Origin of the sequence: Bradyrhizobium septentrionale, assembly GCF_011516645.4 — a bacterium.
Classification (GTDB): Bacteria; Pseudomonadota; Alphaproteobacteria; order Rhizobiales; family Xanthobacteraceae; genus Bradyrhizobium; species Bradyrhizobium septentrionale.
Genome location: NZ_CP088285.1, coordinates 3522002 through 3752687, shown reverse-complemented (window position 1 = coordinate 3752687; position 230686 = coordinate 3522002). Strand labels below are relative to the sequence as shown.

The window sequence follows — 230686 nt, the reverse complement described above, 5'->3', positions numbered from 1 at the left end:
TTGGCCGCGCGCTGCTGGCTCTGGACCGCATAGGCGTCGACATCATCGCGCGAAAAACCGTATTTGGTCGCGATCAGATCGGCCGAGATGCCCTGCGGCATGAAATAGGCCGGCACCGCCATCGAGGGATCCATCGGCCAGGCGCCGCCGGAGGCGCCGATGCCGACGCGGCTCATCGATTCCGCGCCGCCGCCGATCACGAGCTCATGCTGGCCGCTCATGATCTGGGCCGCGGCGAAGTTCACGGCATCGAGGCCGGAGGCGCAGAACCGGCTGATCTGCACGCCCGGCACCTTCTCGCCGAGACCGGCCTTCAGCGCAGCGAAACGGGCGATGTCGGAACCGGCCTCGCCGACCGGATCGACCACGCCGAGCACGACGTCGTCGACGGAGTTTTCGGGAAGATTGTTGCGCGCTTTGAGTGCCGTCAGCGGCGCCGTGGCGAGCGCCAGCGCGGTGACCTCGTGGAGCGCGCCATCGGCCTTGCCGCGGCCGCGCGGGGTACGAACGTGATCGTAGATGTATGCCTCAGGCATGACGCCCTCCTTGATATGAGGATCATAATATATAACGGAAGGAAGCGCCGCCGCACGGGGGTGCGGCGGCAATTTTTCAGAACGCATCCGCGGCCAGTTCCATCGTGGTGGCGCTGCCGCTCTGGATCCGCGCCAGATGCACCGCGGTCTCCGGCAGCAGCCGCTCCATGAAGAAGCGACCGGTGACCAGCTTGGTGTTGAGGTAGGGCGTGGTGCCGGCGGCGATCTTGTCCTGCGCCACCTTGGCCATCTTCGCCCACATGTAGCCGAGCGCGACCAGGCCGAACAATTTCATGTAGTCGGTCGCGGCGGCGCCGGCATTGTCGGGCTTGGCCAGCGCGTTCTGCATCAGCCAGCCGGTGGCCTGCTGCAGATGACCGAGCGCGGTGGAAAGCGGAGCAACGAACGGCTTCATCGCCTCATCGCCGCCATGCTCCTTGGCGAAGGCTGCGACCTCGCCGAAGAACGCCATCGCGGCGCGGCCGCCGTCGCGCGGCAGCTTGCGGCCGACCAGGTCGAGCGCCTGGATGCCGTTGGCGCCCTCATAGATCATCGCGATCCGCGCATCGCGCACGAACTGCTCCATGCCATGCTCGGCGATATAGCCGTGGCCGCCGAACATCTGCTGCGCAGAGACGGTGTTGGCAAACCCTGTGTCGGTCAGCACGCCCTTCAGCACCGGCGTCATCAGGCCCATGTGATCGTCGGCCGCCTGACGGTCTTTCGGATCGTTGGAGCGGTGCGCGACGTCGCTCTTCAGCGCGGTCCACACCACCATGGCGCGCGCCGCCTCGTTGAAGGCGCGGATGGTGAGTAGGGTCCGGCGCACGTCGGGATGCACGATGATCGGGTCGGCCGCCTTGTCGGCCGCCTTGACGCCGGTCAGCGAGCGGCCCTGCAGGCGCTCGCGTGCATAGGCAACCGCGTTCTGATAGGCGACTTCGGACTGCGCGAGGCCCTGCACCGCGACGCCGAGGCGGGCCTCGTTCATCATCACGAACATGCCCTGCATGCCCTTGTTCTCTTCGCCGATCAGCCAGCCGGTGGCGTTGTCGTAGTTCATCACACAGGTGGAATTGCCGTGGATGCCCATCTTGTGCTCGATCGAGCCGCAGGTGACGCCGTTGCGCTGTCCGAGCGAGCCGTCGGCATTGACCAGCACCTTCGGCACCACGAACAGCGACACACCCTTGATGCCGGCCGGCGCGCCCTCGACGCGAGCAAGCACCAGATGAATGATGTTCTCGGTGAGATCGTGCTCGCCGGCGGAAATGAAGATCTTGGTGCCCGTGATCTTGAAGCTGCCGTCGGCCTGGCGCACCGCCTTGGTGCGGAGCAGGCCGAGATCGGTGCCGCACTGCGGCTCGGTCAGGTTCATGGTGCCGGTCCATTCGCCGGCGACCATCTTCGGCACATAGGTCTTCTTCTGCTCGGGGGTGCCGTGCACCAGCAGCGCCGCGGTCGCGCCCATGGTGAGACCGCCATACATCGAGAACGCCATGTTGGCGGAGATCTGGAATTCGCCGACCACCTGCGAGAGCGTCACCGGCAGGCCCTGGCCACCAAATTCAGTCGGCGCCGCCAGGCCGAGCCAGCCGCCTTCGGCGACCTGCTTGAAGGCGTCCTTGAAGCCCTTCGGCGTGGTGACGCTGCCGTCGTCATTGCGCTTGCAGCCCTCGAGATCGCCGACCCGGTTGAGCGGCTGCAGCACCTCCTCGCTGAGCTTGGCGGCCTCGCCGAGGATCGCCTCGCGCACATCGGCCGACGCGTCGGTGAAGCCGGGAAGATTGCCGTAGCGGTCGATCTGGAAAACGTCGTTCAGCAGAAAGCTGACGTCTTCAACGGGGGCTTTGTAGGTTGGCATGCTGGTCTCCCGGCTGGCCGTGGTCGCATGTGCGACTGACGCTGGCGCAGCTTTGTCGTTGGTTTGTTGGAGCGGACCTTATCCGGTTCCGGAGGTCCGCGGCAGGTCCTATCGAGACTGTGATTGCGACGTTGCGCCGCTTTGCTGCATCAACTGCTCGCCCATCAGCCGATGCAGCAGGTTGATCGCCTTGAGCGGACGCACCATCACCTTGAAATGCGTGATCCGGCCGTCAGCATCGAAGGTGATGATGTCGACGCCGTTGAGCTTGATGCCGTCGATCTCGTTCTCGAACTCGAGCACCGCGCCAGTGTCGTTGCGCCACTCGCCGAGATATCTGAAGGTCGGGCCGCCGAGCACCTTGGCGGCGCTGGTGAGATATTTGAAGGTGATGTCACGGCCGCGCTGCGGCGTGTGCACGACCGGGCTTTCGAACACCGCGTCGGGATGCAGCAGATCCCACAGAGCGGCGGTGTCGTGGGACTTCATGTAGGCGTACCACTTGTCGAGGCCCGGCTTGCTCATTCGGACGTCTCCTGCGGCGGGTTTGAAAGAAGCCTGAACACCGGCGCGCGCGACAAGGCGGCACGCCGATCACTATATGCATATTGACGCATATGCACAGTAACGCATAAAGTCAAGCGAACTTCAGAACGGTCTTTTCGGGAACTCAGATGGAGGTGGGCGTTGGCACTCGGTGACGCAATCCTCGCATGCCTCACGGAACGTCCGATGACGGGCTATGAGCTCGCCAAGACGTTCGATGCCTCGATCGGCTTTTTCTGGAAGGCCGACCATCAGCAGATCTACCGGGAGCTCTCGCGGCTGCGCGACAAGGGCCACGTCCAGGGCCGCGAGGTGGTGCAATCGGGCAAGCCCAACAAGCTGGTCTACACCCTGACGGTCGAGGGCCGCGCGGCGCTGAAGCATTGGGCGGCGCGGCCGAGCGTTCCGCCGTCGATCAAGGACGACCTGCTGGTCCGGCTCTATGCGCTCGACTGCGTCGACATCGAGCCGCTGCGCACCGATCTGATGGCGCGGCTTGAGCATCACCGCGACCGCTATGAGCGCTACGAGCGGCTGCTCAACAAGCGCTTTCCCGACGGCACCGCGCCGCCGGCCGATGTCGGCAAGATGCTGGGCTTGCGCATCGGGATGCGCCACGAGCGCGTCGTGATCGAGTGGTGCGAGGAGGCGCTCGACGCGCTGTCGGCGATCTCCGGTCGCGGCAATGTGCTGCCGCTCGACGACGGCAAGCGCGAGAGCAACGGCTAGAAACAAGTCTCCAACCTCCCCTTGAAAAGGGGAGGTCGCTTTGCTCGAAGAGCAAAGCGGGTGGGATCATCTCTCTCCACACGCAGCAGTGTGTGTGGCTGCCCCCCATCCCGACCTTCCCCCTTTCAGGGGGAAGAGAGAAGTTGGAGCGGCACCGCAGATCCCTGTCCTGATCCGGCGCAACAGGTTCCCGGATTCCCTAACTTTAAGGCCCGCCGGCCGCATTCCTTAACCCGTTATTTACCGTGACGGGAAAAAGTCAGCAGCTGAAGCAGACGACCAGCGCAGAATTCGATTGTCTCTTAACGGGAATGCGCGGGGAGGCTGCGGGCGCCGGGTGTAGCGCCGGAGTCGGGACCGGACGGAATCATGAATTCGCGCGTATCGTGGAGTGTTGACGGCATCGATCCCTCCGTCCGCGAAAGGGCCGAGGCGGCGGCGCGCCGCGCCGGCATGTCGCTGAACGACTGGCTCAATTCCACCGTCGGCGAACCGAGCCCGCCGGATTGGCGCATGGAGCAACGGCAGCAGCCGATGCCGAGCCGGGAAAGCCGCGAGGTCGCCGATATCCATCAGCGGCTCGACGCCATCACCCACCAGATCGAACAGATCGCAAAACCATTGTCGCGCGGCGAAGCCGTGCGCGCCGAAATACCGCGCGGCCAGCCCGCCGTCGCGCGGCAGCTGAACGACGCGATCTCGCGCCTCGATGCGCGGCTGTCGCAGATCTCGCGGCCGCAGCCGGCGCGCGAGCCGCAGCCCCAGCCGGTGCGTGAACCGCAGATGCAGCGCGAGCCGCAGATGCCGGACCGCCAGTTGCAGGAGCGGCAATTGCAGGAGCGGCTGCGCCAGACCGAGGCGGTCGAGCGCGCCGCAGCCCAGGTCTACCGCCCCTCGCCGCCGCTGAGCCCGGCGTCGTTCGATTCCGCGATCGCGGAAATCGCCGCACGCCAGAACGAGCTCGACGGATCAGCATCACGGCAGATGCCGCCGCGTAGCGCGCCGCCGATGCCGCCATCGGCCCCGCCGATGGCCGCCTACGCGCCGCCGCCGGCCGCGCCCGCCGGCCCCGACTTCTCCTCGCTCGAGCGCCATCTGCTCAAGATCACGAGCCAGATCGAGGCGCTGCAGCGGCCCGACCATATCGAGCAGTCGATCGCGGCCTTCCGCGGCGAGCTGGCGGAGATCCGCCAGGCCATCACCGAGGCGATGCCGCGCCGGGCGATCGAATCGATCGAGAACGAGGTCCGCTCGCTGCATCACCGGATCGACGAGATCCGCCAGGACAGCAGCAACGGCCACAGCCAGGCGATTGCCGGCATCGAACGCGCGCTGTCGGAGATCCGCGAGGCGCTGCGCACGCTGACCCCGGCCGAGCAGCTCACGGGTTATGACGAGGCGATCCGCAATCTCGGCGCCAAGCTCGACATGATCCTGCGCGCCAACGACGATCCGTCGACGGTGCATCAGCTCGAGAGCGCGATCGCGGCGCTGCGCGCCATCGTCTCCAATGTCGCCTCCAACGACGCGCTGCTGCAGCTCTCCTCCGACGTGCATGCGCTGTCGGCGAAGGTCGACCAGCTGTCGCAGATGTCGCGCAGCGACTCCCACGGCGATGCTTTTGCCGGGATCGAGCAGCGCATTGCCGCGCTGGCCTCGACGCTGGAAAGCCGCGAGCGGCCGGCCGGCTATGACAATGGCGATGCCATCGAAGGTGCGGTGCGCGCTTTGTCGGAGCGGATCGACCGCCTGCAGGTCGGCAATGACAGCTCGTCGGCATTCACCCATCTCGAGCAGCGCGTCTCGTATCTGCTCGAGCGGCTCGAATCCGCCGACCAGCGCTCCGGCAATCTCGGCCGGGTCGAGGAAGGGCTGCATGACATCATGCGGCACCTCGAGGCGCAGCACGCCCACATCGCCTCGCTCGCCGATGCCACCCGCAACTTCAATGGCGCCTCGCCGCAGCCGATGATGGATAGCGGCATCGTCGACCTGGTGAAGCGCGAGCTGTCCGACATCCGCTTCAGCCAGTCAGAGACCGATCGCCGCACCCAGGATTCGCTGGAGACCGTTCACAACACGCTGGGCCATGTCGTCGATCGCCTGGCGATGATCGAGAACGATCTGCGCACGGTCCGCACAGCGCCGCCCGCCCCCGCGCCGGCCGAACCGCGGATGGAAGCGCCGCGGATGGAGATGCCGCGCGCGGCGATGCCGCAGCCCAAGCCTGAAACATACAGGCCCGAGACCTACAAGCCTGAAACGTATCAGCCTGAAGCTTACAGGCCCGAATTGCCGAATCCGGCGCAGGCGCAGGAGCACTTCATGTCCGCGCCGCGCGAATTCCATGCCGCGCAGCCGGTCGAGCCCGCGCCGCCGCCGCTGCCGCCGCGCGCGATCAGCGAGATCCTCGAACCGCACGCGGCGTCCGCACGCGCTGCGATCGCACCGGAACTGCCGCCGGATCATCCGCTCGAGCCCGGCACGCGCCCCTCGGGCCGCATGTCGTCGCCGTCGGAGCGGATCGCCGATTCCGAGCGCGCGATCTCTGATCTTCCGGCCGGCAAGAAGGAGCCGGTCTCGACATCGAGCTTCATCGCCGCCGCGCGCCGCGCCGCGCAGGCCGCCGCCGTGCAACCCGTCAACGAGAAGGCGGCGCGCGCCGCGAGCAAGGCTGCAGCCAAGAAGGAGAAGGCCGACAAGGCCGCGAAGGCCGCTGCCGGAAAGGCCGGTGCACCTGCGACCGGCGCGCCGGAGGCCCAGCCGTCGACCATTACCTCGAAGATCCGCTCGCTGCTGGTCGGCGCGAGCGTGGTCGTGATCCTGCTCTCCACCGCCAAGATGGCGATGAACCTGCTCGACACCAGCTCCGCGCCGCAGATGCCGGCGATCGAGCACAGCGAGCCGGCCGCGCCCCCGGTGCCGCTGCAGCCGCCGGCCGAGAATTCCACGGTGCCTGCACCGGCCGCGCCGTCCGGCCTGCCCGGGCCGTCGATGACCTCGCCGACCCCGCTCGGCCGCCAGTCCAACAACACGCCGGCGCCGAACACGCTCGATAGCGCGCAGGTGACAATCCCGCAGGCCGCCGCGCCCGCCGCTGCTCCAGTGCCGTCAGCGGCTCCCACCCCAGCGACGCCGGCCGCCGCCAACGACATCACCGGCACAATTCCGACTGCGCCGCCGCTTGGCGGCAAGCTCGGCACGATCCAGATTCCCGCAGGCGAGAAGCTGCCCGACGCGATCGGCGGGCCGGCGCTGCGCACGGCCGCGATCAAGGGCGATGCGGCCGCGGCCTACGAGGTCGGCATCCGCTTCGCCGAGGGCAAGGGCGTGACCGCCAATCTCGACGAGGCCGCCAAATGGTACGGCCGCGCGGCCCAGGCCGGCGTGGTGCCCGCAATGTTCCGGCTCGGCACCTTCTACGAGAAGGGCCTCAGCGTGAAGCGCGACTTCGATATGGCGCGGCGCTACTACGTGCAGGCCGCCGAGCGCGGCAGCGCCAAGGCGATGCATAACCTCGCCGTGCTCGACGCCGATGGCGGCGGCAAGGGCGCCGACTACAAGAGCGCGGCGCAGTGGTTCCGCAAGGCGGGAGATCGCGGTGTCGCCGACAGCCAGGTCAATCTCGGCATCCTCTATGCCCGCGGCATCGGCGTCGAACAGAACCTCGCCGAGTCCTTCAAGTGGTTCAGCCTCGCGGCCGCGCAGGGCGACGCCGACGCCGGCCACAAGCGCGACGACATCGCCAAGCGGCTCGACCCGCAGTCGCTCGCCGCAGCGAAGCTCGCGATCCAGACCTTCACCCCGGAGCCGCAACCGAGCGATGCCGTGAACGTGCCGGCACCTGCCGGCGGCTGGGACAGCGCGCCCGCGCAGCCCGCAGCGGCAAAGCCCGCCAAGCAACTGTCGAAGCGGACCGCGGCGCTGGCCGCTCCAGCTCGCTAGAGCATTTCGGTTCTGATTGAATCAGAACCGAAGCTCTAGATTCTTGTTTTGACGCGTTTTCTTCACGCGAACCGGTGCCCACTTCGCTCGAAAACGCTATGAATTGAAAACGGCTGCGGCGCCTTGACGGCGCCGCTCTGCTATACCTCCGCGCTTCCGCCGTGTAGAGAGGTGCGCAGTCCCGCGCCATTAGCGCACGCGTTCCGGAGGAGCCGGTTTGTCTGTCGATGACCGTCAGGATGATGCAGCGGGAGCCCACCGTTCGTCGCCGACCGGTCCCCGCGTCGCGCCGCCGCGCGAGAGGTCGTCGCCGTTTGCCGCACGTCCCAACGCTCCGCCGCCGCAAGGCAACGCGCCGTCACCGCCCCGCGCCTTCCGGTTCTCGCTCTGGTCCATCATCATCTTTGTCCTGCTGCTGTCGAGCGTCGCCATCCAGGCCTACCGCGACTTGTCGACGCCCGGCGCCTGGGACTTCTGGCGCGAGACCTACATCGCGGCGAGCATGACGTCGGCGGTGATTCCCGATGTCGACATCGACGGATCGGGCCGCGGCCGGCGGGCGCTTGCGATCAGCGGCAAGATCGGTTCGGCCAGCGCGAGCTGGCTCCGCGACCGGCTCAGCGAGGCGCGTCTCAAACCTGGCGATGCCGTGCTGCTGTCGTCGCAGGGCGGCGCGCTGAACCAGGCCGCCATCATGGGCGAGGCTATCCGCACCCGCGGGCTCGTCACCGCCGTCGCCACATCAGACGCATCGGGCAAGCTCCGCCCCGCCGCCTGCGCCAGCGCCTGTGTGCTGGTCTTTGCCGGCGGCCAGACCCGTTATGGCATCGCGGGCTCGCGGCTCGGCGTGCATCGCTTCACGACGAGCGCACCGGTCAGCGATCCCCTCGCCGAGGCGCAACGCATCCAGGGCATGGTGCTGGGCTACATGACCAAGATGGGCATCTCCTCAGGGATCGTCGAGGCGATGTCGCAGACCTCGGATATCCGCTGGCTGAGCCCGAAGGAAGCGCTCGCGCTGAACCTGATCACCAGGCCGGTCGATCGGCCCTGAGGCAACACGGACGTCATTAATCTGAATTATCAACCACGTCCGCAGCTGAGCTGCAACGTGCGGCGAAAAATGCTCTCCGGGGCGGAATCTTTAGTCCCTCCCCCCGCCGATTTCGGTTATGCAAGAATGCGGCAATCGACCCGCGTTCGCCTGCTTCTTGCGCGCTGACCGGATTCGTTCAGCCGGAGAATGCCCGACCCGAACGACATCACGCCGTGATGCGGCCTTGCGCCCAACTGGCGGCGAACCGACAAGAAGCGACGCGCGTGCAGCTGTACCTCCCGATCGCCGACATTCCGGTCAATGTCTTCCTCATCCTGGCGATGGGCGCGGCGGTTGGATTCGTCTCCGGCATGTTCGGGATCGGCGGCGGCTTCCTGATGACGCCGCTTCTGATCTTCGTCGGCATCGCGCCCGCGGTCGCGGTGGCCTCGGTTGCAAGCCATATCGCGGCCTCCTCCTTCTCCGGCGCGATCTCCTATTGGCGCAGACGCGCGATCGACCCGCTGCTGGCCGCGGTCCTGCTGGTCGGAGGCACGATCGGCACCGCGCTTGGGGTGTGGACCTTCACCTTCCTGCGCTCGCTCGGCCAGCTCGACCTGATGATCGCACTGTCCTACGTCATCCTGCTGACGACGGTCGGCGGGCTGATGTTCTGGGAAGGCCTGCGCGCGATGCTGCGCGCTCGCCGCGGCGGTCCGGTCACGCTGCGCAAGCCCGGCAGCCATGGCTGGATCCACGGCCTGCCGCTGAAGCTGCGCTTCAAGCGCTCCAAGATCTACCTTTCCGTCATCCCGGTGGTCGTGGTCGGGCTCGTGATCGGCTTCATCGGCGCGGTGATGGGCATCGGCGGCGGCTTCATCCTGGTGCCGCTGATGATCTATCTGCTGCGGGTGCCGACCTCGACCGTGATCGGCACCTCGATGGTGCTCACCCTCGTCACCATGGTGTTCGCGACCCTGCTGCACGCGGCGACCAACCATCTGGTCGACGCCGTGCTGGCGCTGATCCTGATGATCGGCGGCGTCACCGGCGCGCAGTTCGGCGCCCGCGCCGGCCAGAAGATCCGCGGCGAGCATCTGCGCCTGCTGCTCGGCCTGCTGGTGCTCGCGGTCGGCATCCGCTTTGCAGTCGAGCTGGTGATCCGGCCGCAGGATCTCTTCACCATCCGCGAAAGCAGTGGCGGAGGCCCGCCATGAGATCGCGCGCGCTGTTCGCCATCGCCGGTGTCGTGACCGCAATGCTGGCGGCCGCGCCTGCGCATGCCGAGCGGCTGATCGTGTCGGTCTCCAACCACCGCGTCACGGTGACGCCGAATTATTCCGGCGGCGAGCTGGTGCTGTTCGGCTCGGTCGAAAAGGACGACAAGACGCCGCCCAATCGCGGCAATTACGATCTCGTCGTCACGGTCTCCGGCCCGCGCGCCGACATGGTCACGCGGCGCAAGGAGCGCAAATTCGGGATCTGGATCAACACCGATTCGCGGCAGTTCCTGCAGGTGCCGGGCTATCTCGCGCTGTTCTCCAACCGTCCGTTCGACCAGATCGCCTCGCCGGAGGTGCAGCGGCGTCAACAGCTCGGGCTCAACAACGTGCTCTTGATGCAGCGGGTCGGGCCCGACTATGCCGACGTGGTGCCCAACGATGCCTTCCGCAGCGCCTTCGTTCGCCTGCGCTCCGAGCACGGGCTCTACCGCGAGGCGACATCGGCGGTGACGTTCCTGACCCCGACCCTGTTCCGCACCGGCATCCCGCTGCCGGCGGAGGTGCCGATCGGCACCTACAATGTCGAGATCAAGCTGTTTGCCGACGGCGCGCTGGTGACCAAGACCGAGACCGCGTTCGAGATCGTCAAGGTCGGCTTCGAGCAGTTCGTCGCCACCACCGCGCGGCAGAACGGCCTGGTCTACGGCCTCGTCACCGCGTTCATGGCGCTGATGACCGGCTGGATGGCCTCGATCGTGTTCCGCAAAGACTGATCTGCCAGTCTTTCAAGCATCCTTGCGCTGCAACGCGCTTTCGAACGCATCGCTCAGGATCGAAAGACCAAGATCGATCTCGTCGTCGCTGATCGTGAGCGGCGGAGCGATGCGGAACACGCTCCCCATGCCGGGCAACTGCACGATGTTGGTGCTCAGTCCGAGCTCCATGCAGCGCTGCGAAACAAGCGTTCCGAGCGCTTCGTCGGGCTCCTTGCTGTGGCGGTCGCGCACGATCTCGATGCCCTGCATCAGCCCTCTGCCGCGTACGTCACCGATGCATTCGAACCGGTTCTGCAGGGCGAGCAGCCCTTCCCTCAACCGCGCACCCGCTATCCTGGCGCGCTCGACCAGTCTGTCGCGCAGGATGATCTCGATGACCTTCAGCCCGACCGCAGCCGGCATCGGGTCCGACACATGCGTCGTGTAGAACAGGAAGCCGCGCTCGTGACATCGCTCCTCGATTTCGGCTGACGTGATGACCGCGGCCAAAGGCAGGCCGGCGCCGAGCGTCTTCGACAAAGTGAGGATATCAGGCACGGCGCGGTCGCGCTCGAAGGCGAACATCGCGCCGGTTCGGCCGAGACCGGTCTGTGCCTCGTCGACGATCAGCAGCATGCCCCGCTCGCGGCACAACTTCTTCAATTCCGCGAGGTAACCCTCCGGCAAATCGATCAGCCCGCCGGAACTCAGGATCGGCTCGGCGATCATGCACGCCAGCGATCCGGTCGACTGGCGGTCGACGAGATCGAAGGCGTAGGCGAGCTCGGCCCGCCAATCGTCCGCATTGCCGAAGCGGGGACGATAGGGATTCGGCGTCGGGATCGCGAGCGAGCCGACGGGCGCTGGACCATAGCCCTTGCGGCCAGCCGAATAGGTCGTCGCGGCCGCACCCGACGTCATTCCGTGCCAGGACTGCGCGAACGCAACGGTCTCGAAGCCGCCGGTGAACAGCTTGGCCATCTTGATGGCCGCCTCGTTCGACTCAGCCCCCGTGCTCAGCAGCATGACGCGATCGAGCCCCGGCGGCAGCAGCTCCGCGAGCTGTTCGGCCAGCGAGACGACCGGGCGCGTGAGCATGCCGCTGAACAGATGATCGAGCCGTTCGGCATGCTCGCTGATCGTCCGCACGATCTCGGGGTGACCATGACCAAGCACGGCGCTCATCTGGCCGGACGTGAAGTCGAGGATGGCGCGGCCGTCGGCGTCATAGACGAAGGATCCGGAGGCGCGCTCGATGATCACAGGAGCGAACGTTCCGCCATAACGGATGAGGTGACGCCGCGCGCGATCCCAGAAGGATTTGTCGTCATTTCCGGCCATGCGCGTTCCCTTTGGTGAATCGCCGCGATTTCAGGTTCTCGCAGGGCATCCTATGCGGACACTGTCGCAATGGCATTGCGTTTTGGGATGCATTTGGCCGCCAATTGCAATTAATTGCGTCAGATGAGGTAAATGCGAAAGAAATGGGAACCACGATCGTGCTGGACGAGATCGACCGGAAAATCCTCGACGTGCTGCAGGTCGAAGGGCGCATCACCAATCTCGAACTGGCCGAGCAGATCGGCCTCTCGTCCGCCCCCTGCATGCGACGCGTCCGGACACTCGAAGAGGCCGGCGTCATCCGCTCCTATGTGGCACTGGTGGACCCAGCCAAGATCGGGCTCGGGTTCGACGTGATCGTCGAGGTCCGCCTCAAGCAGCAGACCAGGGAATCCTTCGAGCGCTTCGAGAAGAAGGTGACCGGCCTTCCGGAGGTGGTCGAATGCTGCATGATTGCCGGCGATTGGGATTACTCGCTCCGTGTCGTGTCTTCCGACCTCGCGCGTTATCAATCGTTCATCCTCGACCGCCTCATGCAGCGCGACACCGATATCGCGAGCTACCGCACCACCATCATCCTGCGGAAGGTCAAATCGACGACCAAGATCGATCCCTCGCTGTTCTGACCGCGGGGATCATAGGAGCAGCCCGACGCCCATCGCGATCACGCTGAGCGCCATCGCAGCGGTCGAGAGCCAGCCGAGCCAGTAGAGCCACCCGCCGATCACGAAGCGTCCCATCACCGGCTTGTGGCGGGCCATGAACATCAGCAGCACCATCACGGGCACCGCGAGCACGCCGTTGACGACCGCGCTCCAGTACAGCGCCGAGATCGGATCGATCGGGGTGAAGTTGAGCGCGATGCCGATGCCGCCCGACAGCGCCAGCACCGAATAGAATGCGATTGCCTCCTTCGGCTTGCGTGCCAGCCCGACAGACCACCGCCGTCCTTCGCCGACCGCGTAGGCCGTTGCGCCGGCAAGCACCGGGATCGCCAGCAGGCCGGTGCCGACGATGCCGAGCGCGAAGATCACCTCGGCAAAGGGTCCTGCGATCGGGCGCAATGCCTCGGCGGCTTGCGCCGAGGTCTGGATATCGGTCTTGCCGGCGGCATGCAGCGATGCGGCGGCGGTGACGATGATCGACAGCGCGATCAGGTTGGAGAACGCCATGCCGGTGATGGTATCGGCGCGGATGCGCGAGAATTCGCGCTGCGCGCCATAGTGCCGCTCGATCAGCGGATGCTTGCTGGCATCGATCCGCTGCTCCTCGGCCTCCTGCGAGGCCTGCCAGAAGAACAGGTAGGGCGAGATCGTGGTGCCGAGGATCGCGACAATGGTGGTGAAATAGTCCGCGCTCCAGGTGATGCGCGGCAGCAGCACGCCGGCCAAGGCCTCTGTCCACGACACCTTGGCAAAGGCGAGCGCCGCGACATAGGCGAACAGCGAGAGCGTCAGCCATTTCAGCACGGCAACGTAGCGCCGGTAGTTCATGAAGATCTGGGCAGCCACCGACGCCACACCGAACAGCACGACGTAGAGGATGGCCGGACCGCCGATCAGGAGCTTTGTCGCATCCGCCATGGCCGAGAGGTCCGCGGCGATGTTGACGGTATTGGCGATCGACAGCAGCGTCACCACGACGACCAGGAGCCAACTCGGATAATGCCGGCAGACATTGCCCGATATGCCGTGCCCGGTGACGCGGCCGACCCGCGCGGAAATCTCCTGGATCGCGGTCATCAGCGGGAAAGTCAGCAGCATGGTCCAGCCGATGCCGTAGCCGAGTTGCGCGCCGGCCTGGCTGTAGGTGCCGATCCCCGACGGGTCGTCGTCGGAGGCCCCAGTGATCAAACCGGGGCCAAGCGCCTTCAGGACATTGCGGACGCTGAACGGCTGGCGCGGGGCCTGCTCTGTCGGCGCGCTGCCCGACTTGCCGTCATGTTTTTGCGAGGTCTTGTGTGTCATGCGGTTCCGGCCGTCGCGACAACGAACCGGATACCGCGGGGTTCCTCCGATGAAACCTGTGGCTCTATGGCCGTAGCGTGGTGATGCTCACGTCACGCTCCTCTTGGGCGCGGCGGCGGGGCGGGTCACTAGGTAGATGCCGAGCGCGACCGGAACGATGCCGAGCAGATCGCGAAATTCGATATGCTCGCCGAGCACGAGGTAGGCGAACAGCATGCCGAGCGGCGGCATCAGGAAGTGATAGGCGCTGGCGGCGGTCGCACCACACACCTTCAGAAGGTGAAACCAGAGCAGATAGGCGAGGATCGAGCCGCCGAGCACCAGGTAGGCGAAGGCGCCGGCGAGCCGCATGCTCGGCACGATGTCACTGATGTTGGAGAGCGTGAAGGCGAACGGCATCACCGCGAGCCCGCCGGCGATGTTCTGGATGCCGTTGCCGATCCACAGGCTGCCCTTCGGCGCCAGCAGCTTGAACAACATGGTACCGGCGACGATCGAGGCGAGCGAGGCCAAGGTGAACAGGATGCCGTGCGGACTGTCGGTGCCGACCTTCAAGCGATGCCAGACGATGAAGGCGACACCGACGATGCCGAGCACGAGGCCCACGACCTTGCGCAAGGTCATGCTCTCGCCGAGGAACATCGCCGCCAGCATGGCGGTGAATACCGGATTGGCCGAGACGATCAGCGCGCCGAGCCCGGCGGAGACCGTCTTCAGGCCGGTATAGCCGAGCCCGAGATAGAGCGCGTTGTTGGCGACGCCGATCACGGCAAACACCGCCGCGTCGCGCCAGGTGAGATCCCATCTGTCGCTGCGCAGCCAGGAGACGGCAAGGATCAGGACGCCGGCGAGCGAAAACCGCGCAGCGAGCAGGATCAGCGGCGGGCAGTCGGTGACGCCGATCTTGCCGGCCACGAAGGCGTAGCTCCAGAGCAGGCAAAACAGCGCGATCAGCAGCGGCAGGGTATTGAAGCGGGCGCGGGGGGCGGCCAACGAGGTTGCGGCGGACATGGGAATTTCTCCTTCGCCCATGATCTAGGCCCGCGCCTTGATATTTGGAAATTAAATGATAAACTGACATTCAGTGGATTTCTTAATGGAGGCTGCGATGCTCGACCTGGAGCTGCTGCGCAGTTTCGTCTCGGTGGTCGATGCCGGCGGCTTCACCCGCGCCGGCGAGCGCGTTCACCGCACGCAATCGACTGTCAGTCAGCAGATCAAGCGGCTGGAGGAGGACGTCGGCCAGCCCTTGCTGATTCGCAGCGGCAAGGATGTCACCCCGACGGAAGCCGGCGAGCGGCTGTTGACCTATGCGCGGCGGCTGCTGTCGCTCGCCGAAGAGGCGCGTGACGTGGTGTCGCGCCCCGGCAGCGAAGGCGCGATCCGGATCGGCATCACCGAGGATTTTGCCGCATATCGGCTGACAAAATTGCTCGCGACCTTCTCGCGCAGCCATCCGAATTTGCGGCTCGACGTGCGCTCCGGCCAGAGCCTGTTCCTGTATCGCGATCTGGAGCGCGGCGATCTCGATCTCGCGCTGATCAAGCGCGCCGCCGATGAGAAGGGCGGCATCGCGGTGTGGCCGGAACGCGTCCACTGGGTCACTAGCAAGAGCCATCCGCGCGACATCACGGCCGGCTCGGTGCCGCTGATCGGCTTCGCCTCCGGCTGTCTGTATCGCGCCCGCGCCATCCACGCGCTGGAGAGCGCCGGCCGCAACTGGCACATGGCGTACACCTCCTCCAGCCTCGCCGGCATCCAGGCCGCGGTCGCCGCCGGCCTCGGGCTCAGCATCCTGTCGGAGATGTCGATCCAGGCCGAGCATCGCGTGCTCACCGCGAAGGACGGCTTTGCCCCGATCGAGCGGACCGAGGTCGCGCTTGTCGCAGCCCCCGAGGCCAGCCCCGCGACATTGCGGCTGGCCGACAGGCTCGCGGAGTATTGCGAAAGCGTGCAGGCGAAGGCGGCGTAGGTCGCGGCAACGCTCCGCATCCCGTCATCCTGAGGTGCGAGCCTCTTCGGCGAGCCTCGAAGGATGAACGGCCCGGGCGGTGGCCGTACATCCTTCGAGGCTCGCTCCGCTCGCACCTCACAGGATGTGATTTTTTTGCGGGGAGCCGAGCAAATTTGTCCGGATTGTTGTGCGATGTGGTTGTCTGGCGACGATGAATCGCGGGAGGCGACGATGGCTGCCGATGAGCTGTTTGGGGATTTGCCGGAGCAGGCAAAGCCGCCGGCTGAAGCGACAGCGCGCGGGGCGCCGCGGCTGCGCGAGCCGCAACGCGACCAGATCGCGTTGCGTGCGGTGGATATCGAGAGTCTGATCGGGGAAGACCATCCGGTGCGCCTGATCTGGTCTTATGTCGAAGGGCTCGATCTGAGCGATCTGGAGGACCGGATCAAGGCTCGCGGCGATCGCCCCGGTCACCCCGCGACATCGCCGCGGCTTTTGCTGGCGCTGTGGCTCTCAGCCACCAGCGAGGGCGTCGGCAGCGCGCGTGCCCTGGAGCGCCTTTGCGAGAGCCACGACGCCTACCGCTGGCTGTGCGGCGGGGTATCGGTGAACTATCACATGTTGGCGGACTTCCGGGTGGGCTGCGCCGATCTGCTCGACCGGTTGCTTTGCGAGCATTTGGCGGCGCTGGCGAAGGCCGGCCTGGTCGATCTGGAGACCCTGGCCCAGGACGGCGTACGGGTCCGCGCCAGCGCCGGGGCCGCCTCATTCCGGCGCGAGGCGACGCTGGACAAGCATCTGGCACAGGCTGAGGCGGTGGTTGAAGACCTCAAAGGAGAGGTTGAAGCACGCTCGGATGCCAGCAATCAGCGCATTCGGGCCGCTCGAGAGCGGGCTGCGCGTGAGCGCCAGGGCCGCCTGAAAGCGGCGCAGACGGCGCTCGCCGAGATCAAGCAACGGCGCAAAGAGCGTGAAGAAAAGCGTGGCAATGGCAAGAAGCCGAAAGAGCCGCGGGCCTCCACGACGGACGCCGATGCACGGGTCATGAAGATGGCCGGCGGCGGCTTCCGCCCCGCTTACAACGTGCAGGTGACGAGTGCGGCCGGCGAGCAGATCGTGACCGGGCTCAACGTTACCAGCATCGGGTCCGATCGCGGCTTGATGCGGCCGATGCTGGAGCAGCAGCGTACGCGCCCCGGCGGTCTACCCAAGCGCCATCTCGTCGACGGCGGCTTTGGCAGCGCCGAGGACATCGAATGGGCGCATGCCGAAGGTGTCGAGGTGTTTTGTCCGCCCACGCAATCCAAGCATGGCACAGACCCGTGCCTGCCGCGACGCGGCGACGGTCCGGGTGTGTTGGCTTGGCGCGCACGGATGGCAAGCGAGGCAGGCAAGGCCCGATACAAAACCCGCTCGACCTGCGAGTGCATCCATGCCCGCTGGCGCAACTGGGACCTGCGGCAATTGACCGTGCGCGGCATCGAAAAGGTCCGCGCCGTCGTGCTCTGGTTCGCCCTCACCAACAACATCTTGCAAGGTATCCGCCTCCGCGCCGCGTAAAAGCGAACTAATCAGTCAACTCAAACTCCATCATCGACCGACAACCAGCCCAGCCTCGCCCCAAACAGGCAAAAACCTCACAAGCTCTCAGGATGACGGGGATAGACGGCCTAATAACACCGTGACGCCACGAACGCATGCACGCGGTTGTCGCCAAGCACGTGGGCCATGAAGCCAGGCGATCCAAAGATCCTGGCGAACGCCGCGTCGCGGATGCTCAGGCCGCCGGTGTAGGCGCCGAACGCCGGCATCACCGCGCGCTCGCCGTCGGAGGCGAAACAACGCCGCTCGATCGAACGGCCGCGGGTCGGCACCCGGGCCTTGGGGTGCAAGTGGCCGGCGATCTCGCCGCTCGCGCCCGTCGGCTCATGGCGGAAAACGATCGGGCCGATCGCGACTTCGGTTGCGACCACCCCGCCGAGATCGGACGGCAGCGCCGGATCGTGGTTGCCCGAGATCCAGATCCAGTTGCGCCGCACCTGCAGCGCCGCGAGCGCCTCGCGATCCGGTTCCGACAGCCGCTCATGCGCATTGCGATCGTGAAAACTGTCGCCAAGCGCGATGACTTGCCGCGGATCGTGCCGCGCGATCACGGCGGCGAGCCGGCTCAGCGTCGCGACCGTGTCGTAGGGCGGCAGCAGCACGCCGCAGGAAGCGAAGCTCGAGCCCTTTTCCAAATGCAGGTCGGACACCACGAGCAGGCTTTGCTGTTCCCAGAACAGCGCGCCGGAGAAATCCGCCACGAAGCCGACATCCGCCACCGTGACCCTCGAAACGCGCATCTCGTCACCGTCTCGCAAAACCTGCGCGCCTGCCGTCACGTCCTGTTCCCCAAAATATGAGCCCGATTAAATCGGGTTATGTCGTCGCCTCCCGCACGAGTTCCTCGGCCGCCTCGGCCAGGAGCTCGTCGGATGCTTCGCCATAAACTGACTCGCGGCCGATTTCCAGCAGCGCGGGGACGGCAAGCGGAGAAACGCGATCGAGCGCCTTGTGGGTGATTCGGCCATGGATGCGCGAAAGCATGTCGCTGAGGCGGCGGAGATCGAGCAACCCTGTGGCGGCATCGCCGCGCGCGGCGCGCAGCAGCACATGGTCGGCTTGGTGCTTGCGCAGCACGTCGTAGATCAGATCGGTCGAGAACAGCACCTGGCGGCGCGACTTCTCCTCGTCGGTGAAGCGGCGCGCGATCAGGCCGGAAATGATGGCGCAATTGCGGAAGGTCCGCTTCATCAGCGCGGATTCCGCGAGCCACGCCTCGAGGTCGTCGCCGAGCATATCGGGATCGAACAGCGCATTGAGATCGAGCTTGCCCTGCCGGATCATGAAGGAGAGATCGCCGACGCCCCAGACCGCAACCGCATATTCGTTGGCGACGAAACCCAGCGGACGGGCGCGGGCGCGCTCCAGCCGGCGCGTCAGCAGCATGCCGAGCGTCTGATGCGCGAGCCGGCCCTCGAAGGGATAGCAGACCAGATAATGGCTGCCGCCGCGCGGAAAGGTTTCCACCAGCAGTTCGCGCACCGCGGGGACGCGGGAGAACTTTCGCTGCAGCGACAGCCAGTCGTGCACTTGGTCCGGCAGCGCGTTCCAGGCACGGCTGTTGTCGAGCAATTTGCGGACGCGCTCGGCGAGATAGGTGGAGAGCGGGAACTTGCCGCCCATATAGGACGGCACTTTTGCGTCTTTATCATTGGCGCGGGAGACGTAGACCTGGTCCTCGACCAGCGCCTCGTAGCGCACCACCTCGCCGCCGAACACGAACGTGTCGCCGGACACGAGGCCTTCGATGAACACTTCCTCGATCTCGCCGAGCATGCGGCCGCCACGGGCGATCGCGCCGGTCGATCCGGTGCCGCCGGCGCGTGACCGCACCAGCCGCACCTTCAGCATGGTCTCCTCGACGATGGTGCCGACGTTGAGGCGGTAGCTCTGCCGCACCTTGGGATTGGTGACGCGCCAGCGGCCCTGCTTGTCCTGCTTGATCCGCGCGAAACGCTCATAGGTCTTCAGCGCGTAGCCGCCGGTCGCGACGAAGGCGACGACGTCGTCGAAATCCGTCCGCGCCAGCGACGCATAGGGCGCCGCGGTCCTGACCTCATCATAGAGTTCGTCGGACAGGAACGGCTTGCCGCAGGCGCAGCCGAGCACATGCTGGGCCAGCACGTCGAGCGCGCCCGAGCGCAAGGGCGGCGTGTCCTGCGCATTCTCGGCGATGGCATCGATCGCGACACGGCATTCCAGCACCTCGAACCGGTTGGCCGGCACCAGCACGGCGCGCGAGGCCTCGTCGAAGCGGTGGTTGGCGCGGCCGATCCGCTGCATCAACCGCGACGAGCCCTTTGGCGCGCCGATATTGATGACGAGGTCGACATCGCCCCAGTCGACGCCGAGGTCGAGCGATGAGGTGCAGACCACGCCGCGCAGACGGCCGGCGGCCATCGCGTCCTCGACCTTGCGGCGCTGCGCGACGTCGAGCGAGCCGTGATGCAGCGCGATCGCAAGCCCGTCGTCATTCATGCGCCAGAGATCCTGGAACAGCATCTCGGCCTGGCTGCGGGTGTTGACGAACACCAGCGTGGTCTTGTTGCGCTTGATCAGCTCATAGACCTCGGGCAGCGCATGGCGCGCGCTGTGGCCGGACCATGGCAGCCGCTCCCGCGTGTCGAGCATCTCGACCACCGGCGGCGCGGCGCCGCCGGCGATGACGACGTCGGCGGACACGCTCTCGCCGTCCGGCTGCGGCACCAGGAAGCGCGCCAGCTGCTCAGGTTCGGCCACCGTTGCCGAAAGGCCGATGGCGCGCGCCTGCGGCGCGATGGTCCGGAGCCGCGCCAGCCCGAGCGACAGCAGATCGCCGCGCTTGGAGGTGACCAGTGCGTGCAGCTCGTCGAGCACGATGCGCTTCAACGAGGAGAACAGAAACGGCGCGTCGTCGGAGGCGAGCAGCAGCGCGAGTTGCTCGGGCGTGGTGAGCAGAATGTCCGGCGGATAGCGCCGCTGCCGCTGCCGCCGCGACACCGGCGTGTCGCCGGTGCGGGTCTCGATCCTGATCGGGAGCCCCATCTCGGCAACCGGCGTCTCCAGGTTGCGCGCGATGTCGACCGCGAGCGCTTTCAGCGGCGAGATGTAAAGCGTGTGCAAGCCGGCGGAGCGGCGAACGCCGCGGCCAGTGGAGCTGAGGCTGGGGCGCGATCTCGCGGACGCCGTTGCCTCTCCGCTTGCGAGATCGTCAGGCTCCCTCCCCCTGAAAGGGGGAGGGCTGGGGTGGGGGGCAGCCGCTTGCTCCGCGCCCGCGGCTGACCCCCACCCGTCCCGCGCAGGTGCGCCATTGCGTGCCCGAGCGAGCCGACCTCCCCCTTTCAGGGGGAGGTGAGAAGCGACATCACGGACTGGTCCCTCCCCGCTCAGTTCCGCCAGCGTCGGCAAGAACCCCGCCAGCGTCTTGCCTGCACCCGTGGGCGCGATCAGCAGCGCGGAACGCGCCTCGCGCGCTTTCGCCAACAGCGCGAGCTGGTGCTCGCGCGGCGACCAGCCGCGTGAGGCGAACCAGTCGCGAAACCGGCGCGGCAAGAGATCGGCCGTTTCCGACGGCGTGACGGAAAAGAGATCGAGCGTCGACACGCCCAAGAGGTAGGAGGTTCAGGCGGTTTCGTCGAGTGCGAGGAAATGGCGGCAGGTGGCAGGGGCTGCCACGCTTGCCTCGCCCCGCTTGCGGGGAGAGCCCTTGCCCCAACCCTATCCCCGCGAACAGCGGGGAGAGGGAGAAGGAAGACCCGCCCTATTCCACCACGGGCTTGTCGGAGATGTCCCAGTCTTTGCCGTTGAAGATCGAGATATAGAGCGTCTTCATCGGCGTGTAGTCGTCGGGCGTGTAGCTGTAATTGACGCCGTCAAGGAAGAAGGGCGAGTGGAAGCCGGCAAGCGCGAAGTCGCCGCTTTGCGGCGCAATGCCGCGTCACGGCAAATGCGTAGCGTGTAGACTCAAGTTTGAGTGCGGCAGATGACCATGCACCCTCTCCCCTTGTGGGAGAGGGTGGCTTCGATGCGAAGCATTGAAGCCGGGTGAGGGGTCTGTCTCCGCGGATGGAGACCCCTCATCCGGCGCGGATTGCATCCGCGCCACCTTCTCCCACAAGGGGAGAAGGTGAAGCGGTCACGGCTTGACGGCGACGGCGACGAGTCCGGGCGCCGGGATATTGTCTTCATTGCGCGCCGAGAGATCGTCGAGCAGCGCCAGCGTCAGCCCCGCGGCGGCGACGGAGGCGCGCACGTAAGGTGTACTATGGGCATAGCGCAGTCCCTCGCCGATAATGACACCCTCGCCGTCATGGGTCTCCGTCGTGAAGGCGAGCACGCCGCCTGGCACCAGCACGCGCGCGGCCTCGACGAGCACCGGCGCGAGATCGGCGACATAGACCATCGCATCGGCAGCCAGGATCAATTCGGCGCTGGCGTCAGGCTTGGCCGAAATGCCGCTGAGCATGTCGTCGACCTCGAGCTCGGCATAGAGGGCTGCGGCGCGCGCCTTGTCGATCATGCGCGGCGACAGGTCGATGCCGATGAAGCGATCGACATGCTCCGCGAACGCGCCGGCGGCCAGTCCGGTGCCGCAGCCGAGATCGATCGCGCGCTTGAAGAAGGCCGGCTTCTTTGCGCTCGCGCGCACCGACAGCACCGCCTTGAACAGCAGCGCCGGGCCGCGATAGCCGAGGTCGCCGACCAGCGCGGCCTCGAAGCGCGGCGCATATTGATCGAACAACGTCTGCACATAACCCGGCGGCATCGCGCTGACGGCCTCGACGCCGAGCTGCATCAGATGCAGGCCGGCGCCATGGCGGTCTTCGGGATCGGCGTCGCGCGCGGCGCGGAAGGCAGCGATCGCGGCATCGCGCTGGCCGAGCTCGAGGCGGATCTTGCCCAGCGTGTACCAGGCGGACGGGAATTTCGGCACCAGCTCGATCGCCTGTTCGAGCACCTCGGCGGCAGCCGGCAGATCGCCCTTCAATTGCAGGTCGCGTGCGAACTCGTAGCGGCGGTCGGCGACGAGGTCGCCGGAGGACAGAAACAGGCGGGGGGCCATTTCTTTTAAGGAACCAATCCTGGCCGGGTGCGGCCATCCATCAAAGCACGGACTTTTTCCGGAGATGGATGCGCGGGTCAAGCCCGCGCACGACGGTTAGATATCGTGGAATCAATGCCTATATGTCTGCCATGCGCCCGCAAGACATCCTGATGCCCGTCCCGGCCGGGCTTTGCTGCAAGCCCGGCGGCTTCCACATCGATCCTGTCAGGCCGGTCGAACGTGCCTTGATCACGCATGGCCATTCCGACCATGCGCGCGCCGGTCACGGCGCGGTGCTCGCGACCCGGGAAACGCTCGACATGATGCGGCTGCGCTATGGCGAGAATTTCGCTGGATCGACGCAGGCCGTCGCTTACGGCGAGGAGATCAGGCTCGGCGACGTCACGGTGGCGTTTCATCCCGCCGGGCATGTGCTGGGCTCCGCCCAGATCTCCGTCACCTGCAAGGACACCCGCATCGTCGCCTCCGGCGACTACAAGGATGCGCGCGATCCGACCTGCGCCCCGTTCGAGCTCGTGCCGTGCGACGTCTTCATATCAGAGGCGACCTTTGGCCTGCCGGTGTTTCTCCATGGCGACGCCGCCGGCGAAGTGAACAAGCTGCTGGCATCGGTCAAACTGTTTCCGGAGCGCGCGCACCTGGTCGGCGCCTATTCGCTCGGCAAGGCGCAGCGCGTGATCGCGCTCCTGCGCGAGGCCGGCTACGACGCGCCGATCTATCTGCACGGCGCGATGGAGAAGATCACGTACTATTATCAGGAACGGGGCATTGCGCTCGGCGAGCTCCGGCCGGCGCGCGGCATGAAGAAGGCCGAGCTTGCCGGCACCATCACGCTGGCGCCGCCGAGCGCGACAGCCGATGTGTGGACCCGGCGCTTTCCCGATCCGGTCACGGCCTTTGCGTCGGGCTGGATGCGCGTGCGCGCCCGGGCCCGGCAGGGCGCCATCGAGCTGCCGCTGGTGATATCAGATCATGCCGATTGGGACGGGCTGACGGCGACGATCGCAGCGACCGGCGCCGGCGAGATCTGGGTCACCCACGGCCAGGAAGACGCGCTGGTGCATTGGTGCAAGAGCAAGGGCCTTGCCGCGCGGCCGCTCGATCTGGTCGGCTATGGCGACGAGGATGAGGGCGACACGGCGGCGGTCACCGGCGAGGCCCAGCCCGCCGGCGAGGCCGAAACATGAATCGCTTTGCCCAACGGCTCGATCGCCTCGCCTACGAGCCCGGCCGCAACAACAAGATCAAGCTGCTGGTCGCCTATTTCCGTGAGACCGCGGACCCCGACCGCGGCTACGCGCTGGCAGCACTGACCGGCGCGCTGTCGTTCAAGCACGCCAAGCCGGGATTGATCCGCGATTTGATCACCGAACGCGCGGACCCGGTGCTGTTCGGCTACTCCTATGATTACGTCGGCGATCTCTCCGAGACCGTCGCACTGATGTGGCCGAAGTCTTCCCCCTCTCCCGCTTGCGGGGGAGGGTCGGGGTGGGGGTCTCTCCACGCGATCGACAAGCGGAAAAAGCCCCCACCCGGATCGGCCGACCGCGCTGACGCGCCGTCCGCCGATCCGACCTCCCCCGCAAGCGGGAGAGGTGAAGAAGGCCGCAAGTCCAGCCTCCACAACAACCCGCCTCCACCGACGCTGACGGACGTCGTCACCACGCTGCGCACGCTCGGCAAGGCTGAATTGCCGGCGCAGCTGGCGCGCTGGCTGGACGAGCTCGACGAGACCGGCCGCTGGGCGCTGCTGAAGCTCGTCACCGGCGCGATGCGGATCGGGATTTCCGCGCGGCTGGCGAAGACCGCGGCGGCGGCGCTCGGGACTAAGGATCCGCACGAGATCGAGCTGATGTGGCCCGGCCTGTCGCCGCCCTATCTCGAGCTGTTCGCCTGGCTCGAGGGCCGCGGCGACAAGCCTGTCAACCGCGATCCGACGCCGTTCCGCCCGGTGATGCTGGCGCATGCGATCGAGGATAGCGATTTTGCCAATCTCGACGCCGCCGATTTCAGTGCGGAATGGAAGTGGGACGGCATCCGCGTGCAGGCTGTCGCCGGCCGCGATGCGCGAGGCCACATCCAGGCGCGGCTCTATTCGCGCACCGGCGAGGACATCACCGGCAGCTTCCCCGACCTGGTGCCGTCGCTGCATCTTCCCGGCGCGATCGACGGCGAATTGCTGGTGCTGCGCGAGGGCCGCGTGCAGACCTTCAACGTGCTGCAGCAGCGGCTGAACCGGAAGGTGGTCTCGCCGACGCTGATCAAGGAATTTCCGATCCATCTGCGCGCCTACGACCTGCTCGGCGATGACGAAAAAGATTTGCGCGAGCTGCCCTACGTCGAACGCCGCGAGCATCTCGAACGTTTCGTCGCCAAGCTGAACGATCCGCGCATCGATCTGTCACCGATTGTCCCGTTCGCGAGCTGGGAAGAACTGGCTGCGGCGCGCGCCGATCCGAAAAGCGCCGGCGCCGGCGATGATGCCGACGCGGTCGAAGGCGTGATGCTCAAGCGCCGCGACGCACCGTATCTGCCGGGACGCCCTAAAGGCCCGTGGTGGAAGTGGAAACGCGATCCGCACATCATCGACGCGGTGCTGATGTACGCCCAGCGCGGCCACGGCAAGCGCTCGTCCTATTATTCCGACTACACGTTCGGGGTCTGGACCCGCGGCGATAACGGCGACGAACTCGTGCCGGTCGGCAAGGCCTATTTCGGCTTCACCGACGAGGAGCTGCTGCAGATCGACCGCTTCGTCCGCCGGAACACCACCGAGAAATTCGGCCCGGTGCGGCATGTCGTGCATGAGCCGGATCAGGGGCTGGTGCTCGAAGTCGCCTTCGAGGGCTTGCAGCGCTCACCGCGTCACAAATCCGGCGTCGCGATGCGCTTTCCCCGGATCAGCCGCCTGCGCTGGGACAAGCCACCGCGCGAAGCCGATCGCCTGGAGACACTTGAACGGCTGTTAATGACCATGACAGCGAATTAATTCGACCGCCGCATGGCAGCCATTGATCGCCGCTCACGGGTTTCCCATGTGCACCGCCGTGACCTATAATGCGCGGGCGATTCCGCCAGGAGAAAGCGATGCCAAACGACGTCAGGGACTTGCCGGCCGGCCAGAGTGACGGCCTGTACCGCTTTCTCGGCGGATCGCCACTCGCGGTGGCGTTCCGGCTGATCCTGCTTTCGATCCTGGTCGGCGTCGTGCTCGCCGCGATCGGCCTGGATCCCTGGAATATTCTCTACAGCATCCGCAGGCTGTTCCAGAGCATCTGGGACTTCGGCTTCGACGCGATCAACTGGGCCTGGCGCTACTTCCTGCTCGGCGCGGTGATCGTGATCCCGATCTGGCTGTTGTCGCGGCTGTTCGGCGCGCCGCGCGGCCGCTGATCCCAAGGAGTTCGCAGCCGATGCAATTGCGATTTGTCGGCTGCGGCGATGCATTCGGCTCCGGGGGCCGCTTCAACACCTGCTTCCATATCACCGGCGAGCGCGCCAATTTCCTGATCGATTGCGGCGCCTCGTCGCTTCCGGCGATGAAGCGGCTCGATATCGACCGTGATGCAATCGACCTGATCCTGATCACGCATTTCCACGGCGATCACTTTGCCGGCCTGCCGTTCTTCCTGCTCGACGCGCAGTTCTCCCGCCGCACCCGGCCGCTGGTGATTGCCGGGCCGCAAGGCATCGAAACCAAACTGCCCGAGGTGATGGAAGTGATGTTCGAGCATTCCTCCAAAATCAGGCAGCGCTTCGATCTCTCGGTCGTCACGCTCGCACCGCAGGAGCAGCGCAGCTTTGGCGAGGTGACCGTGACGCCCTACCCGGTCGTGCATGGCGAATCCGGCGGGCCGCACCTTGCCTATCGCGTCGAGGCGGAAGGTCGCGTCGTCAGCTACAGCGCCGACACCGAGTGGACCGACGCGCTGATCCCGGCCGCACAGGATGCCGACCTCTTCGTCGCCGAAGCCTATACCTACGACAAGATGGTCAAGAACCATCTCAGCCTGACAACGCTGGAAGCGCATTTGCCCGCCATCAACGCGAAGCGCGTGGTGCTGACCCACATGAGCGATGACATGCTCGGCCGCGTCGACGACCTGCCCTACACGGCGGCACACGATGGCATGGTGGTCGAGTTCTGACCATACGTCTGCCTTGTCGGCCGCTCCGCCCCCTCGCCACCGCATTGCTCTGAGAACAATTCCAGCATGGCCGCGCGACGGATGACGGGATAGAAACCTACATCCCTCGCAACTGTAGCCATGCACGCACCCATCCACCCAAAGATCACGACCCGCCAGGTGTTCGCCATCGCCGGCCCCGCGATGGTCGCCAACCTGACCACGCCGCTGATCGGCATCGTCTCGACCACCGCGATCGGCCGGCTCGACGATGCCGCGCTGCTCGGCGGCGTGGCGATGGCCTCGGTGATCTTCGACTGCCTGTTCTGGCTGTTCGCCTTCCTGCGCATGAGCACGCTGGCCTTCACCGCGCAGGCACAGGGCGCGGGCGAGATCAAGGAATATGCCGCGATCCTGGTGCGCGGCTTCATCGTCGCCGGCCTGATCGGCGCCGCGCTGATCGCGCTGCAGGCGCCGCTCGCCACGGTCACGTTCCAGCTGATGGGCGGCAGCGCGGGCGTCACTCACGCGGCCAAGAGCTATTTCATGATCCGGATATGGTCGGCGCCGCTGGCGCTGGCCAATTACGTCATCCTGGGCTGGCTGGTCGGCCAGGCACGCGCCAATCTGGCGCTCGTCCTACAGATCGTGGTCAATCTCATCAACGTGGCCGCCACCGTGCTGCTGGTGCAGGTCTATGGCGCAGGCATCGCGGGCGCCGCGATCGCCGCCGTGCTGGCCGAAGCCACAGGCTTTGCAGCCGGCATCATCGCGGCCTGGCGGATCTCGCAGGGTGGCTTCGCCGTTCCTGCGGCCACGCTGTTCGACCGCGCCAAGCTGATGCGCATGCTGGCGGTGAACCGCGACATCATGGTCCGCACCGCGGCGCTGATCGTCGTGTTCCTGTTCTTCACCGCCAAGGGTGCGCGCGAAGGCGACGTGACGCTGGCGGCGAATTCGGTGCTGAACAATTTCCTGCTGGTCAGCGCCTTCTTCCTCGACGGCCTCGCCAACGCCGCCCAGCAGCTGTGCGGCCCTGGCGTTCGTGATCCTGGCGCCGCTGCCCGGCGTGTTCGCGTTCGGCTTCGACGGCATCTATGTCGGCGCGACCTGGGCGCGCGAGATGCGCAATTTGATGCTGGCCTCGCTCGCGATCTTCCTCGCGGCCTGGTGGGCGCTCAGCGGATACGGCAACACCGGCCTGTGGATCGCGCTGATCGGCTTCTACGTCGCGCGCGGCGGCCTGCAGGGCCTGCGTTATCCGGCGCTGTTCAGGAAAACGTTCAAGGCTGCGTAGCCCGGCTAAGCCTCTCGTGTCCCGGACGCGGTGCGGCACGAAGTGACGCGCCGCAGAGCCGGGACCTATGTCAACCATGGGCCCCGGACCAGCAGCGCACCACGCCGCAACTCCGGCGCGCTGCACTGCATCCGGGGCACGAGAGAGTCGTTACCTCACCGGCCAGTCCTCGGCCGTGATGGTCGCGGCATCGGCGCCGACGATTTCCGACAGCGAGTCGCGGCCGGTGCGCAGCAGGGTCGAGGACAGGTCGCGCTTGATGTCCTCGACAAGGCCGATGCCCTTGTAGACCAGCGAGGAATAGAGCTGGATCAGGCTGGCGCCGGCACGAATTTTCGTCAGCGCGGCGCCGCCGGAGTCGATGCCGCCGACGCCGATCAGCGGAAATGCGCCTTCGACGCGGACATAGGTCTCGGCCACCATCCGCGTCGACAGGCGGAACAGCGGACGGCCCGACAGGCCGCCCTGCTCCTTGGCGCGGTTCTCCTCGCGCAAGGTCGAGGGACGCGCCAGCGTGGTGTTGGCGACGATCATGCCGTCGACGCGCCGCGAGCGGGCGATGTGCACGACATCGTCGAGTTCCGCGAGGCTCAGATCGGGCGCGATCTTGAGCAGGACCGGCGAATCCCCGGCATTCTTGCGCACGCGTTCGCGGGTATCGATGACCCGCGCCAGCAAATCGTCGAGCGCCGCCGATTGCTGCAGATTGCGCAGGCCCGGCGTATTCGGTGAGGACACATTGACGGTGAAATAGCTCGCGACCGGGGCAAACGTCTCGATCAGCTTCACGTAGTCGGCGACACGGTCGGACGAATCCTTGTTGGCCCCGACATTGACCCCGATGATGCCGCCGCCGGCGGCCCGCGCGGCGAGCCGCCGCAGCACGGCCTCCGCGCCGTCATTGTTGAAGCCCATGCGGTTGATCACGGCCTCGTCGCGCTCCAGGCGAAACAGCCGCGGCCGCGGATTGCCTGCTTGCGGCTTCGGCGTCACCGAGCCGATCTCGACAAAGCCGAAGCCAAGCCGCAGCAGCGCGTCGGGCACTTCCGCGCTCTTGTCGAAGCCCGCCGCCATGCCGATCGGATTCGGAAAATTGAGCCCGAAGGCGCGCACCGCGAGCTTGGGATCATCCACCCGCTGCCGGATCGGCGGCAGCAGCTTCAGGCCCTGGATCGCCATGCGATGGGCATCTTCCGGATCGAACCAGCGCAGCAGCGGCAGCGAGAAGGCGTCGAAGGCACGGATCACGGCTTGAGCTCCGGAACGTCGTGGCCGCCGTCGGAGCGCGCGCGCAGGTCGAGGATTTCGATGACAGCGCCGAGATCGAGTTCGCCATAGAGATGCGGGAACAACTCGTCGTTGCGCGACCGCTCCCAGCGCAGGGCATCGCCAAGCGCATCGGCATCGACCGCGACCAGGAACAGGCCGGTTTGCCCGTGGTAGTGCTTGCGCGCGGTCTCGGCGACCTGGGAGGCAGTTGAAAAATGGATGAAGCCGTCGCGCTGGTCGTCCGCGCTGCCCCGGTACACGCCCTGCCGCTCGGCCTCACGCCAGGCCGAAGCGGGGGTGATTTTGTAGATCATAGGCACGGGCCGGCGCTCCCTTTTGTCCTTGAATCTCTTGGGGTTTTATCCGGATTTGATGGGGATAGCCCCAGACGCCACCGGGCGAGCGAGGGACCGTATCGGCGGCGGCGGCGCAACTCAAGCGGCGCCGGGACACAGAAGAGGGCAGATTTGCGAAATTCGCGAGTTTCAGGCAATAATTCCTAGGACTGCACCCGGGGACATCCTCGATGGCCAAACAGCCCAAAGCCGCCCGACCGCTGACCCACGCTCAGGTCTGGGCCGCGCTCGACCGGCTCGCCGAACGCGCCGGCCTGTCGCCGTCCGGCCTTGCCAAGCAGTCCGGGCTCGATCCCACCACCTTCAACAAATCCAAGCGCGTGACCGGCGACGGGCGCGAGCGCTGGCCGTCGACCGAATCGCTCTCCAAGGCGCTGGCCGCGAGCAATGCCAGCATGGAGACCTTCGTGCAACTGCTCGGCGACGGCCCGCGCGGCGGCCAGTCGGTGCCGTTGATCGGCTTCGCCCAGGCCGGCGCCGGCGGCTTTTTCGACGACAGCGGTTTTCCCGCCGGCAAGGGCTGGGACGAAGTGGCGCTGCCGGCCACCACCGACGAGCACGCCTATGCGCTGGAGATCGAGGGCGGCTCGATGAAGCCCGCCTATCGCGAAGGTGACATCATCGTGGTGTCACCCGCGACCGCGATTCGCCGCGGCGACCGCGTCGTGGTGCGCACGACCGGCGGCGAGGTGATGGTGAAGGAATTGAGGCGCCGCACCGCCAAGGTGCTGGAGCTCGCGTCGCTCAATCCGGAGCACCCCGACCGCATGCTCGATGCCGAAGAGGTGGTGTGGATCGCGCGCATCGTGTGGGCGAGTCAGTAGCCGGGCGGGTCGATCACCGCATAACAAGTGTCGTCCCGGGCAAGCGAAGCGCGACCCGGGACCCATAACCACCGCACGTCGTGCTGAGCACGCTGGGGCCACATCTCGCCTCGACAACATGACCCTGTGGTTATGGGTCCCTGCTTTCGCAGGGACGACGGCGGAGATTGCGGGTGCGCTGCGTAGCCTACGTCGCGTAGTCCGGCTCCTTGCGGTCCAGCATCCGCTTCAGCGCATCGAAATGCCGCTGCGCCGGGGTCGGGCCGTTGTAGAGATGGTCGTCGCGAAAATCGCGCTTGGTCTTCTCAACCACATGCTGCGGCAATTGCTTGAGCGGCTGCTGGGTCCACATCGCGTAGATCTGCACCTGCGCCGCGCGCTCGATGTAATAGAGCCGGTCATAGGCGTCGGCGACGGTCGCGCCGACGGTCGAGATGCCGTGATTGGCCATGAACAAAATGGTCTTGTTACCGATCACCTTGGTGAGCCGTGCGCCCTCCTCGGGATCGAGCGCGGGGCCGGTGTAGAGATCGTCATAGGCGATCGCCTCCGACAGCCCGACCTCGGTCTGCCCGATCTCCTTGATGCGCGGATCCTCGAGGCGGGTCAGCGCGCTCGCATACGGCATATGGGTATGGAATACGGCCTTGGCCTGCGGCAGCGCCTTGTGGATCGGCGCATGGATGCAATAGCAGGAACGCTCGACCTCGCCCTCGCCGCGCTTCACCTCGGCATCGTCGATGCCGACCTCCATGAAGGATGACGCCGTGACCTCCGACCAATGCATGCCGAACGGGATCTGGTAGTAGCGGTCGGTGCGGCCGGGCACCACCAAGGTGAGATGGTTGAAGATGCCTTCCGAAAAGCCGTGGTTGAAGGCGAGCCGGTGCGCCGCCGCAAGATCGACCCGCGCCTGCCATTCCTCGGCGCTCGAACTGTCCTGCAGCGATGTCGGCGAAACCCTGAACTGCATGCGCATGCTCCCATCTGTGCCGGCCTCTCGGCGGAGGCCGTGCTCATTTTATGGGACGGAGTGTAGCGCAATCCGGCGCAACCTCGGCTGAAATTGCCGGGGATCAGCCATCCGCATTTTGCGGGCTCGCGTCGCAAACACCCCTGTCGTCCCGGCCTTGAGCCGGGACCCATAACCACGAATGGTCGTACGTTACGCCGCTGGGGCCGCCGCGCGGTTCGACGACTCGCAGCTGTGGTTATGGGTCCCTACTCCCGTGCGCAATTGCGCACTAAAGCGTGATGGCATTAAGTTCGATAGCCTGAATTTTTCAGGTAATTGGCGCATTCCTCGGGGGTGAAGGCGTCGAGTGCGTGGCCGATTGCGGCGCAGACCGCGTCGACGGTTCGCGCGGCAGCTTTGCGGAGCAGATGCTTGAGCTTGGCAAAGACCTGTTCGATCGGGTTCAGGTCGGGCGAGTATTTGGGCAGGAAGAAGAGTTTGGCGCCGACCGAACGGATGAGTTGGCGAACTGCTTTGCTCCTGTGGCTACCGAGGTTATCCAAGACGACGATATCGCCGGGTCGAAGGACAGGCAGAAGAACCTTCTCGACATAGGTGCGAAAGCTCACGCCATCGATCGGCCCCTCGATGAACCATGGCGCATCGATCCGGTCATGGCGCAAGGCCGCCAGGAAGGTCATGGTCTTCCAGCGACCGTGGGGAACCGTGGCAGGAAGTCTGTGCCCGCGCGGTGCCCATCCACGCAAAGGCGCCATATCGGTTCTGGTCCATGTCTCGTCGATGAAGACGAGCCGCTCAGCTTCGACGCGCCCTTGATATTTTGTCCACTGGGCTCGCCGCCGCGCGACCGCGGGTCGATCCCGTTCGCCAGCCGCCACGCTTTTTTTTGAAGCTTAGCTTCTCGGCGTGCACGAAGTCCCACACCGAGTGATAGTCGACCTTCAGGCCGCGTCCAGCAAGCTCGGCAACGAGCCCCCGTATAGTGAAATCGCCGTCCTTGATCCGCTGCGACAGCCAAGCCGCGTGGTCTCCCGAAACCGCCCTCGGCTTATGACCGCCCATCTGGCCAGGCTCAACGCTGCCGGTCTCCTCGACCCGCTGCATCCAACCGATTGCGGTGCTGATCGCGACCCCAAACTGCTTGGCCGCCTGATTGCGAGACATCCCGCCCTCGATCGCCGACACGACTCGCTTGCGAAGATCCAGAGAATAAGGCTTGCCCATCCATGCTGGCCTCCAACCCAGTCAGCATGGTGAATCAGAAACACACCGATTTGGGAATCCCAAATCGATTCAACCTAACCCCATCCCGCTCTAGGCAGGGACGACCATGGTGTGAAAGCTCATCGATCTACGACGACCGCGCCAGCGCGCCGTCGATCATGTTGACCGCGTTCTGTACGCCGTAGACCGCGACGAAGGAGCCGAAGCGCGGGCCCTTCTCCTGGCCGAGCAGCACCTGGTAGAGCATGTTGAACCAGTCGAGCGAGACGCCGGGACGGCCGTCCTTGCCCTTCTTGACCACGTCGAGGAACGGCTCGCGGCGGCCGATCTCATAGACCACGTTCTGGATGTCCTCCGCGGTCGCATCCGCCGGAATGTTGGCAAGCGCATCGCGCAGATCCTGCAGCGCGGCGCGTTCCCCGTCGGTCGGCTCGCGGAACTGCTTGGTCGGCGCCACGAAGTCGCGATAGTAGTTGATAGCATAGCCGACCATTGCATCGAGCTTCGGATGGGTCTGCGGCGTCACGCCCGGCCGGTAGCGGCCGATGAAGCCCCACAACGTCTCGGCATTCTCCGCGTTCGACGACGACACCAGCGTCAGCAGGAGCTGGAAGGTGACGGGCATGTCGGCTTGCGGCGGCTTGCCGGAATGGACATGCCAGACCGGATTCTGCAGCTGCTGCCGCGCCTCCTGCCGCGTGAAGCCGTCGAGGAACTGCTGGTACTCGTCGACATTGCGCGGGATGACGTCGAAATAGAGCCGCTTCGCCGCCTTGGGCTCGCGGTACATGAACAGCGACAGTGATTCCGGCGAGGCGTAGCGCAGCCATTCGTCGATGGTCAGCCCGTTGCCCTTCGACTTCGAGATCTTCTGGCCCTTCTCGTCGAGGAACAGTTCGTAGTTGAAGCCTTCCGGCGGCGTGCCGCCGAGCGCCGAGCAGATCTTGCCCGACAGCTTCACGGAGTCGATCAGGTCCTTGCCGGCCATTTCATAGTCGACGCCGAGCGCGTACCAGCGCATCGCCCAGTCCGGCTTCCATTGCAGCTTGCAGCGGCCACCGGTGACGGGAACGGTGACGCTCTCCTTGGTGTCGGGATCCTCATAGGAGATCGTGCCGGCCTTGGCGTCGTGTGCCGTCACCGGCACGTAGAGCACGAGGCCGGTGCGCGGACAGATCGGCAGGAACGGCGAGTAGCTCGCCGCCCGCTCCTCGCGCAGCGACGGCAGCATGATCGCCATCACCTTCTCGATCCGCTCCAGCATGCGGAGCAGCGCAGCGTCGAACCGGCCGGAGGTGTAATATTCGGTCGAGCTCGCGAATTCATAGTCGAAGCCGAACTGGTCGAGGAAGGCGCGTAGCCGCGCATTGTTGTGCTGGCCGAAGCTCGGATGGGTGCCGAACGGGTCCGGCACCTTGGTCAAGGGCATGCCGAGATGCTGCCCGAGCAGCTCCTTGTTCGGCACGTTGTCCGGCACCTTGCGCAGTCCGTCCATGTCGTCGGAGAAGGCGAGCAGGCGGGTCTTGATCTTGTCCTCGGTGAGCACGCGGAAGGCGTGGCGCACCATCGTGGTGCGCGCGACCTCGCCGAACGTGCCGATATGCGGCAGGCCCGACGGGCCGTAGCCGGTCTCGAACAGCACCTCGTCCTTCGGATTTTTCTTCAGCCGCGCCACAATCGCTTTCGCCTGCTCGAACGGCCAGGCGTTGGATTGTTCGGCGAGCGCCCGCAGGTCGCTCGGGCTGGCAGCAAGATCAATCACGGACATTCTTCAGGCTTTCTCCAAAAAGGCCGCGAAAACTAACGCTTTCGCGGCAAAATGCAAAGTTGCGCTCCCTCGCCCCGCTCTTTGCGGGGAGAGGGGTGGGGCCCTTTGCGTCAAAACGGGCTGATCGAGAAATAGCGCAGCCACAGATCGGTGAAGCGGCCTTTCTCCCAGATCCGGAACAGCGCCCAGTTCAGCGACTGCCGGAGCAGATCGTTGCCCTTGCGGACGGCGATGCCGACGCCCTCACCGAAAAAGCGGCTTTCGACAAACGGGCCGCCGGAGAACGCGCAGCATTCGGCGGAATCGGTACCGTTGATCCAGAACGCGAGCGAGATCGCATCGCCAAAGATGAAGTCGACCTCGCCGCGGCGCAGCGCCGCGCGCAGCGCATCGTTATCCGGATAGGAATGGATCTCGGCGTCGGTGAACATCGCCTTGAGATAGGCCTCGTGCGAGGTGCCGGCGATCACGCCGACCTTCTTGCCCTCGAGATATTCCGGGCGGATTTCCGGCATCACATTGTCGCGGCGCGACACGAAGCGTGCCGGCGCGCGGTAATAGGGATCGGTGAAATCGACCTTGGCGCGCAACTGCGGCGTCACCGCCATCGACGCGATGATGGCATCGCCCCGGTTGGTGGCCAGCGCATCGATCAGGGTCTCGAAGCGGCGCATCTGGATGGTGCAGGTGACCTTGATCTCGTCGCAGAGCGAACGCGCCAAGTCGACGTTGAAACCGGCCGGATTGCCGTCGGGCCCGGTGAAGTTGAACGGCGGATAGTCGGTCTCGGTCAGGAAGCGGATCACGGTGAGGCGCGACAGGTCCGGCCGGTCCGGGCGCCGCCGCGGGTCCCACAAGCCGGGCACCGCCTGTGGCGCGGCCTCGGCAGCGGCCTTGGGCGGCAGGGTTGGGGTCGGTGGCGCCGCAGCGGCGGGAGGCGGCGCAGGCGCCGTCTGTGCAGGAGCCGGCTTGGCGGACGGAGCGGGAGCCGGAGTTGGAGCCGTCTTGGCGGCGGGCGCTTGCGGTGCCTGAGTGGGGGGCGTCTGCGCGATCGCAGGGCCTGCCAAAGCCAGCAGGACAACCGTCATCCCCGCGGCCAGACGGGACTGGCGCGAGCGGACGGCAAGGGGCTGGGCGGACAGGTCTGGCATAACCGGCAATTTTAGGGAATTGAACGGCTTATAGACCATCCGGCGCCTGATGCGAGCGCCGATTGGGTTAATTCTGAGCCGGAAACGGGGATCAGAGATATCGTTTCAGATCGGCCGCGGCCTCTTCCGGCGTCCGTTTCAGATTGAACGGCGAAACGAAACGGCCGTCCCGATCCATCAGATAGATCAGCGCGGTGTGATCCATCGTGTAGTCGCCATCCTTCAGCGGCACCTTCTTGGCGTAGACGCGATAGCTCGACAGCACCTTGGCGATCGCGGCGGGGTCGCCGGTCAGGCCCTTGAGGTGCGGATCGAAGCTCGAAAGATAATCCTTCATCGCGGTGGCGGTGTCGCGTTCCGGATCGACCGAGACGAAATAGGCATTCACGCGATCGGCGTCCTTGCCCATCGCCTTCAGGACCTCGGAAATCTCGAACAGCGAGGTCGGGCAGACGTCCGGGCAATGGGTGAAGCCGAAGAAGATCAGCGTCGGCTTGCCCCGGAGGTTCTTGTCGGTGACGGTCTGGCCGGCCTGGTCGGTGAGCTGGAACGGGCCGCCGATCGCGGCCGGGGCGGCAACAGTGCGGAGGCCCCCGACCGCCCACAGCATCAGGAACAGGCCGACCGCGAGGCTGCCGGCGAAGGCGGCGAAGATCACCAGCGGGCGAGTGGTCCGAGGCATGGGCAGGACATCCTTGTCAGAAGCAGGCGGAGATGCCGGCCGTGATCATTTCAAAAAACACCGCAGTCCCGTAGTGGAACCAGAGCGCCGCAGCGGCAAGCAGGACCACCCCGCCGATGCCGGCAGCGCCCCACAGGATCGCAGATGCCACCCGGCCCTGCGGAGCCGTCACGAGCTCGGATCGGGTGGAGATCGGCTGAACCATACGGTTGAGATAAGCCGGGTTCCGGCAGGCAGCAAGCGCAACGGCGGTCGCAGGCCGTCAAATGATAGCGAGGCTACTCCCGGCAGCGGCCGGATCACGCCGGCGATGGCAGACGAGGATTAAATGCAGAGATCAGTCCGAGCTCAGTGCTCGGGCTTCGACGCCGAGGCCTGGGCGTTGAGGTAGCACGGCTTGTACAGCGCCTGCAGCTGCTTGCCGCGCAGGAAGATCATCCGGCGGGTCAGGCCACCGCGGTCCGTGATCCATCTGCGGACGGCCGGCGGGTACATCAAATACAGCATATGGGTGGCTTCGGGATTGGGGACCGGGCGGCCGTCGTCGCCGTAATCCCAGGCCGCATGGAAGCCGAGACTGGCGTGTGACGTCACACAAATCCGGTCATGAGGAACCTTGCCGAGCACGATGGTGCAGGCCGAGGCGCACAACCCGTCGATGATGACGGTCTCACCCGACGTGCGCAGGTCCTGATATCTGTCGACATAGATCCCGATCTTGCCGCCGCGATCGTCGGCGATTCTGACCACTGCCTGTGACGCCCCCATTCCCGCCAGCAGGAGAACCGCAGCGAGCAACCCCGTCATCAACTTCATTGGCCAGCCCCAGTCGAAACCGAATCTGTTGGTCTTGTGATGCAAGATGTCGCGAGCGTGTTGCGGCCGCGGATTTTTGTCCAGACGAGCGAAGCCGGTCAAAACAAATTCAAATTGGGTGTTGCGCGCGCGCTGCAGTTAAGCGTGGAAAAGGTCCCAAACTGGAACAGCCTGCCCCAACTGCTTGGTGCCGGGCCGCCACAGGCAAGCTCCATTTAGCGTTGACCGCATGCAATCGCGCGGTCTTCAATCGCCGCGGGACGGGGGGAATCAAACATGGCTGACGATGCGGATGTGATCGTGATTGGCGCCGGGCTGGCAGGCTTGGTCGCCGCAACCGAGATCGCCGACGCCGGCAAGCGCGTCATCGTGCTCGACCAGGAAGGGGAACAGAGCATCGGCGGCCAGGCCTTCTGGTCGTTCGGCGGATTGTTTCTGGTCGATTCGCCGGAGCAGCGCCGGCTTGGCATCAAGGATTCCGCAGACCTCGCACTGCAGGACTGGATGGGCACCGCCGGTTTCGATCGTGAGGAGGATCACTGGCCGCGCAAATGGGCGGAAGCCTATGTCGCGTTCGCCGCGGGCGAGAAACGCGACTGGCTGCGCGCGATGGGCCATCGCATCTTCCCGGTGGTCGGCTGGGCCGAACGCGGCGGCTACGACGCAATGGGCCATGGCAATTCGGTGCCGCGCTTTCACGTCACCTGGGGCACCGGTCCCGGCATCGTCGAGCCGTTCGAGCGTCGCGCACGCGAGGCCGCGAAAAGCGGACGGCTGGTGTTCAAATTCCGCCATCGGGTCGACGCGCTTGATGTCAGCAACGGCGTGGTCGACGGCGTGCGCGGCGTGATCCTGGAACCAACAGGCGTCGAGCGCGGCAAGAGTTCCTCGCGCAATGTCGTCGGCGATTTTAGACTTCGCGCCCAGGCGGTGATCGTCGCCTCCGGCGGCATCGGCGGCAATCATGATCTGGTGCGGCAGAACTGGCCGAAGCGGCTCGGCGAACCGCCCAAATTCATGATCTCCGGCGTGCCCGAACATGTCGACGGCCGCATGATCGGCATCACCGAAGCCGCCGGCGGCCGGCTGATCAACCGCGACCGGATGTGGCACTACGTCGAGGGCATCCAGAACTGGAACCCGATCTGGCCGCGGCACGGCATCCGGATTCTGCCCGGACCATCGTCGCTATGGTTCGACGCGTCAGGCAAGCGGCTGCCGGCGCCGCTGTTCCCGGGCTCCGACACGCTCGGGCAACTGCATTACATCACGGGCACGGGCTACGACTATTCGTGGTTCATCCTGACCCAGAGCATCATCAAGAAGGAGTTCGCGCTGTCCGGCTCGGAGCAGAACCCGGACCTCACGGGCAAGAGTTGGCGCATGACCATCAAGCGCGCCACCAACAAGGGCGCGCCGGCGCCGGTCGAAGCCTTCAAGCAGCACGGCGCCGATTTCATCGTGCGCGACAATCTTGCCGATCTCGTTGGTGCCATGAACAAGCTCGCTGGAAACGACCTGTTGCAGCTCGATGCCATCAAGACGCAGATCGAGGCGCGCGACCGCGAGATCACCAATCCCTACGTCAAGGATGCGCAGGTGATGAACCTGCACAATGCGCGCCGCTATATCGGCGACCGGCTGATCCGCACCGCGAAACCGCATCGGATCCTCGATCCCGAGCACGGCCCGCTGATCGCGGTGAAGCTCAACATCCTCACCCGCAAGACCCTCGGCGGCTTCGAGACCGACCTCGATTCGCGCGTGTTCGGCAATGATCACCAGATCATCCGCGGGCTCTATGCGGCCGGCGAAGCCGCCGGCTTCGGCGGTGGCGGGGTGCACGGCTATCGCTCGCTGGAGGGCACGTTCCTCGGCGGCTGCCTGTTCTCGGGCCGCAACGCCGGACGCGCGGCGGCGAAGGCGGTGGGCTAAGCCCGCCGGGGTAAACCGGCGGGCTTTGTTGTTGAGTCCGAATTTTCTTCAGGCTGTAGGTTTCTTCAGGCCGTCTCTTCAGGCTGTCTTGGCGAAAAGCGTCAGCACGCCGTTGGCGAGATTGACAGCGACAACCTGTGACGAGCTCAGGCCCTTCGCTTTAAGCGCGGATACTGCTTCCGCGGACCCCTCGATGGAACCCCGAAGGTTCCGCAGGTCGTCTTCGCTTGCCTTTGCTACGACAGCCTCGATCTTTGACCGGACGTCGGGCTGGAGGTCCTTGATGTTCACGACCTGTATGCTCCGGATGGTGGTGGACTCGTCAGACTGAGCCTGCGGCGGCGCCTTTGGTTGCGTTCCCTGCACTTGCGCCCAAGCAGGTGTTCCAAGCGAGAGCGCCGCAACGATGACGGATGCCGTAGAGATGCGCATGAGCATTCCTTTGGTTGATTGCCCCCAACATCCCGCGACAACGGACTATCCTTGCTTAAGGTTCCGGCCGGAAATCCGCTCGCTAGACTAGTGCAGTATAGTTATGGGACCGTCGCCGGGGGCGCTGCCAAAATATCGAAAACAACCCCATGCAAAGTAGCCGGCGGTGGCCGGCGTTCGACCAAGCAACTTGACACGTCGGGCAACTCAAGGATATTATTTCTAATATTCAGAAATTGCGCAAATGTCTCTCGCCCAAAGGCTGTCGCATATGGCATTTGCGGACTACTGCCACTGACGCTCCACGTCGCAGGCGGGAGAACGAACGCCCCTTAATTCGCGGCCACAGCCTAATCTCGTCTTGCTCTAGTCTGCCTCGGCGCTGAGGAAGCGGACGCCGAAGGTGCCGGCGTTGGCCTCGCCCCAATCGTAGAGCGCCTGCAGCATCGGCTTCAGCATCTCGCCGCGCTTGGTCAGGCAATAGCGCGAGGAGCCGCCGCCGCGCTTCTGCCTGACGAAGCCTGAATTGCAGAGATCGCGCAGGCGTTCGGTCGTCAACTGTCACACGGATCGACTCGGTCTGTCCGCAGGGACGTGACGTCGTGCTCTATCGGGTGAATGGCGGAGGTCATCGCATGCCCGGCCACTTCCCTGATGCGCATTTTACAAAACTGGCGGCCGCGCTGCTCGGACCACAGAACGGCGATATCGACGGCGCCGACACGATTTGGGCATTCTTTGCACGATTTCCGTGAGCGGCACTGCAAATTGCGCAGTGGCGGTGAGCCCCGCGGCGCGGTAGACAGTGCCCGCCATTCAAGTGGAGACCCAAATGAGCATTCAGCGTTTCGAAACCGGCCCGCGCATGAGCCAGGCCGTCGTGCACGGCAACACCGTCTATCTCGCCGGCGTCGTTGCCGGCAAGGCCGCGGGCGGCAGCGTCACCGACCAGACCAAGGACATCCTGTCGATCATCGACGGCCACCTCGCCAAGGCCGGCACCGACAAGTCGAAGCTTCTCAGCGCGACCATCTACATTACCGACATGAAGACGTTCCCGGAGATGAACGCGGTGTGGGATGGCTGGGTCTCGGAGGGTAACACCCCGGCCCGCGCCACCGTCGAGGCCAAGCTCGCGGCGCCGCAGTACAATGTCGAGATCATGGTCGTCGCGGCGAAGTAAACGCTGCGGTTAACGCGACGCAAATTGTCGCGACGGATATCGGATGCCCCGGATTGCAAATTGCAGTTCGGGGCATTTCATTTCGCACCTCACGCGCTGATCCGCGATCGCTCGCCCGCGGCCTCACCAAGATCGGACTGCAGCCAGCGGGCAATCCGGCGCCATGAACCGGCCAGAGCCCTGCAGCCCATGAACAGGCCGAGATGGCCACAGGGCTCGGTCTCCCTTCGCAGCCACGCGGGCGGCGTGCCCAACAGTCGCATTGTCGCAAATGCCTGGTCGGGCGGAACAACGATGTCGTCCTCCGCGGCGAGCAGGAAGGCAGGCAGCTTCACCGCGGCAAGATCGATCTTGCAGCCAAGCGCGACGAAGTCACCGGCCGCAATCCGGTTCTGACGATAGATCCAGTCGGTCACTTCCAGGTAGTAGGTGCCCGGCAGATCAAGCGTCTCGCTGTTCCAGCGCGTGAAACGATCGAGCAACGCTTGTGCATCCTCCGACTTGCCGTCGAGGCGCCGCTGCAGCACCGTTTCCACGTCAGGCAGGCTGAACGGAATGCTCCAGAGCTGCAGCATGTGCTTGCCACTGACGATCCCATCTCCCTGACGCACCATCGCCTCGAAGCCTTGCTGCGGCAGCGAGGCGACCATCCTGGAAAGCGCTGACGGCACCGAGACGTCGACCGGGCTGCCTGCAAGCACGAGCCGCCGTACCTTGCCGGGAAAGCGCGCCGCATAAAGCAACGACAGCCAGCCGCCTTGACAGAGACCTGCAAGGTCGACCGGCGGCCCGATCGTGTCGACGGCCACGTTGAGATCAGACAGATAGCTGTCGATCGAGAAGTATCGCATGTCAGGTGCCGCCGAGCGCCAATCCGTGAGATAGAGACGCGCAACACCCGCCTGCTGTAACGCCTCCATCAGGCTGTGGCCGGGGGCAATATCCGCGATCTGCGCGCGGTGCAGCGCATAGGGCGCGCAAACCAGCAGCGGCGGGCCTTTGACCGCGCTTGAAAAGTCCAGCACGCGCATCGACGGCAGTTGAAGCGCGACCGAGTGGGCCGTCGTCCAGGGCAGCGCCGCGTCGCCTGGCGCATCCGCCGGATCCGGCGCGCGATTGGGGTACCACTGCGAGTAGATGTCCAGCGCCAATCGTGTGGCTTCAAACGGCCACAGCCAGGCGTCCTGCATCCAGCTGGCGCTCGCACTTCGTTCCGATGGATCCGCCTTGTCGGGCAAGCTCATTCACCGATTGATCGTCACCAGGAAAGTCTGGCCAACGCAGGTCGAAGCCTTGACCCTGATCAGGGACCGACGTCAGGTCGAGCAGTCTACGCCAAACGAGCTGGAGCGGCAGCCACGCCGGGACGTCACGATCTCGCGATCCCGGCGCAGCTTGCGGTCTGGCTGTGACGGCCGTCGCTTCAGCGACTATGCCGCGCGTGCCGCGCCCTTCTCCGCATCGAGCCTGCGCGCGAACAGCCAGCGGAAATAGGTCAGCGGCGCATCGGCGCCGATCGCGAGCAGCTGATAGTCCGGATCAACGTCGAACACCTTCTGCTGGGCTTCGATGATGTCCTTGTCCTCATTGAAGGCCTCCTCAAGGGAATGCCGCAGCGACAGCGCGATGTTGGGGTTGTCGATGTCGAAGTCGTGCAGGTAATTCCAGAAGAAGTGCGTCGACGAGCGCGTCTCCGGCGTCATGAATTGCGCGTTGCGATATGAGCGCGTACCCGGAACCTGAGCGCCCTTCTCCACGCCCTGCCCGGCCGGCGCAAACGTGGTGTCGAGCGTGAAGATGCCCGGAACGATCATGCGGCCGATATTGCGGCGGTCGACCTTGTCGGCCCGGTTGGAAATCACCTTCTTGTGGTAGGGCGGCGCATCGGCGCCCATGTGCCAACGCTCGACGCGAAAACCGTCGTCCAGCTTCTCGATCGCGACCGGCTTGGTCTTGTAGGCGTATTCCTCGGAACCGCCGAGCGTGTTGGTGTGGACGAAGGCGAGATGCGCGAAGTCGCTGAGATTATCGACGATCAGGAGCCAATTGGCCTTGTAGTGCATGTAGCCTGGCAGGCCGCGCCATTTGGGATCTTCGAGCGGCGGATAATCCAGGATCAGTTTCGGATCGGCCTTCTCGGGATCGCCGGTCCAGATGAAGATCATGTTGTAGCGCTCGACCACGGGATAGCTGCGCACGCCGAGCTTGGCGGGGATCGCGTCCTGGCCGGGGATCTGGATGCATTTGCCGTCGGCCGCAAACTTCATGCCGTGATACATGCACCTGATGTCGTCGCCCTCGACGCGCCCCATCGAGAGCGGCGCGGCGCGATGGCAGCAACGGTCGTCGAGCGCGACCACCTTTCCGCTGGCGCCGCGGTAGAGCACGATCGGCCGCTCCAGGATGGTGCGCGCCAGCTTCTTGCCGTCGATCAGCTCGTGGTTCAGCGCCGCCACATACCAGGCATTGCGCAGGAAAATTCCGTCGTCGTCGGCCATCTCGCCCTCCCGATGCAAATTTGGTTGCGACGAGGTTAGGTGATTGCGATCCCCGGGATAATCCGATTTGGCTGGACACACTGTACCGCTGGATGGACAATCGGCCATGGAGTGGCGCGATTGGGAGCTGTTTTGCGAGGTTGTCGAGCATGGCGGCTTCACCGCGGCCGCGCGCGTGCTCGGACATCCCAAATCGAGCCTCAGTGCTGCGGTGCAGCGTCTCGAAGCCAATCTCGGGCTGCGGCTGATCGAGCGGACCACGCGACACCTGCGGCTGACCGATTCCGGCGAGACCATCTATCGCAAGGTGCGCCCGCTGTTCACCGCGCTGCACGACACCCACAGCGAGGCGCTGGCGATGAGCAGCGCGGTCGCGGGCACCCTGCGCATCAAAGCGCCCTACGAATTCGGCGCGCATCACGCAGGGCCGGTCGCCTGCGCGGTGATGGGCCGCTATCCGGAGCTCGCAATCCGGATCGATGTCGAGCACGACATCGTCAACCCGATCGCCGAAAACTACGACATCGTGTTCGCGATGCTGGAGACGCCGCTGCCGTCGGCCGGCATCGTGATCCGCCGCGTCTTCACCCTCGAGCGCGGCCTGTTCGCCGCGCCGGCGCTGCTGGAGAAGTTCGGCGAGCCGCGCACGCTGATTGAGCTGAGAAAGCTGCCGCTGTTGACCGGCCCGAGCGATCCGCCATGGGCGATCACCGCTCCCGGCGGTGCGGTCGAGCATCTTGCGGTCGACCGCGCGCGCCTCACCAGCTCGAATGCCCATGTCCGCCTGCAGGCGGCGCTCGCCGGTCATGGCGTGCTGCGGGTCACTGCGAGCTACACCCGCGCCGCGGTCGCGGGCGGCGAGCTGCGGCGGCTGTTGCCCGACCACGCCTGCGAGCCGCTGAACGTGCACGCGCTGTTGCCCGCGCGGCAATTTGTCCCGGCCAAGGTGCGCTGCTTCCTCGATGCGATGGAGGCGCATGCGCGGGGCGATCCGGAGGCCTATATCAGGCCGTGACCGCTGATTGACGGCTGTTTTGGCCCACCGCGATTTTCTCGGGAACCTGGCCGGCCCCGCGGCATCTAATGTCGATAATCAGTGAACGGTAAGGCGATCCAGCCATGCGCCAGGCCCGAGTAAAACACCCAGTAAAGCAACCCCCGCCGATCAGCTCTGGCGATGCCGAATTGGTGCAACGCGCGCTCGCCCGCGACGAGGCCGCGGTCCGCGCCATCATGCAGGCGAACAATCGCCGGCTGTTCCGGCTGGCGCGCGGCATCCTGCGCAACGACAACGAGGCCGAGGATGTGGTTCAGGACGCCTATGTGCGCGCCTTCACCCATCTGGACCAGTTCCGCGGCGACTCCAGCCTCTCGACCTGGCTGTCGCGGATCGCGATCAACGAGGCGCTCGGCCGCCTGCGCAGCAGGCACACAAGCGTGGAATGGTCCGAGCTGCCGAGAGGCGCCCTCGAGGCCCAGATCATCCAGTTCCCCTTGTCGTCAGCGGACGATCCGGAAAAATCCATGGCCCAACGCGAAATCCAGCATGTTGTCGAGCGCGCGATCGATGAACTGCCCGAGGCGTTCCGCCTCGTCTTCATCACCCGGGTGATCGAGGGCATGAATGTCGAGGAAACCGCTGAAATCCTCGCCCTGAAGCCGGAAACCGTGAAGACCCGCCTGCACCGTGCCCGGACCATGCTGCGCGACAATGTCGAGCGGAAGATCGGCCCCGTCGTAATGGAGGCCTTTCCCTTTGCGGGCAGACGCTGCGAGCGATTGACCGAGGCGGTCCTGAAACGGCTCGGCGCCACCGCATAGATTTTCGGGAACCCCTGCCCGTCCGCGCCATCCAACTCCTGTGCAAGCAAAACGTGCCGTGCGCTACGCCCGGCTCAACAGGAGTATCAAACCATGTTCGTTCGATTGAGCATCGCGGTCGCCGCGCTCAGCGTTCTCAGCGGAGCAGCGCTGGCACAGGGCGCAAAGCCGACCGATCCGCAGATCGCGCACATCGCCTATACCGCCGGCGTGATCGACATCAATGCCGCCAAGCAGGCGGAGGCGAAGGCTTCCAACAAGGAGGTCAAGGCGTTCGCCCAGGACATGGCGCGCGACCATGAGGCGGTGAACAAGCAGGCGCTCGACCTCGTCAAGAAGCTGAAGGTGACGCCGGAGGACAACGACACCAGCAAGGCGCTGTCGAAGCAGGCGGCCGACAAGCTTGCCGAACTCGGCAAGCTGACAGGCGCCGCCTACGACAAGGCCTATATCGACAACGAGGTCGCCTACCACAAGACCGTCAACACGGCGCTGGAGACGCAGCTGATCCCCTCGGCCAGCAATCCCGAGCTGAAGGGCCTGCTGCAGACCGGCCTGAAGATATTCCAGGGCCACCAGCAGCATGCCGAGCATGTCGCGGCCAGCCTGAAGTAAGGAGCGCGTGATGTCGCCTGGACGCTATCTCGCAACGCTGGCTTTGTTCGCGCTCGGCGCGACGGCTGTCCCGGCGCATGCGGCCACCATCCAGATCGTGATGGAGAATTTGGTGATCTCGCCGGCCGAGGTATCGGCCAAGGTCGGCGACACCATCGAATGGGTCAACAAGGACGTCTTGGCGCACACCGCCACCGCGAAGAACGGCGACTTCGATGTGACGATCGCGCCGAACAAGACGGTCAGGTCGGTTCTGACCAAGGCCGGCACGGTCGACTATTACTGCCGCTACCATCCCAACATGAAGGCGGTGCTGACAATCGCGCCGTAACTCGCGCGATGACCTCCAAGGTAATCGATCGATGCCTGCGAACCTTCGATAGTCCGGACAGCCGCACAGTCCGGCCCATCGAAGGAGAGCACCATGACCGACCACGCCACCATCGCCCGCAATTACATCGAGCTCTGGAACGAGCGGACGCCGAGCCGGCGTCGCGAGATGCTGAGCCAGAACTGGACCGCCGATGCGCGCTATGTCGATCCGCTGATGAGCGGTGACGGCCATGAGGGCGTCGACGCGCTGATCGCAGGCGTGCAGCAGAAGTTTCCGGACTTCACCTTCAAGCTGATCGGCGAGCCGAACGGCTTCGGCGACCATGTCCGCTTCTCCTGGGGCCTCGGTCCCGACGGCGTCGACAGCCCGATCAAGGGCACCGACTTCGCCATGCTGAAGGACGGCCGGATCAGGAGCATCACGGGCTTCCTCGACCAGGTGCCGGGCGCCTGACGCGACATACTTGCTTGACGCGTTTTCTTCACGCGAACCGTGCCCCACTTCGCTCGAAAACGCTATGGTCCGCTTCCACGCCGGTGATGTCGCTGCTAATCTTCCCGAAACACAGGGAGGACGCCATGAAGGCAGATTTCGCCTTCAAGACTTCTGTCATCAGCGACATCACGCCGGCGCTGCTGGCGATCGGCCGCGACGGCTTTCCGCACGCCCTGATCGGTTCGCTGCGCCGCGTCGCCGGTGTCGGCCACTGCATGGTGTTCTCGTTCACAGGCCCGCGGTCCGCCGCGTGCCTGCTCGACGTCGGCAACATCCCGACCGGGCGCGAGCTCGGGATCGCCTATTCCGAACATTTCCATCAGGCCGACCCGAACCGCGATGCCGTGTTCGAGGGACAGGCGCGGGCCACGCCGATCGTGCTGCCGAACTTTGCCCGCCGGATGTACAGCGACGGCTACCGCAAGATCTTCTTCGACGATTCCGACATCGTCGACAAGTTCGCCTCGGCGATCTGGACCGGCGACACCTGCTTCTATGTCAACTTCTACCAGATCACAGCGCAAGGCCGTTTCAGCCGCGAGCAGATCGCGCGGCTCGCCGCGGTCGCGCCCGCGTTGACGGCAGCGGTGGCGCGGCACTTCCAGCCCGACATGGCGCCGGATGCCGATCCGATCAAACGGCTGAAGACCCTGTTTGCGACCGCCGAACCGCTCGCCAGGCTGACCGGGCGCGAGAAGGAGGTTTGCCTGCGCATCCTGTCGGGCCTCAGCTCGGAAGCGATCGCCGCCGAACTCGGCATCGGGCTGCATTCCGCCCTCACCTACCGCAAACGCGCTTACGACAAGCTCGGCATCTCCTCGCAGAACGAGCTGTTCGCGATCGCGCTGCGCCTGATGGCGTCCGCACGCCAGCTGAACTGAGGGGGCCTTGAGCGGCGGCTTCCGTCTGTCCCCAACGGTGGGGACAGACCGGTGATGCATTCCGGCCTATGCTCGGTCCGAAACCTGAGGCCAACCTGAGATACACGTCGTGAGCACCGCTCCCCATTTCGACATCGATGTGCCAGCCTTCTGGCAGGACCCCTATCCGACGCTCGCGCGGATGCGCAAGCAGGCGCCGATCGCCTTCGTGCCGCAGCTCGGCAGCACGCTGCTGTGCAACCGCGACGACATCTTCGTCTCCGAGAAGCAGATCGACGTGTTCTCGTCGCATCAGCCCGAAGGATTGATGAACAGGCTGATGGGCCACAACATGATGCGCAAGGACGGCGATGCGCACATGAACGAGCGCAAGGCGATCTTCCCGGCCGTCTCGCCGAAGACCGTCAGATCGCACTGGACCGCGCAGTTCGAGCAGCATGCCGCGCGCATCCTCGACGAATTGAAGCCGGACGGCGTGGTCGATTTCGTGCAGGCCTTCGCGCTGCCGTTCTCGGCCCAATGCCTGAAGTCGATCACCGGCCTCACCAACATGCGCTTCCAGGACATGAACGCCTGGTCGCAGGGCATGATCGACGGGATCGCCAATTATGTCGGCGACCCCGCGATCGAGGCGCGCTGCCATGCGGCGACCTCGGGCATCGATGCCGCAATCGACGACATGGTCCCTAGGCTGCGCAAGACGCCCGATCTCAGCCTGCTCGGCGTGATGCTGCAAACCGACATGCCGATGGAAAGCGTGCGCGCCAACATCAAGCTCGCGATCTCGGGCGGCCAGAACGAGCCGCGCGACGCGATCGCCGGCACGGTGTGGGCGCTGCTGACCCATCGGGATCAGCTTACGCTGGCGACGAGCGGCGCGGTCCCGTGGCTGCAGGTGTTCGAGGAATATGCGCGCTGGATCTCGCCGATCGGCATGTCGCCGCGGCGGATCGCAAAGCCCTGGACGATCCGGGACGTCGCGTTCGAGACCAATGAGCGCGTGTTCCTGATGTTCGGCTCGGCCAACCGCGACGAGAAGCACTTTGACAGGTCCGACGCGTTCGACGTGCGCCGCGACGCCAGCAAGAGCATCGCGTTCGGCGCCGGCCCGCATTTCTGCGCCGGCGCCTGGGCCTCCCGCGCCATGGTCGCCGATGTCGCGCTGCCCGCGATCTTCAACCGGCTGAAAAAACTGCGCCTGATCGAGGATAAGCCGCCGCGGATCGGCGGCTGGGCGTTCCGCGGCCTGCTGGATCTGCCGGTGACGTGGGACGTCTAAAGCTTCGGTTCTGATAGAATCAGAACCGAAGCTCTAGCTCTTTTTTGACGCGTTTTCTTCACGCGAACCGGTGTCCACTTCGCTCGAAAACGCTCTAGGCGCGCTCACCGTCCCCAGCGCAGCACGACCGGATCGAGTGTCCGTGCGATCTCGATCAACCCGGCGCGGGTCGCCGGGTGCAGCGGCTGCAACGGGTGGCGCACCGTGTCGGACTTGATGACGCCGCCTTCGCGCATCAGGACCTTGCAGGCCTGCAGCCCGCATTGGCGGTTCTCGTAGTTGATCAGCGGCAACCAGCGCGCATAGGCCCGCACCGCTTCGTCGCGCCGGCCTGCAAAGAACGGATCCATGATCTGGCGGATGCCGTCGGGATAGCCGCCGCCGGTCATGGCGCCGGTGGCGCCGGCGTCGAGATCGGCCATCAGCGTGATCGCCTCTTCGCCGTCCCACGGGCCCTCGATCTCGGCGCCGCCCTTCTCGATCAGGCCGCGCAGCTTGTTCGCCGCCATCGGCACCTCGATCTTGAAGTACCTGATATTGGCAAGCTCCTTCGCCATCCGTGCCAGAAAATCCACCGAGAGCGGCGTGCCCGCAACCGGCGCGTCCTGGATCATGATCGGGATGTTGATGGCATCCGATAGCACCCGATAGAACTCATAGATGCCCGGCTCCGGCACGCGGAAGGTCGCGCCGTGATAGGGCGGCATCACCATGACCATGGCGGCACCGGCGGCTTCCGCCTCGCGGCTGCGCGCCGCGCACACCGCCGAGGAGAAATGCGTCGTCGTGACGATGACGGGAATCCGCCCCGCAACATGCTTGAGCACCGCATGCATCACGGTTTCGCGCTCGGCATCGGTCAGCACGAACTGCTCGGAGAAATTGGCGAGGATGCAGATGCCGTGGGAGCCGGCGTCGATCATGAAGTCGACGCAGCGCCGCTGGCCGTCGAGGTCGAGATTGCCGTTGGCATCAAAGATGGTCGGCGCCACCGGGAAGACGCCACGATAGGGACGCTTTGCGATTGATGTCATGATGACGACCTCTCAGGGCTTCATGTCAGATCTTGCGGAACGGCAGCGGCGGGCCTTCGAGCCTGCGCAGGCCCGGCTCGCGCCGCTCCAGCCACCAACCATATTGCTTCGGCCAGGACGCGAAAACCTCGCCGCTTCCGCCGCCAAGCGCAAGCTCGGCATGCAGCGGCCAGTTCGGATCGAACAGCGCCTCGCGGCCGATCGCGACCAGATCGGCATGGCCGTCCGCCAGAACATCCTCGGCCTGCTGCGGATGCAGGATCAGGCCGACTGCGATGGTGGCAACATCGGCGGCGCGGCGGATTTCGGCGGCATAGGGCACCTGAAAGCCGTAGCCGCGCGGGATCCGCGCCGCCGTCGCCGAGCCGAGCAGGCCGCCCGACGAACAATCGATCAGATCGGCGCCGCGCGCCCTGGCTTCCCGGGCGAATGCGATCTGGTCCTCGAGCGCGAGGCCGCCATCGATGCCGTCAACCGAGGAGATCCGTACCGACAGCGGCCGCTCCGCGGGCCAGGCCGCGCGCACAGTCTCGATGATCTCGAGCGGATAGCGCATCCGGCCGGCACGGTCGCCGCCATAGGCATCGCTGCGGCGGTTCGACAAGGGCGAGAGGAATTCGTGCAAGAGATAGCCGTGCGCGCAATGCACCTCGACGAATTCGAAGCCGGCCTCCACCGCGCGCAAGGTGGCGCGCCGCCATTGCTCGCGCAGCGCGGCGAGCTCCGCCACGTCAAGCGCGTGCGGCATCAGCCAGCCCTCTTCCATCGGGATCGCGCTGGGCGCCACCGTCCGCCACGGCAGGTCGCCACGGGCGCGGTCGGCCTCATCGAGTGCGGCATTGCCGTACCACGGTCGCTGCATGCTGGCCTTGCGGCCGGCATGCGCAAGCTGGATCGACGGCACGGCGCCGTTGTCCTTCAGGAAGGCCGCGATGCGCTCCAGCGGCGCGATCTGCTCGTCGTTCCAGATACCGACATCGCCATGAGTGATGCGGCCCTCGGCCGTCACCGCCGCGGCCTCGACCATCACGAGCCCGGCGCCGCCCTGGGCGAATTTGCCGAGATGCACAAGGTGCCAGTCATTGGCGATACCGTCGGTCGCCGAATACTGGCACATCGGCGAAATCAGGATGCGGTTTCGAGAGGTCACGCCGCGAAGCGTGATCGGCTGTAACAGAACGGGCTGCGACATCGGGACCTGCGGGAACGTGGTGGCGGGAAAACGGCCGCCGAAAGCTAGGCGGCGCGCCGCATCATCGCAAGCTGCACAACGGCGCAGGCGGCAGGACCTGGATGCATGCGCCGTGCACGCGATGGGCAATCATCCGAACCCGAAGCCCCGGGTGCAGAAATTTTTCCCGGTTGGTAAACACTTTCGTGTCACCGCCGTATCACGCCACCGATCGCAATTTGTGCTGGGCATGCCTACATTGCCGATATGAAAAAAATCGGATTCCTCTCGTTCGGGCACTGGACGCCCTCGCCGCAATCGCAGGCCCGCTCGGCCGCCGATGTGCTGCTGCAATCGATCGACCTCGCGGTCGCCGCCGAAGAGCTGGGCGCGGACGGTGCGTATTTTCGCGTCCATCACTTCGCCCGCCAGCTGGCCTCGCCCTTCCCGCTGCTGGCGGCGGTCGGCGCAAAAACCAGCCGGATCGAAATCGGGACCGCCGTGATCGACATGCGCTACGAAAATCCGATGTACATGATCGAGGACGCCGGCGCGGCCGATCTGATCGCGAGGGGACGCCTGCAACTCGGCATCAGCCGCGGCTCGCCCGAGCAGGTGATCGATGGCTGGCGCTATTTCGGATATCAGCCGGGCGAAGGCCAGACCGACGCCGACATGGGCCGGCGTCACGCCGAGATCTTCCTCGACATGCTGCGCGGACAGGGCTTTGCGCAGCCGAATCCACGGCCGATGTTTCCCAATCCTCCCGGCCTGCTGCGGCTCGAACCGCTCTCGGAGGGCCTGCGCGAACGCATCTGGTGGGGCGCCGGCTCGAACGCCACCGCGGTCTGGGCCGCGAAACTCGGAATGAACCTGCAGAGCTCGACGCTGAAGAGCGACGAGACCGGCGAAGCCTTCCACATCCAGCAGGCCGCCCAGATCCGGGGCTACCGCGCTGCCTGGAAGGAGGCTGGCCACACCCGGGAGCCGCGGGTCTCGGTGAGCCGCAGCATCTTCGCGCTGGTCGACGATCGCGATCGCGCCTATTTCGGCAATGGGCAGGAGGAAGACCAGATCGGCTTCATCGACGAGCGGACGCGCGCGATCTTCGGCCGCGGCTATGCCGCCGAGCCGGACAGACTGATCGAGCAGCTCAAGACGGATGAGGCGATCGCCGAGGCCGATACCCTGCTCCTGACCGTGCCCAATCAACTCGGCGTCGCCTACAACGCGCATGTGATCGGGACGATCTTGACTCAGATCGCGCCCGCCTTGGGTTGGCGCTGAGCTTGGCGGGATCAGGACCCGCGGCGGCCGTCTTCCAGGGGGTTGGTTGAGAAGGGACGATCCGCCGCGGGCTTGAACCGACCGTTCTCGCCGGAGGATGGTCGGTTCTATATGGCCAATGCGGGAACCGGCGAGATCGTTCCGGCGGAACTTCGTTCTCAAACGCGGAGAACTACGGAAACATAACTGCGCCTTGTGAGAAGAACAGGTCGAGTACAGTGCGTTAGACGCGCACGTTGCGTGAACAGATCGCCGTATTATCCCGGGAGAATCGCGGGAAGTCCGTCCGCGGATTTACTCTACGAATTTCGGTCAGGAATCCCTGTCGCGATCGCGGCGAGTGAGATCGAGACGCTCGACGCGCTCGTCAATCCGCCGGTTCAGTTCCTCGTCCTCTTTCGAAGTCTTGCCGCGGCGGCCGCGAACCACAAATGCGCATCCGATCAGAACGACCGCAAAGAGCGCGTAGTGCCACCATTCCATGCATTGATCTCAAATGGACGCTCGCGCATACGCGCGAAAAAGTTACCGTTCACCTGTAAGGGCGCACCGATCTTGGCGCGAAACTTGGCGCGTAATAAGGGTTGATCAGACAGGTCGCCGGAAGCCCCATGGCGGCCGCCTGGCACTGATCCAGCGACGCGAAGATGCAGTCCATTCGGTCGCCAATCAACGCACCGTAAACATGCATGCAGACGGGGTAGCGTGGATCATACATTTGTGCAGATGCCGGCCTTGTCGTGCAAAGCGCGCCTAGCGCAAGCAGCAGCGCTCCAAGCAACTTCACATCAGGTCTCCTGCTATCACGGCGAAATAGATTGGAGCGGGCGAAGGGAATCGAACCCTCGTATGCAGCTTGGGAAGCTGCCGTTCTACCATTGAACTACGCCCGCGATCTCAATTGCTTGAGGTCGCCCCTGTCGAGCGCGACCAGTCGGACCATAGCCCGGGCGGAGGCGGAGGATCAAGCGTGCATTCAGACCCGCCGCCGCTAGTGGCCCATCCTCACGAGCACGTCATCGATGACAAAGGGCGCGGCGGCGGATGCGTCGCAGGTGCCGCTGCGCGCGTAGATGCAGGCATCGGCAATGCCGACTTGGGCACAGCTCCGTCGTGAAAAGTCCGCCGGCAGATCGCCGGCGGCCTCGGGCCGCGCAAGGATGCGGTTGAAGGCCGGCTTGGTCGCCTGCAACAGCGGCGGCAGGATCAGTTCGGCGAGCGGATCGGCGGGCGCAAGCGCATAGAGCGGCACCGGGCCGACCAATCGTTCCCGCCCCGGCAACAGCTGGAAACGAACGTTGTAAAGCGCGAGCCCGCACATCTGCGGATCGCTGCGCAGTTCGGCGGCGAGCTGCGCTGCGCCGACGCCGCGCGTCCAATAGTCGCGCATTCCTTCGCTGGCGCCGGCGAGCGCCACCGAGAGCAACGCCCAACCGCCCATGACGATCGGCAATGCCCCGCGGCGCCATCCGCCTTTTTTGCGCAGCCATTGCACCCAATCGGCCGATCCGAGCGCCGCGACGATGATGAACAGCACCACCGACAGGAACACGAAGCGGTATTCCTTGTGTGCGATCAGGCTGTGGAAGACGAGGTTTGCGACCGCGACGGCCAGCAGCAACGGCGCATGCCGCGCGCCGCGCCAGATTGCGGCGAGCGGCAACACGATCGCCACCGACCACACGATCAGGAAGTTGATGAGATAGGCCGAGGGCGGCGTCACGCCGAATTCGGTCGCGCGATCGTGCAGCAGGTTTTCCTTGATATTGCCGATCAGCCAGGCGAACGGCACGGCACCATGCGCAAGGTCGATCGCGCCGGCAAGCAACAGCGCGGCAAGCCCGCCGGCGACCAGCGGAATCAGGTTGCGCCAGTGTGTCCAGCAGGCGCCGAGCGCAAGCACGGCGATGGCCGGCGCATACTGGAAGCGGCAGGCAAAGGCGAAGGCAAGCAACGCGCCGCCGATCGCGAGACGAAGCTGCGACGGACGATCGGTCACCAGCAGCGCCGCCGGTACGATCAGCGCCGTCGCCAACGGCTCGCCCAATGTGTGTGGCGCGAGCAGGATCAACTCAAACCAGATCGCGGCGGCGAAACCCGCAACGACCGCATGGGTTCGCGAGATCCGTGCGCCAAAGAACCAGGCGCTCACCACGATCGACAGCGACGCAGATGCAGCGACCAGACGCGGCACCAGGAAGGCGCCCGCGCCATCAGGCGCAATCGCGTCACCCAGCGCAACCGGGCCGGCCAGCAATGTCGGCAGAAACCAGCCGCGAATGCCTTCGCGCCATTCCCACGTCAAAATGCCGTCATGGCCGAGCATCCGCCACGCCGGCTCGATATACTGAAAGATCTCGTCGGGATACATCACGTTGGGCCAGACGGCGGCCGCAACGCGCACAACCAGCGCCAGCAACAGCAATGCGACCAGCGGGTGAAAACGCCCGGTCGCTCTCCCGGCCACGCCTTTGCTGCCGGGCGCGGTCTCGGCGCTCGTGCTCGTCATCGTTCCGCCGATCGTATCGTGGAGCAGCATGCTGGCGACCAGATAGCGGGCAAAGCCTTTAAGATGGGTGACCGGCAATTGGCGGGTCACACAGAGCCGGCCGCGACATGCTTAACTAAACGTCAAGATTCCAGATGCGCGGGACGACGGCGGCTGCTCTCGATCGAAGGCGCCCAGCCGACCACCAGCAAGACCCTGTTCGACGTGCTGCTGCCCGTTGCACGGCCCCGGCCGCAACCCTAAATCTGGGGTATGACCCGGACCACGCTGCTGCAGCGCGATCGCATCACGGTGAACGAGTTTCGCTGCACGGCGGAGCCCGGCGACAAGCCGTTCGTCGAGCAGTTCGCCTGCCATTCGGTGTCCTATGTGCGTAGCGGCAGCTTCGGTTGCCATTGCCGCGGCCTCTTCCATGAGCTGGTGGCGGGCTCGATCCTGGTCGGCCATCCCGGTGACGAATACACCTGCACGCACGATCATGTGGTCGGCGATGAATGCCTGTCGTTCTTCCTGGACCCGGAACTGGTCGAGACGATCGGCGACCGCGCGGCGGTCTGGCAGGTCGGCTCGGTGCCGCCGCTGCCCGAATTGATGGTGATTGGAGAGCTCGCCCGGACGGCGGCAGGTGGCAAAAGCGACGTCGGTCTCGACGAGATCGGTCACCTCCTCGCCAGCCGGCTTGTCGAGCTGGTCTCCGACCGCAAGGCAAGACCCCTCACCGCCGGCTTGCGCGATCGCCGCCGCGCCGTCGAGGCCGCGCTATGGATCGACGCCAATTCGCACCATCAGATCGATCTCGACGATGCCGCCGAGCAGGCCGGGCTCAGCACGTTCCATTTCCTGCGGCTGTTTTCCGCCGTGCTCGGCGTCACCCCGCATCAATATCTGGTGCGCTCGCGGCTGCGCCATGCGGCGCGACGGCTGGCGGACGACGACAGCCCGATCACCGACATCGCCTATGATGTCGGCTTTGGCGATCTATCCAATTTCGTGCGCAGCTTCCACCGCGCTGCCGGTGCCTCGCCGCTGAAGTTCCGCCAGGCCTCCCGCGGCGACCGCAAGATTTTCCAAGAACGCCTTGCACTGCAATAGCTAGGGTTCATCCGGTCCGCGCGTCTCATGACGCGCCCAACGACTGGAGACTCTATCATGTACGACCATATCGGATTGCGCGTCGCCGACCTCGACGCCAGCGTGCGCTTCTACACCGCAGTGCTGGCACCGCTCGGCTTCGTGCTCTGCTCGCGCGACGACAGCGGCGCGGGCTTTGGCCCCAAGGGCGAGCCCGCGCTCTGGCTGCATCTGCACAAGGGCAAGGCGCAAGGCGCAAGGCGGCGCACACATCGCGTTCCGTGCGCCGAGCCATGACGCGATCAGGAAATTCCACACCGAAGGCCTGAAGGTCGGCGGCAAGGACAGCGGCGCGGCCGGCCATCGCAAGGACTACAGCCCGACCTATTACGCGGCATTCCTGCTCGACCCCGACGGCAACAATGTCGAAGCGGTGTCCACGTAAGCCTTCATCGTCATCCTGATTTGCGAAAGGACTCAACTGCCATGGCTTCCATCTACAAGGACATCCCGATCGACGCACCGGCAGATCATGTCTGGGACGCGCTGCGCGATTTCGGCGCGCTGCATACGCGGCTGGTGCCGGGGTTCGTGACCGACACGCAACTCGACGGCGACGTCCGCACCGTCACCTTCGCCAACGGCACCGTGGCCCGCGAGACGCTGGTCGATTGCGACGACAAGCGGCAACGGCTGGTCTATGCGATCACGAGCGAACGGCTGAAGCAGCACTCCGCCTCGGCGCAGGTGTTTGCCGAAGGCGACGGGCGCTGCCGCATGGTGTGGATTGCGGACGTGCTGCCGCACGAGGTCGCGCCCTACATGGACGCGCAGATGGACCTCGGTGCTGCGGCAATGCAGGCGGCGCTGGCGCGATCGGCGAAGAGCGCAGCGTAGCGGGGCTGGCGGCCGGAAAGCTTTATCACCGTCACCCTGAGGAGGCCGCAAAGCGGCCGTCTCGAAGGGTCGACGGCCCGGCTTTGTCCACGGGCATGTTGAGACATCGGGGCCGTGCATCCTTCGAGACGCGGCCAAAAGGCCGCTCCTCAGGATGACGGTGTGAGAGTCGGAGACAATGGAGCAGAGCGCTTACGACAGCGCCGGCTGCGCCTCGACGACCGGCGCTGACTTGCCCCAGCGCGTCAGGATCACGCTGAGGCAGGAGAGCACGCCGAGCACGCCCATCGAGGCGGCGGCGAGTGCGAAGAAGTTTTGCGCACTCGCCTCATGCGTCGACAGCCACCAGCCGCCAGTGCCGATGAAGATCAGCCGCGCCGTCTGCGCCAGCACCGGACCGAGCACCTTCGCGGCACCCTGCGAGGAGAAATACATCGACATCGCGAGGCCGATGAAGGCGTACATCGGCGCGGCGGTGGAGAGATATTGGTGGCTGGTCGCCCGCACATGCGGATCGCTGGTGAAGAGATTGACCCAGAGATCGGGGAAGACGGCGATGAAGCTGCCGACCGCGCCGACCGACAGGAACGACAGCGTGCCCGCGGTCCAGGCGATGCGCCGCGCGCGCGCGACGCGCTCGGCGCCCACGGCCATGCCGATCATCGGCACCGAGGCGATACCGACCGCGAACGCGACCGAGGTCAGCATGAATTCGAGCCGCGCGCCGATGCCGTAGCCGGCGAGCACCGCGGTGCCGAATTGCGCCAGCATGTGGGTGAAGATCGAGATCGTCAGAACCGACTGCAGCGGCGAGAAGCAGGAGACGGCGCCCACCCTGAGGATGTCGATGAACATCGCCCATTGCACGCGCAGTCCCTTGAGCTTCGGCCTCACGCGGGCGCGGCCCGAGAACAGATACCAGCCCATCACGCTGATGCTGATCGAATAGGCGATCAGCGAACCCGCGGCAACGCCGCGCATGCCGAATTGCGGCACCGGCCCGAGGCCGAGCCCGAGCGTGCCGCCGAGAATGATCTGCCACACCGCCGACGACAGGATCATGGTCGACGGCAGTTTCATGTTGCCGGTGCCGCGCAGGATGCCGGCCATCGTGTTCATCAGCCAGGGCAGGATCGCGCCGCCGAAGAAAATCTGCGAATAGGCGATCGCCTGCGCCAGCACATTGCCGCGGCCGCCGAGCAGTTCGAGCAGGCGCGGACCGAAGATCAGCATGCCAAGCATGAAAGTGAGGCCAAAGGTCAGGCCGATCAGCAGCGCATGCATGGCCAGCGTCGAGGCGCGCTCGATCTCGCCGGCGCCGAGCGCGCGTGCGATCGCGGATGCGACGCCGCCGCCCATCGCGCCGCCGGACATCGTCATGGTCAGGATCACGCAGGGAAACAGCAGCGCCATCGCCGCAAGCGACTCGACGCCGAGCCGGCCGATATAGGAGGTTTCCGCGATCACGACGCAGGTGCCGGCGGAAAGCGCGATCACGTTCGGCCAGGCGAGCCACAGCAACGTCTTCAGGATCGGCCCATCGAGCAGCGCGTTGCGCGCCGGTCTCGTCACCGGCGGCGGCAGCGGCCGCTCTTGTTCGTCGACAGGTATTTCGGCGAGGCCGAGATCGGACATTTCCACTCCCGCGCGCGATCTGGGGAGCCGCGCCATGGTGTTTCCCTACCATGGCAACAGCGGATTCCACGTGCGCGGGACGCAAGGGGGGCCTGCGCGATTGCAGGCGAACCTTGCCGCTAGCCGATCGACCAGACCAATGGCGCGCCGGCGGCGCCATTCGGCTTCAGATGCACCGGAATATGCCGCCCGCAGCCGGCAGCTAGCCCCTCGAACAGACCTGTCAGGACGCTGGCGCAGGCCGGGTGATCATCGGCCACGTCGGCCATCAGCTTCCAGCCCTGCTGGCGGATCTCGAACTGGCCCTCGGACTCGCTGATCTCGGCGACATCGTCCTGCGACTCGAACAGAATACGCAGGAAGCTGACGAACTCGCTGGCGCCGCCGCGGGTGGCGCCGAGCGCCTGCGCAACCTCGTCATAATACTGCATGCCAATCAGCTTGCCGGTGAGGTGCAGCAGATAGCTCGCGTCCTCGGGGCCGAACACCTGCACGATGACCGGCGCGGCCGTCTTCACATATTCCATCGCGTAGTTGCGGTAGGCCTTTTCCAGCCGCGGTTTTGGCCAACTGTCGACCGGCAGCGCCGGCGCGGTCTTCGGATCAAACAACGGCGCCTCGAGATGTCGCGCAAACACGAGGCGCTGGTCGAGCTCGAGCGGATGATCGTATTCGCAATAGTAGCCCTCGAGCCCGTCCTGGCCGTCGACGCTCTGCTTGGTGCAGACGAAGCCGAGCCGGAGATCGCCGAGCGCGACACCATTGTTGGCGTGCCAGCCGCGCAGCATCGCGCGCGAGACCTCGCCGGGCACGCCGCAGATCGCGGTGCCCTTCCAGATCCAGCGCGGCGGCGGATAGCGGATCCAGGCCTTGCGATCGCTTTCGTACATGTATTCGACATGCACGCCGCCGATCCAGTTCGAGAGATAGTGATATTGCGCGGCCGCGACCGCAGGCGGCAGACCATCGAGGCCGAGCTTCTTCAAGCCGGGCAGGAAGCGCTCCTGCTGCTGGCGGCGAAACACGCGGAAGACGAATTCGGCGGCGGCGGCCGTGTCGCGCCGCGTAACCACGGTGAGGATCAGGCCGGTGAAGAAGGCATGATAGAGATCGGCGACGCTGCGCCATCTCCGCCACTGCGCTTCTTGCTGCGCTGAATCTGTCGCGGCGCTCATGTTCACTCCCGATCTCTTGTTTTGGTGGAGTGTGTCATCGTCAGCATGACGACGCAACCAAACCTAAGCGCGGTGTCATCGCCCGACTCGATCGGGCGATCCAGTATTCCAGAGACGGTCGTTGTCGATCGAAAGGCCGCGGCGTACTGGATTCCCCGCTTTCGCGGGGAATGACAGCGGAGGAATTCCGCTACACGCGAAAATGCTTGGAGAGCTTCAGGCCCTGCGCCTGGTAGTTCGAGCCGATGCGCTGGCCGTAGAGCGCATCGGGACGCTCGAGCATGCGTTCATAGACGAGACGGCCGACGATCTGGCCATGCTCGAGAATGAACGGCACCTCGCGCGAGCGCACTTCCAGCACGGCGCGCGCGCCCTTGCCGCCGGCACCGGCATAGCCGAAGCCGGGATCGAAGAAGCCGGCATAGTGGACGCGGAATTCGCCGACCAGCGGATCGAACGGCACCATCTCCGCGGCGTAGTCCGGCGGCACCTGCACGGCCTCTTTCGAAGCCAGGATGTAGAACTCACCAGGGTCGAGGATGAGGCTGCCGTCGGACCGCGCCTTGATCGGCTCCCAGAACTCGTCGACCGAATAGCCGCCGCGGCGATCGACATCGACGACGCCGGTGTGGCGCTTGGCGCGATAGCCGACAAAGCCGCCCGAGCTCGCGCCGGAGAGATCGACCGAGAGCGCAACGCCATGGGTGAGATCGGCATTGTCGGCGTCGACCAGCCGTTCAGCGGCGTGCAGCGCGTCGAGTTCGTCGGCCGTCAGGGTCGCCTCGCCGATCCGGAAACGCACCTGGCTGAGACGCGAGCCCTCGCGCAGCAGCACGGGAAACGTCTTCGGGCTGATCTCGGCATAGAGCGGGCCATGATAGCCGGCACCGATCATGTCGAAGCGGCGGGTGCCGTCGGCGATCACGCGGGTGAAGACGTCGAGCCGTCCAGTCGAGCTCTTCGGGTTTGCGGCCGCCACGATCTCCGGCGGCAGCGCCAGGCTCTCCAGCAGCGGGACGATGTAGACGCAATTGGTCTCCAGCACCGCGCCGTCGGAGAGATCGATCTCGTGCAGCTTCAGCTGGTCGATCCGCTCGGCGACGGTGGCACCGGGCCCCGGCAGGAAGCTGGCGCGGACGCGGTAGGCGATGTCGCCGAGCCGGAGATCGAGGCTCGCCGGCTGGATCTGGCTCTCGACAAAGTCGTAGGCGGGCAGAATGAGGCCGGCCTCCGCCATCTCCGCGATCATGCGGTCGGGCAGAATTCCGTTGGATTCTTCTTCCAGCGTGAACGACACGGCACGGTCCCTCGGGATGGCCCAAAATCAACCTCTGAGCGGCCATCAAGCCCCAATATATGGGCTTTTACGGGTTATCCGATGACCGTCTTGACGGAAAGGGCGCGAGGGAATATCAGCTGCACTTATCCCGTGGTGATTTGAGCCGGCCGGCTTGCAGCCACGTTAAATAAGTCGCTAAACAGGCCGGGGACAGTGTGATCCCGGCTTGTGGAGGTTTCTCCAGGCCGGTTTTTTTTGTGGCCATTTTCTTTGAATTGGCCACCTCGGAGGTCACATGTCTGAATCCAACGCTACCGCCCGCTTCCGTCCCGAAACCCGCCTCGTCCATGGCGGCACGCTGCGCTCGCAATTCGGGGAGACGTCGGAAGGGCTGTTTCTCACCCAGGGCTACGTCTACGACAGCGCCGAGCAATGCGAGGCGCGTTTCAAGGGCCAGGACCCCGGGTTCATCTATTCGCGCTATTCCAATCCGACCATTGCGATGTTCGAGCGCCGCATGATCGAGCTCGAGGGCGCGGAAGCCGCGCGCTCGACCGCGACCGGCATGGCCGCGGTGACCACCGCGATCCTCGCGCCGCTGAAGGCCGGCGATCATGTGGTGGCGTCGAAGGCGCTGTTCGGCTCCTGCCTCTACGTCGTGCAGGACCTGCTGCCGCGCTACGGCATCGAGACGACGCTGGTCGACGGCCTCGATCTCGACCAGTGGCAGCGCGCATTGCGGCCGAACACCAAGACCTTCTTCCTGGAGAGCCCGACCAATCCGACGCTCGACGTGCTCGATATCGCGGCGATCGCCAAAATCGCGCATAGCGGCGGCGCGCGGCTGATCGTCGACAATGTGTTCGCGACGCCGATCTGGCAGAGCCCGCTGTCGCTTGGCGCCGACGTCGTGGTCTATTCCGCGACCAAGCATATCGATGGTCAGGGCCGCTGCCTCGGCGGCATCATCCTGTCGTCGGAATCCTTCATCGCCGAGCACATCCATAATTTCATGCGCCAGACCGGTCCGTCGCTGTCGCCGTTCAACGCCTGGGTGCTGCTGAAGGGTCTCGAGACGCTCGCCGTCCGGGTCCGCGCCCAGACCGAAAACGCGGCGAAGATCGCCGAAGCGCTGGCGCAGCATCCGAAGATCACCCGGCTGGTCTATCCCGGCCGCGCCGATCATCCGCAGGCCGAGACGGTGAAGAAGCAGATGGGCGCCGGCTCGACGCTGGTCGGCTTCGAGGTGAAGGACGGCAAGGCCGGCGCCTTCCGCTGCCTCAACGCGCTGACGATCTCGCGCATCTCCAACAATCTCGGCGACGCCAAGAGCCTGGTGACGCATCCCGCGACCACGACGCATCAGCGCCTGGCGCCGGAGGCCCGCGCCGAGCTCGGCATCAGCGAAGGTTTTATTCGCTTCTCGGCCGGGCTGGAGCATCCCGACGATTTGATCGAGGATTTTGTGCGGGCGCTGGAGCAGGTCTGAGGCCGGGATAGAAGCCCCAACGAGACTGCGCCCCCTCTCCCGCTTGCGGGCAGGGCTATCGCATATGGGCCAGGGCTTTGAGGAGGTAGTCGTCGTTCCATGCGCATTTTTTGATGCGGTGGCTGATAGGGACCTTCGGCGGGTCGGTCATCTGCAGGATATTTTTTGCGATTCGCTTGAGGATGGCGATGTTGGCAGGTGCGTGGTCCTTGCGAGCTCGGTTCATATCCTCGGCGAGATGAACATCAAGCATCCAGTGCAGGCCGTTCTCGACCTGCCAATGGGCTCGCGTGATGTCGAGGGCCTGCTGCGGCGAGAACACGCGCGAGGTCATGAACAAGCGCGTCAGCGGCTCGGACCGATCACGCCGGGAAGTGATCCGGATGATGGCGGCATGGCCGGGCATCAGCGCGGTCTCGACCGGCACCACCTCAGCTTTCCGCCATTCGTCGCGGCCATGACCGCGTTCCGTCTGCTCGACAACCGGTGGCGAGGGCGCTCGTGCCAGCAGGCTCTCGGCTTCCTTGTGCCAGTGACCACGGTTGCCTTTCAGCGCCAGCACATAGTCCGCATTCTGTTCGACGACCGCCTCGGCCATCCGGCGATGGCAATGCAGCGCGTCGGCCGTGACGATCTTGTCAGTCAGATCAATCAGCGCGATCACCTTCAGGGCGGCCTCAATCTCGTTCTCGGCCGCCGTCGGCGACGCGGCCGCAAGGCAAAGCCGGGTTTGCGTGGCGAAGGCCGAGACCGTCAGCGGCGGATAGGCCTGCTGGCCTTGTTCATAGGCGCGCCGCAAGGCCTTGCCGTCGAGCGCGACCACCTCGTCTGGCGTGGCCACAGTCGTGCCGCTGGATTCGCCGAGCGCCCGGGCAAAACCCGCGGCAAACGACGCAAAAGCCTGCTCGAACGCCCGCGGATCCAGCAGCCGCAAAAGCCGCGAGAAAGTATCGTGGCTGGGGGCCACGTCGTAATCGATCAGGCGAGACAGCACAGCCCTACGGGTCTCCGCGAACAACGCAAATTCGGTTGCTGTCGCGGCCCCGCACAGGCTCGCGGCGACCATCATCACGATCAGGTCGCCCAACCGATGCGTCGCGTTTCCGGCTCGGGGGTCGGGAACCGATCCAAAACAGGTTTCCAGGCAGATGGCCGTTTCTCCTTCGAAAAACTGCCTCCCTCAAGAATCCCTATTCAGCCTCAACACAAGAAAAATCCATATGCGATTCCCCTGCGCTTGCGGGGGAGGGTTGGGGTGGGGGTCTCTCCACGAATCATATCGCGGAGAGAGCCCCCACCCGCCACGCTTCGCGTGTCGGCCTCCCCCGCAAGCGGGAGAGGCGAAGCAAGTGAACCTTACGTCGCCGCCGTCGTCACGCCGCCGTCGACCACGATGGTCTGGCCGGTCATGAAGGTCGACGCATCGGAGGCCAGATAGGCCACTGCGCCGGCGATCTCGTCGGGCTCGCCGATACGGCGGAGTGGCGTCGACGCGGTGCGGCGCTTCAGATTGTCCGGGTCCTCCCACAGCGCGCGGGCGAAATCGGTCTTCACCAGGCCCGGCGCCACGCAATTGACGCGCACGCCTTTCGGGCCCCATTCGCCGGCGAGGCTGCGGCACAGCGCAAAGTCGGCCGCCTTGGAGATGCCGTAGGCGCCGATCACGGTCGAGCCGCGCAGGCCGCCGATCGAGGAGATGATCACGACCGAGCCCTTGCCGCGCTCGGCCATCTGCGGGATCGCCAGCGCGGAAAGCCAGATATTGCTCTTGACGTTGGAGCCCATGATCTTGTCGAAGGCCTCGTCGGTGATGTCGAGCAGCGGACCGTAATAGGGATTCACCGCGGCGTTGCAGACCAGGATGTCGATCTTGCCGTAGTGCTTCAGCGTGCCCGAGATCAATCCTTCGACCTCCGCGCGGCGCGCGATGTTGCAGGGGATGACGAGCGCATCGCCGCCCGCCTTCTTGATGCCGTCGGCGACTTCCTGGCAGGCATCCGCCTTGCGCGAGGAGATCACGACCTTGGCGCCGAGCTTTGCCAGCAGCTCCGCCGAGGAGCGGCCGATGCCGCGGCTCGAACCGGTGACGACCGCGACCTGGCCGGTGAGATCGAACGGGGTGTTTTTCATTGTTGTTGTCTCCCTGACTTCTACCAGAACTCGTCATGCGCGGGCATGACCCGCGCATCCATCTTCTCAAGAGCGATGGGTTGCCGGGTCAAGCCCGGCAACGACAGCTCAACCCAGCAGTCCGCCGCCCTCGCTGACGCGACGGAGGTGGTAGTCGGTGTCGCCGAGCGTGTTCTCGATCATGGTCAGCCGCTTGAAGTAGTGGCCGATCTTGGCCTCCATGGTCATGCCGATGCCGCCATGGAGCTGGATCGACTGCTGGCCGACGAACTTCAGGGACTTGCCGACCTGCACCTTGGCGGCCGCCACCGCGGACGAACGCTCCTTGGCGTCATCGAAATCAGACGCCATGGTCGCGAACATCGACATGCTGCGGGCCTGCTCCAGCGCCACGAACATGTCGGCGGCACGGTGCTGCAGGCTCTGGAACGAGCCGATCGCAACGCCGAACTGCTTGCGGGTCTTGATGTACTCGACGGTCTCCTTCAGCGACTCGTCCATCGCACCGACGGCTTCCGCGCACAGCGCAGTACGAGCCTCGTCCGCCACGCGCTCGATCAGAGGCAGGCCGTTCTCGGGATCGCCGATCGCAGCGTCCGCACCGACCTCGACATTGGTGAAGGTGATGTCGGCCGCGTGCAGGCCATCCTGGGTCGGGTAACCTTTTTTGGTAACGCCCTTGGCGTCTGCCGGAACCAGGAACACGCCGATGCCGGCCTTGTCGCGCTGCGCACCCTTGGTGCGGGCGGTCACGATCAGCGTGTCGGCGTTCTCGCCGTTGAGCACGACGAACTTCTCGCCGTCGATCACCCAGCCGTCGCCCTTTTTCTTCGCGGTCGTCACGACGTCAAAGAGGTCGTAACGCGAGTTCTTCTCGAGCTGCGCGAAGCCGAAGGTCTTGCTGCCGTCGATGATGCCGGGAATGTACTTGGCCTTCTGCTCGGTCGAGCCGCCATGACGCAGGAAGCCGCCGGCGACCACGACGGTAGCGAGATAGGGCTCGACCACCAGCGCCTTGCCGAGCGCCTCCATCACGATCATGGTCTCGACCGCGCCGGCGCCGAAGCCGCCGTCGGTCTCCGCAAACGGCAGACCGAGCAACCCCTGCTCGGCGAGCTTGCCCCAGAGGGCCTTGCTCCAGCCGCCCTTCTCCTTCATGTACTTCTTGCGCGCATCGAAGTCGTAGGCATCGCTGAGGAGCCCGTCGACGCTTTCCTTGAGAAGCCGCTGCTCCTCGGACAGATCAAAATCCATGTTACCATCTCTCCAAAATCACGCGGGCGTCCGCCCTGATCTCCACTCGTCATCCCCGCGAATGCGGGGATCCAGTAATCGCCGGCAGTCGTTGTCTGCCATGACTGCCGCGGCGTACTGGGTCCCCCGCACCTGTGCGCAATTGCGCACAAGGCGGGGGACGACAGCTGAATGTGCGGCCTAAAGCCCCAGCACCGCCTTGCTGATGATGTTGCGCTGGATCTCGTTGGAGCCGCCGTAGATCGAAACCTTGCGGTTGTTGAAGTAGCTCGGCGCGATCTGCGCGGTCCAATCCATGCTCTCGTTGGAGCCGGCATCGCCATGCTCGTCATAGGGCGCGGCGAACGGACCGATGATCTCCATCAGGAGCTCGGTGGTGGTCTGCTGGATTTCGGAGCCCTTGATCTTGAGCACCGAGGACGCCGGATTGGGCTTACCCTTGCCGTGCTTGCCCTCGTCGGCGACGACACGGAGCTGGGTCAGCTCGAGCGCCTTGAGCTCGATCTCGCACGCGGTGAGCTTTTCGCGGAACGCCGGATCCTCGATCACCGGGCGGCCGCCGGCCTCGACCTTGGAGGCCAGCGCGCGGATGCGGCGCAGCCGCTCCTTCGATACGCCGACCCGGGCGATGCCGGTGCGCTCATTGCCGAGCAGGAATTTTGCGTAATCCCAGCCCTTGTTCTCCTCGCCGATCAGGTTCTCGTAAGGCACCTCGACGTCGTCGAAGAACACTTCGTTGACCTCAACGCCGCCGTCGATGGTCTGGATCGGGCGCACGGTGACGCCCTTCGACTTCATGCTGAACACGATGAAGGAGATGCCCATCTGCTTCTTCGCATTGTTGTCGGTGCGGCAAAGGCAGAAGATCATGTCGGCATGCTGGGCCAGCGTGGTCCAGGTCTTCTGGCCGTTGATGATCCACTTGTCGCCCTTGCGCTCGGCCTTGGTCTTCAGCGACGCGAGGTCCGAACCCGAGCCCGGCTCCGAAAAGCCCTGGCACCACCAGTCATCGACACTGGCAATGCGCGGCAGGTATTCCTTCTTTTGCTTCTCGTTGCCGAAGGTGTAGATGACAGGGCCGACCATGCTGACGCCGAAGGCGAGCGGCTGCGGCGCCGGATAGGACTGCAGCTCCTCGTTGAAGATGTAGTGCTGCACGGTGGTCCAGCCGGTGCCGCCATATTCCTTTGGCCAGTGGGTGACGCCCCAGCCCTTCTTGTTGAGGATGCGCCACCAGGTCACCATCTCGTCCTTCGACAGGTGGCGGCCTTCCTGCAGCTTGCGCCGTGTCTCCGGCGGCACGTTGTTCTTGAAGAACTCCCGCACCTCCTCGCGAAACGCTATCTCTTCCTTGGTGAAAGCGAGATCCATCGGATCCTCCTTTTGAAAGTTGAATTACCCTTCTAACTCTCTCGCTGTCGTCCCTGCGAAAGCAGGGACCCATAACCACCGGCCATCGCAACTGGCAAAGCCGGCCGCCGCTTGTGCCTCTTGCGAGGGCCGCGGCGTATGGGTCCCGGCTCGCGCTTCGCTTGGCCGGGACGACGAAATAACTACAACACCTCGAACAGGTCCGATGACGGCGTCGGTCATGAGCGGGGTCCTGATGCAGTCTGTTGTTGAGGTTGCGCTGTCTTCGGCTGCTGCTGGCGCAATTCGTGGCGCGACAGCTTTCCAACCGGGGTGCGCGGCAATTCAGCGACGAACTCGACCGCGGCCGGCAGCTCGTGCTTGCCGAGCTTGCCGGTCAGGAACGCGCGGAGATCGTCGACTGAGAACGGCTTTTCGCCGTCGCGCAGCTTGATGAAGGCTTTTGCCGCTTCGCCGCGGTAGTCGTCAACGATGCCGATCACGATCACTTCCTGCACGGCGGGATGGGTATAGATCGCCTGCTCGATCATCTGCGGATAGACGTTGAAGCCGCCGGAGATGATCATGTCCTTCTTGCGGTCGACCAGATAGAAATAACCGTCGGCGTCCATGTAGCCGATGTCGCCGGTGAGGAAGCGGTCGCCGACAAAGGCCTCCGCGGTTTCCGCGGGCCGGTTCCAGTAGCCCTTGGTGACGTTCGGGCCGCGGATACGGATTTCGCCGACCTCGCCGACCGGCATCACCCTGGTGGAATCCTCCAGCGACACCACGTCCATCTCGATGCCGGGCAGCATCAGCCCGATCGAGCCCGGCTTCTCCGGCCCTTCCTTCGGATGGCCGGTGCCGGGCGAGCAGGTCTCGGTCATGCCCCAGCCGCTCTTCAGCTTCATGCCGACGCGGCGCTCGAAGACCTTTGCGACCTCCACCGGCAGCGGCGCGCCGCCGGAGCCGGCGACCACCAGCGAGGAGAGATCGCGCCTGTCGAGATCGGGAAGCGAGGCGATCGCGATCCACATCGTCGGCACGCCGGGAAACACCGTCGCGCGCTTGACCTCGATGTCGCGCATCACCGCCTCGACGTCGAAGCGCTGGTGCAGCGAGATCAGGTGGCCGCGCCGGATCGTCGACAGCAGCACGACGGTCAGTGCATAGATATGAAACAGCGGCAGCACGCAGATCACGCGCTCGACCGCATTGCGTTCGAGCCGTCCCGGCTTGCCCCAGACGTCGTAGATCGACACCGCCGCGGTGAGATTGCCGTGGCTGAGCATGGCGCCCTTGGGCAGGCCCGTGGTGCCGCCAGTATATTGCAGCAGCGCAACGTCCTCGACGTCGACCGCGGGCCATTGCGCCGGTTTGGTCGCGCCGTCGATGAATTTCCGATGCGTCACGATGGCGGGATTGTCCGGCAACGCAGTCTGCGGCGTGCCGACCTTGCCCCAATTGTCATCCTCGCAAACGATCAGACGGTCGAGCAGACCCTTGGCGAGGAATTTCAGCGCGGTCGGCAGCAGCGCCGAGAGGTTGCTGGTGACCAGCACACGTGCGCCTGAATCGGACAGCTTGTGCGACAGCGCGATCTCGCCGTCGAGCGGCGACAGATGCACGACACGGGCGCCGGCCTTCAGCGCGCCGAAGAAATTGATCGGATGATCGGGCGAGTTGCCGAGAAACAGCGCGACCGACGTGCCCTTGCCGTAGCCGGCCCGCATGAAGGCGGCGGCGGCGGTCTCGACCAGGGCTTCCAGCTCGCTGTAGCTGATCTGCCGTTCCCGGAATTCCAGCACCGGACGCGCACCGAATTCGGCGGCCGCGTTCGAGAGCAGGTCCGGCAGCGTGCCGCGCGCGATCTCGTCGCTCCACCGCACGCCGTTGGGATAATATTGTTCGCCGGGATAGGTCATGGATGCCTTCGCAGGGACTCTATGAAGTCGTCATTCCGGGATGGCCCGAAGGGCCAGACCCGGAATCCATCAGGCCACATGCGCTGGGGCGCAATGGGTTCCGGGTTCATCGCTTTGCGATGCCCCGGAACGACACATGGTTAGGCCTTCGGCCAATCACGCCGCCTTCGACGCTGCGGCGAGCGAGGCGAAGGTCTTGCCCTCATCGGCGAGCCTCCTGAGCAGCGGCGCCGGCTCGAGCGAAGGATCGTTGGTCTCCTTGGCATAGAAGGCCAGACGATCGGCGATGTGCTTCAGGCCGACGGTGTCGGCCCAGAACATCGGACCGCCGCGATAGATCGGCCAGCCATAGCCATAGAGCCAGACCACGTCGATATCCGACGGGCGCGCCGCGATGCCTTCGGCAAGGATCTTCGCGCCTTCGTTGATCATCGGGTACATCATGCGCTCGAGAATCTCGTCGTCGCTGACGACGCGCTTCTTGCGGCCGAGGCGCAACAGCGTCTCGTCGATCAGCTTCTCGACTTCCGGATCGGGCAGCGCCGCGCGCGAGCCCTGCTCATACTTGTAGTAGCCCTTGCCGGTCTTCTGGCCGAACCGGCCGGCTTCGCATAGCGCGTCCGCGATCTCCGACTTGATGCCGCGGTCCTTGCGCGAGCGCCAGCCGATATCGAGGCCGGCGAGATCGCCCATCGCGAACGGGCCCATCGGCATGCCGAACTTGGTCACCACGGCGTCGACCTGCTGCGGCAGCGCGCCTTCGAACAGCAGCTTCTCGGACTGCTTGCCACGCTGCGCCAGCATGCGGTTGCCGACGAAGCCGTCGCAGACGCCGACCACGGCCGGCACCTTGGCGATCTTGCGGGCGATCGAGACGGCGGTGACCAGTGCGTCCGGCGCGGTCTTGTCGGCGCGCACGATCTCGCACAGCTTCATGACGTTGGCCGGCGAGAAGAAGTGCATGCCGAGCACGTCCTGCGGACGCTTGGTCGACTGCGCGATCTCGTCGATGTTGAGATAGGAGGTGTTGGAGGCGAGCACCGCGCCCGGCTTGGCGTACTGATCGAGCTTGCCGAACACTTCCTTCTTGACCGCCATGGTCTCGAACACCGCCTCGATAACCAGGTCAGCATCCCCGACGTTCTCGATACCGACGACGCCGTTGATCAGGGCCATGCGCTTGGCGGGCGCGTCCGCCGGGATGCCACCCCGCGCAGCGGTCGCCTCGTAGTTCTTCTGCATGATGCCCAGGCCGCGCTTCAGCTGCTCCTCGCCGGTCTCGACCAGGGTGACCGGGATGCCGGCATTGGCGAACGACATCGCGATGCCGCCGCCCATGGTGCCGGCGCCGAGGATGGCGACGCGCGCCACGTTGCGGCCCTTGGTGCCCTCGGGAACACCGGAGATCTTGGCGGCTTCACGCTCGGCGAAGAAGGCATAACGCTGCGCCTTGGACTGGTCGCCGTTCATCAGCTTCAGGAAGCCCTCGCGCTCCTTCTTCAGGCCCTCGTCGAACGGCAGGTCGATCGCGGCACCGACGGCGTCGGCAGCCGCGAACGGCGCCTCGAGGCCGCGCGCCTTCTTGGTCAGCGCGGCGACCGCATTGGTGAAGATCGAACGATCGGCCTTGGCCGCGGCGAGCTTGCTGTCGTCGTCGCGCAGCTTGCGCAGCGGACGCTTCTCGGCGACCACCTTGCGCGCAAAGGCCTCGCCGCCCGACGCCGGATCCTCTACGATTTCCTCGATCAGGCCGTTCTTGAGCGCCACCTCGGCGCTGATCGGATCGCCGCCGACGATCATCTTGACCGCGAGCTCGGGACCGACCGCGCGCGGCAGCCGCTGGGTGCCGCCGGCGCCCGGCAGCAGGCCGAGCTTCACCTCGGGCAGGCCGAGCTTGGCGTCCTTGGTGGCAACGCGATAGTGGCAGGCCAGCGCAACCTCGAGACCGCCGCCGAGCGCGTTGCCGTGGATCGCGGCAACGATCGGCTTCGGCGAGCTTTCCATCAAGCTCAGCACTTCGGCGAGGCCGGGCGGCTTCGGCGGCTTGCCGAATTCGGTGATGTCGGCGCCGGCGATGAAGGTGCGGCCGGCACAGGTCAGCACGATGCCCTGCACCTGCGGATCGTCGATCGCGGCCTTGATGCCATCGAAGATACCGCCGCGCACGGCCGCGCTGAGCGCGTTCACAGGCGGACTGTTAACCGTGACGACTGCAATGTTGTCATGACGTTCGAGCTTGACGACTTCACTCACCGGGACTCTCCCTGGATGCTTGTTCTTGCGTTGAGTAGCTGCACGACTTGCGTTGAGCCGCTACGATTAGACCAATTTCGCACTGCGAAATTTAATTCCACATCTTGACACGGAGGGTTATTTTGAAGCACGAGCCTTGTCAACGAGCATGACAAGGTCAGGGAATGAAGCGCGCCGGAAAAAAAGCAGCGACCGATCGCAATTTCGTCGTCGCGCTTTCCCGCGGACTGGACGTCCTGCGCGCATTTCAGCCCAATGACGGGCTGCTCGGCAATCAGGAGATTGCAGCCCGCACCAAATTACCGAAGCCGACCATTTCCCGGCTGACCTACACGCTGACCAAGCTGGGATACCTTACACCTGTACCGAAGTTCGAGAAGTACCAGCTCGCACCGTCGGCGATGGCACTCGGCTACGCCGCGCTCGCAAATCTCGGCGTTCGGCATCTGTCCGAACCCTATCGGGAAGAGGTGATGCGCGCGACCGGCGGCGCAGTCGCCGTCGGCGGCCGCGACCGTCACAGCATGATCTATTTCGGCCAGAGCCGGAACGGCCTGGCGCTCGGCGTGCAACTCGACGTCGGCTCGCGGGTGCCGATCGCAACCACGGCAATGGGACGTGCCTATATTTGGGCATTGCCACCCGAAGAGCGTGCGGCTTTATTACGCGAGCTGCGAGATCACTATGGCGGCCGCTGGGCCAAGATCCGCGACGGCATCGAGCGCTCCGGCGAGACGGTGGCGAAGCACGGATTTACCTTGTCCACCGGCGACTGGCAGGATGATGTCGCCGCGGCCGGCGTTGCATTGAAACTGAACGACGGAACCGGCCCCTATGCTTTCAATTGCGGCGCGCCGGCATTCCGCTTCACGGAAGATCGATTGCTCAACGACATTGGACCTCGCCTTGTCGCGATGGTAAGGAACATCGAGCAGGCGCTCGGTGGAATGGCGCCGCAATCCAAAAAAGAAACAAGCAAAAAGACCAGAGTAGGAGGGAAAGTTGCACGTTTGGCCGAGGGGATCAGATAGCCTCCATCACGTCCGGCGAAGCACATCGCAGGGCCGCTCGCACCGCTCGAAGACGGCGGGCGAGACGAGATGACGCAGGCACAGCTCGCGCAGGGGAATGATCCTCTGCTCGCGGTTCGCGACGTCAGCGTCGTGTTCGGCGGCATCATCGCGTTGAACGGCGTGTCGTTCGACATGCGTCATGGACAGATCCTCGGCCTGATCGGGCCGAACGGCGCCGGCAAGACGACGCTGTTCAACTGCCTGTCGCGGCTCTACCAGCCGTCATCCGGCGACATCCTGATGGAAGGCAAGAGCATCCTGTCGCGCCCGCCGCACCGGATCGCCGAGATCGGCATCGGCCGCACCTTCCAGAACGTCGCGCTGTTCCCCAACCTGTCGGTGATCGACAATGTGCGCGTCGGCGCGCATGCGCGCACCTCGAGCGACATCGTCAGCGACTCGCTGCGCCTCGCCTGGGTCCGCCGCGGCGAGCACGACATGAACAAGAAGGTGCACGACATCCTCGGCTATCTCGATCTCGAGGACGTCGCCCACACCGTGGTCTCGGGACTTCCCTTCGGGACCCAGAAGCGCGTCGAGCTGGCGCGCGCTTTGGCCGCCGATCCGAAGATCCTGCTGCTCGACGAGCCGGCCGGCGGCCTCAATCACGAGGAAGTCCATGTGCTCGGCGACCTCATCCGCAAAATCCGCGACGACCGTAAAATTACGGTGCTGCTGGTCGAGCATCACATGGGTCTCGTGATGTCGATCGCCGACCACGTCGTCGCGCTCAATTTCGGCCGCAAGCTTGCCGAAGGCACGCCGGCCCAGGTCCAGGCCGACCCTGATGTCATCAAGGCCTATCTGGGGAGCAAGGACCAATGACAGCGATGCTCAACGTCAAGGACCTGCGCGCCTATTACGGTCAGGTCCAGGCCCTGCACGGCCTCAGTTTCTCGCTCAACGAGGGTTCGTTGACCACGCTGCTCGGCGCCAACGGCGCCGGCAAGACCACCACGCTGCGGGCGATCTGCAACATGGTGCGCTCCACCGGCGCGATCGAGTTCGAGGGCAAGCCGATCGGCACCCGTTCGACCGAGAACGTGGTCCGCCTCGGCATCGCCCATGTGCCGCAGGGCCGCGGCACCTTCACCAACATGACGGTGGAGGAGAATTTGCAGCTCGGCGCCATCAGCCGCGCCGACACGAAGGCGATCGGCTCCGACATCGAACGGATGTACGAGCATTTCCCGGTGCTGAAGCAGCGCTACACCCAGCAGGCCGGCACGCTGTCGGGCGGCGAGCAGCAGATGCTCGCGGTGGCGCGCGCGCTGATGCTGCGGCCGCGGCTGATGCTGCTCGACGAGCCGTCATTCGGCCTCGCCCCGCTGATCGTGCGCGACCTGTTCCGCATCCTCGGCAAGATCAATCGCGAGGAAAAGGTGACCATCCTGGTGGTCGAGCAGAACGCGCAGCTCGCGCTCGAGCTCGCCGACCAGGCCTATGTGATCGAAACCGGACGGATCGTGATGTCGGGCAATGCCAAGGACATCGCGAACAACGAAGACGTCCGCAAATCGTATCTCGGCTACTGAGGAGCTGGCACAATGGAGCTTTTTGCCAACCAGGTCCTGGCCGGCATCGCCACCGGCGCGATCTATGCCTGCATGGCGCTCGCAGTGGTCATGATCTACCAGGCCATCGACCATCTGAATTTCGCCCAGGGCGAAATGGCGATGTTCTCGACCTTCGTATCCTGGCAGCTGATGCAATGGGGCGTGCCATATTGGGGCGCTTTCGTGCTCACCGTCGCGTTTTCGTTCGCCGCCGGCATTGCGATCGAGCGGCTCTTGTTCAAGCCGCTGGCGAAGGCGCCGATCCTGACCAACGTCGCCGGTTTTATCGCGCTGTATGCGATCATCAACAGCGTCGCCGGCCTGATCTGGGACTTCACCATCAAGCAATATCCGACGCCGTTCGGCTCTTCCCCGTTCCTCGGCAGCCAGCTGATCTCGACCCACCAGGCCGGCATGATCGGTATTACGCTCTTGATGCTGCTCCTGCTGTTCTTCTTTTTCCGCTTCACCCGGGTGGGTCTTGCGATGCGTGCCGCCGCATCGGTGCCGGAATCGGCGCGGCTGGTCGGCATCAACACCTCGTGGATGATCGCGCTGGGCTGGGGCATGGCCGCGGCGATCGGCTCGATCGCCGGCATGATGATCGCGCCGGTGGTGTTCCTCGAGCCGAACATGATGCTGGGCGTGCTGATCTACGGGTTTGCTGCCGCCGTGCTGGGCGGGCTGACCAGTCCGTTCGGCGCGGTGATGGGCGGCTTCCTGGTCGGCATCTTCGAGAACCTCGTCGGCACCTACATCCCCGGCGTCGGCAATGAGCTGAAACTTCCGATCGCGCTTGCGCTGATCATTGTCGTCCTGGTCGTCAAACCGGCAGGCCTGTTCGGTCGCGCCATCGTGAAGCGAGTTTGATCATGAGCGCCGCTGAAGAAGTCGAAGTCGTCACCGAAGGCCAGGCCGTCGAGGCCGTGCCAAAGCGCGCCATGACGCTGGGCTACGGCACGTCGCTCGTCGTGCTCGCCGCGCTGATCCTGATCCCGATGTTCGTGAAGAACTTCATCATCTTCCAGATGACGATGCTTCTGATCTACGGCCTTGCGGTGATGGCGCTCAACATCCTGACCGGCGGCTCCGGCCAGTTCTCGCTCGGTCAGAGCGCGTTCTACGCCGTCGGCGCCTATACCTCGGCGATCCTGATGGAGCATGTCGGCATGAACTATGCCCTCACGCTGCCGATCGCCGGCATCGTCTGCTTCGGCTTCGGCTTCCTGTTCGGCCAGCCGGCGCTGCGGCTTTCCGGCGTCTATCTGGCGCTCGCCACCTTTGCGCTCGCAACCGCGATGCCGCAGCTCTTGAAGCTGGGCTATTTCGAGCACTGGACCGGCGGCGTGCAGGGCCTGGTCGTGACCAAGCCGGATGCGCCGTTCGGCCTGCCGATGGGGCAGGACATGTGGCTGTATTACTTCACGCTGGTGGTCACGATCGCAATCTATATCGCTTCGGTGAACCTGCTGCGCTCGCGCTCGGGCCGCGCCTTCATGGCGATCCGCGACAACGAGATCGCGGCTTCCGCGATGGGCGTCGACGTCGCGCTTTACAAGACGCTGGCGTTCGGCGTCTCGGCCGGCATCACCGGCGTCGCCGGCGGTCTCGGCGCCATCGCGGTGCAGTTCGTGGCGCCCGACGGCTACACCATCCAGCTCGCGATCTCGCTGTTCCTCGGCATGGTGGTCGGCGGCGTCGGCTGGCTGCCCGGCTCGATCGTCGGAAGCGCCTTCATCATCTTCGTGCCCAACATCGCTGAGGGGATTTCCAAGGGCCTCTCCGGCGCTGTGTTCGGCGTGCTGCTGTTCCTCGTCATCTTCCTCGTGCCGCACGGCGCCAGGCAGGTTGCGATCGTTGCCCACCAGCTGGCCGCAAAGCTCAAGAAAAACTAACAGCCTATCGAAGCAAACCAGGAGACATTATGCTTTCTACGTTAAGGATCGCCGCGATTTCCGCGGCGATCGTCGCTGTTGCTGCGACGTCCACTGCCGCATTCGCCCAAAAGAAATACGACACCGGCGCGAGCGATACCGAGATCAAGGTCGGCAACATCATGCCGTATTCGGGACCGGCCTCCGCCTATGGCGTGATCGGCAAGACTGAAGAAGCCTACTTCAAGATGATCAACGATCAGGGTGGCATCAACGGCCGCAAGGTCAGCTTCGTCAGCTATGACGACGCCTATTCGCCGCCGAAGGCGGTCGAGCAGGTGCGCAAGCTGGTCGAGAGCGACGAGGTGCTCGTCGTGTTCAACCCGCTCGGCACGCCGTCGAACACCGCGATCCAGAAGTACCTCAACTCCAAGAAGATCCCGCAGCTGTTCGTCGCCACCGGCGCCACCAAGTGGAACGATCCGAAGAACTTCCCGTGGACCATCGGCTGGCAGCCGAGCTACCAGAGCGAAGCGCAAATCTATGCCAAATGGCTGTTGAGGAGAAGCCCGACGCCAAGGTCGCGATCCTCTATCAGAACGACGATTTCGGCAAAGACTACCTCAAGGGCACCAAGGACGGTTTCGGCGCCAAGGCGGCCTCCAGCATCATCATGGAGGAGAGCTATGAGGTCTCCGAGCCGTCGATCGACGGCCATATCGTCAAGATCAAGGCCGCCAATCCCGACGTGCTCTTGATCTACACCACGCCGAAATTCGGCGCCCAGACCATCAAGAAGACCGCCGAGCTCGGCTGGAAGCCGCTGCAGATCATCACCAACGTGGCGATCTCGGTCGGCAGCGTGATGCAGCCGGCCGGCTTCGAGAACGCCCAGGGCGTGCTCTCGGCCGCCTATGCCAAGGACGGCTCCGACCCGCAATGGGCCAACGATCCCGGCATGAAGAAGTGGAACGCATTCCTCGACAAGTACATGCCGGGCGTCGACAAGACCGACAACGGCGTCGTCTACGGCTATGGCGCCGCGCAGACGCTCGCCAAGGCGCTCGAAATGTGCGGCGACGATCTGACCCGCGCCAACGTCATGAAGCAGGCAGCGAGCCTGAAGGACTTTACGCCGGACACCCTGTTGCCCGGCGTCAAGATCAACACCTCGGCCACCGATTTCGCCCCGATCGCCCAGCTGCAGATGCAGCGCTTCAAGGGCCAGAAATGGGAACTGTTCGGCGAGATCATTTCCGGCGACGTTCCCTCCGAGTGAGGTTGCACTGCGGGAATAAAACAACGGCCTCCGCGATCCCGTCGCGGGGGCTTTTTGTTGACGCCCGACGCCGATGGTATTGAATACACGGCACAAGAATACGAGGTGGGGAAACCATGATTGCCGTACGCCCGTCCCTGACGGCGCTATTGTGCGCATTCGCTCTGATCCTGACGAGCTGCAATGCCGCGCTGGCGCAGAAGGCCTACGACACCGGCGCCAGCGACACCGAAATCAGGATCGGCAACACCGCGCCGTACTCGGGACCCGCCTCGGCCTATGGCGTGATCGGCAGGACCGAGGCGGCCTATTTCAAGATGATCAACGCGTCCGGCGGCATCCGCGGCCGCAAGATCACGTTCATCTCCTATGACGACGGCTACTCGCCAGCCAAGACCGTCGAGCAGGCGCGCAAGCTGGTCGAGGACGACCAGGTGCTGCTGGTGTTCGGCTCGGTCGGCACCTCAAGCAACGCCGCGATCCGAAAGTACATGAACGAGAAGCAGGTGCCGCAGCTGTTCATCGCTTCCGGCGCCTCCAAGTGGAACGACCCCAAGAACTATCCATGGACCATGGGCTGGCAACCGTCCTACCAGGACGAGGCGCGGGTCTACGCAAAATACATCATGAAGCACAAGCCCGACGCCAAGGTCGGCGTGCTCTACCAGAATGACGATTTCGGCAAGGACTACCTCAAGGGACTGAAGGACGCTTTCGGCGACAAGGCCACGATGATCGTCGCCGAAGAGGCCTACGAGACGTCGGAGCCCACAATCGACAATCGCATCATCAAGCTGAAGGCCGCCGGCGCCGACACCTTCGTCAGCATCACGACGCCGAAATTCGCAGCGCAGGCCATCAAGAAGGCTGCCGAAATCGCCTGGACGCCGCTGCAGATCGTCGCCAACGTCTCGGCTTCGGTCGGCGGCGTGATGCAGCCGGCGGGCTTCGAGAATTCGCAAGGCATCCTGTCGGCGTCCTACCTCAAGGACGGCGCCGACCCACAATGGGACAAGGATCCCGGCATGGAGAAATTCCTTGCCTTCCTCAAGAAGCATTATCCCGACGCCAACAAGCTCGACGGCGCCACCTCCTTCGGATACGCCGCCGCGCAGACCATGGTGAAGGTGCTGGAGATGTGCGGTGACGATCTGACTCGCGCCAATGTCATGAAGCAGGCTGCGAGCCTGAAGGATTATGTCCCCGACACGCTGCTGCCGGGCATCAGCATCAACACCTCGGCCACCGACTTCGCACCGATCAAGCAGCTGCGCCTGATGCGGTTCAAGGGCGAGAGGTGGGAGCTGTTCGGTGACATCATTTCGAGCAATCTGAGCAACTAGGACGACGCACGACATCAACGCAAACGTTTCGCGTGTATCGCGAGGCGCTTCCGCAACGCAGGTTTTCCTCGCAACGCGTTCGACTAAATGACGCCCTCCGCGACACCGCCGCGGGGGGCTTCCTGTTGCTGGCACCAGGCGAAAGGTATTCAATGTCGCGAGGGGCCGCGAAGTGCTCCCATTGCAAAAATCGTGACACATTCATGGTGATCCAAGGGAGATCAAAATGCCTGCTATCCATTTGCGATTGGGGGCCTTTTCGGCTGCCCTCGCACTGCTCGCGGCGGCCACGAGCCCCGCCGTCGCGCAGAAGAAATACGACACCGGCGCCAGCGACACCGAGATCAAGATCGGCAACATCATGCCCTACAGCGGAGCAGCCTCCGCCTATGGCGTGATCGGCAAGACCGAGGAGGCCTATTTCCGCAAGGTCAATGCCGAGGGCGGCATCAACGGCCGCAAGATCACCTTCATCAGCTACGACGACGCCTACACGCCGCCGAAGACCGTCGAGCAGGCGCGCAAGCTCGTCGAGAGCGATGAGGTGCTGATCATCTTCAATTCGCTCGGCACGCCGCCGAACTCGGCGATCCAGAAATACATGAACCAGAAGAAGGTGCCGCAACTGTTTGTCGCCACCGGGGCCACCAAGTGGAACGACCCGAAGGAATTCCCCTGGACCATGGGCTGGCAGCCCAACTACCAGAGCGAGTCCATCATCTATGCGAAGTACATCCTGAAGAACAAGCCGGACGCCAGGATCGCGGTGCTCTACCAGAACGACGATTACGGCAAGGACTATCTGAAGGGATTCAAGGACGGGCTCGGCGCCAAGGCCGCCTCAATGATCGTCGCCGAGGACAGCTACGAGGTGACCGAGCCGACGATCGATTCCCACATCGTCAAACTCAAGGCCACCGGCGCCGACGTATTCTTCAACATCACGACGCCGAAATTCGCGGCACAGGCCATCAAGAAGAACAACGAGCTCGGCTGGAAGCCGCTGCATTTCCTCAACAACGTCTCCTCGTCGATCGGCAGCGTGATCAAGCCGGCGGGCTTCGAGAACGCCCAGGACATCGTCTCGTCGCAATATCTGAAGGATCCGACCGATCCGCAGTGGAAGACCGACAAGGGCATGATCGCCTGGAACGCGTTCCTGGATAAGTATTACCCCGAAGCAAACCGCGCCGACGCGTCCGTGATGTATGCCTACACCGTCGCACAGGGCCTCGAGCATGTGCTGCGGGCATGCGGCGACAATCTGACGCGCGAGAACGTCATGAAGCAGGCCGCCGGCATCCGCGACCTCGAGCTCGGCGGCCTGTTGCCGGGCGTCAAGGTCAATACCTCGGCGACCGATTTCGCGCCGCTTTCGCAACTGCAACTGATGCGGTTCAAGGGCGAAACCTGGGAGCGCTTTGGTGAAATTTTGAGCGGTGACGTCGGCGGCTAACCCGAAATTGTCGACTAAAGACGAGAGCCCCTGCGGCGTTGTCGCAGGGGCTTTTCATTGAGACCGACCGCCTAAAATGCTAATCACGACAGCCAAATAAGAGAGCCCTCGAAACAAGGGGGCCGCGACACATCCGTCTGACGACAACAGGGAGAGAGACATCAATGTCCGCTACCACTAGACTTGCGGTCCTCGGAGCCGCGCTCGCGCTCGTCGCCACGTCCGGCAGCGCCGCGCTTGCCCAGAAGAAATACGACACCGGCGCCAGCGACACCGAAATCAAGATCGGCAACATCATGCCCTACAGCGGACCCGCATCCGCCTACGGCATCATCGGCCGCACGGAGGCCGCCTATTTCAAGAAGATCAACGACGCCGGCGGCATCAACGGCCGCAAGATCAACTTCATCTCCTACGACGACGCCTATTCGCCGCCGAAAGCCGTGGAGCAGGCCCGCAAGCTGGTCGAGAGCGACGAGGTACTGCTGATCTTCAACTCGCTCGGCACGCCGTCCAACTCGGCGATCCAGAAGTACATGAATTCCAAGAAGGTGCCGCAGCTGTTCGTCGCCACCGGCGCCACCAAGTGGAACGATCCGAAGGACTTTCCCTGGACCATGGGCTGGCAGCCCAACTACCAGAGCGAGACCCAGATCTACGCAAAATACATTCTGAAGAACATGCCGAACGCCAAGATCGCGGTGCTGTTCCAGAATGACGATTACGGCAAGGACTATCTGAAGGGTCTCAAGGACGGCCTCGGCCAGAAGGCCGCCAGCATGATCGTCGCCGAAGAGAGCTTCGAGACTTCCCAGCCGACGATCGACAGCAACATCGTCAAGCTGAAGGCCAGCAACGCCGACGTCTTCATCGACATCGCGACGCCGAAATTCGCGGCGCAGGCGATCAAGAAGATTGCCGAGATCGGCTGGAAGCCAACCCACTTCCTCAACAACGTGTCGGCCTCGGTCGGCAGCGTGATCAAGCCGGCCGGCTTCGAGAACGCGCAGGACATCATCTCCGCCGCCTACCTGAAGGACGCCTCCGACAAGCAGTGGGACAATGATCCCGGCATGAAGGAATTCTACGCCTTCATGGCCAAGGACTTCCCCGAGGGCGACAAGCTCGACGGCGGCACCGTAGTCGGCTTCGGCGTGGCCCAGACCCTGGTCCAGGTGCTCAAGCAGTGCGGCGACAACCTCACCCGCGAGAACATCATGAAGCAGGCGGCGAACCTGCAGGACTTCCGCACCGAGGTGCTGCTGCCCGGCATCAAGATCAACACCGCCGCGAATGATTTCGCCCCGATCAGCCAGCTGCAGCTGATGAAGTTCAAGGGCGAGAAATGGGAACTGTTCGGTGACGTCATCAGCGCCGACGTCGGCGGCTGATTTCCCGCAAATTGCCGGCTGAGAATGGCCCCCTGCGATACCGTCGCAGGGGGCTTTTCATTGGCCAGGGCACCCGCCCGCCGACCGGCCCGGGCGATGCCGCTTACACTTTGCCCGGCAATGCGCTAGGAAATCCCGCAAGAAACCGCCCCTCGCGCGGCGGCAACAACAAGGAGCTTTCGGGAAATGCCGATGCCGATCCGACACCGTGTCGCAACCGCCCTGCTCGGCCTCGCCGTCGCCACCGCGGCCGGCAATGCCGCATGGGCGCAGAAGAAATACGACACCGGTGCGAGCGATACCGAGATCAAGATCGGCAACATCGTGCCCTATAGCGGCCCGGCGTCGGCCTATGGCGTGGTCGGCAAGGCGATGGCCGCCGTGTTCAAGAAGGTCAACGACGACGGCGGCATCAACGGGCGCAAGATCAACTTCGTTTCCTATGACGACGCCTATTCGCCACCGAAGGCCGTGGAGCAGGCCCGCAAGCTGGTCGAGAGCGACGAGGTGCTGTTCCTGTTCGGCACGCTCGGCACCGCCTCCAACACCGCGATCCAGAAGTATCTCAACGCCAAGAAAGTGCCGCAGCTGTTCGTCGCCACCGGCGCCACCAAGTGGAACGACCCGAAGAGCTTCCCCTGGACCATGGGCTGGCTACCCAGCTACCAGAGCGAGTCGCGGATCTACGCGAAATATCTGCTCAAGGAGAAGCCGGCCGCCAAGGTCGCGGTGCTCTACCAGAACGACGACATGGGCAAGGACTACCTCAAGGGCCTGGAGGACGGCTTCGCCAGCGATCCCGCGCGGATCGCCGCCAAGGAGAGCTACGAGGTCGCCGAACCGACCATCGATTCCCATGTGGTGCGGCTGAAATCCTCCAACCCCGATGTCATCATCTTCTTCACCACGCCGAAATTCGGTGCCCAGGCGATCAAGAAGCTCGGCGAGATGAACTGGAAGCCGGTCACGATCGTGTCTAACGTCTCGGCCTCCACCGCGACGGTGATGCGTCCGGCCGGGCTCGACAACGCGCAGGGCGTAATCTCGGCGGCCTACGCCAAGGACGCCAGCGATCCGCAGTGGAAGGACGACGCCGGCATGAAGGCGTTCGACGATCTGCTCGCCAAATACATGCCCGACACCAACCGCGTCGATGCCTCGGCGATGACCGGCTACAACATGGCAACCACCATGGTCGAGGTGCTGCGCCGCTGCGGCGACGACCTCACCCGCGCCAATGTGATGAAGCAGGCCGCAAGCCTGAAGCAGTTTGCGCAGGGCGGCCTGTTGCCCGGCGTCACGCTGAGTACAAGTCCCGACGACTTCCAGCCGATCGAGCAACTGCAGCTGATGCAGTTCAAGGGCGAGCGCTGGCAATTGTTCGGCGACGTCATCAGCGGCGAAGTCGCCGGAAACTAAAGCCCGGATGGATATTGCCTCGATCGAGGCGGTCGCGATCTTCCCTTACCTCTCCCGCTTGCGGGGGAGGTCGGATCGCATCAAAGATGCGATCCGGGTGGGGGCTTTCTCCGCAATACGACTCGTGGCAGCACCCCCACCCTAACCCTCCCCCGCAAGCGGGAGAGGGAACACAGCGTGTAATGCGGCCCAATCTACCCACGTCCCGGCTCTCGCGAAGGTATAGCCATGACCGACCGTCGTCTGTTCCTGCGTTCGATCTTTGATGCCGCGGTGGCGGCTGCGCATCCCGATGTCGTGCTGGCATCGCGGCTGCGGCCGGCGCCGAAGGGACGCGTGATCTGCCTCGCCGCCGGCAAGGGCGCCGGCGCCATGGCCGCGGCGGCGGAACGGCACTATCTCGACACGCTCGGCCTTGCGCCGACCCGGCTGGTCGGCATCGCCACCACCCGCCATGGCCATGGTGTGCCGACCCGCCGGATCAAGGTGGTCGAGGCCGGCCACCCGGTGCCGGATGAGGCCGGCCTGCGGGCGGCCGACGATACGCTGCGGCTCGCCGCCGAGGCGACGGCGGACGATCTGCTGCTGGTGCTGCTGACCGGCGGCGGTTCGGCGAACTGGATCGCGCCCGTCGAGGGCGTGAGCTTCGCCCAGAAGCAGCAGGTCAACCGCGCGCTGCTGCGCTCCGGCGCGCCGATCGGCGAGATGAACATCGTCCGCAAGCATCTGTCGCGGATCAAGGGCGGACGGCTGGCGCGCGCCGGCCAGCACGCCGCCGAGATCGTCACGCTGGCGATCTCAGACGTGCCGCATGACGATCCCTCCGCGATCGCCTCGGGACCGACGGTACCGGATCCGACCACGCTCGCGGATGCCCGCGCGCTGGTCGCCAGATACAATCTCTCGGTCGATGACGCGGTCCGCCGTGCGCTTGACGATCCCAGGAACGAGAGCTGCAAGCCCGGCGATCCCGCCTTTGCGCGGGCAACGTTCGAGCTGCTGGCGAAGCCGAAGGCCTCGATCGATGCCGCGGTGAAGGTCGCGCAGGACGCCGGCTATGAGACCATCGCGCTCGGCGCCGATCTCGAAGGCGAGGCCCGCGACGTCGCGGCCGAGCATGCGCGGCTCGCGCTCAAGGCGCGCAGCGAAGGCAAGCGGGTCGCAATCATCTCCGGCGGCGAGCTCACGGTGACCGTGCGCGGCAATGGCCGCGGCGGGCCGAACCAGGAATACGCGCTGGCGCTGGCCGATCTGCTCAAGGATGTGCCCGACATCTCGGCGCTCGCCGCCGACACCGACGGCGCTGATGGCGGTGCCGGCAGCGCCACCGACCCCGCCGGGGCCGTGATCGATCAGGCGACATTCGCGAAGATGAAATCGATCGGCCTCGATCCGAGGGCCTATCTCGCGAACAATGACGCCACGGGCTTCTTCGCGCAGACCGGGGACTTGCTGCTGACCGGGCCGACGCTGACCAATGTCAACGATGTCAGGGTCATCTTGGTGGATTGAGTTACCGTCATTCCGGGGCGATGGCGGAAGCAATCCAGCGCGCCGCCCCAATCCTGCGCGCGACCTCAACGCGCGCTGAAGGTGAGGCCGGCACGCGCCTTCAGACGCTCGCGCAAGGCCGGCCCCATCAGCGCGCCTGGCGTCCAGATGCCGCCCTCGCCCTGCACGTCGCGCACGAGGCAGAGTGCGCTCTCGGCGATCATCTTGCTGGTCGAGCCGTAGCCCGGATCGCGGTCGCCGGTGACGACGGCCTCGACCCGCCCGCCATCCGGCACCTCGCCCAGAAAGAAGATGTCGTAGAAGCCCCTCTCGCGCGCTTCCCGGGTCGGGCCTGCTCCACTTTTGAGACCGCCGGTCCCGAACAAGGACACCACCGTGGCGAACGCCTCCGTCGTCACGCTCGCGATGTCCCCAAGTCCCGGCGCCACCATCATCTCGTCATAAACGAAGTCCCTGCCGTAGGGATGGCCCAACAGGAAGTTCGTGCGGTGCACGTTCTTGGTGTTGATCGGCGCCATCGGGAACGGCACGAGCCACGCGTGCAAGCTCGTGTCATATTCGGGGACGAGGCCCGACGGCTGAGACGGCCCGGTGAAGCCCGGCGTCAACGCGAACGGATCGGTCAGCAGCCGGATCAGGGCCGGGTCGCGCGCCGCGGCGGCCAGCGTCGCCTGAGCGCTCGCCGCGGTCCCACCGGACATGCCGCCCTTCACCTTGCGCAGACGAGCCTTGACCCGCCGCGCCGGGCGTCCGAATTTCTCGCGCGCTTTCTCCTGCAACGTGAGCACACCGAGGTCGAACGGGATGGAATCGAAGCCACAGGAGAAGACGATGCGCGCGCCGGTCCGTTTCGCCTCTTCGTGATGGACGTCGATCATGCGCCGCATCCAGCCCGGTTCGCCGCAAAGATCAACATAGGCCGTGCCGGTGGCCACGCAGGCCGCCACTAGCTCGGGACCGTGAAGCTGATAGGGCCCGACCGTGGTGACGACCACGGCCGCGCGCTCGCACATCGAACGCAGGCTGGCCGGCTCGGCGGCATCCGCCTTCACCAACGGCAAATCGTCCGGTGCGCCGATGTCGGCACGGATCTTCTGGAGTTTGTCGGTCGAACGTCCCGCAATTGCCCAGCACGGAGCATCGTCGCCGCGATAGGATGTCGCCAGATATTCGGCGATGAGACGGCCGGTGTAACCCGTCGCGCCATAGACGATGAGGTCGAAGTCCCGCTTCACGGCGCTGATCCTCCTCGAGCCCCCGGTAGCGCTCCCTTCAGATCCGTTAGCAAACGCTCGGTGCGCTTCGCGGCCACTTTGGCGAGGGGCCGTGCAACATTCGGCCGCACCCCGTCGCGCTTGACGGAAGATACCACAGTTCCCGCCCTTGGGCGCGCAACCTCCCGGCGATTTCCGGTCTTCCCTTGAGAGCCGTCGTGAGTACGGATGCTGGGTCTGGTCGGCGTGAGCCGGAAGCAGACAGCCGGCACATTTGAGCGCCTGTGGCCGCTTGCAAACGCCCTCCGACGGCCTACCATGGATTGGGGAGCTCACCGTGCAGGAGCGAAGCCATGGACCTCACCGTGGTGCCCATCGTCAAGCCGGATGAGACCAACTTCATCTTCGGCCAGTCGCATTTCATCAAGACCGTGGAAGACCTTCACGAAGCGCTGGTGGGCGCGGTTCCGCGCATCCGCTTCGGGTTGGCTTTCTGCGAGGCCTCCGGCAAGCGGTTGGTGCGCTGCTCCGGTAACGACGACGCCTCGCTCGCCCTGGCACGCGACAACGCATTGGCGATCGGCGCCGGTCACACCTTCCTGATTTTCCTCGGCGACGGGTTCTTTCCCGTCAACGTGCTGGCGGCGGTGCGCGCGGTGCCGGAGGTCTGCCGCATCTATTGCGCGACGGCCAATCCCACACAGGTGATCGTCGCGCAGACGGAGCTCGGGCGCGGCGTGCTCGGTGTGGTGGATGGCGCCTCGCCGCTCGGCGTCGAAACCGACGCCGACATCGCGTGGCGGAAGGATCTGCTGCGAAACATCGGCTACAAGCTTTAGACCGCGATGGGTTCGTCGCTTGGCGACGCCCGCATGCCGGACATGTATCAACCCAGCGCGTCATCGCGAGCGGATGGGCCGTCACGCCCCTCAAAACTCCTGCGCGAGCTTCGCCAGCATCTCCAGCAGCGCGGCGTGGTTGGCGGGGCCGAGCACCTCGATCAGCCGCGCCTCGTGCTTGTTGGCGACCAGCTTCTTGGCGCGCGCCAACACGGCGCGGCCCCTGTCGGTCAGGACCAGGATGTGGGAGCGGCGGTCGTTGGTGGAGCGCATCCGCGCGCAAAGGTCGCGGCTCTCCAGCGCATCGAGCATGGCGACGAAATTCGGCCTGAGGATGCCGAGCGTGTTGGCGATCTCGGTCTGGTTGCGGCCCGGATTCTTGTCGAGCAGCAGCAGCACCGAGAACTGCGCCGGCGTCAGCTGCAGCGGCGCGACGCAGCGCAGGAAGTCCTCGAACACCTTGAGCTGCGCACGCTTCAGCGAATAGCCGAGCAGTCCGGACAGTTCGCCCAGTTGCAGCATGCTGTCGTCCCCGGCAGGATCGACCGGTTCCCTGCGCAGGGCACGCGGTGATCGGACGGCATCGGCGGCGGTCTTGGAAACAGTCATCGCTCCAGGCTCGCAATCCCGGTACAAAAACCCCGCGGGACGCTCGGGGACCTTGAGATTATATCTAATAATCGTTATGCACTATATCAAATATCGGCAGCTATCAACAGCCGATATCGGCCGACCCGACCGGCACAACCGGTTGCGGCGGTCCGACGCCTAAGGGGGAGCGCCCGGCCTTGAACACAACGATCATGCTGTTCCTGCTGCAGGACGGCATCACCAATGGCGCGATCTACGCACTGCTCGGGCTGGCCCTGGTGCTGGTGTTCGCGGTGACGCGGGTGATCCTGATCCCGCAGGGCGAATTCGTGACCTACGGCGCGCTGAGCTACGCCATGCTGGCGACCGGCCAGGTGCCCGGCACGGTGCGGCTAGCCGTCGCGATGGGCCTCGTCGCCTTCGCCCTCGACCTGTTCTTCGCCCGCAAGGCGCTGCATGCGCGGCTGGTGATGCGATCCGTCGCGCTCAACATCGCCTTCCCCTTCGCGCTGCTCGGCCTCGTTTACGCCCTGGTTGGTCCCAACACGCCGATCGCCGTCAACATTGCACTGGCGCTCCTGATCGTGGCGGCGATCGGGCTGTTCCTCTACCGCATCGCTTTCCAGCCGATCGCGCACACCTCGGTGCTGGTGCTCCTGATCGCCTCGGTCGGCTGCCACCTCGCGCTGCAAGGCCTGGGCCTGGTGTTCTTCGGCGCCGAAGGCCTGCGCGCGCCGGCGCTGTCGAATGCCGCGCTGACCGCGGGCCCGCTGCGCTTCACCGGCCAGAGCCTCGCCGTCTACGCCCTGACGATCGGCTTCATCGTGGCGCTGTGGCTGTTCTTCGGCTACACCAAGACCGGCAAGGCGCTGCGCGCCACCGCGGTCAACCGCCTCGGCGCCCGCCTGGTCGGCATTCGCACCACCCTGTCGGGCCAGATCGCATTCCTGCTCGCCTCGGTGATCGGCGCGATCTCCGGCATCCTGATCGTGCCGATCACCACGCTCTATTACGACACCGGCTTCCTGATCGGCCTGAAGGGCTTCATCGCCGCCATCATCGGCGGCCTGGTCAGCTATCCCCTGACCGCGGTCGCCGCCATCGTGGTCGGCATCGTCGAGGCCTTCTCATCGTTCTACGCCAGCAATTTCAAGGAAGTCATCGTGTTCACGCTGATCCTCCCCGTGCTCGTGTTGCGCTCGCTTGCGGCGCCCGCGGTCGAAGAAGAGAAGGATTGAGCGCGATGACGCAGCGGCTCCCTCTCATCATCTTCGCGCTCGTGCTGGCGGTGATTCCGCTTCTTCCGGGCATTCCGCCGTTCTGGATCGTGCTGCTCGATAATATCGGCCTCGCCGCGCTGGTCGCGATGGGGCTGGTGCTGCTCACCGGCGTCGGCGGCCTCACCTCGTTCGGACAGGCCGCGTTCTGCGGTTTCGGCGCCTACACCACGGCGGTGCTGACCACCGCCTATGGCGTCTCGCCCTGGCTGACGCTGCCGGCTTCGCTCGTCGTCAGCGGCATTGCGGCCGTGCTGCTCGGCATCGTCACGGTACGGCTGTCGGGCCATTATCTGCCGCTCGGCACCATCGCCTGGGGCATCGGCCTGTTCTATCTGTTCAGCAAGCTCGAATTCCTCGGCCGCAACGACGGGATCTCAGGCATTCCGCCGCTCTCGATCGGCTCGTTCAAGATGCTGAGCCCGGATACGATCTATTACGCGATCTGGGTCGCGGTGCTGATCTCCGCGCTGCTGACCATGAACCTGCTGGACTCCCGCACCGGGCGCGCGATCCGCGCCTTGCGGCGCGGCCATGTCGCGGCCGAAGCGTTCGGCGTGCAGACGCCGCGCGCCAAGCTCCTGGTGTTCATCTATGCCGCGGTGCTGGCCGGCCTGTCCGGCTGGCTCTATGCGCATTTCCAGCGCGCCGCCAACCCGACGCCGTTCGGCGCGCAGGCCGGCATCGAGTATCTGTTCATCGCCGTCGTCGGCGGCGCCGGTTACGTCTGGGGCGCGGTGCTCGGCGCCGGCATCGTCGTGATCCTCAAGGAGGTGCTGCAGAGCTACCTGCCTTACATCTTCGGCGGTCAGAGCCAGCTCGAGACCATCGTGTTCGGCATCATGCTGGTGCTGCTGCTGCAGCTTGCGCCAACCGGCGTCTGGCCCTGGCTGATGTCGCGGCTGCCGTTCAAGTCGGCCCGCAAGACGCCCGACACATCGCTGAAGCTGGAGCATCGCGAGCGCGCGCCCGGTTCGTCTTCGGTGCTGCTGCACATCGACAAGGCGCGCAAGCAGTTCGGCGGCGTGATCGCGGTGAACGACGTTTCGTTCGACGTCAATGCCCGCGAGATCGTCGCGCTGATCGGCCCGAACGGCGCCGGCAAGAGCACGACCTTCAACCTGATCACCGGCGTCCTGACCGCAACCGGCGGCAAGATCTCCGTGCTCGGGAAGGAAGTGGAGAACGCGCCGCCCCAGGAAGTGGTCAAGCTCGGGGTTTCCAGAACCTTCCAGCACGTCAAGCTGGTGCCCGACATGACCGTGCTCGAGAACGTCGCGATCGGCGCGCATCTGCGCGGGAATTCCGGGGCGATCTCCAGCATGCTGCGGCTCGACCGCGCCGATGAGGCCAAACTGCTGGCGGAAGCCGCGCGGCAGATCGCGCGCGTCGGCCTGTCCGACCAGATCGACCAGCTCGCAGGCTCGCTGTCGCTCGGCCAGCAGCGCATCGTCGAGATTGCGCGTGCGCTGTGCGTCGATCCGATGCTGCTGTTGCTCGACGAACCGGCCGCCGGCCTGCGCCACATGGAGAAGCAGCGGCTGGCCGCGCTGCTGCGGCAATTGCGCGACGGCGGCATGTCGGTGCTGTTGGTCGAGCACGACATGGGGTTCGTGATGGATCTTGCCGACCGCATCGTGGTGCTGGATTTCGGCACCAAGATCGCCGAAGGCACGCCGGCCGCGATCAAGCGCAATCCCGACGTGATCAAGGCCTATCTCGGAGCCGCCGCATGAGTGCGCTGCTGTCGGTCACCGACGTCCACATCGCCTACGGCAAGGTCGAGGCCGTGCGCGGCGTCTCGCTCGACGTCGCCGACAATGAGATCGTCACCATCATCGGGGCCAACGGCGCCGGCAAGACCACGCTGCTCAACGCCATCATGGGCGTGCTGCCGCTGAAGGGCCGCACCACCTTTGCCGGCGTCGACATGGCGCCATTGGACATCGAGGACCGCGTCGCCACCGGCCTGAGCCTGGTGCCAGAGCATCGCGAGTTGTTCGGCACGATGAACGTCGAGGACAATCTCGAGCTCGGCGCCTTCCGGATTGCGAAGGCAACCGCAGCCGTTTCGCTGGAGCGGGTCTATACGCTGTTTCCGCGGCTCAAGGAGCGGCGCAAGCAGCTCGCCGGCACGCTGTCCGGCGGCGAGCAGCAGATGCTGGCAATGGGCCGCGCGCTGATGGGGGCGCCGAAGCTCTTGATGCTGGACGAGCCGAGCCTCGGCCTTGCCCCGATCATCGTCGCCGACATCTTCCGCATCGTCGGCGAGCTCCGCTCGGCCGGCGTCTCGGTGCTGCTGGTCGAGCAGAACGCCCAGGCCGCACTGCAGATCGCCGATCGCGCCTATGTAATGGAGCTCGGCGAATTCGTGCTGTCGGGTCCCGCCAGGGAGATCGCCGCCAACAAGGGCGTCGCCGCGAGCTATCTCGGCTTCCAGCACGAAGGCGACAGCGCGATTTAGACGGCGAAGCCGGCCTTCTTTCGAAGGCCGGCTTGTTACCTCAGCGGATCGCAAGCGGTTCACATCGCCGGGATGTATTTGCCGTCCTTGACCGTCAGCAGGATGCGCGAGCGGTCGTCGAGGCCGTAGCGGTCCTTTTCGGTCCAGTTGTAGACGCCTTGGCTCGCGACGATCTCCTTCTCGGAGATGAACGCCTGACGGATCGCCTCGCGGAATTCCGGCGTGCCGGGCTTGGCGGTTTTCAGCGCCGTCGGGATGATGCGCTTCAGCACCTCGAAGGCATCGTAGGAGTGGCCGGCGAACTGGCTGCGGCTGTTGGCACCGTATTTGGCTTCATAGGCGGCGTTCAGCGTCAGGCCGGGCTTCTTGGTCAGCGCGCTGTCTGCTTGCGTTTCCGGCGACATGATCGGGCCGGCCGACATGATGACGCCTTCCGCCGACGCGCCCGCGATGCGGATGAAGTCCATAGTGGCGGCGCCGTGGGTCTGGTAGATCAGGCCCTTGTAGCCGCGCTCGCGCAGCGCGGTCTGCGGCAGTGCCGCGGCGGTGCCGGACGCGCCGACCAGGATGGCGTCGGGATTGGCGGCGACGAGCTTCAGCACCTGGCCCGCGACCGATGTATCCGGGCGCGCGAAGCGCTCCTCATCGATCATGGTCAAGCCCATCGGCACGGCCTGCGCCTTGAAGTCGTTGACCCAGAGATCGCCGTAGGAATCCGAATAGCCGATATAGCCGACGGTCTTGATGTTGTGCGCCTTCATGTGCTCGTAGAGCACCTTGCCCATGATCGGGATCGACTGCGGCAGGTCGACCGACCATTTCGCGCGGGCCTCGTTGATCGGGAATGGCGCCAGCCCGAGATGCGGGATGCCGGCCTCGTTGGCGACCGTCGACACCGCGATCGTCGTCGGCGTGATGCAGGAGCCCATGATGATGTCGGCCTTGGACTCGGTGACGAAGCGCCTTGTATTTGTGGTCGCAGCGGTCGGATCGCCGGCGTCGTCGAGCACGATCAGCTTCAGCGGCACGCCGCCGATCTCCTTCGGCACGAAATCGAGCGCGTTGCGCTCGGGAATGCCGAGCGCCGCGGCGGGCCCGGTGGTCGAGATCGTGATGCCGATGGTGATTTCATTGGTCTGCGCCTGTGCGGGCGCGCCCGGCAGCGCGATTACAGCTGCGAGCGCCACGGCGGCGAGAGTGGCCTTCCTCATTCATTCCTCCCTGCAAGTAAGTCTTTTGGGTTTAAGCCGGTTTTGCGGGCCAATTCAGCCCCTTCTTTAGGTCATGAGGGACAGCGAGTCAGCCCTTCATGAAGCGGTCGATGATCTCCTGCGGAAATGGCGCCGATTTCAGCTTGTCGGGATCGTCCGGATGGCGACCAACCAGCACCCGGGTCTCAAATGCCTCGATCGCCAACGCCTCGCCCTTGAACACGCGGTGCACCACCTCGAAGCTCGAGCGCTTGATGCTGTCGATCCGGCTCTCGATGGTAATCCAGTCGCCATGAGTCGACGGGATGTGGAATTTCGCCCGCGTGTCGACCATAGGAATGCCGACCAGGCCGTATTTGTGAATCAGGTCCTGCTTCGAGCAACCGGCGGCCTCGAACATGATCGAGGTCGAGTCGTCGAACATCGCGAAATAGCGCGGGTAATAGACGATGTTGGCGGGGTCGCAATCGCCCCACTGGATCTGCACATCGCGCCGATGGACGAACATGATTTATCCTCGATTGAGCATGATCGATCCGGAAGAGCGTTTCATGCTCTTCCGGATCATGCGTCAGCGCGGCGCCATCCGGAGCGCGGCATCGAGCCGCACCACCTCGCCATTCAGATAGGGATTGTCGATCATGTGCAGCGCCAGCGAGGCGAACTCGTCGGCCTGCCCGAGCCTTCGCGGGAACGGGATCGCGGCGGCGAGCGAATCCTGCGCCTCCTGCGGCAGGCCGGCCAGCAAGGGCGTCATGAACAGGCCGGGCGCGATGGTCAGCACGCGGATGCCGAATTGCGCGAGCTCGCGCGCGATCGGCAAGGTCATCGCGACGATGCCGCCCTTCGAGGCCGAATAGGCCGCCTGCCCGATCTGGCCGTCATAGGCCGCGACCGAGGCCGTCAAGATCACGACGCCGCGCTCGCCGGTCGCGAGCGGCTCGAGCTTCGCCATATCTGATGTCGCAAGCCGCAGCATGTTGAACGAGCCGATCAGATTGACCTTGATCACCTTGTCGAAGTCGGCCAGCGCCATCGGTCCCTCGCGGCCGATCACGCGCTTTGCCACGCCGATGCCGGCACAGTTCACCAGCACCCGCGCCGCGCCATGCGCCTTGGCGGCGGCAGCGACCGCAGCCTCGGCGGCTGCCGCATCGGCCACGTCGCAAACGATCGGAATGCCGCCGATCTCGGCCGCGACGCTCTCGGCGAGCTTAGCGTTGAGGTCGCAGACCGCAACCTTGGCGCCCTGTGCGGCCAGCCGGCGCGCGGTCGCAGCCCCCAATCCCGATGCGCCGCCGGTGACGATGGCGGCCTGATCCTTCAACTGCATGGCATTCTCCTCTTCGAAATCTAGACGAGTGTGATCACCGATGCCGATGGCACCGGCGCGTAGAGCGCGTCGATGATGTCAGCGCGATGCTCCAGCACCGCGCGCTGGTTGATCGAGCCCTTGTCGGTGACCTCACCGCGATCGATCGACAACGGCGTATCCAGCAGGATCGCCCGCGCGATCCGGTTCGACGAGCCGGTGGCGCCGGCAAGCACGCGCGCGAAACGTTCGCGAAAGGCGGCCCGCACCAGCGGATCATTGGCCGCGGCCGCGATGTCGCCGGCGACAAGCTCTGGATTGATCAGGCGGCAGCCGTCGAGATCGAGGATCACGATCGCCGCGAGCTCATCGCGGTTGAGGCCCGCGATCACGACGTCGCGCACCAGCGGCGCGCAGGTGCCGACGAAGCGCGCCCGCAACGGACCGACGCTGACCCAGGTGCCGCTCGCCAGCTTGAAATCCTCGGCGATACGGCCATCGAAATCAAAACCGGCAGCGAGATCACCAGCGTTGGCCGGCTTCAGCGCATCGCCGAACTTGTAAAAGCCCTCCTCGTCGAACGCCTTGGCGGTCAACTCCGGCTGCCGCCAGTAGCCGGGCGTCACGTTGGGGCCCTTGGCGCGCACCTCGAGCTTGCCGTTGTTCGGGACGAGCTTCGCGTCATTGCCCGACACCGGAAGCCCGACATGGCCGGAGCGGCTGGTATCGGGCCGCACCGACATGAAGAACGGCGAGGTCTCGGTGGCGCCGAGCCCTGTCAGCATTGGCACGCGATAGCCCTTCTCCTCGACGGCGAGCGCATCGAGGCTGTTCCAGATGAACGGCGACAACGCGGCGCCCGAGAAGAACATCGCATGCAGCCGGGCGAAGAATTTCGCCCGCAAGGCAGCGTCGGCGCGCAGATAGGGCAGCAGCGATTCATAACCCTTGGGCACGTTGAAATAGACCGTCGGCGAAATCTCGCGCAGGTTTCGTACGGTCTCCTCGATGCCGCCGGGCATCGGCTTGCCCTCGTCGAGATACATCGAGCCGCCGTTGAAGAGCGTCAGCCCGACATTGTGGTTGCCGCCAAATGTGTGATTCCACGGCAGCCAGTCGACGATCACAGGCGGCTCGTCCTTCAGGAACGCCAGCGTCTCGCGCAGCATCACCTGGTTGGCGCAGATCATGCGCTGGGTGTTGATCACGGCCTTGGGATTGCCCGTCGAACCCGACGTCAGCAGGAATTTCGCGATCGTATCGGGGCCGATTGCTCCATGGATTGCGTCGAGGCGCGGATCCTCCGGCGTCGCCATGAGATCGGCGAGCCGGGTCACCCCGCGGCCGGGCACGATGCCTCGGCTGGCCGCGATCTCGACATCCGGCGCGACATTGGCGCGCAGCGCATCGGCAAATTTGTCGGCATCGTCGGCGAAAACGAGGCCCGGCGTCAGCAGCTTGATAACGAAGCTGAGCTTGCCGTAGTCGCGCGACACCAGCGAATAGGCCGGCGACACCGGGCAGAACGGAATGCCGGCATAGAGCGCGCCGAGTGCCATCAGCTCGTGGTCGATCGAGTTGCCCGACAGGATCACGATCGGCCGCTCGGCGGACAACCCGCGCGCGATCAGCGCCGACGCGATGCGCCGGGTCGTCTCCAGCAATTGCGCGTAGGTGATCTGCCGCCAACCACTGCCGGCGCGTTCGGCCATGAACACGCGGTTCGGCTCGGCCTTTGCCCAGTGATGCAGGCGGTCGGTGAGACGAACGGGATAATCGGTAAGACTGAACTTCGGGCGAAGATAGATCGTGCCGTCGTCGCGGCGCTCGACGCTGACGTCGGGATTGCCGAACGAGATCGGACGCAGCGGATGCGCGCTCGCAGCTGATACGGACGGCGCGGCGCTCATGTCGGCTTCACCTTGGCGGTCTTGCGGTCCAGAAAGGCGCGGATGCGCTTTTTCGCTTCCTTGTCGCTCTGCGCCACCGTCGCCATCAGCGATTCCATCAATAGGCCGGTCTGCGGATTGGCCTCGGCGATCATCGGCAGCGCCTGCAACACGGCGAAGTTGGTTAGCGGTGCGTTGGCGGCGACCCGCTCGGCAAGCTCCAGCGCTTTCGGCAGCGCGCCGTCGGCCTCGGTGAGATATTGCGAGAAGCCGTAGGCCGCGCCCTCGGTCGCCGAATAGACCCGACCGGTCAGCATCATGTCCGCCATCCGCGGCACGCCGATCAGGCGCGGTAGCCGCACTGATCCGCCGCCGCCGACGAAGATGCCGCGCTGGCCCTCGGGCAGCGCGAAATAGGCCGACGGCTCGGCGACCCGGATATGCGCGGCGCAGGCGAGCTCCAGCCCGCCGCCGATCACCGCGCCCTTCAGCGCGGCGATGACGGGCACGCGGCAATACTGGATGCGGTCGAAGACGCGGTGCCACATCTGGGAATGCACCAGGCCCTCGGTGGCGTCGCGCTCGGTCAGTTCGGAGAGATCGAGGCCGGACGAAAAGTGATCGCCGACACCATGGATGACGACGGCACCGATGTCGTCGGGAATCGCCGAAAAGCAGTCCCGCAGCGCCAGGATGATGCCGTCGTTCAGCGCATTGCGCTTGGCGGGCCGGTTGAGCCCGACCGTCAGCACCGCCCCCCGCGTCTCTATCTTGAGCAGCGCGGCATCGCCCGCGTCGGCAGCGTTTCCCATGGCGTTATTGCTTCCTGTTCAGAATAGTTATGTTTTATAATTATTGGCAGGAGAGTCAATATGGGACGCGTTCGAGACATCTGGGATAGCGGTCCGCCTTGCGATCGCGGACTGCCAATTCCGTCATCCTGAGGAGGCCGCGCAGCGGCCGTCTCGAAGGATGCACGGCCCGTCCGTGGCCGATTCATCCTTCGAGGCTCGCTCCGCTCGCACCTCAGGATGACGGTGATGGAGTTGGTACGCGCGGCTCCTTCCATCCGTCGTCCCGGCGAAGGCCGGGACCCATAACCACAGGATTGGGGTTGGTGAGGAAGGCTGTGGCCCCAGCGTCGCGCAACAATCACCTTCAGTGGTTATGGGTCCCGGCCCCCCGTGCGCAGTTGCGCACCAGGCCGGGACGACACTGAGTTTTTTGCGCCACTTGTGGATCATACGCCCGAATTCTCGCGGCATAATTTGCCCGAGCTTTGCATTTCTTTCTGCCCTCTCCTTGAAGAGGGCGCAGGGAAAGCCGGGTGCCGATCGCACCCATGGGTCCCGTGCAACAAAAAGCACGGGAGGTAGGACCACAGGTGTAACCGGATCAACCCGGCTGTCCCTGCGCGATGGTTTTACGGCTTATTTCGTGCTCTCCCCGGCGAGACTGGGCTTGTTTGTCACCGCCTTCGCAGAAACGCATTCGCGTTTCGCGAGGGGACACCGGCCGCTAGGGCGTCAGGACCACACGACTTCACCGTCCGCCTTATGCGCACTCGTCAGTCGCGGCGTCCACCGCATCCCACCGCGCGTTCGTGACGATGCGCAACGCCCCTCGATCCGGTGAGACGGGTTATCTATGCACCTGAGTTGAAGCCTTGCGCCGTCGGGCAACTCAGGGATAAGGGCGCGTCGTCATTTTTCTGCTCCGCGTGAGATGAGCACGCTTTTCAGACTCCTGAACCTCCTCCGAATGAGTGGACACCTGTAGTAGGCTCAGAGAGCCCGGAGGTGTCGGATGCAAGAGCGTCAACGTCGGTCGTTTACCGAGGAGTACAAGCGGCAGGCCGCTGAACTCGTGGTATCGAGTGGCCGGTCGATCACGTCGGTCGGCAAGGAACTCGGTCTGCGTGATTCGGTGCTGCGGCGCTGGGTGGAGAAGCTCCGGCAGGAGCCGGCAGCGGCGGCGCGGCGCCCCACGACGCAAGCGACGCCGATGCCGGCGGACCAGGCTGCCGAGATCGCCCGGCTGCGCGAGGAGAATGAGCGGCTGCGCATGGAGCGGGACATTTTAAAAAACTGTCCAGCGCCGTGGCGTGCCTGCGCGGGGTAGAAACAGCCTTGTGCTATCGTCTGAGGCCGGGAGGGTAGCGGCCGTCAGCTTATTGGAGGCACTGTCCCCGTTAAAAAACGTGGTCCATGGGTGCATGCGGACTTGAGAGTGGTGACGGCGCTCCGGCGGCGATCCCGATTAGGAAGATGACAAATTGGCATAACCCAGACCCTCCTGCCCATGATTGGACGGAGGACCCGCAATGCTCAAGACGACAACTGCAGATCGCCCGGAATTGAAGCCAGTCAACGTCGGGGCGGCTGCCATCGACATCGGATCAAAGATGCACATGGCCGCCGTGAACCCGGCCTGCACCGATGTCCCAGTGCGCACGTTCAGCACGTTCACACAGGACCTGCATAGTCTGGCGGACTGGTTCAAGACATGCGGTGTGACCAGCGTCGCGATGGAATCCACTGGCGTCTATTGGATCCCGGTCTACGAGATTCTGGAGCAGCGCGGGTTCGAGGTCATTCTGGTCAACGCGCGGTATGCCAAGAATGTGCCCGGGCGCAAGACCGATGTCAGCGATGCTGCGTGGTTACGCCAGCTTCATTCCTATGGGCTGTTACGCGGCAGCTTCCGTCCCGATGCCGAGATTGCGACCCTGCGCGCTTATCTGCGCCAGCGGGAGCGGCTGGTTGAATATGCTGCCGCCCATATCCAGCACATGCAGAAGGCTCTGATGGAGATGAACCTGCAGCTCCATCATGTCGTCTCGGATATCACCGGAGCGACTGGTATGCGGATTATCCGAGCCATTGTTGCAGGCGAGCGCAATCCCGACGTTCTGGCAACCTATCGAGACGTGCGCTGCCATTCTTCAACGGAGACGATCCGCGCGGCGCTGATCGGCAACGACCGGGAGGAACATGTCTTCGCTCTGACCCAATCGCTGGAACTCTACGACATCTACCAGGCGAAGATGCTGGACTGCGACCGCAAGCTCGAAGTCTTGATCGCCGCGCTTAGCAACAGAGAAGCAAAGCCGGTCGGAAAGCTATCCCAGCCACGCGTAAAGACCAAGCAGGTCAACACACCCACCTTCGATGTCAGGACCGCGCTGTACGGTGTGCTCGGCGTTGATCTGACTGAGATCCATGGGCTGGGTCCGTCACTCGCATTGAAGCTCGTCGGCGAGTGCGGCAAGGATCTGAGGGCGTGGCCAACCGCCAAGCACTTCACCTCTTGGCTCTGCCTCGCACCCGGCAACAAAATCTCCGGTGGCAAGGTACTATCTTCACGCACGCGGAGATCCTCCAGCCGGGCAGCCGCACTACTGCGATTGGCAGCCACAACCGTGGGGCGGAGCGATACGGCGCTCGGAGCATTCTATCGCCGGCTGTCCTCACGCGCGGGCAAGTCGAAGGCGGTGACGGCGACCGCCCGCAAGATTGCAGTTTTATTCTACAACACACTCCGGCATGGCATGAGCTACAGGGATCCAGGTGCCGACCAATATGAGCGACAATATCGCAGCCGCGTCCTCGCTAACCTTCAGCGCCGGGCCAAATCGCTCGGCTTTGTCTTGCAGGCCATTCCGTGCAACGCCAATCAGGCTGTTTCTTAGGAAGTCGATCGCGATCTTTGCCGGAACCCGGACATGAGCTTCCGCTTCATTGAGGACCATCGCGACGCCTATCCGGTGCGGCTGATGTGCGCCGTGCTCGGGGTCTCGGCGGCCGGCTATTACGCTTGGCGTGAGCGCCCGGTAAACGCACGCGCAACCACCAATGCCGCGCTGCTGGCTGCGATCCGACAGGTCCATCAAGACAGTGGCGGACGCTATGGCAGTCCGCGGGTCCATGCCGCTCTGCGGGTACAGGGACGTGGCGCCAGCCGTGGCCGGATCGAACGCTTGATGCATCGGCACGGCATCCGCGCCATCATGGCATCACCGCGTCGCGTTCGGACCACCGACAGCCGCCACGGCCTGCCGATCGCGCCGAACCTCATCGAACGTCATTTTGCAGCCGCGGCCCCAAACCGGATCTGGCTCGCCGATATTACCTACATTCCGACTGCAGAGGGCTGGCTCTACCTGGCGGCCATCATGGACCTCTTCAGCCGCAAGATCGTCGGTTGGGCGATGCGGGATCACATGCAGGTCGAACTCGCCTCGTCCGCCTTGAAGATGGCAATCCAGCAGCAGCATCCGGAAGGCGGATTGATCCATCACTCCGATCGCGGCGTGCAGTACGCCTCACAGGACTATCGCGCGATCCTGTCGGCCGCCGGCATCACGGCATCAATGAGCCGCAAAGCCGACTGCTACGACAATGCCCCGATGGAGAGCTTCTTCCATACCCTGAAGACCGAGCTCGTTCATCATCGCCAATATGAGACCCGGGCCGAGGCCCAGCGCGATATCTTCGCCTTCATTGAGGGCTTCTACAATCGAACTCGACTCCATTCCGCCATCGGGTACCTCGCCCCGATCGAGATGGAGCTAAAACCAGCTTAACCCTGTCCACTTTTTCGGGGGAAGATCACTCCCTCCCCCCTTGCGGTAGGGGAATCGCATATGGCTCAGGAGGGGTGTTGCCAAGCGGTTGGAACTGGATTCTTTGGGGGTCTCTCGATTGTCGAGGGAGACCCAAATGCGCAAACTCAGGCGCCTGTTTCGACCGCTCAAGGATCCACGCGCCGGCAACACGCGACACGATTTGTTGGAGATCCTCGTCATTGCCTTGGCGGCGACGCTGGCCGGCGCCAAGACCTGCACCGAGTTCGAGTTCTTCGGCAAAGGCCGAGAGCAGCTGTTGCGGAAGTTCCTGGAGCTTGGACACGGTATTCCTAGCCACGACACGTTCAGCAACGTCTTCCGCGTGCTGGACCCGAAGGGTCTGGAAGCGGTTTTGCGTAAGTTCAGCAAGAGCTTCGGCGTCAAGGGCGTGGTCAGCATCGACGGCAAGGCGTTGCGCGGAGCCTTCACGCGTGGCCGGCGGGCTACGCCGCTACATATGGTCAACGTCTGGGCGGCAGGCACGCGCATGGCGTTGCGCAGAGAAAGGCTCCCAATCGCAACGAGATTGCCGGCGCTCTCGAAGTCCTCGCCCTGCTCGATCTGGATGGTGCTCTTGTCACCGCCGACGCCTTGCATTGCCGGCCCGACACGGCGCAGGCCATCCGCGATCGGAAGGGCCACTATGTATTGGCCATCAAGAGTAATCGCGGCCGGCTCTTCAAAGCCGTCAAGGCGCTGCTCGATACGGCCCGGAAGCCAGCGCGGGCGAGCCAGCGAAGGACATCGGCCCACGGCCGCATCGAGCGCCGGCAGGCCATCGTCGTGCCGGCCCCAGACTTGGCAAAGCAATACAGCTTCCCTGCTATCGCTGTCGTCGGTCGCATCGATAGTTGGCGCGCCAAGGCCGGCAAGACAGCCAAACACACGGCCCGATACTTTCTGGCCTCACGCCGGTTGTCGGCCAAGAAGCTGCTCGAGGCCGTCCGCGCCCACTGGGGTATCGAGAACAACTTGCATTGGGTTCTCGACGTTCTGTTCGACGAAGACGCCTGCCGTAGCCGCAAGGGCCATGCCGCCGAAAATCTTGCCGCCATCCGAAAGCTGGCACTTAACGCTCTACAAGCCACGCCAGGTCCCACGCGCACCAGCCACAAAATGCTCCAGGCCAGATGGAATAACGACTTCCTTCTCTCCGTCCTCGCCCATATGCGATAGCCCTACCCCTTGCGGGCAGGGCTATCGCATATGGGCCAGGGCTTTGAGGAGGTAGTCGTCGTTCCATGCGCATTTTTTGATGCGGTGGCTGATAGGGACCTTCGGCGGGTCGGTCATCTGCAGGATATTTTTTGCGATTCGCTTGAGGATGGCGATGTTGGCAGGTGCGTGGTCCTTGCGAGCTCGGTTCATATCCTCGGCGAGATGAACATCAAGCATCCAGTGCAGGCCGTTCTCGACCTGCCAATGGGCTCGCGTGATGTCGAGGGCCTGCTGCGGCGAGAACACGCGCGAGGTCATGAACAAGCGCGTCAGCGGCTCGGACCGATCACGCCGGGAAGTGATCCGGATGATGGCGGCATGGCCGGGCATCAGCGCGGTCTCGACCGGCACCACCTCAGCTTTCCGCCATTCGTCGCGGCCATGACCGCGTTCCGTCTGCTCGACAACCGGTGGCGAGGGCGCTCGTGCCAGCAGGCTCTCGGCTTCCTTGTGCCAGTGACCACGGTTGCCTTTCAGCGCCAGCACATAGTCCGCATTCTGTTCGACGACCGCCTCGGCCATCCGGCGATGGCAATGCAGCGCGTCGGCCGTGACGATCTTGTCAGTCAGATCAATCAGCGCGATCACCTTCAGGGCGGCCTCAATCTCGTTCTCGGCCGCCGTCGGCGACGCGGCCGCAAGGCAAAGCCGGGTTTGCGTGGCGAAGGCCGAGACCGTCAGCGGCGGATAGGCCTGCTGGCCTTGTTCATAGGCGCGCCGCAAGGCCTTGCCGTCGAGCGCGACCACCTCGTCTGGCGTGGCCACAGTCGTGCCGCTGGATTCGCCGAGCGCCCGGGCAAAACCCGCGGCAAACGACGCAAAAGCCTGCTCGAACGCCCGCGGATCCAGCAGCCGCAAAAGCCGCGAGAAAGTATCGTGGCTGGGGGCCACGTCGTAATCGATCAGGCGAGACAGCACAGCCCTACGGGTCTCCGCGAACAACGCAAATTCGGTTGCTGTCGCGGCCCCGCACAGGCTCGCGGCGACCATCATCACGATCAGGTCGCCCAACCGATGCGTCGCGTTTCCGGCTCGGGGGTCGGGAACCGATCCAAAACAGGTTTCCAGGCAGATGGCCGTTTCTCCTTCGAAAAACTGCCTCCCTCAAGAATCCCTATTCAGCCTCAACACAAGAAAAATCCATATGCGATTCCCCTGCCCTTGCGGGGGAGGGTTGGGGAGAGGGGTGGCCCCGGGCGAGATGGTTGACAGAAGCGTCGCTCTCGCAATTCGACCGCGCGCCGCTGAAACGAAGGCCGAGAGAGCACACCGTGTGGTACCCCTCTCCCTAACCCTCCCCCCTTGCGGCCCGCAAGGGGGGAGGGAACCCTTCCGCCGTTGCCTTCCTCACACGTGCGCCAAGCAAGAATCCTGATTCTCCGCACCCCCGCTCACAGCACCTGATGCACGTCGATCACGACGCGGTCGGCGTGGCGGGCAGCGGAGGCGACGAAGATGTGCTGCATCAGCCAGCGATATTTTTCGGCACCGGTTTCGAACTTCGGCACGGTGCGGAAATAGATCAGCTTCGGGTCAACAGGCTCGCCGCGCTTGAGCCTCTCGAGCAGCTCGACCGGCCCGAAGCGGATGCCCTTGTTCTCGACATAGACGACCGCGCCGTCGTCGGTCTCGAAGGCGTATTTCGCCTCCAGCTCGATCAGCTCGTTGGGCCGGATGATCTGGAAGTCGGCGCCGAACGAGAGCACCTTGCCGTTGACGGTCTCGCCCCTCACCTCGCCGCCGATGATCGGGATGATGCGGCGGACGCCGGTGCCGATGTCGCCGGCGGACGTCACCTCCGCGATCCTGGCGGTGATGGTGAAGACGTATCTGGTCTGAAGCTCCGGTGCCATGGGTTCAACCAATCATGCGCTGCGGCAGCCAGGTCGCGAGCAGCGGGAACAGGATCAGGATCACCAGCCGGATCAGGTCGGTGATGACGAACGGCAGCACGCCGACAAAGATCGTCGACATGTTGACGTCCTTGATCACGCTCTTGATCACGAACACGTTCATGCCGACCGGCGGATGGATCAGGCCGAGCTCGACGGTCATGACGATGATGATGCCGAACCAGATCGGATCGAAGCCGAGCGCGGTCACCACCGGAAACACGATCGGCACGGTGAGGATCACCATCGCCATCGCATCCATCAGGCAGCCCAGCACCAGATACATCAGGAGGATCAGTGCCAGCACGCCATAGGGACCGATGCCGAGCCCGGTGAGGAAGGCGGTGACGTTCTGCGGCGTCTGGGTGATGGTGAGGAAATAGCCGAAGCAGAGCGCGCCGATCAGCACGGTGAATACCGCAGCCGCGGTGCGCGTTGCCTGCAGCAGCGACTGCAGGATGCCGTCCCTGGTCAGCTTGCCGCGGAGGATGCCGATGATGAAGGCGCCGACTGCGCCGACCGCGCCGGCCTCGGTCGGGATGAAGAAGCCGCCATAGAGGCCGCCGATCACGAACAGGAACAGCAGCAGCGGCGACCAAACGTCGCGCAGCGCGACGAAGCGCTCATGCCACGACGCCTTCTTGCCCGCCGGAAGGAAACCCGGCCGCGTCACGCCGATGATGCCGATCGTGATCATATGCATCAGGATCGCGAGCAGGCCGGGCACCACGCCCGCGATGAACAGCTTGCCGATGTCCTGCTGGGTGATGATGCCGTAGACCGCGAGCACGGTGGACGGCGGCAGCATCGCTCCCAGCGTGCCGCCGACCGCGATCACGCCGGTGGAGAACGACTGCGGATAGCCGAAGCGGCGCATCTCGGGATAGGCGACCGCCGAGAAGGTTGCGGCGGTCGCGACCGACGAGCCCGAGATCGCGGCAAAGCCGCCGCAGGCCGCGATGGTGGCGATACCGAGCCCGCCCTTCCAGTGGCCGACGAAGGTGTTGGCGGCGCGGAACAGCTCCCGGCTGATGCCGGAGACGGACACGAAGGCGCCCATCAGCAGGAACATCGGGATCACGCCGAAAGAATAATCCGTCACCGTGCGCATCGTGGTCTGGCCGATCAGCTTCAGCGCCGGCGCGAGGCCGGTGAGGTAGCCGAAGCCGGTGATGCCGACGAGGCCCATTGCCATGCCGACGGGCACGCGAAGCAGCATCAGCGCGAACAGGCTGACAAAGCCGATGACGGCGACAGTCTCCGGACTCAGGTCGAGACTCATGGCCGTCTACTCCGCCGTCTTGATCTTGGCATCGTGGATTTCTTCCGGATGGAAGATCAGCCGGTAGGTGCGGATCGCGATCAGCAGCACCGCCGAGACATCGCCGATCCACGACACCAGGAAGAACGGCCAGATCGGCACGCCGAGGTCCATGGTGACGATGTGGCCGTTTTTGGTGTCGATCACCTTGTCGATCAGCGTGTAGGTCTGCACCGTCACCACGAACAGCAGCACCAGCGTCGCGAAGATGTCGATCCAGCGCTGGTAGCGCGGCGAGGCATTGGCCCAGACCAGATCCACGGTGATGTGGGTGCCGCGATAGCTCGTCGCCGCAATGCCCCAGAAAATCAGGATGCCGAGCAGAAACTGGCCGAAATTGTAGTAGTCGGGGATCGTCACCGAGAAGAACTTGCGCATGAACACCGCAGTGAAGGTGTTGAGCGCGACGACGCCGACGAAGAATGCCGCCACCCATTCGATCGAATCGATGAAGCGGTCCATGAAATTCTTGCGCACCGGCTCGGGTGGACCGGTGATCGCGCCGTCTCGGGAGACTTCGGCAGGTTGCGTCATGCGTTGCTTCGATGAGCTCCCTCGCCCCGCTCTTGCGGGGAGAGGGTTGGGGTGAGGGGCTGCTTCCACGAGTCGTGAATGCGGTGAGACCTGTACCCCCTCACCCGGATCGCATCTGACGATGCGATCCGACCTCTCCCCGCAAGCGGGGAGAGGTGAAGGGGTAGCGCAATCAGATCCCCGCCTCGTACTTCTTCAGCGTGGCCTGCAGATCGGCATCGATCTTTTCCGCGTCACCGCCGGCCTTCTTCACGGCCTCGGCCCAGCTGTCGCGCAGCGGCTTGACCGCCTTCTTCCACTCGGCGAGCTGGTCCGCGGTCAGCGGATAGACCTCGTGGCCTTCCAGCGCCTTCATCTTGGTGCGGCCATTGGCTTCGAAATCGGTCCAGGGGTCGGTGACCTTGGAGGCCCACTCCGGCGTGCAGTGATCGTCGATCACCTTCTTCTGGGCGTCCGACATCGATTTATATTTGGCGAGGTTGATGTTGTAGGTGAACACGGTCGAATAGAGCGGCACGTCCATATGATACTTCACCACCTTGTCGATGCCGAACAGGAAGATCGAGCCCCAGGGAAGGTGATCTCGTCGGCCACGCCGCGCTCGATCGCGTCGCGCGATTCCGGCGCGGAGGCTTGCACATTGGTGCCGCCGAACATCTTGACCATCTCGCCGATGGTGCTCTGCGCCGGACGCACCTTCACGCCAGAGAGGTCGCTCGGCAACAGGATCTTCTTCTTGCCGTGCAGCGCACCCGGATCGTGGATGAAGGCGAAGCACAGCTTGGTGTCCTTCATCTCGGTCGGCGCGTATTTGTGGTACCACTCGTTCAGCGCGAGCGTGCCCTTCTTGCCGTCCGAGAACACGAACGGAAGCTGGCCGGCAGCCGCGATCGGGAAGCGGCCGGGCTGATAGCCGGGATTGACATAGGTGACATCGGCGATGCCGTCGCGCGCCATGTCGTAATGGTCGAACGCCTTGCCGAGCTGCTCGGAGGGGAACACGGTGACCTTGATGGTGCCGCCCGATGCCTTGTCGATGTCGGCGGCCCAGGCCTGCGTCGCCGGCACCAGCGGATGTGCCGGCGGCACCCATAGCGACACTTTGAGATAGACGGTCTTGTCCTGCGCCACGGCGGGAGCAGCGGCCGGCACAAGGGCCGCGGCCATCAGCAGGGCCAACAATTTATTCCTCATCACGTCTCCTCCTCTCCAGGACGGGCTTGGTACCCGCCTCATTACTTAACATGTTATCTAATTCGAGCGCATATTCAAGCCGAAATCCGCTGGCAGGACGCCTCGTCGCACCTCCGCCCTGTGCATCTCGCATTGCGGCGAATGCATTTCCTGGGCGAAACGCCCTTTGCCAGAACGGCTATATGATATAGTTGCCTTGGCAAGTTGATGGCGAACGCCCCGGCGCGGGCGCCCGACGGTCAGCCTATCGTATCGGGAGGAGCAGGTATTGCGGACAAAAGTAGCAATCATTGGCGCAGGTCCGGCCGGACTGTTGCTTGGGCAACTACTTCATTCTTTCGGCATAGACAACGTCATTCTTGAGCGGCAGACCCCGGACTACGTGCTGGGGCGGATCCGCGCCGGCCTGCTCGAGGAAGGCACGGTCTCCCTGCTCGACCAGGTCGGCGCCGGCGCCCGCCTGCATCAGGAGGGCCTGGTCCATCACGGCGTCGAGCTGGCGTTTGGCGGCGCGCGGCACCGCATCGACATGCATGCGGCGACCGGCAAGACGGTGACCATCTACGGCCAGACCGAGGTCACGCTCGACCTGATGAACGCCCGCAAGGCGGCCGGCCTGACCTCGGTCTACTCAGCGGCCGACGTCAAGCCGCATGATTTCGACACCGACCATCCGCGCGTCAGCTACGTCAAGGACGGCGTTGCCCACGAAATCGCCTGCGATTTCATCGCCGGCTGCGACGGCTTCCATGGGGTCAGCCGCGCCAGCGTTCCCGCTTCGGCGATCACCAGCTATGAGCGGGTGTATCCGTTCGGCTGGCTCGGTGTTCTTTCCGAGACCCCGCCGGTCTCGCCGGAATTGATCTACAATAATCACGAGCGCGGCTTTGCGCTGTGCACGATGCGCTCGACCCACCGCAGCCGCTATTACGTTCAGTGCCCGCTCGACGATCATGTCGACCAGTGGTCGGACGAGCGGTTCTGGGACGAATTGAAGCGACGCCTCGACCAGAAGGCCGCCGACGAGATCGTCACCGGCCCTTCGATCGAAAAGAGCATCGCGCCGTTGCGCAGCTTCGTCGCCGAGCCGATGCGGTTCGGCCGGATGTTCCTGGCCGGCGACGCCTCGCACATCGTGCCGCCGACCGGCGCCAAGGGCCTCAACCTTGCGGCCAGCGACGTGCATTATCTGTCGCAGGCGCTGCGCGAATTCTACGACGAGAAATCCTCGGCGGGTCTCGACGGTTACTCGGCGAAGGCGCTGGCGCGGGTCTGGAAGGCGGTGCGCTTCTCCTGGTGGATGACCTCGATGCTGCACAAATTCCCCGACGAGGGCGACTTCGCCGCGCGCATCCAGATCGCCGAGCTCGACTACCTCGTCAGCTCGAAGGCGGCGTCGGCCTCGCTGTCGGAGAACTATGTGGGGCTGCCGTTCTAGGCGAGATCCGCGGACCTAGGCCGGGTAAGGCGCGGCGTGCCCATCGACGGCGCGCGTACTGGACCCGTCATCCTGAGGTGCGAGCTTGCGGCGCACTTGCGCCGCTGGGCGAGCCTCGAAGGATGCACGGCCCGACTGGTGGCCGATTCATCCTTCGAGGCTCGCCGAAGAGGCGAGCACCTCAGGATGACGGGGATAGTATCTACTTGCGCTAGGCAGTCGTCGATGACGCTTTCAAACACCCACGCGAATCCCGTTTAAAACTTTGTAGGCGGTGAAACCGTCATCGACATCGCGTTCAATAGCGTCAACGCAACGCCATATGCGAGCTTCAGATGACCACCAATGCTTCCGTCGCCCCCGATATCCCCCAAGACGTCCCTCAAGGCTTCGAGCCGCTGTTCCGCAAGAGCCCGCTCACGGAGCCCTGGGAACCGCTTTACCAAAAGAAGACCGAACGGGCCGTCATCATCGGCCTGCGGCTCGCCCGGCCGCACACCAACGGCCGCGGCCTGATCCATGGCGGCCTGATCGCCGCACTCGCCGACAACGCGATGGGCTATAGCTGCGGACAGGCGACCGGCTGGACCACCTCGTTCGTGACGATCTCGCTCGCGGTCGATTTCGTCGGCTCCGCCAATGTCGGGCAGTGGCTCGCGATCGAGAGCGACGTGATCAAGACCGGCAGCACGATCTGCTTCGCGCAGAGCCTGATCAAGGCCGATGGCGTCACGATCGCGCGCGCCAACGGCACGTTCCGCGTGGTGCCGAAGAAGGCGCCCGTGACTTGAGGTGCTCTGAAGCGGAGCGCCCGGCTTGCCGCGGTAAACAGAAAGGCAAATTCCGCAACATCTCTTAACGTCGCCGCCATATCTCCACGACCGGGCGCGGGTAGGATCAATCGCATTGCGATTTGGAGATCGGCTCAAATGTCTTGGAAATTTTGGATGGTGCGAACCAGCATCGCGGCGTGCCTCGCACTGGTGACCTCAAGTTCGTCATATGCGGCGACAAGTCTGGACAGCCTGGCGGGCGGTTGGTCCGGATCCGGATCGATGAAGCCCTCGAACGGGGACTGGGAGAAGGTCCGCTGCAAGGTCGCCTACAACGTCACCAAGCCAGGCAGGGCGATCAGTCTGGATCTCCGATGCGCAAGCGATGCCTACAAGATGTCGCTGTCCGCAAACATCGAACAGAACGAAACGCAGCTTTCGGGCAACCGGTTCGAGAGCGAGTACCGGCAGGGCGGCAAAATCTCGGGGACCAACTCTGACGGACTGATCGAGGCGCGCATCGAGGGCGAGACGGTTGCCGCGCTGGTGACGATCCGAACCAAGGGCGACCACCAGTCGTTCGTGATGGAAGCGCCCGGCTCCTGGCTGTCGCAGGTCACCATCGAACTGAACAAGGACGCCAAATGACGGGCCACTTGCGCTAGAGCATTTTCGGTTCTGAATGAATCAGAACCGAAGCTCTAGCTTTTTGTTTTGACGCGTTTTCTTCACGCGAACCGGCGTCCACTTCGCTTGAAAACGCTCTAGCTAACCGAAGTGCCAGTCGGTGATCTCGGTGACGAGATCGATGAAGGTCCGCACCTTGGCGGACAGCAGCCGCGTGGTCGGATAGACGACGTGGATCGGCACCGCCGGCTGCTCGAACTCCGCGAGCACGATCCGGAGCCGCCGCGCTTTCAGCGATTCGGCGGCCTGGTAGGCCATCACCCGCGTCAGTCCGCCGTCCTGCTCGGCGTACTGGATGGCCGCATCCGAACTGTTGCTGGTGAAGCGCGGCGTGGGCGTGATGCGAATCTCCTGCCCATTCTCCATGAAGCGCCAATCCGGCGTCGCGGTCATGGCGCCGAACTGGATCGTGTCATGGGCGGTGAGATCAGCCGGCCGCTTCGGCTCGCCGCGGAGCTTGAGATAGCCGGCCGACGCCACCACGATGCGGCGCATCTGGCCGACATGCCGCGCAATCAGCGTCGAATCCGGCAGGTGCCCGAGCCTGACCGCGAGGTCGACGCCGTCCTCGACGAGGTTGATCCTGCGGTCCGACAGCCGCAGGTCGACACCGACATCGGGATAGCGCTTCAGGTAGACGCTCACGACCGGGCTGACATGGAGCCGCCCGAACCCGAACGGCGCCGAGATCACCAAGCGGCCCTCGGGACGGGTGCGCTCGCTCTCCACCGCGTCCTCGGCCTCCTCGACGTCGGCAAGGATCCGTCGCGCGCGCTCCAGATAGCGTGAGCCGGCGTCGGTCAGCGTCACCTGCCGCGTGGTCCGCTGCAGCAGCCGCGCCCCCAGCCGTTCTTCCAGCGCCGCAATCAGCCGCGTGATGGCGGAGGGCGACAGGCCGAGCTTGCGGGCGGCGGGGGCAAAACCCTCGAGATCCGCCACCGCGACAAAGGCCTGCATGGCGTCGATCCGGTCCATGGCACTATTGCATAATCGGCAACAGTGAAGTGTCAATTCACAAGATTGCCTACGATCCGGAAATACCCATGTTGGAGCGCTAGGACGACCGCTTTGGCGCCCGCATCGGGAGGCTCAGATGTCAGACGTTCGCAGCTATCCGAGCGATGTCGGGTTCACGCCTGCCGTGAAGGCGATCCAGACCCGCAAGGGTTCGCGCGATACCTATGCCGAGGTCGAGGCACATGGCGGCTGGCGCACCGAGGTCGATGAAACCCTCGCGGCCTTCCTCGCCAACACCAACAGCTTCTATCTCGCGACTGCCTCGGCCGACGGCCAGCCCTACATCCAGCATCGCGGCGGGCCGAAGGGGTTCATCAAGGTCCTCGACAAGCACTCCATCGCGTTCGCCGATTACAGCGGCAACCGGCAGTTCATCACCCAGGGCAATCTCTCGGAGAACCCGAAGGCCTATATCTTCGTGATGAACTATGCGTACCGGCAGCGCGTGAAGATCTGGGGCGAGGCGCGCGTGGTGGAAGACGATCCGGCGCTGATGCGCTCGCTGATGCCGCAGGGCTATCGGGCGCGGCCCGAACAGGTGATCCTGTTCAAGGTCGCGGCGTGGGACACCAACTGCCCGCAGCACATTCCGCAGAAATTCGACGCCGCCGACGTGGCGACGGCGCTCGCCTCGCGCGACCAGCGCATTGCCGAGCTCGAGGCCGAGCTGGCCGCACTGAAGGGCCAGCCCGCTCCCGCCGCAACGAGCTAGGCGGCCTGCTGCTGCAGCGGCGCCCAGGCGAATTCCGGATAGTATTGCTGCATCATCCGGCCGACATAGGCGGTGAGATTGTCGAACTTCTCGGTGCGCTCGCGCAGCGGCGAATCGAAGAACGGCGTCAGGATTCCCGCCAGCGCGCCGAACGCGGTGGCGTCGGTGCCGCAGGGCGCGTTGCCCATCAGATACGGCTTGTCGCCGAGCTGGACCGACAGCGCAAACAGCGAGCGGAGCGCGAGATCGACGTCCTCGTCGGGCCCATGTCGGCCGAGTCCGCTCAACAGATAGTTCTCGGCAACGCGGAACTGGGCGTCCTCGCGCAGCTTGTCGCGCATGTGATCGGGCGCGCCGTCGAAGAAGTGTGCCGGGCCCTTGGCGAAATTGGTGTCGTCGACCCAGCGCGCACCGACCAGCGCCCAGTAGACGTGATGCTCGATCATGCGCTCGAAGGCCCAGGCCTGAGCGCGCGCCTGCAGGCTCAGCGGCGCGTCGAAATCGAAACCGTATTTGCCCTCGATATGGGCACGGATGAAGGTCGAATCGGCGATCGTCTCGCCGTCATCGGCGATGAAGGGCAGCTGGCCCTTGGGAGAGGCCGGCGGCATCGCCTTTTCCTTGACGTAAGCGAGCCCGGCCATCTTGAGCTGGACCTCGGTTTTGGTCACGAAAGGGCTGATTTCAGGCAAGCCGAAACCCGTGCCAAAGCCAAAAAGCGTAATCATATGAAGCTCCCGATCGCCTGTGGTCGTGAAGTGAAGCTAGCGGCCCCCTGCTGCCAGCATGGTGTCAGCAGTAGTGGCATTCACTGTCGAGCGGGCCGACCGGTGCGAGGCGGCGAACCGCCTCGCGAACGCGCTTGACCAGCCGTGCCCGCCCGTAGGACCAGGCAGCGCCGATCGACTGTGCGACCAGCGCAACCAGGGCCCAGCGCAGGTCGCCGGAGGTGGAGTAGACCGTGACCAGTTGTTCCAGCGCGAAGCTCTGCGCTTGCCGGAAACTGAGTTCATCAAGATTCGTCATGGACAAATTCCCTTCACTTGAGGTGTTGTCCTGATATAGCCCCCACCTGCTGCCAACATGCTGTCAGCAGCAGACAGACGGGACGCAGAAAAGCCGACGCGCCGAGCGACCAACAGAGCTGCCGAGATGGTTGTAAGACACTCGTCAAGACAGCGGCCAAGAGACCTCAGAACAGACCTGAGAAGAGAGCGACGAAGAGAACTGCCATGAGACGCGCCGACCGGCTGTTTCAGATCATCCAGGTGCTCCGCCGCACCCGTAAGCCCTTGACCGCGGATGCGATCGCAGCCGAGCTCGAGACATCGAAGCGGACGATCTATCGCGACATCGCCAGCCTGATCGAGCAGCGGGTGCCGATCCGCGGCGAGGCCGGCATGGGCTACATCCTGGAGAAGGGTTTCGACCTGCCGCCCTTGATGCTGACACCCGACGAGATCGAGGCCTGCGTGCTCGGCGCGCAATGGGTGGTCGGACATGCCGATCCGGCATTGGCGCGCGCGGCCGAGGACCTGATGGCCAAGATCGCCGAGACCGTGCCCGACCGCCTGCGGCCGTTCGTGCTGGAGCCGGCGAGCCGCGCCCGCTCGGCCTGGAACCGGGAGCCCGACCGCATCGACATGGTCAGGACCCGCAGCCAGATCCACGAGGGCAAGAAGATCACGCTGAACTATCGCGACGAGCATGGCCGCGATAGCGAGCGCACGGTCTGGCCGATCGCGGTCGGCTATCACGAGGCGGTGCGGCTGCTCGCCGCCTGGTGCGAGCTGCGCAAGGACTTTCGCAGCTTTCGCACCGACCGCGTGGTCACCGCTGTCTATCACGACGAACAATATCCGGAGCGGCGCGACCTGCTCAGGGCGCGCTGGCGGCGCAGCCTGGTGTGGGAAGCGCCGAGGGACACCTGATGGCCGACAGTGACATCGATGCGACGGAGGCAAGCCCCTGCCAGTCCTGCGGCGCCTGCTGCAGCTATTCGGAGAACTGGCCGCGCTTCACCGTCGAGGACGATGCGCAGCTCGAGCTGATCCCGCCGCAATTCGTCAACACGCGACAGTCAGGGATGCGCTGCGACGGCGATCGCTGCTCGGCGCTGTCGGGGCGGGTGGGAGAGGCAACGCGCTGCGAGGTCTATGCGGTGCGGCCGGAAGTGTGCCGCACCTGCTTGCCGGGCGACGCGGAATGCGCGATGGCACGGCGCCGGCACGGGCTGCCGCTCATTCCGAGCGCGCAGCCGGCTTAAGCCGTCACCGTCGCGGTGAACTCCTCGTCGTCGAGCTCATCATCGACATCAGGCGCGAAGGTCGACAGCGGCTTGGTCGACAGCGTGATCGGCTTGCGGCCGCCATGCGAGACGGTCGCAACGCGGGCCGGTTCACGCGCCAGCGCGTAGAGCGTCGACCCGACGCGGCCGCCGAAATTGATCAGCTCGCGCTCGGTGCAGCTCGACGCAATCGCCACCGCGAGTGCGTGCAGATGGCTGCGGCGATAGCAGAATAGCGCCAGCCTCGCCCTGGCGTCGGGCGCGACATTGGCGACCAGCAGCGAAAGCCCGTTGGGATTGGCGCGGTACATCTGGCCGAGCAGGTCGTCCGCAACTGGGCAGGCATCGTTCTCGAATGCGTCGCGGCTTGAAAACATTTGCAAATCCCCCTTGATCCGGAAGATGCCGCGCAATCCTCTAACGAAAGGTTAACCACGGCCTCCGGTCGTTTCCGGGGCCCCTTGCCCGTTGCAGGCGAATCACATCCGCGCCGCCGCGGGCGGATGGTCAGTGATTCGAAAGGAGAGAAGATAAGGTCCGCGCGCCGCTCAGTTCGCGGCCATGTAGATCGACAGCGCGAAGCCGGTGAGGTGGTGCAGCGCCTGGTCGACCCCGATCAGGGTCCAGAACCAGGGATGGCCTGACTCCAGCGTCACGCCGAAATGCGAGGCGCAGATTCCCTTGCACCGGTCGACGATGATGTGGATCACGAAGTCGACGAAGGCGACGTACCAGAACCGCGGCGCCACCACCAGGATCAGGGCCAGCGCGACCGCCAGATGCACCAGGCAATGCGCGAGCAGCGGCAGCGCCCAGCCGGTCTTCTGGTCCTTGCCGATCGCCATCCAGGCGTTCTGCAGCATGAAGTCGGCGATGATGTGCTTCGCGGTGAGAAGCAACATCCATCCCACCAGGGCACCAACCGACACCGACGATGACATGGCAGGAAACAACAAGCTGACGCCCTTTTACTTCGATGAAAGTGATTGCAGGAAATCCGGGTCAGGCCGTCAGCACAATTCCGCGAACCGAAGCTTGTCTCATTTATGACATCTCCGGCGGCGGAATGCACCAGCGGTTACTGCGAAAATCACATCCTCCTCCCGGCGTCGATAGTGGCGATGGTCATGCGGCAACGCAACGCGGGGCAGCCGCGGTTAAGGTTACGGCGGCGCGCCGGTTTGCATTCCCGCCCGGGAGGTATATCGTCAGGATGCAGGAAATTTTCTTTCTTTTATAGTCATTTACGGATTCACCGGGCAGCGCCGCTGCCGATCCGGTTGCGGCCGAGGGCCGTCAAGCGCAGTCCCGGACGGGTGATGAGCCAGGTGATCAGCCATGAGTGCCGAAGCCCCCTCGCCTTCGCCAATGCCGCCGCGGCCGCGTCCCCCGGTCGCCAAGAGCAACCGCGCGCAGATCATCGTCTTCACCCTGCTGACGCTGTTCTTGAGCGCGATCACCGTGGTCGGCGGCCGGGTCTGGCTGCGCAATTCCGAGACGCTGGTGTTCGCGGTCGGCGACGCCAACGGCCCGGAGGCCAAGTTCGCGGCACGTCTCGCCGCCGTGCTGAAGACCAATTCGTCGCGGCTGCGGCTGAAGATCGCGCCGAACCCCGACAACGCCAAGGCACTGGCGCAGTTCGAGCGCCGCGACGCCGCGCTTGCCATCCTGCGCACCGATGCAAAGGTGCCGCCGCGCGCCCGCGCGATTGCGATCCTCGAACATGACGTGGTGCTGGTGCTCAGCCCCGGCGGCAAGAAGATCAAGTCGCTCGCCGAGCTCAAGAAGAAGAAGATCGCGGTGGTCGGCGACGGCGAGAACAGCGTCAATTTCGTCCGCAGCGCGCTCGAGATTTCCGACAGCCCCGACGCGGCGCAGCGGGTGCAGCAGGCGCCGCCGAACACCCCGTTCGACAAACTGTTCGCTTCCGGCTTTTCCGCCGTGGACGCGATCGAGCATGCCTCGAAGATCATAAAGGACAAGACCTACGAGCAATATGCCAAGCGCTCTGGCGGCTTCACGTTGAACGCGATCGACGCGGCCAAGGCGCTGGCGCGCAAATATCCGGCGATCTCGGAGGAGACGGTCTCGACCGGCATGCTGTCGTCCTCGCCGGCGATCCCCGATGACGACGTCGACACAATCGGGCTGGAATGGCTCTTGGTCGCGCAATCCTGGATGTCCACGACGACGGCCGCCGAGCTCGCGCGCATTGTCTATGAGAACAAGTCCGAGCTCGCGCTCGAGGACGGCTTCGCTTCCAAGATCGAGCCGGCGGCAACCGACAAGGACGCCTTCATCGTCGCCCATCAGGGCGCCGCCGAATACATCAACGACGACACCAAGTCGTTCATGGATCGCTACAGCGACATGATGTATCTCGGCGCCGCCGCGCTCAGCATCATCGGCACGATCTTCGCCGCGATCTACACCAAGATCACGCGCGTCGCGCCGGAGAAGGCGAGCGAGCTGGCGGGCCGGATCCTCGACATCGGCGAGCGCGTCGAGCACACCACCTGCGCCGAACATCTCGACGAATTGCAGGACGAACTCGAGGCGATCCTGCGCGGCGCAGTAATCGGCTTGCGCGACGGCACCGTGTCCGGCGACGGGCTCGACACCTTCAAGCTCGGCTACGAGCTGGTCCGCGACGAGATCGCGCTGCGCCGCGATCATCTCAAGCGCCACCCGGCGGCACCGGATGAAAATATCGTGGTGGTGAAGGCGGCGAGCGGGTGAGGGGCGCGAGTTGTCGTTGTTATCGTCCCCGCGGTCGCGCCACATACACCGCTGTCGTCCTGGCGAAAGCCAGGACCCATATGTGGACGGCCCCCGTGGCACAAGAGCTGTTTGGTGAGATCGGATCGCTTGCATCCATATGTCCGGCCTTTTGAGTGCGATCGAATGGATCGCTGGCCAAGATGGTTTGCGCGATGCGAGTTCCAAACAACCACGCGACCTGTTGGCGGCCGATGGGTCCTGCGGACTGTCTCGCATCGTTGCTCGATCGATCGCTCCATCTGCTCTTGCAGCTCCGGTCGGTCGGCGAGCGAGCCCGCCGGCCGGCCAATCTATTAGGCGGCGGCTGTCATGGGATTCATCCGTGCCGCCTCGTAACTCTCGCCCGTCGCCATCAGCTTCCAGGCGATGCGGGCCACTTTGTTGGCGAGCGCCACGGCCGCAAGCTTCGGCGGCTTGCGCTTGATCAGCGCCAGCAGCCAGCGCGAGTGATGACCGCGTCCCCGCCTCGCCTGCTGGATCACCGCTGTGGCCCCGACCACCAGCAGACGGCGCAGGTCCTCATCGCCCGCCCGCGTGATCTTGCCAAGCCTGGTCTTGCCAGCGGTGGAGTGGTCCTTGGGTGTCAATCCCAGCCAGGCCGCAAAATGACGACCAGAACGGAACGCGCGCGGATCAGGTGTCTTCATCACCAGCGCGGTTGCAACGATCGGACCGACCGAGGGGATCTGAGCCAAGCGCCGGCCCGTGGCATCGGCGCGGTGCCAGGCCATCAGCTTGGCCTCAATCGCCTCCAACTCACCCTCGAGCCTGATGCGCTCCCGGCCCAGCACCACAAACAGCTCGCGCGCCAGAACGGGAAGCGTCTCGTCCTGCGCGATCCGCGCCAGCAGTGGTTCGATCGCGTCCAATCCCTTGGGTGCGATCAGGCCATACTCCGCCGCATGGCCGCGTATCGTATTGGTCAGCTGGGTGCGCCGGACGATCAATCCGTCGCGGACACCCATCAGCATCAGCGCAGCCTGCTGCTCGGCCGTCTTCACCGGCACGAAGCGCATGCTCGGCCGGCTCATCGCTTCACACAGACCTTCTGCATCCCGCCCGTCATTCTTGTTCCGCATCACGTAGGGTTTAACCAATTGCGGTGCCATCAGCTTCACCTCGTGACCGAGCTTGGAAAGCTCCCGCGCCCAATGTTGCGAAGCCCCGCATGCCTCCATCCCGATCACGGTCGGCGGCAATTTGGCGAAGAACTCCAGCACCTGTTTGCGCGACAGCTTCTTGCGCAGCGCCACCTGCTCCCTCGCATCAACCCCATGCAACACAAAAATATACTTCGACGTATCAATCCCAATGCGGATAATCTGGTTCACGGACGGCTCCCATGTATGAGATCTAGACAACCTCATTCTGGCACACTGATGCCGTAGGGGGCCGTCCACACCATCAACCACCGCACTTGATGATGAACGGGATCGTGGCCCCAACGTCGCGCAACAAATTGAGATTTGGGGTAATGGGTCCTGGCTTTCGCCAGGACGACACTGAGTGTGTGGCAAAGCGAAACATTTTGCTGCGGGGGCTTGCGCCGTCGGGCGACTCAGTGGCGGGGCAGGTCGCCTGCCTCTCGGCGAGGGCGGAACTTAGTGCGGCCCGGCGAGCGTCCCTTTCAGCCCCTCGATCGCATCGGGACAAAGTGGCAATTTATTGCGACGCGATTCACAAGCGTTATTTCCGGAACCCGAGTTTGCGCCAATCATGCGGGCACTGGGCGGGATCGGTTTTTCATTCGTCCATTCTTTTAGACCCAGTAGACCGTTGGTTTGCGGCAACCGGCGGTCGGCGACTGCGTGGAAGAAGACGGCCCCGGCTTGCCCCTCTCGCTGGGGCCGTTTCTTTTTGACGCCGCAGAATCGGGGCGCCCTTGAGTTCGGCCTTCTCGGCTTTGCTGGAATATGGTTCGCCATGCTTCCCTTCAGCATGGGTTGGATTCTGATCAGATGACGGGCCTCATGATAGCTGACCCGCCGAGCGCCAGGCATCCGGCCTTACGAGGAACTTCTCCGCAAACGTGAGGTTACAATTGCCTCATATGGAGGAGAAGAAAATGAATAAGTTGATTGCAGGAAGCATCATTGCGATGGGAATGATGACGGCGGTGCATGCCGCAGAGACCATGTCAGCCGCGCCCGCCGAGAGCTGGACCGTGACCAACTACTACAAGCAGTCGGTCTACGATCCGCAGAAAAACAAGATCGGCGACATCGATGACGTACTGGTCGACAAGTCCGGCAAGATCAACGGGCTGGTGGTCGGCGTCGGCGGGTTTCTCGGTGCCGGAGAGAAAGATGTCATCATTCCCTTCACCGCCGTGAAGACGGAGAAGAAGGACAATAAATGGTGGCTGACCCTGAATGAGACCAAGGACGGCCTCAAGTCGGCGCCGGGCTTCAAGTACGACAAGGCGAGCACGACGTGGGTCCCTGAAGGCAAGTAGCCGGCCCCAGCGCAAATATCTGACGCCGCACGCGGGGTCTCGTCGAGACCCCGCGATCAGGGCCATCTCCAGCACTCGCCCCTGACGGGCATCATTCCCCAACCGGCATTCGTGCAAGAAAAAGCCCCGCGAATGCGGGGCTTTTTTGCTCACCACGTCTGGCGGCCATACCAGTCGTCGATCTCCTTCTGGGCCTGGTCCTTGGCGTAGCCATAGCGCTGCTGCAGACGGCCCTCGAGCTGGTCCTGCTTGCCGGCGATGACGTCGAGGTCATCATCGGTCAGCTTGCCCCATTGCTCCTTCACCTTCCCCTTCATCTGCTTCCAGTTTCCTTCAACCCGATTCCAATCCATCGTCAACCTCCATCATTTGGAGACCGATCAACCGAAGAGAGAGGCCATCGTTCCTAAGCTGCCCTGCGACGGATGGCCCCGTACCTGACGCCTCCACAATCGTGCGAGAGCACTGCAACGCAGTGGTGTAGATCGCTGTGTTACAAAGTGCATTTAACGCTAGACAGGTCACGCAGTGGGACAGGCCGTGTTGACGCAGCTCGCGTCTCTACGACACGGAGGAAGAAGCGATGACGACGTGATTCCGGAAGGCGTCATCAGCCAAATAGGAACGTCGATCACTATCGTGTGTTGGGGCTCATCTGCACCATTCATTCGCAGCGGAGCCGACCATCGCCGAAAAAGACCTCAACGCTCTCTTCCTCGATACACTCAAGGACATCTATTACGCCGAGAAGCAGATCTACAAATCGCTGCCAAAAATGGCGAAGGCGGCCGCGTCCGACAAGCTCCGCGCCGCCTTCGAGAAACATCACGACGAGACCGAAGGCCAGATCGAGCGCCTCGAAAAGATTTTCGAGCTCCTTGGCAAGCCGGCCCGTGGCAAGAAGTGCGATGCCATCGAAGGCATCCTCGACGAGGGCAAGGAAATCATGGAGGAATACGCGGACGCACCCGCGCTGGACGCCGGCCTGCTCGCTGCCGCCCAGGCGGTCGAGCACTATGAAATCTCGCGGTATGGCACGCTCAAAGCCTGGGCCGACAAGTTGAAGATGCCGGATGCCGTCAAACTGCTCGATCAGACCTTGAATGAGGAAAAGAAGACCGACGAGACGCTGACCTCCATTGCCGTCTCCGCGGTGAACGCCGAAGCGGCCTAAGGGGCAGTGTGATCCAGCTGAAGCTCGCGCACCCGATCGCCACTTGCCGCGACAAAGCGCAGCGTAAAGGGGCGAGGGCCGGCTGGAGGGTTCGGCCCGGCTCATCGACCGCCATCGAGGTGCCGGGCTTCTTGATTGCCTGTTCCACCCGCGCCCGCCGAGGAGAGCGCCGTGCGCCTCGACAAATCGACCCGTCGATCACCCCGCCGCCGCGTCCGTTGACATCCCGACGGCATCGAGGTGCCGTCCCTCATGATCCATATGCAGATAGTTCGGGTTGAACAGGCCGGCGCGCATCAGCCGGTCGAGATTGGGGACGGCCAGGGTCTTTCCCTTGAGCACGATCAGGCCGTCGGCGCGCAGCTCCTGCAGCGTCCGGTTGACATGAACCTTGGAGAGCCCGGTGGCGTCGGCAAGGTCGCCCTGGGTCAGCGGGAAGTCGCAGCTGTCGCCCTGGGTCAGGCCGGCGAGACGCAGGCGCAGCCAGATCTCGCAGAGCAGGTGGGCCATGCGCTCCAGTGCCGTGCGCTGGCCGAGGCTCATGGTCCATTCGCGCTGGATCGCGGCATTGACCAGGGTTTCCCACCAGAACGCGGTGACGATCCGCGGATGTCCGGCGGCGACCTTGTCGAAGAACTCGCGGGAGAGGTCGGCGACCGACACTGCGGTGACGGTACCAATCGAATGGTCCATCTCGCGCAGGATGAAGACGTTCACGTCGCAGATATCACCGGGCAGGAAGAACGACACCACCTGGCGGCGGCCGTCCTCGAATTGCTTGTAGCGGTAGGCCCAGCCGGACAGGATCAGATGGACGTCCTTCGGCTTCTCGCCTTCACGGACGATATCGACGCGCGGACCGAAGTGACGGACGCGCTCGGTGGACGCGCGATTGAGAATGGCATGGTCGATCGGCGAAAGCCGTACGAACTGCTCCAATTTCCGGACTAGCGACGCCAACGACATTGGTCTCCCCGGATGCTTAATCAGGTAACCGCCGGGCCGATTTCAATAACGTATGTTACATTGCACAGCTATTGCTGTATGTTCACTAGTGTACACACGCCGGAAGATGCGACGGTTGCATCCTCGATCGCTGTACAGATCTGGTACCAGTGGGGTGGCGTCAGCAAAACGTGACGCCTTCAGGCCGACGTCATTCAGACGAGCGGCACGCCGTAATAAGCGTCCACCGCCCGCGTCGTTCCTGTATCGGCCCAATTCCAATCGCGCTCACTGCCGTATTTCGGCGCGCCACGCAGCTGGCTCTCGGTCACGCCCGTGACGTAACCGCCGAGCCGCGTGTCGTATTTGAGCGACTGCCACGGCAGCGGATAATGATCGTTGCCGAGACCAAGAATGCCGCCGAAGCCGAGCACGGCGTAAGACACCCGACCGCTTGTCTTGTCGATCATGACGCGCTCGATCGAGCCGATCTTGCGCTCGTCCGATCCGTAGACCGCGGTGCCCTCGACCTTGTCGCTGCCGATGAGATTTCCGATCTCTTTTGCGTCTGTCGCCATGTCACATCTCCATTGATCTCCGGAGGCCAACGGTGGACCGGGGTCATCGTTCCTGCCGCATTGCCGCAGTTGCTGCAGAGCAAAACGACGTTCAGCCCGTCGGGGGATCGCCGCTGTCGTCAGGCGTCATGCCCGAGCCCGGCGTCTTGCCGGCGTCATTCAGCTTCGGATCCCGCGTCGCTTCGCGTGTTGGCGACTTTCGGGGGTCGGTCTTCTGAGCGGTCTGCGCGCGCTCCTTGTCGGCCGGCTGCTCCTGCCCCTTGTCGTCCTTGACGATACCGTGATTGGAATGTGCCATTGCCGATATCCCTTGGCTGATATCCCTAAAGATGTGCGGGCCCCGACGGTGAAATTCGCCGAGGCCCGTCACCGGAGTGGTCCACTGCCCCCGGGGTGAAGAGCAGTGAACACACGGGTGTTACGCGTGGCGCCGGAGATCGTTCCTGCGAAGCAAAAGACGAATTCGATCCGCCGATGTCATGGGTTAACGACGGCCTCCGGGGAACATGCCAAGTATTCCCGGTTCCAGACCGGAGGCGGCATGATCAAGAAGAAACGCAACAGGGCACGTCCCCCCGGATCGTTCGAGGACCGCCTGCAAAAGTTTGCCGAGGATGCGCGCCTTGCAGCGCGCAAGCTGCCGCCGGGGCGGGAACGCGAGACGCTGATGAAGAAAGCCAGACAGACCGAGGCCGTGATGGAAGTCAGTGAGTCACTGACGTTCCGCAAATAGGCCGCGCCGGACACCGGCCCATAGGGAGGGGCTGCGATGATCGAGGAGAGATTCGACTCACATACACTCGCCATCATGAATTTTGCGCTCGACCGGGTTTGTGCAGAAGCGCGTCATGGCGAGGAACACGCCACCCGCAAATACGTTGCCAAATACATCATCAAGTGCGCCAGGAGCGGCAGAACGACGCTTTCCGAGCTCACTGAAGCCGGACAGCAGGCGCTGACCAAGGTCACCGCCGCGGCGGAATAGCCGCTACAACCTGCCTTGCTCTCGTCATTGCGAGGAGCGAAGCGACGAAGCAATCCATTTCTCCGCTTGTGGAGCTATGGATTGCTTCGCTTCGCTCGCAATGACGTGGATAGAGCGACGCCGCCAGTCCCGTCATCCCTGCGCAAAGGCTTCGCCTTTGTCGCTGGAGGTGCGAGCGGAGCGAGCCTCGAAGGATGCACGGCCACGGTCGGGCCGTCGATCCTTCGAGACGCGCTTCGCGCTCCTCAGGATGACGGTGATGGAATCGTTTCAAATCATAATGCGACGATGACTACGCCGCCGGCACCCGGGCGCGGATCTCGGCGATCTTGCGCTTCAGTGCGGCCTGGCGCGCATCCGGCATGATGGCGGTGCGGGCTTCCGCAATCGCGGCGGCGAGATCGGGAAGCGCGAGCACGCCGTCGAAGGTCGGCTTGGCGAGCCCGTCGATGATCGCGTGCCAGTCCGCGATGCCCTGGCGATAGGGATCGCCATAGCCCTGGATCATGGTTGCGGTCTGCACCACCGCCGATGCGGCGGCCGGTTGCTTGGTGAGGCTGCGGTCGATCATGTGCAGCCAGCGCTCGACCCAGACGCGCTCCTTGGCATAGCGCACCGAAAACAGCCGCCAGCGCTTCAGGCCCGCCTCGATCCTGAGCCGGCGAACACTGAAGCGGTTGTTGGCGCTGAAGCGGATCGAGACCCTGCGGCGCCGCCAGCCGAACTGATCGAGCACGGTGAGGATCGGATCGGCAACCACTGCCGGCAAAGCGTCGATCAGCTCGTCGAGGCGGAGTTTCTTGACGTCGTCGGCCGAGCGCGCCGCAAGGCCGCCCGCCGCATTGACCTCGCCGAGCTTGAGCTGCGCAATCCGGATCGCGTCCTCATAGGCCATCCGCTCCGCCATCAGCCGCGCGATGTCCGCGAGAAGCGCGTCGTCGACGCCACGGCGCCCGACGAAGCGCTTCAGCCTATCGATATAGAGCTGGGCATAGCTCGTGCTCTGATAGGCGATCAAAAGATGGATGGCCTCGGTGACCGCGGGCCCGAGATGATCCGGACAAGCCTCGGGCAGCACCGGCGGTCCCTCGTCCTCGTCGCCGATGATGTCGGCGAAGAGATAGCGGAGCGAAGCCAGGAGACTGTCGTCATCCGGCACTGCGGCGCCTCCAGAACTGGTCACGGCGGGCTCATGCAGGTTTTGGCTCCGCAACCTGCGGCGCGGTGTGTTGCGCGAGCCGCTGCTCGAGCGTCGAGATATTCTGGAACAGGCGGGCGCTGAACAGCCGCAGGAGGTAGAAGCCGAACGCCGGGTTCTGGACGTAAAGCTGCTCGACCTGGTCATAGGTCACCGACAGCACCATGCCGCCTTCGACGCATTCCAGCGTCTGGGTCCGTGTGTTCGAGGGCGACAGCATGCCGAACTCGCCGACGATGGCGCCGACCGGCAGCTCGATGCCCGATTCGACCAGGCGGAAGCGGCCGCTGACGATGTAGAACATGCTGTCGGCCTTCTCGTCCTTGTAGAACAGGACTTCGCCCGCCGTGCATTTGCGCTCCGTCGTGAACGGCTTCAGCCACTCCATCGACAGATCGCTGTTGACCGATTTCTTCACGTTGCGGACCAGCTGCAGCATCTGGTGCAGGCGGTAGGTGTTCACCGGCAGCAGCACGGAATGCAGGATCAGCACGGCGTAATTGTGGGTCGGGATCGCGGTCGCGATCAGGATGATGTTGGTCAGGATGGCGAACACGCGCAACGGGATCATGGTCCGCATCGACAGCGTGGCGACCACGAAGATCGATGCGAATAGACTGCCGGCGGCGCCGGCGTGTTCCGCGAGGTGTGAGGTGTCCATCGGAAACCAACCAATGCTCAAGAAGTGAATAGATCGTCTTGTTAGTCGCTTCATTCCGGCCGGGGTCGCATCGCCCGCCGGCATCCCTGATATACGGTGAAAAAACGACGATTTGTCCGATTTCTCACATTCGCGGGCGCAAAATCGGGGCAAGATGGTTAGGCCTTTTGGGCCATTCGTCCAACGAACGGGCGTCCTGCTGACTTGATGCCGCGAATGGCCCGCGCGTTGACGGCCTCACGGAGGAGGGGCACGTTGTGATGCAGGCTCCGCCGCTCGCGGGCCCCTGATTCCAGCAGTTCATCGACAGGCAACCTCCGTTCTGATGTCCAAGCGGCTCGTCCTTCCGGCTTTGACCGCCTTCGTTTCGGCCACCGCCGGCCGCAACATGACCACGGCAGCCTATGTCGCGGTCGCGACCGGCGTCGCCATGATGACGCTGCTGACGGTGCAGCCGGCCTATGATACGGCCCCGCACTGGATCAATGCGCTGCTCTCGGCCTGCCTTGCCTATTTCGTGTTCGAATGGGTGGTGCGGCTGCGCCATATGCGACGGCAGGGCAAGCTGTGGTTCTATGCGCTGTCCAGCGCAGGCGTGGTCGATGCGATCGGCGCGCTGGCGGTGCCGCTCGCTTTGCTTTCCGGCCTCGATCCGAAGACGGCATGGCTGCTCGGCGTGCTCTGGGTGCTCAAGGTGGTGCCGGGCATTCCGGGCCTGCGTCAGCTCCGGCGCGTGCTGGTGGTGGAGTCCGGCCCGCTGCTCAGCGTGCTCGTGATCTTCCTGATGGTGGTGTTCCTGGCCTCGGTCGCGGAATATTTCCTGGAGCGGGACGTCCAGCCGCAGACCTTCGGCAGCGTGCCGGCGGCACTGTGGTGGGCGGTGGTGACGCTGACCACGACAGGCTATGGCGACGTGGTCCCGATCACCCCGCTCGGCCGCGTGGTCGCCGCGATGGTGATGATCTCGGGCCTCGGCGTGTTCGGGCTGTGGACCGGCATCCTGGCGACCGGCTTTGCCGCGGAAACGCGGCGCGACAATTTTCTGAAGACCTGGGAGACCGTCAGCAAGGTGCCGTTCTTCGCCCATCTCGGCCCGGCCGCAATCGCCGACGTCACCCAGGTGCTGCGGACCATGGACCTGCCGCCGCGCACCATGATCATCCGCAAGGACACCAATGGCGACTGCATGTATTTCGTCGCCGCCGGCGAGGTCGAGGTCGACCTGCCCGGGCGCAAGGTCAAGCTCGGCGAAGGCGCGTTCTTCGGCGAGATGGCGCTGCTCGGCAACGCCAAGCGCGGCGCCAGCGTCTCGACCAGCAAGGTGACGCGGCTGTTGGTGCTTGACCTGGTCGATTTCCGCCTGTTGATGGCAAGGCATCCCGATCTCGCCGAGACCATCGACGCCGAGGCGAAGCGGCGCGAACGTGAGAACCAATAATGGAGACCAAGATGGCTGACGCGGCCGACACCGCCAGCGGACCCGTGCTCGAGATTGCGGGAGCGCGCGCCACCATCCGCCTCAACCGGCCGAAGCATCTCAACCGCCTGCAGGCCGAGGACCTCGGCGAGCTCTTGAAGCTGTTCGACCGGATCGAGGCCGATCCCGCGGTTCGCGTGCTGGTGTTGACCGGGACCGGCCGCGCGTTCTCCGCCGGCTACGACCTCAACTCGGTGGCCGAGCGCGCGGTGAGCGCCAGCGAGCAGCAGAGTGCGGGCTCGGCGTTCGAGGTCATGGTCAACCGTCTGGAGGATCTCAGCGTACCGACGATCTGCCGGCTCAATGGCGGCGTCTATGGCGGCTCGACCGACCTTGCGCTCGCCTGCGACTTCCGCATCGGCGTCGATACCGCGGAGATGTTCATGCCGGCGGCGCGGCTCGGGCTGCACTACTACACCAGCGGCATCAAGCGCTACGCCACACGGCTTGGCGTCGACAATGCCAAAATGCTGTTCCTGACCGCGCAGAAGATTACCGCGCCCGAGATGCTGCGGATCGGCTACCTCACCGCGATGGCGCCGATCGACCTGCTCGACGAGGAGGTCGACAAGCTTGCGACGATTTTGGCCGGCAACGCGCCCAAGGCAATGGCCGGCATGAAGCGCGCGGTCAACGAATTCGCCCGCGGCGAGCTCGATGCAGCCGCCGCCGACGCCCGCCACCGCGACAGCATGCGCGGCGACGAGATCAAGGAAGGCATCAAGGCATTCGCCGAGAAGCGGGCGCCGCGGTTTTAACGCAGCGCTTCACACCACCGCACCGTCACCCTGAGAGGATGTGAGGCTTTGTCCTCATCTTCTGTTGTCGTCGCCCGGCTCGACCGGGCGACCCGGTACGCCGCGGCCTATCGGCTCAAGCACGACCGTCTCTGGAATACTGGATCACCCGCATGCGCGGGTGATGACACTGAGCAAGCTGAGTAAGCCAATTCCGTCATCCTGAGGAGCGCGCATCGCGCGCGTCTCGAAGGGTGACGGCCCGACTGTGGCCGTGCATCCTTCGAGGCTCGCAAGAGCTCGCACCTCAGGATGACGGGTCTAATGGTGTACCAGTCGTTGCGAACTCTCGCTGAGTCCCCTTACGCCCGCTTCGACCGCATCGCACGAACTTGTGCGATCTCCGGATCGCCCGCGAGCGCCTGGTAGCGCTTGCTGTCGACGGCGTAGATCGCGATACGGCCATCGGCGTCGGCGTGGACGCCCCAGCCGAAGCGTTTGCCGAGCGGCGAGGCGCGCATGCAGGCTTGGCCTCTGGAGAAGAACGCCTCGCGGGCGAGGCTGCGCTCCGTTTTCGCGGCCTTGTTGTTCGCAGCTTTGGCATCGAGCGCGCGGCCGGCCGCCGACGTGGCGAACACCACGTCGTCGGACGTGTATGTGTATGGCGCGCCTGATATCATCCGGTATTGCAGCACAGCGACGGTCGGCTGGCCGCCGCGCGGCTGCGGCTCCTCACCGTTCCGCGCCGGACAATCCTCCGCCACGCGGATGAAGGTGTTGAAGCAGTTGGTGCTGTACAGCATCTTTTGCAGTGTCTTGTTTTGCAGTGTCTTGGCCATCGCAACGCTCGTATCACACGCCGGCGGCCACAGCATGCTGCGCCGCCATCTCGTCGTCGGCTTCCGATATCCGTACAAACGCCGGGCGCGCGGTGATGCGTTCGGCATAGCGGACGAACACGTCCCGTTTCGGCACGATGCCGAACATCATGGTCCAGCTGAACGCCATGCCCCAGAGGATGTCGGCCGCCGTGATCTCTTCGCCGAGCAGATAGGGTCCTTTCGCGAGCTGCGCCTCCAGTGCACCCAGCATGGTGTCGTAATCAGCGTAGGGCGACTGGGTGATCGGCGCCGGCTCGCGCTTCATGAAATGGTCGATCACGGCCGGCTCGAACGAGGCGCCGTAATAGGCGATCCAGCGCAGATACGGGCCGCGGCGCGGGTCGTTCAGCGCGGGCGTCAGGCCGGCCTGCGGAAACAGATCGGCGAGATAGATGAAGATCGCGACCTGCTCGGTGACCAGCGCGCCGCCATGGCGGATCGCCGGCACCTTGCCGAGCGGATTGATCGCGAGATAGGCATCCTTGCGCTGCTCGCCCGCCTTCATGTTGAGGACATGCAAATCATAGGGCGCACCGAGCTCCTCCAGCAGCACGCGCGTGCCGGTGGCGCGGCTTTGCGGCGAGTAATACAGCGTGACGCGGTCGGTGGTGGTTGTCGCGGTGGTCATCGGCAGGTCTCCTTGCGCCGCCGGGCGGCATGGCCTCCTTATGTCCGCCTATACCTGACATCTTGTGTCAGGTATGATCTGCGACATGCGCGCGAGCCGGCTGTTTTCCATCCTCACCACCCTGCAGGCGCGGGGACAGGTCACCGCGCCCGAACTCGCCGAGGCCTGCGAGGTCTCGGTGCGCACGATCTATCGCGACATCGATGCGCTCTCCGCCGCGGGGGTGCCCGTCTATGCCGACCGTGGCGCCGAGGGCGGCTATCGCCTGCTCGACGGCTATCGCGTGCGGCTGAACGGGCTGTCGCAGGGCGAGGCCGAGGCGCTGTTCATGGCCGGCCTCCCCGGCCCCGCCGCCGCACTCGGCCTCGACGCCGCGATGGTCGCGGCGCAGACCAAGCTGATGGCGGCGCTGCCGGAAAATCTGCGGCCCAACGCGCGGGGCATGCAGCAGCGCTTCCATCTCGACGCGCCCGGCTGGTTCGGCGAGACCGAGGAGCCGCAACATCTGCGCGCCATTGCAGGCGCCGTGCTGCGCGAAAACCTGATCGAGATCCGCTACCAGAGCTGGAAGGCGGAGAAGCGGCGGCGCGTGGCACCGCTCGGCCTCGTGCTGAAGGGCGGCAGCTGGTATCTCGCCGGCCTCGTCGACGGCAATGTGCGCACCTACCGGGTGGCGCGCGTGCTGGATTGTGTGACGCTCGAGACGTCGTTCGCGCGGCCGGCGGATTTCGACCTCGCCGCCTATTGGCGGGCCTCGATCGAACGGCTCGAGGCCGAGCTGCATCCGAACCAGGCCACGGTGCGGCTGTCGCCGTTCGGGCTGAAACTGTTCGATGCGCTGGCGCACCCTTACGTGAAGGCGCGGATGCGGCTTGCGGAAGGCAGCGATGCCGACGGCTGGCGGGTCGCCACCATGCCGGTCGGCAAGACGGTGTGGCATGCGGCGACCGAGTTGCTGCGGCTCGGCGCAGAGGTCGAGGTGATCGCGCCCGCGGAGTTGCGCGACAAGATGGCCGAGCTCACGGGCGCGATGGCCGCGCGCTATGCCGAGGCGCCGGCGCGCCGCGCGGCCCGGCGCTAGAGCATTTTCGCTTCTGATTGCATCAGAACCGAAGCTCTAGCTTTTTGTTTTGACGCGTTTTCTTCACGCGAACTGGCGTCCACTTCGCTTGAAAACGCTTAGTACCGGCTGTCGGAGCTGATCACGAAGCGGTCGAGAAAATTGACCGGCAGGATATCGAAACGATCCAGCGTCAGCGTAATCCCGGTCACGAAGTCGATGCCCTTGATCGTGCCATAGAGGTCGATGCGCCGGCCGCGGCGCAGGCCGCGCGTTTCAGGATGTTGTTCGATATCGATATGGGCATAGATCGGATTGTCGAGCCGCGATTGGCGGTGCCAGCCGCGCTGCAGGAAGCTGAATTGCAGCACCGAGCCCGCGCCCCAGTCGATCGCGTCGAAGAAGCGGGTTTCCCAGGCGACCGGCTGACCCAGATAATGCGCAGCGATGAACGCGTCGCGTTCGAGCGCGGGGAGACGGTGCAGCTGCCTGTTGATCCTGCCCGCGGTGAGCGAGGCGTCGTTCGCCATTGTTCTTGTCGTCGCTTTTTTTCTTGTCGTTTCTTGTTTGGTCGCTTCAGTCGCTTTTGTCTTTGTCTTCGGCTTTATCTCGGGCGGGATCCGCCTTCAGGGAATTATACGTCCACGAATGTGACAGTATCTGCCACGGTCGCACGCGAAGTGCGGTAGCTGTTCACCTTGTGTGCATGATCGGCATAGCCGAACGAGATGCCGCAGACAACCCGGCGGTCGTCGGCCAGGCCAAAATGGCGGCGGATCAGGCCGGAATGGCGGGCGATCGCGGCCTGCGGGATGGTGCCGAGGCCGAGCGCCTGCGCCGCCAGCATGAAGTTCGAGACATAGCCGCCGCAATCGATCGCGCCGTAGATGCCGAGGGGCTCGTTGGTGTGGATCACGGCAATGTGCGGGGCGCCGAAGAAATTGTAGTTCTCCAGCGCCTGTTTTGCGTACGCCGCCTTGTCGCCCCTGGCGATGCCGAGCGTGTTGTAGAGCTGAAAGCCGCTTTCGCGGCGGCGCTCGAGATAGACCCCCACATATTCGCGCGGCGGCGTAAAGTCGTAATCCTCGCCGAGGCCGCGCGACGCCTCGGCATAGATCGCCTTGCGGAACCGTTCCTTGGCCTCGCCGGACACGATCAGGACCTGCCAGGGCTGGCTGTTGCACCACGATGCCGTGCGCTGCGCGGTCGCGAGGATGTGCGCGATGGTGTCGCGCGGCACCTCGCGCGGCTGGAACGCGCGCACCGAGTAGCGCTCGTTGAGCAGCTCCTCGAGCGCGCCGATGCAATTGGTTTCCTTCACGACCGCGTCCATCAGTGCTCACTTTCTTGCCCCGGACGCGGTGCGGCACGCAGTGCCGCGCCGCAGAGCCGGGGCCTATGCAAGGTTAGGTCCCGGCTCTGCGACGCGGCACTGCGTGCCGCATCGCGTCCGGGACACGAGAATCTTCAACGCCCCTTGGTGGGGATCTTGTTGTAGGGCACGTCCTTGTCGACCCGAATGTCGCCCGGCAGGCCGAGCACGCGCTCGGCGATGATGTTGCGCAGGATCTCGTCGGTACCGCCGGCGATGCGCATCGAGGGCGACGACAGCAGCATCTGCTGGAACTGGCCGTTGGCCTGCTCCTCATCGGTGCCGGTGAGGCTGCCGGCCGTGCCCTCGAGGTCCATCGCGTAGGTCGCGATGTCCTGCAGCATCAGGCCCGACACAAGCTTGCCGATGGAATTTTCCGGACCGGGACGCTCGCCCTTCGACAGCGCCGAGATCGCGCGGTAGCTGGTGTATTTCAGCCCGCTCGCCTTCACCGCCCAGTTCGCAAGCTTGGAGCGCACCGCCGGATCGTCGATTGCAAGCCCGTCCTCCAGCATCAAATTGGAGCAGAACTCGAACATCTCGGGCACACCGGTCGCGAGTCGCGAACCGATCGACATGCGCTCGTTCATCAGCGTGGTCAGCGACACGCTCCAGCCCTCGCCGACCGCGCCGAGGCGCTGGCTGTCCGGGATCACGACGTCGGTGAAATAGACCTCGTTGAACTCCTGCATGCCGTTGGCCTGCTTGATCGGCCTGACCTCGACGCCGGGGCTCTTCATGTCGAGGAAGAACATGGTGAGGCCCTTGTGCTTGGGCACATTCGGATCGGTGCGCGCGATCAAGAGGCCATAGTCGGAATAATGCGCGCCGGAGGTCCAGATCTTCTGGCCGTTGACGACCCAGTTGTCGCCCTTCTTCTCGGCGCGGGTGCGCAACCCCGCGACATCGGATCCGGCCGACGGCTCGGAGAACAACTGGCACCAGATCTCTTCGCCCGACGCAAGCTTCGGCAGATAGCGGCGCTTGGCGTCTTCAGAGCCCCAGGCCATCACGGTTGGGCCGCACATGCCCTCGCCGATCTGGAACGGCTGGGTCAATTTGCCGTAGACGCCTTCCTCCTGCTGCCAGATCACGCGCTCGATCGGGGTCGCGCCGCGGCCGCCATATTCCTTCGGCCAGTGCAGGCAGGCCCAGCCGCCCTCCGCCTTCTTCTTCTGCCAGGCCTTGCCGACCTCGACCATGTCGTGCCTGGCGAGCTTGATGCGGCCGAGCGACGACTTTGACAGCTCCTCCTCGAACTCCTTCGGCGCGTTGGCGGCGACCCAGCTGCGGGCGACGGCCCGGAATTCGGCTTCCTGCGGCGTGTCATCGAAATTCATCTCGCATTCTCCTGTCTCGTGCCCCGGACGCGGCGCAGCGCGAAGCGGTGCGCTGCTGAGCCTGGGCCTATTGTGGCCTTGTGGGTCCCGGTTCTGCGAAGCAGCGCTTCACGCTGCATCGCGCCCGGGACACGATCAATTCCTTCCCTTGGTCGGGATCTTGTTGAAGGGAACGTCCTTGTCGACCCTGATGTCGCCGGGCAGGCCCAGCACGCGCTCGGCGATAATGTTGCGCATGATCTCGTCGGTGCCGCCCTCGACGCGGGTGCCCGGCGCGCGCAGCAGCATCGCCTGGAATTTGCCGGCGACCTCGGCATCCTCAATCCCGCTCAAGGCGCCCGCCGCGCCCTGCAGATCGAGCGCGTAGGCCGCGACGTCCTGGATCATCGATCCCGCGACCAGCTTGCCGATCGAATTCTCCGGTCCCGGCCGCTCGCCCTTCGACAGCGCCGAGATCGCGCGCATGCTGGTGTATTTCAGCCCGCTCGCCTTCACCGCCCAGTTCGCCAGTTTCGAACGCACTGCGCGGTTCTCGATCGCCGGGCCGTCCTCCAGCATCAGGCTGTTGCAGAAGTCGAACAGTTCGGGGAAGCCGGTCGAAACGCCGGCGCCGATCGACATGCGCTCGTTCATCAGCGTGGTGAGCGACACGTTCCAGCCGTCATTGACAGTGCCGAGCCGCTGCGAATCCGGAATGCGCACGTCGGTGAAATAGACCTCGTTGAAATCCGAGGCGCCGCTCGCCTGCTTGATCGGCCTGACCTCGACGCCCGGGCTCTTCATGTCCAGGAAGAACATGGTGAGGCCCTTGTGCTTCGGCACATCAGGATCGGTGCGCGTCAAGAGGATGCCGTAGTCGGAATAGTGCGCGCCCGAGGTCCAGATCTTCTGGCCGTTGATCACCCACTCGTCGCCATGCTTCTCGGCGCGGGTCCGCAGGCCCGCGACGTCGGAGCCGCCGGCCGGCTCGGAGAACAGCTGGCACCAGATCTTCTCGCCGGACGCCAGCGGCGGCAGGTAGCTGCGCTTCTGCTCCTCGCCGGCGAACGCCATCATGGTCGGGCCGCACATGCCATGACCGATGATGAACATTGAGCTGAGGCGGCCGAACGGGCCCTCCTCCTGCTGCCAGATCACGCGCTCGATCGGCGACGAGCCGCGGCCGCCATATTCCTTCGGCCAGTGCAGGCAGGCCCAGCCGGCATCGGCCTTCTTCTTCTGCCAGGCCTTGGCGACCTCGAGGATGTTGGCGCCCTTGAGCTGAAAGCGGCCGAGTGAGGCCTTGCGCAGCTCTTCCTCATATTGCTTCGGCGCATTGGCCGCGATCCAGGCTTTCGCCTCGGCGCGGAATGCGCCCTCCTGCGGGGTGTCGTCGAAATTCATGACTCTGTCCTCTCCTGCGTTCCCCGGATGCGGCGCAGCACGGAGTGGTGCGCTGCTATTCCGGGGTCCATAGTAGCCCGATGGGTCCAGGCTCTACGGAGCAGCGTTTCACGCTGCACCGCGTCCGGGACGCGAGTACCCCTCACGCCGCGTTCTTCTTGCGCATGCGATCAATCAAGGCGTCTTCCCAATAGGACAGGCTGCCGAGGCCGAGCGCCACCGCGTTGGCGCGGCGGTAGTACATGTGGCAGTCGAACTCCCAGGTGAAGCCCATGCCGCCGTGGACCTGGATGTTGTTCTTGGCGCAGTGCTGGAACGCCTGCGTCGCGCTGATGCGCGCGGCGGCGGCGGCTTCCGGCAATTCGCCGGCATTGGTCGAGAGCGCCCAGGCGCCGTAATAGCAATTCGACCGCGCCAGCGTCGCCGAGACATACATGTCGGCCAGCATGTGCTTGACCGCCTGGAACGAGCCGATCGGACGGCCGAAGGCGATGCGGTCGAGCGCGTAGTCGCGGCCCATCTCCAGCGCGCGGTCGGCGCCGCCGACCTGCTCGAACGCCATCAACACGGCCGCGCGATCCAGCACCTGGGTGATCACGCTCCAGCCCTCGCCGGTGGTACCGAGCGGCTCGGCCTTGGCGTCCTTGAAGGTGATCTCCGCCTGACCGCGGGTCAGGTCGATATTGGTCAGCGACTTGACCTCGACGCCACCGGCCTTGAGGTCGACGATGAACAAAGAGAAATCGGATTCACGTCCGCTCGAACCGGTGCGCGCGGCGACCACGGCGAAATCGGCGATCGCACCATCGGCGACCGGCTTCTTGACGCCGTTGAGCACGCCGCCATTGGCGGTCACCTTGACCGCCTTCGGCGACGGATTGCCGTGACCCTCGAATAGCGCGAGCGTGCCGATCGCATCGCCGGAGGCGATCTTCGGCAGCCACTTCTGCTTCTGCGCGTCACTGCCTGCGATCAGGATCGCTTCGGCGGCGAGATAGACGGTCGACGAGAACGGCACCGGCGCCAGCGCGCGGCCCATTTCCTCCGCAATCACGCAGAGCTCGAGATGGCCAGCACCCGCGCCGCCGAACTGCTCCGGGATCGCGACGCCGAGGAAGCCCATCTCGGCAAGGCCCTTCCACAGCGCCTTGTCGTAGGGCGCCTTGCCGTCGAGCACTTCGCGCACGGCCTTCGGCGGGCATTGTTCGCTCAAGAATTTCCGCGCCTCATCGCGCATCTGCTTCTGTTCGTCGGAGAAATCGAAATTCATGGCGCTTACCTTTTTCTCGCTGTCACTTGTTCTTCGTCATTCCGGGGCGCGACGAAGTCGCGAGCCCGGAATCCATCGGGCTCCGGACTCGCTGCAAAATAGATTCCGGGTTCGCGCTTCGCGCGCCCCGGAATGACGAGTGGAGAGAGCATCGGCGTCATCACAGCACGATCACGTCGTCGCCGGGCTTGTCGGCATAGAGCCTCTCGACCAGTGCGGCGCGGCGCTCGAGGCCGGCGCGCTGGTTGATGTAGCCCTTGTCGGTGAGCTCGTTACCGTCGATCGATGGAGGCTCGACCATCAGCATCGCGCGCGCGATCCGCATGCTGCTGCCGGTGGTCGACGCGTTGTGGGCCTGCAGGCCTTTCCTGAGGCAAGCGACAACGTCGGGGTGCCGGATCACGTCGTCGTAAGTCGCCTCGGCATTGCCGACGAGCTGACGGCAGGCGTGCAGGTTCGGCCAGCACAACAGGCCGATGAACGCACGATCCTGCCCCGCAACCAGCGCGTCATGCACCACCGGCGTCGCGGCTGATATCGCATCGGTGCGCAGCGAGCCGACATGGACGAAGGTGCCGGTGGTCAGCTTGAAGTCCTCGACCACGCGGCCGGCGAAGATGATGCCTTGCAGCGGGTCCTCTGGATCGACGAACACACCGGCATCGCCGATGCAGTAGAAGCCTTCCTCGTCGAACATCTTGGCGGTGAGGTCAGGCTGGCCGAAATAGCCCGGCGTGACGTTGACGCCGCGCAGCCGCAATTCGTATTTCGCGCCGCACGGCACCATCTTCAGCTCGACGCCGGGGAACGGCAGGCCGATCAGGCCGACGCGCTCGGTGTCCCAATAGGTGCCGGTCGAGGTCGGCGCGGTCTCGGTCGAGCCCCAGCCGGTGTAGAACACGATGCGCTCGCCCGTGGTCTTCACCGCCAGCGCCTGCATCCGGTCATAGAGATCGTCAGGCAGCCGCGCACCGCCATACCCCATGATCGCGAGGTTCTTGAAGAAGCTCCGGCACAGCGCTTCGTCCTTCTCCATGACGGCTGCGAGCGCGGCATAACCGGCCGGCACGTTGGCGTAATAGGTCGGCGAGACCTCGCGCAGGTTCTTGATGGTTTCCTCGAGCTGACCCGGCATCGGCCGGCCGTCGTCGATATAGAGCGTGCCGCCGTCGACCAGCACCGGATTGAACGCAGCGTTGCCGCCCATGGTGTGATTCCACGGCATCCAATCGAGCACGGTCGGGATCGGCCCGGCCGTTTCACGGGGCCGCACCTGCATCATCATCGCCGCATTGGCGCACATCATCTCCTGGGTGTTGATGACGGCCTTGGGCATGCCGGTCGAGCCCGAGGTGAACAGCAGCTTGCCGACGGTTTTGGGCGTGATCTTCGCGATGGACTCACCGACCGCGGATGTCACCGGCGTTGCGGCCAGCTCGGCAAAGGCCACGCTCTTGATGCCCTCGCACGGACGCAGCACGTGAATGACGGTGATCCCTGTGAGATCGATCGCCTTCAGCGCCTTCTCGAAGGCAGGTCCATCCTGCACCATCACGGCGGCGGGCTTGATCAGGTTGAACAGATATTTGAGCTTGAGATGATCCTGGCTCATCAACGAATAGGCCGGCGACACCGGCGCGGCCGGCAGCCGTGCCTGCATCGCCGCCTGCGTCATCAGCGCATGCTCGATCGAGTTGCCTGACAGGATTGCGACGGGCCGGTCTGCGCCAATGTCGAGATCGAGCAGGCCCTGCGTCAGCGCATCGACGGTGCGTTTGGCTTCGCCATAGCAGAGCTTGCGCCACGCTCTGTCGGGACCGCCGCGCTGCGCGAGCCAGATGCGCTCCGGCGCCTGCGCCGCCCATTTGGCGAGATAGGCCGGAATGTGCGTCTCGTAGGCCTGCAGCGGAATCCGCGACTTCAGGACGATGGTGCCGTCGTCGCGCCGCTCGACCGCGATGTCACGCGCGAGCCAGTCCACCTTGCGAAAGGCGGGTTTTGTCAGCATCGCCGCGTCACCATCCATTTTGCGTCTCCCGGAATTTCTTGTCCTTTGCGGACTTTTTATCAGCGCCTGATATAGACAGGCTTTCGTTTCTCAAGGAAGGCCCTGATGCCCTCCTGAAAATCTTCCGAGCGGCTGCACAACACCTGATTGCGATCCTCCATCGCAATCACGGCCTCGATCGAGCCGGCATCGACGCTCATGTTGATGCATTCCTTGGAGAGGCGGAGACCGACCGGCGAGGCCGTCATCATCGCCTCGACATAAGGATTGGCTGCAGCATCGAGATCGGCGGCCTCGACCACCTCGGAGACAAGGCCGACGGCGAGCGCGCGGTCGGCATGGATGAAGCGCCCGGTGAGGATCAGTTCGGACGCGACGGAGACGCCGACGAGGCGCGGCAGGAAATAGCTGGTGCCGATGTCGCAGCCGCCGAGGCCGAGCTTGATGAAGGCGCAGTTCATCCGCGCGTTCTTTGCAGCGATGCGGATATCGGCGGCGAGCGCCAGCGCAAAGCCGCCGCCGGCGGCCGCGCCCTGCACCAGCGCGATGATCGGCTGCGGGCAGCGCCGCATCAGCATCACGATGTCGGCAATGCGGCGCTGCGAGTCGAGCGACTCCGTGACACCCGGTGGCTCGGTCTGCCCGCCGCGGCGCGCCATCGCGTGCTTGAGGTCGAGCCCGGCGCAAAAATTCGCACCGGCGCCCTTCAGCACCACCACGCGGGTGTCGCGGTTGCGCTGCAGGCCCTGGAAGTAGACGTTGAGCGCATCGATCATGGCGGGATCGAGCGCGTTCAGGCTCTCGGGACGATTGAGCGTGACCCAATCGACCCCGTCGTGATGTTCGATCAGCAGCGGTTGAGACACGCGTATGGTCCTCCCGACCCGTCGTCCCGGCCAAGCGAAGCGCGAGCCGGGACCCATAACCACAGGCTTTTGTTGTTTTGCGCGGCGCCTGCCAGCTCGCCCGTTACAGACGCCGCGGAGTATGGGTCCCGGCTTTCGCCGGGACGACAGCAGAATTCGCCGTTACCGCGGCGCCATGCGGATGGCGCCGTCGAGGCGGATGGTTTCGCCGTTGAGCATCGGGTTCTCGACGATGTGGACGGCGAGGTTGCCGTATTCAGAAGCATCGCCGAGGCGGGCCGGATGCGGCACCTGGGCGCCCAGGCTCTTGCGGGCTTCCTCGTTGAGGCCCATCAGCAGCGGCGTCAGGAACAGGCCGGGCGCGATGGTGTTGACGCGGATCTTCAGGCTGGCGAGGTCGCGCGCGGCCGGCAGCGTGAGGCCGACGACGCCACCCTTCGAGGCCGAATAGGCGATCTGGCCGATCTGGCCTTCATAGGCTGCGACCGACGCGGTGTTGATCGCGACGCCGCGCTCTTCGCCGATCGGGGCTTCGGTCGCCAGGCGCTCGGCGAACAGGCGCAGCACGTTGAAGGTGCCGATCAGATTGACGTTGATGATGCGGACGAACTTCGCCAGCGGATAGACGCCGTCCTTGCCAACGATGCGCTGCGAGCCGCCGATGCCGGCGCAGTTCATCAGCACGCGCGCGATGCCGTGCGCGGCCTCGGCCTTGGCGATCGCCGCCTTGATCGCCTCCTCGTCGGTGACGTCGGCATGCAGCGCGATGCCCTTCACCTCGGCGGCAACCTTCTCGGCGTTTTCCTTGTTCTGGTCGATCACGCCGATCTTGGCGTCCTTGGCCGCCATGGCGCGGGCGGTCGCGGCACCGAGGCCGGAGCCGCCGCCGGTGATGAGAACGGCAACGTCTTTCAACTGCATGGAGCAACCTTTCCTTGGGCGTTTCTTCTCTCAACTTCGAACTTGTTATCCGGCGGCGACCGCCGCCGTTTCCTTATCGGGATTGAGCACGCCGCCGAAGATCAAGGCTTCCATGTGCTTGATGTATTCGCGGCAGACCTCGTCGGTGACCGGACCGACGCCGACCGCGCGCGACATCGCGTGGCGGCCGAAGAACAGATGATCGCAGGCGCCGATCAGGCTGGTGTAGAACAACACCGGATCGATCTTGCGGAACTCGCCGGCCTTGATGCCTTCGGCGAGCAGGCGGCGATGAAAATCCAGCAGCGGCGCGACGAAGAATTTCGACACCTCGTCCGGAGCACCTGCCGAGCTTTCGTGCAGCAGATAATGGATCAACCGGTTCATATAGGGGAACTGGTGATAGGCGCGAATGATGCCGCCGATATGCAGCCGCAGCTTCGCGGACGGCGAGATCGGCTGCGCCAACAGGTATTCGAGCTGCGACATCTCGGTGGCGGCATCGCGCGCCAACAGCGCCAGCAACAGCCCGTCCTTGTTGCCGAAATGGTATTTCACCAGCGCGGCGTTGACGCCGGATTTCTGCGCGATGTCGGACAGCGACACCTCGATCGAGGCGCGCTCGATCATCAGCTCGCTGGCCGCCACCAATAGCTTGTCCGCCGTGGCGTTTTTGCCCGCGGCAAGTTTCGTCGGTACGCTGGTATTCAACTGCGCTCTGGTCCCGCTCTTGGTTCCGGACTCGCCGGTAAATCGAGGCCGCACATAACCCCATGGCGGGGCTGCACTCAAGAGTTAATTGATTGATTGACTAAATGCGGAGCCACCCCTTAATCCGGCCCAACTTTCAGAACCGCCCAATCAGAACATCAGGGAGATCAGACATGGCCGAGGCATATATCGTTGCCGCCGCTCGCACCGCGGGCGGCCGCAAGGGGGGACGTCTCGCCGGCTGGCATCCCGCCGATCTGGCCGCGACCGTGCTCGATGCGCTGGTCGATCGCACCGGCGCCGACCCGGCGCAGGTCGAGGACGTCATCATGGGCTGCGTGATGCAGGCCGGCGAGCAGTCCAACAACGTCGCGCGCAACGCGGTGATGGCCTCCAAGCTGCCGGAGAGCGTGCCCGCGACCTCGATCGACCGCCAGTGCGGCTCCTCGCAGCAGGCGCTGCACTTCGCGGCGCAGGCCGTGATGAGCGGCACCATGGACTGCGTGATCGCCGCCGGCGTGGAATCGATGACCCGCGTGCCGATGGGGCTCGCCTCCTCGCTGCCCGCCAAGAACGGTTTTGGCCACTACAAGAGCCCGGGCATCGAGGCGAAATATCCCAACATCGTCTTCAGCCAGTTCACCGGCGCCGAGATGATGGCCGAGAAGTACGGCCTGTCGAAGGACGAGCTCGACGAATATTCCTACAACAGCCATCAGCGCGCGATCGCGGCGACGCAAGCCGGCCGCTTCAAGGACGAGATCGTGCCGGTCAAGAGCACCCGCGCCGACGGCTCGACCGATACCCACCACATCGACGAAGGCATCCGCTTCGACGCCAGCCTCGACGGCATCAAGGGCGTCAAGCTGATCGCCGAGAACGGCAAGCTGACCGCGGCTAGCGCCAGCCAGATCTGCGACGGCGCCTCCGGCGTGATGGTCGTCAACGAGAAGGGCCTCAAGGCGCTCGGCGTCGCGCCGATGGCGCGCATCCATCATCTGACCATGATCGGCGGCGACCCCGTGATCATGCTGGAAGCGCCGCTGCCGGCGACCCAGCGCGCGCTGCAGAAGGCCGGCATGAAGGTCGACGACATCGACCTGTTCGAGGTCAACGAGGCCTTCGCCTCGGTGCCGACCGCGTGGCTGAAGACCACCGGCGCCGATCCGGCGCGCCTCAACGTCAACGGCGGCGCGATCGCGCTCGGCCATCCGCTCGGCGGCTCCGGCACCAAGCTGATGACCACGCTGCTGCATGCGCTGAAGCAGCGCAACAAGCGCTACGGCCTGCAGACCATGTGCGAAGGCGGCGGCATGGCGAACGTGACGATTGTCGAGCGGCTGTAAGAAACGTCGGTGAGGCCGTTACGGCCTCCACACAAAAAGTGTCGTCCCGGCCTTGAGCCGGGACCCATAACCACAGGTGCTTGTGGTTATGCCGGGCTGCGGCCCCAACTCATTTCAACAACACGAAACGGTGGTTATGGGTCCCGGCTTTCGCCGGGACGACCACCTTGTTTGAGGAACGCCTTGTGACCCACCCCTCTATCCACGCGCGCAATACGCCTGACAAGATCGCCTACCGGATGGCGGGCAGCGGCAAATCCATCACCTATCGCGAGCTCGACGAGCTTTCGAACCAGGGCGCGCATCTGTTTCGCTCGCTCGGCCTGAAGGCCGGCGACCACATCGCGCTCTTGATGGAAAACCGGCTCGCCTTCATGGAGATCTGCTGGGCGGCGCAGCGCTCGGGGCTGTATTACACGGCGATCAGCCGCTACCTGACGGAAGAGGAGATCGCCTACATCATTAGGGATTGCGGCGCGAAGGTGTTCATCACCACGCCGCAGTGCGCCGACAAGGTGAAAGGCCTGATCAAGGGCGAGCCAGGCGAACCGCTGTTCTACATGATGGACGAGCCGGCACCGGGTTTCCGCTCCTACGACAAGGAAGCCGGCGCACAGCCGACCACGCCGGTTGCCGACGAGGTCGCGGGCTACGACATGCTGTATTCCTCCGGCACCACCGGCCGGCCCAAGGGCATCAAGAAAGAGTTCGAGGGCAACCGGATCGACGTGCCGAACCCGTTCCTGCGGATTCTCACCGCCGACATGTGCGGCATGAACGCCGACAGCATCTATCTGTCGCCGGCGCCGCTCTATCATGCGGCTCCCTTGCGCTTCAACATGATGGCAACGGTGCTTGGCGGCACCTCGGTCATCATGGAGCATTTCGACGCCGAGGAATTTCTGAAGCAGGTCGAGAAGCACAAGGTGACGCAGTCGCAGCTGGTGCCGACCATGTTCGTGCGCATGCTGAAGCTGCCCGACGAGGTGCGCAGCCGCTACAAGGTCTCCTCGCTGAAGGGCGCGATCCACGCCGCGGCGCCCTGCCCGGTCGACGTCAAAGCGAAGATGATCGAATGGTGGGGACCGATCCTGATCGAGTATTACGCGGGCTCCGAAGGCAACGGCGTCACGGTTTCAACGTCGCAGCAATGGCTCACCCATCGCGGCACAGTCGGCCGCGCCGTGGTCGGCAAGGTCAAGATCCTGGACGAGAACGACGAGGAAGCACCGACGGGGCAGATCGGCCAGGTCTATTTCGCCGACGCGCCCGCCTTCACCTATCACAACGATCCCGAGAAGACGAAGAAAGCCTACAACGCCAGGGGATGGTCGACGCTCGGCGATGTCGGCTATCTCGATGAAGAGGGCTTCCTCTATCTCACCGACCGCAAGAGCTACATGATCATCTCCGGCGGCGTGAACATCTATCCGCAGGAGACCGAGGACGTGCTGATCACGCATCCCGCGGTCTCCGACGTCGCGGTGTTCGGCGTGCCGAACGAGGAGATGGGCGAAGAGGTCAAGGCCGTGGTGCAGCCGCACGACATGGCCAAGGCCGGCAAGGCGCTCGAGGCCGAGTTGATCGCGTTCTGCAGGCAACACCTGTCGCCGATCAAATGCCCGAAGAGCATCGACTTCGAGGCCGAGCTGCCGCGCACGCCGACCGGGAAGCTGGTGAAGCGGCATCTGCGCGACCGGTATTGGCCGAAGGCGGCGGGCAAGGCGTGACTTGCTTGCCCTCCCCTGAAAGGTCCTTTCAGGGGAGGGTTAGGCGGTGCTTTGCCCACTCAGAGACGCTGACACCAGCTACAGCGCCGCTGCCGGCTCGCAGGCGGCCGACGCCACGGCGCGCAGATGGAGTTGGCCGTGCTGGCCGGTGGCCGTGGTGGTCCACTGCGCGTCGATCTGCTGAAAATCATCCGACAGCTTGCCGCGATGGCTGCCGCCGGTCTCGAACGAGCCGTCGCCGTCGGGCGACCGCTCGAACAGCTCGACCTCGAGATCGGACAGCCGGACGAACATCCGCACCTTGATTTTGGTCACGCGACGGCCGACCTCATACGAACCGCAGCCGAGCGCTTCCGCGTTCTGCTCGTTCAGGGCGCGTACCTGGTCGAAGGTGATGACGACGTTCTGCACCGTCTTGTCACCATCCCACAGGAATTCGCCGATATAGGCGCGCGGCAATTTTTCGGTCAGCTCTTTGATATCGGCCGCACGCGCCGCCGGCAGCAGCAGCAGGCCTGCGGCCACGATCGTCAGAACGGGCCGCGCCATCCAGCCGGGCAGCATTGCAATCCTCGCGTGGCGCATGCGGTATGCATCCCCTGGCCAAAGTTGCTATCGTGAGAACAATGACCGCCAGCATACAGCCAAATGCGCTGGTTCTGCGGCTGTCCTGAACAGGTGATCCTTACGATGGCAGCCCTCCCCGACGTCCCGCTCCCCGCAACCATCCGCTCGCGTTATGTCGACGGGATCAACGGCTTGCGTATGCATGTGCTCGAAGCCGGCTTCGAGACATCCGGCCGTCCCTGCCTGCTGCTGCTGCATGGTTTTCCGGAGCTGGCGTTTTCCTGGCGCAAGGTGATGCCGAAGCTGGCTGCGGCCGGCTATCATGTGATCGCGCCGGACCAGCGCGGCTATGGCCGCACCACCGGCTGGAACGCGGACTATGACGGCGACCTCGCGTCGTTCCGTTTGCCCAATCTGGTGCGCGATGCGCTCGGGGTGGTCGCAGCGTTCGGCTATACGGATGTCGATGCGGTGATCGGGCATGATTTCGGCTCGTCGGTCGCGGCGTGGTGCGCGCTGATCCGGCCCGACGTGTTCCGCGCGGTCGCGATGATGAGCGCGCCGTTCGCGGGGCCGCCATCGCTGCCGTTCAATATCGCGAGCGCGCCGGCAAAGCCCGCGACTGAGGATCCCGTGCATCGTGAGCTCGCCGCGCTGCCGCGGCCGCGCAAGCACTATCAGTGGTATTATTCGACGCGTTCGGCCAATGACGACATGCATCGCGCGCCGCAGGGCGTGCACGACTTCCTGCGCGCCTACTACCATCACAAAAGCGCGGACTGGAAAGACAACAGGCCGTATCCGCTGCAGTCCTGGTCGGCGGGCGAGCTGGCCAAACTGCCGACCTACTATGTGATGGATCTCGCCAAGGACATGGCGGCGACGGTGGCCGTGGAGATGCCGTCGCGTGAGGCGATCACCGCCAACACCTGGCTGCCGGATCGGGAGCTCGCCTATTACAGCGCCGAGTATCAGCGCACCGGATTCCAGGGCGGGCTGCAATGGTACCGCTGCGGCACCTCGGGCGCGTTCACCCCGGAATTGCAGACCTGGAGCGGCCGCAGCATCGACCAGCCCTCCGCCTTCATCTCGGGCAAGCAGGATTGGGGCACCTATCAGCGGCCTGGCGTGTTCGAGGCGATGCAGACCAGGGCCTGCACCCGGATGATCGGCTGCCATCTGGTCGACGGCGCCGGCCATTGGGTGCAGCAGGAACAGCCGGACGAGGTCAGCCGGCTCCTGCTCACATTCCTGCGAGAGGCCGGCTCCCGGCCCTGAGCGCGCCGCTCGGTCCACGCTCATCTCATTGTTCTGAAAAGCGTTCTTCGCCAGATCCGCGGCGCCGTCCGGCGCGGCAGCGCCCGGATTCGGGGCCACCTTGATTTGACCCGGCGGCGGCGCGCTTCTATAGTTTAGAACTATTCTAATTCTAAACTGGAAGAACAGGGTGCGTTGCCGTGAAGAATTTTGCCGATCTGACCGAGCGCGAGGTGCTGGCGGTCGCGATCGCCTCCGAGGAGGAGGACAGCCGCATCTACATGACCTTCGCCGAGGACCTCGCCGGGCGATATCCCGATACCGCGAAGATTTTCGAGGAGATGGCCGAGGAGGAGCGCGGCCATCGCCACCGGCTGCTGGAGACCTACGAGCAGCGCTTCGGTCAGCACTTGCCGCCGATCCGGCGCGAGGACGTCAAAGGCTTTCTGCGCCGCCGCCCGATCTGGCTGACCAAGAACCTGCCGCTCGACACCATTCGCAAGGAAGTCGAGACCATGGAACTGGAAGCCGAGCGCTTCTATATCAGCGCCGCCGGGAAGGCCGAGGATGTCGGCGTGCGCCGGCTGCTCGGCGATCTCGCCGAAGAGGAGAAGGGCCACGAAAAGCTCGCGGTCAAGCTGACCGGCGACATCCTCAAGCCCGATGTGCGCGCAGAGGAAGACCGCACGCGCCGGCGGATGTTCGTGCTGCAGTATGTCCAGCCGGGACTTGCCGGCTTGATGGACGGCTCGGTCTCGACCTTGGCGCCGCTATTCGCCGCCGCCTTCGCAACGCATCAGAACTGGCAGACATTTCTGGTCGGACTTGCCGCCTCGATCGGCGCCGGCATCAGCATGGGCTTTGCCGAAGCACTGTCCGACGACGGCTCGCTGACCGGGCGCGGCTCGCCCTGGCTGCGCGGCCTGACCTGCGGCCTGATGACGACGCTCGGCGGCCTCGGCCACACCATCCCCTATCTGGTGCCCGACGCCTGGCCGAACGCATTCTGGATCGCGACCGCGATCGCCGGGATCGTGGTATTCTTCGAATTGTGGGCGATCGCCTTCATCCGCTCGCGCTACATGGACACGCCGTTCCTGCAGGCGGCATTCCAGATCGTGCTGGGCGGCGCGATCGTGCTCGCGGTCGGTATCCTGATCGGCGCGGCGTAGCTCTCTTCTCCCTCTCCCCGTTCTTACGGGGAGAGGGCTCGGGTGAGGGGCTGCCTCCACGAGTTGTGGCCTCAGTGAGACCTGTACCCCCTCACCCGGATTGCATCTAGCGATGCAATCCGACCTCTCCCCGCAAGCGGGGGCGAGGTGAAATGGGCATTGCCTTCGATCACGCACCCGCAATTCCGATCAAACGCGGCAGCCATGCGGCGGCTACAGCGCTTGCGGGCGGCAGCCAAACTGCCCATCATCGCGCCAACCAGAACCGGGAGCACGCCGTGGCCAAATCGCAATGGAGTTTTTCGACCGCCGTCGAACTGTCGGAGGCGCTACGCAGCAAGCAGGTCTCGGCGGTCGAGCTCGCACAGGACGCGATTGGTCGCATCGAGCGCCACGACGGCAAGGTCAACGCGGTCTGCGTCCGCGATTTCGAGCGCGGCCTCGCTGCTGCCCGCGCCGCGGATGCCGCGATCGCGCGCGGCGAGCACAGGCCGCTGCTCGGCATCCCGATGACGGTGAAGGAATCCTTCAACGTCGCGGGCCTGCCGACCACCTGGGGCTACCCGGCGCAGAAGGACTTCACGCCGACTGAGGACGCGCTCTCGATCACGCGGGTGAAGCACGCCGGCGGCGTGATCCTCGGCAAGACCAACGTGCCGGTCGGGCTCGCCGACTGGCAGAGCTACAACGAGATCTACGGCACCACCAACAACCCTTACGACCTCGGCCGCACGCCGGGCGGCTCCTCCGGCGGATCGTCGGCGGCGCTCGCGGCGGGCTACGGCGCGCTGTCGCTCGGCTCCGACATCGGCGGCTCGCTGCGCGTGCCGGCATTCCATTGCGGCGTCTATGCGCACAAGCCGACCTTCGCGCTGCTGCCGTCGCGCGGCCACACCGCGCCGCCGCTGCCGCCGCTGATCTATGAACGCGACCTCGCGGCGACCGGCCCAATGGCGCGCGGCGCGGCCGACCTGTCGCTGCTGCTTGACGTGATGGCCGACCCCGATCCGCTCGACGCCGGCAAGGCGTACAAGCTCGAACTGCCGGCGGCGCGGCATGCGAACTTGCGGGATTTCCGCATCCTCGTCATCGACACCGATCCGGTGCTGCCGACCGACAAGGCGGTTCGCGGCTCGATCGACAAGCTCGCCAGCCATCTCGACAAGGCCGGCGCAAAGGTCTCGCGCACGAGCCCGCTGCTGCCGGATTTCGCGGCGTCGTCGCGGCTCTATATGCGGATGCTGCTGTCGTTCCTCGGCGCAAACTTTCCGCCCGAGGTCTATGCCGGCGCCTGCGCGGCGGCGGCCGCGCTGCCGGCCGACAACACCAGCCTGCAGGCCGAGCGGCTGCGCGGCATCGCGCTCAGCCATCGCGACTGGGTGCAGGCGACGGCGGCGCGCTCGCGGCTCCGCGCGCAATGGCGCGAGTTCTTCAAGTCCTTCGACGTGGTGATCTGCCCGATCATGCCGACGCCGGCCTATCCGCACGATCATTCGCTCGATCAGGAGCAGCGCAGAATCCTGATCGACGGCGAACCGCACATCTACACCGACCAGCTCGCCTGGCCCGGCATCGCGACCCTGCCCGGCCTGCCTTCGACGGCGATCCCGACCGGCTTTGCGCTCGACGGACTGCCGCTCGGCGTGCAGATCGTCGGCCCCTGGCTCGAGGACCGCACGCCGCTCAAGCTCGCCGAGCTGATCGAGCGCGAGTTCGGCGGCTTCGTGCCGCCGAAGATGTTTGATGATTAGGCGAGCCGCTGAAGTCATTGCACGGCAATGACGCGCACCTAACTCTAATCACCGTCACCCCCGCGCAACGGCTTTGCCGTTGTCGCTGGAGGAGGCCGCGAAGCGGCCGTCTCGAAGGGTCGACGGCCCGACTGTGGCCGTGCATCCTTCGAGGCTCGCAAGAGCTCGCACCTCAGGATGACGGTATCGACAGCGCCGCTGCTCGCACAGAATGACGGACAACAACAGGGAGGAACACGATGAGCAGCGATCTCGAAGAGCTGACAAGACTCAACAAGGATTACGTCGACTCGGTTCAGAACTGCGACGTCAAGCGCTTCGACGAAATCCTGGCGCAGGATTTCTACTGCACCAATCCCGACAAGAGCCTGGTCGACCGTACCGCCTTCCTGAAGCAGACGGCGATCCCGGTGAAGATCAACGGACTGAAGGCCGAGGACGTCAAGATCCGCATCCTCGGCGATTTCGCCATCATCCACGCGCAGACCAGCTACACCAACGCCGACGGTGAGCCCGCGCACGGCCGCTACACCGATTGCTGGGCGCGGCAGAACGGCAAATGGCTCGCGGTGTCCGCGCATGTCGCGCGGTGACGGCGACGGTCGCAGCGTCACCCTCCGCTGTCATGCCCCGCTTCATGCGGGGCATCCAGTACTCCGCGGCTGCAGTTGATTCACGCGACTGCCGCCGCGGCGTACTGGGTCGCCCGGTCAAGCCGGGCGACGACAAGTTCGTCAGCTGTCAAACATGATCACGCTGCGCAGCGTCTTGCCGGCCTTCATGTTGGCGAAGCCTTCGTTGATCTCGGAAAGCTTCAGCTTGGCCGAGATCCAGTCCTCGAGATGCAGTCTGCCGCGCATGTAGAAGTCGACGAGGCGCGGCATGTCGACGCGGAAATGGTTGGAGCCCATTGAGGAGCCTTGAATCCTGCGCTCGCGCAGGAAGTCGAAACCGTGCAGCTCGATCTTCTGGCCGAACGGGATCATGCCGACGATTGTCGCGGTGCCGCCGGGCGCCAGCATGCCGAAAGCCTGCTCGGCGGTGTCCTTGCGGCCGAGCACCTCGAAGGAGTGTTGCACGCCGCCGCCGGTGAGCTCGCGCACCTGCTGGACCACGTCGCCGCGGGCCGGATCGACGATGTCGGTGGCACCGAGCTTCGTCGCGAGCTGCAGCTTGGCCGGATTGGTGTCGATCGCGATGATGCGGCCGGCGCCGGCGATCTGCGCGCCGTTGATCGCGGCCATGCCGACGCCGCCGCAGCCGATCACCGCGACGGTCTCGCCGGCGGTCACCTTGGCGGTGTTCACCACGGCGCCATAGCCGGTGATGACGCCGCAGCCGATCAGCGCGGCGAGATCGAGCGGCATCTCCTTCTTGATCTTCACGATGGCGTTCTCGTGCACCAGCATCTGCTCGGCGAACGACGAGAGATTGAGGAACTGGTGCAGCTTCTCCGACCTGTTCCAGGACAACCGGTTGGAGGCGCCGGGCAGCATCTTCACCGTGGTGTCGGTGCACAGCACGGTGCGGCCGGTGGTGCAATTGTCGCAGGTGCCGCAGAACACCGAGAGGCAGGTGACGACGTGATCGCCCGGCTTCACGTAATTGACGTCGGAGCCGACCTTCTCGACCACGCCGGCCGATTCATGGCCGAGCACCGCGGGCAGCGGATGCGGATACAGGCCTTCCATGAAGTGCAAGTCGGAATGGCAGAGGCCCGCGACCGCGGTGCGGATCAGGACCTCGCGCGGCCCCGGATTGGGCACGCTGACATCCTCGATCACCAGCGGCTTGTTGACTTCATGCAGAACGGCGGCCTTCATCGGGATCTCCCTTGGCGTTTTTGTTTGTTTGAACTGTGCGCTCGCGGGGCAGCCTACGCTGCGATGAGCAATTCGCCAACCTCGGCCATGCCGACGGCGCGATCGCCGAGCAGATGCTCGGTCATCCTGCGTTGAACGGTATTTTCCGCAAGCCGGAACGGATCGCCCGGCATCACGCGATGATCGATCACCATCCGCGACAGCAGCAGCCTACGTGCATCTCCGCGCATTTCGTGAATACGGCCGCCCTCCCATGCCAGCGCCACCGCGCTTGCGACGTGATAGAGCAGGCTGGTGGCGCGCCGCGCATCGCCCTCATTGTCGATGCTCCCAGCGACCTCGCGTGCAAACCCGATCGCGCGATCGCTGAGGTCACGCAGCCGGCTGCGCCAGGCCTGCGGCACGTGCGGGCTGTCATCGAGCCGCGCATGCAGATCGGCGGCGAGCGCATTGTCGGCGCCATGGCGGCCGACCGCGCGCTTCAGCGCATCGATCGCGACGATGTTGCCGGTACCCTCCCAGATCGAACCGAGATGCGCGTCGCGCAACAGCCGCGGCGTGACGAATTCCTCGATGTAGCCGATGCCGCCGCGCATCTCCATGGCGTCGCCGCAGACTTTTCGGGCATCGCGGGTGGCGCGAAACTTCAAGGTCGGCGTCAGGATGCGGAGCAGCGCCGCGGCATCCTGGCTGCCGGCCTCGGCGCGGTCTAGCGCGTCGGCGGTCAGGAAGCTCATCGAGAGCGCCTGCTCGGTCGGCAGCATGATCTTCATCAGCTGCCGCCGCGCCAGCGGCAGATCGATGATGCGCTGGCCGAACACCACCCGGCCCTTCGCGACCGTCATCGCATCGTGGAAGGCGCGGCGCATCAGCGCAGTCGACTTCACGCCGTTCGAAAGCCGCGACGAGTTCACCATCTCGGCCATCTGCACGAAGCCGCGGTCGAGCTTGCCGACCACGTAAGCGATCGCACCGTCGAGCTTGATCTCGCCGGAAGCCATCGAGCGGGTGCCGAGCTTGTCCTTCAGGCGCACGATCCGGTAGTGGTTCGGCGCGCCGTCGTCGAGGAAGCGCGGCATCAGGAACAGGCCGACGCCGCGTGTGCCTGGCCCCGCGCCTTCCGGCCGCGCCAGCAGCATCACCACCTTGGCATCGGCGTTGGAGCAGAACCACTTCTCGCCATAGAGCCGCCAGTGGTCGCCATCCTGCACCGCGCGCGTGGTCAGCGTGCCGACGTCGGAGCCGCCCTCCTTCTCGGTCATGAACTGACCGCCCTGCGTCAGTCTGCTCATGTCGGTCTGGGTCAGGCCGTCCAGATATTTCGCCTTCAAGGCCTCGCTACCGAAATTCGCCAACAGCTTGGCGCAGCCGTCGGTGACGTTGATCGGGCAGCCCATGCCGAATTCGGTCTGGTTGAACAGGAAGGTGAAGGCGTGCTTGGCCACCACAGGATATTTTTCGGGCCAGCCCATGATGCCCTTGCGGATCGACAGCGCGTGAATGCCGAACTCGCCGAACGCCACCTTCTCGATCTCGCGATAGGCCGGATGATATTCGATGTGCTGGACGTCGCGGCCGAACTTGTCACGCTGGTGCAGCACCGGCGTATGCCGGTCGGCAAGCCGCGCGCATTCGTCGAGAAGGCCGCCGGCCAGTCCACCGAGCCGGTCGAGATGCGGCTCGATGTGGCGGAACAACGCTTCAGGGAGATGCAGCTTCAGGAGGTCGGTCAGCGCGGGATCGGCCCGGTAGAAATTCATTCCCGTCGTATCGGGCGCCAGCAGTCCCGGCTGGTTGGTGGATGACGTTTTCTGATCCTGCTTGAGCGGCTGCATTGAATTCCCGGCTTCGCTTCTCATTTGTTTGAGCACGACTATCCTCCTCCGGCCGAGCAAAGGAAAGCCCAATGGATATTCCAAAATACAAGATCGCCCTGATCGTCGGCGCTGGCGAGGGCCTCAGCGCCTCGCTGACACGGCTATTTTCGCGGGAGGGAATTCGCGTGGCGCTGGGCGCCCGCAGCATCGAGAAGCTCGGCGCGCTCTGCACCGAAACCGGCGCGCGCGCCTATGCCTGCGATGCCACCAAGGCCGAGGATGTCGAGCGTCTGTTCGGCCTCGTCGAGCGCGAGATCGGAACCCCTGATCTCGTGGTCTACAACGCCTCCGGCCGCTCGCGTGGACCCTTCGTTGAACTCGTCCCCTCCGAGGTCGAGCGGGCGATCGCGGTCTCGGCGTTCGGCGGCTTCCTGGTGGCGCAGGAAGCGGCGAAGCGCATGCTGCCCAGCAAGAAAGGCGCGATCCTGTTCACCGGCGCCTCCGCCAGCGTCAAGGGCTATGCGCAATCGGCGCCGTTCGCGATGGGCAAGTTCGCATTGCGCGGGCTGGCGCAGAGCATGGCGCGGGAACTGTCGCCGCAGGGCATCCATGTCGCGCATTTCGTGATCGACGGCGGCATCCGCAGCGCCGCCCGCACCGAGCCCGCCGACCGCCCGGATTCGATGCTCGATCCCGACGCGATTGCGCTGAGCTACTGGAACGTGCTGCAACAGCCGCGCAGCGCCTGGACCTGGGAGCTGGAATTGCGGCCCTGGGTTGAGAAGTTTTGAGATGACGGAGATCATCTCTAAGGCGTAGGTTGGATATCAGCTGCCGCCACGTCCGTCATTGCGAGCGGAGCGAAGCAATCCATGCCTCATCTCGGGGAAGATGGATTGCTTCGTCGCTTCGCTCCTCGCAATGACGACAACAACTGAACCCGCGGGGGAAACATGACTAGCGAAATCAAGATCGAAACCGGCACCGACGAGCTGCTCTGCGTGATCCGCGACCGCGTCGCCATCATCACCTTGAACCGCCCGGATGCCCGCAACTCGCTGTCGGACACGCTGACGCCGGCGCTGCGTACGATGATCCGGACCTGCGGCGAGAACCCCGAGGTCGGCGTGCTGCTCGTCACCGGCGCCGGCAAGGCGTTCTGCGCCGGCGGCAACGTCAAGGGCATGGGCGCGCATCGCGACCCGAAGAAGCTCGAAATGTCCTATGAGGACAAGGTCGCGGACCTTCAGGAGCGCCAGCGCCTGCTGACCGGCGCACTCGCCTCGGTGCGCAAGCCGACCATTGCGGCGCTGCCCGGTCCGGCGGTCGGCGCGGGCCTTGCGATCGCGATGGCCTGCGACATCAGGATCGCCGCACAATCCGCCTTCATCTCGACCGGATATCTGCGCGTGGCGCTGAGCGGCGATTACGGCATGGCCTGGCTGTTGACACGGCTGGTCGGCACCTCGCGCGCCCGCGAATTGATGTTCACCTCGGAAAAGGTCGATGCCGTCAGATGCGAGCAAATCGGCCTGGTCAATCGCGTGGTGCCGGACGAGGCGCTGCAGGACGAAGCCTTTGCACTGGCGAAGTCGATGGCCGAAGGCCCGACTTTGGCGCTGCGCTACATGAAGGACAATCTCGACGAAGCGCTGCAGTTCGACTTCGCCGCCGCGCGTGACCATGAGGCCGAGCGGTTGATCCGGCTCACCACGACGGCCGATCACAAGGAGGCGGTGCAGGCCTTCATCGAGAAGCGCAAGCCGGTGTTCCGGGGTTCATAGGCGGACACGCACGGCGATCCCTACACCTCTCCCCTTGTGGGAGAGGTCGGAATTCAAGCGCAGCTTGAATTCCGGGTGAGGGTTCAGGTCTATCCGTGAGAGCGAGTTTGCCGAGAGGCTGCACCCCTCACCCGCAGCGCATTCCGCTACGCTGCATGCGCTGAGCAACCGGCGACATGGGTAACGGTTCAGACCGACGACATGGGTAACACAATTCTCGTTTCGTTCAGGTCTGTTGTTGGGGCTGTGGAGTTGGTCACCGCGATGGGCGATCGTGCCGAGCACGATCGGGCCATAGCTGACGGTCCAGCCGTCCGGGTCCTCGGCCAAGCCGACGGGCTCACCGATCAGCGCTTCGCTGATATAGATCGTGTTGCCCAACCACTTGATCTCTCCGTTGTGCCGGACCGAGCGGACGTCCTGACCGTCAGCGTATTCCGGCTTGCGCAAGACACCGTCGAAGCGGCGCGAGGAGGCCTGGTAACGGTCGGCTGGCGGCGTTGTCGAGCGATTGGTGAGGACGCTCTTCGTTGTAGAGATGCTGGAAGCTGTGCAAGCGCTTGAGCTGCTCGCGCATGGTGGGAGCCGGCGGATTGGCAACGTCTTGCAGCAGCGTCAGATGCATCCGCTCATGGCGGCCGTTCTGCTGAGGTTTGCCCGGTGCAATGCGCTCCGGCGTCACGCCGGCTTTGATCAGCTTGACCGACAGTCGTGACAATCCTCCGGCGCCGCGCGAGGCAAACGGCGAGCCGTTGTCCGAGCGCATGTAGAGTGGCAACCCAAACTCGCGCAACGCAGCGTCCAGCACAGGCCAGACATGATCCGTGTCGGTGCGTGCCAAGGCCTGGCAGCGCAGCAGATAGCGGCTATAGGCATCGGTGAGCGTCAGCGGTTCGCAGCGCATGCCGTCCCCGGTCAGGAACCAGCCCTTGAAGTCGATGCACCAGACGTCGTTGGCCGCCTCGCAACCGGCAAAGGGCGCGCTCGAGGGCGGCCCGCGCCGGCGCAGCTTGCGCTTCACCGTCAGCCCCTCACGATCGAACAGCTCGCCGATCGTGCTTGCCGCGGGCCATGCCGTCCGAGGTGACTTCCGTTCGAGAAAGGCCAGCACCTTGATCGGCCCCCAGCTAGGATGCGCCCGACGCACCTCAAGGCAGCGCTCAGCGATCTTCTCCGCAACGCTTTGTGGACGATGCAGCGGAGCTCGCGGACGATCGAACAGTCCGGCCGCGCCTTCTTCCTCGAACCGTGCAAGCCATTTGTAGCCCACCCGACGGCTCACTCCGAACCGCCGGCACACCGCCGCAAACGACTCCTCGTGCTTTTGTGCCGCCACCACAAACCGCATCCGTTCATCCACAGCACAGGTCTCCATCCACCCCATCGGCAAGTTCCTCCTTGCCGATCAGTTGACCCGTTACCTATGTCGCCGGTCTATTCTGTTACCTATGTAGCCGGTTAGGACCGCGCTACGGCCTCTCCCACAGGGGGAGAGGCAAGGAAAAAGCGTAGCCCGGATAGAGCCAACGGGATCAGAGCAAGATCAAAAAGAAAAGGGCCCGGTTCTGGGGAGGCCAGAACCGGGCCTAGTCAGTCAAACCGCAAGCGAGGACATCGCGGCCAAGCGGGAAGTGGCGGCAAGCCGCCAGCTGGCACAGGGAATGTCTTGCGGCTCGACGTGGATCTCTTTCGCGAAGCGCACCAGCTTCCAGTCGCCGGGGCTTTGCATAAAGGCATAGTCGGACTTGCGGGCGAGCCCGATCATCGTCGCATTGGAACGCAGCGTGTCGCCAAAAATGCGCTCGGCTCCGAGGGACGCCGCGCGGCATTCGAGATTCTTCAGAAGCGCCTTGCCAATGCCGTGGCCCTGCCACCGGTCATCGATCGACAGGCCGAACTCGACGCTCGACGTATCGGCATGGAAGGCATAGCGGGCTTCGCCGACGATGGTTTCGAAACCATCGACCAGCATCGTCGCGACCACCGTGAACCGGTCAGCCTCGCCGACATGAATGAAACGCTCGAGCTCCGTCTTCGGCAGCTCGCTCAGTGCGCCCAGGAAGCGGTTGTAACGGGACCCCGCGGAAAGCGATCGGATGTAGTTCTGCAGCTCTTCGCGGTCGCGCGGCTCGACGAAGCGCACCTTGATCTCGCTGCCGTCCTTGGCGCGCAGCACGTCAGAGTATTGCTTGAGATCGTCGAGATGCAGCGCAACCATGACACGCTCCTCGGGTGAAGAAATTGGCCGGCGCCCCTCCATCGAGGCGGCGCCGGCGACGGCGTCCTTCTCAGGCCCGCCAGAACGGCTTGTCGGTCTCGAACACGATGTCGCTGCGGGACATGCCGATGTCGTGCAGGTCGCGCTCCGTCCACTGCGACAGCTCGCGGCGGCGCTCGTAGCGCTCCCACCAGACATGCAGCGTCTCGCCGACCTGGTTCAGCAGCCCGATGCATGATGATCGGGCGTATGATGATTTGTCATCGATTCATGGGTGAAAATGGACATTTGCGGCTCCTATCGGTAACCTGTTGGCGGTAATATCGGAGCTATTCGGCCTGTTCACAAACGACACTTTGTACCGCTTCGCATGAATTAACGTCATGCATTAGGAGACCTTTCTGGCATGACCAGCCGCCTGCCTTCGCTGAACGGCCTGAGGGCATTCGAGGCCGCCGCGCGGCATATGAGCTTCACGCTGGCGGCGTCCGAACTGAACGTGACCCAGACCGCGATCAGCCATCAGATCCGGCGGCTCGAGGAGGAACTCGGCGTCCGCCTGTTCATCCGCCAGAACCGGTCGCTGAGCCTGACGCCGGAGGCCGCCGAATACCTTCCCGGCGTCCGCGCCGCCTTCAACGACCTCCGGCTCGCGACCGATCGGCTGCTGCGCCGGGACGACGATCACGTGCTGACGGTCTCGACCTTGGCGTCGCTCGCCGCCAAATGGCTGCTGCCGCGGCTGTCGGCATTCCAGGAGGCGCATCCCGGCATCGACGTCCGCATCACCACCTCGACCAGTCTGGTCGATTTCCACCGCGACAAGGTCGACGCCGCGATTCGCTACGGCCGCGGCCAATGGGCCGGCCTGCGCGCGGACTGGCTGATGGCGGACGAGCTGTTTCCGGTGTGCAGCCCCTCGCTGCTGCAGGGAAGCAAGCCGCTCAACTGCCCCGAGGATCTCAGGGATCACGTGCTGTTGCACACCAGCAACGCCAACAGCGACGATTGGCGGCTGTGGCTGACCGCGGCGGGTCTGCCGACCGACGTCTCCAAACAGCCGGGCGTGACGTTCGACCTCCTGTTCGTGACGCTCCAGGCCGCGATCGACGGGATCGGCATCGCGATGGGCCGCACCTCCTATGTGCAGGACGACATCACCAAGGGCCGGCTCGTGGTTCCCTTCAAGATCGCGCTGCCGGCGGATGCCGGCTTCTATCTGGTGTCGCCGCAGGGGCGCGCCGATACGCCAAAACTCTCCGCGTTCCGGTCCTGGCTCGGCGCCGCGGCACATACCGCGCCTTGAAGCGGCGTACGCTGCGCTCAAGCTCCGCTCGAAAGCGGTTCCACCAGATTTCCACCTACGGCTTTTTTCCGATGGCGGCGGCGCGATTTCGGGGTTGGTCGCGCCGGACAGGCGTGCCAAATTGCCGCACATGGCAGGGTAACTGCCTTGGCTGGCGAGACAATTTTCGCCGGCCCTTTTGTTTCGGGGAAGGAAAAGGCGTTATGTCGCAGTCGAGTTCACCACAAGTCCCGCAAATCAAGTCGCGTCTTGGCGCCATCCTGCGCGCGACCAGCGGCAATTTCCTCGAGCAATTCGACTTCTTCCTGTTCGGCTTCTATGCGCCCCTGATCGCCAAGGCCTTCTTCCCCTCCGAGAACGAGACCGCGGCGCTGCTCAATGCTTTCGGTGTGTTCTGGCTCGGCGCCCTGATGCGCCCGGTCGGCGCCATCGTGCTCGGCGCCTACATCGACAAGATCGGCCGCCGCAAGGGCCTGATAGTGACGCTGGCGATCATGGCGGTCGGCACCGTGGTGATCGCGATCTGCCCGACCTATGCAAGCATCGGCATTGCCGCTCCGATCATCGTCCTGCTTGCCCGCCTGCTGCAGGGCTTCTCCGCCGGCGTCGAGCTCGGCGGCGTCTCGGTGTACCTCGCGGAGATTGCCACGCCCGGCAACCGCGGCTTCTACACCTCGTTCCAGTCGGCGAGCCAGCAGGTCGCGATCTTCGTCGCCTCGATCCTCGGCTTCATCCTGAGCGAGAGCATGCCGGCCGCAACCGTCGCGGACTGGGGCTGGCGCATCCCGTTCTTCGTCGGCTGCCTGATCATCCCGGTGATCTTCTTCCTGCGCCGGACGCTGGAGGAGACCCCGGCATTCCTGGCGATGAAGACGCATCCGACGGCAAGCGAGGTGTTTGCCTCGGCGCTCGCCAACTGGCGCATCGTCATCCTCGGCATGATGATCGCGGTGTTGACCACCACGACGTTCTACTTCGTCACCGTCTACACGCCGACCTTCGGCAAGGCCGTGCTGAAGCTCTCGACCCAGGATGCGCTGCTGGTGACGTTGCTGGTCGCAGTGACCAACTTCATCTGGAATCCGGTCGGCGGCGCGCTGTCGGACCGGATCGGCCGCAAGCCGGTACTGCTGGCGATCGCCGGCCTGTCGCTGGTGACGGCCTATCCGGCGCTGCACTGGCTGGTGACCAATCCAAGCTTCGGCAAGATGCTGGCGGTCGAGATGATGTTCTCGTTCTATTTCGGCGTCTACAGCGGCACCATGCTGGGCTCTCTGGTCGAGATCGTGCCGGCGCATGTCCGCACCACCTGCTTCTCGCTGGCCTTTGCGCTGGCGGCCGGGCTGTTCGGCACCTTCACGCCGTTCGCCTCGACCTGGCTGATCCAGCAGACCGGCGACAAGGCTTCGCCCGGCTACTGGCTGATGTGCGCGGCCGTGCTCGGCATTGTTGCCGCGCTGATCGTCTATCGCGACGGCCAGACCATCGAGCAGCGCGCGACGGTCGCGGCGTGATCGTCTGCATTGCATCTGGGGCAGGCCGATCGCCTGCCCCGGCATGTTGCTTTCCATGCCAACAACGATAACAAGAGCGCATGGTTGATCTGACGCGCAGGTTCGACGTGCTGGTGATCGGCGGCGGCAACGCCGCGCTCTGTGCTGCGATCAGCGCACGGCGCGCCGGCGCTTCCGTGCTGGTGCTGGAAGGCGCGCCAAAATTCTACCGCGGCGGCAACACCCGCCACACCCGCAACATGCGCTGCGCCCATGACGCGGCGACCGAGATCCTTACCGGTCCCTACACCGAGGAGGAATTCTGGCAGGATTTGCTGCTGGTGACCGGCGGCCAGACCGACGAGGAACTGGCCCGCTTCATGATCCACGAGTCCAAGGACATCTTGAACTGGATCGTCGAACAGGGCGTGCGCTGGCAGCCCTCGCTCGGCGGCACCTTGAGCCTCGGCCGCACCAATTCGTTCTTCCTCGGCGGCGGCCGCGCGATGCTGAACGCGCTGTATCGCACAGCCGAGGAGCTCGGCGTCGACATCCTCTACGATGCCGAGGTGATCGATCTCAAGATCGAGGACGGCATGTTCCTCTCGGCGCAGCTGAAGCAGCCGGTCGGCGGCAGGACCGAGGTGCGCGCCTCGACACTGGTCGCGGCCGCCGGCGGCTTCGAGGCCAATATCGAATGGCTGAAGCAATATTGGGGCGAGGCCGCCGACAATTTCCTGATCCGCGGCACGCCGTATAATCGCGGCGCGATTCTGAAGATGCTGCTGGCCAAGGGCGTGCAGGAGATCGGCGATCCCACGCAGTGCCATGCGGTAGCGATCGACGCGCGCGCACCGAAATTCGACGGCGGCATCATTACCCGTCACGATTCGGTCGTGTTCGGCATCGTCGTCAACAAGCATGCCGAGCGCTTCTACGACGAGGGCGAGGACATCTGGCCGAAGCGCTATGCGATCTGGGGCCGCCTGGTCGCGGCGCAGCCGGACCAGATCGCCTACATCATCTTCGACTCGACTGTCGTGACGAGCTTCATGCCGACGCTGTTTCCGCCGATCGCAGGCGCGACGATTGCCGAACTCGCCGGCAAGCTCGAGCTCGACGCCGCCGCACTGGAACAGACCATCACCGGGTTCAACGCTGCGGTGCAGCCCGGCACGTTCGACCACACCATCCTCGACGACTGCCGCACGGAAGGGATCACACCGGCGAAGACGCATTGGGCGCGCAGGATCGAGACGCCGCCCTATCTCGCCTATCCGGTGCGGCCCGGCATCACCTTCACCTATCTCGGCACCCGCGTGAACAGGCAATCGCGGATGCTGATGAAGGACGGCAAGTCGTCCGCCAACATGTTCGCCGCCGGCGAGATCATGGCCGGCAACGTGCTCGGCAAGGGCTACGCCGCCGGCATCGGCATGACCATCGGCAGCGTGTTCGGCCGCGTCGCCGGGCGGGAAGCGGCGAAGAATGCGCGGAACTGAGGGCAAGGCTCGCGAGATGCACGGGACCAGGATCTTGCAGGAAGCCGACCGTCTGATGACGGTGTGCAATTCCTGCCGCTATTGCGAGGGCCTGTGCGCGGTGTTTCCCGCGATGGAGATGCGCCGCGCCTTCTCCGACGGCGACCTCAACTATCTCGCCAATCTCTGCCATGCCTGCGGCGCCTGCTATACCGACTGCCAGTTCTCCCCGCCGCACGAATTCAACGTCAATGTGCCGAAGACGCTGGCGGTGGCGCGCGCCGAATCCTATGCCGCCTATGCCTGGCCGCGCGCCTTCGCCGGTGCGTTTGCGCGCAACGGCCTCTTCATCAGCCTGATCGCGGCGCTGAGCGTCGCCGCCTTCATCTTCGGCTTCGCCGCGATCAACGACCCCGGCGTGCTCTATGGCATCCACACCGGGCCCGGCGCGTTCTACAAATTGATGCCGCACAATGCGATGGCGCTGCTGTTCGGCGCCGCTTTGCTCTACGCCATCCTGGCGCTGATGATGGGCGTGCGCGCGTTCTGGCGCGCGATCGGCGAGCCCATTGGCATGAAAACGGACCCGAAATCGCTGTTGCAGGCGATGCGCGATGCCGGCGAGCTCCGCTATCTCGACGGTGGCGGCGTCGGTTGCTTCAACGAGGACGATCATCCGACCGACCGCCGCAAGCTGTATCACCACTTCACCTTCTACGGCTTCGCGCTGTGCTTCGCCGCGACCTGCGTCGGCACGCTGTATCATTACCTGCTGGCGCGCGAGGCGCCCTATGCGTGGTGGGATCTGCCTGTGGTGCTCGGCACGCTCGGCGGCATCGGGCTCGTGGTCGGCCCGATCGGCCTCTTGTCAGAGAAATGGAAGCGCGACCCTGTGCTGGTCGACGAGCAGCAGATGGGCATGGACACCGCGTTCATCCTGATGCTGTTCCTGACCAGCATCAGCGGCCTCGCCTTGCTGCTGTGGCGCGAGAGCGCGGCGATGGGTCCGCTGCTCGCGCTACACCTCGGCGTGGTGTTCGCGCTGTTCATCACCATGCCCTACGGAAAATTCGTGCACGGCATTTACCGCTTCGTCGCGCTGGTGCGCTACGCGCGGGAACGGCAGATGATGGCGGAGTGATTAGTGGGTGGGGTTGCGCTACGCTGGCTTACCCGCATCCCGTCATTCCGGGATGCGCTGGAGGCGCAGGCCCGGAATCCATCGGGCCATAGAACAAGTGGTGGAGTGGATTCCGGGCTCGCCGCTTCGCGGCGCCCCGGAATGACAACTGGTTAGAGGTCCACCACCACGTAATCACTCTCCACCGCGACCTTGATGGTCTCGGCGACATACGGCCCCTTCACCACATTGGTGCCCGGCTCGACGCTGACCGGATAGGCGCGTACGCGGAAGCGACGCGGGTCGCAATAGGACTGGCCAGTGCGGATGTCGAACTCCCAGCCATGCCAGGGGCAGCGCAGGATCTCGCCGAGTTTGGTGTATTCGATCTCGCCGGGATCGGAGGATGACGCCAGCCCGATCAGCGGGCCCTCGCAGAGCGCCGCGCCCTGATGCGGGCAGCGGTTCAACAGGCCGAAGAACTCGCCCTTGACGTTGAACACGGCGATCGGCCGTCCGTCGATCTCGAAGAATTTTCGCGACCCCGGCGGCAACTCGTCCACCGGGGCAATCACATGACGCGCCATCAATTCTTCTCACGCATGATCTGATTCGGAAAACCGGTTCCCACTTTTCCGGATCATGCGACGCCGTACAGCTGCTTCGCATTGTCGAGATAGAACGCCTGGCGGTTGGCATCGCTGACGCCGGCCGGCAGCACGCGCGACGGCTCGTCGTAATCCCAATGCGGATAGTCTGTCGCGAACAGCAGCCTGTCCCAGCCGATCCACTCGATGGTCTGGAACAGATGGTCGCGGCTCTCCGGATCCTCCACCGGCTGCGTCGTCCACCAGATGTGGTCGCGGATGTACTCCGACGGCTTGCGCTTCAGATGCGGTACCTCGGCATGCAGCCGCGCAAATACCTTGTCGAGCCGCCAGGCCAGCGACGGCGCCCAGCCGAAGCCGGCCTCGACCATCACCATCTTCAATCTCGGGAAGCGTTCGAACACGCCTTCGAGCACCAGGCTCGCCAGCGCGGTCTGCTGGCATTGCGAATGGCCGACCATCTCCTCGATGTAATAGCTCGGCCAGCCCGATGCGGTGATCGGGTTGCCGCCGAAGCCGAAGGCGTGCACGCCGATCGGCAATCCTGCCTCCTGCGCCGCCTCGTAGATCGGCCAGTAGCGGCGTTGGCCGAGCGGCTCGACATTGCGGCTGAGCAGCAGCACCTGGACGAAATTCGTGTCCCCCGCGCGCTTGCGGATTTCGGCCGCAGCCGACACGCCGTCTTCGTTGGCGACGACGACCGAGCCCTTCAGGCGCAAGTCCTTGCTGGTCCATTTCTCGATCTGCCAGTCGTTGATCGCCGAGCAGATCGCGCCGGCGAGATCCTGGTTGCGGATGCCCTGCCCGGTGTTGAGCGGGTTGAGCACGCCGAGCGCGACATTGTTGGGATCGAGATGCTGCTTCTGCATGAAGGACAGCGACGAACCCTGCGGCCCGCCCTCCGGCGGATAGGCATCGCGGCGCGAGGCGTTGGGCTGCGCCTTCGGATAGGGCGGGCCTTCCATCATGCCCTGATAGGCATGGACGCCGAAGGTTTCGAGATGGCTGTGCCAGCGCTTGGCCAGATAAGGATGCAGCTCGTCCTTGGTCGCGCGTGCCGGATGGATGTCGCAATCGGCGATCGCGGTCTTGATGCCGGTCGACGCGGCCGCCTCGGGACGTTCCCGAACCTGGATGTTCATGGCGTCATCTCCTTCACCTTCAACCGTCCGTAGGTTGCGTGCGGATTGTCGATCATGATCTTGCGGACCAGATCCGGCGACAACCCCTTCGGCAGCACCTCGTCACCATCGAACTGCCAATGCGGATAGTCAGTCGAGAATAGGATCAATTCGTCCGACTGCATATGGTCGAACAGCCGGTTCAGGGTGTCGCCTTCCGGCGGTGCGTCGACCGGCTGCAGCGAGAAACGGATGTTGCTGCGCACAATCTCCAGAGGCGCGCGGTCGACCCACGGTGTTTCCATGCGCACGCCGCGCCAGAACTTGTGCAGCCGCCACAGGAACGGCGGCAGCCAGGTGAAGCCGGACTCCAGCATCACCATCTTCAAGGCTGGATGGCGCGCGAACACGCCCTCGACGATCAGGCTGGTGAGCTGGGTCTGGAACGCCTGCGCCTGCGCGACGTAATCCTCGATGTGGTAGGAGCCCCAGCCGACCGAGGTCGGCGGATTGTGATAGGCGCTGCCGGCATGGATGCCGATCGGCAGGCCGTGCCGTTCCGCCGCCGCGTAGATCGGCCAATAGTGACGCTTGCCGAGCGGCATGTCGCCCATCACGAGCATCAGCACCTGCACGAAGCGCTTGTCCCGCGCGCAGCGCTCGATTTCGGCGACCGCCTTGTCGGTGCTCTGCACCGGAATCACGATCGAGCCGCGCAGGCGATCGTCCTTGTCGAACCATTCGTTGACCAGCCAGTCGTTCAGCGCGCGGCAGAACGCATCCGCCATGTCTTCGGAGAACACCATCTGCACGCCGTAGAGCGGATTGCAGATGCCGTAGGCGGTGCCGAACCTGTCGAGCGCCTGGCTTTGCATGTCGACAAGGCTCGAGCCCGGCTTGCCCTGCGCGGGGCGCCAGTCCGGCCGCGACGAGATCGGCGAATTGGTGGGATAGGATTGCGAGATCAAATCCGTCATGCCGCGCGTCGTCACCTGGTCGCGCCAGTAATCGTTCATGTACGGCAGCAGGCTGGTGAGGTGAGGCACGGCGGGATGCAGATCGCAATCCACGCCGCCCGCGATCGACGACGTCATGGTGTTTCCTCCGGCACGCACGCTCTCACAACAACTGTCGGGCGCCGCTTGGTTGTTGTCCGCCATTCAAGCAGTCCATGCTGCGATCCGCAACTCGGCAGAGGCCGGTGTGGTGTGCTAGGAAGGCAGAACGCCCTACAGGATTTTCATGGCAAATAACGAGAAAGAGCGCCGATGAACGCACTCATATCCATCGCTGAGCAGGTCGCCGCGAAACTGATCGCGAACAAGCAGACGATTGCGGTCGCGGAATCCTCCACCGGCGGACTGATCTCCGCATCGCTGCTCGCGGTGCCCGGAGCATCGGCCTACTTCCTCGGCGGCGGGGTGATCTACACCCGCGACGCGCGGCGTGCGCTGATGGACATTTCCGACGACGCGATGCGCGGTCTCCGCTCGTCGTCAGAACCCTATGCTCAGCTGCTCGCGCGCCAGATCCGCGAACGCCTCGCGACCGATTGGGGATTGTCGGAAACCGGCGCCGCCGGCCCGACCGGCAACCGCTACGGCGATGCCGCCGGTCACAGCTGCATGGCGGTCGCCGGCCCGCAGCAGCAGGTCATCACCCTGGAAACCGCCAGCGGCGACCGGCAGGCCAACATGCAGGCGTTCGCCAAGGCGGCGCTGGAGTTGCTGCTGAGGAATTTGGCGCAATAATTTTCCACCGTCGTCCCGGCCAAGCGAAGCGCGACCCGGGACCCATAACCACCACTGCCAGCGTTCAAGAGCCTGGGGCCACAGCGGTGCGCCTCAATGACCTGCGGTGGTTATGGGTCCCGGCTTTCGCCGGGACGACGTGCGGAAAGAGTTCCGCTTTGGGTTAAGAAGCCTGTAGCCCGGACGGAGCGAAGCGCAATCCGGGGCAGCTCTGTCCGCGGCGCGAGTGTTCCCGGATTTCGCTTCGCTTCATATCCGGGCTACGCTTGCTGTCGCGCGCTATGGCCACACCCTGCATCATAACTCATTCCTGGGGTAATGGGTCCCGGCCTTCGCCGGGACGACGCGGGGGAGAGATTCGTGGACGATCAATCAGCGGAGCAATGCGGCGCGCGAAAACTCACTTCTCGCGGAACGAGCGCATGAACTGGTCGCTCATCGGCTTCATCAGATACGACAGCATGGTGCGGTCGCCGGTCTGGACGAAGGCTTCCACCGGCATGCCGGGGATGATCTTGACCTCGCTGCCGAGGCGCGCGACCTCTTCCGGGGGCATCGAGACGCGGATGGTGTAGTAGCTCTGCCCGGTGCGCTGGTCGGTGTTGACATCGGCGGAGACGCGGGTGACGACGCCGTTCAGCTCGGGCGTCGTGCGCTGGTTGAAGGCGGAGAGCCGCAGCACGGTCTTCTGTCCGACCTGCAGCTTGTCGATGTCCTGCGGGTTGACCTTGGCCTCGACCGACAGATCGTCGGCCTTCGGCACAATCATCATGATGGCGTCGCCTGCGGTGATGACGCCGCCGACCGTGTGCACGGTCGACTGCAGCACGACACCGTCCTGCGGCGCGCGGATGTCGATGCGGCGAAGCTGGTCTTCGGCGGTCACCTTGCGTTCGACAAACTCGCCGATCTTGTCGTTGGTCTCACGCAGGTCCTTCGAGACCTCGGAGACCATGTCCTTGTCGACCTGGATGATCTGCAGCTCGGTCTCGGTGATCTTACCCTTGGCCTGGGCGCGCGAGGCGATGTATTGCGCGCGCTCGCCGGAGAGCCGCGCCGCGTCCCGCTCCAGCGTGGTCAGGCGGGTGAGCTGCACCAGATGCTGCTCATAGAGCTGGCGGACGCCGACCAGCTCCTGCTGCACCAGTGCGATCTCCTTGTCCTTGGCGGCTTCTTGCGCCTGCAGGCCGGAGATCTCCTCGTTGAGCTGGGTGACGCGCTCGCGCAGCTGCGCCTTCTGGCCGCTGCGGCCGTTGACGCGCACCTCGAACAGCTTGGATTCGCTCGCCATGATGTCGCGAACGTCGGGATCCTTGGCCTGCTCCGTGAGCTGCGGCGGGAAGGCGATCTTGTCGTTGCCCCGCTGCTCGGCCTCGAGCCGGGCCGCGCGCGCATAGAGACCATTCAGCGTCTTGACCACGATCGCAAGGCTCGCCTTCACGACCGTCTCGTCGAGGCGCACGACGACATCACCCGCCTTGACCACGTCGCCGTCACGCACCCGGACCTCGCCGACCACGCCGCCGGTCGGATGCTGCACCTTCTTGACGTTGGACTCGACCACCACCGAGCCCGGCGCGATCAGCGCGCCGGAGATCGGCACCGTGGTCGCCCAGCCACCGACGCCGCCGCCGAGAACCAGAACCACGACGAGGCCGACGATCAGGTGCTTGCGGATCGAGAGACGTGCGTTGCGCGGCTGATCGGTCATGCGATCGCTCATGATTTGGCCGCCCCCGCATCGGCGACGATCTTGATCGGCGTCGGCACCGGCGGCGCGACGCGCTGCAGCACCTGGGCGAGCACGGTCTCCTTCGGCCCGAAGGTCTGCATGCGACCGTCCTTCAGCACCAGCAGCTGGTCGACGCCCTCGATGCCGACCGGCCGGTGCGCGACCACGATGACGATGGCGCCGCGTTCGCGGGCACCACGCACCGCACGGGTCAGCGCCTCGTCACCTTCGCTGTCGAGGTTGGAGTTCGGCTCATCCAGCACGATCAGGAACGGATCGCCGTAGAGCGCGCGCGCCAGCGCGACGCGCTGCGCCTGACCGGCGGAGAGCGCGGTGCCCTGCTCGCCGACCTGGGTGTCGTAGCCCTCGCGCATCTTGATGATCATCTCGTGCACGCCGGCTTCCTTGGCCGCGGCAATGATGCCGTCGGACTTGGCGTCGGGATCGAACCGGCAGATGTTCTGCGCCACCGTGCCGGCGAACAATTCGACGTCCTGCGGCAAATAGCCGACATGGCGCCCGAGCTCGTCCGACGACCACTGGTCGAGCGCGGCGCCGTCGAGCCGTACCTTGCCGCGCGCCGGCACCCAGACGCCAACCAGCGCCCGGATCAGCGACGACTTGCCGGAACCGCTCGGACCGATCACGCCGACGCCGCTGCCGGCTTCGACCGCGAAGGTGATGTCCTGCACGATGGCGCGCTGGTCGCCGGGCGCAACCATGGTCACCGCCTCGACCGAAAGCTTCTTCTCGGGCGCCTGCAGCAGCGTCTGCTCGGGGCGCGCCGGAATCTGCTGCAGCAGGCGGTTGAGCCGCTGCCAGCTCTGCCGCGCAGCGACAAAGCCCTTCCAATGCGCGATCGCGAGATCGACCGGCGCCAGCGCCCGTGCGCTCAGGATCGAGCCGGCGATGATGATGCCGCCGGTGGCCTCCTGGTGGATCACGAGATAGGCACCGACCGCCAGCACCGCGGACTGCAGCATCATGCGCAGCACCTTGGCAACCGCACCGAGCCCGCCGGTGACGTCGCTCGCGTGCTGGTTGCCGGAGAGATATTCCTCGTTGGCCTCGTTCCAGCGCTTGTTCATGCGCCCAGCCATGCCCATCGCCACGAGCACCTCGGCGTTGCGGCGGCTGGAGGCGGCGAGATCGTTGCGCCGCGCCGCGAGCGACATCGCTTCCTTGGCCGGCGAGCGCGACATGTATTCGGTGATCAGCGTCAACGTCACCAGAATGACGGCGCCGACCAGCGCGGTGACGCCGAGCAGCCAATGGAACGCGAAGCAGATCGCCATGTAGAACGGCAGCCAGGGCAGGTCGAAGAACGCACCGGGACCCATGCTGCCGAGGAAGGAGCGCACATTGTCGAGATCGCGCAGCGGCTGCAGGCCCTCGCTGCGATTGCCGGCCATCAGCGGCAGCCGCACGATGGTGTCGAACACCCGCGCATTGAGCGCCTCGTCGAGCGAGGTGCCGACGCGGCCGAGGATCCGTCCGCGCAAGAGATCGAGCACGCCCTGGGCGATGTAGAGCACCGCGGCGATGACCACGAGGCCGACCAGGGTCGGAACACTGCGGCTCGGCAGCACGCGGTCGTAGACCTGCAGCATGAACATCGAACCTGTCAGATACAACAGGTTGATCATGCAGCTGATGAGACCGACGCCGACGAAGGCACTGCGACATGCGCGCAGCGCCTCAGCCAGTTCGGAACGCCGGACAGCGGGCGCGGCTGCCATGAAAACTGTTCTCTGCAAACAAAAGCGTTACGTGATGACCACCTTGTATAGGCGTTTGCGGCCATCGTCCATTTCAAGTCGCGCCGACCAGAGCATGGTTCGCGGGCTATTTTTGTGATCCCACAGACAGTTGACGGAATAATTAGGGTTAACCGGCCGCGGAACCCGGCGCGGTAACAGGTGCGGTTTTCGGAAAGGGCACGAGAATGACCGACATCGAGACCCCGGCCGATCTCGCCAACCACATCGAGCAATACCCCGCTGCCGACGCCAAGCCCGGCCTCCGGGCGCCAGCGCGCCTCGGGGCGAACACCGATCCACGCGCCCCGCGGTGGCCTGAACAGCTGCACCGCAAGGTTCGGATTGGGGTCGGCCACCACGTTCTGGACTGGGCGCGCGATGCCATGGGTCCAGTCGGCGGGACCGAGCACCCGCGCCAGCGGGCCGGCACCGGTCGTCACGTCATGGTGCATTCGAAACCAGGCAACGTCGCCGCCGACACGGGCTTCCATCGTATCCATGAACCAGCTGCGGCCATGGCCATGGACGGCGCGCAGGTTGCGCAACGGAAAGGCCGTGGGATCGACCGGGTCGCCTGCACTTCCATCCAGGCCCGGCACCTCGACGGCACGTTCGCGCGGCAGCGTCACGCGCACCGTCGCGGTGGGCTGCGCCTCGCCTGCCGGCCAGAGCGTGTTGTCGACGACGCTGACCCGGCCGCCCTCGGTCAGGACGGTGACTTGGGTGCGCAATTCGGCCATCGGGGTCGGCCGCAGGAACCAGGCTGACGCTGAGATCGCGGTGCCCCAGTTGCGCGCGTCGGCCATCGCCTCGACCTCGGCGGTCAGCAGGCTCGCGACCGCCCCGCCCTGCAGGCCTGCGAACGGCCCCGCCGCCAGCGCGGTGGGCTTCCAGTGGTGCGGCGTGGCGAGCGGTTCGAAGATGGCCAAGGTGCGTTCCCTGAGGTGAGCAGGATTGAGCATCCGGGCAATCTGGCCACCAATATGCCGACTTCGCCGGCTCCCGCGTCGACGTCGCGATCCGCTATGGGCGGGAGCATGCCGCCGGGCTGAAGGTCGAGCCGCTGGTCCGGGTCCGCGGGCAGCCGGTCTGTGCGCCGGCGCTGGTCAAGGCGGGACTGCGGCGGCCGGAGGACCTGCCGCGCGAGGTACTGATCCATGTCACGACGCAGCCGCGGGCCTGGCCGGCCTGGCTGCAGCAGGTCGGGCTGCCGAATCTAGCACCACGCGGACACCTCTGGCTCGACAGCGTGCCGGCGATGCTGGAGGCCGCCGAACACGGGCTCGGCGTCGCGATCGCGATCGCCCCCCTGATCAAGGCGCGGCCGGGCTTCGGCAAGAGACTGGTGGCGCCGTTCGCGTTCGAGGCTGCGCCCAGCGAGACGATCTACCTGATCTCCCGCACCGAACAGGCGCGCGACCGACGAATTGCCGCGGTGCGGCGCTGGATCGCCGACGCGGTCGCCCGCGCTTCCTAAACCGCGGCGACCGCCGGCTCTGCGAGGACGCAGCGCGCCAGATGGCCGGGCGCGACCTGCACGCCGGGCGGCAAGCCTTCGCTGCAGCGCGGCTCGGCGAACTTGCAGCGTGGCGCGAACGAGCAAGCGGCCGGTGCGTGATCGAGCGAGGGCGGCGTGCCCGGGATGGTTTCCAGCCGCTGGCCACGCATCGCACCGTGGATGGTCGAGGCCAGCAAGCCTTTCGCGTAGGGATGAACCGGCGTGCGGACGATGTCGCGCAGGGCGCCCTGCTCGACGATCTGGCCGGCATACATCACCGCGACGCGGTCGCAGATTTCGATCGCGACGCCGATGTCGTGGGTGACGAATATGACCGACATGCCGAACTCGCGCTGCAACTCGCGCAGCAGCAGCAGGATCTGGATCTGCACGGTGGCATCGAGCGCCGTGGTCGGCTCGTCCGCGAGCAGGATTTTTGGCTTGCAGGCCAGCGCCAGCGCGATCATCGCACGCTGGCGCATGCCACCCGACATTTCGTGCGGATAGGATTCCAGCCGCCGCTTGGCGGAGGGGATCCGCACCACTTCGAGCATCTCGAGCGCGCGCGCGATGGCATCGCGTTCGCTCTTGCCCTCGTGGCGCATCACCGTCTCCGCGATCTGGCGGCCGATGGTGTAGACCGGATCGAGCGCCAGCGCCGGCTCCTGGAAGATCATCGAGACGGTCTGGCCGCGGAATGCGGACAGCGCCTCGTCATCCATCGCCAGCACATCCCGGCCCAGCACCGTCACGCGGCCGGAGATCTGCGTGCGCTTCTTCGGCAACAGCCGCATCAACGCGCGCAAGGTCACGCTCTTGCCCGAGCCGGACTCGCCGAGCAGCCCCAACACCTCGCCCTCGCCGAGCGACAGGCTGAGATCGTTCACGGCATGCACCGTGCGATCGCCGGTGAAGCGGATGTTGAGGCTGTTGATCTCGACGAGATTGGTCATGCGAGCTTGGGCACCCTGGCGTGGAAATCGGTCGCGCGCTGGAATGCAGCGCCGATCCGCAGCAATGTGGCTTCCTCGAAGGAGCGGCCGATCAGCTGCATGCCGACCGGCAGACCCGCCTTGGTGAAGCCCGACGGAATCGACAGCGACGGCACGCCGAGATAATTGACCGGCCGCGTGAACCGCGTCAGCCGCTGGATCACCGCTTCCGCGCCCGGACCGTTGCCGACGTCGCTCTCGGCGATCGTCGGCGCCGGCACCGGGGCCGACGGCGCGATCACGGCATCGACGCCGCTGACCGCCGCATTGTGCGCGGCGAGCGCGGGGCCGCGCCAGCGCATCGCCTCGAGATAGGCGACGGCGGGAATGGTCAGGCCGTTCTGCAGCCGCATCAGGACTTGCCCGCCGTAATCCTGCGGCCGCTCGATCATCCAGCGCTTGTGGAAGGCCGCGGCCTCGGCCGCGAGTACCAGCTGCGACGCTGCGCTGAGCTGCCGCTGATCTGATAACTCGACCTTGACGATCTCGGCACCTTCCTTCTTCAGGGTGGCAACCGTCTCGTCGAGGATGTGCGCCACCTCGGGATCGAGGTCGTCGACATAGAATGCCGTCGGCACGCCAATCTTCAGACCTTTCAGCGACTGTCTGGTCGCAGCCAGATAGTCGGGCACCGGCTGCGTCGACGCGGTGAGATCCTCCGGATCGGCGCCGGCCATCAGGCCGAGCAGCAGCGCGCAGTCCTCCGCGGTCTGCGCCAGCGGACCGACGGTATCGAGCGACTGCGACAGCGGCATCGCGCCGGCGCGGCTGACCCGGCCGACCGTCGTCTTCAGCCCGGTGACGCCGCAGAAATGCGCGGGCATGCGCACCGAGCCGCCGGTGTCGGAGCCGAGCGCCGCGAAGGTCAGCCGTGCGGCGACCGCCGAGCCCGAGCCTGACGACGAGCCGCCGGTGATGTGCTCGACATGCCAGGGATTGCGCACCGCGCCGTAATGCACGTTGTGGCCGGTCGGCCCGTAGGCGAACTCGACCATCTGCAGCGAGCCGAGCCGGACCTGTCCGGCATCCTTGAGCCGCTGCAACGCCGTCGATGTGGTCTTGGGCACAAAATCGCGGCGGATCAGCGAGCCACAGGTCACGACCTTGCCGGCGTCGTAATACATGTCCTTGTGCGCCAGCGGCACGCCGTGCAGCGGACCACGCGCGTTGCCCTTGGCGAGCGCGGCATCGGCCTCGGTGGCGGCGGCGAGCGCCTGTTCGGATTCAACAGCCATATAGGCGTTGAGGCACGGCTGCCACTCTGCAATGCGATGCAGCACGGCGCGCGTCACCTCATGCGAGGAGACTTTCTTGTCGGCAATCGCCTTGGCGACCGCAGTCAGCGTCATCAGGGCCGGCTCGGTGCTCATTTCGACACCTTTGCGATCTGCGCCAGCAGGAAGCTCGCGGGTTCGAGATCGAAGGGCAGCGTGCCGGAGATCGGTGCAAAACCGTCGAAGGCAGGCCCGATCGAATTGGCGATGCGGGTGGCAGTTTCGTCATCGGCGGGCACGTCGACGACGTGCGCGATCACCTTGACGTCCTTGGGAGTGGGTCTGGTCATGCCGCGTTTTCTCCTTTTGTTTTTGCCGGCGCGCGGCTGTGCCCTGAACCCGGAATGGCCATGTAGCACGCCGCTTGATGGCCCATTGTATCGAGATCGCTGAGTTTTGGCGTGTCGTTTGCGCAGAGCGGCTCCGCAAACGGGCAACGGGTGTGAAACCGGCAGCCCGGCGGCGGATCGATCGGATTGGGCGGATCGCCCGAGATCGGCGGCACCTCGGTGCGATTGTCGGGATCGGATGACGGCATCGCCGCCAGCAGCGCGCGGGTATAGGGATGCGCCGGCGCGTCCCAGACCGCATCGACCGGGCCGAGCTCGACGACCTCGCCGAGATACATCACCAACACGCGGTCGGAGATGTAGCGGACGACGTTGAGATCGTGGCTGATGAACAGATAAGTCAGGCCGAATTCGCGCTTCAGGTCGGCGAGCAAATTGAGCACCTGCGCCTCGACCGATTTGTCGAGCGCGGAGACCGCTTCATCGAGGATCACGAGCCGCGGCGACAACGCAAGCGCGCGGGCGATGTTGACGCGCTGGCGCTGGCCGCCGGACACCTCGTGCGGATAGCGGTTGGCGAAGATCTCCGGCCGCAAGCCCACCTTGCCGAGCAGCTCGCGCGCCAGCGCCCGCGCCGCGCCGTCGACCATACCGTGCACCTTGGGCCCGAACGCGATCGATTCCTCGATGGTGAGGCGCGGGTTGAGGGAGGCGTAGCTGTCCTGAAACACCATCTGCATGCCGCGGCGCAGGTCGCGCAGCGACAGCGACGGGCCGACCTGCATTCCGTCATAGACGATGTCGCCGGCATCGCGGGTCATCAGATGCATCAACAGCCGCGCGGTGGTCGACTTGCCGCAGCCGGACTCGCCGACGATGCCGACGGTCTCGCCCTTCATGACCGCGAAAGTGACGTCGTCGACGGCGCGCACGGTCTTGCGCGGGCTGAACAGTCCGCCGCGCACCGGGAAGTGTTTTGTCAGTCCCTTGACCTGCAACAGCGGCTGCGCGGCGCCGCCGATGTCGGCGACCGGCTCCAGCATGTCGGCTGAGAGATTGGCGTCGCTCATCGCACTAAAGCGCGATGAGATGGGGTTGAATCGTCATCGCGCTTTAGCTCCTTGTTTGGGCATGATCTTCTCGGAAAACCGCTTCACACTTTTCCGGATCATGCCTTAGTTCCTGATGTCCATGGCGCTGCGCATGCCGTCGCTCAGCAGATTGAAGCAGATCGAGACCGCGAAGATCATCGCGCCGGGCAGCGCGGCAACCCATGGATTGACATAGATCGCGGTGCGCAGCGTGTTCAACATCAAGCCCCATTCCGGCTCCGGCGGCTTGGTGCCGAGCCCGAGGAAGGAGAGACCGGCGGCGAGGATCATCGACACCGAGATCAGGCCGGTGGCATAGACAAAGATCGGGCCGAGCACATTGCCGAGCATGTGCACGCGCATGATGGTGAACGGACCGGCGCCGGAGGCGCGCGCCGCCTCGACGAAATCCATGTTGCGCACGCCGGTGGTGACGCTCTCGGCGACGCGGGTGATCTGCGGCACGAACACGATGGTCAGCGACACGATCGAATTGGTGATGCCGGCGCCGAGCGCCCCGGAGATCGCGATCGCCAGCAGCACCGAAGGGAAGGCGTAGAATACGTCGACGGTGCGCATGATCGCGGTGTTGAGCTTGCCGCCGACGTAACCTGCGACGAGGCCGAGCGAGGTGCCGATCACGAAGGCAAGGATCACCGGCAGGATGCCGATCACCAGCGAGAGGCGCCCGCCATAGATCAGCCGCGCCAGCATGTCGCGGCCGAGTTCGTCGGTGCCGAGCGGATAGCCCGGCGTACCGATATGGCGGAGGCGGCGGATCATCGAGCCCTGATAGGGATCGGCGAGATGCAGCCATGGCGCCAGCAACGCGGAGGCGAAGATCAGCACCAGGATGATGGCGCAGGCCATGCTGACCTTGTCGCGCCTGATGCGGCGCCCAACGGTCGCCCAGTAGCCACGCGCCTTGGTCGCGGGGGCGGCCTGCAATGCGGTATCGCTCATCGCGCTCATGGTTAGCTCCGCTTGATGCGCGGATCGATCGCGGCCTGCGCGATGTCGACCAGGAGGTTGAGCAGCACGAAGAACAGCGCCAGCACCAGGATCGTGCCCTGCAGCAGCGGCAGATCGCGCTGGAAGATCGCCGAGTTCAGCAGCAGGCCCGAGCCCGGCCAGGAGAACACCGTCTCGATCAGGATCGAGCCGCCGAGCATGTAACCGAGCTGAAGTCCCATCACCGCGAGCGCGGTCGGCGCCGCGTTCTTGATGACATGGCGAAAGACCCCGGTCTCGCGCAGCCCCTTGGCGCGCAGTGCCTCGACGAAATCCTGGCTCAGGATATCGCCGGTCAATGCCCGGACGGTGCGGGTGACGATACCCATCGGGATCACCGAGGTGGTGATCGCGGGCAGCACCAGGTAGCGCAGATGCTCCCAGTCCCACGCCCAGGCGCCGGAGCCGCCGGGCCCGGCGCCGACCGCGGGCAGCCAGTTGAGCTGCACCGAGAAGATGATGACCAGCACCATGCCGAGCCAGTAATGCGGCAGCGAGACGCCGGCGATGGCAAAGGAGGTCGCGACCTTGTCGACCCAGGTGTCGCGGAAATAACCGGCGATCAGGCCGAACAACAGGCCGAGCGTGAAGCCGATCATCGCAGCCGCGATCGCCAGCATCACGGTGTTGCCGACCGCGCGCAGCACCTCGGTCAGGACGGGACGGCCGGTTGCGATCGAATTGCCGAGATCGCCGTGGATCGCGCGCCACAGCCACAGGCCGAATTGCACGGGCAGCGGCCGATCGAAGCCGTAGGCGGCGCGCAATTGCGCGGCGAGCTCCTGCGAGGCATCGGCCGGCAGCACCGCAACCAGGGGATCGCCGGGCGTGATGTGCACGAGGAGGAAGCACACCAGCGCAACGCTGAGCACGATCGGAATGACGTAGACGATCCGTCTGGACGTATAGGCGAACACGAGATACCTGGCGTTTTCGAGCGCAACGAGATGCTAGGGCTCCCCTCCCCCTTGTGGGGAGGGGTTGGGGAAGGGGGTGGCGCGAGGTCGGTGGGTGTGGCTACGCCCCTCCCTAACCCTCCCCCACAAGGTAGGGCTATCGCATATGGGCGAGGACGGAGAGAAGGAAGTCGTTATTCCATCTGGCCTGGAGCATTTTGTGGCTGGTGCGCGTGGGACCTGGCGTGGCTTGTAGAGCGTTAAGTGCCAGCTTTCGGATGGCGGCAAGATTTCCGGCGGCATGGCCCTTGCGGCTACGGCAGGCGTCTTCGTCGAACAGAACGTCGAGAACCCAATGCAAGTTGTTCTCGATACCCCAGTGGGCGCGGACGGCCTCGAGCAGCTTCTTGGCCGACAACCGGCGTGAGGCCAGAAAGTATCGGGCCGTGTGTTTGGCTGTCTTGCCGGCCTTGGCGCGCCAACTATCGATGCGACCGACGACAGCGATAGCAGGGAAGCTGTATTGCTTTGCCAAGTCTGGGGCCGGCACGACGATGGCCTGCCGGCGCTCGATGCGGCCGTGGGCCGATGTCCTTCGCTGGCTCGCCCGCGCTGGCTTCCGGGCCGTATCGAGCAGCGCCTTGACGGCTTTGAAGAGCCGGCCGCGATTACTCTTGATGGCCAATACATAGTGGCCCTTCCGATCGCGGATGGCCTGCGCCGTGTCGGGCCGGCAATGCAAGGCGTCGGCGGTGACAAGAGCACCATCCAGATCGAGCAGGGCGAGGACTTCGAGAGCGCCGGCAATCTCGTTGCGATTGGGAGCCTTTCTCTGCGCCAACGCCATGCGCGTGCCTGCCGCCCAGACGTTGACCATATGTAGCGGCGTAGCCCGCCGGCCACGCGTGAAGGCTCCGCGCAACGCCTTGCCGTCGATGCTGACCACGCCCTTGACGCCGAAGCTCTTGCTGAACTTACGCAAAACCGCTTCCAGACCCTTCGGGTCCAGCACGCGGAAGACGTTGCTGAACGTGTCGTGGCTAGGAATACCGTGTCCAAGCTCCAGGAACTTCCGCAACAGCTGCTCTCGGCCTTTGCCGAAGAACTCGAACTCGGTGCAGGTCTTGGCGCCGGCCAGCGTCGCCGCCAAGGCAATGACGAGGATCTCCAACAAATCGTGTCGCGTGTTGCCGGCGCGTGGATCCTTGAGCGGTCGAAACAGGCGCCTGAGTTTGCGCATTTGGGTCTCCCTCGACAATCGAGAGACCCCCAAAGAATCCAGTTCCAACCGCTTGGCAACACCCCTCCTGAGCCATATGCGATTCCCCTACCCCACAAGGGGGGAGGGAACGAGACAGCGCGCCAAACCAATCCTCACGGCACGATCGAGACCGGCGAGAAGTCGACGAACCAGCTCTTCGGCTGCACAAAGCCCTTGATCTTCGGGCTCATGGCGCGCGGCGCGACGTCGTGCGCAACATACAGGAAGGCCGCATCGTCGACCGAGGCGGCATGCAGTTCGGCGAGCGCGGCGTCGCGGGCCGCGGGGTCGAAGGTCTGGCGGGCCTTCTTCACCAGTTCGTCGAACTTCGGGTTGTTGTTGAAGCCCCAATTGTTCGAGACCGGCGGCGCCATGCCCGATTGCAGGAAGCGCACCAGCGCGAAGAACGGATCCATCGCCGCATAGGTCACGTTGGTCGCATTCGAGCCGTTGGCCGACGGATCCTTGGCGCCGCGCCGCCAGTTGGTGAACAGCGTATTCCACTCGATAACGTCGAGCTGCACATCGAAGTAGCACTCGGCCAAAGCCTGCTGCAGATATTCGTTCATCGGCAGCGGCAGCATCTGGCCCGAGCCCGATGCCGAGGTCTGGATCTTGACCGTCAGCTTCTTGTTCGGACCGAAGCCTGCCTCCTGCATCAGCTTCTGGGCGGCCGGCTTGTCGTACTTGATCTGGAAGGTCGGATTGCCGCGCCACGGATGGCCGGGCTCGAACGTACCGGTCGCCGGCACCATCAGGCCCGCGAGCAGGCCGTCGCGCAGCCCTTCGCGATCGATACAGAGATTGGCCGCCTTACGGACGCGGATGTCGTTCCACGGCGAGCCCTCGACACGGGAGAACTGCCACGGCCAGACATGCGGCTCCTCGTTGGAATAGAGAGTGAAGCCACGCTGCTTGATCTCGGGCAGCGCGTCCGGCGCCGGCGCCTCGATCCAGTTGACCTGCCCCGACAGCAGCGCCGCGGTGCGGGCATTGGCCTCCGGCATCGGCAGCAGCACCATCTTGTCGACCTTCGGCACGCGGGCCTTGTCCCAATAGTTCTCGTTCTTCACCAGTTCGAGCCGCTCACGCGGGGTGAAGCTCGACATCTTCCAGGGGCCGGTGCCCGACGCGTCCTTGGCGAACGCGGCCCATGCGGCCTGCGACTTCGCCTTTGCGTCGGCGCCTTCGGCCTTGTCGTAGAATTGCTGCCACTTGGTCGGGCTCGCCATGAACAGATTGGTGAGATTGATCGGCAGGAAGCTGTCCGGCTCCTTGGTGGTCAACTCCACCGTCATGTCGTCGATCTTGCGCGCGGAGACCAGCGTCGGCATCCGCGAAGCGGTGACGCCGACCTGGCTCGCATCATATTGCGGCGCGGCCTGCTTCAGAACCTTGTCGACATTCCAGACCACGGCATCGGCATTGAACGGCGAACCATCGTGAAAGGCGACGCCGGGACGCAGCTTGAACACCCACTTGGTCTTGTCGGAATCGTCGACCTTCCATTCGGTGGCGAGGCCCGGAATCATCGCGCTCGCCTTGTCCGACGACGACAGGTCCCACATCGTCAGCGCGTCATACATCGTGAGCCCAGTGAAGCGATTGCCCTCAAACCCCTGATCAGGCTGCCCGAGCGTGCGCGGAATATCGGCAGCCGTCATCCCAATACGCAGCACGGTCTCGGCACGGGCGATCGCCGGCATACCGGCAGCAATCGCGAGCGCCAGCATGATCGCTGTCGCATTGGTCTTCCTGTTACGCATCTGAGCAGCCCCTTCGAGTCTGGTGACGTTTTGGTGATTATTTCTTGGGCAAAGCGTATGCAATGCCTGTGCCAAGGGGAATAGTTCTTCAGCAAATAACCGCTGGGCACGTCATTTCTTCCCACCTTAGACTAAGACGGAGCAATAGTGCCTATTCTGGCATCACGCTTGCAGGATTTGGTTCCGACTTCCCACCAATGGAGCCTTTATATGCGTGCGCGCAATTCGATCCTGATGGCAGCAATGGCGCTTGCCCTGACCGCGGGCTGGCCTGCCCTGTCTGCGCGGGCGGAGTCCATTGTGCGCTACGGCATTTCGATGGCCGACATTCCGCTGACGACCGGTCAGCCCGATCGCGGCGCCGGCGCCTATCAATTCACGGCCTACACGATCTACGATCCGCTGGTTGCCTGGGAGATGGATGTTGCCGACCGGCCGGGCAAGCTGGTGCCGGGACTCGCGACCGAATGGAAGGTCGACGACACCGACAAGACCAAGTGGCGCTTCACGCTGCGCAAGGGCGTCAAATTCCACGACGGCAGCGACTTCAACGCCGACGCCGTGATCTGGAATCTCGACAAGGTGCTGAACGACAAGGCACCGCAATTCGACAAGCGGCAGAGCGCGCAGGTCAAGACCCGCCTGCCCTCGGTTGCGAGCTACGCCAAGATCGACGACTCGACCATCGAGATCACGACAAAGACGGTCGACTCCTTCTTCCCCTACCAGATGCTCTGGTTCCTGGTCTCGAGCCCCGCGCAATATGAAAAACTTGGCAAGGATTGGGACAAATTCGCCAGCCAGCCCTCCGGCACCGGCCCGTTCAAGCTGACGAAACTTGTGCCGCGCGAACTCGCCGAGCTGACCAAGAACCCGGACTATTGGGACAAGAAGCGGCTTGCGAAGGTCGACAAGATGATCCTGATCCCGATGCCGGAGGCATTGACGCGTACCAACGCGTTGCTGGCAGGCCAGGTCGACCTGATCGAGACGCCGGCACCCGACGCCGTGCCGCAGCTCAAGGCCGCCGGCATGAAGATCGTCGACAACGTGACGCCGCATGTCTGGAATTATCATCTGAGCGTGCTGCCCGGTTCGCCCTGGACCGACATCCGCCTGCGCAAGGCGCTCAACCTCGCGATCGACCGCGACGCGGTGGTTGCCCTGATGAACGGGCTGGCAAAGCCCGCCAAGGGCCAGGTCGACCCGTCGAGCCCGTGGTTCGGCAAGCCGGGCTTCGAACTGAAATACGACCTCGCGGCCGCCAAGAAGCTGGTGGAGGAAGCCGGCTATTCCAAGGACAAGCCGTTGAAGACGACCTTCATCATCGCCCAGGGCGGCACCGGGCAGATGCTGTCGCTGCCGATGAACGAGTTCCTGCAGCAGAGCTTCAAGGAGATCGGCATCGATGTCGACTTCAAGGTGGTCGAGCTCGAGACGCTCTATACCCACTGGCGCAAGGGCGCGGCCGACGAGATGAACGCCGGCATCACCGCCAACAACATCGCCTACGTGACGTCGGACCCGCTGTACGCCATCGTGCGGTTCTTCCATTCCGGCCAGGTCGCTCCGGTCGGCGTCAACTGGGGCGGTTACAAGAACCCGAAGGTCGACGCGCTGATCGACGAGGCCAAGCAGACCTTCGATACCGCGAAACAGGACGCGCTGCTGGCGCAGGCGCACGCGCTGATCGTCGACGATGCCGCGCTGGTGTGGGTGGTGCACGACACCAATCCGCACGCGCTGTCGCCGAAGGTGAAGACATTCGTGCAGGCGCAGCACTGGTTTCAGGATCTGACGCAGATCGGACTGGAGTAGATCTCTCTGCCGTCGTCCCGGCCTAGAGCGGGATGGGGTTAGGTTGAATCGATTTGGGATTCCCAAATCGGTGTGTTTCTGATTCACCATGCTGACTGGGTTGGAGGCCAGCATGGATGGGCAAGCCTTATTCTCTGGATCTTCGCAAGCGAGTCGTGTCGGCGATCGAGGGCGGGATGTCTCGCAATCAGGCGGCCAAGCAGTTTGGGGTCGCGATCAGCACCGCAATCGGTTGGATGCAGCGGGTCGAGGAGACCGGCAGCGTTGAGCCTGGCCAGATGGGCGGTCATAAGCCGAGGGCGGTTTCGGGAGACCACGCGGCTTGGCTGTCGCAGCGGATCAAGGACGGCGATTTCACTATACGGGGGCTCGTTGCCGAGCTTGCTGGACGCGGCCTGAAGGTCGACTATCACTCGGTGTGGGACTTCGTGCATGCCGAGAAGCTAAGCTTCAAAAAAAAGCGTGGCGGCTGGCGAACGGGATCGACCCGCGGTCGCGCGGCGGCGAGCCCAGTGGACAAAATATCAAGGGCGCGTCGAAGCTGAGCGGCTCGTCTTCATCGACGAGACATGGACCAGAACCGATATGGCGCCTTTGCGTGGATGGGCACCGCGCGGGCACAGACTTCCTGCCACGGTTCCCCACGGTCGCTGGAAGACCATGACCTTCCTGGCGGCCCTGCGCCATGACCGGATCGATGCGCCATGGTTCATCGAGGGGCCGATCGATGGCGTGAGCTTTCGCACCTATGTCGAGAAGGTTCTTCTGCCTGTCCTTCGATCCGGCGATATCGTCGTCTTGGATAACCTCGGTAGCCACAGGAGCAAAGCAGTTCGCCAACTCATCCGTTCGGTCGGCGCCAAACTCTTCTTCCTGCCCAAATACTCGCCCGACCTGAACCCGATCGAACAGGTCTTTGCCAAGCTCAAGCATCTGCTCCGCAAAGCTGCCGCGCGAACCGTCGACGCGGTCTGCGCCGCAATCGGCCACGCACTCGACGCCTTCACCCCCGAGGAATGCGCCAATTACTGAAAAATTCAGGCTATCGAACTTAATGCCATCACGCTTTAGTGCGCAATTGCGCACGGGAGCCGGGACCCATAACCGCGAATGGGTGTTGTTGGAAAGCCGTCCGGCCGCGTGCCCGTTACGCCGGCCGCGGCGTATGGGTCCCGGGTCGCGCTTCGCTTGCCCGGGACGACAGTGAATCTGGCGCCTATTTCGTCGTCAACGCAAATGCGCCGTCCCAATCCTGCGGCGGCGGCTCTTTCTGGAAGGCGCGGATGCGCGCCTCATAGAGGCGATACAAGTATTGCAGCGTCTGCGCCTCGTCGGTCTTGCGGCCGCGCTCGATCGCGGCCAGCGCGCCGTCCCAATCGCGGCCGCGGTAGCAGGCGAGCATCTCGATGGTCAGGTTGCGCAGCCGCTGGAAGCGGCCCGATTGCGCAACGTCCTCGCGGCCGGCAATCGCATAGATCACCTCGGGTTCCTTCTTGCCCTTGACCATGATGAAGTCGAGCTCGAGGATCGCGAACTTCTCCTTCACCTCGAGCGCGGTCTTCGATCCCACGATGATCGGGAAGCCGTACTCCTTGGACTGCCCCTCCAGGCGCGCGGCCAGATTGACGCTGTCGCCCAACACCGAATAATTGAACTTGAGATCGGAACCCATGTTACCGACCACGCAGCTGCCGGTGTTGAGACCGACGCCGATGTTGAGCGGCACATAGACGTGGCCGCCCTCCTGCGCTTCCAGCTCGCGTTCCTGGTTAAGTTCGTCGACGCGCTCCAGCATGTCGAGCGCGGCGTCGCAGGCATTGAGGTGGTGCTGCTTGTCGTCGAGCGGCGCGTTCCAGAACGCCATGATGGCGTCGCCCATGTATTTGTCGATATAGCCCTTGCGGGCGAGAATCGCGTTGGTAAGCGGTGTGAGAAAGCGATTCATCAGCTGCGTGAGGCCCTGCGGATCGCTCTTGTAGGTTTCCGAGATCGAGGTGAAGCCGCGCATGTCCGAGAACATGATGGTCATCTCGCGTTCCTCGCCGCCGAGCACGAGCCGTTCCGGCGCATTAGCAAGCTGCTCGACCAGCGCGGGCGACATGTACTGCACGAACTGCGACCTGATCTGCCGGCGCTGGTGCAGCTCGCGCACGAAGGCGGAGAAGATCAGCGTCAGATAGATCGCCGTGGTCGACATCAGCGGATAGGTGAAATCAATCAGCAGCCGATGCTGGGAGTAGAAATACCAGGACGTGCCGATCAGCACCGAGGCGAACATCCCGCCGACAACGACGAGCGTGACCGGTCCGAATTTCGGCGCGAAGGCGATCACCAGCAGCCCCATGATCAGCGCGGCGAAGAATTCGATGCCGATGCCGTAATTGGGCTGCGCAACAACGTCGCCGGTCAGCGCGCTCTCCAGCACCTGGGCGTGAATCTCGACACCGGGCATCGCGGGCGTGACCGGCGTCGTCTTGATGTCGTTCAGCCCGATCGAGGAGGTGCCGATCAGGATGAGCTTGCCGGCGATCTTTTCCGGCGCGACACGCCCCTCCAGCACGTCGATGGCGGGGACATAGATCGAGGGATCGCGGCGCGCGTAGCGGATCCAAAGCTGGCCGTTGAGATCGGTCGGGATCGTGAAGCCCTTGACGCCGAGGCTCTTGATGCCGGCCTCGTCGGTCTTGATCAGGATGGTGCCCGCGCCGCTCGCCACCCGCAGCATCTCGAAGGTGAGCGACGGCATGGTGACGCCCTGGGCGACCATCATCATCGGCACGCGGCGCACGATGCCGTCGCGTTCCGGCCTGATCGTGAACAGGCCGCGGCCGGCGGCGGCCTCCTCGAGCACCGGCACGTTGCGCAGCAGGCCGACGAACTCGAACATGAAGCGCTGCGGCGCCTCGCCGAGCATCGCCAGTCCGGTGACCGGGAGCTTCTCGTTGAGGTCGGCGCGCACATTGGGACCGCCGGACTCGCCGAGCACGACGCGCGAGTTCCTGATGGCCTCGGCGAGGATGCTGTCATTGCTCGGAAGCTGCCTGAGCCTGGCGCGCATCTCCTCGTCGAGATTGCCGAACGTATCGGCTGCGATGTCAGGGTTGAGACGGTCCGGCTCGGCGAACACCGCGTCGAATGCGATCACGACGGCGCCGAGCCTGGTGAGATTGGTGACGATCTCGGCGATCCGCGTCCGCGGCCAGGGCCACTGCCCGAGCCGGGGATCGGCGAGGCTCTTCTCGTCGATGTCGACGATGGTGACGGGACGCGCGGTCTTCTTGCGGGGCTCGATCAACTGGAAGGTATCGAACGTCCTGACCCGCAGCTCCTGCACCGGAGCCGGGTCCATCACCCGCAGCGCCGCGATACCGATCAAAAGCACCACGCAGACCAGCCGCGCATAACCGAAGCGCCGTCCGAACCACCGTCGTATCGCCTTCAGCCGTCTCATGCCCTCTGGATATCACGCGCGGAGCATTGTTCCAATCGAACAAGCACCCGCGGTGCACAAACGGCCCGGCCAGGCGCGCCGCCAATGGCGGTACGGCCGCACGTCCGTCAGGTCACGTGAAGCAGGAAGTCGTTGTGGCTGAGCTGCGCGGGCGTGACGTTGCGAAGCGTAATGGTGTCGGCGCTGTCGACCGTGATCAGGGTATCCGCGGCGTTGGTCGGCGATTGCGTGACGTGCTCGCTGATCCAGGTATCGGGATCGATACCGCCGGTCGACAGGATCGCCGAAAGGTCGATCTGGTCGAGGCCGGGCGTAAAGTTCACGATCGTATCGTGGTTGAAATTCTGGTCAAACACGAACTTGTCCTGAAAGCTAGATCCGAAAAACACGTCCTTGTCGCTGGTGCCGGTCAGCGTCACCGGCTGGGGCGGATCCTGCTGGACGTTGAAGATCAGGTTGACCGTGTCGGTTGCGCCATGGCCGTCGGTCACGGCGAGCGCGATCTTGTCGGTCGCCGGCGGCGTCTGGCCGGGGTTGTAGATGAGGCCCGGCGTCCCGAGCGCGGTGTTGATGCCGGAGAGCAGCCCTTCCTGCGACGGCGGCGTGACGCTGCTGCCCGAACCGGCCGTCGGCGTGGCCGCCACGGTGAAGATCTCGTCCGATGTCGCATCGGCATCGGTCACCGTCAGGCCGGAGATCGTCTCGGTCCCGTCGCGATTTTCGGTGATGCTGACGTTGTCGGCGTGGATCACGGGCGCGTCGTTGGCGCCGACGACGTCGATCGTCAGCGTCGCCGTCCCGACGGCGTTATGTGCATCGATCGTCTCGACGGTGAACGTGTCGGTATAGTTGCCCTTGGCCAACGCGTTGATCGCGGCGGCGTCCGGAACATAGCTGTAGGTGCCGTCCGCATTGACCGTGAGCGAGCCGTAGAGGCCCGCGATCGGCGAGTTGACCGCAACGTGGTCCGAGTTGAGCGCGGCATAGGTCAGCGTCGCGGTCTCGCCGTGATCGACATCGTGGCCGTGGAGTGCGCCGGTGAGCGCGCTGAACGTGTCATCGGCGGCGGTATCGGTCAGCGTGCCGGCGTTGACGTCGGCGAGCGTCGGCGCGTCGTTGGCGCCGTTGATCGTGATCGTCACCGGCTCGGTGATGACACCGCCATGATGGTCGTCGATCTGGATCGTGTAGGTCAGCGTCAGCGTCTCGCCGGCGGCGAGATAGTCGAAATTCTGATCCGCGGCCGAGAAGGTCCAGGTGGAGGACCCCGTTGTGCCGCCGGTCGTATCCGTCAGCGTGCCCAGCGACAGCCAGTTCAGGATGGTGGATTCGTCCTCGGGGAGGCCCGTGGTCGAGCCGGCTTCGGCAACGCCGATGATCGTCACGCCGTGGGTGTCGCTGAGGTCCGCGTCGGTGAACGTCACGGTGCCCGTCGCGCCGTCCGGCTTCAACGAATCCGTGGTGTCGGGCAGTTCGGGGATGGTCGCCGACTGCGCCCCCGAGGTGACGACTGGCGTATCGTTGCTGCCAGTGATCGTGATCGTCACCGATTGGCTGATGACGCCGCCATGATGATCGTTGACCTCGACCGTATAGGTCAGCGTCAGTGTCTCGCCTACGGCGAGATAGTCGAAATTCCGATCGGCGGCCGAGAAGGCCCAGGACTGGGATCCGGTGACCCCGCCGGTCGAATCGGCCAGCGTCCCCAGCGAGAGCCAGTTCAGGACGGTGGACTCGTCCTCGGGGAGACCGGTGGTGGTCCCGGATTCCGCGACACCGGTGATGGACACGGTGTGGATGTCGCTGAGATCGACGTCCGCGAACGTCACCGCGCCCGTTGCGCCGTCCGGCTTGGATGAACCCGTCTCGTCCGGCTGCTCGGGAATCGCGGCGGTCCCCGGCGCCGACGCAAACGTCGGCGTGTCATTGGTGCCGGTGACGGTGATCGTCACGGGCTGGGTGACGACCCCGCCATGATGGTCATCGACCTGGATCAGGTAGGTCAGCGTCAGCTTCTCGCCGGCGGCGAGATAGTCGAAACTCCTGTCGGCCGCCGAGAAGGTCCAATGGCTCGATCCGGTCACGCCGCCGGTCGAATCCGCCAGCGTACCGAGCGACAGCCAGCTCAGCATCGTCGCCTGATTGGGAAGGCCCGCGGTGACGCCCGTTCCGGTGACGCCGGCCACGGTGACACTGTGGGTGTCGCTGAGATCGACGTCGGTGAAGGTCACCGTCCCGGACGCGGCATCTGATATTGCCGAGCCGGTCGTCCCGACGTGTTCCGTGATCGCTGCCGCCTGGGTCGGCGACGTGACCACCGGCGTGTCGTCGGTGCCGACGATCGTGATCGTGACCGGGAGCGTGACGACGCCGCCTTGATGGTCGTCGATCTGGACCGTGTAGGTCAGCGTCAGCGTCTCGCCTACGGCGAGATAGTCGAAACTCCTGTCGGCGGCCGAGAACGTCCAGGCGCGCGATCCCGTCACGCCATCGGTCGAATCGGCCAGCGCGCCCAGCGACAGCCAGCTCAGCACGGTGGCATGGTTGGCAAGTCCGGTGGTGACGCCGGCCTCGGTGACGCCGGTGATGGTGACCGAATGCGTATCGGTCAGGTCCGTATCGGTGAACGTCAACGTGCCGTGCACCGCATCCGGCACGGCGGAGTTCGTCGTCGCTGCGAGCTCGGTGATCGAGCCGAGCTGCGCCGAGGATGTCACGACTGGCGTGTCGTTGGTGCCGGTGATCGTGACGGTGAATGTCCTGAACGCGGTCTCGTTGCTAGGTGCGTAATTGTTATCCACGCGCGCGGTATAGGTCAGCGTCAGCGTTTCGCCGGCGGCCAGGAAGTCGAAGGCGCCATCGTCAATATTGTAGGTCCAGGTCGCCGAACCGATATTGTTGTTCAGCGGATCGTGCACGAGCTGCAGCGGGACCTCGACAGCATGGATGGCTGCAAGCTGCGCCGCCGTCAGCGACGAGGTGACGTCGCTACCCTCTGCGTCCCGATAGCTGGACGAGGTAAAGCTGACGATCGCACTCGGCTTGTCGCCGAGATTGACGTCCACCCATGCGATCCGGCCCGTCGCCGTGTCGAGCAGTCCGCTATGGGTCTGCCCGGCCTGCTCGGTGAATACCGCATTCTGTGTCACGACCGCCGGCGCCCCGGGGGCGTGGTCGGTCTTGCTGGCGGGGGCCTCTGGTCCGGCATGGCCGGTCAAGGCCAGCAGAAAGCTTGTCGGCAAGGTCACGTCGCCGCCGGCAAGCTTGAGGGTGGTCGTGACCGGCACGACGCTGTCCGTGAAATTCGTCGTGAGCTTGGTGTTGGGATTGTTGTTGTCGGTGAACTTCAGCGCGAAGACGTCCGAGATCAGCCGCTGCGCGTCGGCGGACAGCTGTGCCGACGAGACGAAGCTGACGCTGCCCTGGCCGTTGACGACGGTCTGGGTGCCGGCCTGATCGACGGTTGCGATCGGATTGAGCGTCGTCTTGTCGAACAGGATGTAGGAGCCGGTGGTCCCGTCAGGCTCGACGAGCACCTGGAATTTGGCCGGCGGCACGCCACCCGAGCCCTGCACGTCGAAATCGATCTCGACCAGCACCGCGGTGCCGCGGATGCCCATGGTCGCGACCGGCGTATCGACCTTCATGTCGCCGTGCTTGGCGGTCGCACCGGCAACGAAGGAGATCGTGCCCGAGACGAGGCTCATCAGCGACGAATTGCTCGACCCGTTCGGGTCGTAGATCATCTCGTTCAGCACCATCTTGGCGTTCGGTCCGAGACCGAACACGGTGCCGTCGATGAAGGTGATGCCGAGCGTCGAGTCGCTGCCGGACTGCACAACGTCACCCTTGTTGACGTTGTCGCCCTGGTTCAGGACGATCGCGACGCCGTTGCGGACGGCGGTGGCGCTGCCCGTCAGCTTGGTGACATGGCCGATGATCTTGGCCGGTTCGGCCGCGCCGCCGGCCTGGGCATACTGGGTGTAGCCGGTGAGCGCGTTGACGAGGTCGCCGGTGAGATGCGCGCCATCGGGCGACGCCAGCGCCGCGCGCTTCTCGCCCTTGAAGTAGTCGTGGAGGACGAGTTCCCGATCATCCTTCGCGATGACGAGGTCGAGCCCGGTCCGCTTGAAGTCGCCGGTGAACAGCAATTGCCCGTCGTCGACGGTGATCGCGCCGCGCGGCGCGTGCGTGGAAACGCTGTCGACATGAACCGATCCACGGGCATAAGCGTCCGTGTTCGGCAAAAGGCCGTCGAATTTCTCGACAAAGTTCACTGCGGATCACCGCACCACAAAGGTTAATGACTCAAGAATATCCGAACGATTTTGCCTGCATATCATCGGATAAAGCTCGGCGAAACTGTCCTTTGCTTGCGCAAGGTGCTTCGATCGCGCCGTTTGAGCGGGTGTGACTTGGCTCACTCTTGTATGAGTCGTGTAGTTCTGATTTGTGTGACGGTAGCATAAGGTGGGATTGCAGCCAAGATACGTATTTGACCACGTATTCGTGGTATTGACCGGCATTTCTGTACTTGCCTCTATTTCCCCGCAGCCCCGAGAGGGCATTTGACTCCAAATTCCCGGCCAAAGCTGTGAGTTAGCTTACAAATCACAGCAGTCCCGCGCGCGGACCGGCCGGTTAACCAGGAGGCAAGCATGAGACGGAAGACGGTGGATAAAGGTTCGCCGGTTCGTTTCACAAACCGGTAAAGTTTTCGGGACCCGGCCCACGCGCCCTTCAGCCTCTTGTCCGGTTTCCCCACATCTTAAATCGATTCGAACGGATCGCTTGCCATGCTGGACGGCATGAAACGATCCGGTCGCGTGCGCGGTGCAGCATCCACCCGCCGAAGAGCGGACAGGGGGTGTCACATGGGATTCTCGCTTCGCTCATTTGCGCTGCGCACCGTCATGCTCGGCGTCGGCCTGGCGCTGGCCGCGCCGGTCGCCGAGCTCAATGCCGCCTCGCTGCTTTCGCCCGGCCCGGCAACGCTGTTCAGACAATCGACCGAGCCGTTTGGCCTGGCGACCAGCCTGCTGGCCGACGGCGGCCTGCATGACAAATGGGCCGGCGTGCAGCGCCAGCTCGCCGACGAGCTGGTGCAACTCGCCATCTGTGAAGGCGACCGCACCGGTTGCGCATCGCCGGAGGCGCTGCGGTTCTTGGCGATCGTCGATGCCGGACGGGCGCGTGACGGCCGCGCCCGGCTCGGTGCGATCAACCGCGCGATCAACCTCGCGATCCGCCCGGGTAACGATCTTACGACCTATGGCGAGCCCGACGTCTGGGCGACGCCGCTCGCTACCTTTGCCCGCGGCAGCGGCGATTGCGAGGACTATGCGATCGCGAAATTCGTGGCGCTGCGCATCGCCGGCGTCGCGCCCGAAGACATTCGGATCGTCGTCATGCATGACCTCATCGGCGGCGAGGACCATGCCGTGGTCGCGGCGCGGCTCGACGGCCGCTGGCTGACGCTCGACAACCGCCGCATGGCGATGATCGAGGACGCCGACATCAGGAGTTTTCGGCCGACCTTCGTGATCGACCAGCATGGCGTCAGCCGATATGTCGATGCGCCGCTCGTCGCCGAGGCCGCGTGGCGGCCGGCGCGGACGCATTGAACCAGGCGATCGAAACTCGTTTCCGTCATTACGAGGCGCCAACGGGTCCGGCCGTTGGCCGGCCCGGTGGCTCGCAATGACGGTTATCCCGACGGCTGGACCGCTCAGAACATCAAATTGTCCTTCACCAGCACCCAGCGGCCGCCCTTGACCTGCTGCACCTGCGTGATGGTGTTGGCGAGATGATCGGTCTTGGAGAACTTGGTCGGCGGCGAGCTGAAGATGTCGAGGAATTTGTCGCCCGACTCCAGCGCGTCAAGCATCTTCTGGCCGGAGAGATCCTTGCCGGCCTTCTGTGCGTAGAAGGCGAAGGTCATCACCGCGTTATAGCCGATGATCGCCTGGGTGTTGGCGTCGGTGTTGAACATCTTCTTGTAGTTGACCAGCCAGTCCTTGACCTTGCCCTTGGCCGTGTCCTCGTAGGGAATCTCGAAGCCTGAGGCGGCATAGAGCCCTTCGACGGCTTCCTTGCCGAGCGCCGGCACTTCGAGCACGTTGGTCGGGGTAGCACCGAGGAAGGTCACGTCCCAGCCGAGCTTCTTCGCCTCGTTCATCGCGCCGATGGTTTCGCGGATCACGGTGCCGAGCACGACGAGGTCACAGCCGTCGGACTTCATCTTGGCGACCTGCGCCGAGAAGTCGGAGGCGCCGCGCTTGTAGCTCGTCACCGAGGCCGGCTGCACCTTCATCGCACCGAGCTGCTGAGTGAAGCCGTCGAGCACGTTTTTGCCGTACTCATCGTCCTGGTGCATGATGCAGGGCTTCTTGAAGTTCTTCCAGTCCATCATGTATTTGAGCGCGGCGCGCGTGCTCTCGACATAGGGCAAGAGGTTGTTGAACTTCAGCCGCTCCTGCGGCTTGGCGGGATCGAACTTGAAGGTGAACTCGGCGGCGGTCAGCGGGAACAGCTGCAGCACGCCGGCATCGAACAGGATGTCCTGCGCGGCCAGCACGGTCGGCGAGCCCATCGGGCCGATCATCGCGAACACCTTGTCGCGCTCGACCATCTTCTGCGAGGCCAGCACGGCCTTCTTCGGATCGTAGCCGTTGTCCTCGAGGATCATCTTGATCTTGCGGCCGTTGATGCCGCCGCTGGCATTGATCTCTTCCACCGCCATCTTCATGCCGTTGGACACCGGAACGCCCCAGACCTTGATCGGGCCGGACAGGTCCTGATGCGTTCCGATCACGATCTCGGTCGGCGAGATGCCTTCATTGGTGACCTTGGTCTGGGCTGCGGCCGGCAGACAGGTCAGCGCCAGCGCGCTCACCGCAAGGCCCAGCGCCTTCAGCGATTTCGACATTGCAGTCTCCTCCTTACAAAGGCCCATGTTGAGCGAAGGGTCGGGCCTGCTCGCACCTTCGCCAAGTCCGTCGTCGCATCTCTCCTTAGGCATGATCTCCGCGCAAACGCTGCGCGTTTGTCGCGGCGGATCATGCTCTATGCCACTGCCCGCGCGCCATACATGGCATCGATCTCGGCCGCGTAGCGCTTGTTCACGAAACTGCGCTTCAGCTTCATGGTCGGCGTCAGCTCCTCATCCTCGGGCGTGAGCTGGCGTTCGATCAGGTAGAATTTCTTGACGGTCTCGACCCGCGCGAATTTGGCATTCACCGCCTCGATCTCGCGCTGAATCAAATCCTGGATCTCGCGGGCACGGCACAGGCTCGCGTAATTGGTGAAGGGGATGTCCTGGTCCTGGGCGTATTTCTCGACATTCTCCTGATCGATCATGATCAGGCAGGTGAGGTAGGGCCGCTTGTCGCCGATCACGACGGCGTCCGAGACGTAGGGCGAGAATTTGAGCTGGTTCTCGATCTCGGACGGCGTGATGTTCTTGCCGCCGGAGGTGATGATGATGTCCTTCATCCGGTCGGTGATCTTGACGTAGCCTTCATTGTCGATCGCGCCGACATCGCCGGTATGCAGCCAGCCCTTCGCGTCGATCGTCTCGGCGGTCTTCTCCGGCTGGTTGAGATAGCCCATGAACAGGAAGTCACCCTTGATCAGGATCTCGCCCTTCGGGCAGATCATCACCTCGCCCCAGGGCGCGGCCTTGCCGACTGAACCGAGCTTGATGCGCTCCGCCGGCATCATGGTCGCGACGCCGCAATTCTCGGTCTGGCCGTAGACCTCGCGCATGTCGATGCCGAGCGCGAGATACCAGCGGATCAGATCCGGCGAGATCGGCGCCGCGCCGGTCAGCGCGATCCGGCAGCGGTCGAGCCCGAGCATGCGGCGGATGTTGCGGAACACCAGCCAGTAGGCCGCGCGGTTGGCGAGCCGCAGCGACAGCGGCGGCGTCTCGCCCTCCAGCCGGCACTCGGTCATCCGGTTGCCGATCGCAAGCGCCCGGGCGTACATCCAGTTCTGGAACGGCGTCGCGTCCTTCAGCGCGATGGTGATGCCGGAATAGAACTTCTCCCAGATCCGGGGCACGGCGAGGAACGCGGTCGGCTGCACCTCGCGCAGATTGTCCGGCACCGTCTCCGGGCTCTCGGCAAAATTCATCACCGAGCCGAGCGCGAGCGAGAGGTAATAGCCGCCGACCCGCTCGGCGACGTGGCAGAGCGGCAGGAACACCAGCCGCTCCTCGCTGTCTGTCGAGGGGTAGAGGTCATTGGCGTGGCGCATCTGGTGCGTCACGCTGCGGTTGGAATGCATCGCGCCCTTGGGCGGGCCTGTGGTGCCCGAGGTGTAGACCAGGATCGCGAGATCGGATGCGGTGCGGCTGCCGGTCATCTCGTCCCACAAGGCGTCATTGCCCTGCGCATGATTGCGGCCAAGCGCGGTGAACTCGGCAAGCGACAGCACCATCGGATCGGAGAAGCCGCTCAGGCCCTCCATGTCGAACACCACGATCTTTTCCAGCGTCGGACAGCGCGACCGGCAGGTCAGCACCTTGTCGAGCTGCTCCTCGTCCTCGACGAACATGACCCGCGTGCCGGAATCATTGACGAGATATTCGACCTGCGCCGCCGAATCGGTCGGGTAGATGCCGGAGGAGACGCCGCCGGCGCACAGGATGCCCATGTCGGCATAGACCCATTCCGGCACCGCGTTGGCGATGATCGAGGCGACGTCGCCGGGGCGGAAGCCGGTCGCGTGCAGGCCAAAGGCGATGTCCCTGGAGATCTGCAGCCATTCGCGCCAGCTGGTCGGCTGCCAGATGCCGAACTTCTTCTCGCGGATCGCGGGCCTGTCGCCACGCGTCTGCACCGCGAGCAGAAAGCTCCTCGCGATCGTGTCGGCAACCGTCAGAACCGCTGGTCCTGCCATGCGCGCTCCCTCCTCTGCCGCCTGTCTCACGTGCCGGGCCTTCGAGCCGGTCTTGTTCGCGAAGCAGGCCTGAAATCTAGCTCCAAGTCGTTCTCAACGCCAAACCTTCGCAGTGCCAACTTTAGTCGACGTCAATCTTCCTCAGCGCCGGCTTTCCTCAACGCCGATCTTCAACGCCACGTCTTCTTCTTCTTCCAGCGCCGCTCGCCCCGCGCACCCGCTTCCTTGGCGCCGAGATAGAACTCCTGGATATCGGGCGAATTCATCAACCGCTCGCAGGTGTCGTTCATGACCACGCGGCCGATCTCCAGCACATAGCCGTAATGCGCGGTCTCCAGCGCGATCTTGGCATTCTGCTCGACCAGCAGGATCGACATGCCCTGCTCCTCATTGACGCGGCGGATGATAGTGAAAATCTCCTTCACCAGGATCGGCGACAGCCCCAGCGACGGCTCATCGAGCAGCAGCAGCGTCGGCCGGTTCATCAGCGCCCGCCCGATCGCGAGCATCTGCTGCTCGCCGCCCGAAAGCTGCCCGGCCGGCTGGCCGAGCCGCTCCCTCAGCCGTGGAAAATAGCCATAGACGCGCTCGAGGTCCTGCGCCACACCGTCGCGGTCCTTGCGCAGATAGGCGCCCATCATCAGGTTTTCGCGCACCGACAGGAACGGAAACACCTCCCGCCCCTCTGGCACATGGCTGAGGCCGAGTCGCACGATCCGATCGGCCTCCATGCGCTGGATCGGCTTGCCCAGGAATTCGATCGAGCCCTTCTGCGGATCGAGGATGCCGGAGATCGTCTTCAAAACGGTGGTCTTGCCGGCGCCGTTGGCGCCGAGCAGCGTCACGATCTGACCGCGCGGCACCTCGAGGCTGATGCCGCGAATCGCCATGATCGGCCCGTAATAACTCTCGATATTGGAGAGTTTCAGGATGATGTCTGATGTGCTCATGCCATCATCCTCATGCGCCGAGATACGCTGCGACGACGTCGGGATGGTGCTGCACCTCCGACGGCGAGCCCATCGCCAGCACGCGGCCGTAGTTCAGCGCAATCACGCGGTCGGAGACCCGGTTGACCAGCGTCATGTCGTGCTCGACCATCAAGACCGTGATGCCGAGTTCGCTCTTCATGTCGCGGATCCAGAACGACATGTCGTCGGTCTCCTCGACATTAAGGCCCGAGGACGGCTCGTCGAGCAGGATCAGCTTCGGCTCCGAGCAGAGCGCCCGCGCCAGTTCGATCACCTTGCGCACGCCGTAAGGCAGGCCCGAGATCAGCTTGTCGCGGTAGGGCTCGAGATCGAGGAATTCGATCACCTGCTCGACCCGCCGGCGATGCGCCTTCTCGCCGGCGCGGACGCTCGGCAGGAACAACAGCTCCTGCCAAAGTTGCGTGGTGGAATGGCGATGGCGTCCGACCAGCAGATTGCTCAGCACGGTCGCATTCTCGAACAGCTCGATGTTCTGGAAGGTACGGGCGATGCCGAGCCTCGCGATATCGTAGGCCGGCTCCTGGGTGATGTCCTGGTCCTCGAAGAAGATCCTGCCCGAGGTCGGCGGATAGATCCGCGAGATCAGGTTGAAGATCGAGCTTTTGCCGGCGCCGTTGGGCCCGATGATCGACAGGATCTCGCCCTTCTCGACCGCGAAGCTGACGGCATCGACCGCCTTGAGGCCGCCGAAATGCAGGGACAGGTTCTCGGCGCGGAAATAGCTCATCTGTTCCGCTCCGATTTCACGTAGATCTTCTGCCGCTTGAAGGTCGCGCGCTTGTAGAGCGGGAACAGCTGGAAGAAGAGCTTGATCTTGAGCCAGCGGCCATAGAGCCCCAGCGGCTCGAACAGCACGAACACCACGATGATGACGCCGTAGATCGCGCCCTTCAGCCCGTTCGCTGAGGCGAACGCTGCAACCGCGTCCTGGATATGTCCCGCGCGCTCCGTGCCGGCGCCGAGGGTTGCGGCAATGCCTGCGATCACGCCGGGCATGTCGTCCTTCAGATAGGTCAGGAACGGATCGATCATGACCAGGAAGATCGCGCCCAGCACCGCGCCATGCAGGCTGAAGGTGCCGCCGATCAGGATCACGATGATGAACTCGATCGACAGCTGCAGCGTGAACATCTCGGGCGAGATGAAGGAGAGCTTGTGGGCGAACAGCACGCCGGCAAAACCGGTGATCGCCGCCGAGATCGCGAACGACTTCACCTTGTAGAGCGCGACATTGATGCCCATGCTGCGCGCCGCGGTCTCGCTGTCGCGGATCGCGACGAAGGCGCGCCCGGTCGGCGAGCGCAGCAGGTTGAGCGTGCCGACGATGGTCAGCACCAGCACCGCGAGGCAGAGATAATAGAAAGTCGGGCCGTCGCGCGACATCGTGGTGCCGAACAACTGTATGGCCTTGACCCGCATGCCCTCATTGCCATGGGTCACGCTTTCCCAGCGCGCCAGGATTTCCTCGACGATGAAGGCAAACGAGATCGTCGCGATCACGAGATAGATGCCCTGCAGCCGCAGCGCCGGAAATCCGACCAGCGCGCCGACCACGCCGGTCAACAGCCCCGCCGCCAGGAAATAGATCGGAAACGGCACGTTGAATTGCTGCAGATAGGCCGCGGTGTAGGCGCCGATCGCGAGAAACGCGGCGTGGCCGAGCGAGGCCTGTCCGGTGAAGCCGGTCAGGATCAAGAGCCCGACGCCGACGGTTGCATAGATGCAGACGAAGACGAGCTGGCTCATCAGATAGCTTGACAGCACGTAAGGCGCGATCAGCAGCACCGCCAGCAGCAGGCCGTAGGAATAGACATAGCCCGAATGCGGGAACAGCCTGATGTCGTCTTCATAATTGGTCTTGAAGAGAAACCGCATAATGTCGCTCCTCAAACCTTCTTGCGGACGTGAAGGCCGAACAGGCCCTCGGGCTTGAGCAGCAGCACCGCGAGCAGCACGATGTAGGGCGCGACGTCTTTCCATCCCTGCGGCAAATAGAAGCCGGCCATGCTCTCGATCACGCCGATCAGGACGCCGCCGACCACGGCGCCGGGGATCGAGCCGAAGCCGCCGAGCACCGCGGCCGGAAACGCCTTCAGCCCCAGCACCAGCCCGACATTGGAATGGATGAAGGTGATCGGCGCCAGCAGCACGCCGGCGCAGGTCGCCACCGCCGCCGAGATCGCCCAGACGATCGACACCACGCGCTTGACCGGGATGCCCATGTAATAGGCAGCCAGCATGTTCTCGGAGCTGGCGCGCATCGCAGTGCCGAGCGTGGTGCGGTTGAAGAACAGATAGAGCAGCGCGCACAGGATGATGGTCGCCGCGATCACCGACAGTTTGTCATAGGCGAGCACCAGGCTGCCGATCCTCAAGACGCCCTGGCTGAACGGGGTTTCGATCTTGAAGTCGTCAGTGCCCCAGATCATGCCGGAGATCGAGCGCAGGAAATAGCCGAGCCCGATCGTCGCCATGATGATAGAGAATTGCGGATAGCCGAGGATCGGCCGCACCACGACCCGCTCGGCCAGCATGCCGAACAGCGCCATGCAGATCACCGCGCCGGCGAATCCGACCCAGTAATTCAGCCCGAGCATGCCGATGAAGGTGAAGGCGAAAAAGCCGCCCAGCATCATCAAATCGCCTTGCGCGAAATTGACGACCTCGGTTGCCTTGTAAACCAGCACGAAGCCGAGCGCGATCAGGCCGTAAACGCAGCCGAGCGCGATGCCGCTGACGAGCTGCTGAACAAAGTCCAGCATCCTTCCCTCCCCGATGCCCGGCGATTCTTTCCGATCGCTCGTTGCATCCCGCCTTCGCACCCTTGTGTCGCAAGCGCTGAAAGCTGCCTATGTCCGCCCCGATTGAGCCAAAAGGTCCGATCCGTGTCAACAAACCCTTGATCCGTAAGCATCATCACATTTGCGGATAAATGCCGCAGCACGGACTAATACGGATATCAGCTTCGATTTGTCCTGCGCGATTCACCGCACCGAAACAGTTTTTGTCCAAGCTCACGCAACCGAAGAGCGCAATCCCGGATCGCCACCACACCATGACATCCGAACTGTCGGCACTCGCCGTGCGAGGGTTAACCAAGCGTTTTGACCGCCCGGCGGTCGACGCGCTCGATCTCACCATCCGTGTCGGCGAATTCTACGCGCTGCTCGGGCCGAACGGCGCCGGCAAGACCACGACCTTGCGCATGGTGGCGGGCCTGCTGCGGCCCGATGCCGGCTCGGTGTCGATCCTGGGCATCGATGCGCTGGCCGATCCGGTCGCCGCCAAGCAGATCATGGCCTGGGTGTCCGACGAGCCGATGATCTATGACAAGCTGACGCCGCTAGAATATCTCGAATTCGTCGCCGGCCTCTGGGGCATCGACCCCCGCACGTCGGAGCGGTCGGCGCACGATCTCCTGATATCGCTTGGGCTCGAGCCGCATCTCAACCAGCGCTGCGAAGGCTTCTCCAAGGGGATGCGCCAGAAGGTGGCGCTCGCCGGCGCGCTGGTGCACGATCCCCGCCTGATCATTCTCGATGAACCGCTGACCGGCCTCGACGCGCTGTCGGCGCGTCACGTCAAGGGCCTGCTGCAGGAGCGCGTCCGCGCCGGCTGCACCGTGATCATGACGACCCATATTCTCGAAGTCGCCGAACGGATGGCCGACCGCATCGGCGTGATCGCGGCCGGCCGGCTAATTGCCGAGGGCACGCTGGCCGAGCTGCGCGAGCAGAACGGCCGCAATGACACGACCCTCGAGGACATGTTCATCGCGCTGGTCGACACCGAGGCGGCGGCCGCGTGAGCTCGACCGCCCATCTCACCTGGTTCGTCCGCCACGAATTCCGCCTGGCCTGGCGCGAATGGCTGGCGATGATGACCGGCGGCCGGCGCCGGCGCAACCGCGCCGTGATCGGCCTGCTGCTATTCGCGGCGATCCTGCATCTGCCGGCCTATGCCGTGGTCGCCCGCTATGTCGACCTGCGGTTTCCGCTCGATCCGTCGTCGCTGATCGTGCTGACCGCGACGATCTTCCTGTCCTGGGCGCTGATGCTGTCGCAGGCGATCGAGTCGGTGACGCGGGTGTTCTATGCCCGCGCCGATCTCGATTTGATCATGTCGTCGCCGGCAAAGCTGACCAACATCTTCTCGATCCGGATCGCCGCGATCGCGCTGACGGTGAGCAGCATGGCGCTTTTGCTGTCGACGCCGTTCGTCGACGTGCTGGTCTATCTCGGCGGCCCGCGCTGGCTCGCCGGCTTCGGCGTCGTGCTTGCGATCGGGCTGTCGGCGGCGGCTGCCGCGATCGCCGTCACCGCTTTCCTGTTTCGCCTGATCGGGCCGAGCCGGACCCGGCTGGTGGCGCAGATCGTCTCCGCCGTCATCGGCGCGGGCTTCGTCATCGCCCTGCAGGTGGTCGCGGTGCTGTCCTACGGCACGCTGTCGCGCTTTGCCTTCCTGACCTCGGATACTGCGGCAAGAATTGCCCCCGCCCCCGACAGCCTGCTGTGGTGGCCGGCGCGGGCATCGCTCGGCGATCTCGACATCATGCTGCTGCTGCTCGCCGCCGCACTGGTGATGCTCGGCGTCGTGATGGCAGTATTCGCGCCGCGGTTTGCCGACACCGTCGCGAGCGTCGCCGCCAATCCAGCCGCGGTGACGCGGGGGCGCGCCCGCGCATTCCGCTCCGGCTCGCGGCAGCAGGCGCTGCGGCGCAAGGAGTTTCTGCTGCTGCGCCGCGATCCGTGGCTGCTGTCGCAGACCCTGATGCAAATGCTCTATCTGGTGCCGCCGGCGCTGATGCTGTGGCGCAGCTTCTCCGGCACCTCGACCGCGATCGTGCTGATCACGCCCGTCATCGTGATGGCCGCAGGCCAGCTCGCCGGCGGGCTTGCCTGGCTGACCATCTCGGGCGAGGACGCGCCCGATCTGGTGGCGACCGCGCCGCTGCTGCCTTCGCGCGTGACCCGCGCCAAGGTCGAGGTCGTGCTGATCGCGATCGCCGCCATCTTCGCGCCGCTGGTGGCCACGCTGGCATTTGCCTCGCCGCAGCAAGCCGCGGTCACCGCGATCGCGATCGTCATCGCGACCGCATCCGCCGCCGCGGTGCAACTCTGGTTCCGCGCCCAGGCCAAGCGTAGCCAATTCCGCCGGCGCCAGACCTCCTCCCGCATCGCGACCTTCGCGGAAGCCTTCTCGTCGATCGGCTGGGCGGCGACCGCGGCGCTGGTCCTGACGATCCCGTCGGCCGCGCTCGTCAGCGGCATTCTGACGCTGTTGACGCTCGTCATCGCCTGGAAGATCAGCCCCCGGCGCTAAAGCATGATGAGATTAGGTTGAGCTAGAACGGCGTCGAAAATTCACCTCTCCCTTGGGAGAGGTCGATTTGCGCAGCAAATCGGGTGAGGGGTTACGGTCTTTCGAGAGAGCAAGAGCCCTCACCCGGATTGCACTGGACGACGCTTCGCATCGCCAAGCGCAATCCGACCTCTCCCCGATGGGGAGAGGTGAACCGAAACCGCGGCGAGCCGATTTAACCAAAACTCATCTCGCTTTAGGCCTTCATCACCTCGATCACCGCCGCGGCGAACGCTTCCGGTGCTTCCTGCGGCAGATTGTGTCCGGCACCCGGGATCACGCGATGCGCCCGGCGGGCGGTGTATTTTGCCGCGCTGGCGCTGCCGTCGCGCGCAGGCGTCACGCCGTCGTCGGCACCGTCGAGCGAGATCGTCGGGACCGTGATCACGGGCAATGCGGCCAGCCGCCGCTGCACCTCCGCATATTGCGGATCCCCGTCGGCAAGGCCGAAGCGATGCCGGTAGCTGTGGATCACGACGTCGACATAATCGGGATTGTCAAATGCGATCGCGCTGCGCTCGAAGCAGGCGTCATCGAACGCCCAGCTCGGCGACCATTGCGACCACAATAGCTTCGCGATGCCGCGCCGGTTGGCGGCAAGCCCGGCGCGCCCGCGCTCGAGCTGGAAGTAATACTGATACCAGAGCGCCGCCTCGTGATCCGGCCGCGCCGGCACCATCGCATGTGCGATGTCCTGGATCATGTAGCCATTGGTGCAGACCAGCCCGATGCAGCGCTCCGGCCAGAGCGCAGCACTGACCGAGGCGGCGCGGCCGCCCCAATCATAGCCGGCGAACACCGCGCGCTTGATGCCGAGCGCATCCATCAGCGCCATCATATCGGCCCCGACCGCCGCCTGCTCGCCCGAGCGCGGCGTCGCCTTGTCGCGCAAGACCGTGGGTCCGTAGCCGCGCAGATAGGGCACGATGACGCGGCAGCCCTGCGCCGCCAGGTCAGGCGCGACGTCGACATAGGAGTGGATGTCGTAGGGAAAGCCGTGCATCAGCATCACCGCCGGGCCGTCGGCGGGGCCGGCCTCGCAATAAGCGATGTTGAGCACGCCTGCGTCGACATGGCGCAAGGGCTCGAGCCGCTTGGTAGATGATGCGCGCGGCGAAGGGGCAGTGTCAGTCACGCATAACTCCCTGATCGCTGTGATCTGGTCGACATGGTAGCGCGTCCTGCCGGATTAATCCCCCGGATCGTGTTGCACTCAGCGCCATGGAGCGATGCGCCGGTCTCATCATGACGGCACGCCAATTGCGCGATAGTCTCGCGGCCGCGGATGCCGCCGCAGACGGAACAGGTCATGCTGAGATTGCTCGCCGCGCTCGTCCTGCTCGCAACGTTGACCAGCCACGCCGTCGCGCAGGACGCCCAGCGCGGCGAATGCCTGGCGATGGCGAATGCGCCGCCGCGCGCCATACCCGTCAACTACCGGCGCGTCGCGGCCAAGGCCGACGAGGTCGCGATCACCTATGCCGGCCATTCGACCTATTACATCGACACGCCAGGCGGTATCCGGATCGCGACCGACTACAACGGCGTCTATCAGACCGGGCGGCTGCCCGATGTCGCGACGATGAACCGGGCCCACGCGACGCACTACACGCTGTTCCCCGACCCCAGGATTCCCCACGTGCTGCACGGCTGGGGCGAGAAGGGCGAGGCCGCGCATTATGCGATGCGGATCGGCGACGTCTATATCCGCAACGTCACCACCGACATCCGCCGCTATTGGGGCGAGGGCTCCGGCGGCGAGATGATCAAGGATGGTAATTCGATCTTCATCTTCGAGATCGCCGGCCTCTGCATCGGCCATCTCGGCCATTTGCATCACAAGCTCGATGACAGCCATTTTGCCGCGATCGGCCGGCTCGACATTGTGATGGTGCCGATCGACGGCACCTATACGATGTCGCTCGACGGCGTCTCCGAGATCACCAAGCGGCTGCGTGCCGCCGTCGTGCTGCCGATGCACCGCTTCGCCACCCCGCTCGACGAGTTCATGCGCCTGATCGGCCAGCAATTCGAGATCGACCGCCGCGGCGGCGAGCGCACTTTGCGGATTTCGCGCGACACCCTGCCGGCGACGCCGACGGTGATCATCCTCGACGGGGTCTGATGTCTCTTTCCAAGAAGAAGCAAAACCAATGGGAGTGAAAATCGATGGCCACCAGCACCAGCACTCTGCCCGCCTCCGCCAGCGGGCTCTATGCCAATCCGCGCGAAGACTGGCTCGCGCAATATACCGAGGAGATCATCGATCCCGACAGGCCGATCGTCGATCCGCATCACCATCTCTGGGATCGCGGGGGCTTGCGCTATCTGATCGAGGAGATGCGCGACGACATCGCCTCCGGCCACAACATCGTCGCCACCGTCTATGTCGATTGCCGGTCGATGTATCGCGCCGACGGCCCGGAGGCGTTCCGCCCGGTCGGCGAGGTCGAGTTCGCCAACGGCGTCGCGGCGATGGCGGCGAGCGGCGGCTACGGCAAGGCGGCGATTTGCGCCGGCATCGTCAGCCACGTTAATCTTCTGATCGGCGACCAGGCCAAGGCGGTGCTGGAGGCGGAGATCGCCGCCGGCAACGGCCGGTTCCGCGGCATCCGCCACTCCTCGGCCTGGGACGAGGACCCCAACGTCGCCCACATGTATGCGAACCGGCCGAAGGGAATTCTGCTCGATTCCACCTTCCGCAAGGGCTTTGCCTGCCTGGCGCCGCTCGGCCTCAGCTTCGATGCCTGGCTGTTCCACCCGCAGATCGGCGAGCTCACCGACCTCGCCCGCGCCTTCCCCGACACCAGGATCGTGCTCGACCATTGCGGCGGCCCGGTCGGCACCGGCCGGTTCGCCGGCAAGCGCGCCGAGACCTTTCCGGTGTGGAAGGCGTCGATCCAGGAGATCGCCAAATGCCCGAATGTCGTCGTCAAGCTGGGGGGGCTTGCAATGTGCCTGCTCGGCTACGACTTCCACCTCCGCCCCCGGCCGCCGTCGTCGGAGGAACTCGCCGCCGCCTGGCGGCCCTATGTGGAAACCTGCATCGAAGCCTTCGGCCCAAGCCGTTGCATGTTCGAGAGCAACTTCCCACCTGATAAGGGGCAGTGCAGTTACCAGGTGATCTTTAACACCTTTAAACGGCTTGCTTCACAATATAGCGAAGCCGAGAAGACAGCGTTGTTCTCGAAGACGGCAAAGGATGTCTATCGGCTCGATATCGGGTAAGCTCTCGACTCATGGATGACGGCATCACCATCCGACCGCTTCGCGAGGCTGATGCGGAAGCGGTGGTCGCACTTTACGCAAAGGCAGCTGCGGTGGAACCGCGGCTGGGACCTGTCACGCTGCCGCAATGGGACCAGTTCCTGAAGCTGCCGCAGAACCGTGGCGGGCGCGACTTTCGTATTGCCGAGCGGAATGGCCGGCTCGTCGGCCTCGCCGAATCCTCGTTGCGCGACCAGGGCGCGCATCATTCCCGGTTCCTCAAGATCGTCGTGGCGCCCGAGATGCGCCGCCGCCGGATCGGCCTCGCGCTGATCGACGACATCCTTGTGATCGATGCCGATCCCGATCTCACCGTGCAGACGCTGGTGAGCAGCGACTGGCCGGCAGGAATGGCCTTCGTGGGCGCCTTCGGCTTTGTTCATGTCGAGTCCGAGATCGGGATGAAGTGCGTCGAGCCGTTGCAACCGGCCCGCACCCTTGCGGCCGCCCGCGCCGCCATCGAGCAGGCGACCGACGTGACCGCTTGCGCGGCCGAGGTCGCACGGATCCACAATGCCGCCTATGCCTCGGACGCCGCGTTCCGCCTGTATTCACCGGAGGAGATGGCGCAGGTCCTGACCGAGAGCGAGGTCTGGATCGCGTCGGAGGATGGGCAGGTGTCGGGATTCTGCCTGACCGAGCCGGAGCGGAACTCGATGTGGATCGAATCGGTCGCCGTCGACCCGGCGCGGCAGGGACGCGGGCTCGGCCAGCTCTTGGTCTATCGCGTGCTGAGCGCACACGACGTCTCGGTTGAGCATCCCTGCTGGCTCAACGTCTCGAGCCGCAACGCCCCCGCGCTGAAAATCTACCGCCGGCTCGGCTTCCGGCCGCAGCACGAGACCTGCCGCTTCAGCGCCCCGCGCCGCGAGCTGATCGCCGCGCGTGAGCGCAAGCTTCGCTAGCCGCGCCTTACGCCCACTCGCCTTTCCGGAACACCGGCACGCTGCGGCCGTCGGCATGGATGCCGTCGATGTCGGTGTGGGCGGAGCCGATCATCCAGTCGATGTGGATCAGGCTCTTGTTGCCGCCCTGCTCGGCGATCTGCTGCGGCGTCAGCTTGTCGCCACCAACGAAGCATTTCGAGTAGCACTGGCCGAGCGCGATGTGTGAGGCGGCGTTCTCGTCGAACAGCGTGTTGAAGAACAACAGCCCGCTCTTCGAGATCGGCGAGGAATGCGGCACCAGTGCGACCTCGCCGAGGCGGCGCGCGCCCTCGTCGGTGTCGAGCACCTTGTTCAAGACTTCCTCGCCGCGCGAGGCCTTGGCCTCGACGATGCGGCCCTCCTCGAACTTGACCGAAATATTGTCGATCAGCGTGCCCTGATAGGACAGCGGCTTGGAGCTGACGACGTGGCCGCTGACACGCCGGCAGTGCGGCGTGGTGAACACTTCCTCGGTCGGGATGTTGGCATTGCAGACAATGCCGTTCTTGGCGGTTGAGGCGCCGCCTTCCCATTCATGGCCGTCGGCGAGCCCGATCGTGAGGTCCATTCCCGGACCGGAATATTTCAGCGCGTGGAAGCGCTGGCCGTTGAGCCAGTCGGTGCGCTCGCGCAGTCTGGCATTGTGCTTGTCCCAGGCCGCGACGGCACCGTCCTGATCGACCCGGGACGCGGCGAAGATCGCATCCGCCAACTTGGCCACCGCGACATCCTCGGCATCATCCGGGAACATCTGCTTCGCCCAGGACGCGCTCGGATAGGCGATGATGTTCCAGTTGGTGTCGAAATTGACGATCTTTTCCAGCGCCGGCTGGTAGGCGATCGAATTGGCCTTGCTGGCGCGCGCGACCTTGGCCGGGTCTTCGCCCGACAGCAGCATCGGATTGTCGCCGACGATCGCAAGCCGCGCGGTGTTGGCGCCGAACGCCTTCGCCATGCCCTCGTAGAGCCAGCCTGCGGCGCGATCGAAGCTCGCATCGTTGGCAAAGCGGTAGCGCGCCAGCGTGAGCTCTTCGTCGGAGAAGAACGGGGTCACGATACCGGCGCCGGCCTTGTAGGCATGCTCCACGACCCGCCGCACCAGCGGCATTGCCACTGAGGGCGCCGTCAGCAGCAGATCCTGCCCCGGCTGCAGCTGCAGGCCGACCTTGATCGCGACTTCGGCGAGCCGATCGAGCTTTACCGGATCGATCGAGGCGGAAAGATTGCGTTGATGTGCGGTCATGAAGTGTCCGGCCGTGTCGTTTGAGGGTGTTGAGGATTCGTAGTCCAATTCGATCCGCATTCGCAAGGTTCCCGCCCGCCGCGCCCGATCACGCGACGGCGAGCAATTGCCTCGAATTTTACCGCTTCACTGAATTAAGCACCCGGTCGACCATCTCGGGTGCGAGGCCAAGATAGTTTTTCGGCGCGGTGAGGCGGTCGATCGTCGCCCGATCGATCCGGCTCGCGACACATTGATCCGCAGCGAGCGCCTCGGCCAGCGTCAGGCCCTTGTCGTTGGCGACACGGCAGGCGTCGTAGACCACATCATGCGCCTCCTGCCGGCCGATCGCGGGCGCAAGGCCCATCATCACGGCCTCGGCCACAATCAGCCCGCGGCTGATGTCGAGATTGTCGGCCATCCGCTTCTCGTCGACGATCAAGCCGCCAAGCGCGAACTTGGCCTGATGAAGCGCGCCGGCGGTTAGCACGAAGCTCTCCGGGAGAGCTATCCATTCGGCGTGCCACGGGCCGGTGGCGCGCTCGAAATCCTGCACCATCGCGTCCAACATCAGGCCGGCATGCTGGCGCACCGCCTTGGCGGCGGCGAGCATCAGCTCCGACGAGATCGGGTTGCGCTTCTGCGGCATGGTCGAGGACGCGCCGCGTCCCTTCACGAACGGCTCGTAGACCTCGGCGAACTCGGTCGAGGCCATGATCATGATGTCGAGCGCGATCTTGCCGAGCGTTCCCGTGACCAGCGCCAGGAAATTCACCGCTTCCGCCAGACCGTCACGTGCGACATGCCAGGTCGAGACCGGAACGCCGAGGCCAAGCTCCTCGCACAGCGCCTTCTGCACCTCGAATCCCTTGTCGCCGAGCGAGGCCAGCGTGCCGGCGGCGCCGGCGAACTGGCCGACCAGCACCCGCGGCTTCATCTCTGTGAGCCGCGCGGCATGCCGATCGAAGGCCGCAAGCCAGATCGCGGTCTTGTAGCCGAAGGTCACCGGCAGCGCCTGCTGCAGATGAGTGCGGCCGGCCATCGGCGTGTCACGGTGCCTTTTCGAGAGATCGGCGAGGATGCCGCGCAGCGCGTTGATGTCATCCTCGACGATCCTGAGACCATCGCGCAGCTGCAGCACGACGGCGGTGTCCATGATGTCCTGTGTGGTGGCACCCCAATGGACATAGCGGCCGGCTTCGCCGCACTGCTTCGCCATCTGATGCACCAGCGGCAGGATCGGGTAGCCGACGACATCGGTCTCCTGCCGCAGCAGATCGAAATCGAACGCGGCAACGTCGGTCTGGGCAGTGATCTCCTCCGCCGCTTCCGCCGGGATCACGCCGCAGCGCGCTTCGGCCCTGGCCAGCGCGATTTCGACCTCGGCGTAACGGGAGATCAGCCGCAGATCGGAAAACACCTCGCGCATCTCGCTTGTGTCGAAGGCATCGCGAAACAGCACGGAATCGAGCACGGTGGTCGAAGCGGGGAAGCCGGACATGGGCAGATCCTTGGGCGCATCCTGTTGCCGATCGCAGTCGGCAACGTCCCTATCACGGCGCAGGCCTGCGCCCTACCCCTCGGGGGGCGCCTCGCCGAACACCTCGGCTGCGATCTTGCTGGTCTCGATCGCAGCCGGAATGCCGCAATACATCGCGACCAGCAGCAGCACGTCCTGCACCTGTGCGGCGGTGCAGCCGTTGGCCAGCGCGCCCTTGGCATGAACGCGGAATTCGGCCGGTTTGCTGCTCGCCGCGGTGATGCCGAGCATCACGAGGCTGCGGATCTGGTCGGACAGGCCGCTCCGCTCCCAGACGTCGCCATAGACATAAGCATTGATGATGTTTTGCAGCGGCGTGCCGAAATCGCCCGCGGCCGCCATCCGCTCGGCGACATCGTCCTCGCCGAACATCTTCTGACGCCGCCGCAGCCCGCGCGCATGGAGATCGCTGATGTCGACCATCGTCTGGCTCCCCTGTATGGGCTATTTATACGGATAATTATGGCGCACCTCAATATTGCGATAGGCCCGCCGCTTGCATTTCTGACGTATTTGTCCGTATAAATTTGTCAAAGCAGACACGGGAGGGACCGGAATGAAGTTACGGCTGGGGCTGCTTGCCGTCCTGCTCTCGGCACTTCCGGTCCTGCCGGCGCTCGCGGTGGACGGCTTCCCGCAACGGCCGCTCAAGATCATCGTGCCGTTCCCGGCCGGCGCCGGCCCCGACAATGTCGCGCGGCTGGTCGGCCAGCATCTGCAGGACGCCTTCGGCCAGACCGTGCTGATCGAGAACCGCGCCGGCGCGCTCGGCAGCATCGGCGCCCAGGAAGTCGCCCGCAGCGCGCCCGACGGCTACACGCTGCTGATGGGCACCAACACGACGCATGCCAGCAACGTCGCGACGCTCAAGAGCCTGCCCTATGATCCGGTGAAGGATTTTGCGCCGGTCATCCGCACCACCACGACGGCGATGGTGCTGCTGGTCAATCCGAAGCTTGCGGCCAAGGACCTGCCGCAGTTCCTCGCTTACGCCAAGGCGACCCCCAATCTGACCGCGGGTTACGGCTCCGGCGCGTCGCAGATCTCGATCGCGCAGCTGCAATCGCGCGGCGGCCTGTCGCTGATCGCCGCCTCCTATCGCGGCGTGCCGCAGGCGATGACCGACGTGATGGCCGGGGTGATCGACCTGACTTTCGGCGATTTCTCGGTCGCGATCCCGCAGATGCAGGGCGGCACCTTGCGCGGTATCGGCGTGACATCGGCGACCCGCAACGAGCTCACACCCGGCCTGCCCGCGCTGTCGGAAGCGATGCCCGGCTTCGAGGCCACGATCTGGTACGGGCTGTTCGCGCCGGCCGGCACGCCGGAGCCGGTGGTCAACAGGATCTACGCCGAATGCGCCAGGTACCTCGCAATGCCGGAGACCAAGAAGAAGCTCGCCGATGTCGGCGTGATCGTGGCGCCGCTGGCGCCCCCCGAGTTCGGCGCCTTCGTCAGGAGCGAGGTCGTGCGCTGGTCGGCGGAGGTCAAGGCGGCCGGCATCCAACCGCAATAGACGAGAGCTCCGTCGCATCATGGCTCGCGAGACACCCGTCGGCATGATTGGCCTGGGGCTGATGGGATCGGCCCTCTCCGCGCGGCTGATCGAGGCCGGCGTACGCGTAATCGGCTTCGACATCGATGCCGCGAAGAACGACGGCTTGAGGGCCAGCGGCGCCGAGTTCGCGGCCTTCGCCGCCGATGTGGCGGCGCGCTGCCGGACCATCGTCATCGCGGTGTATGACGCGGCCCAGGTCAAGGGATTGCTGCCGGACCTGGCGAACGCAACCGTGCCGCCGCTCGTGATCTGCACCACCACCTGCGCGCCGGGCGAGATCGCTGTGATCGCCGAATTCGCCTCGCGCTCGCGCCTTGCCTTCATCGAAGCGCCGATCTCGGGCACCAGCGCCGAGGTCCGCGCCGGCGCCGCAACCGCGCTGGTCGGCGGCGATCCCGACGTCATCGACGCCGCCGCAGCGACGCTCGACATTCTCTACCCGCAACGGATCAATGTTGGTGCGATCGGCAATGCGAGCCGCACCAAGCTCGCCATCAACCTGATCCTGCAGAACAACCGCGCCGCGCTGGCCGAGGGCATCGCCTTTGCCGAGAGCCTCGGCCTCGACGGCACCACGTTCCTTGCGACCGCGCGCCAATCGGCGGCATATTCCAGGGTCATGGACAGCAAGGGACGGAAGATGCTGGCGCGCGATTACTCGCCGCAATCGCATATCGCGCAGACCCTGAAGGATGCCGAGCTGATCCTGCAGGAGGCCCGCCGGCACGGCCTGCCCTTGCCGCTAACCTCGGCGCAGGCCGAGTTGCTGCGCGCAGCGATCGCGCTCGAAGGCCCGGACAGCGACAGCGCCGCGGTGATCGAGGCGATCCGTGCCGGACGCGGCCGGGATGAGGAACATTCATGATCAATTGTGCGATCGTGGGCCTCGGCCGCTGGGGCCGCGCGCTGGTCGAGGCCGCGCAGAACGAGCCGCGGCTCAGGATCACAAGCGCGGTGGAACCCGACAGCTCCGGTGCCGCCGATTTTTGCGCGGCTCATGGCTTGTTCCCCGCGACAAGCCTGGAGGACGTGCTCGCCGCGCCCGAGATCGATGCCGTGCTGCTGGCGACGCCGCATTCGCTGCACAAGGCGCAGGTGATTGCGGCCGCCGCGGCCGGCAAGCAGGTGTTTTGCGAGAAGCCGCTGGCGCTGCGCCGCGACGATGCCGCCGAGATGTTCGCGGCCTGCCGCAAGGCCGGCGTGCTGCTCGCGGTCGGGCATAATCGCCGGTTCTGGCCCTCGATGCGGGCGCTGCGCGCGGTCACAGCCGGCGGCGAGCTCGGCACGATCCTGCATATCGAGGGCCACAACAGCAACGAGAACTCGCAGACCGTCACGCAGGGCTGGCGGCTGTCGCCCCAGGAGTCGCCGGGCGGCGGGCTGACCGGCGCAGGGCTGCATGTGCTCGACGGCTTCGTCAGCCTGCTCGGCCCGGTGCGCCAGGTCTATGCCCGGTTGAGTGCGCGCGAGGCCGGGCCGCCGCCGCTCGACACTGCAACCTTGGCGATTGAATTTGTGAATGGCGTGAGCGCAACCCTTGCGACAATCCGCGCAACACCGTTCTATTGGCGCGTGCATGTGTTCGGAACGAAGGGATCTGCCGAAGTGCTCGACGAGGTGACGATGGTGCTGCGGAAATCCGGCGAGGCGCCCGCGACCACACGCTATCCGGCGGTCGACACGCTCGCCGCGGAACTCACAGCCTTTGCCGACGCGGTCGAGGGCAAGCAGCCGTTCCCGGTGCCGGAGGCAGATGTGCTGGCAACGCTCACTGCATTCGAGGCCGCCCTGCAGTCGATGCAGTCAGGTCATCCGATCGCCTGCCATATGGCATGCCAGTGACCCACCATGTCTGAACAACCGGACAGGGCGAGATCGTCCCGCTATCGCGACATCGCCACCGGACTGCAGAGGGACATCCGTCTCGGCACCTACGCGGTCGGCAATCTGCTGCCGACCGAGACCGAACTGATGGCAAGCTTCAGCGCGAGCCGCCAGACCGTGCGCGAGGCACTGCGCATCCTGATCGAGCAGGGCCTGATCGTGCGCCGCGCCGGCCTCGGCTCGGTGGTGATCGCGTCCGAGCCGCCGGTCTTGTTCACCCACAGCGTCAAGTCGCTCGGCGAATGGCTGCGTTATTCCAACGAGACCTACCGCGACGTCGTGGCTAGCAGCGATATCGTCGCCGACCGCAAGCTGGCCGGGCTCCTGAAATGCGAGCCCGGCAGGAGCTGGTTCCTGATCGAGGCGGTGCGCCGCTCGGACCAGTTCGCCGCGCCGCTCGGCTGGACCGAGATCTACGTGCTGCGCCGGTTCGCCGATGTCGTGACCCGCAGCGACCATGGCCGCACCCCGGTGCACGAGCAGATCGCCAAGATGTACGGCCAGGTCACCGAGCGCGCCCAGATGGAAATCTTCGTCCGGGGCATGCCGGCGCCGATTGCCAAGGCGCTCGGCGTCAAGACCGGCTCGCCGGCACTCACTGTGGTACGCCGCTACTACGGCCTGCGCGAGGAACTGTTCGAAGTCACCATCACCACACACCCCGAGGGGCGCTACACCTACACGATGGACATGCAGCGCTCGCTGCGGCCGAAGCTTTAGGGGGAAACGCCCTATCGCGCCCGCGCCAAATGCGTGCTGGCAGAGGTGTGCGCCATCTGCGGGGTGCCGCTCACGCCCCAGACCGCGACCGCGATCAGCGCGGCCGCCCAGACATATGGCACAGCATTCAGCTTCTTCATTCCGAGATCATCCCCACGTCCTGGGAGTGCTGACCAGTCTCACGACCCTGGTCGTGCATCTCACGACCGAGATCATCAGCGTCTCACCAGGCATCCGTCCTCACAACGCTACTAAGGTTAGACCTTGTCGGTTTCAGGACGCCTTCGTGCCAATCCGGAAATGATTTCGTCGGAACCGGGCTCTCTCATCCCAATTGATGAGACCGCGGGCACGACCGGCTTCGGCTCCATTCGAGACGAAGGCAAAGAGAATTTTCTGCCCAAATTTGAGTCAGACGCACAACAAACATTCCAAACGTGCAGCCACTGAACTCTTTTTGATTGTCGCGGCGACTCCGGCCGTGTCATCAGGGCGATGACAGTGTGATGACAGGGGCCTCCCGTGACTGCCCAACCGGCCAATCCGCAAGGCGGCTCCCGCCGCCACTCCAAGGAAACGCAGGAGGAGGTGGTGCGGTCGCTGGAACGGGAACTGAAGCTCCTGACCGAAGAGCGCCATGAGCGCGCGCTCCGGCTCGGCCTCGACATTGCAGGCAAGACGCCGAAGACGGACCAGTAGGGCCGCGGCCGCGTCTCGACCCTGAGGCACACGATCGCCACCGCTGATTCGCGCGACCGTCTGCCATGGCCGGTGTGTGCTGGCATGCGTCAGTCGTGATGCGGCCTGCTGCGGCCACTACGGCGAGGCCCTTGCGCGGGGAAACGGGACGATCCGATTCGAATGTCAAACAGCCAGGCTCTCAGTGTCATCACCCGCGCATGCGGGTGATCCAGTATTCCAGAGACGTTGATGCTTGAGCCGGGAGGCCGCGGCGTACTGGATCGCCCGGTCAAGCCGGGCGATGACAGTGTGGGTGGGGACATGGCATCGCCGTCTCGCGACATGTTTTGTCCGAGTCTTGCATTTCGTTCCACCCTCTCTTGAACAGAGGGCGCAGGGAAAGCCGGGTGCCGATCGCACCCATGGGCCCCGAGCAAAGGGTAGAAAGCTCGGGGGTAGGACCACAGGTGTAACCGGAGCAATCCGGCTTTCCCTGCGCGATGGGTTACGGCTTACTTCGTGCTCTCCCCGGCGAGACTGGGCTTGTTTGTCACCGCCCTCGCATCACGCCTTCGCGTGTTGCGACGAGACACCGGCCGCTAGGGCGTCAGGACCACACGACTTCACCGTCCGCCTCATGCGCACTCGTCAGTCGCGCATTCCGCGTCCACCGCATCTCACACCGCGTTCGTGACGACCGCGAAGCGCCCCTCGATCGGGTGAGACGGGCGTATTGAACATCTGAGTTGGGTCAAACGTCAAGTTAAATTCTGAAAAGCCGAACAAATAAATCGAGGATTGATAGCTCGTCGACTCTAGGATGGGTAGAGCGCAGCGAAACCCATCATTTGCGCCGCGGAAGGGAATTGATGGGTTTCGCTTCGCTCGACCCATCCTCTCGTTGCGCGTCTCGGTCAACCTCCAACGTTCATCGCATTATCGCGCGCTCTCCACGAACGTCACCGGCGTGCCTTTCGCAAGGCCGGCCGCGACGCGCCCCGCGTCCCAGTTGGTCAGCCGGACGCAGCCGTGGGACTCAGCCTTCGAGACCTTTGCGGGATCGGGCGTACCGTGAATGCCATAGCCTTCCGCCGAGAGGTTGATCCACATCGAGCCGACCGGGTTGTTCGGACCGGGCTTGATCGTGAAAGGCCGCTTCGACTTGACGCCCTTGAACTTGTAGTCGGGGTTGTAGCGATAGGTCGGGTTCTTGTTGATCGCCGTCACCTTCAACGTCCCGCTCGGCGTCGGCTTCTCCGCACTGCCGACCGTTGCGGGATAGAATGCAACCAGCTTCCCCGCAGCGTCGAACGTGCTGAGCGTCTGCCGGGTCTTGTCGACCTCGACGCGTGCAACCGGCGCCGGATTTCCCGCGTCGAGGACGTTGGCAACCGCGATCGTATCGCCGGCCTTGTCGAATTTCTGTCCGGGATTGAGCGCCTGCAGCAACTCCTCGCTCATGTGGAATTTCTCGGCGAGCGCTTCGCGTGGACTGCGGTAGCCCAGAGCCGGCAGATCCTTCATGCTTTCCATTTTCGGCGGCAGCTTCTCAAGGAACGGCCCTTTCACGTCCGCCTCTGCTATCGTGTAGTTGACGATCGCCGCCCCGTCGCTGGAGGCGGCGAGCTTGCTCCAGAGATCCGCCGTCACCGCCTTGTCGAACGACAATCCATTCGCCCCGGCAAAGGCGATCATCGCCTTCCGCGCGTTCTCGCCGAGCTTGCCGTCGATCTCGCCGGGGGAGAAATGCGCGCGATCGAGCATGATTTCGAGCCTCGCAACGGAGGCATTGACCTGGTGAGGGCCGGGCAATTTTACCGACGGCGGCGCCGCATCGTTGATCGAGGCCGCGTCGAGACCCGCGGCCGCCGCCGGCTCGGTCGACACAAGCAGCAGCACAACGGCAAGGGGCCGGAACATCTCGCATCCCAACGTGGCAACCTTCGGTAAAGCCACGGAAAGCTGCGAAGTTCCAATGCAAAGCGGCACCGCTAGCGGAGGTCGCATCACGGAGGTCTGTTTCGCCCAATGCGCGGCCGGCCTCATTTCCGCCCAAGAAAATGAGCGCTCTAGCAAAGGTTGGAAGTCGCTTTCAGAACACTTTTCTTGCAGTTCATTTTCAGGTGGGTGCTGCCATGACCTTGATCGATGGCTTGGGTTACCTCGCGTCGGCGCTTGTACTGCTGACGTTCTGCATGAGCACCATGTTGAGCCTGCGCACCGTCGCGATATTCAGCAATCTGGCGTTCATCAGCTATGGATTGGGCGACCGGATCTATCCGGTGCTCATCCTGCACATCATTCTGCTGCCGCTGAACGTGCTGCTGCTGTTCCAGATGGTTCGGCTGCTCCGCAAGGCCAAGCTTGCCGCGGCGACCGATCTTTCTCCGAACTGGCTGCAGCCGTTCATGCACGCAAAGCACATCAAGGCGGGAGAAACCATCTTCAGGAAAGGCGACGATGCCGACCTTCTCTATATGGTCGTATCGGGGCAGGTCAGGTTTCCGGAGATCGATCGCGGGGTATCGGCAGGCGAACTGTTCGGAGAGATCGGACTGTTTTCACTCGAACGGCGTCGCACGCAAACTGCCGTGGCGGCAACGGACGTGGATCTGCTGTGGATCAGCGACGCTGCGCTGAAGAAGCTGTGCGAGCGCAATCCAGGACTGTCGCTGTATTTCCTGCGACTGACGGCGACCCGGATGACGGAGAACGCGGCCCGCGCAATCGGGGCCGCCGCACCCAATCCGGCGTAACCGCGCCGGGAGTGCCTGCCGGTTCTACGGCGCGGACGAAACCGCTGGGCTCGGCAACGGCGCAAACTGCATCTCTGCGACGGCCGAGCCGGCGTATGCACTGGCGATCAGGATCATGACTCGAATGGCGACGAACATGGTGCCTCCTCAGTGTTTTTCTTGGTCTCTCAATGCCAGAGACTTCTTTCGCCCCGGTGAGGAAAGCTGGTTGCTGCAACCTTGAGGGCATTGGTAAGCGAGCCGTTTACGCAGCCATCGCACGACGTGGGAACCGTTTCACCACGTGGGAACCGTATCGACCGATCGATCGGAGCGCTAAACGCGCGGTTCACTGTCGCGGGGCATTGTTCGCCTCAATCAAGAAGGCGCAATCACAATGCCGATTTTCAGGACGATCCTTGTTGTCGTGTCGATTTTTCTTGCCGGTTTGTACGTTTACGACGCCAGCAGCAACGTCGACTTGCTCATGATGGCGCCGGTCGGCGACGTCGTTGCACGGCGCTGGCCGGAAGGGGATGCGTTCCGTCCCACGGCGGCCCCGGTCTCAGCCGCCGCTGCCGACCCGACGCCGGCGGCGCGCGTTAGGGAAACGTTTGCGATGTTCATCCCAAGGGACGGCCGGCGCCATACGCTGATGCAGCGCAGCCTGTAGCGGCTTTCGGTTCAGCCCAGGGATACGCCCGCCTTTGCGCGGCTCATGCCCAGGGTCACAATGCGATGCAGCAGACCCGCGTAGTCCAGTCCGTCATGCAGGGCCGCGGTTGCGAATTCCTGGCTCTTGGCGATCTCAGGATTGGGATTGGCCTCGATGAAATAGGGAACGCCATTGGTCGAGAGGCGGAAGTCGATGCGCGCGTAGCCGTCGAGCCCGAGCGTCCGGTAGATGCGTTTCGCCAGCCGTTGAATATGGGCGGATAGTTCCGGCGTCAGATTCCCGGCCGGCCCGTCTTCAATCCCGATGCGCTCCTGGTAGTTGGGATCGTGCTTGACCTTCTCGGTGGCGATGTGTCGCGCACTGTGACCGCCCATGCTGCCGAACTTCAATTCCCAGACCGGCAGAACCCGCAGCCTGTTGTTGCCGAGCACGCCGACATAGAGCTCCCGCCCTTCGATGAACTGCTCGGCGATGGCGGCGGTTCCGATCCGTTCGTGGATGAAGGCGACCCGCTCGGCGAGCTTCTCGTCGGTATCGACGATGGATGCCTGCGAGATGCCGAGCGAACCATCCGAGCTCAGGCTCTTGACGATCAGCGGCAGCGCCAGGCGCGGCGGCCGCTTGACCTTCCGGCGCATCGGGAACACGGCGAAGGCCGGCACCGGAATCCGGCGATGATGCACCAGCGTCTTGGACAGATCCTTGCCGCGCGCCAGGATCAGGCCACGCGGGTTGCACCCGGTATAGGGGATCTTCATCAGCTCGAGATAGCTCGCGATGTGCTGGTCATACACCACTTCGTAGTGGAATTCCTCCAGCAGCGTGAACACCACATGCGGCTTGAAATTTTCGATCGCGTCGCGGACCGGCTTGATTTCCTCCTGCACGCCGAGCGGACGAACCTCATGGCCGGCCGCGCGCAAGGTGCTCACGACGTCGTATTCCGTCTTCCAGGCATTGATCTCCTGGGCGGAGTAGCCGTCCGAGGAATCCGGCGGCACGAAGTCCGGGTGCATCAGCACGAGAATGCGAAGACGTTTCATAGCGCGATCCATTTCCGGCGCGACGGGCCGAACAGCGCGTGCATGGTCTTGGCGGTGAGCAGGATGGTGAAGTTGGCGACGAGCTTCTGCTCAGGGCCGACGGCGCGCAGATTGAGCTCGCGGCAGCGCGAGATCATATCATCAAGCACGGCATCGAGCGTCAGCTGGTTCTCGCCGGTCCAGCGCGCCACCAGCTGCCTGATCTGGGCGCGGTGCCGCCTGATGAAGAGTGAGGCGGCCGGATGCCGTTGATGCCGTGGATCGGCGGAGAACAGCTTGGACAGGTCGCGATCGTAGGTCTTCGGTGGATTGAAGGCGTAGAACGCCTGCTTCTTCTTGTAGTGCTCGCCGAGCGTCTGCTTGAGTGAATGTAATGGATCGACGCGCTCACGCGACGTGAGCAGCGGCCGCTTGCCGGCAATCTCGCCCATCAGCTCGTCGACATATTCGAGCTTCTTCAACGCAGGCCAGCCGGCATAGCGCGTCCGCCAGTTCGAACGCGGCCGCAGCCACACCGCGAAGGTTTCCGCAAAATCCTCGTCCGGATGGCTCTGCGCGTACCACAGCCGAAGATGCTGGACATAATTCCGGCTGGCCGGATTGGGCCGGTAGTAGCGCGGGTAGTGGCGCGACGACGGGCCGAACAGCTGTTGCCAGCGCCGGCGGCGTTGCAGCTGGTAGCCGTGCTGGATGACATGGCCGGCCTCGTGACGGAGAATGGCCATGCACTCGGACCAGGTGCCGCCCTCGACGTCGAGCATCATCTTCTTCTCGAGCTTCATCAGGCGAGGATGGGCGAGATAGAATGGAATGGCGATCCCGGGCGTACTTGACGGACTGAACCATTCGCTCGATATCCATGCGTGCGGCCGCAGCCGCAGCCCCCGCTCCTCGAGCTCCTCGTTGAGCGTTCTGACGCAGTCCGCGAGCCAAGTGCCCTCTACCCTCACCCTCAGGCTGCTGAGGCGTTGCTCCAGCAACTGCTCATCCGTCAGATTCTCCCAGGCATATTTGCGGCGCGGCATGGGTCTCCAGAAGTTGCGACAAATCGAAATCGGGATGCTGTCATAGGTTGCTGCCGGTCACAACCGCCCGGCCCTCGCGGCGGCCCCCGGTCGGGGCCGGGCCTTTGGGCACAGGTCGAGATCGGTGCCTCTTTTGAGCAAGGTCCGTTTGGGCCAGACGAGGACATTCTTATGAAGTCGGCGGGAACGGTTGGCCCACGGGATCGGACGAATGCGCTCCCAATGTCTGCCAGTGACAAATTCGCGACGGCAGCACTACGGGCAGGACCACCCGTTGTTAGGTTCGGCGCATATCTTGGACATGACCTCGGCGGCGTCGATCCGCGCCGAATTTGCCATGAGAATGCGTCGGACCCGGGCCGCATCAGCGGCGTCCATAGCTGTCAGATTCCGTGCTTCTTTGATAGCCGCGCTACAGGCCAAATCCGGATCACCGTCGAGATAGTCGGCGGTCGCAGTTAGTTCGGCAGGCGTCAGTGCCGCGATCGGTCCGCGAGCGAGAAGCCGCATGACATCCGCGGTCTCTTTTTCGTTGGGTCTCGTCCAACCGACCCCACTCAGTCTTCTTTCGAATCCGTTTTGCAAGGCGGCTTGGTGCGCAAACCACGCAAGCTGATCGTCTGGCTTCGCTTGCGGCAGTTCATCAGCCATGCCGCCCGCGAACAGAAATGCCCTGCAAGCCAGCGGCTTGTTTTCAAGATCGCGGAGTAAAGCTAGCTCAGCGCGGGTTATCGCGTTGATATGCTCGTCGTCGGCATAGACTTCGACCTCTGCTGCAAGGCTTATCCTGAGTGCCTTATTAGCTGCCACCCATCCACCTCGACCGAAGGCTGCTTGGGTCCGACGAAGGAATATCTCCCGGAGATTGGGATCTTGCGACGCCATCGAAGCGGCCAAAGGAAATCTGGCCAGGTTGTCGTCAAACGTTGCTTCGAATTCGTTAGGCCCGAATAAGAAGCCGTATGCCAGCCATGCGGCCACGGAGACGGCACCCAATGCCAGAAAGAGGCCTCGTCGATTCATCGACCCATCAGTCCAGGCGGCGACGACGGAAACAATCTCACGTTGTTGAATTACAATCCAGCCGCGGCGCTCAGTTACGCTTAACGCAATCCTGCTGACGTCTTTCGTGTAGATGGCAAATGGCAACCAAGCAGCTCGTAGCCCGGGCGAGCGAAGCGATACCAGGGATTGGTCACCGCAAGACCCGCATGTCGCTCCGCTCATGCGGGCTACGTGGTTGCGCTTTGCGTCGAAACCGCGAAGTGATCAGCGGCGGCCGGGGTCCTGCGCGGCGCGCACGGCCGCGGCTGCACGCCGCTGCAACAGTTCGCGCTCCCGCGTATTGCCGGCGAGATCAGCCGCGGCCTCGAACGCGACGCGGGCCTCGTCGAAGCGGCTCAGCCGGTGCAGCAAATCGCCGCGCACACTCGGCAGCAGATGATAGGATTTCAGCGCCGGCTCGTGCCCGAGACCGTCGACGATCGCAAGCGCGGCGAGCGGGCCTTCCGCCATGCCGATCGCGACCGCGCGGTTGAGCTCGATCACCGGCGAATTTACCAGCGCGGCGAGATCGCCGTAGAGGGTGGCGATGCGGCGCCAATCGGTCGCGTCCGATGTCCCGGCCTCGGCGTGGCAAGCGACGATCGCAGCCTGCAACGCATAGAAGCCGCCGGCGCCGCCGAGCTCGCGGGCGCGCGCCAGTGCGAGCTGCCCGCGGCGGATCTGCAGGCGGTCCCAGCGGGCACGGTTCTGGTCCATCAGCAGGATCGGCTCACCCTGCGCATCGGTGCGCGCCGCCATCCGCGAGGCGTTGAGCTCCATCAGGGCAGTGAGGCCGTGCGCTTCCGGCTCCAATGGGGCGATCGCGGTCAGCACGCGGCCCAGGCGCAGCGCCTCGTTGCAGAGCTGCGGCCGCAGCCATTGGTCGCCGGTTGCCGCGGTGTAGCCCTCGTTGAAGATGAGGTAGACGATTTCGAGCACCGAGGCGAGCCGCTCCGACAATTCCGCGCCGCGCGGCGTCTCGTATGCGAGGCCGGATTCCGACAGCGTGCGCTTGGCGCGCACGATGCGCTGGGCGATCGCCGCCTCGGTCTGCAGGAAGGCGCGCGCGATCTCCCCGGTGGTCAGGCCGCAGATCATTCTGAGCGCCAGCGCGGCACGGGCCTCGCGCGACAGAAGCGGATGGCAGGCGGTGAAGATCAGCCGCAGCAATTCGTCGCCGATATCGTCGTCTAGCGCGGAATCGAAATCGGGCATGGTCTCCTGCTCCCGCGCCAGATCGTGCGCAAGCATGCCGTGCCGCTGGCTGAGCATGCGATTGCGCCTGAGATGATCGAGCGCGCGGCGCTTGGCGGTCGCCATCAGCCAGGCGCCCGGTTTCTCCGGCACGCCGCTGACCGGCCAGTGCTCGAGCGCCGCGACCAGGGCTTCCTGGGTCAGATCCTCGGCGAGCGGCACATCGCGCAGCATCCGCGACAGGCTGGTGATCAGCCGCGGCTGCTCGATGCGCCACACGCCAAGGATCGTGGCCTGGATGTCGGCGGCGGTCATTTCAGCCATCGGTCGCCAACCGTCACGGCTACATGAAGGGACGCACCTCGCATGACAATTCCCAGTCCGGCATGTGATCGAGATGGAGCTGCATGAATTCGACGGCGCGCGCCACCGCCTCCTCCTTGTCCTTCAGCTCGAAGATCGCGTAGCCGCCGACGACCTCCTTGGCTTCCATGAAAGGGCCGTCGATGACGCTGAGCTTGCCATCTTTGATGCGCACCTCAGCGCCGGCCGTGCGCGGCAGCAATGCGCCGGTATCGAGCATGCGGCCGGCCTTGACCTCGCGATCGGCCATCGCGTGGATCGCCTCGCGCAGCGCGGGATTTGGCAACATCGGCTTCTCGGCGACCAGGACATACATGAAGCGCATCGCGTGCCCTCCCTACTCGCCGCACTGGTCGGCAAAGCCGGCAAAGGCGCGGACCTCGCAGGTGCCTTCCCAGCCCGGCATGTGGTCCCTGTGCAGCTGCATGAACTCGACCGCGAGCGCCACCGCCTCCTCCTTGCTGCGCAGCTCCGAGATGGCATAGCCGCCGATCACCTCCTTGGCCTCGACGAAGGGACCGTCGATGACGCTGAGCTCGCCGCCGACCAGGCGAACCTGTGCGCCGGTGGCAAGCGGCATCAGGCCGGCATTGTCGATCATGCGGCCGGCCTTGATCTCGCGGTCGGCAAGCTTGTGCATGGCTTCCAGCAGCGCCTCGGTCGGCTGCTGCGGCGGCTGGGACGAGAGGACGATCGACATAAAGCGCATGAAATGCTCCTGTTCCCGGCGAGCGGCAGGATTATTGCGGTGAAATCGGCTCGCTATGGGGGACGACGATCCGGGGCGGGCAGGATCGACAGGGGCTGGGAATTATTTTTGAGTATTGCTGCGAAAGAGGGCGACAACCCCCTCCCCGTCACCCTTGAGGTGCGAGCCTTGCGGCGCAATTGCGCCGCTGGGCGAGCCTCGAAGGGTGCGCGGCCCGGCTGGTGGCCCGTCGATCCTTCGAGACGCCGCTTCGCGGCTCCTCAGGATGACGGGGAACTAGGCCCGCAAGCGGGAGAGGCAAGCGACTCTACTGCTCGCGCAGCATGATCAGCGGGTCGGCGCTGTCGGGGACGCGGCGCCACTGAGCGTTGTCGTCGGCCTCGAACTGCCAGGTTTCGCCCTTGGGCGACATCAGGACCATCTGGCCGTGATCGAGCCGCCACAGCGTCGGATTGAAGGCCGCGACCGCCGGATCGCATTTGCCTTTCAGGAACACCTGGAAATTGTCGTTGCCGGCCTCGGTGTTGGTCAGCACCAGGACGCAGATCGCCTGGCCGTTGCCGCGCACCATTGACCAGTCGCCGATCATCTGGTCCATCGACTTCGCGAGCGAGCGCGCGGCGGCGAGGTTTTGCAGGATATAGACGCCCTCGTTGGTGCGCATGCCCTCGAAGATGCCGGTCTCGACCTCGGTGAAATCGATCACGGCCTCGCCGGCCGCGTTCTGCAGCCGCACGATGTCGCCGAGGCCCTTGATGCTCCAGCCGGTGATGTCCTTGGTGAAAGGCAGCGCGGCGGCGCAGGCCGGCTCGAGCTCGAGCTTGAAGCCTTGCGGCGTTGCATCCGGCTTCAGCGTCACGACGCAGGTCTTGCTGCGCTCGGTGGTGGCGAGCTCCCACTGCCCGATCATGTCCTTCTTCAACGTCGAGACATCCTGCGCGGCTGCCGGACCGGATGCGGCCAGCAGCAGCAGGAGCGCGACGTTGAAGCGGGACAGGGTCATCAGCGGCCCTTCACCGGGGTTTCGGCAACCGGCGTCAGCGGCGGCTTGCCGGCGAACCAGTTCTTGATGTTGTCGACCACGAGCTGGTCCATCGCATTGCGCGTCACCACCGAGGCCGAGCCGATATGCGGCAGCAGCACGACGTTCTGCATCGCCTTCAGCTCGTCCGGCACGTTCGGCTCGGCCGCGAACACGTCGAGACCGGCGGCCAGGATGGTGCCGGATTTCAGCGCCGCGACCAGCGCCGGCTCGTCGACCACGGAGCCGCGCGCGACATTGATCAGCACACCGCGGGGCCCAAGCGCCTTCAGCACGTCGGCATTGATCATCTTCGCGGTCGAGGCGCCGCCCGGCACGATGACGATCAGGGTGTCGACCGCCTTCGCCATCTCGATCAGATCGGGATAATGCTTGTAGGCGACGTCCTTGGAGGGATTGCGCGAATGGTAAGACACCGGCACGCGTGACGCCTCGAGGCGGCGGCCGATGGCCTGGCCGATCCGGCCCATGCCGACGATGCCGATCTTGCGGTCGCGCAACGAACCGACGCTGAGCGGATAGTTCTGGGTCTGCCACAGGCCGGAGCGCACGTAACGGTCGGCCTTGACGAACTCCCGCAGCGTCGCGATCAACAGGCCCATCGCGACGTCGGCGACCTCCTCGGTCAGCACGTCGGGCGTGTTGGTGACCACAATATTGTGATCGCGGGCGTAATGGGAATCGACGTGATCATAGCCGACGCCGAAGCTGCCGACGATCTCAAGCTTCGGAAACAACGCCATCGCGGTCTTGTCGGTCGCCATCGTGTGATAGGTGACGGCGATGCCGCGGATCTTGTCCTTCTTCTCGCCCGTTAGGCGTTCGAGGTCGCCGCGGCTTTCGGCCCGGTGCAGCACGTATTGATCGGAAAAGCCGTTCTCGAGGATTGGCCTGACAGGTCCATAGATCAACAGATCGATCTTTTCGGAAGAAATCGGGGCCATCAATTGTCCTTTCCTAACGCGCTCTCATGCCAACGCCGCAACAGAAGGTGCGAAACTAGCGCCAGCACCCCATAGATGACAATCCCGGCCAGCGATAGCAGCAGAAGTGCTGCAAACATGCGGGGAATATTCAGCCGGTAGCCCGATTCAGCGATCCGGAACGCCAGGCCCGAGCCGGCGCCGGCGCTGCCCGCCGCGATCTCCGCGACCACGGCGCCGATCAGCGACAGCCCGCCGGCGATGCGCAGGCCGCCGAGGATATAGGGCAGCGCCGCGGGCAGCTTCAGGAACAGCAGCGTCTGCAGCCGTGAGGCGCCATACAATTGAAACAATCCGGCGAGGTTGCGATCGACCGAGTTGAGGCCGAGCGTGGTGTTCGACAGCACCGGAAAGAACGCCACGATCCAGGCGCAGACGATCACCGCGGTCTGCTGCTGCAGATAGATCAGGAGCAACGGCGCGATCGCGATCACGGGCGTGACCTGCAGCACCACCGCATAGGGGAACAGCGAATATTCCAGCCATTTCGACTGGTTGAACAGCAGCGCCAGCACCACGCCGCCGATCGCGGCGGCAACGAAGCCTTCGAGCGTGGTCAACAGCGTGACGCCGAGCGATTGCGACAGCACCGGCCAGTCCGCAACCAGCGTCTTCAGCACCAGAAGCGGGCTCGGCAGCACATAGGGCTGGATGCCATAGGCGCGGACGATGGCTTCCCAGAGCACGAGGCCCGCGGCGAACACCGCGACGGGAAGCAGGAAGCGCACGAGATCCTGCGGAGACTTCATGCGCCCGCCTGCCCTGCATAGGACGGCGCCAGTGCACTGGAGACCTCGCGGCAGAGCGCGGCATATTCGGCCGAGGTGCGGAACGCCTCACCGCGTGGCTCGGACGATGTGATGCGAAACTCGGCATCGATCCGGCCCGGGCGCGCGGTCATCACGATCACGCGTTGCGAGAGATACACCGACTCGAACACCGAGTGCGTCACGAAGATGACGGTCTTGTGCAAATTACGCCACAGCGACAACAGGTCGTTGTTGAGGCGAAAGCGCGTGATCTCGTCGAGCGCCGCGAACGGTTCGTCCATCAACAGGATATCCGGGTCGGTGACCAGCGCGCGCGCCAGCGACACCCGCATCTTCATGCCGCCGGACAATTCGCGCGGATAGGCGGTCGCGAACTCGCTGAGCCCGACCTGATCCAGCGCCGCATCGATGCGCGCATCGGCATCGACGGCCGGCACGCTGGCAAGCTTCAGCGGCAGGCGGACATTGTCGCGCACATTGGCCCACGGCATCAGGGTCGGCTCCTGAAACACGAAGCCGATCCTGTGGCTGCCGCGCTGCTCGGCGCCGTGATGCGCGAGCTCGACCGTGCCGGCGCTCGGCGTGGCAAGACCTGCAATCAGGCGCAGCGCGGTGGATTTGCCGCAACCGGAGGGCCCGAGCAGCGAGACGAACTCGCCGCTCTCGACATCGAGGTCGAGCGGCCCGAGCGCCGTCACGCCAGAGTCATAGGTCTTGACGACGCCGCGCAGGCGCACGGCCGACCGGGCATTCGATCCAGACAACGCAGCCCCCGCCATCCGGCCGTCAGTTCTTCGGCCGGAGCTCGACGCCGACCGCCTTGTTGACGAAGCGCAGCGTGTAGCCCTGGCGATAGTCGATGGTGCTCTTGACCACGCCGGCGCGCACCATCTTGTCGAAGAAGCTCGCCATCCGCTCATCGGTCATGGCGCCGATGCCGTTCTTGATGGAATCGCCGGAATCGACAATGCCGTGCTCGCGCATCTTGGCGACGCAATAGGCCAGCAGCTCGTCGTTCATGTCGGGATTGAGCTTCTTGATCATCGCATTGCCGGCCGAGTTATCGCCGTAGACATAGTGGTACCAGCCGACAACAGAGGCATCGACGAAGCGCTGCACCAGATCCGGCTTCTTGTCGACCAGGTCGCGGCGGGTCTCGATCAGGGTCGAGTAGGAGTTGAAGCCGTAATCAGCGAGCAGCAGCACGTTCGGCTTGAAGCCGGCGGCCTTCTCCACCGCAAAGGGCTCCGAGGTGACGTAGCCCTGCATCGCGGTCTGCTTGTTCACGATGAAGGGCTGCGGGTTGAAGGTGTAGGGCTTCACCTTGTTTTCGTCGAAGCCGTATTCCGACTTCAGCCACTGGAAGTAGCTGGTGATGCCCTCCTTCGAGATCAGAAGCGTCAGCGGCTTCAGATCCTCGATCTTGCTGGCCTTGACCTCGGGATGGGTCAGGAAGACCTGCGGGTCCTTCTGGAACATCGCGGCAACCGCAACCAGCGGCACGTTGTTGGTGACGGCGTCGAAGGTCTGCAGCGAGTTCGCGCTCATGAAGAAGTCGAGCTTGCCCGCGATCAAGAGCATGCGGTTGTTCTCGTTGGGACCGCCGGGCACGATGGTGACGTCGAGGCCGTATTTCTTGTAGGTGCCGTCGGCGACCGCCTGGAAGAAGCCGCCATGCTCGCCCTCGGCGACCCAGTTGGTGCCGAACGAGACCTTGTCCAAGGTCTGTGCTCGCGCCGGGACAAGGGCCGCGGCAACGCAAAGGGCGGCAGCCAGAAGGCTCGTGGTTAACGCTCGCGGCAAAAAGGCCCGGATCATGGTTGGACTCCGTCTGACATTATGGCCCATGATGGAAGGCCGGGGCGCGGATCATGCCCCGGCGACGAGGATCGCGCCCGGAGACGCAGACGCCTCCATGATGTTAAACGAACTAGCCTGCAAATCCACCCAATGAAACGCTTGCTTGATGACTTCTCAGCTTCCGCCCCGTGACTGGACCGCCATCCACTGGCCCGATATCGCCGGGGACGCGGCCGCGCGCTGGATCGCGGTGCTGCCGCTGGCCGCGACCGAGCAGCACGGGCCGCATCTGCCGCTTGGAACCGACATCATGATCGGTGAGGCCTATCTGGCGCGGGTGCGCGAACTGCTGCCGGCGGCCCTGCCGGTGACGTTCCTGCCGCTACAGCCGGTTGGGATCTCGACCGAGCACATCGATTTTCCGGGCACGCTGACGCTGCCGACCAGGGTGGCGCTGAACAGCTGGATGGCGCTCGGCGCGAGCGTGGCGCGCGCCGGGGTGAAGAAGCTCGTGATGGTGACGAGCCATGGCGGCAACTCGGCCGCGATGCAGCTCGTGGCGCAGGATTTGCGCGCGCAACACGGCATGCTGGTGGTGACCACGAGCTGGTCGCGCTTCGGTACGCCGGACGGGCTGTTCGATGCCGACGAATTGCGCCACGGCATCCATGGCGGCGCGGTCGAGACCTCGATCATGCTGGCGAAATATCCACAACATGTTCGCAAGGATGCGATTGCCGACTTCAAGCCCGCGAGCGTGCAGATCGAGAAGAATTACCGCTTGCTGTCGACGCAGCGGCCGGCACCGTTCGCCTGGCAGGCGCAGGACCTCAATCCGAGCGGCGCGATCGGCGATGCAAGCAAGGCCTCGGCCGAGAAGGGCGAGCGGCTGATCGAGCACGGCGCCCGCGCGTTCTGCGAGCTGCTTGCCGATGTCGACAGGTTCGACCCGAGCATCTTTCGCGGCAGCTGATCGGAATTGCTTCGTCGGGGCAGTGGCGACGAAACAATTCACGAAGCCATATTTCCGGCCTCATCTCTCGAACCGGAACCGGAGAGCCTCCGTCCAACGGGCATGCGGACCACACCGGCGCCGCGCCCACACAGGATGGAATATTCCATGTCGATCAAGACCAAGTTTGCCGCCCTCGCCCTCACCGCGCTCGCCGTGACCGGCACCATCGCCTCCACCACCTCGCAGGCCGAAGCCCGGCCGTATGGCTGGGGTTGGGGCGTTGGCGCAGGCCTCGTCGGCGCCGCCGTTGTCGGCAGCGCGATCGCGGCCAGCGACAGCTACACCTACAACGGCGGCTATCGGCGCTGCGCCTGGGTGCGCCAGTACGACGCCTTCGGCAACTTTATCGGCCGCGTGCGCTCCTGCTACTGATCGACGACATTCAAGGCTGCGGATCCTGTGTTCGGCACGGGTCCTCATCCACCCCGTGCCGCAACAGACCCGCCCGGCAATCCCCCCGGGCGGGTCAATTGTTGTGAGCTCGCGACAGGCGGGCTGAGGTCACAGATATTTCGCGATCAGCCGGAAGTCGCGCAGCACGGCGCGGCCCTTCGGACCTCCGGCCTTCAGCGTGTCCTCCAGGCTGTGGCCGATGTGATCATGGATCAGCGCCTTCTTGGCGCTTTCGATCGCGCTCTCCACCGCCTGCAATTGCTGGGCGATCTGCGCACAGGGCCGGCCCTGCTCGATCATCTCGACGATGGTCTCGAGATGGCCGTTGGCACGCTTCAAGCGGCGGGCGATCGCAGCGTGCGGATGGTCGTCGGACATGCGGTTCTCCTATCCTCCCAGGAGGATAATCACGATCCTCCCGGGAGGATAGCAGAATCGGCTTGACAGGCCATTGTGCCGGGCGTAGTGCCCGATTGTCGGAACAATCGTTCCGCACCGGGGATCGCTCCCGGACGTCAACCCGACCACGAGCCAGCACAGAAGGCACATGGGCAGTAGCAACTCTGGCGACAGTAGCCCCGCAACGCCGGGACCATTGACGCCGCAACACAGCAAGACTGATCGCGCAGATAACGCCTGCGTGGACAGGTGGTCACGCCTCACGTAACCGCCTGATCCTCACCGGCCTGCCGCGCGACAGCGGAAGTGGAGGTGAGCGATGTTCGAAAAGCTCGCAAAATTCCGGCAAGCAAGCCCGCGGCGCGTTGTCGAGCCGCGGCGCATGCCGCCGCGTCCGGCTATGCATTGCAATGACAATCGGCCGGGCTTTCGCCGCCCGGCGGACCGCCGGCGGCCAACTCCGGTCTGTCATTGGGTCCTGATCGACGGCCAACTGGAATGCCGGTGGACCATCGACGACACCAGCAATGATCTCGATCAGCAGCAACGCGCGGGCCGACGCCTTGGCCCGCGCGCAACGTCAACGCGCCACGTGGTGAAAGCCCCGGCGCGGATTTAGGAGGCCGACATGGACGAAGGACCTAGGAGCCCGTCCAGATATGTTTTCGTGACGGGCATTTGTTGTAGAGTAGCAGGCTCAGGCTGCGTTTGCGAGGTTGAACAGCTTGAGGAGGTTATGGACGGTGCAGATCATTGTCCACTCGGCGCGCACTTTCTCGATGCCCCGCAACAGGAACTGGCGGAAGCCTCTTGCCTGTTTGATCTGCCCGAACACCGGCTCCACCACTTGCTTTCGCAATCGGTAGGGTGTTTCGAAGCCGCCATCGTCGATCTTCTTTCGCATGGCCTGTGTCAGCGGGCCGCCGACTTTTCCGTTCGCTACTGTCGGGTGTTTGGCGCGTCCGGGCGCGACATAGCCATCGATGCTGCGTGTGTCGAGCGCTTCGAGATTGGCTTCGCTGCAGTAGCCGGAATCCGCTGAGGCCTGCCGCGGCTTGCGGCCAAGATTGCTCTCGATGGCCTCGATCAGGGGCACCAACTGGCCCTGATCGCTGCCGTGCTGGGTCAGTTCTTGCGCGACAATGATCTGGGCATGTGCATCGACGGCCGCCTGGGCATTATAGGCCTGAACGAAGCCATCCTTCGACTTCATGATGCGGCTTTCCGGATCGGTGAAGTTGCGTTGCGCCTTGGGATTGGGTTCCTCCGATGGCAGCGCCGCCGGTTTGCCCGGCTTCTTGCGGCCTTCGGCCTGGCGCTGCTGTTCCTTTTCGGCCTCGATGCGGCGCTCTTCCTCCGCCGCCAGTTTGGCGTCCGCTTCCAGCGCCGCCATCGCTTGCTGGATCTTCGCCAGCCGTTTCTGCTTGTCGACGGTCCAGTCCGGCAGTTCGTCGCTGTTGCCGAAAGTCTCATCCTCCGAGGCATCCGCCGCCTCGGCGGCCGCCAGCATGCGAGCGACCTCGGCCTTCAATTCCGCCTCGCGCTTCTTCATGCGCTCATAACTCATCGCCTTGTGTTTCGACGCGTTCGCCTTGATCTTCGTACCATCCAGCGCGACATGACCGAGCTTGACCAGCCCGGCCGTCTCGCACAACTTCAGAACCTGCACGAATAGCGCGCCGAGCGCCTTCAAATGTCGCTTGCGAAAGTCGCTGATCGTCCGAAAATCCGGCGCATCCAGCGCCACGATCATCACAAAATCGTTCCGCTCCCGGCAGGCCTTGGCAATCCGACGCGACGAATACAGCCCACTCGCATAGCTATGCAGCAGCAGCGCCACCATCATCCGCGGATCAAACGGCGGCTGCCCAAGCCCGCTCACATAGCTGCCCATGATCTCCCTGAGATCGAGGCTCTCCCGCACCAGATCAACCATAAACCGCGAGACATGGCCTTTCGGCACGAAGTCCTGCACATTCGGCGGCAGAAGCAGCGTCTGATCGATGTTCCAAGGCCGAAAATACTTGCTCATCGCCCAATGTTGAATCAGACCCGACCAGATTTGAACAGCGACTATCCAGACAAGCTCCTAGTTGCCCCGTTGCGCGCCACTCAGGCGCAGCAGCGGGATTCTCGAACTGCATGACATCTGGAAATGCCGCTGCTCACGGCAGCGGAGACGTGCGCGCCTGACGGCTCCGCGTCCCTCCGCCGTGCCCCAGAGGGCGGCGAGGAGACGCGAAATGACCGAAACCACGACCACCCCAACCGCCATTCTCGATACCGCGCATGCCGGCGACATCCATGGCGCGCTCGGCAGCATCGCCCGCGATGACACCGCACCGCGCGCGACCTGGCTGGCCCGGCTGAAGACACTGCTCGCGATCGTCGGGCCCGGCCTGATCGTGATGGTCGGCGACAATGATGCCGGCGCCTTCGGCACCTACACCCAGGCCGGACAGAATTACGGCACCACGCTGCTGTGGACGCTGCTGCTCCTGATCCCGGTGCTCTATGTCAACCAGGAGATGGTGGTGCGGCTCGGCGCGGTCACCGGCGTCGGCCATGCGCGGCTGATCTTCGAGCGCTTCGGCAAATTCTGGGGCGCCTTCAGCGTCATCGATCTCCTGGTGCTGAACGCGCTGACCATCGTCACCGAGTTCATCGGCATCACGCTCGCGCTGAGCTTTCTCGGCGTCTCGCAGTTCTGGGGCGTATTGGCCTCGGCGGCCATCGTGATGCTGGCGGTCTCGACCGGAGACTTCCGCCGCTTCGAACGCTTCGGCATCGTGCTGGTGGCCGGCAGCCTGCTGCTGGTGCCCGTGATCCTGATGGTGCATCCGCCGATCGGGCAGATCGCGGCCGACTTCTTCGTGCCGAAGATGCCGCACGACGCCAAGCTCAGCGAGGTGATGCTGCTGATCGTCGCCATCGTCGGCACCACGGTGGCGCCGTGGCAATTGTTCTTCCAGCAGAGCTACATCGTCGACAAGCGGATCACGCCGCGCTTCATCCGCTATGAGCGGATGGATCTGTGCATCGGCATCGTGCTGGTGGTGGTCGGCGCCGTGGCGATGATCTCGTTCTGTGCGGCGATGTTCGCCGGACGGCCCGAATTCGGCAATTACACCGACGCGCTGGGAACCGCGGTCGGGCTTGAGAAATATGCCGGCCGGCTGCCGGCGGTGCTGTTCGCCCTCGCACTGCTCGATGCCTGCATCATCGGCGCGGCGGCGGTCTCGCTCGCAACGGCTTACGCGATCGGCGACGTGTTCGCGGTCAAGCATTCGCTACACCGCAAGCCGTGGGATGCGAAGGGCTTCTACGCCGTCTATTGCGGCCTGATCGTGCTCGCCGCCGTGCTGGTGCTGACGCCGGGTACGCCGCTCGGGCTGCTCACCAACGCGGAGCAGACGCTGGCCGGCGTGCTGTTGCCCAGCGCAACCGTGTTCCTGCTCTTGCTGTGCAACGACCGCCACATCCTCGGGCCCTGGGTCAATTCGACCAGGCTGAACCTGTTCACGGGCGCAGTGGTCGCGGCATTGGTGATGCTGTCGGTGATCCTGACCGCGGCGGTGCTATTCCCCGACCTCGGCGAGCAATGGATCATCGGCATCCTCGTCGGCGGCAGCGGGCTTGCGCTCGCGGTCACCGCGCTCGTCAGGCTGTACGAGATGTCGTCGCACCGTAACGCCTCCTTCCGCCCCAAACTCAAGCCGCCGCTGTTCGACCGCGACAGCTGGCGGATGCCGCCGCTCGACCGACTACCAAAGGCGCGCCTCAGCCCGCTGAGCCGGATCTGGATGCTGGTGCTGCGTGGCTATCTGGTCGTCGCCGCCGGTCTCGTGCTGCTGCGGATCGTCCAGCTCGCCACGGTGGGAGCGTGACCGCGCCTGGCCGCGGACGGCGATGGGGCGCGATCGTGTTGCTCAGGCTGGCACGCGCCATCCTGCGCGGCGCGACCGCGCTCTATCAGCGACGCGTGATTTCAGACGCCGGCCTGCGGTCGGCGCTCTCCATGGTGCGATGTGTCGAATGGGCTGGCGGACGGGTCCTGCTCGGCCGGGCATCGCAGCAGGTATTCATCAAAACGAGGGACGAAGAGAATGGCGGCATCGATTGAACGGTCGGGCGTCGACCCGTTTGCCACAGAAGCCTGGCCGATCGCAGCTGTTGGGGCCAGCCGGCTCGCGCTGTTACGTGACTGTCATGCTGGCGTGCAAATCGAAGAGGTATCTGGGGCGCCTCAGTTGCTATTGCGAATTATTTGCAATAAGCAACGGGGGATGCTAGGTGCTGATCTGGCTTTGGATGGAACGATACGGATCGGACCGGGGACGGCGGGCGATGATTTCAAATCTCGGGTGGCAAGCTGCCGCCAAATCTGCAGTGATGCCGGGCGAAACCGCCAACCGTTCGCCGAAAGCCGCGTCATGACCTGCGTCCGCCTCTTCCGGGTTCAGATCGCCGCCGGCGCAGCGCTCGGCGCGGCCACCCTCGGCACGCCGGCGACTGCGGCCGATCTGGCGCTCAAGTCTCCCGCCGCGCGGGCGGTCTACAGCTGGACCGGCTTCTATGTCGGCGCTCATGTCGGCTACGGCGACGGCACGCTCGGCCCCGGCACCAACCCAATTCTGGAACAGGGCGTGTTCTTTCCGCCCACCATCACCGGCGGGATCGGCGGCTTCCAGGTTGGGTACAACAAGGAATTCGCCAACCGCTTCGTGCTCGGCGTCGAGGCGGATGCGACGTTCACCGGCCCGACCGACCTGCCGCGGCGCACGCTCGGCCCGTTCAACTCGTCGATCGACTATGTCGGCACGGTGCGCGGCCGCGCCGGCTACAGCTTCGGCACCTGGATGCCCTATGTCACCGGCGGCTTCGCCTGGGGACACAGCCAGGTCAGGGTCAACGACACCGACGGCGAGGTGATCTCGGAGCCCGGCCAGTACCAGACCGGCTGGACCGCCGGCGCCGGCGCCGAGTTTGCGGTAAGCGGCAATTGGACCGCCAAGGTCGAATACGACTACATCGACCTGTCGCGCCGCACGCTCGGTCTCGCCGACTTCGGCATGCCCGGCGTCAGCATCGACCCGCGCATTCACCTGCTGAAATTCGGCCTGAACTACCAGTTCGGCGACTCCCCTTGGTCGGCCGCGCCGGCGCGGACCTTGCTGCCTGAGTCCACCGACTGGAGCGTGCACGCCCAGACCACGCTGCTGCCGCAGGGCTACGCCTCGTTCCGTTCGCCGTATTCCGGCACCAACAGCCTTCCCGGCCCCGGGCAGATGCAGCAGACCTGGACCACCACGGCATTTCTCGGCGTGCGGCTCTGGGAGGGCGGCGAGTTCTACTTCAATCCGGAGACGGCGCAGGGCTTTGGCCTCAACGGCACGCTCGGCCTTGCCGGCTTCTCCAACGGCGAAGCGCAGAAGGCCGGCGCGCCATACCCGAAGATCCGGCCGCAGCGCTACTACTTCAAGCAGACCTTCGGCTTCGGCGGTGAGCAGGAAGACGTCGCCGACGGTCCGAACCAGATCGCGGGCAAGCGCGACATCGACCGCCTCACGGTCGTGGTCGGGCGCTTTGCGGTCGGCGATTTCTTCGACGGCAATTCCTACGCCAAGGACCCCCGCGCCGACTTCATGAACTGGGCGATGTGGGCGTCCGCCGCCTACGACTTCCCAGCCGACCTGCCCGGCTATACCCGCGGCGCCGTGGTCGAGCTCAACCGCAAGGACTGGGCGGTGCGCGCCGGCGTGTTCCAGGTGCCGAATATGCCGAACAGCGACGTGCTGGTGTTCAACACCGGCGGCGCGGTGGTGGAATTCGAGGGCCGTTATTCGATCTTCGACCAGCCCGGCAAACTGCGCGTCGGCGTGTTCGGCAATCGCGGCAACACCGGCAATTACCGCCAGGCGCTCGCGATCGAGGACGCCAATCCGGGGCTCGACATCAACGACGTGATGGCAAGCATCCGCAAGGACAATCTGAAATACGGCTTCTATGTGAACGGCGAGCAGCAGATCGCAACCGACGTCGGCCTGTTCGGCCGCCTCAGCTGGAACGACGGCCAGAACGAGATCCTGTCGTTCACCGATGTCGACCGCAGCATCTCGGGCGGCCTGTCGGTGAAGGGCAGCCGTTGGGGACGGGCCAACGACACGATCGGCATCGGCGGCGCGGTCAACGGGCTGTCAGCCGCGAATCGCGACTACCTCGCCGCCGGCGGCCTTGGCCTCCTGATCGGCGACGGCGCGCTGAACTACAGCCCGGAGCGGATCTTCGAGACCTACTACGCCTATCAGGTGAACAAGAACCTGACGCTGACCGCGGACTATCAGTTCATCACCAACCCCGCCTACAACGCCGACCGCGGCCCGGTGCACATCTTCTCCGGCCGCATCCACGGGGAATTTTGAGACGCGCAATCTCCCAACGTCGTCCCGGGCAAGCGAAGCGCGACCCGGGACCTATAACCACCGCTGATTGGGATTAGCGCGAGCTGGGGCCACAGCGAGTCCGACCACAAGGTCCTGTGGTTATGGGTCCCGGCTTTCGCCGGGACGACAGCGAGTTTGCGTCGCCAGCCTGTAGCTTTTGGATTGGTCGGGGCGGCAAAAGCCCTCTCCCCACTCAGATATATGTAGACCCCCGGGCTTGCCGCAAGCCCGGGGTCATCCCGTAGAACGCGCGCCCAATCGAACCGAGGGAGTGCGGGATGAACGAACATCAGGTGGTGATATCAGGCGGAGGTCCGACCGGGCTGATGCTGGCGGGCGAGTTGGCGTTGGCCGGTGTCGACGTGGCGATTGTCGAGCGGCGCGCAAGCCAGGACCTCACCGGTTCGCGCGCCGGCGGCCTGCATGCACGAACGCTCGAGGTATTCGACCAGCGCGGCATCGCGGATCGGTTCGTCTCCGAAGGAAAGCGCCATCCAGTCGTGCACGTCCACCCGATGCCGCTTGACCTCAGCGACTTTCCAACCCGGCACAATTACACGCTCGCGCTCTGGCAGAACCATATCGAGCGCATCCTGGCCGGATGGGTCGGCGAGCTCCGTGTGCCGATCTATCGCCAGCGTGAGGTGACCGGCTTTGCGCAGCACGACGCCGGCGTCGAGATCGCGCTGTCTGACGGGCATTCGCTGCGAGCGCAGTATCTCGTCGGCTGCGACGGCGGACGCAGCCTGATCCGCAAGACTGCGAGCATCGAGTTCCCCGGCTGGAATCCGACCACGAGCTGGCTGATCGCGGAAGCGCAGATGTCGGAGGAGCCGCCATTTGGCTTCCGCCACGATACCGCCGGCATGCACGGGATCGGCAAGGTCGAGGACGGGCGCGGAATACGCTTGGTGCTGACCGAGCGGCAGTTGCAGACTACAGAGCCTGGCTTGAGCGATGTGCGCGCAGCGCTGATCGCCGTCTACGGAACTGATTTCGGGATCAACAATCCGACCT

The 230686-nt window shown here is 64.7% G+C and carries 207 protein-coding genes, 1 tRNA gene, 10 pseudogenes and 1 riboswitch (2 of these 219 cut by a window edge); of the genes and pseudogenes, 97 read left to right on the top strand and 121 right to left on the bottom strand.

Features of this window, described 5'->3' with window-relative positions:
* The 3 genes from HAP48_RS19470 to HAP48_RS19460 form a co-directional block, all read right to left on the bottom strand.
* On the bottom strand, positions 1-536 hold the start of the coding sequence (locus HAP48_RS19470) for an acetyl-CoA C-acetyltransferase (RefSeq protein WP_166211204.1). It extends 673 nt beyond the left edge of the window; the window shows 536 of its 1209 coding nt (coding positions 1-536); its start codon is at positions 534-536; its stop codon lies off the left edge, out of view.
* A gap of 76 nt (positions 537-612) precedes the next feature.
* Positions 613-2400, bottom strand: a complete 1788-nt coding sequence (locus tag HAP48_RS19465) for an acyl-CoA dehydrogenase C-terminal domain-containing protein (RefSeq protein ID WP_166211207.1) — start codon at positions 2398-2400, stop codon at positions 613-615.
* 108 nt (positions 2401-2508) lie between these two features.
* Positions 2509-2925, bottom strand: coding sequence for a nuclear transport factor 2 family protein (locus HAP48_RS19460; protein ID WP_166211210.1), 417 nt, complete (start codon positions 2923-2925; stop codon positions 2509-2511).
* A 162-nt stretch (positions 2926-3087) separates the two neighbouring features.
* Between HAP48_RS19460 and HAP48_RS19455 the strand changes: the two genes are divergently transcribed.
* From HAP48_RS19455 to HAP48_RS19435, 5 genes are all read left to right on the top strand, one after another.
* Positions 3088-3675, top strand: a complete 588-nt coding sequence (locus tag HAP48_RS19455) for a PadR family transcriptional regulator (RefSeq protein WP_166211214.1) — start codon at positions 3088-3090, stop codon at positions 3673-3675.
* A 369-nt stretch (positions 3676-4044) separates the two neighbouring features.
* Positions 4045-7620, top strand: a complete 3576-nt coding sequence (locus HAP48_RS19450) for a tetratricopeptide repeat protein (protein ID WP_166211217.1) — start codon at positions 4045-4047, stop codon at positions 7618-7620.
* Positions 7621-7837: 217 nt separating this feature from the next.
* A complete protein-coding gene (locus tag HAP48_RS19445) occupies positions 7838-8674 on the top strand; it encodes a COG3904 family protein (RefSeq protein WP_166211220.1) in 837 nt (278 codons plus the stop codon).
* A gap of 266 nt (positions 8675-8940) precedes the next feature.
* Positions 8941-9873 (top strand): sulfite exporter TauE/SafE family protein, encoded by a 933-nt coding sequence (locus HAP48_RS19440; protein ID WP_166211223.1) that lies wholly within the window; start codon positions 8941-8943, stop codon positions 9871-9873.
* A gap of 41 nt (positions 9874-9914) precedes the next feature.
* Positions 9915-10652: a TIGR02186 family protein gene (locus HAP48_RS19435; RefSeq protein ID WP_420869903.1), complete on the top strand. Its 738-nt coding sequence runs from the start codon at positions 9915-9917 to the stop codon at positions 10650-10652.
* A gap of 12 nt (positions 10653-10664) precedes the next feature.
* Here HAP48_RS19435 and HAP48_RS19430 read toward each other — a convergent pair whose 3' ends face one another.
* Positions 10665-11975 (bottom strand): aspartate aminotransferase family protein, encoded by a 1311-nt coding sequence (locus HAP48_RS19430; protein ID WP_166211229.1) that lies wholly within the window; start codon positions 11973-11975, stop codon positions 10665-10667.
* A gap of 143 nt (positions 11976-12118) precedes the next feature.
* Between HAP48_RS19430 and HAP48_RS19425 the strand changes: the two genes are divergently transcribed.
* Complete coding sequence (locus HAP48_RS19425) at positions 12119-12601, top strand: Lrp/AsnC family transcriptional regulator (RefSeq protein ID WP_166211232.1); 483 nt, start codon at positions 12119-12121, stop codon at positions 12599-12601.
* A gap of 9 nt (positions 12602-12610) precedes the next feature.
* Here the strand turns inward: HAP48_RS19425 and HAP48_RS19420 are convergent, their stop codons facing one another.
* Both HAP48_RS19420 and HAP48_RS19415 read right to left on the bottom strand, forming a co-directional pair.
* A complete protein-coding gene (locus HAP48_RS19420) occupies positions 12611-13942 on the bottom strand; it encodes an NRAMP family divalent metal transporter (protein WP_166211235.1) in 1332 nt (443 codons plus the stop codon).
* Between the two features lie 87 nt (positions 13943-14029).
* Positions 14030-14953 carry a DMT family transporter gene (locus HAP48_RS19415; RefSeq protein WP_166211238.1) on the bottom strand — a complete coding sequence of 308 codons (924 nt, stop codon included), beginning with the start codon at positions 14951-14953 and terminating at the stop codon, positions 14030-14032.
* Positions 14954-15050: 97 nt separating this feature from the next.
* On the opposite strand from HAP48_RS19415, the gene HAP48_RS19410 reads away from it, so the two are divergent.
* Complete coding sequence (locus HAP48_RS19410; protein ID WP_166211241.1) at positions 15051-15914, top strand: LysR family transcriptional regulator; 864 nt, start codon at positions 15051-15053, stop codon at positions 15912-15914.
* 213 nt (positions 15915-16127) lie between these two features.
* Complete coding sequence (locus HAP48_RS19405) at positions 16128-17456, top strand: IS1182 family transposase (RefSeq protein WP_166211244.1); 1329 nt, start codon at positions 16128-16130, stop codon at positions 17454-17456.
* 110 nt (positions 17457-17566) lie between these two features.
* On the opposite strand, the gene pdeM is transcribed toward HAP48_RS19405, so the two are convergent.
* From pdeM to HAP48_RS19385, 4 genes and pseudogenes are all read right to left on the bottom strand, one after another.
* Positions 17567-18238, bottom strand: a complete 672-nt coding sequence (pdeM, locus tag HAP48_RS19400) for a ligase-associated DNA damage response endonuclease PdeM (RefSeq protein WP_166211247.1) — start codon at positions 18236-18238, stop codon at positions 17567-17569.
* Positions 18239-18314: 76 nt separating this feature from the next.
* On the bottom strand, positions 18315-21080 hold the full coding sequence (locus HAP48_RS19395) for a ligase-associated DNA damage response DEXH box helicase (protein WP_175612415.1): 2766 nt from the start codon (positions 21078-21080) through the stop codon (positions 18315-18317).
* 157 nt (positions 21081-21237) lie between these two features.
* Positions 21238-21381, bottom strand: a pseudogene (locus HAP48_RS19390) (ABC transporter substrate-binding protein); the annotation flags it as partial.
* 231 nt (positions 21382-21612) lie between these two features.
* Positions 21613-22539 carry a methyltransferase domain-containing protein gene (locus HAP48_RS19385; RefSeq protein WP_166211250.1) on the bottom strand — a complete coding sequence of 309 codons (927 nt, stop codon included), beginning with the start codon at positions 22537-22539 and terminating at the stop codon, positions 21613-21615.
* Positions 22540-22670: 131 nt separating this feature from the next.
* Here HAP48_RS19385 and HAP48_RS19380 point away from each other — a divergent pair, with 131 nt between their 5' ends.
* The 5 genes and pseudogenes from HAP48_RS19380 (at position 22671) to HAP48_RS19360 (ending at position 27966) form a co-directional block, all read left to right on the top strand.
* Positions 22671-23729 carry a ligase-associated DNA damage response exonuclease gene (locus HAP48_RS19380; protein WP_166216237.1) on the top strand — a complete coding sequence of 353 codons (1059 nt, stop codon included), beginning with the start codon at positions 22671-22673 and terminating at the stop codon, positions 23727-23729.
* Positions 23726-25531 carry a cisplatin damage response ATP-dependent DNA ligase gene (locus tag HAP48_RS19375; protein ID WP_176399226.1) on the top strand — a complete coding sequence of 602 codons (1806 nt, stop codon included), beginning with the start codon at positions 23726-23728 and terminating at the stop codon, positions 25529-25531. Before HAP48_RS19380 ends, HAP48_RS19375 begins: the two co-directional genes overlap by 4 nt.
* 98 nt (positions 25532-25629) lie before the next feature.
* Positions 25630-25935: a DUF6460 domain-containing protein gene (locus HAP48_RS19370; RefSeq protein ID WP_166211253.1), complete on the top strand. Its 306-nt coding sequence runs from the start codon at positions 25630-25632 to the stop codon at positions 25933-25935.
* 20 nt (positions 25936-25955) lie between these two features.
* Entirely contained in the window at positions 25956-26690 is a 735-nt protein-coding gene (locus HAP48_RS19365; protein WP_166211256.1) for an MBL fold metallo-hydrolase, read from the top strand.
* 120 nt (positions 26691-26810) lie between these two features.
* Positions 26811-27966, top strand: a pseudogene (locus tag HAP48_RS19360) (MATE family efflux transporter).
* A gap of 150 nt (positions 27967-28116) precedes the next feature.
* Here HAP48_RS19360 and HAP48_RS19355 read toward each other — a convergent pair.
* Together HAP48_RS19355 and HAP48_RS19350 are read right to left on the bottom strand one after the other, a co-directional pair.
* Positions 28117-29214: a quinone-dependent dihydroorotate dehydrogenase gene (locus HAP48_RS19355; RefSeq protein WP_166211259.1), complete on the bottom strand. Its 1098-nt coding sequence runs from the start codon at positions 29212-29214 to the stop codon at positions 28117-28119.
* Positions 29211-29555 carry a DUF952 domain-containing protein gene (locus HAP48_RS19350; protein ID WP_166211262.1) on the bottom strand — a complete coding sequence of 115 codons (345 nt, stop codon included), beginning with the start codon at positions 29553-29555 and terminating at the stop codon, positions 29211-29213. Before HAP48_RS19350 ends, HAP48_RS19355 begins: the two co-directional genes overlap by 4 nt.
* Positions 29556-29761: 206 nt before the next feature.
* Between HAP48_RS19350 and HAP48_RS19345 the strand changes: the two genes are divergently transcribed.
* Positions 29762-30415 (top strand): S24 family peptidase, encoded by a 654-nt coding sequence (locus HAP48_RS19345; protein WP_166211265.1) that lies wholly within the window; start codon positions 29762-29764, stop codon positions 30413-30415.
* 187 nt (positions 30416-30602) lie between these two features.
* Here the strand turns inward: HAP48_RS19345 and HAP48_RS19340 are convergent, their stop codons facing one another.
* The 7 genes from HAP48_RS19340 to HAP48_RS19310 form a co-directional block, all read right to left on the bottom strand.
* Entirely contained in the window at positions 30603-31388 is a 786-nt protein-coding gene (locus tag HAP48_RS19340) for a class II aldolase/adducin family protein (protein WP_224496510.1), read from the bottom strand.
* A gap of 287 nt (positions 31389-31675) precedes the next feature.
* Positions 31676-32615, bottom strand: a protein-coding gene (locus HAP48_RS19335) for an IS630 family transposase (RefSeq protein WP_420869839.1) whose coding sequence is annotated in 2 segments (ribosomal slippage) — positions 31676-32278 and positions 32280-32615 — 939 coding nt in all. Because the reading frame shifts where the segments join, the coding sequence is not laid out codon by codon here.
* A 127-nt stretch (positions 32616-32742) separates the two neighbouring features.
* Positions 32743-34383 (bottom strand): lysine--tRNA ligase, encoded by a 1641-nt coding sequence (locus HAP48_RS19330; RefSeq protein ID WP_166211272.1) that lies wholly within the window; start codon positions 34381-34383, stop codon positions 32743-32745.
* 110 nt (positions 34384-34493) lie between these two features.
* On the bottom strand, positions 34494-35471 hold the full coding sequence (locus HAP48_RS19325; RefSeq protein WP_420869880.1) for a transporter substrate-binding domain-containing protein: 978 nt from the start codon (positions 35469-35471) through the stop codon (positions 34494-34496).
* Between the two features lie 154 nt (positions 35472-35625).
* Positions 35626-36216 (bottom strand): SCO family protein, encoded by a 591-nt coding sequence (locus HAP48_RS19320; protein ID WP_166211279.1) that lies wholly within the window; start codon positions 36214-36216, stop codon positions 35626-35628.
* Positions 36217-36232: 16 nt separating this feature from the next.
* On the bottom strand, positions 36233-36367 hold the full coding sequence (locus HAP48_RS19315) for a hypothetical protein (RefSeq protein WP_414645898.1): 135 nt from the start codon (positions 36365-36367) through the stop codon (positions 36233-36235).
* Between the two features lie 197 nt (positions 36368-36564).
* Entirely contained in the window at positions 36565-37032 is a 468-nt protein-coding gene (locus HAP48_RS19310; RefSeq protein WP_166211285.1) for a hypothetical protein, read from the bottom strand.
* Positions 37033-37308: 276 nt separating this feature from the next.
* On the opposite strand from HAP48_RS19310, the gene HAP48_RS19305 reads away from it, so the two are divergent.
* Positions 37309-38967 (top strand): FAD-binding dehydrogenase, encoded by a 1659-nt coding sequence (locus HAP48_RS19305; protein ID WP_166211288.1) that lies wholly within the window; start codon positions 37309-37311, stop codon positions 38965-38967.
* Between the two features lie 78 nt (positions 38968-39045).
* Here HAP48_RS19305 and HAP48_RS19300 read toward each other — a convergent pair whose 3' ends face one another.
* Positions 39046-39399: a hypothetical protein gene (locus tag HAP48_RS19300; RefSeq protein WP_338028990.1), complete on the bottom strand. Its 354-nt coding sequence runs from the start codon at positions 39397-39399 to the stop codon at positions 39046-39048.
* Positions 39400-39765: 366 nt separating this feature from the next.
* Positions 39766-39957: a winged helix-turn-helix transcriptional regulator gene (locus tag HAP48_RS19295; protein ID WP_166211294.1), complete on the bottom strand. Its 192-nt coding sequence runs from the start codon at positions 39955-39957 to the stop codon at positions 39766-39768.
* A 274-nt stretch (positions 39958-40231) separates the two neighbouring features.
* Here HAP48_RS19295 and HAP48_RS19285 point away from each other — a divergent pair, with 274 nt between their 5' ends.
* Positions 40232-40582 carry a RidA family protein gene (locus HAP48_RS19285; RefSeq protein WP_028339041.1) on the top strand — a complete coding sequence of 117 codons (351 nt, stop codon included), beginning with the start codon at positions 40232-40234 and terminating at the stop codon, positions 40580-40582.
* 89 nt (positions 40583-40671) lie between these two features.
* On the opposite strand, the gene HAP48_RS19280 is transcribed toward HAP48_RS19285, so the two are convergent.
* Complete coding sequence (locus HAP48_RS19280) at positions 40672-41772, bottom strand: alpha/beta fold hydrolase (protein ID WP_166216241.1); 1101 nt, start codon at positions 41770-41772, stop codon at positions 40672-40674.
* A 240-nt stretch (positions 41773-42012) separates the two neighbouring features.
* Positions 42013-43080, bottom strand: a complete 1068-nt coding sequence (locus HAP48_RS19275; protein WP_166211297.1) for an aromatic ring-hydroxylating dioxygenase subunit alpha — start codon at positions 43078-43080, stop codon at positions 42013-42015.
* Positions 43081-43186: 106 nt separating this feature from the next.
* Between HAP48_RS19275 and HAP48_RS19270 the strand changes: the two genes are divergently transcribed.
* From HAP48_RS19270 to HAP48_RS19240, 7 genes are all read left to right on the top strand, one after another.
* Positions 43187-44095, top strand: coding sequence for a LysR family transcriptional regulator (locus HAP48_RS19270; RefSeq protein ID WP_166211301.1), 909 nt, complete (start codon positions 43187-43189; stop codon positions 44093-44095).
* A 104-nt stretch (positions 44096-44199) separates the two neighbouring features.
* The gene (locus HAP48_RS19265) at positions 44200-44901 is read left to right on the top strand and encodes an RNA polymerase sigma factor (RefSeq protein WP_166211304.1); all 702 of its coding nucleotides are present in this window, start codon (positions 44200-44202) and stop codon (positions 44899-44901) included.
* Between the two features lie 93 nt (positions 44902-44994).
* Positions 44995-45516 (top strand): DUF4142 domain-containing protein, encoded by a 522-nt coding sequence (locus HAP48_RS19260; RefSeq protein WP_166211308.1) that lies wholly within the window; start codon positions 44995-44997, stop codon positions 45514-45516.
* Positions 45517-45526: 10 nt separating this feature from the next.
* The gene (locus HAP48_RS19255; RefSeq protein WP_166211311.1) at positions 45527-45847 is read left to right on the top strand and encodes a cupredoxin domain-containing protein; all 321 of its coding nucleotides are present in this window, start codon (positions 45527-45529) and stop codon (positions 45845-45847) included.
* Positions 45848-45940: 93 nt separating this feature from the next.
* Positions 45941-46303 carry a nuclear transport factor 2 family protein gene (locus tag HAP48_RS19250; RefSeq protein ID WP_029077875.1) on the top strand — a complete coding sequence of 121 codons (363 nt, stop codon included), beginning with the start codon at positions 45941-45943 and terminating at the stop codon, positions 46301-46303.
* A 125-nt stretch (positions 46304-46428) separates the two neighbouring features.
* Positions 46429-47226, top strand: a complete 798-nt coding sequence (locus HAP48_RS19245) for a helix-turn-helix transcriptional regulator (protein WP_166211314.1) — start codon at positions 46429-46431, stop codon at positions 47224-47226.
* 109 nt (positions 47227-47335) lie between these two features.
* A complete protein-coding gene (locus HAP48_RS19240; RefSeq protein ID WP_166211317.1) occupies positions 47336-48505 on the top strand; it encodes a cytochrome P450 in 1170 nt (389 codons plus the stop codon).
* 104 nt (positions 48506-48609) lie between these two features.
* Here the strand turns inward: HAP48_RS19240 and HAP48_RS19235 are convergent, their stop codons facing one another.
* Both HAP48_RS19235 and HAP48_RS19230 read right to left on the bottom strand, forming a co-directional pair.
* Positions 48610-49539, bottom strand: a complete 930-nt coding sequence (locus HAP48_RS19235; RefSeq protein ID WP_166211320.1) for a dihydrodipicolinate synthase family protein — start codon at positions 49537-49539, stop codon at positions 48610-48612.
* Positions 49540-49564: 25 nt separating this feature from the next.
* The gene (locus HAP48_RS19230; RefSeq protein ID WP_166211323.1) at positions 49565-50731 is read right to left on the bottom strand and encodes an NADH:flavin oxidoreductase/NADH oxidase; all 1167 of its coding nucleotides are present in this window, start codon (positions 50729-50731) and stop codon (positions 49565-49567) included.
* A gap of 246 nt (positions 50732-50977) precedes the next feature.
* On the opposite strand from HAP48_RS19230, the gene HAP48_RS19225 reads away from it, so the two are divergent.
* Positions 50978-51997, top strand: a complete 1020-nt coding sequence (locus HAP48_RS19225) for an LLM class flavin-dependent oxidoreductase (RefSeq protein WP_166211326.1) — start codon at positions 50978-50980, stop codon at positions 51995-51997.
* A 312-nt stretch (positions 51998-52309) separates the two neighbouring features.
* Here HAP48_RS19225 and HAP48_RS19220 read toward each other — a convergent pair whose 3' ends face one another.
* The 4 genes from HAP48_RS19220 to HAP48_RS19205 form a co-directional block, all read right to left on the bottom strand.
* Positions 52310-52480 carry a hypothetical protein gene (locus tag HAP48_RS19220; protein WP_166211329.1) on the bottom strand — a complete coding sequence of 57 codons (171 nt, stop codon included), beginning with the start codon at positions 52478-52480 and terminating at the stop codon, positions 52310-52312.
* A gap of 49 nt (positions 52481-52529) precedes the next feature.
* Positions 52530-52784, bottom strand: coding sequence for a DUF3551 domain-containing protein (locus HAP48_RS19215; RefSeq protein ID WP_166211332.1), 255 nt, complete (start codon positions 52782-52784; stop codon positions 52530-52532).
* Positions 52785-52816: 32 nt separating this feature from the next.
* Positions 52817-52890 (bottom strand) — tRNA-Gly (locus HAP48_RS19210).
* Positions 52891-52988: 98 nt separating this feature from the next.
* The gene (locus HAP48_RS19205; protein WP_224496509.1) at positions 52989-54596 is read right to left on the bottom strand and encodes a glycosyltransferase family protein; all 1608 of its coding nucleotides are present in this window, start codon (positions 54594-54596) and stop codon (positions 52989-52991) included.
* Positions 54597-54650: 54 nt separating this feature from the next.
* Here HAP48_RS19205 and HAP48_RS19200 point away from each other — a divergent pair.
* The 4 genes and pseudogenes from HAP48_RS19200 to HAP48_RS19185 form a co-directional block, all read left to right on the top strand.
* Positions 54651-54749: pseudogene (locus HAP48_RS19200) on the top strand (methylated-DNA--[protein]-cysteine S-methyltransferase); the annotation flags it as partial.
* Between the two features lie 9 nt (positions 54750-54758).
* A complete protein-coding gene (locus tag HAP48_RS19195; RefSeq protein WP_166211335.1) occupies positions 54759-55598 on the top strand; it encodes a helix-turn-helix transcriptional regulator in 840 nt (279 codons plus the stop codon).
* 57 nt (positions 55599-55655) lie between these two features.
* Positions 55656-56022: pseudogene (locus HAP48_RS19190) on the top strand (VOC family protein).
* Between the two features lie 41 nt (positions 56023-56063).
* Positions 56064-56474 (top strand): SRPBCC family protein, encoded by a 411-nt coding sequence (locus tag HAP48_RS19185; protein WP_166211338.1) that lies wholly within the window; start codon positions 56064-56066, stop codon positions 56472-56474.
* Between the two features lie 192 nt (positions 56475-56666).
* On the opposite strand, the gene HAP48_RS19180 is transcribed toward HAP48_RS19185, so the two are convergent.
* From HAP48_RS19180 to HAP48_RS19170, 3 genes are all read right to left on the bottom strand, one after another.
* The gene (locus HAP48_RS19180) at positions 56667-58109 is read right to left on the bottom strand and encodes an MATE family efflux transporter (protein ID WP_166211341.1); all 1443 of its coding nucleotides are present in this window, start codon (positions 58107-58109) and stop codon (positions 56667-56669) included.
* A 119-nt stretch (positions 58110-58228) separates the two neighbouring features.
* Complete coding sequence (locus HAP48_RS19175) at positions 58229-59284, bottom strand: hypothetical protein (RefSeq protein WP_166211344.1); 1056 nt, start codon at positions 59282-59284, stop codon at positions 58229-58231.
* Positions 59285-59474: 190 nt separating this feature from the next.
* Positions 59475-60581, bottom strand: a complete 1107-nt coding sequence (locus tag HAP48_RS19170) for a 2'-deoxycytidine 5'-triphosphate deaminase (protein ID WP_166211347.1) — start codon at positions 60579-60581, stop codon at positions 59475-59477.
* Positions 60582-60703: 122 nt separating this feature from the next.
* Positions 60704-60783, top strand: a riboswitch (SAM riboswitch).
* Between the two features lie 75 nt (positions 60784-60858).
* On the opposite strand from HAP48_RS19170, the gene HAP48_RS19165 reads away from it, so the two are divergent.
* Entirely contained in the window at positions 60859-62052 is a 1194-nt protein-coding gene (locus HAP48_RS19165; RefSeq protein ID WP_166211350.1) for an O-succinylhomoserine sulfhydrylase, read from the top strand.
* A gap of 55 nt (positions 62053-62107) precedes the next feature.
* Here the strand turns inward: HAP48_RS19165 and HAP48_RS19160 are convergent, their stop codons facing one another.
* From HAP48_RS19160 to HAP48_RS19135, 6 genes are all read right to left on the bottom strand, one after another.
* Positions 62108-63196 carry an ISAs1 family transposase gene (locus HAP48_RS19160; RefSeq protein WP_210292854.1) on the bottom strand — a complete coding sequence of 363 codons (1089 nt, stop codon included), beginning with the start codon at positions 63194-63196 and terminating at the stop codon, positions 62108-62110.
* Between the two features lie 212 nt (positions 63197-63408).
* A complete protein-coding gene (locus tag HAP48_RS19155; protein ID WP_166211353.1) occupies positions 63409-64182 on the bottom strand; it encodes an SDR family NAD(P)-dependent oxidoreductase in 774 nt (257 codons plus the stop codon).
* A 108-nt stretch (positions 64183-64290) separates the two neighbouring features.
* Positions 64291-65436, bottom strand: a complete 1146-nt coding sequence (pimD, locus tag HAP48_RS19150; protein ID WP_166211355.1) for a pimeloyl-CoA dehydrogenase small subunit — start codon at positions 65434-65436, stop codon at positions 64291-64293.
* 180 nt (positions 65437-65616) lie between these two features.
* On the bottom strand, positions 65617-66807 hold the full coding sequence (gene pimC / locus HAP48_RS19145) for a pimeloyl-CoA dehydrogenase large subunit (RefSeq protein ID WP_166211358.1): 1191 nt from the start codon (positions 66805-66807) through the stop codon (positions 65617-65619).
* A gap of 218 nt (positions 66808-67025) precedes the next feature.
* Complete coding sequence (gene pimA, locus HAP48_RS19140) at positions 67026-68711, bottom strand: dicarboxylate--CoA ligase PimA (RefSeq protein ID WP_166211361.1); 1686 nt, start codon at positions 68709-68711, stop codon at positions 67026-67028.
* A 156-nt stretch (positions 68712-68867) separates the two neighbouring features.
* Complete coding sequence (locus HAP48_RS19135) at positions 68868-70964, bottom strand: 3-hydroxyacyl-CoA dehydrogenase NAD-binding domain-containing protein (protein ID WP_166211364.1); 2097 nt, start codon at positions 70962-70964, stop codon at positions 68868-68870.
* Between the two features lie 164 nt (positions 70965-71128).
* On the opposite strand from HAP48_RS19135, the gene HAP48_RS19130 reads away from it, so the two are divergent.
* The 11 genes and pseudogenes from HAP48_RS19130 to HAP48_RS19080 all read left to right on the top strand — a co-directional run bounded on the left by HAP48_RS19130 (position 71129) and on the right by HAP48_RS19080 (position 83867).
* Positions 71129-71995 carry an IclR family transcriptional regulator gene (locus HAP48_RS19130; protein WP_166211367.1) on the top strand — a complete coding sequence of 289 codons (867 nt, stop codon included), beginning with the start codon at positions 71129-71131 and terminating at the stop codon, positions 71993-71995.
* 69 nt (positions 71996-72064) lie between these two features.
* On the top strand, positions 72065-72862 hold the full coding sequence (locus HAP48_RS19125; protein ID WP_166211370.1) for an ABC transporter ATP-binding protein: 798 nt from the start codon (positions 72065-72067) through the stop codon (positions 72860-72862).
* A complete protein-coding gene (locus HAP48_RS19120) occupies positions 72859-73572 on the top strand; it encodes an ABC transporter ATP-binding protein (RefSeq protein ID WP_166211374.1) in 714 nt (237 codons plus the stop codon). Before HAP48_RS19125 ends, HAP48_RS19120 begins: the two co-directional genes overlap by 4 nt.
* A gap of 12 nt (positions 73573-73584) precedes the next feature.
* Entirely contained in the window at positions 73585-74463 is an 879-nt protein-coding gene (locus HAP48_RS19115; RefSeq protein ID WP_029077898.1) for a branched-chain amino acid ABC transporter permease, read from the top strand.
* Positions 74464-74465: 2 nt separating this feature from the next.
* Positions 74466-75488, top strand: a complete 1023-nt coding sequence (locus HAP48_RS19110; protein ID WP_166211378.1) for a branched-chain amino acid ABC transporter permease — start codon at positions 74466-74468, stop codon at positions 75486-75488.
* A gap of 29 nt (positions 75489-75517) precedes the next feature.
* A pseudogene (locus tag HAP48_RS19105) lies at positions 75518-76746 on the top strand (ABC transporter substrate-binding protein).
* A 116-nt stretch (positions 76747-76862) separates the two neighbouring features.
* Positions 76863-78089, top strand: a complete 1227-nt coding sequence (locus HAP48_RS19100) for an ABC transporter substrate-binding protein (RefSeq protein ID WP_166211381.1) — start codon at positions 76863-76865, stop codon at positions 78087-78089.
* 226 nt (positions 78090-78315) lie between these two features.
* Complete coding sequence (locus HAP48_RS19095; protein ID WP_166211384.1) at positions 78316-79545, top strand: ABC transporter substrate-binding protein; 1230 nt, start codon at positions 78316-78318, stop codon at positions 79543-79545.
* A gap of 164 nt (positions 79546-79709) precedes the next feature.
* The gene (locus tag HAP48_RS19090; protein WP_166211387.1) at positions 79710-80936 is read left to right on the top strand and encodes an ABC transporter substrate-binding protein; all 1227 of its coding nucleotides are present in this window, start codon (positions 79710-79712) and stop codon (positions 80934-80936) included.
* Positions 80937-81128: 192 nt separating this feature from the next.
* A complete protein-coding gene (locus HAP48_RS19085) occupies positions 81129-82355 on the top strand; it encodes an ABC transporter substrate-binding protein (protein ID WP_420869879.1) in 1227 nt (408 codons plus the stop codon).
* Positions 82356-82583: 228 nt separating this feature from the next.
* On the top strand, positions 82584-83867 hold the full coding sequence (locus HAP48_RS19080; RefSeq protein WP_166211393.1) for a glycerate kinase type-2 family protein: 1284 nt from the start codon (positions 82584-82586) through the stop codon (positions 83865-83867).
* A gap of 65 nt (positions 83868-83932) precedes the next feature.
* Here HAP48_RS19080 and HAP48_RS19075 read toward each other — a convergent pair whose 3' ends face one another.
* Positions 83933-85102: a saccharopine dehydrogenase family protein gene (locus HAP48_RS19075; RefSeq protein WP_166211396.1), complete on the bottom strand. Its 1170-nt coding sequence runs from the start codon at positions 85100-85102 to the stop codon at positions 83933-83935.
* A 332-nt stretch (positions 85103-85434) separates the two neighbouring features.
* Here HAP48_RS19075 and HAP48_RS19070 point away from each other — a divergent pair, with 332 nt between their 5' ends.
* Positions 85435-85920: an adenosine-specific kinase gene (locus HAP48_RS19070; protein WP_166211399.1), complete on the top strand. Its 486-nt coding sequence runs from the start codon at positions 85435-85437 to the stop codon at positions 85918-85920.
* A gap of 90 nt (positions 85921-86010) precedes the next feature.
* Here the strand turns inward: HAP48_RS19070 and HAP48_RS19065 are convergent, their stop codons facing one another.
* Positions 86011-86529, bottom strand: a complete 519-nt coding sequence (locus HAP48_RS19065) for a MarR family winged helix-turn-helix transcriptional regulator (RefSeq protein WP_029077908.1) — start codon at positions 86527-86529, stop codon at positions 86011-86013.
* Between the two features lie 179 nt (positions 86530-86708).
* Between HAP48_RS19065 and HAP48_RS19060 the strand changes: the two genes are divergently transcribed.
* Genes HAP48_RS19060 through HAP48_RS19050 form a run of 3 tightly spaced genes read left to right on the top strand, consistent with a single transcriptional unit; the run spans position 86709 to position 90252 of the window.
* A complete protein-coding gene (locus tag HAP48_RS19060) occupies positions 86709-87749 on the top strand; it encodes a branched-chain amino acid ABC transporter permease (protein WP_166211402.1) in 1041 nt (346 codons plus the stop codon).
* Positions 87750-87754: 5 nt separating this feature from the next.
* Positions 87755-89524 carry a branched-chain amino acid ABC transporter ATP-binding protein/permease gene (locus HAP48_RS19055; RefSeq protein ID WP_166211405.1) on the top strand — a complete coding sequence of 590 codons (1770 nt, stop codon included), beginning with the start codon at positions 87755-87757 and terminating at the stop codon, positions 89522-89524.
* Positions 89521-90252 carry an ABC transporter ATP-binding protein gene (locus HAP48_RS19050; protein ID WP_166211408.1) on the top strand — a complete coding sequence of 244 codons (732 nt, stop codon included), beginning with the start codon at positions 89521-89523 and terminating at the stop codon, positions 90250-90252. The genes HAP48_RS19055 and HAP48_RS19050 overlap by 4 nt, the downstream gene beginning before the upstream one ends.
* Positions 90253-90311: 59 nt before the next feature.
* Here the strand turns inward: HAP48_RS19050 and HAP48_RS19045 are convergent, their stop codons facing one another.
* From HAP48_RS19045 to HAP48_RS19025, 5 genes are all read right to left on the bottom strand, one after another.
* Positions 90312-91463 carry an ABC transporter substrate-binding protein gene (locus HAP48_RS19045; protein WP_166211411.1) on the bottom strand — a complete coding sequence of 384 codons (1152 nt, stop codon included), beginning with the start codon at positions 91461-91463 and terminating at the stop codon, positions 90312-90314.
* A gap of 88 nt (positions 91464-91551) precedes the next feature.
* Positions 91552-91971, bottom strand: coding sequence for an acyl-CoA thioesterase (locus tag HAP48_RS19040; protein WP_166211414.1), 420 nt, complete (start codon positions 91969-91971; stop codon positions 91552-91554).
* Positions 91972-92034: 63 nt separating this feature from the next.
* The gene (locus tag HAP48_RS19035) at positions 92035-92796 is read right to left on the bottom strand and encodes an SDR family NAD(P)-dependent oxidoreductase (protein WP_166211417.1); all 762 of its coding nucleotides are present in this window, start codon (positions 92794-92796) and stop codon (positions 92035-92037) included.
* 20 nt (positions 92797-92816) lie between these two features.
* Complete coding sequence (locus tag HAP48_RS19030; protein ID WP_166211420.1) at positions 92817-94685, bottom strand: feruloyl-CoA synthase; 1869 nt, start codon at positions 94683-94685, stop codon at positions 92817-92819.
* Complete coding sequence (locus HAP48_RS19025) at positions 94682-95476, bottom strand: crotonase/enoyl-CoA hydratase family protein (RefSeq protein WP_166211423.1); 795 nt, start codon at positions 95474-95476, stop codon at positions 94682-94684. The genes HAP48_RS19030 and HAP48_RS19025 overlap by 4 nt, the downstream gene beginning before the upstream one ends.
* A gap of 994 nt (positions 95477-96470) precedes the next feature.
* Here HAP48_RS19025 and HAP48_RS19020 point away from each other — a divergent pair.
* From HAP48_RS19020 to HAP48_RS19005, 4 genes and pseudogenes are all read left to right on the top strand, one after another.
* Positions 96471-96785, top strand: a complete 315-nt coding sequence (locus HAP48_RS19020) for a transposase (protein ID WP_166204213.1) — start codon at positions 96471-96473, stop codon at positions 96783-96785.
* 202 nt (positions 96786-96987) lie between these two features.
* Positions 96988-98355: an IS110 family RNA-guided transposase gene (locus HAP48_RS19015; protein ID WP_166204212.1), complete on the top strand. Its 1368-nt coding sequence runs from the start codon at positions 96988-96990 to the stop codon at positions 98353-98355.
* Positions 98356-98364: 9 nt separating this feature from the next.
* Positions 98365-99249, top strand: a pseudogene (locus HAP48_RS19010) (IS3 family transposase); the annotation flags it as partial.
* A gap of 136 nt (positions 99250-99385) precedes the next feature.
* A pseudogene (locus tag HAP48_RS19005) lies at positions 99386-100467 on the top strand (ISAs1 family transposase).
* Positions 100468-100488: 21 nt separating this feature from the next.
* Here the strand turns inward: HAP48_RS19005 and HAP48_RS19000 are convergent.
* The 5 genes and pseudogenes from HAP48_RS19000 to HAP48_RS18980 form a co-directional block, all read right to left on the bottom strand.
* Positions 100489-101577: an ISAs1 family transposase gene (locus HAP48_RS19000; protein ID WP_210292854.1), complete on the bottom strand. Its 1089-nt coding sequence runs from the start codon at positions 101575-101577 to the stop codon at positions 100489-100491.
* Positions 101578-101900: 323 nt separating this feature from the next.
* Positions 101901-102362: a DUF3237 domain-containing protein gene (locus HAP48_RS18995; RefSeq protein WP_166211426.1), complete on the bottom strand. Its 462-nt coding sequence runs from the start codon at positions 102360-102362 to the stop codon at positions 101901-101903.
* A gap of 4 nt (positions 102363-102366) precedes the next feature.
* Entirely contained in the window at positions 102367-103671 is a 1305-nt protein-coding gene (locus HAP48_RS18990; RefSeq protein WP_166216247.1) for a TRAP transporter large permease, read from the bottom strand.
* An 18-nt stretch (positions 103672-103689) separates the two neighbouring features.
* Positions 103690-104199, bottom strand: coding sequence for a TRAP transporter small permease (locus HAP48_RS18985; RefSeq protein WP_029077919.1), 510 nt, complete (start codon positions 104197-104199; stop codon positions 103690-103692).
* A gap of 229 nt (positions 104200-104428) precedes the next feature.
* Positions 104429-105450 (bottom strand): annotated as a pseudogene (locus tag HAP48_RS18980) (TRAP transporter substrate-binding protein).
* 268 nt (positions 105451-105718) lie between these two features.
* On the opposite strand from HAP48_RS18980, the gene pobA reads away from it, so the two are divergent.
* The 3 genes from pobA (at position 105719) to HAP48_RS18965 (ending at position 108309) form a co-directional block, all read left to right on the top strand.
* Positions 105719-106888: a 4-hydroxybenzoate 3-monooxygenase gene (gene pobA / locus HAP48_RS18975; RefSeq protein ID WP_166211429.1), complete on the top strand. Its 1170-nt coding sequence runs from the start codon at positions 105719-105721 to the stop codon at positions 106886-106888.
* Positions 106889-107223: 335 nt separating this feature from the next.
* Positions 107224-107679: a PaaI family thioesterase gene (locus tag HAP48_RS18970; RefSeq protein WP_166211432.1), complete on the top strand. Its 456-nt coding sequence runs from the start codon at positions 107224-107226 to the stop codon at positions 107677-107679.
* Between the two features lie 264 nt (positions 107680-107943).
* A complete protein-coding gene (locus HAP48_RS18965) occupies positions 107944-108309 on the top strand; it encodes a hypothetical protein (protein ID WP_224496508.1) in 366 nt (121 codons plus the stop codon).
* 120 nt (positions 108310-108429) lie between these two features.
* On the opposite strand, the gene HAP48_RS18960 is transcribed toward HAP48_RS18965, so the two are convergent.
* Positions 108430-109323 carry a LysR family transcriptional regulator gene (locus tag HAP48_RS18960; RefSeq protein ID WP_166211439.1) on the bottom strand — a complete coding sequence of 298 codons (894 nt, stop codon included), beginning with the start codon at positions 109321-109323 and terminating at the stop codon, positions 108430-108432.
* A gap of 118 nt (positions 109324-109441) precedes the next feature.
* On the opposite strand from HAP48_RS18960, the gene HAP48_RS18955 reads away from it, so the two are divergent.
* Positions 109442-110077 carry a pyridoxamine 5'-phosphate oxidase family protein gene (locus HAP48_RS18955; RefSeq protein WP_166211442.1) on the top strand — a complete coding sequence of 212 codons (636 nt, stop codon included), beginning with the start codon at positions 109442-109444 and terminating at the stop codon, positions 110075-110077.
* Here the strand turns inward: HAP48_RS18955 and HAP48_RS18950 are convergent.
* Together HAP48_RS18950 and HAP48_RS18945 are read right to left on the bottom strand one after the other, a co-directional pair.
* Positions 110074-110805, bottom strand: coding sequence for a glutathione S-transferase family protein (locus HAP48_RS18950; RefSeq protein WP_166211445.1), 732 nt, complete (start codon positions 110803-110805; stop codon positions 110074-110076). The genes HAP48_RS18955 and HAP48_RS18950 overlap by 4 nt on opposite strands.
* A gap of 64 nt (positions 110806-110869) precedes the next feature.
* Positions 110870-111103 (bottom strand): hypothetical protein, encoded by a 234-nt coding sequence (locus HAP48_RS18945; RefSeq protein WP_166211448.1) that lies wholly within the window; start codon positions 111101-111103, stop codon positions 110870-110872.
* Positions 111104-111309: 206 nt separating this feature from the next.
* Here HAP48_RS18945 and HAP48_RS18940 point away from each other — a divergent pair, with 206 nt between their 5' ends.
* Together HAP48_RS18940 and HAP48_RS18935 are read left to right on the top strand one after the other, a co-directional pair.
* Entirely contained in the window at positions 111310-112008 is a 699-nt protein-coding gene (locus HAP48_RS18940; RefSeq protein WP_166211451.1) for a helix-turn-helix transcriptional regulator, read from the top strand.
* The gene (locus HAP48_RS18935) at positions 112008-112343 is read left to right on the top strand and encodes a YkgJ family cysteine cluster protein (protein WP_166211454.1); all 336 of its coding nucleotides are present in this window, start codon (positions 112008-112010) and stop codon (positions 112341-112343) included. The genes HAP48_RS18940 and HAP48_RS18935 overlap by 1 nt, the downstream gene beginning before the upstream one ends.
* Here HAP48_RS18935 and HAP48_RS18930 read toward each other — a convergent pair.
* On the bottom strand, positions 112340-112741 hold the full coding sequence (locus tag HAP48_RS18930) for a hypothetical protein (protein ID WP_166211457.1): 402 nt from the start codon (positions 112739-112741) through the stop codon (positions 112340-112342). The genes HAP48_RS18935 and HAP48_RS18930 overlap by 4 nt on opposite strands.
* 171 nt (positions 112742-112912) lie before the next feature.
* The gene (locus HAP48_RS18925) at positions 112913-113266 is read right to left on the bottom strand and encodes a DUF3307 domain-containing protein (protein WP_175612315.1); all 354 of its coding nucleotides are present in this window, start codon (positions 113264-113266) and stop codon (positions 112913-112915) included.
* A 436-nt stretch (positions 113267-113702) separates the two neighbouring features.
* Between HAP48_RS18925 and HAP48_RS18920 the strand changes: the two genes are divergently transcribed.
* A complete protein-coding gene (locus tag HAP48_RS18920; protein WP_224496507.1) occupies positions 113703-115103 on the top strand; it encodes a TAXI family TRAP transporter solute-binding subunit in 1401 nt (466 codons plus the stop codon).
* Positions 115104-115438: 335 nt separating this feature from the next.
* Here HAP48_RS18920 and HAP48_RS18915 read toward each other — a convergent pair whose 3' ends face one another.
* Positions 115439-116476: an IS110 family RNA-guided transposase gene (locus HAP48_RS18915; protein ID WP_166211463.1), complete on the bottom strand. Its 1038-nt coding sequence runs from the start codon at positions 116474-116476 to the stop codon at positions 115439-115441.
* Positions 116477-116746: 270 nt separating this feature from the next.
* Entirely contained in the window at positions 116747-117070 is a 324-nt protein-coding gene (locus HAP48_RS18910; protein WP_166211466.1) for a hypothetical protein, read from the bottom strand.
* 140 nt (positions 117071-117210) lie between these two features.
* Here HAP48_RS18910 and HAP48_RS18905 point away from each other — a divergent pair, with 140 nt between their 5' ends.
* A complete protein-coding gene (locus HAP48_RS18905) occupies positions 117211-117600 on the top strand; it encodes a PRC-barrel domain-containing protein (protein WP_166211469.1) in 390 nt (129 codons plus the stop codon).
* 149 nt (positions 117601-117749) lie between these two features.
* Here the strand turns inward: HAP48_RS18905 and HAP48_RS18900 are convergent, their stop codons facing one another.
* Positions 117750-117953, bottom strand: a complete 204-nt coding sequence (locus HAP48_RS18900) for a CsbD family protein (protein WP_166211472.1) — start codon at positions 117951-117953, stop codon at positions 117750-117752.
* Positions 117954-118285: 332 nt separating this feature from the next.
* Between HAP48_RS18900 and HAP48_RS18895 the strand changes: the two genes are divergently transcribed.
* Positions 118286-118774 carry a YciE/YciF ferroxidase family protein gene (locus HAP48_RS18895; protein WP_166216253.1) on the top strand — a complete coding sequence of 163 codons (489 nt, stop codon included), beginning with the start codon at positions 118286-118288 and terminating at the stop codon, positions 118772-118774.
* 198 nt (positions 118775-118972) lie between these two features.
* On the opposite strand, the gene HAP48_RS18890 is transcribed toward HAP48_RS18895, so the two are convergent.
* The 3 genes from HAP48_RS18890 to HAP48_RS18880 form a co-directional block, all read right to left on the bottom strand.
* Positions 118973-119734 (bottom strand): Crp/Fnr family transcriptional regulator, encoded by a 762-nt coding sequence (locus HAP48_RS18890; RefSeq protein ID WP_166211475.1) that lies wholly within the window; start codon positions 119732-119734, stop codon positions 118973-118975.
* Positions 119735-119934: 200 nt separating this feature from the next.
* A complete protein-coding gene (locus HAP48_RS18885; protein ID WP_166211478.1) occupies positions 119935-120297 on the bottom strand; it encodes a PRC-barrel domain-containing protein in 363 nt (120 codons plus the stop codon).
* A 91-nt stretch (positions 120298-120388) separates the two neighbouring features.
* The gene (locus tag HAP48_RS18880) at positions 120389-120595 is read right to left on the bottom strand and encodes a hypothetical protein (protein ID WP_166211481.1); all 207 of its coding nucleotides are present in this window, start codon (positions 120593-120595) and stop codon (positions 120389-120391) included.
* 243 nt (positions 120596-120838) lie between these two features.
* Between HAP48_RS18880 and HAP48_RS18875 the strand changes: the two genes are divergently transcribed.
* Positions 120839-121030 (top strand): hypothetical protein, encoded by a 192-nt coding sequence (locus HAP48_RS18875; protein ID WP_166211484.1) that lies wholly within the window; start codon positions 120839-120841, stop codon positions 121028-121030.
* Between the two features lie 36 nt (positions 121031-121066).
* A complete protein-coding gene (locus tag HAP48_RS18870; RefSeq protein WP_166211487.1) occupies positions 121067-121282 on the top strand; it encodes a hypothetical protein in 216 nt (71 codons plus the stop codon).
* A 292-nt stretch (positions 121283-121574) separates the two neighbouring features.
* On the opposite strand, the gene HAP48_RS18865 is transcribed toward HAP48_RS18870, so the two are convergent.
* Both HAP48_RS18865 and HAP48_RS18860 read right to left on the bottom strand, forming a co-directional pair.
* A complete protein-coding gene (locus HAP48_RS18865; protein ID WP_166216256.1) occupies positions 121575-122441 on the bottom strand; it encodes a DUF6537 domain-containing protein in 867 nt (288 codons plus the stop codon).
* Between the two features lie 31 nt (positions 122442-122472).
* Positions 122473-123141, bottom strand: coding sequence for a Crp/Fnr family transcriptional regulator (locus tag HAP48_RS18860; RefSeq protein ID WP_166211491.1), 669 nt, complete (start codon positions 123139-123141; stop codon positions 122473-122475).
* Between the two features lie 325 nt (positions 123142-123466).
* Between HAP48_RS18860 and HAP48_RS18855 the strand changes: the two genes are divergently transcribed.
* A complete protein-coding gene (locus HAP48_RS18855) occupies positions 123467-124579 on the top strand; it encodes a cyclic nucleotide-gated ion channel (protein WP_166211495.1) in 1113 nt (370 codons plus the stop codon).
* Positions 124580-124590: 11 nt separating this feature from the next.
* Complete coding sequence (locus tag HAP48_RS18850; RefSeq protein ID WP_166211498.1) at positions 124591-125376, top strand: enoyl-CoA hydratase/isomerase family protein; 786 nt, start codon at positions 124591-124593, stop codon at positions 125374-125376.
* 341 nt (positions 125377-125717) lie between these two features.
* On the opposite strand, the gene HAP48_RS18845 is transcribed toward HAP48_RS18850, so the two are convergent.
* Together HAP48_RS18845 and HAP48_RS18840 are read right to left on the bottom strand one after the other, a co-directional pair.
* On the bottom strand, positions 125718-126194 hold the full coding sequence (locus HAP48_RS18845; protein WP_166211501.1) for a DUF6157 family protein: 477 nt from the start codon (positions 126192-126194) through the stop codon (positions 125718-125720).
* Between the two features lie 13 nt (positions 126195-126207).
* Positions 126208-126864, bottom strand: a complete 657-nt coding sequence (locus HAP48_RS18840; RefSeq protein WP_166211504.1) for a glutathione S-transferase family protein — start codon at positions 126862-126864, stop codon at positions 126208-126210.
* An 85-nt stretch (positions 126865-126949) separates the two neighbouring features.
* On the opposite strand from HAP48_RS18840, the gene HAP48_RS18835 reads away from it, so the two are divergent.
* Positions 126950-127945 (top strand): helix-turn-helix transcriptional regulator, encoded by a 996-nt coding sequence (locus HAP48_RS18835; RefSeq protein ID WP_166211507.1) that lies wholly within the window; start codon positions 126950-126952, stop codon positions 127943-127945.
* A gap of 98 nt (positions 127946-128043) precedes the next feature.
* Here the strand turns inward: HAP48_RS18835 and HAP48_RS18830 are convergent, their stop codons facing one another.
* The 9 genes from HAP48_RS18830 to HAP48_RS18790 form a co-directional block, all read right to left on the bottom strand.
* Positions 128044-128454: a hypothetical protein gene (locus HAP48_RS18830; RefSeq protein WP_166211510.1), complete on the bottom strand. Its 411-nt coding sequence runs from the start codon at positions 128452-128454 to the stop codon at positions 128044-128046.
* A gap of 104 nt (positions 128455-128558) precedes the next feature.
* Positions 128559-129257, bottom strand: coding sequence for a nitroreductase (locus HAP48_RS18825; protein ID WP_166211513.1), 699 nt, complete (start codon positions 129255-129257; stop codon positions 128559-128561).
* Between the two features lie 134 nt (positions 129258-129391).
* Positions 129392-130636: an acyl-CoA dehydrogenase gene (locus HAP48_RS18820; protein ID WP_166211516.1), complete on the bottom strand. Its 1245-nt coding sequence runs from the start codon at positions 130634-130636 to the stop codon at positions 129392-129394.
* A gap of 135 nt (positions 130637-130771) precedes the next feature.
* The gene (locus HAP48_RS18815; protein ID WP_166211519.1) at positions 130772-132019 is read right to left on the bottom strand and encodes an acyl-CoA dehydrogenase; all 1248 of its coding nucleotides are present in this window, start codon (positions 132017-132019) and stop codon (positions 130772-130774) included.
* A 142-nt stretch (positions 132020-132161) separates the two neighbouring features.
* Positions 132162-133289 (bottom strand): acyl-CoA dehydrogenase family protein, encoded by a 1128-nt coding sequence (locus tag HAP48_RS18810; RefSeq protein WP_166211522.1) that lies wholly within the window; start codon positions 133287-133289, stop codon positions 132162-132164.
* Positions 133290-133449: 160 nt separating this feature from the next.
* Entirely contained in the window at positions 133450-135315 is a 1866-nt protein-coding gene (locus tag HAP48_RS18805; protein ID WP_166211525.1) for an AMP-binding protein, read from the bottom strand.
* A gap of 41 nt (positions 135316-135356) precedes the next feature.
* Positions 135357-136163, bottom strand: a complete 807-nt coding sequence (locus HAP48_RS18800) for an enoyl-CoA hydratase/isomerase family protein (protein ID WP_166211528.1) — start codon at positions 136161-136163, stop codon at positions 135357-135359.
* 162 nt (positions 136164-136325) lie between these two features.
* Positions 136326-137084 carry an SDR family NAD(P)-dependent oxidoreductase gene (locus tag HAP48_RS18795; RefSeq protein WP_166211531.1) on the bottom strand — a complete coding sequence of 253 codons (759 nt, stop codon included), beginning with the start codon at positions 137082-137084 and terminating at the stop codon, positions 136326-136328.
* A 45-nt stretch (positions 137085-137129) separates the two neighbouring features.
* Entirely contained in the window at positions 137130-137795 is a 666-nt protein-coding gene (locus HAP48_RS18790) for a TetR family transcriptional regulator (RefSeq protein WP_166211534.1), read from the bottom strand.
* 173 nt (positions 137796-137968) lie between these two features.
* On the opposite strand from HAP48_RS18790, the gene HAP48_RS18785 reads away from it, so the two are divergent.
* Positions 137969-139141, top strand: coding sequence for an acetyl-CoA C-acetyltransferase (locus tag HAP48_RS18785; protein WP_166211537.1), 1173 nt, complete (start codon positions 137969-137971; stop codon positions 139139-139141).
* 185 nt (positions 139142-139326) lie between these two features.
* Entirely contained in the window at positions 139327-140871 is a 1545-nt protein-coding gene (locus HAP48_RS18780; RefSeq protein WP_166211540.1) for an acyl-CoA synthetase, read from the top strand.
* Positions 140872-140949: 78 nt separating this feature from the next.
* Here HAP48_RS18780 and HAP48_RS18775 read toward each other — a convergent pair whose 3' ends face one another.
* Positions 140950-141456, bottom strand: coding sequence for a hypothetical protein (locus HAP48_RS18775; RefSeq protein ID WP_166211543.1), 507 nt, complete (start codon positions 141454-141456; stop codon positions 140950-140952).
* 105 nt (positions 141457-141561) lie between these two features.
* Here HAP48_RS18775 and HAP48_RS18770 point away from each other — a divergent pair, with 105 nt between their 5' ends.
* From HAP48_RS18770 to HAP48_RS18755, 4 genes are all read left to right on the top strand, one after another.
* Complete coding sequence (locus HAP48_RS18770) at positions 141562-142716, top strand: alpha/beta hydrolase (protein ID WP_166211546.1); 1155 nt, start codon at positions 141562-141564, stop codon at positions 142714-142716.
* A 179-nt stretch (positions 142717-142895) separates the two neighbouring features.
* Entirely contained in the window at positions 142896-143867 is a 972-nt protein-coding gene (gene mbfA / locus HAP48_RS18765) for an iron exporter MbfA (protein WP_166211550.1), read from the top strand.
* A gap of 278 nt (positions 143868-144145) precedes the next feature.
* On the top strand, positions 144146-145618 hold the full coding sequence (locus HAP48_RS18760) for an amidase (protein ID WP_166211555.1): 1473 nt from the start codon (positions 144146-144148) through the stop codon (positions 145616-145618).
* Between the two features lie 239 nt (positions 145619-145857).
* Positions 145858-146211 carry a nuclear transport factor 2 family protein gene (locus HAP48_RS18755; RefSeq protein ID WP_166211558.1) on the top strand — a complete coding sequence of 118 codons (354 nt, stop codon included), beginning with the start codon at positions 145858-145860 and terminating at the stop codon, positions 146209-146211.
* A gap of 141 nt (positions 146212-146352) precedes the next feature.
* Here HAP48_RS18755 and HAP48_RS18750 read toward each other — a convergent pair whose 3' ends face one another.
* Complete coding sequence (locus tag HAP48_RS18750; protein ID WP_166211561.1) at positions 146353-147441, bottom strand: Zn-dependent alcohol dehydrogenase; 1089 nt, start codon at positions 147439-147441, stop codon at positions 146353-146355.
* 53 nt (positions 147442-147494) lie between these two features.
* The gene (locus HAP48_RS18745; protein WP_166211564.1) at positions 147495-149276 is read right to left on the bottom strand and encodes an acyl-CoA dehydrogenase family protein; all 1782 of its coding nucleotides are present in this window, start codon (positions 149274-149276) and stop codon (positions 147495-147497) included.
* Between the two features lie 71 nt (positions 149277-149347).
* Here HAP48_RS18745 and HAP48_RS18740 point away from each other — a divergent pair, with 71 nt between their 5' ends.
* Positions 149348-150049, top strand: coding sequence for an SDR family NAD(P)-dependent oxidoreductase (locus HAP48_RS18740; protein WP_166211567.1), 702 nt, complete (start codon positions 149348-149350; stop codon positions 150047-150049).
* A gap of 162 nt (positions 150050-150211) precedes the next feature.
* A complete protein-coding gene (locus HAP48_RS18735) occupies positions 150212-151042 on the top strand; it encodes an enoyl-CoA hydratase (protein WP_166211570.1) in 831 nt (276 codons plus the stop codon).
* A 270-nt stretch (positions 151043-151312) separates the two neighbouring features.
* Here the strand turns inward: HAP48_RS18735 and HAP48_RS18730 are convergent.
* The 3 genes and pseudogenes from HAP48_RS18730 to HAP48_RS50765 all read right to left on the bottom strand — a co-directional run.
* Positions 151313-152426, bottom strand: a pseudogene (locus HAP48_RS18730) (integrase core domain-containing protein); the annotation flags it as partial.
* Between the two features lie 210 nt (positions 152427-152636).
* Positions 152637-153260: a GNAT family N-acetyltransferase gene (locus tag HAP48_RS18725; protein ID WP_166211573.1), complete on the bottom strand. Its 624-nt coding sequence runs from the start codon at positions 153258-153260 to the stop codon at positions 152637-152639.
* A gap of 70 nt (positions 153261-153330) precedes the next feature.
* Complete coding sequence (locus HAP48_RS50765; protein WP_420869902.1) at positions 153331-153423, bottom strand: DUF1127 domain-containing protein; 93 nt, start codon at positions 153421-153423, stop codon at positions 153331-153333.
* Positions 153424-153666: 243 nt separating this feature from the next.
* Here HAP48_RS50765 and HAP48_RS18715 point away from each other — a divergent pair, with 243 nt between their 5' ends.
* From HAP48_RS18715 to tcuB, 4 genes are all read left to right on the top strand, one after another.
* Positions 153667-154566 (top strand): transcriptional regulator GcvA, encoded by a 900-nt coding sequence (locus HAP48_RS18715; protein ID WP_166211576.1) that lies wholly within the window; start codon positions 153667-153669, stop codon positions 154564-154566.
* Positions 154567-154769: 203 nt separating this feature from the next.
* On the top strand, positions 154770-156080 hold the full coding sequence (tcuC, locus tag HAP48_RS18710) for an MFS transporter (protein ID WP_166211579.1): 1311 nt from the start codon (positions 154770-154772) through the stop codon (positions 156078-156080).
* 80 nt (positions 156081-156160) lie between these two features.
* Positions 156161-157561, top strand: coding sequence for an FAD-dependent tricarballylate dehydrogenase TcuA (gene tcuA / locus HAP48_RS18705; protein ID WP_175612316.1), 1401 nt, complete (start codon positions 156161-156163; stop codon positions 157559-157561).
* 16 nt (positions 157562-157577) lie between these two features.
* Positions 157578-158681 carry a tricarballylate utilization 4Fe-4S protein TcuB gene (gene tcuB / locus HAP48_RS18700; RefSeq protein WP_166216262.1) on the top strand — a complete coding sequence of 368 codons (1104 nt, stop codon included), beginning with the start codon at positions 157578-157580 and terminating at the stop codon, positions 158679-158681.
* 152 nt (positions 158682-158833) lie between these two features.
* Here the strand turns inward: tcuB and HAP48_RS18695 are convergent, their stop codons facing one another.
* The 3 genes from HAP48_RS18695 to HAP48_RS18685 are packed head-to-tail and all read right to left on the bottom strand — an operon-like array spanning position 158834 to position 161483.
* Positions 158834-159247, bottom strand: a complete 414-nt coding sequence (locus tag HAP48_RS18695) for a Rieske (2Fe-2S) protein (protein ID WP_029077972.1) — start codon at positions 159245-159247, stop codon at positions 158834-158836.
* A 53-nt stretch (positions 159248-159300) separates the two neighbouring features.
* Positions 159301-160410: an amidohydrolase family protein gene (locus HAP48_RS18690; protein WP_166211582.1), complete on the bottom strand. Its 1110-nt coding sequence runs from the start codon at positions 160408-160410 to the stop codon at positions 159301-159303.
* Complete coding sequence (locus HAP48_RS18685; RefSeq protein ID WP_166211585.1) at positions 160407-161483, bottom strand: amidohydrolase family protein; 1077 nt, start codon at positions 161481-161483, stop codon at positions 160407-160409. Before HAP48_RS18685 ends, HAP48_RS18690 begins: the two co-directional genes overlap by 4 nt.
* Before the next feature lie 174 nt (positions 161484-161657).
* Between HAP48_RS18685 and HAP48_RS18680 the strand changes: the two genes are divergently transcribed.
* Positions 161658-162140, top strand: a complete 483-nt coding sequence (locus HAP48_RS18680; RefSeq protein ID WP_166211588.1) for a CinA family protein — start codon at positions 161658-161660, stop codon at positions 162138-162140.
* A gap of 400 nt (positions 162141-162540) precedes the next feature.
* Here HAP48_RS18680 and HAP48_RS18675 read toward each other — a convergent pair whose 3' ends face one another.
* The 3 genes from HAP48_RS18675 to HAP48_RS18665 are packed head-to-tail and all read right to left on the bottom strand — an operon-like array spanning position 162541 to position 166561.
* Positions 162541-163851, bottom strand: a complete 1311-nt coding sequence (locus tag HAP48_RS18675; protein WP_029077976.1) for an HlyD family type I secretion periplasmic adaptor subunit — start codon at positions 163849-163851, stop codon at positions 162541-162543.
* 8 nt (positions 163852-163859) lie between these two features.
* Complete coding sequence (locus HAP48_RS18670) at positions 163860-165611, bottom strand: type I secretion system permease/ATPase (RefSeq protein WP_166211591.1); 1752 nt, start codon at positions 165609-165611, stop codon at positions 163860-163862.
* Complete coding sequence (locus tag HAP48_RS18665; RefSeq protein WP_224496506.1) at positions 165515-166561, bottom strand: acyl-CoA thioesterase domain-containing protein; 1047 nt, start codon at positions 166559-166561, stop codon at positions 165515-165517. Before HAP48_RS18665 ends, HAP48_RS18670 begins: the two co-directional genes overlap by 97 nt.
* A gap of 71 nt (positions 166562-166632) precedes the next feature.
* Between HAP48_RS18665 and HAP48_RS18660 the strand changes: the two are divergent.
* Positions 166633-167109 (top strand): annotated as a pseudogene (locus tag HAP48_RS18660) (LysR substrate-binding domain-containing protein); the annotation flags it as partial.
* On the opposite strand, the gene HAP48_RS18655 reads toward HAP48_RS18660, so the two are convergent.
* The 8 genes from HAP48_RS18655 to HAP48_RS18620 form a co-directional block, all read right to left on the bottom strand.
* Positions 167106-168083 (bottom strand): ABC transporter ATP-binding protein, encoded by a 978-nt coding sequence (locus HAP48_RS18655; protein WP_166211594.1) that lies wholly within the window; start codon positions 168081-168083, stop codon positions 167106-167108. The pseudogene HAP48_RS18660 and the gene HAP48_RS18655 sit on opposite strands and share 4 nt — an antisense overlap.
* Positions 168080-169492 (bottom strand): amidase, encoded by a 1413-nt coding sequence (locus tag HAP48_RS18650; RefSeq protein ID WP_166211597.1) that lies wholly within the window; start codon positions 169490-169492, stop codon positions 168080-168082. Before HAP48_RS18650 ends, HAP48_RS18655 begins: the two co-directional genes overlap by 4 nt.
* Positions 169489-169686: a hypothetical protein gene (locus HAP48_RS18645; RefSeq protein ID WP_166211600.1), complete on the bottom strand. Its 198-nt coding sequence runs from the start codon at positions 169684-169686 to the stop codon at positions 169489-169491. The genes HAP48_RS18650 and HAP48_RS18645 overlap by 4 nt, the downstream gene beginning before the upstream one ends.
* A complete protein-coding gene (locus tag HAP48_RS18640) occupies positions 169683-170756 on the bottom strand; it encodes an ABC transporter ATP-binding protein (RefSeq protein ID WP_166211603.1) in 1074 nt (357 codons plus the stop codon). Before HAP48_RS18640 ends, HAP48_RS18645 begins: the two co-directional genes overlap by 4 nt.
* 105 nt (positions 170757-170861) lie before the next feature.
* A complete protein-coding gene (locus HAP48_RS18635; protein WP_156928316.1) occupies positions 170862-171749 on the bottom strand; it encodes an ABC transporter permease in 888 nt (295 codons plus the stop codon).
* A gap of 2 nt (positions 171750-171751) precedes the next feature.
* Positions 171752-172705: an ABC transporter permease gene (locus tag HAP48_RS18630; RefSeq protein WP_166211606.1), complete on the bottom strand. Its 954-nt coding sequence runs from the start codon at positions 172703-172705 to the stop codon at positions 171752-171754.
* 136 nt (positions 172706-172841) lie between these two features.
* Positions 172842-173924 (bottom strand): ISAs1 family transposase, encoded by a 1083-nt coding sequence (locus HAP48_RS18625; protein WP_166203503.1) that lies wholly within the window; start codon positions 173922-173924, stop codon positions 172842-172844.
* Positions 173925-174058: 134 nt separating this feature from the next.
* Positions 174059-175711, bottom strand: a complete 1653-nt coding sequence (locus HAP48_RS18620; RefSeq protein ID WP_166211609.1) for an ABC transporter substrate-binding protein — start codon at positions 175709-175711, stop codon at positions 174059-174061.
* A 210-nt stretch (positions 175712-175921) separates the two neighbouring features.
* Between HAP48_RS18620 and HAP48_RS18615 the strand changes: the two genes are divergently transcribed.
* Complete coding sequence (locus HAP48_RS18615; RefSeq protein WP_166211612.1) at positions 175922-177529, top strand: ABC transporter substrate-binding protein; 1608 nt, start codon at positions 175922-175924, stop codon at positions 177527-177529.
* A gap of 116 nt (positions 177530-177645) precedes the next feature.
* Positions 177646-178561 (top strand): IS630 family transposase gene (locus HAP48_RS18610; RefSeq protein ID WP_166211615.1). Its coding sequence is split into 2 segments (ribosomal slippage): positions 177646-177981 and positions 177983-178561, totalling 915 coding nucleotides; the frame shifts between segments, so codons are not numbered across the junction.
* 184 nt (positions 178562-178745) lie between these two features.
* On the opposite strand, the gene HAP48_RS18605 is transcribed toward HAP48_RS18610, so the two are convergent.
* Both HAP48_RS18605 and HAP48_RS18600 read right to left on the bottom strand, forming a co-directional pair.
* Positions 178746-180980: a CHASE2 domain-containing protein gene (locus HAP48_RS18605; protein WP_166211618.1), complete on the bottom strand. Its 2235-nt coding sequence runs from the start codon at positions 180978-180980 to the stop codon at positions 178746-178748.
* 107 nt (positions 180981-181087) lie between these two features.
* A complete protein-coding gene (locus HAP48_RS18600) occupies positions 181088-185257 on the bottom strand; it encodes a VCBS domain-containing protein (RefSeq protein ID WP_166211621.1) in 4170 nt (1389 codons plus the stop codon).
* A gap of 597 nt (positions 185258-185854) precedes the next feature.
* On the opposite strand from HAP48_RS18600, the gene HAP48_RS18595 reads away from it, so the two are divergent.
* Positions 185855-186604 carry a transglutaminase-like cysteine peptidase gene (locus HAP48_RS18595; protein ID WP_166211624.1) on the top strand — a complete coding sequence of 250 codons (750 nt, stop codon included), beginning with the start codon at positions 185855-185857 and terminating at the stop codon, positions 186602-186604.
* A 104-nt stretch (positions 186605-186708) separates the two neighbouring features.
* Here HAP48_RS18595 and HAP48_RS18590 read toward each other — a convergent pair whose 3' ends face one another.
* The 6 genes from HAP48_RS18590 to HAP48_RS18565 form a co-directional block, all read right to left on the bottom strand.
* Entirely contained in the window at positions 186709-187908 is a 1200-nt protein-coding gene (locus HAP48_RS18590; protein ID WP_166211627.1) for an ABC transporter substrate-binding protein, read from the bottom strand.
* A gap of 137 nt (positions 187909-188045) precedes the next feature.
* Positions 188046-189884 (bottom strand): AMP-dependent synthetase/ligase, encoded by a 1839-nt coding sequence (locus HAP48_RS18585; RefSeq protein WP_166211630.1) that lies wholly within the window; start codon positions 189882-189884, stop codon positions 188046-188048.
* A gap of 170 nt (positions 189885-190054) precedes the next feature.
* Entirely contained in the window at positions 190055-190834 is a 780-nt protein-coding gene (locus tag HAP48_RS18580) for an ABC transporter ATP-binding protein (RefSeq protein WP_029077992.1), read from the bottom strand.
* Positions 190835-190844: 10 nt separating this feature from the next.
* On the bottom strand, positions 190845-191603 hold the full coding sequence (locus HAP48_RS18575; RefSeq protein WP_029077993.1) for an ABC transporter ATP-binding protein: 759 nt from the start codon (positions 191601-191603) through the stop codon (positions 190845-190847).
* Entirely contained in the window at positions 191600-192751 is a 1152-nt protein-coding gene (locus tag HAP48_RS18570; RefSeq protein ID WP_166211633.1) for a branched-chain amino acid ABC transporter permease, read from the bottom strand. Before HAP48_RS18570 ends, HAP48_RS18575 begins: the two co-directional genes overlap by 4 nt.
* A gap of 11 nt (positions 192752-192762) precedes the next feature.
* Complete coding sequence (locus tag HAP48_RS18565; protein ID WP_166211636.1) at positions 192763-193638, bottom strand: branched-chain amino acid ABC transporter permease; 876 nt, start codon at positions 193636-193638, stop codon at positions 192763-192765.
* A gap of 293 nt (positions 193639-193931) precedes the next feature.
* Here HAP48_RS18565 and HAP48_RS18560 point away from each other — a divergent pair, with 293 nt between their 5' ends.
* A complete protein-coding gene (locus HAP48_RS18560; RefSeq protein WP_029077996.1) occupies positions 193932-194684 on the top strand; it encodes an ABC transporter ATP-binding protein in 753 nt (250 codons plus the stop codon).
* Positions 194681-196198 (top strand): permease, encoded by a 1518-nt coding sequence (locus HAP48_RS18555; RefSeq protein ID WP_166211639.1) that lies wholly within the window; start codon positions 194681-194683, stop codon positions 196196-196198. Before HAP48_RS18560 ends, HAP48_RS18555 begins: the two co-directional genes overlap by 4 nt.
* A gap of 235 nt (positions 196199-196433) precedes the next feature.
* Here the strand turns inward: HAP48_RS18555 and HAP48_RS18550 are convergent, their stop codons facing one another.
* Complete coding sequence (locus HAP48_RS18550; RefSeq protein ID WP_224496505.1) at positions 196434-197372, bottom strand: alpha/beta fold hydrolase; 939 nt, start codon at positions 197370-197372, stop codon at positions 196434-196436.
* A gap of 174 nt (positions 197373-197546) precedes the next feature.
* On the opposite strand from HAP48_RS18550, the gene HAP48_RS18545 reads away from it, so the two are divergent.
* The 3 genes from HAP48_RS18545 to HAP48_RS18535 are packed head-to-tail and all read left to right on the top strand — an operon-like array spanning position 197547 to position 200409.
* A complete protein-coding gene (locus tag HAP48_RS18545) occupies positions 197547-198362 on the top strand; it encodes an MBL fold metallo-hydrolase (RefSeq protein ID WP_166211642.1) in 816 nt (271 codons plus the stop codon).
* A 44-nt stretch (positions 198363-198406) separates the two neighbouring features.
* Entirely contained in the window at positions 198407-199465 is a 1059-nt protein-coding gene (locus HAP48_RS18540; RefSeq protein WP_166211645.1) for an amidohydrolase family protein, read from the top strand.
* Positions 199466-199476: 11 nt separating this feature from the next.
* Positions 199477-200409 carry a GNAT family N-acetyltransferase gene (locus tag HAP48_RS18535; protein ID WP_166211648.1) on the top strand — a complete coding sequence of 311 codons (933 nt, stop codon included), beginning with the start codon at positions 199477-199479 and terminating at the stop codon, positions 200407-200409.
* Between the two features lie 7 nt (positions 200410-200416).
* On the opposite strand, the gene HAP48_RS18530 is transcribed toward HAP48_RS18535, so the two are convergent.
* From HAP48_RS18530 to HAP48_RS18520, 3 genes are all read right to left on the bottom strand, one after another.
* The gene (locus HAP48_RS18530) at positions 200417-201673 is read right to left on the bottom strand and encodes an aminopeptidase (protein ID WP_166211651.1); all 1257 of its coding nucleotides are present in this window, start codon (positions 201671-201673) and stop codon (positions 200417-200419) included.
* Positions 201674-201791: 118 nt separating this feature from the next.
* A complete protein-coding gene (gene pcaB / locus HAP48_RS18525; protein WP_166211654.1) occupies positions 201792-203153 on the bottom strand; it encodes a 3-carboxy-cis,cis-muconate cycloisomerase in 1362 nt (453 codons plus the stop codon).
* A 72-nt stretch (positions 203154-203225) separates the two neighbouring features.
* Entirely contained in the window at positions 203226-203615 is a 390-nt protein-coding gene (locus HAP48_RS18520; RefSeq protein WP_166211657.1) for a carboxymuconolactone decarboxylase family protein, read from the bottom strand.
* Between the two features lie 133 nt (positions 203616-203748).
* Between HAP48_RS18520 and HAP48_RS18515 the strand changes: the two genes are divergently transcribed.
* The 4 genes from HAP48_RS18515 to HAP48_RS18500 are packed head-to-tail and all read left to right on the top strand — an operon-like array spanning position 203749 to position 207354.
* The gene (locus HAP48_RS18515) at positions 203749-204708 is read left to right on the top strand and encodes a Bug family tripartite tricarboxylate transporter substrate binding protein (protein ID WP_166211660.1); all 960 of its coding nucleotides are present in this window, start codon (positions 203749-203751) and stop codon (positions 204706-204708) included.
* 19 nt (positions 204709-204727) lie between these two features.
* On the top strand, positions 204728-205615 hold the full coding sequence (locus tag HAP48_RS18510; RefSeq protein ID WP_166211663.1) for an NAD(P)-dependent oxidoreductase: 888 nt from the start codon (positions 204728-204730) through the stop codon (positions 205613-205615).
* Positions 205612-206592 (top strand): Gfo/Idh/MocA family protein, encoded by a 981-nt coding sequence (locus HAP48_RS18505; RefSeq protein WP_166211666.1) that lies wholly within the window; start codon positions 205612-205614, stop codon positions 206590-206592. Before HAP48_RS18510 ends, HAP48_RS18505 begins: the two co-directional genes overlap by 4 nt.
* A 6-nt stretch (positions 206593-206598) precedes the next feature.
* Positions 206599-207354, top strand: a complete 756-nt coding sequence (locus tag HAP48_RS18500) for a GntR family transcriptional regulator (RefSeq protein ID WP_029078007.1) — start codon at positions 206599-206601, stop codon at positions 207352-207354.
* Positions 207355-207365: 11 nt separating this feature from the next.
* On the opposite strand, the gene HAP48_RS50045 is transcribed toward HAP48_RS18500, so the two are convergent.
* Positions 207366-207494, bottom strand: coding sequence for a hypothetical protein (locus tag HAP48_RS50045; RefSeq protein WP_275949049.1), 129 nt, complete (start codon positions 207492-207494; stop codon positions 207366-207368).
* 382 nt (positions 207495-207876) lie between these two features.
* On the opposite strand from HAP48_RS50045, the gene HAP48_RS18495 reads away from it, so the two are divergent.
* Entirely contained in the window at positions 207877-208053 is a 177-nt protein-coding gene (locus tag HAP48_RS18495) for a hypothetical protein (protein ID WP_166211669.1), read from the top strand.
* A gap of 918 nt (positions 208054-208971) precedes the next feature.
* On the opposite strand, the gene HAP48_RS18490 is transcribed toward HAP48_RS18495, so the two are convergent.
* On the bottom strand, positions 208972-209955 hold the full coding sequence (locus HAP48_RS18490; RefSeq protein WP_166211672.1) for a L,D-transpeptidase family protein: 984 nt from the start codon (positions 209953-209955) through the stop codon (positions 208972-208974).
* A 215-nt stretch (positions 209956-210170) separates the two neighbouring features.
* Between HAP48_RS18490 and HAP48_RS18485 the strand changes: the two genes are divergently transcribed.
* Together HAP48_RS18485 and HAP48_RS18480 are read left to right on the top strand one after the other, a co-directional pair.
* Positions 210171-210791 carry a Crp/Fnr family transcriptional regulator gene (locus tag HAP48_RS18485; protein WP_166211675.1) on the top strand — a complete coding sequence of 207 codons (621 nt, stop codon included), beginning with the start codon at positions 210171-210173 and terminating at the stop codon, positions 210789-210791.
* 376 nt (positions 210792-211167) lie between these two features.
* The gene (locus HAP48_RS18480; protein WP_166211678.1) at positions 211168-211443 is read left to right on the top strand and encodes a hypothetical protein; all 276 of its coding nucleotides are present in this window, start codon (positions 211168-211170) and stop codon (positions 211441-211443) included.
* An 11-nt stretch (positions 211444-211454) separates the two neighbouring features.
* Here the strand turns inward: HAP48_RS18480 and HAP48_RS18475 are convergent, their stop codons facing one another.
* The 11 genes from HAP48_RS18475 to HAP48_RS18425 form a co-directional block, all read right to left on the bottom strand.
* Positions 211455-212489, bottom strand: a complete 1035-nt coding sequence (locus tag HAP48_RS18475) for a D-alanine--D-alanine ligase family protein (protein WP_166211682.1) — start codon at positions 212487-212489, stop codon at positions 211455-211457.
* Positions 212486-213514 carry a putative zinc-binding metallopeptidase gene (locus HAP48_RS18470; RefSeq protein WP_166211685.1) on the bottom strand — a complete coding sequence of 343 codons (1029 nt, stop codon included), beginning with the start codon at positions 213512-213514 and terminating at the stop codon, positions 212486-212488. The genes HAP48_RS18475 and HAP48_RS18470 overlap by 4 nt, the downstream gene beginning before the upstream one ends.
* A 255-nt stretch (positions 213515-213769) precedes the next feature.
* Positions 213770-214663 carry a hypothetical protein gene (locus HAP48_RS18465; RefSeq protein ID WP_166211688.1) on the bottom strand — a complete coding sequence of 298 codons (894 nt, stop codon included), beginning with the start codon at positions 214661-214663 and terminating at the stop codon, positions 213770-213772.
* Positions 214664-214783: 120 nt separating this feature from the next.
* A complete protein-coding gene (locus tag HAP48_RS18460) occupies positions 214784-216067 on the bottom strand; it encodes an RNA polymerase sigma factor (RefSeq protein WP_166216266.1) in 1284 nt (427 codons plus the stop codon).
* A gap of 28 nt (positions 216068-216095) precedes the next feature.
* Positions 216096-216440 (bottom strand): YciI family protein, encoded by a 345-nt coding sequence (locus HAP48_RS18455; protein ID WP_166211691.1) that lies wholly within the window; start codon positions 216438-216440, stop codon positions 216096-216098.
* A 12-nt stretch (positions 216441-216452) separates the two neighbouring features.
* Positions 216453-216824 carry a YciI family protein gene (locus HAP48_RS18450; RefSeq protein ID WP_166211694.1) on the bottom strand — a complete coding sequence of 124 codons (372 nt, stop codon included), beginning with the start codon at positions 216822-216824 and terminating at the stop codon, positions 216453-216455.
* Positions 216825-217131: 307 nt separating this feature from the next.
* Positions 217132-217827, bottom strand: coding sequence for an AprI/Inh family metalloprotease inhibitor (locus HAP48_RS18445; RefSeq protein ID WP_166211697.1), 696 nt, complete (start codon positions 217825-217827; stop codon positions 217132-217134).
* Positions 217827-218810, bottom strand: coding sequence for a 2-hydroxyacid dehydrogenase (locus tag HAP48_RS18440; RefSeq protein ID WP_166211700.1), 984 nt, complete (start codon positions 218808-218810; stop codon positions 217827-217829). Before HAP48_RS18440 ends, HAP48_RS18445 begins: the two co-directional genes overlap by 1 nt.
* Positions 218810-219598 (bottom strand): ABC transporter permease, encoded by a 789-nt coding sequence (locus HAP48_RS18435; RefSeq protein ID WP_029083230.1) that lies wholly within the window; start codon positions 219596-219598, stop codon positions 218810-218812. The genes HAP48_RS18440 and HAP48_RS18435 overlap by 1 nt, the downstream gene beginning before the upstream one ends.
* Positions 219595-220398 (bottom strand): ABC transporter ATP-binding protein, encoded by an 804-nt coding sequence (locus tag HAP48_RS18430; protein ID WP_166211703.1) that lies wholly within the window; start codon positions 220396-220398, stop codon positions 219595-219597. The genes HAP48_RS18435 and HAP48_RS18430 overlap by 4 nt, the downstream gene beginning before the upstream one ends.
* Before the next feature lie 7 nt (positions 220399-220405).
* On the bottom strand, positions 220406-221437 hold the full coding sequence (locus HAP48_RS18425; RefSeq protein ID WP_166211706.1) for an ABC transporter substrate-binding protein: 1032 nt from the start codon (positions 221435-221437) through the stop codon (positions 220406-220408).
* Positions 221438-221585: 148 nt separating this feature from the next.
* On the opposite strand from HAP48_RS18425, the gene HAP48_RS18420 reads away from it, so the two are divergent.
* Together HAP48_RS18420 and HAP48_RS18415 are read left to right on the top strand one after the other, a co-directional pair.
* Positions 221586-222392, top strand: a complete 807-nt coding sequence (locus HAP48_RS18420) for a creatininase family protein (RefSeq protein ID WP_166211709.1) — start codon at positions 221586-221588, stop codon at positions 222390-222392.
* 147 nt (positions 222393-222539) lie between these two features.
* The gene (locus HAP48_RS18415; protein ID WP_166211712.1) at positions 222540-222806 is read left to right on the top strand and encodes a hypothetical protein; all 267 of its coding nucleotides are present in this window, start codon (positions 222540-222542) and stop codon (positions 222804-222806) included.
* A gap of 129 nt (positions 222807-222935) precedes the next feature.
* Here HAP48_RS18415 and HAP48_RS18410 read toward each other — a convergent pair whose 3' ends face one another.
* Both HAP48_RS18410 and HAP48_RS18405 read right to left on the bottom strand, forming a co-directional pair.
* Entirely contained in the window at positions 222936-223205 is a 270-nt protein-coding gene (locus HAP48_RS18410; protein WP_029083225.1) for a metal-sensing transcriptional repressor, read from the bottom strand.
* A gap of 718 nt (positions 223206-223923) precedes the next feature.
* Positions 223924-225258, bottom strand: a complete 1335-nt coding sequence (locus HAP48_RS18405; RefSeq protein ID WP_166202952.1) for an IS1182 family transposase — start codon at positions 225256-225258, stop codon at positions 223924-223926.
* A gap of 211 nt (positions 225259-225469) precedes the next feature.
* Here HAP48_RS18405 and HAP48_RS18400 point away from each other — a divergent pair, with 211 nt between their 5' ends.
* The 4 genes from HAP48_RS18400 to HAP48_RS18385 all read left to right on the top strand — a co-directional run.
* Positions 225470-227113: an NRAMP family divalent metal transporter gene (locus tag HAP48_RS18400; protein WP_166211715.1), complete on the top strand. Its 1644-nt coding sequence runs from the start codon at positions 225470-225472 to the stop codon at positions 227111-227113.
* Entirely contained in the window at positions 227110-227349 is a 240-nt protein-coding gene (locus HAP48_RS18395; RefSeq protein WP_166211718.1) for a hypothetical protein, read from the top strand. The genes HAP48_RS18400 and HAP48_RS18395 overlap by 4 nt, the downstream gene beginning before the upstream one ends.
* 310 nt (positions 227350-227659) lie before the next feature.
* Positions 227660-229648, top strand: coding sequence for a carbohydrate porin (locus tag HAP48_RS18390; RefSeq protein WP_166211721.1), 1989 nt, complete (start codon positions 227660-227662; stop codon positions 229646-229648).
* Between the two features lie 299 nt (positions 229649-229947).
* Positions 229948-230686: the 5' portion of an FAD-dependent monooxygenase gene (locus HAP48_RS18385; protein ID WP_166211724.1), read on the top strand. Its footprint extends 722 nt past the window's final position; only the first 739 of its 1461 coding nucleotides appear in the window; its start codon is at positions 229948-229950; the stop codon falls past the right edge of the window.

Excerpts from the sequence above, each read along its gene's own strand:
- HAP48_RS19465 (WP_166211207.1), bottom strand. The coding sequence starts at position 2,400 with ATGCCAACCTACAAAGCCCCCGTTGAAGACGTCAGCTTTCTGCTGAAC.
- HAP48_RS19460 (WP_166211210.1), bottom strand. The coding sequence starts at position 2,925 with ATGAGCAAGCCGGGCCTCGACAAGTGGTACGCCTACATGAAGTCCCAC.
- HAP48_RS19450 (WP_166211217.1), top strand. The coding sequence starts at position 4,045 with ATGAATTCGCGCGTATCGTGGAGTGTTGACGGCATCGATCCCTCCGTC.
- HAP48_RS19435 (WP_420869903.1), top strand. The coding sequence starts at position 9,915 with ATGCTGGCGGCCGCGCCTGCGCATGCCGAGCGGCTGATCGTGTCGGTC.
- HAP48_RS19430 (WP_166211229.1), bottom strand. The coding sequence starts at position 11,975 with ATGGCCGGAAATGACGACAAATCCTTCTGGGATCGCGCGCGGCGTCAC.
- HAP48_RS19425 (WP_166211232.1), top strand. The coding sequence starts at position 12,119 with ATGGGAACCACGATCGTGCTGGACGAGATCGACCGGAAAATCCTCGAC.
- HAP48_RS19420 (WP_166211235.1), bottom strand. The coding sequence starts at position 13,942 with ATGACACACAAGACCTCGCAAAAACATGACGGCAAGTCGGGCAGCGCG.
- HAP48_RS19415 (WP_166211238.1), bottom strand. The coding sequence starts at position 14,953 with ATGTCCGCCGCAACCTCGTTGGCCGCCCCCCGCGCCCGCTTCAATACC.
- HAP48_RS19410 (WP_166211241.1), top strand. The coding sequence starts at position 15,051 with ATGCTCGACCTGGAGCTGCTGCGCAGTTTCGTCTCGGTGGTCGATGCC.
- HAP48_RS19405 (WP_166211244.1), top strand. The coding sequence starts at position 16,128 with ATGGCTGCCGATGAGCTGTTTGGGGATTTGCCGGAGCAGGCAAAGCCG.
- pdeM (WP_166211247.1), bottom strand. The coding sequence starts at position 18,238 with ATGCGCGTTTCGAGGGTCACGGTGGCGGATGTCGGCTTCGTGGCGGAT.
- HAP48_RS19385 (WP_166211250.1), bottom strand. The coding sequence starts at position 22,539 with ATGGCCCCCCGCCTGTTTCTGTCCTCCGGCGACCTCGTCGCCGACCGC.
- HAP48_RS19380 (WP_166216237.1), top strand. The coding sequence starts at position 22,671 with ATGCGCCCGCAAGACATCCTGATGCCCGTCCCGGCCGGGCTTTGCTGC.
- HAP48_RS19375 (WP_176399226.1), top strand. The coding sequence starts at position 23,726 with ATGAATCGCTTTGCCCAACGGCTCGATCGCCTCGCCTACGAGCCCGGC.
- HAP48_RS19370 (WP_166211253.1), top strand. The coding sequence starts at position 25,630 with ATGCCAAACGACGTCAGGGACTTGCCGGCCGGCCAGAGTGACGGCCTG.
- HAP48_RS19365 (WP_166211256.1), top strand. The coding sequence starts at position 25,956 with ATGCAATTGCGATTTGTCGGCTGCGGCGATGCATTCGGCTCCGGGGGC.
- HAP48_RS19345 (WP_166211265.1), top strand. The coding sequence starts at position 29,762 with ATGGCCAAACAGCCCAAAGCCGCCCGACCGCTGACCCACGCTCAGGTC.
- HAP48_RS19340 (WP_224496510.1), bottom strand. The coding sequence starts at position 31,388 with ATGCAGTTCAGGGTTTCGCCGACATCGCTGCAGGACAGTTCGAGCGCC.
- HAP48_RS19330 (WP_166211272.1), bottom strand. The coding sequence starts at position 34,383 with ATGTCCGTGATTGATCTTGCTGCCAGCCCGAGCGACCTGCGGGCGCTC.
- HAP48_RS19325 (WP_420869880.1), bottom strand. The coding sequence starts at position 35,471 with ATGACGGTTGTCCTGCTGGCTTTGGCAGGCCCTGCGATCGCGCAGACG.
- HAP48_RS19320 (WP_166211279.1), bottom strand. The coding sequence starts at position 36,216 with ATGCCTCGGACCACTCGCCCGCTGGTGATCTTCGCCGCCTTCGCCGGC.
- HAP48_RS19310 (WP_166211285.1), bottom strand. The coding sequence starts at position 37,032 with ATGAAGTTGATGACGGGGTTGCTCGCTGCGGTTCTCCTGCTGGCGGGA.
- HAP48_RS19305 (WP_166211288.1), top strand. The coding sequence starts at position 37,309 with ATGGCTGACGATGCGGATGTGATCGTGATTGGCGCCGGGCTGGCAGGC.
- HAP48_RS19300 (WP_338028990.1), bottom strand. The coding sequence starts at position 39,399 with ATGCGCATCTCTACGGCATCCGTCATCGTTGCGGCGCTCTCGCTTGGA.
- HAP48_RS19285 (WP_028339041.1), top strand. The coding sequence starts at position 40,232 with ATGAGCATTCAGCGTTTCGAAACCGGCCCGCGCATGAGCCAGGCCGTC.
- HAP48_RS19280 (WP_166216241.1), bottom strand. The coding sequence starts at position 41,772 with ATGCAGGACGCCTGGCTGTGGCCGTTTGAAGCCACACGATTGGCGCTG.
- HAP48_RS19275 (WP_166211297.1), bottom strand. The coding sequence starts at position 43,080 with ATGGCCGACGACGACGGAATTTTCCTGCGCAATGCCTGGTATGTGGCG.
- HAP48_RS19270 (WP_166211301.1), top strand. The coding sequence starts at position 43,187 with ATGGAGTGGCGCGATTGGGAGCTGTTTTGCGAGGTTGTCGAGCATGGC.
- HAP48_RS19265 (WP_166211304.1), top strand. The coding sequence starts at position 44,200 with ATGCGCCAGGCCCGAGTAAAACACCCAGTAAAGCAACCCCCGCCGATC.
- HAP48_RS19260 (WP_166211308.1), top strand. The coding sequence starts at position 44,995 with ATGTTCGTTCGATTGAGCATCGCGGTCGCCGCGCTCAGCGTTCTCAGC.
- HAP48_RS19255 (WP_166211311.1), top strand. The coding sequence starts at position 45,527 with ATGTCGCCTGGACGCTATCTCGCAACGCTGGCTTTGTTCGCGCTCGGC.
- HAP48_RS19250 (WP_029077875.1), top strand. The coding sequence starts at position 45,941 with ATGACCGACCACGCCACCATCGCCCGCAATTACATCGAGCTCTGGAAC.
- HAP48_RS19245 (WP_166211314.1), top strand. The coding sequence starts at position 46,429 with ATGAAGGCAGATTTCGCCTTCAAGACTTCTGTCATCAGCGACATCACG.
- HAP48_RS19235 (WP_166211320.1), bottom strand. The coding sequence starts at position 49,539 with ATGACATCAATCGCAAAGCGTCCCTATCGTGGCGTCTTCCCGGTGGCG.
- HAP48_RS19230 (WP_166211323.1), bottom strand. The coding sequence starts at position 50,731 with ATGTCGCAGCCCGTTCTGTTACAGCCGATCACGCTTCGCGGCGTGACC.
- HAP48_RS19225 (WP_166211326.1), top strand. The coding sequence starts at position 50,978 with ATGAAAAAAATCGGATTCCTCTCGTTCGGGCACTGGACGCCCTCGCCG.
- HAP48_RS19220 (WP_166211329.1), bottom strand. The coding sequence starts at position 52,480 with ATGGAATGGTGGCACTACGCGCTCTTTGCGGTCGTTCTGATCGGATGC.
- HAP48_RS19195 (WP_166211335.1), top strand. The coding sequence starts at position 54,759 with ATGACCCGGACCACGCTGCTGCAGCGCGATCGCATCACGGTGAACGAG.
- HAP48_RS19185 (WP_166211338.1), top strand. The coding sequence starts at position 56,064 with ATGGCTTCCATCTACAAGGACATCCCGATCGACGCACCGGCAGATCAT.
- HAP48_RS19180 (WP_166211341.1), bottom strand. The coding sequence starts at position 58,109 with ATGTCCGATCTCGGCCTCGCCGAAATACCTGTCGACGAACAAGAGCGG.
- HAP48_RS19175 (WP_166211344.1), bottom strand. The coding sequence starts at position 59,284 with ATGAGCGCCGCGACAGATTCAGCGCAGCAAGAAGCGCAGTGGCGGAGA.
- HAP48_RS19165 (WP_166211350.1), top strand. The coding sequence starts at position 60,859 with ATGTCTGAATCCAACGCTACCGCCCGCTTCCGTCCCGAAACCCGCCTC.
- HAP48_RS19155 (WP_166211353.1), bottom strand. The coding sequence starts at position 64,182 with ATGAAAAACACCCCGTTCGATCTCACCGGCCAGGTCGCGGTCGTCACC.
- pimD (WP_166211355.1), bottom strand. The coding sequence starts at position 65,436 with ATGGATTTTGATCTGTCCGAGGAGCAGCGGCTTCTCAAGGAAAGCGTC.
- pimC (WP_166211358.1), bottom strand. The coding sequence starts at position 66,807 with ATGGATCTCGCTTTCACCAAGGAAGAGATAGCGTTTCGCGAGGAGGTG.
- pimA (WP_166211361.1), bottom strand. The coding sequence starts at position 68,711 with ATGACCTATCCCGGCGAACAATATTATCCCAACGGCGTGCGGTGGAGC.
- HAP48_RS19130 (WP_166211367.1), top strand. The coding sequence starts at position 71,129 with ATGAAGCGCGCCGGAAAAAAAGCAGCGACCGATCGCAATTTCGTCGTC.
- HAP48_RS19125 (WP_166211370.1), top strand. The coding sequence starts at position 72,065 with ATGACGCAGGCACAGCTCGCGCAGGGGAATGATCCTCTGCTCGCGGTT.
- HAP48_RS19120 (WP_166211374.1), top strand. The coding sequence starts at position 72,859 with ATGACAGCGATGCTCAACGTCAAGGACCTGCGCGCCTATTACGGTCAG.
- HAP48_RS19115 (WP_029077898.1), top strand. The coding sequence starts at position 73,585 with ATGGAGCTTTTTGCCAACCAGGTCCTGGCCGGCATCGCCACCGGCGCG.
- HAP48_RS19110 (WP_166211378.1), top strand. The coding sequence starts at position 74,466 with ATGAGCGCCGCTGAAGAAGTCGAAGTCGTCACCGAAGGCCAGGCCGTC.
- HAP48_RS19100 (WP_166211381.1), top strand. The coding sequence starts at position 76,863 with ATGATTGCCGTACGCCCGTCCCTGACGGCGCTATTGTGCGCATTCGCT.
- HAP48_RS19095 (WP_166211384.1), top strand. The coding sequence starts at position 78,316 with ATGCCTGCTATCCATTTGCGATTGGGGGCCTTTTCGGCTGCCCTCGCA.
- HAP48_RS19090 (WP_166211387.1), top strand. The coding sequence starts at position 79,710 with ATGTCCGCTACCACTAGACTTGCGGTCCTCGGAGCCGCGCTCGCGCTC.
- HAP48_RS19085 (WP_420869879.1), top strand. The coding sequence starts at position 81,129 with ATGCCGATCCGACACCGTGTCGCAACCGCCCTGCTCGGCCTCGCCGTC.
- HAP48_RS19080 (WP_166211393.1), top strand. The coding sequence starts at position 82,584 with ATGACCGACCGTCGTCTGTTCCTGCGTTCGATCTTTGATGCCGCGGTG.
- HAP48_RS19070 (WP_166211399.1), top strand. The coding sequence starts at position 85,435 with ATGGACCTCACCGTGGTGCCCATCGTCAAGCCGGATGAGACCAACTTC.
- HAP48_RS19065 (WP_029077908.1), bottom strand. The coding sequence starts at position 86,529 with ATGACTGTTTCCAAGACCGCCGCCGATGCCGTCCGATCACCGCGTGCC.
- HAP48_RS19055 (WP_166211405.1), top strand. The coding sequence starts at position 87,755 with ATGACGCAGCGGCTCCCTCTCATCATCTTCGCGCTCGTGCTGGCGGTG.
- HAP48_RS19050 (WP_166211408.1), top strand. The coding sequence starts at position 89,521 with ATGAGTGCGCTGCTGTCGGTCACCGACGTCCACATCGCCTACGGCAAG.
- HAP48_RS19045 (WP_166211411.1), bottom strand. The coding sequence starts at position 91,463 with ATGAGGAAGGCCACTCTCGCCGCCGTGGCGCTCGCAGCTGTAATCGCG.
- HAP48_RS19040 (WP_166211414.1), bottom strand. The coding sequence starts at position 91,971 with ATGTTCGTCCATCGGCGCGATGTGCAGATCCAGTGGGGCGATTGCGAC.
- HAP48_RS19035 (WP_166211417.1), bottom strand. The coding sequence starts at position 92,796 with ATGCAGTTGAAGGATCAGGCCGCCATCGTCACCGGCGGCGCATCGGGA.
- HAP48_RS19030 (WP_166211420.1), bottom strand. The coding sequence starts at position 94,685 with ATGAGCGCCGCGCCGTCCGTATCAGCTGCGAGCGCGCATCCGCTGCGT.
- HAP48_RS19025 (WP_166211423.1), bottom strand. The coding sequence starts at position 95,476 with ATGGGAAACGCTGCCGACGCGGGCGATGCCGCGCTGCTCAAGATAGAG.
- HAP48_RS19020 (WP_166204213.1), top strand. The coding sequence starts at position 96,471 with ATGCAAGAGCGTCAACGTCGGTCGTTTACCGAGGAGTACAAGCGGCAG.
- HAP48_RS19015 (WP_166204212.1), top strand. The coding sequence starts at position 96,988 with ATGCTCAAGACGACAACTGCAGATCGCCCGGAATTGAAGCCAGTCAAC.
- HAP48_RS18995 (WP_166211426.1), bottom strand. The coding sequence starts at position 102,362 with ATGGCACCGGAGCTTCAGACCAGATACGTCTTCACCATCACCGCCAGG.
- HAP48_RS18970 (WP_166211432.1), top strand. The coding sequence starts at position 107,224 with ATGACCACCAATGCTTCCGTCGCCCCCGATATCCCCCAAGACGTCCCT.
- HAP48_RS18965 (WP_224496508.1), top strand. The coding sequence starts at position 107,944 with ATGAAGCCCTCGAACGGGGACTGGGAGAAGGTCCGCTGCAAGGTCGCC.
- HAP48_RS18960 (WP_166211439.1), bottom strand. The coding sequence starts at position 109,323 with ATGGACCGGATCGACGCCATGCAGGCCTTTGTCGCGGTGGCGGATCTC.
- HAP48_RS18955 (WP_166211442.1), top strand. The coding sequence starts at position 109,442 with ATGTCAGACGTTCGCAGCTATCCGAGCGATGTCGGGTTCACGCCTGCC.
- HAP48_RS18950 (WP_166211445.1), bottom strand. The coding sequence starts at position 110,805 with ATGATTACGCTTTTTGGCTTTGGCACGGGTTTCGGCTTGCCTGAAATC.
- HAP48_RS18945 (WP_166211448.1), bottom strand. The coding sequence starts at position 111,103 with ATGACGAATCTTGATGAACTCAGTTTCCGGCAAGCGCAGAGCTTCGCG.
- HAP48_RS18940 (WP_166211451.1), top strand. The coding sequence starts at position 111,310 with ATGAGACGCGCCGACCGGCTGTTTCAGATCATCCAGGTGCTCCGCCGC.
- HAP48_RS18935 (WP_166211454.1), top strand. The coding sequence starts at position 112,008 with ATGGCCGACAGTGACATCGATGCGACGGAGGCAAGCCCCTGCCAGTCC.
- HAP48_RS18930 (WP_166211457.1), bottom strand. The coding sequence starts at position 112,741 with ATGTTTTCAAGCCGCGACGCATTCGAGAACGATGCCTGCCCAGTTGCG.
- HAP48_RS18925 (WP_175612315.1), bottom strand. The coding sequence starts at position 113,266 with ATGTTGCTTCTCACCGCGAAGCACATCATCGCCGACTTCATGCTGCAG.
- HAP48_RS18920 (WP_224496507.1), top strand. The coding sequence starts at position 113,703 with ATGAGTGCCGAAGCCCCCTCGCCTTCGCCAATGCCGCCGCGGCCGCGT.
- HAP48_RS18910 (WP_166211466.1), bottom strand. The coding sequence starts at position 117,070 with ATGGCGAACCATATTCCAGCAAAGCCGAGAAGGCCGAACTCAAGGGCG.
- HAP48_RS18905 (WP_166211469.1), top strand. The coding sequence starts at position 117,211 with ATGAATAAGTTGATTGCAGGAAGCATCATTGCGATGGGAATGATGACG.
- HAP48_RS18900 (WP_166211472.1), bottom strand. The coding sequence starts at position 117,953 with ATGGATTGGAATCGGGTTGAAGGAAACTGGAAGCAGATGAAGGGGAAG.
- HAP48_RS18885 (WP_166211478.1), bottom strand. The coding sequence starts at position 120,297 with ATGGCGACAGACGCAAAAGAGATCGGAAATCTCATCGGCAGCGACAAG.
- HAP48_RS18880 (WP_166211481.1), bottom strand. The coding sequence starts at position 120,595 with ATGGCACATTCCAATCACGGTATCGTCAAGGACGACAAGGGGCAGGAG.
- HAP48_RS18875 (WP_166211484.1), top strand. The coding sequence starts at position 120,839 with ATGATCAAGAAGAAACGCAACAGGGCACGTCCCCCCGGATCGTTCGAG.
- HAP48_RS18870 (WP_166211487.1), top strand. The coding sequence starts at position 121,067 with ATGATCGAGGAGAGATTCGACTCACATACACTCGCCATCATGAATTTT.
- HAP48_RS18860 (WP_166211491.1), bottom strand. The coding sequence starts at position 123,141 with ATGGACACCTCACACCTCGCGGAACACGCCGGCGCCGCCGGCAGTCTA.
- HAP48_RS18855 (WP_166211495.1), top strand. The coding sequence starts at position 123,467 with ATGTCCAAGCGGCTCGTCCTTCCGGCTTTGACCGCCTTCGTTTCGGCC.
- HAP48_RS18850 (WP_166211498.1), top strand. The coding sequence starts at position 124,591 with ATGGCTGACGCGGCCGACACCGCCAGCGGACCCGTGCTCGAGATTGCG.
- HAP48_RS18845 (WP_166211501.1), bottom strand. The coding sequence starts at position 126,194 with ATGGCCAAGACACTGCAAAACAAGACACTGCAAAAGATGCTGTACAGC.
- HAP48_RS18840 (WP_166211504.1), bottom strand. The coding sequence starts at position 126,864 with ATGACCACCGCGACAACCACCACCGACCGCGTCACGCTGTATTACTCG.
- HAP48_RS18835 (WP_166211507.1), top strand. The coding sequence starts at position 126,950 with ATGCGCGCGAGCCGGCTGTTTTCCATCCTCACCACCCTGCAGGCGCGG.
- HAP48_RS18830 (WP_166211510.1), bottom strand. The coding sequence starts at position 128,454 with ATGGCGAACGACGCCTCGCTCACCGCGGGCAGGATCAACAGGCAGCTG.
- HAP48_RS18825 (WP_166211513.1), bottom strand. The coding sequence starts at position 129,257 with ATGGACGCGGTCGTGAAGGAAACCAATTGCATCGGCGCGCTCGAGGAG.
- HAP48_RS18820 (WP_166211516.1), bottom strand. The coding sequence starts at position 130,636 with ATGAATTTCGATGACACGCCGCAGGAAGCCGAATTCCGGGCCGTCGCC.
- HAP48_RS18815 (WP_166211519.1), bottom strand. The coding sequence starts at position 132,019 with ATGAATTTCGACGACACCCCGCAGGAGGGCGCATTCCGCGCCGAGGCG.
- HAP48_RS18810 (WP_166211522.1), bottom strand. The coding sequence starts at position 133,289 with ATGAATTTCGATTTCTCCGACGAACAGAAGCAGATGCGCGATGAGGCG.
- HAP48_RS18805 (WP_166211525.1), bottom strand. The coding sequence starts at position 135,315 with ATGGATGGTGACGCGGCGATGCTGACAAAACCCGCCTTTCGCAAGGTG.
- HAP48_RS18795 (WP_166211531.1), bottom strand. The coding sequence starts at position 137,084 with ATGCAGTTGAAAGACGTTGCCGTTCTCATCACCGGCGGCGGCTCCGGC.
- HAP48_RS18785 (WP_166211537.1), top strand. The coding sequence starts at position 137,969 with ATGGCCGAGGCATATATCGTTGCCGCCGCTCGCACCGCGGGCGGCCGC.
- HAP48_RS18775 (WP_166211543.1), bottom strand. The coding sequence starts at position 141,456 with ATGCGCCACGCGAGGATTGCAATGCTGCCCGGCTGGATGGCGCGGCCC.
- HAP48_RS18770 (WP_166211546.1), top strand. The coding sequence starts at position 141,562 with ATGGCAGCCCTCCCCGACGTCCCGCTCCCCGCAACCATCCGCTCGCGT.
- HAP48_RS18755 (WP_166211558.1), top strand. The coding sequence starts at position 145,858 with ATGAGCAGCGATCTCGAAGAGCTGACAAGACTCAACAAGGATTACGTC.
- HAP48_RS18750 (WP_166211561.1), bottom strand. The coding sequence starts at position 147,441 with ATGAAGGCCGCCGTTCTGCATGAAGTCAACAAGCCGCTGGTGATCGAG.
- HAP48_RS18745 (WP_166211564.1), bottom strand. The coding sequence starts at position 149,276 with ATGCAGCCGCTCAAGCAGGATCAGAAAACGTCATCCACCAACCAGCCG.
- HAP48_RS18740 (WP_166211567.1), top strand. The coding sequence starts at position 149,348 with ATGGATATTCCAAAATACAAGATCGCCCTGATCGTCGGCGCTGGCGAG.
- HAP48_RS18735 (WP_166211570.1), top strand. The coding sequence starts at position 150,212 with ATGACTAGCGAAATCAAGATCGAAACCGGCACCGACGAGCTGCTCTGC.
- HAP48_RS18725 (WP_166211573.1), bottom strand. The coding sequence starts at position 153,260 with ATGGTTGCGCTGCATCTCGACGATCTCAAGCAATACTCTGACGTGCTG.
- HAP48_RS18715 (WP_166211576.1), top strand. The coding sequence starts at position 153,667 with ATGACCAGCCGCCTGCCTTCGCTGAACGGCCTGAGGGCATTCGAGGCC.
- tcuC (WP_166211579.1), top strand. The coding sequence starts at position 154,770 with ATGTCGCAGTCGAGTTCACCACAAGTCCCGCAAATCAAGTCGCGTCTT.
- tcuA (WP_175612316.1), top strand. The coding sequence starts at position 156,161 with ATGGTTGATCTGACGCGCAGGTTCGACGTGCTGGTGATCGGCGGCGGC.
- tcuB (WP_166216262.1), top strand. The coding sequence starts at position 157,578 with ATGCACGGGACCAGGATCTTGCAGGAAGCCGACCGTCTGATGACGGTG.
- HAP48_RS18695 (WP_029077972.1), bottom strand. The coding sequence starts at position 159,247 with ATGGCGCGTCATGTGATTGCCCCGGTGGACGAGTTGCCGCCGGGGTCG.
- HAP48_RS18690 (WP_166211582.1), bottom strand. The coding sequence starts at position 160,410 with ATGAACATCCAGGTTCGGGAACGTCCCGAGGCGGCCGCGTCGACCGGC.
- HAP48_RS18685 (WP_166211585.1), bottom strand. The coding sequence starts at position 161,483 with ATGACGTCGTCGATCGCGGGCGGCGTGGATTGCGATCTGCATCCCGCC.
- HAP48_RS18680 (WP_166211588.1), top strand. The coding sequence starts at position 161,658 with ATGAACGCACTCATATCCATCGCTGAGCAGGTCGCCGCGAAACTGATC.
- HAP48_RS18675 (WP_029077976.1), bottom strand. The coding sequence starts at position 163,851 with ATGACCGATCAGCCGCGCAACGCACGTCTCTCGATCCGCAAGCACCTG.
- HAP48_RS18670 (WP_166211591.1), bottom strand. The coding sequence starts at position 165,611 with ATGGCAGCCGCGCCCGCTGTCCGGCGTTCCGAACTGGCTGAGGCGCTG.
- HAP48_RS18655 (WP_166211594.1), bottom strand. The coding sequence starts at position 168,083 with ATGACCAATCTCGTCGAGATCAACAGCCTCAACATCCGCTTCACCGGC.
- HAP48_RS18650 (WP_166211597.1), bottom strand. The coding sequence starts at position 169,492 with ATGAGCACCGAGCCGGCCCTGATGACGCTGACTGCGGTCGCCAAGGCG.
- HAP48_RS18645 (WP_166211600.1), bottom strand. The coding sequence starts at position 169,686 with ATGACCAGACCCACTCCCAAGGACGTCAAGGTGATCGCGCACGTCGTC.
- HAP48_RS18640 (WP_166211603.1), bottom strand. The coding sequence starts at position 170,756 with ATGAGCGACGCCAATCTCTCAGCCGACATGCTGGAGCCGGTCGCCGAC.
- HAP48_RS18635 (WP_156928316.1), bottom strand. The coding sequence starts at position 171,749 with ATGAGCGCGATGAGCGATACCGCATTGCAGGCCGCCCCCGCGACCAAG.
- HAP48_RS18625 (WP_166203503.1), bottom strand. The coding sequence starts at position 173,924 with ATGCGCAAACTCAGGCGCCTGTTTCGACCGCTCAAGGATCCACGCGCC.
- HAP48_RS18620 (WP_166211609.1), bottom strand. The coding sequence starts at position 175,711 with ATGCGTAACAGGAAGACCAATGCGACAGCGATCATGCTGGCGCTCGCG.
- HAP48_RS18615 (WP_166211612.1), top strand. The coding sequence starts at position 175,922 with ATGCGTGCGCGCAATTCGATCCTGATGGCAGCAATGGCGCTTGCCCTG.
- HAP48_RS18605 (WP_166211618.1), bottom strand. The coding sequence starts at position 180,980 with ATGAGACGGCTGAAGGCGATACGACGGTGGTTCGGACGGCGCTTCGGT.
- HAP48_RS18595 (WP_166211624.1), top strand. The coding sequence starts at position 185,855 with ATGGGATTCTCGCTTCGCTCATTTGCGCTGCGCACCGTCATGCTCGGC.
- HAP48_RS18590 (WP_166211627.1), bottom strand. The coding sequence starts at position 187,908 with ATGTCGAAATCGCTGAAGGCGCTGGGCCTTGCGGTGAGCGCGCTGGCG.
- HAP48_RS18585 (WP_166211630.1), bottom strand. The coding sequence starts at position 189,884 with ATGGCAGGACCAGCGGTTCTGACGGTTGCCGACACGATCGCGAGGAGC.
- HAP48_RS18580 (WP_029077992.1), bottom strand. The coding sequence starts at position 190,834 with ATGAGCACATCAGACATCATCCTGAAACTCTCCAATATCGAGAGTTAT.
- HAP48_RS18575 (WP_029077993.1), bottom strand. The coding sequence starts at position 191,603 with ATGAGCTATTTCCGCGCCGAGAACCTGTCCCTGCATTTCGGCGGCCTC.
- HAP48_RS18570 (WP_166211633.1), bottom strand. The coding sequence starts at position 192,751 with ATGCGGTTTCTCTTCAAGACCAATTATGAAGACGACATCAGGCTGTTC.
- HAP48_RS18565 (WP_166211636.1), bottom strand. The coding sequence starts at position 193,638 with ATGCTGGACTTTGTTCAGCAGCTCGTCAGCGGCATCGCGCTCGGCTGC.
- HAP48_RS18560 (WP_029077996.1), top strand. The coding sequence starts at position 193,932 with ATGACATCCGAACTGTCGGCACTCGCCGTGCGAGGGTTAACCAAGCGT.
- HAP48_RS18545 (WP_166211642.1), top strand. The coding sequence starts at position 197,547 with ATGCTGAGATTGCTCGCCGCGCTCGTCCTGCTCGCAACGTTGACCAGC.
- HAP48_RS18540 (WP_166211645.1), top strand. The coding sequence starts at position 198,407 with ATGGCCACCAGCACCAGCACTCTGCCCGCCTCCGCCAGCGGGCTCTAT.
- HAP48_RS18535 (WP_166211648.1), top strand. The coding sequence starts at position 199,477 with ATGGATGACGGCATCACCATCCGACCGCTTCGCGAGGCTGATGCGGAA.
- HAP48_RS18530 (WP_166211651.1), bottom strand. The coding sequence starts at position 201,673 with ATGACCGCACATCAACGCAATCTTTCCGCCTCGATCGATCCGGTAAAG.
- pcaB (WP_166211654.1), bottom strand. The coding sequence starts at position 203,153 with ATGTCCGGCTTCCCCGCTTCGACCACCGTGCTCGATTCCGTGCTGTTT.
- HAP48_RS18520 (WP_166211657.1), bottom strand. The coding sequence starts at position 203,615 with ATGGTCGACATCAGCGATCTCCATGCGCGCGGGCTGCGGCGGCGTCAG.
- HAP48_RS18515 (WP_166211660.1), top strand. The coding sequence starts at position 203,749 with ATGAAGTTACGGCTGGGGCTGCTTGCCGTCCTGCTCTCGGCACTTCCG.
- HAP48_RS18510 (WP_166211663.1), top strand. The coding sequence starts at position 204,728 with ATGGCTCGCGAGACACCCGTCGGCATGATTGGCCTGGGGCTGATGGGA.
- HAP48_RS18505 (WP_166211666.1), top strand. The coding sequence starts at position 205,612 with ATGATCAATTGTGCGATCGTGGGCCTCGGCCGCTGGGGCCGCGCGCTG.
- HAP48_RS18500 (WP_029078007.1), top strand. The coding sequence starts at position 206,599 with ATGTCTGAACAACCGGACAGGGCGAGATCGTCCCGCTATCGCGACATC.
- HAP48_RS50045 (WP_275949049.1), bottom strand. The coding sequence starts at position 207,494 with ATGAAGAAGCTGAATGCTGTGCCATATGTCTGGGCGGCCGCGCTGATC.
- HAP48_RS18490 (WP_166211672.1), bottom strand. The coding sequence starts at position 209,955 with ATGTTCCGGCCCCTTGCCGTTGTGCTGCTGCTTGTGTCGACCGAGCCG.
- HAP48_RS18485 (WP_166211675.1), top strand. The coding sequence starts at position 210,171 with ATGACCTTGATCGATGGCTTGGGTTACCTCGCGTCGGCGCTTGTACTG.
- HAP48_RS18480 (WP_166211678.1), top strand. The coding sequence starts at position 211,168 with ATGCCGATTTTCAGGACGATCCTTGTTGTCGTGTCGATTTTTCTTGCC.
- HAP48_RS18475 (WP_166211682.1), bottom strand. The coding sequence starts at position 212,489 with ATGAAACGTCTTCGCATTCTCGTGCTGATGCACCCGGACTTCGTGCCG.
- HAP48_RS18470 (WP_166211685.1), bottom strand. The coding sequence starts at position 213,514 with ATGCCGCGCCGCAAATATGCCTGGGAGAATCTGACGGATGAGCAGTTG.
- HAP48_RS18460 (WP_166216266.1), bottom strand. The coding sequence starts at position 216,067 with ATGACCGCCGCCGACATCCAGGCCACGATCCTTGGCGTGTGGCGCATC.
- HAP48_RS18455 (WP_166211691.1), bottom strand. The coding sequence starts at position 216,440 with ATGCGCTTCATGTATGTCCTGGTCGCCGAGAAGCCGATGTTGCCAAAT.
- HAP48_RS18450 (WP_166211694.1), bottom strand. The coding sequence starts at position 216,824 with ATGCGCTTTATGTCGATCGTCCTCTCGTCCCAGCCGCCGCAGCAGCCG.
- HAP48_RS18445 (WP_166211697.1), bottom strand. The coding sequence starts at position 217,827 with ATGACCCTGTCCCGCTTCAACGTCGCGCTCCTGCTGCTGCTGGCCGCA.
- HAP48_RS18440 (WP_166211700.1), bottom strand. The coding sequence starts at position 218,810 with ATGGCCCCGATTTCTTCCGAAAAGATCGATCTGTTGATCTATGGACCT.
- HAP48_RS18435 (WP_029083230.1), bottom strand. The coding sequence starts at position 219,598 with ATGAAGTCTCCGCAGGATCTCGTGCGCTTCCTGCTTCCCGTCGCGGTG.
- HAP48_RS18430 (WP_166211703.1), bottom strand. The coding sequence starts at position 220,398 with ATGGCGGGGGCTGCGTTGTCTGGATCGAATGCCCGGTCGGCCGTGCGC.
- HAP48_RS18425 (WP_166211706.1), bottom strand. The coding sequence starts at position 221,437 with ATGATCCGGGCCTTTTTGCCGCGAGCGTTAACCACGAGCCTTCTGGCT.
- HAP48_RS18420 (WP_166211709.1), top strand. The coding sequence starts at position 221,586 with ATGACTTCTCAGCTTCCGCCCCGTGACTGGACCGCCATCCACTGGCCC.
- HAP48_RS18415 (WP_166211712.1), top strand. The coding sequence starts at position 222,540 with ATGTCGATCAAGACCAAGTTTGCCGCCCTCGCCCTCACCGCGCTCGCC.
- HAP48_RS18410 (WP_029083225.1), bottom strand. The coding sequence starts at position 223,205 with ATGTCCGACGACCATCCGCACGCTGCGATCGCCCGCCGCTTGAAGCGT.
- HAP48_RS18405 (WP_166202952.1), bottom strand. The coding sequence starts at position 225,258 with ATGAGCAAGTATTTTCGGCCTTGGAACATCGATCAGACGCTGCTTCTG.
- HAP48_RS18400 (WP_166211715.1), top strand. The coding sequence starts at position 225,470 with ATGACCGAAACCACGACCACCCCAACCGCCATTCTCGATACCGCGCAT.
- HAP48_RS18390 (WP_166211721.1), top strand. The coding sequence starts at position 227,660 with ATGACCTGCGTCCGCCTCTTCCGGGTTCAGATCGCCGCCGGCGCAGCG.